Raw genomic sequence first — 162,783 nt, forward strand, 5'->3', positions numbered from 1 at the left:
CTCCATTTTACGTCTCTCTCCGGCCAGACGGCGGTCACGCGCAGCAAGTCTGCGTCGCGGTCTGCTTTCATGTCGATTCGGCCCGCAAGGCGTTCGCCCTCCAGCAGCGGGAAGACATAATAGCCGTATTGCCGTTTTGGGGCGGGGGTGAAAACCTCGATCCGGTAGTGAAAGCCGAACAGCCTGTCGGCCCGCTTACGGTCGCGCAGGGCCGGATCAAAGGGGCTGAGCACCCGCATCCGTCCCGGAGCCGGCCCCAGCTCTGCCGTCGCTTCAATGGTGCCGGGCCGGGCGAACACCCTGCGCAGATTGCCGTCCGCCTGCTCGGCTTCGATCTCCTCGAGCTCGCCCTGGCGCAGCTGTTCCGCACACCAGGCCTTGGCTTCCGCCGCGGAGGCGGTGTCCCAGAAGGCGGCGAGCTCTCCCGATGTGGCAAAGCCCAGCCGGTCCAAGGCGGCAGAGCACAGCCAGTTGACCGTCGCCGCTTCATCGCAGCGGGCGCCGGGGCGCAGATGCTCCTCGATCACCCGCTCCGTCAGGTCATAGCGTTTCTGAAAGCCCTCGCGCCCTACCACCGTCAGCGCACCAGAGCGCCAAAGGTATTCCAGCGCGGTTTTGGATGGGTGCCAGTCCCACCAGCCGCCTGAGCCCTTTTTCTCGTCCTTGCCGACGTCGGAAGAGCTGACCGGCCCGTGATCGCGGACGTGGTTCAGGACGGTTTCAAACTGCGCCTCAAACCCGTCGCGCCGCCAGTTGCGCCAGCGCTTGCGCAGCAGTTCGGTATCGCGCTGAAACCTGAGATGCCAGTGCGGATAGAACGCCATCGGGATCATCGCGGCGTCATGGGTCCAATGCTCAAACAGCCCCCGGTCCCGCTCGTAGAGCCGTTTGAGGTTCTGCGTCCGGTAGCCCGGCCGGCGTGAATAGAGGATCACGTCATGGGCGCGCGCAACAGTGTTGATGCTGTCGAGCTGTACGAACCCCAGCCGCTGGATCAGCTCCAGCAGATCCGCACCTTTGGCCGGGCCTGCGGGCTGTTCCAGCAGCGCGTGGCGGTCCAGGAACAGCCGCCGCGCGCTTTGGTTGCCGAGCCGCTGCAGCGCCATCAGCGCCGTTTCAGCGTATCGCCATAAGAGATGGTCGGGGTCAGTGTGACGTGAGTCTCGATCTCCGCGTCCGGATCCTCCAGCTGCGCGGCAATGATCTCAGCCGCCTTGCGGCCGATTTCCAGGCGGCAGGCATCCATGGTGGCAAGCTTGCGCGGCAGCCCCTGCAGCAGCTCCACGCCGTTGAAACCGGCGAGGCCGATCTGGCCCGGGACGTCGATGCCCTGATCCAACAGGTACAGCAAGCCGCCTGCACCGATCATGTCGTTGGAATAATAGAGGAAATCCAGTTCCGGCGAGCGCTCCAGCATGGCCTGGGTCATCTCGCGGCCCTTGGCCAGGGCCGAGCCGCCGGAATAAAACTCGCGGTCCTCGATTTCCACACCTTCCTTGGCCAGCGCCTCGGTAAAGCCTTCGAAGCGTTTACGGGCGCGGTGGTCGAGTGGCATCTTGGTGCCCATGAAGCCGATGTGCCGGTAGCCCGCCTTGAGGATCGCCTTGGCCATCTCGCGGCCGGCACGGCGGTGGGAAATGCCGACCATCGCGTCCACCGGCTTGCCGTCGGTGTCCATGATCTCCACCACAGGGATGCCGGCGCTGTTCAGCATGGCGCGGGCGGCTTCGGTATGCTCAAGCCCTGCAATGATCACGCCGGAGGGGCGCCACGAGAGCATCTCGTACAGCACCTTTTCCTCTTTCTCGGGCTGATAGTCGGTGACGCCGACAACCGGCTGCAGCTCGGTGTTTTCCAGCACCTTGTTGATGCCGGTAAGCACCTCGGGGAACACCATGTTGGATAGCGACGGTATGATCACCGCCACCAGATTCACCCGGTTCGAGGCCAGCGCACCGGCAATCTTGTTGGGCACATAGCCCAGTTCCTTGGCGGCGCTCAGCACTTTGGTGCGCGTCTTCTCCGACACGTCCCCGCGGTTGCGCAGCACGCGGCTCACGGTCATTTCGGAAACACCGGTCGCCTCAGATACATCGCGAAGGGTGAGCGGGCGCTTGCTGTCCGTTGTCACGTTATTGAGCCTCTTGTTACTGCTGCATTCAGGTTAGCGCAGACATCTGCTGCTGCACAATGGAAACTGCGCGCGGCAAATCGGCTGCTGGCGCTGTCCATCCCATTGTGATCGCAGGATGGATTTGCTATCGCGTAAACACGCGCGGCCCCGTGGCTCAACTGGATAGAGCAGCCCCCTCCTAAGGGGCAGGTTGCAGGTTCGAATCCTGCCGGGGTCGCCAGTAAACTTCCTGAAATCAATGGATTGAAGTGTAGCTTCCTTGGCCGTTGAAACACGCATTCTGGCCGGGGGGCTTTGGGGTTGCCTGTTCCAGCTTCAACCGCGTGCCAGTTTCCGGAGTTGGAGGGCTGTCATTGGCTCCAAAGCCCAAACCGGAAGCTGGATCCAGCCTGCCAATCAAACATGGCGTTTCAGGGAAGTAATGATCAAGCGGAATGTTCTGGAAAGCAGGACGCCGCGCGGGTGGCGCTGGGCAGTTCGCCAAAGCGGGCGCGGTAGAGCTGGGAAAAGCGGCCCAGGTGGGAAAAGCCGCTGTCATAGGCGATGCTGCTGACCGGCGTCCCGGCGGGGCGGGACAGCAGCAGGTAGCGGGCCAAATCCAGCCGCAACTCACGCAGGTACTCCACCGGAGTCAGGCCGAAATGCCGGCGGAACCCGGCTTGCAGGGTGCGGATGCTGCAGCCGGCCGCGGCGGCAATGGCAGAGACGGTCAGCGGCTCGGCGGCATTGGCATGGATATAGTCCTGCGCGCGGCGGATTTGCAGGCTGCTGCCTTGCGGCGCGCGCGGGGTCAGAAGATGGCGGATGTTGCTTTGCTGATGGGTCAGCAGGCCGAGGATCAGCTGCTCTTCGATCACCTGCTGCTGCAGTGCGCTCCAGTGGCCGAAACCGGCCCGGGCATCGGTAGCGCGGACACAGGCGATGAATTGCCGGGCCCAGCCGTGCAAAGGGCCCGCGCTAACTGGTGCCGCGGTGGTAAAAACCACCGGCTCGGACAGCGGCAGCCCGGCGGCGCGTTCGGCGATTCCGTGCAGCGCGTCCCGGTCGATCTGCAGCAGCAACATCCGGCAGTCGGCGTGCCAGGTCATCTGTGTTGCCCGCGTCGGGTTGAGCACGGTGGCCTGGCCTGTGTTCGAGTCCACTGCCGCCGCGCCATTGGCGACTTGGGCGCTGCCGCTGATGGGCATTTGCACAAGATAGAAGTCCTGCAGCTCACCGGGGTCTATCTGCACGGCAGAGCCGTAACTCAGGAAATTGAGCGACAGGTTGCGCCCGGGTACATGGTTGTGCCGGGTACCGAAACTGGGGGTCTCGGCAACAGGCCGCAGGTTGTGGTCGCAGAATTTTCGCGCCACAAGCGCGCGGGCCTCGTCGATGTCGCGGCTGTGAAATTGCCGCCACGCGCGTAAGGGCTCGCGATTATGTGCCGTCTGCTGTCTGGTCATCTGCGCAGCCTAACACGGTACCGAAATCAGGCAATCGCGCGCGTCTGCGCTATTTTGCGCATTCTGGATAATCCTTTTCCACTGCTGCCCCTAGGCTCGATGAATGAGCGATAAGGGAGGAAACCATGGCTCTGGATCAGGGAATCACCAAGGCGGCCGGCGGGCTGGAGGGCTTGTCCTGGAATGTCGTCGGGCACACCTATACGCCCAAGCTGCACAGCGAGAACGCCTTTATCTGGCACGCGGTCATTCCGGACGGAACCTTTGTGCCGCCGCATGTGCACCCCACCCAGGATGAGTGGATTACCATGCTGGATGGCACGCTGGACGTCGAGTTCGGCGGTGAGGTTTATCAGGCCGGGCCGGGCGACACGGTGCGGATGCCGATGGGGGTGGCGCATGGCATCTTCAACCGCTCCGGGGCGCAGGCCACCTGCGTGTTCGGGGTGGCGCCGTCGCGCAAGCTGTTCGAGCTGTTCTGCGCGCTGGACGGGGTGACCGACCCGGAAGAGCTGGTGCGGCTGTCGGCGCTGCATGAGGTCGATTTCCTGCCGCCCCCGTCGGAATAAGGGAGGCAGACATGGTAAAACGCAAGACGGTCGCCGTGATCGGGGGCGGGGTAAGCGGGCTGGCCGCGGCCAAGGCCTTTGCCGAAAGGGGGCATCAGGTTCTGGGATATGAGCGCAGCCATGACCTGGGCGGGGTGTGGGAGCCTTCTCGCTCTTATCCCGGGGTGCAGACGCAATCGCCCAAGGACCTGTACTGCTATACCGACCATCCGATGCCGGAAGATTATCCGGAATGGCCCAAGGGGCCGCAGGTGCATGCCTATCTGCATTCCTATGCGGATAAGCATGATCTGCACCGCCTGTTCCAGCTGAACACCAATGTGCTGGAAATGGACCGGCGCCCGGACGGGCAGCCGGGCTGGCGGCTGGTGATCGAGACAGGCGGCGAGACCCGGGTGCAGGACGTGGATTTTGCCGTGGTCTGCACCGGACAGTTTTCCGAGAAGAACATCCTGACCCATCCCGGGCAGGAGGCCTTCACCGCGCAGGGCGGGGAGGTGATGCACTCCTCTGAGTATCTGGATCCCGAACATGCGCGCGGCAAGCGGGTGGTGGTGCTGGGCGGCTCCAAGTCCGCCACCGACGTGGCGGTGAACGCCGCGCAGAACGGTGCCAGGCAAGTCCACCTTGTCTACCGGCAGAATGTCTGGCGGGTGCCGTATTTCGTCGGCGGCATCAACTTCAAGCGGCTGCTCTACATGCGGGCGCAGGAGGTTCAGTTCAACGGCTGGGGCCGCAGCTGGCTGCACAAGGCCTTCTATGGCCTGGCCAAGCCGCTGATCTGGGCAAATTTCCGCGGGTTAGAGACGCTTTTGAAGCTGCAGCTGGGGTTGAAGAAGTGGGACATGGTGCCCGATATCCCGATCGAAAAGGATGTTTCCTGCTCGGTGCCCATCGTGACGCCGGGACTGTACGAAGGCTTCAAGTACGGCTCGATCCTGCCGCACCGCACCACCTTCTCGCATTATGACGGTGACGAAATTGTGCTGGAAAACGGTGAGCGTATCGGTGCCGATCTGGTGATCTCGGCCGTCGGGTGGAAACTGGGCATTCCCTATCTGGCGCAGCAGCATCTGGACAAGCTGATCGAGGCGGATGGCCAGTACCGGACCTACCGCCTGGCGGTGAACCCGGACCTGCCTGAGATGGGCTTTGTCGGCTTCAACTCCAGCTTCTGCACGATTCTGTCGGCGGAGATGGTGGCGAACTGGCTGGTGCGTTATGCCGACGGCAAGCTGGCACGGCAGCCGTCGCGGGCGGAGATGGAGGAGAACATCCAGATGATGCTCGACTGGCGCCGTAAGGAGCGCCCGGCCGCACAGATCTATGGAGGGCTGTGCTCGGCCCCGTTCCATTTCAAGCATTTCGACGAGCTGCTGATGGATATGGGCGCGACGCAATGGAAACGGTCGAATCCGCTGGCCGAGCAATTCGCACCGCCCGACGCCAGCGCCTATGGCCGCTTTCTGGCGACGGCGCCGCAATATCAGGCGGCCTGAGGCCCGCCCCTGCGCCTGCCGGAAACGGCGGGCGCACATGCTTTAGCGGTCACGGAGCTGCTGCTGCGATGCGCTGTTTTTCGAGTGAGGGGGGATGGTGCCCAGGAGAGGACTCGAACCTCCACGTCCATACGGACACTAGCACCTGAAGCTAGCGCGTCTACCAATTCCGCCACCTGGGCAGGTGTCGTGAGGAGGGCGTATAAGGGGAGTCGCGAACAGCGTCAAACGCAAAATGCGCGTCTTTGACGAATTTCCTGAAAATCTGCCTGATGATTGTTTTCCCAAGTGAATCCAGTGCTTTGGCGGAAGCGGCCGGATTTTGGTCTTCCCGGAATTCCGGGTGCCGGTTTGATCCTGCGCAAAGTGGCGGATTTGCAAAAGGGGCATAGGAAAGTCATGAAACAGATTGACCGCCTCCAAGCCCTTGGGCTGTTCGACAGCCGGGTGCCCCGCTACACCTCTTACCCGACCGCGCCGGTGTTCTCTGCAGCCGTTGGCGCCGCGGAGCAGGCCCGCGAGCTGCAGGCGCTGGATCCGGATGTGCCGGTCTCCGTGTACCTGCATATCCCGTTCTGCGAGCGGCTGTGCTGGTTCTGCGCCTGCCGCACGCAAGGCACCCAGACGCTGAGCCCGGTGGAGAGTTACATCGGCACGCTGGAGCAGGAGCTGAAGCTGGTGGCGCCGCTTCTGCCCAAAGGCTTGCGGATGGGGCGTATGCATTGGGGCGGCGGCACGCCGACCATCCTGCCGCCCGCTTTGATTCACCGGCTGGCGCAGGCGGTGAAGGCAGTGTTCCCGCATACTGACGATTGGGAGTTCTCGGTGGAGATCGACCCGACCATGGTGGACCGGGACAAGATCGCGGCGCTGGCGGCGGAAGGCATGAACCGTGCCAGCATCGGCATCCAGGATTTCGATCCGCTGGTGCAGCAGGCGATCGGCCGGGCCCAGCCGTTTGAGGTGACCAAGGCCTGTGTCGAGGACCTGCGCGCAGCGGGCATCAACTCGCTGAATGCCGATCTGGTCTATGGCCTGCCGCATCAGACGCAGGCACGGATGGCGGACACGGTGGAGAAGGTGCTGAGCCTGAACCCCGACCGGCTGGCGCTGTTCGGCTATGCGCATGTGCCTTGGGTGGCCAAGCGGCAGAAGCTGATCAAGGAAGAGACGCTGCCGGACGATCTGGCGCGGTATCATCTGGCCGGGCTGGCGGCGGAGAAGTTCTCTGAGGAAGGTTTTGGGGCCATTGGCATCGACCATTTCGCCAAACCCAGTGACGGGCTGGCGGCGGCAGCCCGCACCGGCCACCTGCGCCGCAATTTCCAAGGCTACACGGATGACACTTGCCCGACACTGATCGGGTTCGGGGCGTCGTCCATCTCCCGCTTTGCCGGCGGCTACATCCAGAACGCGGCGGCCACGCCTGCATACGTGCAGAGGGTTGAGGCAGGCCAGCTGCCCGGTGCGCGCGGCCATGTCATGAGCCAGGAGGACTTGTTGCGCGGCCGCGCCATTGAGATGCTGATGTGCGAATTCCGGCTCGACCGGGCTGAACTGCGGCAGCGGTTTGGGGATCTGGCGGCAAGCCTGGATGCAGATCTGGCGCAGATCGCGGCCCGCTTCGGCGATCTGGTGCATTTGGACGATGAAGCGCTGGCGATCCTCCCCGAGGGCCGCCCGCTGACCCGGATCATCGCCAGCTGTTTTGATGCGCATGTGCCCGAAGGCGTGCGCTACAGCCGGGCGTCCTGAACCGGGAGCGGGGCGCTCCCGCCTGTTCCAGGGCCTCCTGCTGGAGGCCTTTCACAGTTGGGCATGGCGCTGTGCTGACGCACAGCGCTGCTTTCCTCAATGAACCCGCCGCTTGCTGGTGCCGGGTCAAATGCCGTGTTTGCCGGCAAGTCACGGCGCGGCCTGCCTTGCAACGGTATTTTTGGCTGAACAGGCAGCGCAGCTGCCGGGCCCAAGGCCGCCAAGGTGCGCCGGCGCAGCCGGGGCACCTGCGGGCGCGGGAGTACCCCGGCTGGAATCATCTCAGCTGTCTTTCACCAGCCGGAACCCCAGGTAATCCGGCGGCAGTCCGACGGCGCAGCCGCCGACGCTGGCGTCCCGGATGAAGTCGATCACAACCGCCCGGTGGCGGCCGCCGGTGATGCGGGCGCTGCAGTAAGGATCGCCAAGCTCCAGGCTGCCGTCCTTAAGCACCTCGCCGTTCTGCATGCAGCCGCCGGTCCATTCCCAGATGTTGCCGCCGAGCCCGGTGAGGCCGTTGCTATTGGCCCCGGGCTCGCTTTTCGGGTCCTGAGCGGGTCCTGGCAGGCCGCGCAGCGTGACGCCGCGGGCGTATTGGCGCAGCCAGCGCTGAGCCGGGTCGCCGCCATCCGTCTCGACCGCCTCGTCGCCAAAGATTTCGGCCGCAGCGAGCTGCCATTCGGCTTCGTCCGGCAGCCGCCAGCTCTCTCCGGTTTCCTTGGAATACCATTGAGAATAGGCGGTGGCGTCGTGCCAGCTGACATGTGTTTGCGGCTGGCTGCCTTCTGCCGGGGTGCTGTCCGCTTCCTTGCAGGCGCCCGCTGCCACGCAGGCCGCATATTCCGCGCCTGAAACCTGATGTTTCATGATTTCAAATGCCGCAACAGGCCGCCGCTGTTCCGGCGGCACCACGCTTTTGCCGTTGCGGTGAAAGTTTCCGATCGGGCGGTAGGCGATTGTGTCTGCAGCGATGGATACGGTTTCGGCCTGCGGTGCCGGTTCCTTGACAGCGGAATACCAGAGCCCCGGCAGGCCAATGGCGGCGGCAAGCCCGGCGGCAATCAGCTCAACTTTCATGTCTGCGTCCCTTCAAGGCAAAAACGGGCGGCCGCGTGATGCAGCCGCCCGATCCAGTTTCCGATCCGGCCGAAGGTCAGGAGCCGGAATACTCGGTCGGGGCGACCACCTGTTCCATCAGGTCGTTGTTCCATTCGCCTTCGACCACCACATGCGCGGTTGCGCCGAGGTTCACCGCCTCGATCAGGTTGTGGTTCACATAGGCATAGACGCCCGGCTGCAGGAACTCATAGAGCGCAGCCCCGGCTGAGCCGCCGCGGATGAACCAGGTTTCCAGATCGCGGTCCGGCACATTGTTGAACTTGCCGGCTTCCCAGACCAGGTCGCCGTGGCCGCCGATCAGGTGCGGACGGCTGTCGCGGTTGGCCTGGCTGTGCACGAACAGCACTTTCTCGCCCTGTTTCGCCTTCATGGCGTTTTCGCCGGTCAGCGCGCCAACTGCGCCGTTGAAGACCACATGGCTGGGGATCAGCCCGTTCATGACTTCCAGCGTGTCGGGATAGCTTTCACCCACGTCCTCATAACGGATGTAGTCGCCGTTTTCATCCTTGGGAATGTAGAACTCGTTTTCGCCGATGTAGTAGACGCGGTCGTATTTCACCGGATTTCCGTTGTGGTCCGACAGCCCTTCGCGCGGCAGCACCATGATAGTTCCGGCCATGCCCGAGGCGACGTGCCAGGGGATCATCGGGCCACCCGGCGCGCAGTGGTAGACAAAGGTGCCGGGGCGGGTGGCCTTGAAGCGCAGCACGGTTTTTTCGCCCGGGTTCACCAGGGTCAGCGCGCCGCCGCCCAGGGCGCCGGTGGCTGCGTGGAAGTCGATATTATGCTGCAGCATGTTTTCCGGCGGGTTGATCAGCGTGAGTTCGACATAGTCGCCCTCATGCACCACCATCATCGGGCCCGGAATGGATCCGTCAAAAGTCATGCCCTGCAGGTAGGCGCCCTGGTCGACCTCGATCTCTTTCTCGATGATCTTCATCTCGAATTCGACAATGCGCGGTTCGCCCGGAGCGACCTGCTCGTGCTCATGCACGAAAGGCGGTGCAACCAGTTCGCGCTTGATGCGCTGCAAGCTGGACAGGTCCACCGGTGCGGCGGCCTCGTGAACTGTGGTGCTTTCGGCCTTGGCGGCTTTGGCAAGTACAGGCAGCGCTGCTACGCCGGCTGCCCCCATCAGTGCGGCTCTGCGGGTCAGCATGATGATCTCCTTTCAGTGTCCCATGTGCCGTGTTGAGGGGACCCTAGCGCCGCGTCCTGAGCGGATGTTTGTCCTTGATCAACCTTCGATAAGATTGCTCGATGTCAAGATAAGCGGTTTTTAAGATGCAGCATTTTCCACCGGAGCGATTCCTGGCCAGGGGCGCGGCTGATGGCGTGAACTGCCGGCAAATTTAATTGTTAAGGCCCGTTTAACGCGCCGCCTGCTATTCCGGGGATGGGTGAAAATAGTGGTGGTGGATATGAGCGCACAGAGCAATGTGGCGCCCATTATCATCAAGAAGAAAAAAGTCAGTGGTGGCGATGGCCATCACGGCGGCGCATGGAAGGTGGCCTATGCCGACTTCGTGACCGCGATGATGGCCTTCTTTATGCTGATGTGGCTGCTGAACGCGACAACTGAAAAGCAACGCAAGGGCCTGGCGGATTATTTCTCGCCGTCGATTCCGCTGAGCCGGGTGTCCGGCGGCGGCAATGGCGCGTTCCAAGGGGACAGCATGTTCACCGAGGATATCCAGCCGCAGTCTGGCACCGGGGCAACGGATATCAATCCGATGGATGCCCAGCAGGCGCAGGGTGAAACCGGGGTCGAGTCCAACGAGAAGCGCGAAGCAGACGATTCCAAGTTCCGCGCCATCGAGGAACAGCTGTCCGGGCGCGGTGGCGAGAGCATGGTCTCTATTGCAATGGCCCGCCATATCGTGACCCGGGTCACCGACGAAGGGCTGATCATCGAGCTGTTCGCCACAGAGGACATGCCGCTGTTCGAAGAAGACCAGGCTGAGCCGAAACCTCTGTTCCGGGACCTGGTCAGGATGATCGCGCGGGTCTCGGAAGGGGTAACCAGCAATGTTGCCATCGGAGGCCACATCCGGTCTCATCCGGTTGTACTGGCGAAGAATCCTGTATGGGAATTGTCCCACGCGCGGGCGGACATAACCCGCAGGCTGCTCGAATCGGGCGGGCTGGCCGCGGGCCGGGTTCACCGGGTGACCGGCCATGCCGACCGCAAGCTGGCTGTCGGAAATCCGATGGCCGCCCGCAACGACCGGATCGAAATCATCTTTCTGCGCGAGTAAGCCACTGAAAAAATTGGAACCGGTAGCTGACAGATGAGTCATTTTTTATCTGTTAGCCGCCCGTTAATCGCTCCTGCGCTAGCTGTTGCATCCAGAATGATTAGATGCAGCAGAAAGGCGTGCTATGACCATTTCTTCGTCGCTGAACGCGGGCGTTTCAGGATTGAGCGCCAACGCCAGCCGGTTGGCTTCCATTTCCGATAACATCGCCAACTCCTCGACCCGCGGCTATAAGCGGGTGCAAACCGATTTCCATTCGATGGTCTTGTCCGGATCAGGCGGCACCTATTCGGCGGGCGGCGTGCGCGCGACCAACGTCCGGCTGATCGATGAGCGCGGCCCGCTGGTTTCGACCAGCAACGCCACTGATCTGGCGGTGCGCGGCCGGGGCATGCTGCCGGTGGCCTCGATCACAGAGGTGGAGGCGGGCGGCAGCCCGTCGATGATGCTGACCACGACCGGATCCTTCCGGACCGATTCCAATGGTTATCTGTCGACCGAATCCGGGCTGGTGCTTCTAGGCTGGCCTGCACTGGCAGACGGTACCGTTCCGGACGCAGCGCGCGATACAGACGATGCGCTGGAGCCTATCCACATCGACCTCAACCGCCTGTCCGCTGAACCGACGACCGAAATCAGCCTGGCTGCGAACCTGCCTGCCGACAGTGCTCTGGCCGCCGCGCCTGGTGCCGCCGTTGAGCAGGTCGTGCAGTATTTTGACAATATGGGCCGGTCCGAAGAGCTGACCGTGACGTATACTCCGACTGGTGCGGCGGACAATGAATGGACCGTAGAGATTGTGGACTCTGCAACTGGCGCGGCCGTCATTGGCGAGTATACGCTTACCTTTGATGACAGCAGCACCACCGGCGGATCCTTGGCAAGTGTGACAACCGTAACCGGTGGCGCCTATGATGCGACCGCTGGCTCTGTGACCATAAACGTCGCGGGCGGACCGATCGAAATTAACATTGGCACAATCGGCGGCAACACAGGCCTGAGCCAGCTTGGCGACGAGTTTGTGCCGGGCACCACTGTGAAAGACGGCAACGCAGTTGGCTCCTTTGTCTCGGTGGAGGTCAACGAGGCCGGAGAAGTGATTGCCGAATATGACTCTGGTGACAGCAGGGTGATCTACAAAGTGCCGCTGGCGGATGTTTCCAACATCAATGGCATGCGGGCCCTGGACTCGCAGACCTACATGCCCACCGACGAATCCGGCGACTTCTACCTGTGGGATGCCGGTGACGGGCCGACCGGCGAAATTATGGGATATGCCCAGGAGGAATCGGCGGTCGATGTCGCCACCGAGCTGACCGGCATGATCCAGACACAGCGGGCCTATTCGTCCAACGCCAAGGTCATCCAGACTGTTGACGAGATGCTGCAGGAAACCACCAACATCAAGCGCTAAGGCGCTTGATGATCCCTGACATTGGCTTCACGAAAGCAGGCTGAACATGTCTATATATTCCGCCCTTAACAGCGCGATGAGCGGGCTGACCGCGGCCGGCCGGTCCTCGCAAGTGGTCTCCGAAAACCTGGCCAACGCGCTGACCCCGGGCTACACGCGCCGGGTTTTGGACCTGAACGGCCCGGGCGCCGGCGTTCCCGGCGTCCAGGTTGGCAATGTCCAGCGCATCAATGACCCTGTGCTGATTTCCAACCGCCGGGTTGCCGAGGCAGAATACGGTGCCGCCAAGGTGGAGGCCAACTTCTTCAGCCGGATGTCCGATCTGGTGGGCACGGTTGATGACGAGATGTCGCTGGCGTCCCAGCTTTCGAACTTCGAGTCTTCGCTGATCGAAACGGTGTCGCGCCCGGATTCGCAGCCCCGGCTGAATGATCTGGCAGTGAAGGCGAATGCCCTGGCGGACTCGATCTCCCGCACAGCTGAAGGGCTGCGGGACCTGCGGATCAATGCGGACAGTGCGATTGGCAGCCAGGTCGACACGGTGAACCAGGCACTGAAGGAAATCGAAAAGCTCAACGCCCGGATCATGGTGGTGGAGGCCGGCGGCATGGATGCCGTGGCCATGCACGACCAGCGCGACCAGCTGATCGACCAGGTGAACGGGATCATTCCGGTCAATGTTGTCCGCCGCGACAACGGCCAAGTCACGCTTTATTCCGCCGGCGGGGTGATGCTGCTGGATCACAATGCGTCTGAGCTGAGCTTCACGCCGTCGCGGGATATCATGCCGCATATGACTCTGGGCAACGGGTTGATTTCCGGCCTCCAGGTCAACGGTAAATCAATCGACACCAGTCCGGACGGCCCGTTGCGCGGCGGCACACTGACCGCGCAGTTCGAAATCCGCGATGTGACCGCGGTAGAGGCCCAGGAGGATCTGGACGCCATGGCTGTCGATCTCATCGAGCGGTTCCAGGATCCGGCGCTGGATGCCACGATCGGGATCACGGATGCAGGTATTTTCACCGATGATGGTGCCTTCTTCGATCCGGCGAACACTGTTGGCATCTCCAACCGGATCGAACTGAATGACCTGGTGGCTTTGGATGGCACCGGAGAGACCTGGCGGTTCCGTGATGGCCTTTATGCCGCGGCACCCGGTGATCCGGGCGATTCGAGCCTGCTGCAGGCCTATTCCGATGCTCTGAACACCGCCCGGACGGTCTCCTCGGTCGGGCTTGGCACCGCAGACATGACGGCTGCGACACTGAGTGCGAACCTGTTGTCCCGGTTCGCACAGGACAATGAAACCGCAGAGCGTGTCGCGACCTTTGCCGCCACCAGTTTCAATGAGCTGAGCCAAGCGGAAATGGCGCTGGGCGTCGACACCGACGCCGAGCTGCAGAACCTGATGCTGGTTGAGAAATATTATGCCGCCAATGCCCGCGTGCTCAGCGTTGTCGACGAACTTATGGAAACACTCTTGAGGATCTGACCCATGATTCTGAATTCATATGGCGATATGGCGCAGCACCTCTTTCTCCGCAGCCGCAATACGGAGCTGAAGGAAAACGTCACCACCCTGTCCGAAGAGTTTGCCACCGGGAAAACGGCCAATCTGACCGAACGGCTGGGTGGCGATTTCACCTATCTGGCAGATCTCGAAAACTCCCTGAACCGGATCGACAGCTATATGGTCGCCAACAGCGAAGTGCAGTTGTTTGCAACCACCACGCAAGGCAGCCTTGATAAAGTGCACAGCCAGGTGCAGGCGATGCGTAATGACATCCTGAGGCTGTCGCCGGCCCTTGATGTGGAAAACGCGGAGCAGTTCGGCAGCCAGGCCAAGCAGAGGATGTCCAGCGCCATCAATCTGATGAACACCTCAGTTGGGGGGCGGACGATCTTTGCGGGCACTGCGACGGATACCAAGCCGCTGAACGATTCCGGCACGCTTATGACTGCCATCCTCGCGGAGGTGTCGGGGCTGACAACCAGCAATGACATCATTCAGGCCGTCAAGGACTGGTTCGATGATCCGGCCGGTTTCGACACGGTCATGTACCGCGGCTCAACGACTTCCCTGCAGCCGGTTACTGTCGGGGAAGGGGAGCAGGTGACCCTGGGCATCCGCGCCGACGATGACAACCTAAAGCACACCCTGCAAAGTTATGTCATCACCGCTTTGGCGGATGAGCCCAGCCTCGGCCTGACCGAAGACGTGCAGATCGATCTGGTTATCCAGGCCAGCGGCGAGCTGTCTGAAAGTGAGGGCCGGCTGATTGATCTGCAGGCCGATGTTGGTTTCATCGAAGGCCAGCTCGAGGCGGTCAATACCCGCAACGAAGCCTCGAAAACCAGCCTGAGCATCGTCAAGAACAACCTGGTCTCTGCCGATCCGTATGAAACCTACACCCGGCTGCAGGAAGCGCAGACGCAGCTCGAAGGCCTTTACACCATCACCGCCCGCAGCTCGCAGCTGTCCCTGCTGAAGTATCTCTCATGATGGGTTTTTTGCGTCTCTTCCTTGCGTGCCTGTTTCTGCTGCCCGCGGTGGCACAGGCAAGTACTATCCGGCTCAAGGACCTGGTGGAATTCGACGGCGTCCGAGGCAATGACCTGGTCGGCTACGGCCTGGTTGTCGGCCTGGACGGCACCGGTGACGGGTTGCGCAACTCGCCGTTCACCGAAGAAATCATGTCCAATATTCTGGAGCGGCTTGGTGTCAACGTGACCGGCGAGCAGTTCCGGCCAAAGAACGTGGCGGCGGTCTTTGTGACTGCTACCCTGCCGCCCTTTGCCCGCGTCGGCAGCACTATTGACGTGACCGTGTCGGCCATCGGCGATTCCAAGAGCCTGATGGGCGGCACGCTGATCATGACACCTCTGAACGCTGCGGACGGTCAGATCTACGCCGTTGCCCAGGGGACAATCCTGGCTGGCGGCACGGTGGCCGAAGGCGAAGCTGCCACGGTTACCCAGGGGGTGCCGACGGCAGGCGTTATTCCCTCGGGTGCCCGTGTCGAGCGGGAGATCGATTTTGACCTGGCCTCGCTGAGCTCCATGCGGCTGGCGCTGCGGGAGCCGGATTTCACCACTGCCGGGCGGATCGAACGTGCGATCAACAACGAGTTTGGCCGAAACGTTGCCCTGATGCGGGATTCCGGCACCGTCGAAGTCGACATCCGCCGCACTAATACCCGCTCAACGGCGCATGCGGTGGGCCGGATCGAAAACATTCTGGTCGAACCTCAGCGCAAGGCGCGGGTGGTGGTCGACCAGCGCTCCGGTACTATCGTGATGGGCAGCGACGTGCGCATTTCCCGCGTGGCCGTCGCCCAGGGCAACCTCACCCTGCGGATTGAAGAGACGCCGCTGGTTGTGCAGCCCAATCCCTTCGCGGATGGCGAAACGGTTGTCGTGCCGCGTACCGGTGCTGCCATCGAGGAAGAGGAGGGGATCCAGTTGGCGGAGGTGCCGGAGACTACTTCGCTTTCGGAAGTTGTGGCAGGCCTGAACGCGCTGGGAGTGTCGCCACGGGACATGATCGACATCCTGAAGAGCCTGAAGGCCGCAGGGGCCTTGCACGCGGAATTTGTCGTCCGCTGACAGTTTCGCTAGCCCTGACAGGAAACGCCCCGGCTTCACTTGCTGAAGCCGGGTTTTTTTGCTGGCTGCTAAGCCAATCGGTCCCGGCTCTCACCAGGCTGTGCCTGCAGATCAGGCCGTGTGCTTGAACTTTGCTTGCGATCCATCGAAGCGCATCACGGCCGGAGACGGTCTGTTTAAGAGTTTGGAGCGTTGAGGGTCTTTGGCAGGTCGGAGAGGAAGCTTTCCCGCAGACGGGCTTTACATGTGCAGCTGCTCATTAGGGGGCCGGTAACGCTCCGCCGCTGTCCAGGGCCGGAGCCAGCGGTCGGAGAAGCCGGCCGGGGCTATGCCCAGCTTGCTGCAACTCCAGCCCGCCTCCTGCGGATATCAGCGAACACTGCTTCTGCCGGCGGCGTGAGCGCCTGCATAAGAAAAGCCCGGGCCACACAATGGGCCCGGGATTTTGCTTGTTAGCGGATTGGAACGTCAGGGGTAGTAGCTGCGCACAAGGGCGGTGGCGATCAGGCTCCAGCCGTCGGCAACAACAAAGAACGCCAGTTTGAACGGCAGGGACACGATGGCCGGCGGCACCATCATCATACCCATGGACATCAGGATCGCGGCGACCACAAGATCGATCACCAGGAAGGGCAGAAAGACCAGAAAGCCGATCTGAAATGCGCGCGCAATTTCCGACAGCAGGAAGCTCGGGACCAGTGCGGACAGCGGCGCCTCCGGCACCGGGTCCATGCCCTGTGTTTCCGGCCTGAGATCCGCAATCGCGTAAAACGTGTCCGGATCCAGCCGGTTGGCCATGAAGGCCCGGAACGGCTCCAGGCTGCGGGTAATGGCCTCGCCCGGTTCAAGACGCTCTTCCAGCAGCGGGCTGATCCCGGTGCTCCAGGCCTCGGTAAAGACCGGCTCCATCACGAAATAGGTCAGGAACAGCGCCAGGCTGATGATCAGCATGTTCGGCGGCGCCTGCTGCAGCCCGATGCCCTGGCGCAGGATCGACAGGACCGTCACCAGGAACGGAAAGCAGGTGATCATGATCAGCAGGCCGGGGGCCAGGCTGAGCACGGTAATCAACAGGATCAGCTGGATCGAGCGGGCCGAAATCGACTCGCCGTCTGCCAGCGAAAGGCTCAATTCTTGAGCCAGGGCGGTTTGCGGCAAGGCCAGCAGAAGCGCTGAAACCAGGGCCGCCCGCACAAAGGTCTTGTGTGTCATCCCAAACCGCTTTGCAGATCGGCAATTTCCGTCAGCCGCACGGCCAGCTGGCCTGCCTGTTCGCCCTCCAGCTCCTCCAGCTGGCCACGCGCGACCAGCCGGTCGCCCACGTAGAGGTCGACCGGGTCCTCGACCCGCTTGTCGAGAGTCAAAACCGCGTTTTCACCCAGACTCATCAGGTCGCGGATCAGCGGCCGAGCCTTTCCGACCGAGACAACCACTTCGACAGGAACCGAAACAAAGGGATTGCTTGCATCAGCGGCTTTCATGTTCTGATCGGCGGCGTCATCCATACTGGCTGTCCTCTTTCGCGTGATAGGTGAAGGCTTCAATCGATTCCTGGATCGATTCGAGAAGGGCGTCGCAATTGATTTCGCACTCGGTGCTGCCGACGCTCAGATAGGCTTGGCCGGAGGACAGCGCGCTGTCTTCCCGCACGGTTACAGGCACGGAGAAGTTCTGCGGCAGCAGGCTGCGCACCGGCGCCCCTTCGCCCGGAGACACCACGATCTGCATCGGCTGGTCGGTCTGCCCCTTCGCCATTCCGGCAAGCTGATCGACGATGTGATGCCCGAAAGAGGCAGCCATCGCATCCGGCAGCACGGCACTGGTCAGCACCTTGAACATCGGATCCAGCGAATCGAGCAGCTGGCTCTGCGCTTCGTGATAGGTAAAGCTCAGGTCTTCCAGTGAGTTGGCCAGTTCGGTGGAGATCCGGATGGTTTCCTGATCCTTGGCCGTCACTGCATCGTCCCAACCGGCGCTGTAGCCTTTTTCAAAGGAGGCCAGCCGCTGTTCTTCCATCACTTCCTCGGACACCGCCGGCAGCACTGGCTCCGCCGGAGTTTCGAATCCGAAGTCCTCAAGCAAATGAGCAATTGTCATCAGGCTTGCTCCTTGTTCTCTTCCAGCCAGCCGCGCAGGATCTGGACGGTTTCCTCCTGACGCTCGCCAATCAGGCTGCGCAGACGGTCGACCGGGTCATCCATGCTGCCGCCCAAGGCCGGAAACCCGGCCGCGCCCATCATGTCGCCCGTGCCCATGGCCGGCAGGCCGCCCATCGGTTCGAACTGCCCGGTTTCGTTGTTTTCGATTTCACCATCGAGCGCGAGGCCCGCGCCCAGGTCCGGAGCGGTCATGAAGCCGTCGCTGCCAACCCCGGGCAACCCAGGCAATTCACCGCCGTCAGGGCCCGGCAGCGCTGCCACCGGCGCAGCCTGATTCGACAGGATCGGGCGCACCACGAAGAGGCCCAGGATCAGGCTGACGAGGGCCAGCGAACCGATCTGGATCAGCGACATCGCGTCAAAGTAGAGGTTGTCGAGGAAAGACGCGGTGGCCACAGTGCCCTTCGGCTCAACTGCCGGCAGCTCCATGGACTTAAGGGTGATAACGTCGCCGCGTTCCTCGTCAAAGCCGACTGCTGCGGAAATCAGCTCCCGCATGGCGGCGAGCTCTTCTTCCGGCCGGGGCTGGAATACGGTTTCGCCGGCATCATTGGTGACGGCGGTGCCGTTGACCAGCACCGCGACCGTCAGGCGCTTGATGGCACCGGGGCCGCGGAGGATCTCTTTTTCGGTTTCGGAGATTTCATAATTGATCCGCTCGCGGGTTGCGCTGGTGTTGGCCTTGGACCCCTGGCCGGAAGCGGCATCACCATCAGGAATATTGGAGGCAACGGTGACTTCGCCCGCTTGGTTGGTGGAAGAATCGGCGCGTTCTTCGACATCGGTGCTGACGGCGACGCGGCTTTTCGGGTCCACCCGCTTTTCCCGGATAGATTCGGTGTCGGTGACGGTCTCGACACTGACTTCGACCACGGCATTGCCCTGGCCGACGCGGGCCTCGACAAGGCGCATCACCCGCTCGCGAATCGTCTGCGAGCGGTCATCGGTGCCGGCGCCAGCCGCCGCGGTGGCATCCGAAGACCCGATCAGCGCGCCGTTGGCGTCGATCACGGCAACGTTTTCCACTGCAAGACCGGTGACAGCGGAGGACACCAGGAAGCGGATGGCATTAGCCTGCGCAGGTGTGATCGGCGAGCCCATCGGCACGATGGAGACCGATGCGGTGGGCTCAACCGTGCGCTGGAACGGATTCGATCCGGTGTTGGCGATATGCACCCGGGCCTGGCTCACATGCGGGCTGGCGACAATGGTGCGGGCCAATTCGCCTTCCTTTGCACGCCAGTAGGCGGCGTCGAACATTTGCGAGGTGGTGCCGAAGCCGCTGAGCGAATCGAGCAGCTCATACCCTTTGCCGCCATTGGCGGGCAGGCCCTCGCTGGCCAAGGTCATCCGAAGTTCGTCGCGCTGCGTCGACGGCACGTAGATCGAGCCGCCACGCACTTCATATTGAGTGCCGCGCTGTTCCAGCGCCCGCACCACATCTCCGGCCGAGCCGCTTTCCAGCCCGGCATAAAGCAGTGTCATTGATGGCTTGCTTGCCACATGGGACATCGCGATGACGCTGAGAATCATGATTACCGTGGCGCCCACGGCTATCAGACGCTTTCGCATGTCCATTTCTGCCCAGACATTCTTGATCTGCTGCACATTAACCTCCGTCGCACCGGCGTTCTGTCCGGCGTGCAACCGTTTTGACGGATCGGCCTTAACATTCGGTTAGTTCCTCACAGGTTATGAAGAAGCTGCACGACGTTTTAGGGATAGCCATGACAGACGCTGCAGTGGATACAGAAGCAGAAGCCCCGGCCAAGAAAAGCAAACTGCCCCTGATCATCGGGGTGGTGCTGGCATTGGTTGGCGGCGGCGGCGGATTCTTTGCCGTTCAGTCAGGCCTTCTTCCCTTTGGTCAGAAAGCAGCGCCAGAACCGGCGCATGCGGCCGAAGAGGCGCCAGAAGGCGTGGACACTGGTGAGACGGCGGAGGATATCGCCAATCTTGCCTTTATCGAAATGGACCCGATTGTGATTACCCTGCGCAAAGCCAGCGGTATCAAGCATTTGCGGTTCCGCGCGCAACTTGAGGTCGACCTGGCGCACCAGGCCGAGGTCGAGAAAATCCTCCCGCGGGTTATCGATGTCCTGAACAGCTACCTGAGAGCACTGGAGCTTGAGGATCTGACCGATCCGATGGCTCTGCCGAAACTGAGAGCGCAGATGCTGCGGCGGATCAATATTGCGACCGGCCAGGGCCGGGTGCGTGATCTGCTGATCATGGATTTCGTACTGAACTAGGAGGACAGGATGGACATTATTGCTGATATCCTGCTTGCGGCCGGAGCGCTGGGCGCCGGATTCTATTGTCTGGTGCTGTCGCGCAGGCTGAAGCGGTTCAATGACCTGGAAAAGGGTGTGGGCGGCGCGGTTGCCGTTCTGTCTGCCCAGGTGGATGACCTGAACAAGTCGCTGCAGGCGGCGCAACAGGTGTCTGACGGCTCCAGCAAGGCGCTGCAGCAGCTGACGGGCCGGGCCGAATCGGTGGCGCAGCGGCTGGAGCTGATGATGGCGTCCATGCATGACATCCCCGAGGCCGGAGCTGCAGCCCCGGCGGCAGAACCTGCTGCGGAAGATGAAGCGATGGCAGCCGCCTATGAGGCCGAATCGCAGCCCGCGGCGGCAGAGCAGGATGAGGCCAAGCCCTCCGGCCTGATGTTCGTCCGCCATAACCGCAGCCATAACCGGGTGGCGTAATGGCAAAGACGGCAAAGAAATCCAAGCGCTTGCGGCGTGGAAGCACACTGATGATGCTGGCGGTGCTGCTGATGGGCTCTGCCGCGGTGCGGCTGGGCCTGGAGGCCGGTCCCGCAATCGCCCGCGAAGTGGCCAGCCTGAAGGAGCCGGGCGGTGAAGAGCCCGTTCACAAGGGCGAGCCGCAGCGCGAATCGATGCCGACTTCGGCTGAGCTGCAGACGATGCTGGCTGCCTTCCAGGAGCGGGAGCAGGCATTGGCCGCTCGCGAAGCGGAGATCCAGGACCGGATGAAGGCGCTGGAAATCGCTGATCAGGCGATTGACAAGAAGCTGGCGGCGCTGGAGCAGGCTGAAGACAAGCTGCGCGCGACCCTCGCCCTGGCCGATGGCGCCACCGAGGCGGATGTGACCCGGCTGACCTCTGTCTATGAGCAGATGAAGCCGAAGGAGGCTGCAGCCCTGTTCGAGGAAATGGATCCCGCGTTTGCGGCTGGCTTCCTCGCGCGGATGCAGCCGGAGGCTGCGGCGGGAATCATGGCGGGCCTGAGCCCGGAGGCCGCCTATACAATCAGCGTTGTCCTGGCCGGACGCAACGGAGCAGTGCCCAAGGAGTGACTTGGGCGCGCAGGCTTAGTCTTTCCTTAGGAAGACTCGCCTAAACTTATAAAAACCAATGGAATTCGGAGTGGACCTATGATCGGGATTGTAGGCATTGTGGTGATCTTTGCCATGGTGTTCGGCGGATACCTTCTGGCCGGCGGCAAGATGGCGATCATTCTGAAGTCGCTGCCGTTTGAAATGATGATGATCGGCGGCGCTGCTGTCGGGGCGTTCCTGATTGCCAACGACATGGGCGGCGTCAAGCACACGCTCAAGGACGTCGGCAAGGTGTTCAAGGGCCCAAAGTGGAAGCCTGATGACTACCGCGATCTCCTCTGTCTGCTGTTCGCGCTGATCCGGATCGCCCGGGCCAATCCGGTTGAGGTGGAACAGCATATCGAAGACCCGGAAAACTCCTCGGTATTCAACAAATACCCCAAGATCCTGGGCGACAAGGAAGCGGTGAACCTGATCTGCGACACCATGCGCTCGGCGTCGATGAACTATGACGACCCGCATCAGGTCGAAGAAGTGCTGGAAAAGCGGATGGAGGCCAACCTGCATCATGCGCTGCACTCCAGCCATGCGCTGCAGACCATGGCGGACGGCCTGCCCGCCCTTGGGATCGTCGCGGCGGTTCTGGGCGTTATCAAGACCATGGGCTCAATCGATCAGCCGCCCGAGGTTCTGGGCAAGCTGATCGGCGGCGCCCTGGTGGGGACCTTCCTCGGCGTGTTTCTGTCCTATGGCCTGGTTGCGCCCTTTGCGGGCAAGGTGAAGGCTGTGGTTGAGGAAGATGCCCACTTCTACCAGCTGATCCGCGAGGTGCTGGTGGCCAACCTGCACAACCACGCCGCAGCGATCTGCATCGAAGTCGGCCGCCAGAACACCCCGTCGCATTTCCGCCCCGGCTTCTCGGAGCTGGAAGAAGCCCTCAAATCGGTGAAACAGGACGCAGCATGATCTGGCGAGCACTTGCCACGGCGGCCGTTGTCCTGACGGCCGGCACTGTCCAGGCACAGACGATTGTGACCCGCTCGGGCGAGCACAAGGGGTTCACGCGCCTGGTGATGCGCCTGCCGGATGGCGCGGACTGGTCGCTGACTCAAAGCGGCACTACGGCGACGGTCAACATTGACGCGCCTGAGGTGGTTTTTGATACCTCCAGGGTCTTCAACCTGATTCCCCGCACCCGGCTGCAATCATTGGGGCAGAACAGCCCCGGCCAGCCGCTGCGGCTGCAGCTGGGCTGCGAGTGCACGGTCACCTCCTACGTGCAGGAAGATGGCTACCTGGTGGTTGATATCCGCGATGGCGGGAAACCGGCGCCGCAGCCTCAGTATTCCTCGGCAGGCAGCATCCTTCCGGTTACCACACCCGCTGCTGGCGGCGGTTACCGGTTCAGTTTCTCCCAGTCGGCCGCGGCGGATGCGCGGATGGCGCTGGCCGCGGCCGTTGCGGGGCGGTCTGATCCAGCGCGCTCAGTCCGGCCTCAAGAGACCCTCAAGGCGCCGGATCCGGCAACTGCACCTGCCGTGGAGGAAGAAAAGGCGGCAGAGGATATCGTTTTGCCGCTGGATGGAAGCAGATCCCCCGAGGCCGCGGAAGGCGTTGCCGAAGGCGCGCTTCCGGGGCTGCCGGATGCTGGAATGCTGCTCAATATGGAGGAGACTGAACGCGCGGCCGTGGTCAGGGAATCCGAGCAGCGGTTGCTGCAGCAGATCGGCCGGGCGGCCAACCAGGGTCTGGTGAGCGTGGCAGCGGACGGGCTGCCAGACGCGAATCCGGTGGCAGGGCTGGATCCTCTAGGGCGTTCGGACAGGCCCTTGAATCCGCTCGACCATATGTCCGTCACCTCTGCAATTGACCGTGAAACCGGACTGATGGCGGCTCTCAGCGATGGCAGTAGCGAAGCATCGCATTGTTTGCCTGACAGGGATGTGGCGATCCGTTTCTGGGGTAACGAAAGCCCGTTTTCCGATCAGATCGGGCCATTGCGCAGCGCGCTGGTCCGGGAATTCGACGACATCAGCCCGGCGGGCGTTTATGCGCTGGCGCGGATATATCTTTATTTCGGCTTTGGTGCGGAAGCCCGCTCCATGCTGGCAATCCTGCCGGCCTCGGAGCAGGGCAGCCCGGATGCGGCCTTGCTGAAGGCGATGGCGCTGCTGATGGATGGTGCGGCCTTACCGCCCTCCCACCCGTTGTCCGGGCAGCAGGGGTGCGAAGGCAACAGCGCTCTCTGGGGAGTTCTGGCTGACGGCGCAGTCAAGAAAAATGCCAATAGCGACGCCATACAGCAGGCGTTTTCCAAGCTGCCGACGCATCTGCGGGTGCACCTGGGACCGCGGGTCAGCAAGATGTTTGCCGAAGCCGGGGAGCACCATGTCGCGGAAGCGGTGCTTAGGGCGGTGGACCGGACCGGAATTGCGGAAGTGCCGGAAATCAACCTGGCTGAGGCGGCGATCGCGGAACTGGAGGGCGATACCGAGAAGGTGGCCGAAGAGCTGACCAGCGAAGTTGCGGAGCGTACGGGCAATGCACCGGCCGCGCTGATCGATCTGGTTGCCCTCAGCGTCAAGGAGCGCAAGGCGCTGTCGCCGGATGTGCCGGACCTGATTGCTTCCTACGAGCTGGAAAACCGGGACACGGAGCTTGGTGCCGAACTGCGCAAAGCCCAAGTATCCTCGCTGGCGCTGATGGGGCAGTTCCAGGACGCGTTTCAGGAACTCAAGGGGCTGACGGAGCATGATGGGCCCGGCGCCAGGGCCGCAGCGCTGGAGCCGCTGATGCTGCTGCTGGCGGAACGCGCGGACGATGTGACCTTCCTGCAGTACGGGCTGGTCTTTGCCGGGCAGGCCACGGCAGCTGAGGCAGCCCCGGTCGCTGCGCCAGTGGCCCGCCGGCTGCTGGATCTCGGTTTTGCGGACCAGGCACAGGAGCTGCTCAACAAGCTATCCCTGGCGCCGGAGGATGAAACCCGCCGCCTGATGATGGCCGAAGCCGCGCTGGCGCTGGATAAACCGCACCGGGCGCTGGTTGAGCTGATGGGCCTGGATGGGTCCAGGGCCAACCGCCTGCGCGCCGAGGCTCTGTGGCGCAATGGTGAATATGCCCGCGCCGGGGAGTACCTGCTGGCCGAGGACGAAAAAGATGCAGCGGCCCGCGGGTTCTGGCACTCCGAGAACTTGGGGGCGATCGAGGAAATCGAACCTGAGGAGGGTGCGCAATTCGGCACTGTCGCCTCTGTCACCACCAAAATCGGCGAAACCGCCCAGGATCCGGACAGCCTGCCGCCGCTGGCATATGCGCGGGCCCTGGTGGAGAGCAGCGAGGGGACACGGGGCGGTATCGCCGACTTGCTGAACCAGGTTGGCACGGCTTTGACTACACCCGGCGAAGATGAGTGATCCGGGTGCCGGATCACTGCATTCAGGCCGCCCCGTCCGGGCGGCTTTTGCATTTGGCTGATAACACTTTGTCAACTGGCTGCCGCTAACGTGAGGACCGGGTGAATCCTGATCTGGAACGGGCAGAATGCCGGAAAACTATTCAAAACTTTGCCTGCAAGGGCTGAGTCCGCACGCAACACGCGCGGCGCGAGGGGCTTTGGCGCTTGCCAGTGCCTTTCCGACTTTCTTCTTCACAGACTTTTTCCGCGGTTTTGTGCCGTCAGCTGCTGCCGCGGTGCCAGCAGGCCTGCTCCGGGCAGTTGCCTGGCGGGAAACCGGGCGGCTGCGGTGCTTGCCATCCCGCCAGCAGCTGAATGGCTTGGACTGCCATGCCCCAGCTCTCGGTCAGATGCTCAACCAATTGAATATTTGCAATAATAAATGGGGCCAGAACCGTGCCTAAGCTGACGACGGAACAACTCTTCAGCCCTACTGTCCTGCTGGCGCTGGCGCTGATGGCGATCATCGTGATGATGATCCTTCCCATGCCGGCCTGGGTGCTGGACGTCGGGCTGGCAGCCTCCTTTGCGCTTGCCATCCTGATCTTCACCATCACCCTGTTCATTGAAAGACCGCTGGATTTCTCCTCCTTCCCGACGGTTCTGCTGGCGTCGCTGATGCTGCGCCTGTCGCTGAACGTCTCCTCCACCAAGCTGATCATCGGCCAGGGCCATTCCGGCACCGATGCGGCCGGCAATGTGATCGAAGGCTTCGCCCAGTTCGTCATGGGCGGCAGCGTATTCCTCGGCCTGGTGGTGTTCGGGGTGCTCTTGATCGTCAACTTCATGGTGATCACCAAGGGTGCGGCGCGGATGGCCGAAGTGGGTGCCCGCTTTGCCCTGGACGGGATGCCGGGCAAGCAGCTGGCGATTGACGCGGATATGTCCGCGGGTGCCATCGACCACCAGACCGCCAAGGAACGCCGTGAGCGCGAGCAGCAGGAAACAACTTTCTTCGGTTCGCTGGACGGTGCCTCGAAATTCGTAAAGGGCGACGCCATCGCCGGCCTGCTGATCACCCTGCTGAACCTGGTGATGGGGCTGATCATGGGCGTTCTGGTCCATGGCATGCCGGTCGGCAGCGCGTTTGAGACCTATGCCATTCTGACGGTTGGCGATGGCCTGGTGTCGCAGATCCCCTCGGTGATCATTTCCATCGCAGCGGCGCTGCTGCTGGCCCGCGGCGGCACCACCGGCGCCACCGATACCGCCCTGTTTGACCAGTTCGGCCGCCACCCCGCCGCGCTGACCACTGTCGCCGTGCTGATGGTGCTGTTTGCGCTGGTTCCGGGCCTGCCGTTTCTGCCTTTCGTTATCGGCGGCGGAGTTCTGGGCTACACCGCCTTCCGGATGGCCAAGAAGAAGAAGGACGACGAGGAAGCCGAGATAGAGGGGAAGATCGAGGAAGCGTCTGATCCGTCCGCCTCGCGGCCGCTTGGCGACATTCTGGATCTCGACGATCTGCATCTGGAGTTTGCGCCCGACCTGGTCAGCATGGTGCTGGATGCCGGCACCGGCCTGGACGCGCGGATCGCAAACATGCGGTCCCACATCGCAACGACATTTGGCCTGATCCTGCCGGAGATCCGGCTGACCGACCAGCACGATCTGGAGCGGGGCACCTATGTGATCAAGGTGCAAGGCGTCGAACAGGTCCGCGGCACTCTGCATCCCGATATGGTTCTGGCGCTGATGCCCGACAACCATGATGCGCTGCCCCCTGGCACAGATGTGACCGAGCCGGTCTATGGCGCCCCGGCGCGCTGGATTTCTGCCAAGGCACAGGAGCAGGCGGCGCTGGCCGGCGCCACTGTGGTCACGCCGCCGGAAATTCTGGCAACCCACCTTCTGGAAATCATCAAGCAGAACTTCAGCCGCCTGCTGACGCTCAAATCCCTGCGCCGCCTGCTTGATGAAATGACGCAGCTGTCCGACAGCTTCCGCGCCGAGGCAAACCGCAAGCTGCTGGATGCGCTGGTGCCGGACAAGGTGCCGATGGACACGCTGCATGCGGTCCTGCGGCTGCTGCTGGAGGAGCGGGTGTCCATCCGCAACATGCCTTTGATCCTGGAATCGATTGCCGAGGCGCGCACGCACACCTCGCAACCTGAGCTGATCTGCGAGCATGTGCGCCAGCGCCTGGGTTTCCAGCTGGTAGCCGAGATGAAACGAGAGGATGGCACCATTCCGCTGATCCAGCTGGCGCCGGAATGGGAAGACAAGTTCTCGACCTATCAAGTTGATGCGCAGGGGGCCGGGCTGGACATCGCGCTGCCGCCGGATCTGTTCAACCGTCTGGCCGACGGGCTGAGCGACAAGCTTTCGACAATCACCGATCAGGGCGTGTTCGCCGCGGTGGTGACCTCGACCCGCCGCCGCCGCTATCTGAGAACGATACTGAAATCCCGCGGCATCACCAATCCGGTGCTGTCCTTCGAGGAAATCGGTCTCGAGGCTCGGCCTGCCCTTGTTGGCATGGTGCAGGCATGAACCTGGACTTTCTGCCGCCAGAGCTTGTTTTGATGCTGGGGGCAGGGTTCTGGCACGCCGCGATCGTATTCCTGAGAGTGGCAGCGATGGTGTCGGTGCTGCCTGCAATGGGGGAGCTTTATGTTCCCGCGCGGGTTAAGCTGGCGGTCGCCGCTGCCTTTACATTCGTCGTGGCACCGGCGCTGCCTGCATTTCCCGAACCGGACAATGTGCTGGCCTACGCCCGCTTTGCGGTGACCGAAGCCATCATCGGCCTGGCCTTGGGCATTGGTGTCCGGATCTTCGTGCTGGCACTGCAGACGGCAGGCACAATGGCGGCGCAAGCCACGTCGCTGTCGCAGGTGCTGGGCGGCATCGGGGCGGAGCCGATGCCCGCCCTTGGCGCTGTTCTGATGATCTCCGGCGTGACCCTTGCCACGATGATGGGGCTGCATGTGCGGGTGGCGGAACTGCTGATCGGCTCTTACCAGATGTTTCCCGCGGGCCAGTTTCCGGCTGCTTCAGGGCTTTCGGAATGGGGTGTCTTCCGGGTGTCGCAGAGCTTTTCGCTGGCGTTCACGCTGGCAGCGCCCTTTGTGATTACCGCAGTGATCTACAACCTCACCCTTGGGGTGATCAACCGCGCGATGCCGCAGCTTATGGTGGCTATGGTCGGTGCGCCGGTGATCACCCTGATGGGGCTGTTCATCCTGATGGTCGGCAGCCCGGTGATCCTGGATGTCTGGTCCCGGGCCTTGATGACATTCTTTGCAGATCCAGGGGGCGGCATGCCATGAGCGGCCAGGACGACGACTCAGACAAGTCATTCGAGCCAACGGAACAGAAGCTCCGCAAGGCCCGGGAAAAAGGCGAAGTTGCCAAATCCACCGACCTGTCGGTGGCAGCAGCCTATCTGGGTTTGATCATTGCCTTCTACGCGGCGGGCAGCAGCAGCATCGAAGGGATCGGCACCGCACTGATGGCCTACCTTGACCAGCCGGACCGGCTGGCGCCGCTGTTTTTCGAAGGCTCCGCCGCGGCGCCTGTGGGCGGGTTCATCGGCAGCGCGTTCCGGCCGGTGCTGCCGTGGTTTCTGGTGCCCTTTGTACTTGTGCTGCTGTCGATTGTCGGCCAGCGCGCGCTGGTGTTTGCGCCCAGCAAGCTGGAGCCGAAGCTGTCGCGCATCTCGATAGTCTCCAATGCCAAGAACAAACTTGGCCGGTCCGGCCTGTTTGAGTTTCTGAAGAGCTTTCTGAAATTGGTGCTCTATTCGGTATGCCTGGGCGTTTATCTGTCCCACCGGCTGCCCGAGATGATTGCCTCTTCCGGCACTGGCCCGCAATCGGTGGTTATGATGCTGGCGCAGCTGTCGATGGAGTTCTTGTTCCTGGCGCTCATCATCGCGCTGGCAATCGGGATCGTCGACGCCGCCTTCCAGCACGCCGAGCACCGCCGCAAGAACATGATGTCGCGCAAGGAAATCCAGGACGAGATGAAGGAAGCCGAGGGCGACCCGCATATGAAGGGCCAGCGGCGCCAGCGCGGTCAGCAGATCGCGATGGGGCAGATGCTGGCCGATGTGCCCAAGGCGGATGTGGTGATCGTCAACCCGACCCACTATGCGGTTGCCCTGCAGTGGAGCCGCGAGCCGGGTGCTGCGCCGGTCTGTGTTGCCAAGGGTGTCGATGAAATTGCCGCGGCGATCCGGCGGGTTGCCAATGAAAACGCGATTCCGATCCACAGCGATCCGCCGACCGCACGGGCGCTGCACGCGGCGATCGAGATCGGGGATGAAATTCTGGAAGAGCATTATGCGCCGGTAGCTGCGGCAATCCGCTTTGCCGAGGAGATGCGCCAGCGTGCCAAGGGGAAGGTTACATGAAGCAGAAAATGCTGGATCAGATGGCAGCGGTGACCGCTGCGCAATACATGCAGGAGCATGCCAGAATTCAGCCCGTGCTGGCCCGGGAGGCTCAGCTGCGCGGACAGCTGGCCAAGCTGAACGATCAGGTGCAGGCCGCGCGCGAGCATGCTGATGGCGATCACGCGATGAAGGCTTTGGGGGCCGATCTGTTGTGGCAGGGCTGGCATACGCGCACCCGGCGGCAGCTGAACCAGGAACTGGCCAAGGCCACTGCGCAAAAACTGCGGAGCATGGATCAGCTGCGCAAGGCCTTCGGGCGCAAACATGCGGTTGAAACGATGGCCGCTGCCGAACGCAAACGGCACAAGGCCGAGAAGGCCAAGGCCCTGATGGCCCGGCTGCTGGAGGGCTGAGCTCTCCGGGCACTCCTTGGCAAAGGAAAACGGCCGGCCTCCAGGGGCCGGCCGTTTTGTGTTTGAACTGCCTTGCCGGGTCAGACGTCCTGCCGGGAAATCTCCATAATCAAAACATCATAAACGCCTTTGCCGACATATTTCCGCGCCGCCTCCCGCAGCGCCGTGCGCAGCGGATCAAGCACATCTGACCGGGTGAAAGCGCCGCGGAAGCCGCCCATGTTGGCGTGGTCGAAGAGGACCTGAAGGAACACATCGCGCAGCTTTGGCTCCAAGGCACGGATTTTCTCGCCGATACCTTGCTTGGCCTCCAGGCTCAGCGAAAGCACCACCAGCGACGTCAGTTGATCGCGCTCCACAACAGGCACCACGAACTGGTTGCTGATCTTGATGTATTCGCGCTGATTTTCTTCGCTATCTTCGGCGATTTCCTCTTCGGCTTCCTCAGCGGGCTTTGCGGCGCTGCCAGCCTCGGCAGCGTGCTTTTCTTCTGGCGCTGGCATCAGCATGATACCGGCACCGATACCGCCTCCGGTTCCGAGGATCAGAAGGATGACTGGCAGGAGTTTCGACAGCATGGCAACCCTCAGAATGGCAGGACAGCGTCAAGCAGCTGCTGGCCGTAGCGCGGCTGCTGCACATCGGTGATCTGGCCGCGGCCACCATAGGACACGCGGGCCGAGGCGATCTTGTCGTAGGTGATTTCGTTCTGGCGGCTGATGTCCTGGGGCCGGACATAGCCGGTCACCAGCAGCTCGCGCAGTTCGAAATTCACCCGCAGCTCCTGGGTCCCGCTGATCGCCAGAACCCCATTAGGCAGCACATCGACAACGGTGGCCGCCACCCGCAGCTCCAGTTTCTCGCTGCGCTTGACAGAACCTTTGCCGCCGGCCGCACTGGAGCTGCCCAGCTCCACCGCGTCTGCCGAGGTGGCGCCTTCCGGCAGTTTCCGGTCCAGCCGCTGCGGCAGGCCCAGAAGGTGCGGCATGTTCAGGCTTTCGGACCCCGACCGCGAACGCTGGGTGTCGTTGGAGATTTCCGCTTCTTCGTCGATTTCGATCACAACCGTCAGGATGTCGCCCCGCTTTATCGCGCGGCGGTCACCCAGCAGCGATTGCTGCGAGCCGCTCCACAGCGATGAGCCGTCAACGGTGCGCCGGGTCTGGGTCTGCGCGGGCAGGCCCTGATAGAGCATCGCGACATGCTCGGGCGTTTCATTGGCGGGAGTGAAGGTGGGCGGCTTGCCCAGGTGATCCATCCGGCCGCAGGCGCCCAGGAGGGCCAGCCCGAAAAGCAGCGGTTTGACGGGGGAAATTTTCATAGTCATCAGTTTACCTCGACGGAGCCGTCTTCCTTGATCCGTCCGGTGACGGTGGTGCGGGAAGAGAGATTCATGACCCGGACGGCTTCACCGGCGGCGCCGCGGCCCAGGGCACGCCCTTCTGCGGCAATGGTCAGCACGCCCTGACGGAAGATCAGGGTGACCAGGTCGTTGCGTTCAATGATGGCCGGCGGGCCGATGTCGCCGGGCCGCAGGGGCCGCCCGGCGTAAAGCGCGACGCGTGCTTCCATGCCTGCAACCTCTGCCGGGTCCGACAGCGCGCCGAGAATCTCGCCTTTCTTGAGCGCCAGATCTTCGGCGTTCACGATCTCCTTGGCGCGGATTGTGCGCAGCGGGATCAGGTAGTCCGCCCAGGCAGGCGGTGCGCACAGTGCGGCGGCAGTAAGGCAGGCAAGAGCAAGTTTCATCAGCGCACCTGTGTGGTTGCACCCATCATCTGGTCGACAGCCGAGATGACCTTGGCGTTCATTTCGTAACCGCGCTGGGCTTCGATCAGCTCCGTCACCTCGCGCACTGCATCGACCGAGCTGCCCTCCAGGTAGCCCTGGCGCAGGGTGCCGAGCCCGTCTTCGCCAGCGGTGGAGACGGTGGCGGCGCCCGAGGCTTCGGTTTCGGTGAACAGGTTGCTGCCGATCGCCTCCAGCCCCTTGGGGTTGGTGAAACCGGCCAGGGTGAACTGACCCAGAAGCTGGCCTTCGGGAGAATCCTCGAAGTACCCGTAGACTTCGCCCTCGGCATTGATCGAAATGCTGGTGGCGTCGTCAGGAATGGTGACTTCCGGCGACACCGCGAAACCGTCCGAGGTCACGATCAGCCCTTCGGCCGAGCGTTTCAGGGAGCCGTCGCGGGTATAGGCGGTCTGGCCGGAGGGCAGGGTCACCTCCAGGTAGCCCTTGCCGTCGATGGCGATATCCAAGTCGTTGTTGGTCTGCTGCAGCGCCCCTTGCGACAGATGAACGGAGACAGCGGCCGGGCGCACACCAAGGCCAACCTGCACGCCGGTTGGCAGCACGGTGCCGTCCGAAGCATTCACGGTGCCGGCCCGGGAGATCTGCTGGTAGTGCAGATCGGCGAACTCGGCGCGGCGGGCGTTGTAGGCGGTGGTGTTCATGTTGGCGAGGTTGTTGGAGATAGTCTCCACCCGCAATTGCTGGGCGCTCATGCCGGTTGCTGCGATCTTGAGGGCACGCATCTGGATTCTCCTAGGACTTGATCAGGTTTTTGATGGCATTGCGGATGCGCTCGTCTTCCGTTTGCAGAAAGCTCTGGCCCATCTCATAGGCGCGCTGCACTTCGATCATCCGGCTGACTTCGGAAATCGCGTTCACGTTGGAACCTTCCAGGAAGCCCTGCAGAACTTTCGAGTCGAAGTTCTCTTCGATGTCGCCCTCGACGCGGAACATCACTCCGTCCTCGCGTACCAGCGTGTGCTGCTCGACCGGTTTGAACAGGCCCAGCTGTCCCAGCAGGCGCCCGTTTGCGCTCAGCGAGCCATCCGAGCCCACTTCGATCTTGCCGGCATCCGGCGGCACAAAGACCGGTGCACGGCCCGCATCAAGAACCCGGTAGCCGTCCATGGTCACCAGATCGCCGGCGGCATTGGGGGAGAAGGCACCGGAGCGGGTCAGCCGTTCCCCTTGCGGGGTCTCGACCATGAAGAAGCCGTCCCCTTCGATGGCGAAATCGAATGTGCCGCCGGTATTGGTGAGCTGGCCCTGCTGCATCGAAGTGTTGAAGATATTGGCGCGCGACATCGACAGCGACGGCTCACCAGGCGAGGACTGCACGAATTCCGAGAAGATCAGCCCTTCCTGGCGGTAGCCGGTCGTGGCGGAGTTGGCGATGTTGTTGGCAATGACGCGCATTTCCCGCATCAGGCCTGACTGGCGTGAAATGGTGGCGTAACCTGCGTTTTCCATTAAGAGCCTCCGGCAATCATCGGAACAACGTGGCCGTCGAAAAAGGCCACCAGCGTTTGGGTCATGAAGCCCATGGTCATCCAGAACACGACCAGGATCGCTGTCAGCTTGGGCACGAATGTCAGCGTCATTTCCTGCACCGAGGTCAGGGCCTGGAACAGGCCGATGGCCAGACCGACCACCAGCGCGGTGATCAGGATTGGCGTCGACATGGTGACAGCGGTCCACAGCGCCTGGCGCAGCGTGTCATAGAAGAGGCTTTCGCTCATCATGGCTCAGACCGGCATCCTCAGGATTTCCTGATAGGCCTCGACGACCTTGTTGCGCACGGTAACCGCGGTTTCGACCGCCAGTTCGGTTTGCGCCAGCGCTTGCACCAGCGCATGCGGGTCCGCCTGCGAGGTCATTGCCTGTACCGATAGCTGCTCACTGTTCTGCAGTGTTGCTGCGAAGTTTTCGAAGCTCTGTTTGATATGGGCGCCGGCACCGGTGCTTTCGTGGTTGGGATCAGCTTTGGTGGCAGGGCGGGCGGCGGCATAGCCGCTGGCGGCGGAAAGGCTGCGAATATCCATTCTGGATCTCCAAAAATTTCAGTTAACGTCTCAAAAGTTCCATCAGCGATGCCGACATGGAGCGGGTCTGCTCGAACATCTTCAGGTTGGCCTCATAGCTGCGCTGCGCTTCGCGGGCGTCGGCGATCTCGATCATCAGATCTACGTTGGAGCCTTCGAAATGCCCGCTGTCATCGGCCAGCGGATGTGACGGGTCGTAGACTTTTTCCAGTTCGCTTCGATCCAGGGTGACCCGGCCGGTGCGCACATGCTCCACATCCGTCTGCAGCTCGCGCACCGATTCGAACGGCACTGCCTTGCGGCGGTATCCCGGTGTGTCGGCATTGGAGATGTTCTCCGACACATGGCGCAGGCGTGCGGCTTGTGCCTTGAGGCCGCTGGCGGTGACGGAAAGGGCTTTGGAGAATTCACTCATCTGTCATGCCTCCTCAGTTTTTGCCCAGGCTTGCGCGCAGGACGTTCATGGAGGATTTGTAGATGGCCATGGCACGCTTGTGCTGGCGTTCCGTATCAACGCCTTTCAGCAGCTCAGTCTCGACGGAAACCGAGTTGCCGTTGGGGTCGCTGCCGGTTTCGTCGGAAATGACAGCCCAGTCCATGCCGCTGCCTGCGGTGCCATTCAAATGGCTTCCGCGGGTTGCGATCATGCTGCCCGGGCGGGCGCCGGCGGCAAAAACTTCCTTGAAGGGCTTGATGTCCTTGGCGTGGTAACCGGGCGTATCGGCGTTGGCGATATTCTGGGATACCAATGCCTGGCGCTTACCGGCATGGGCCGCCATGGAATAGGCAATTTTGAATACGTTCAGTTCTGTGAACACCAGGGTTTCTCCCTTGATCGATTTCAATCAAGGCTTAACCCCGATTCCTTTAGAAATTGTTTTCAGGACAGCAACGGAGGCCGCCGCATGAAAACAGAGCTGGAAGCACTTACCCGTCAAATTGCCAGCACCCGCCTGGCGACGCAGATGGGCCGGGTGACGGGAATCTCAGGTGGCGAGATTGAAGTCAGCGGGCTGGCGTCCGCTGCACGGATCGGTGACCGGCTGGTGCTGCGCCGTGGCCCGAAAGACGAACTGCATGGTGAAGTTCTCAAGATAGGCGGTAATAATATCAGCATGTTGCCAGATCGGGCGCCGGATGGTGCCGCGATCGGCGATGCGGTGCTGCTGCATCCTTCGCCGGAATTCGCGCCCAGCGATCACTGGATCGGCCGGGTCATTGATCCTTTTGGCGAGCCGCTGGACGGCCGCCCGATGCTGCCGGGAGCAGTGGCGCGGGACCTGATGGCGGCCCCGCCCAAGGCCGCCGGGCGGCGGTCCATGGGAGAGCGGCTGGCCACTGGGCATGCATTGCTGAACACGATTCTTCCGGTTGTGCGCGGCCAGCGCGTTGGCCTTTTTGCAGGCTCCGGGGTGGGGAAATCCTCGCTCCTGGCCAAACTGGCGCGATGCATGGAAGCCGATGTCGTGGTGATGGCGCTGATCGGTGAGCGCGGCCGCGAGGTGAATCACTTTGTCGAAGAGGTCCTGGGGCCCGAGGGCATGCGCCGGGCAGTCGTGGTGGCGGCGACGTCCGATCAGTCGGCGCTGGTCCGGCGCCGCTGCGCCTGGGCGGCCATGACCGTGGCGGAGCATTTCCGGGACCAGGGCAAGAATGTCCTGTTCCTGGCCGACTCCGTGACCCGCTTTGCCGAGGCGCACCGGGAAATCTCCGCCGCCTCGGGAGAGGCGCCTGCACTGCGCGGCTATCCGCCGTCGGTGACGCCGCTGATCACCGGGTTGTGTGAACGGGCCGGCCCTGGCGGCGAGGGGCAGGGCGATATCACCGCCGTCTTCAGCGTTCTTGTGGCGGGCTCCGACATGGACGAACCGATTGCCGATATTCTGCGCGGGGTGCTGGACGGGCATATCGTGCTGAGCCGGGAGATCGCCGAGCGCGGCCGGTTCCCGGCGGTCGACGTGTCGAGATCGGTCTCGCGCAGCCTGCCTGCTGCGGCCACGGCCGAAGAAAACGAGGCCATCCAGCAGGTGCGCAAATTCCTGGGCGCCTATGAGCAATCCGAAGTGATGATCCGGGCAGGGCTATATGCTGAGGGCAATGACGCCGTGCTGGATCAGGCCGTCAAACTTTGGCCCGAACTGGACGCCTTTTTCGGCCGCGAGGACTCTGAGGGCATCACCAGCAGTTTCAACCGCCTGCTGCTGCTGCTGCGCCGCGCCAAGGCAGGGCGCTGAGGCACGGCTTGATGCCACTGAAAGTTGGAGAAACGGCGCCCGGCCAAGGCTTGCGGCGCCGTTTTCAGATGGCAGCTGTTACGATCAGGCTGATCACCAGCAGCAAAGCTGTTGAGTCTGCAGAGATGCCGGTCTCGCAACCGGCAGCTTCTGCCTGGATCAAACAGGTGGTGATCAGCTTTTCGCTTTTTCCCGATCGGAGAAAATGGCGATGTCACAACTGCCAAACGTCGTCTTGGATTTATCCCTGAAGAGGTCCGGCTGGTGGTCGAGGCCGCCTTGAGCCAGGTTCAATGGCAGACCCCTAGCAGTTCCGAACAGTTCGCGCAGCGCGGGCTGTCCCTTCAGGTTTGATTTCCTGGTATTTGCCGGGCTGCCGTCTTTTGCCAGGCTGGGCTCCTCACGTTCGCCGGAATTTGCGCCCCGCAAGGAAAGGCATTGCACGCCAATAAAGGCTTCGAAGGATTGCAGCCGGCCGGTGCAGACCAGATCGTGCATTGCCCAGGCGCCGCATTGTTGAGCGGCTGTCCTGGTCCAAACCCGAACGCGCCGCTGAATTGCACATAGCGGTTGTCGTCACTGCGGTTAGCCAGAGCGTCACTGGCTTCGGTGCCATCCTGGAAGAGGCGCTCCGGCAGAACAACTTCCTTGCAGTTATTCTCCTCCGGACCCAAGGCGCCAGGCGCGGCACGCAAAAGCCGGGGGCCGCTGATCGGGTCCCCGGCGCTTTAGACGCTGCCGGTACTTTCCGGGAAGCAAACGGACACACGCTGTTGCGGTCCATTCTGAATGATACCCTAGAACGGCATGTCGCAGGTGGCCTGCAAGGAGTTCCAGCCCGCTATTCCTGTTGCCGGCAGGAGGGGCTGGAAGATCACGAAGGCCGAACGGCAAACAGGCGGTCTTCGCGCGCCAGCAAGGTGCGCAGCGCCTTCAGGCAACGGTAGTGGTTGTTGCCGATCAGGGCGTCGGTTGCCTCGGCCAGGGAGGCGCGGCTGTCCGGGTCGGTGAAGACCTGGCTCAGCTCCTCGATCCGGCGCAGCATCGGCAGGCGCTCTTCTTCGGGGTCGGCATCGCCGGACAGGATCAGCTGCGCGGCATAGCATACCCGGCGCACCGGCGTATTTGCTTCTTCCGGATGGATGGCATCGCGCAGGCGCAGGATGTTGGCATCCGGGGTTACAATGGACAGGCGGCTGCGGCGGTCGCCGTTTTCAATCACCGCGCCATTCACAAGGACACGCTCCTTGGGGGCAAGTTTCAGGACAAGTCCGCTCATATTCAGGAAGCTCCGCTGCGGAGGCCACGCATGATGGCCGTATTGATTTCCACCAGGGGCCGGACATTGGCCTTGCGCTGAAGCACTTTACTGGTGTGCTGTCTCGTGAATTCCGCCAGTTCGAAAAGGTTCTGTTTCAGGTCGTCCGGCAGGGGATTACCTTTCGAAGCGATGTCTGCCGTGAAAATGGACCAGAGCTTGCGGTTGTCGTTCAATGCCTTTGCAAGGTCATTGAACCCGCCGCGGCCTTTCTGCGCTGACGTGATCAGCTGACGCGTTACGCGGGCGACCACTTCATACTCGAAATTCTTTGCTGTCCGGGTCGGGGCCTTTGCCGCCGAATAGGCACTCTTCGCCTTCAGAAGGGCATTCACGTGTTTTCCTAACGTATTAATCTTCAGGTTCTCTGAGAGGGGAAGACCGGGGCGCTTTCAGCGCCCCGGATCAGGCTGTTAACGGAACAGCTGCTGCAGGGTCGATGGTGCCTGGTTGGCAATGGTCAGCGACTGCACAGCCAGCTGCTGCTGGGTCTGCAATGCCTTCAATCGCGCCGAGGCCTCTTCCATGTTGGTGTCGGCCATGGTGCTGACACCCGATTTCAGCGAGTCAGTCAGTTTCGAAACGAAGCTGTTCTGGTCGGTCAGGCGGTTGCTGTCCGCACCCAGCTGGGCCGCGCTGTCGATAGCAAAGGTCAGCATGGCTTCGACTTCAGACAGAACCGTTGCTGCATTGGTCGAGTCCAGCGCGGTCATGGTGGTAGTGTCCATGTTGGCGGCAGTGTCGATCCCAGAGATAACGATAGTGTCGCTTGCCGGGTTCAGGCCGCCCAGAACGTCCAGCTGCGCAGTGACGTTGTCATCCAGCAGATTGGCGCCGTTGAACGATGCGGAGTCGATGATCGATTCGATCTGCTCCCGCTTTTTCACCAGGTCAGCTTCGATTTTAGCGTGATCGACGTTCTGCGAAACACCTGCAACCGCCAGTTCACGCATTTCCTTCAGGGTTTCAACGATCTGTTCCATGCCGGAGGAGGCAACAGCAACGGTGGCTTCACCAAAGTCCAGGGCGTCGGAGACGGCTTCATACGCCTGGATGTCCGATTCCATCGACTTGGAGATCGCCCAGACAGCGGAGTTGTCCTTGGCCATGCCGACCTCTTTACCGGTCGAGATCTGGTTCTGGGTTTCTTCCAGGTTGTTGTTCACAGACTTCAGGGTCTGCAGAGCAACCATTGCGCCGTTGTTTGTCAGAATGCTGGTCATAGCTTTATCCTTTAGCTGTGGGGCGTTTTAGCCCCGGTATTCTGTGCCCCGGCGGGGCGTTGATTGACGTCTTTCTGACTGTGCGTTCCGCCGTCCGGCTTCCGCGCCACCCCTCATGAGGTGCAAGGCGACTTTGGCGCAGGAGTTGCTAAGGGAGTGCTAATGCCGGGGTTTGGTTTTTTAGAATTTTCCCAAAATTGCATCAGGTGCGTTTTTCCAGCTTTGCACCGCCGCGGGTGCCGAAACGGTTCCTGCGTCCAGCCTGGTCATAAACGTCCAGACCCTTCCGGATGCGGCGCAGTTCGGCCATGCGGGCGGCAACCGACCGGATGCCGTCCATGGCGCTGTCCAAAAGCCGCTGATTGCGGGACACCTTGGTCTGAACCTGCGCCAGAGACTCGCGTTCCAGCTCTGAGACGGAGTTCAGCTTGCCGATCACTTTCTCTTTCTTTGCGAGAAGCTCTTCCAGCTTGCCAAGGTCGCCGGCCATCAGGGCGGCACGCTCGCGGTCGAGGATTTGGTCCAGCTCATCAATGAGCTTTTGCGGTTTCAGGTCACTCACCTTGGGTCTCCTTCAATGCGTGATAAAGTGATTCGGCCAGCCCGATGCCGCCGGAGCGGGCAATCTGTGTGGCCTGTTCTTGGATGAGAAAGCTGGAAAACTGGTCTTCGCCTGCGCCGCCGCCAAAGCCTTCGCGGGATTCGCCAAGGCCTGCGGATTTCAGCATTTGCGCAAGAAAGGAGGCTTCCAGTTCAATAGCGGCCTCGCGCAGCGGGTCGCTGCCTGCGGGCCGGACTGGAGCAGCTGCAGATGCAGTCTGCAGCGGGGTGGGCAGTAGATCTGGCATGTCCGGTTCTCCGGTTGAAAGTCGAATTTCATCGATTTTCTGAAACTGCGCAGGAACCGGTTAAAATTGCCGTAACCGCTTTTGGATTAGTCTTTCCGGGACGAGATAGAATGTCCGGAAGACGATCATGATGATGAATTCGATCCTTGGCTTTGAAGCCGGTTCTGTTGGCAAGGCGCCGGCTGCAACCGGGGAGTCATCCAAAAAATCAAACAGTTCCAATGATTTTGCTGATTTCGTTTCGGCTCAGGCCGGGCGCGGCAAAGCGGTTGATGGTGCGGTCACAGGCAAGGGCGAATCGGCTGAGGCGGAAGCCGGCGCCGAACTGGACGCAACGCAGGCAGAGGAGGCCGAAGCCGGATTGCCAGAAGCCGGCACTGAGCCGGGCGCAACCCGGGCAGAGGAGGCTGAAGCCGGATTGCCTGAGGCCGGATTGCCAGAAGCCGGCAGTGAGCCGGGCGCAAACCAGGCAGAGGAGGCTGAAGCCGGATTGCCCGAGGCCGGAGCGGATGCAGGTCCGGCGAGTAATAACTCAGACCCTGACACTTCAAGAACCGCAATTGCGAAGGAAGAAGAGCCTCCCGCATCTGAGTCTGCTATTGCGAGCGAGAAATCGCCTTCAACCACTCCGGACTTTTCTGCAAGCAGTGAACAGCTGGGCAGGGTTGACCTTTCGCGTGTTGGTGAGAATCCGCTTCACGGAACCGGCCTAGGTGAGAAGACCGCGCCACCCTCCGCTGTCGGCGAAGAGCAGGCTGGCGGGACGGCGCCGGGACGCAACCAGGCGATGCTGGGAGGTGGCCAGACTGCAGCTTTTGAAAAACCAGGCCAAGCACAGGTTCCTGGGCAATCGCAGGCGGAGATTGCCTCTGGCAGCAACGCATCGGAACGTGGCACTACAAGCGCGAAACTGCAGGCGCAAGAAGGCAAAGAGGCTGCCGGTACTGCCCATGTGCCCCCGGAAACATCAGTTAAGGCGACTGGAATTACCAGCACGCAACCACAGGCTGTTCGCCAACAATCCGGGGAAGCCATGGGGCAGGGAGCCAAGGGTGTTGCGACCGGGCAGGCGCCTGCTGCAACTATCCCCTCGGCGACTTCCAATTCTCAGTCTCTAGAAGCCTTACAGACAGACGGTCAGAAGGCAGCGACGCGGCCTGACGTTGTGGTGCGCTCAAGTATGCCTCCTGCGCAGGGCATGGTTCAGTCGCTTACATCCGGCCAGGCTGTGCCAAAGGGACCGGGCCAGAGGGCGGAAATAGCCTCAGCGCTGATCAGCAGCGATACTCCGGCAGAGGCTGAGGGGATTGAGACCGGCAGACTGATATCGGGCGTGCTCAAGGGCGGGGAGGTTCGTGCGGCCCCGGCAGCGCCCGCACCGCAACCGCTCCAGCCGGCCACTGCCATTCTTCAGCCGCTGATGGCCGGCGGGCTCACCGCGGGTTCGCCGGGTGCAGAGCTGTTGTCCGGATCCGAGGACTTGCTGCCGGGCGCATTTGGCCTGTCCGGCGAGGTGCCAGGGCTGACGCAATTGCTGGCGGAGGCCTCCATCGGCACAGGCACGGTACACAGGCCGGAGATGCCGCGCATGGTTGCGGCGCAGCTGGCCGAGGCTTTTGCCGCCAAGGGTGAGCAGAAAGTTGAAGTCTCGCTGAACCCGCAGGAACTGGGCCACGTGAGAATGCGCGTGGTGGCCAGCGAAACGGGTATCACCATGATCATTCAAACGGAGCGTCCGGAAACCGGTGATCTGATGCGCCGTCATATCCATGAATTGGCGGAGGAATTCCGCCGCATGGGGTATGAAGACATCTCCTTTGAATTCAGCGGCGGCCAGTCCGGCAACCAGTCCGCGGATGACGCGGACGGCGGCGCAGGGTCCTCTTCCGGGGGCGCAGGAACGCGCAACGCCGATGCGGCGGAGGCCGCCGAAACAGTAACGCAAAACCTCCGCCTGGGTGAAACCGGCGTGGACATGAGGGTCTGATCACATGACAACAGCAGTCACTTCCGCGGGCAGCCCCGCAGCACAATCCGCATTGCAGCCGGCGGTCTCCCAGCAGACGTCCGGCCTGACATCCGATTTCGAAACCTTCGTGAAAATGCTGACCGCGCAGGCGACGAACCAGGACCCGCTGGAGCCGCTTGATTCGACCGAATACGCCGCCCAGCTGGCGCAGTTCTCGATGGTGGAGCAGCAGACCAAGAGCAACACCTTGCTGGAAGGGCTGCAATCCCAGCTTGGCCTGGCCAACATGGCGGCACTGTCCGGCTGGGTCGGGATGGAAGCTCGGGGTGTGGCGCCGGGATACTTCGATGGCAGCAGCGAAATCACCATTGCCCCTAACCCGGCCGCTGCTGCGGATTCGGTGACATTGGTGGTGGAGAACGCAAAGGGGACCGAAGTGCAGCGTGTCACCCTGCCGGTTTCGGCCGAGCCTTACCAGTGGACGGGGCTGGATGATGACGGCAACCCGCTGGAGACAGGGGAGTACAGCTTTGTCATCGAAAGCAGGAAAGGCGACGATCTTTTGCTGCAGGAATATGCCGAGATCTATTTCAAGGTGAACGAAACCAGGATGCAGGGCGGCGATGTGGGTCTGATCACCGAAGGCGGTTCGGTGGTCCTGGCGTCTTCGGTGAGCGCGCTTCGCGACCCGCAAAGCTGATCCGGCAGTATCCGCAGGCCGAAAAATTGTCTAAGAACAGGGCGGCATAACACCGGAGACCGCCCTGCAATCGCTGCCTGACCAGTTTGAAGCCCGTTTCTTTGCGCATCTGTCCGCAACGGGCTTGCATGTTCCCGCGCCCCGGCGGCTGGCCGGGGGGCGTTCGAACCATGTCTGGCGGGCCGGCGGGCTAGTGATCAAGCTGTACGCGGCGGATGGCGGCAATCCGCTGTTCGCCAATGACCCGGCGCGCGAAATTGCGGTGCTGACGGCACTCTCCGGCACCGGAATGGTGCCGCCGCTGGTGCAGACCGGTGTTTTCGAGGGCCGCAGGTGGCTGGGCTATGCCCATGTCAACGGCAGCCCCTGGAAGCAGGATACCGGCCATGTTGCACAGCTGCTTGGGCGTCTGCACGACCTGGCGCCGCCGCCAGGATTGCCGCAGGGTGTGAACGGCAGCGCGGCGCTTGAGATCCAGACTTTTGAGATTTTGAAAAACTGCCGGAACCGGGATCAGCTTGCGGCATTGCGCCCTCTGGGGCAGGTTCCGCCGCTGCCGCAGCCGGTGCTGATCCACGGCGACCCGGTGCCCGGCAATCTGCTGGCGCATGACGGCACGCTGACGCTGATCGACTGGCAATGCCCGCAGATCGGCGATCCGGCGGAGGATCTGGCACTGTTCCTGTCGCCTGCCATGCAGCTGATGTACCGGGGGGCGGCCTTGTCGACGGCGGAGGAGGACAGCTTCCTCGCCGCCTATCCCGACTCGCGGATCGCCGGCCGGGTGCTGGCGCTGAAGCCCTGGTTCCACTGGCGCATGGCGGCCTATTGCCTATGGCGGGCCGAACGCGGCGGCGGCAAGGACCGGCAGGCGTTTGAGCTGGAGCTTGCGGCGCTTCAGTCCATCAGGCCGAGCAGCGCATAGGCAGGCGGCATCAGGATCCGGCGGGCGCGGCCCAAGGGGAAACGGGCCATTTTCTGCATCACGGGAGAATAGGGCAGGTCAGGCGTCCGCCCCTGCACCAGATCGCTCAGCAACCGCCCGGCATAGCTGCCCATGGCGACCCCGTTGCCGTGGTAGCAAAGACCCGCATACATGCCCGGCATTTCTGGAATTGCTCCGACGTAAGGAACCAGATTGCGCGACAAGCACACCATGCCGGACCAGCATTGGGTGCTTTCCACATCGCGCCAGGCCGGGAACATAACCTCGAAATCCTGCCGCAGCTTGCGCCGGATCGCGGCCTCGGCCCGGGGCGAGGCCAGCAGCCCTCCGCGCATCCCGAACAGGAAACGCCTGTCCGGCATCAGCCGGAAATAATGCAGCAGGTTGCGTGTGTCATAGGCCATCTGATGCGAAAACCAGCCCTGCGCCTGCAGCTCGGCCTCCGTCAGCGGACGGGTCACCATGACAGTTGACTGCGCAGGCATGTAACGCCCGGCCAGCCAGCCGGGCAGGTCCTCGGAGGAGTAGCCATTGGTGGCGATGATGACCTTGGAAGCCCGCAAAATCCCCTGTTTAGTGTCTATTCTATATCCGCCGCGGTCCTGCCGCACTGACTCGGCAGCACTGCGCTGATACAGGTTGGCCCCGGCGCTTTGGGCAGCCTTGGCCAGGCCGAACAGGTATTTCCGCGGGTTCAGGGCAAAGCCCACCGGCGTTGTCAGCGCCGCATGAAAAGTGCCGTTCAGGCCGTTCTCTGCCAGCTGGTTCCGGGTCAGGAAGCCCGGCTCCTCTCCTGCCGCGCGCATGGCCTCTGCCTGAGCCCGCAGACGTCGCGCAGCCTTTTCGCTGTGCGCCAGCTGGGTTTCCCCGTTTGAGTGGGTGTCGGCCTCGATGCCATGCGCCTGCAGGAGATCCCGCACCAGATGCACCGCGGCTTCCTCGCCGGCGTCATAGGTGTCTGCGGCCGGTTTTCCAAAGAGGCGGCGCATGGCGGAGCCGGAGAGTTTGGACCCGCCAAGGCAGCAGAACCCGCCGTTGCGGCCGGAGGCGCCCCAGCCCGGGGTTTCGGCCTCCAGCACCGCGACGGACAGGCCGTTCTCCGCCAGATGCAGGGCCGCTGACACACCGGTAAAGCCGCCGCCGATGATCGCCACATCGGCGGACATTTCCCCCTGCAGCACCGGCCAGTCCGGTGCCGCGATGGTCCCGTCCCACCAGCAGTTGCTGCGCGGGCCGGGACCGTAGGCGTAGTCGGAAAAGATCCGGCGCATCAGGCGCGCACCGCAGCCTGTTCCTCCCGTTTCTGGCGCGCCACCTGGTGCTTGGTCACCAGCGAGGCGGTGATGACGCCGATGGTGACGATGCTGATCATGATCGTCGACAGCGCGTTGATCTCGGGGCTGACGCCCAGGCGCACGGCGGAGAAGATCTTGATCGGCAGGGTGGTGGCCGAGGGGCCGGAGGTGAAGGATGCAATCACCAGGTCATCGAGCGACAAGGTAAAGGCCAAGAGCCAGCCGGAAATCACCGCGGGGGCAATGATCGGCAGGGTCACCAGGCGGAAGGCCTCGGCCGGGGAACAGCCCAGATCCAGCGCCGCTTCCTCCAGCGAGCGGTCAAAGCTCACCAGACGGGAAGACACCACCACCGACACATAACACATGGAGAATGTGGTGTGGGCCAGCACGATGGTGAACACGCCGCGATCCAGGCCGATGCCGATGAACAGCAAGAGCAGCGACAAGCCGGTGATCACCTCTGGCATCACCAGCGGCGCATAGATCATGCCGGAAAACAGCGTCCGCCCCATGAACCGCCCGCCGCGCACCAGAACGTAGGCTGCGATGGTGCCCAGCACGGTCGCCATGGTGGAGGAGAACACCGCCACCTTCAGCGTCACCCAGGCAGCGTTCAGAAAGGCGTCGTTCTGCAACAGCTCCCCGTACCATTTGGTCGAGAACCCGGCCCAAACAGTAACCAGCTTGCTTTCGTTGAAGCTGAAGATGACCAGGATCACCATCGGGATGTAGAGGAAGGCAAAGCCGAGAGTCAGTGATACGGCGTTAAACCAGCTCATACGGTTCATTGGTCGGCCTCCTGCTGTTTCTGCTGGTTGCGCTGGAACAGTACGATCGGAATGATGAGCAGCAGCAGCAAGACCACTGCCACGGCGGATGCCACCGGCCAGTCGCGGTTGGAGAAGAACTCCTCCCACAGCACTTTGCCGATCATCAGGGTGTCCGAACCGCCCAGCAGCGACGGGATCACGAATTCACCCAGGACCGGGATGAAAACCAGGAAACTGCCAGCAATGATGCCGTTTTTCGACAGCGGCACCGTCACCAGCCAAAAGGCGGTGAAGCGCGAGCAGCCGAGGTCCTCGGCGGCTTCGATCAGCGAACCGTCCAGCCGCTCCAGCGCCGAATAGACCGGCAGGATCATGAACGGCAGGTAGGTGTAGACAATGCCGATGTAGACCGCGGAATTGGTGTTGAGGATGGTCAGCGGCTCGGAGATCACCCCGATCCACATCAGGAGCTGGTTGAGGAACCCTTCGTTGGACAGGATGCCCATCCACGCGTAGACGCGGATCAGGAAGGACGTCCAGAACGGCAGGATCACCAGCATCATCAGCGTCGGCCGCCATTCCTCCGGTGCCCGCGCCATGCCATAGGCAATCGGGTACCCCGCCAGCAGGGTAAAGAAGGTGGAGACCGCCGCGATCTTCAGGGAGCTGAGATAGGCCTTCCAGTAGAGGTCATCCTCAGTCAGCCAGACGAAATTCTCGAAATCGAGCTCCGCGATGAAGGCGGCAATGCCTTCGGCCCAATCGAACTGCGGGAAATAGGGCGGACGGGCAATCGCCGCGTCGGACAGAGAGATTTTCAGGACGATGACAAACGGCACCAGGAACAGCGCCAGAAGCCAGACATAGGGGATGGCGATCAGAACAAAGCGGCGCATCATTCTGCCAGCAGAACGCCTGCCGTGGCGGTCCAGGACAGCCAGACAGTGTCTTCCCAGGTAAAGTCGCGGCGGGCGATGCGGCGGGTGTTGGCGGTTTGCGCCTTGATCACCGCGCCGGTCGGCAGCTCAACGTGATAGGTGGAGATGTTGCCGAGATAGGCGATGTCGAGAATGCGGCCCTGAACGGAATTGTCTGCTGCGGTCGGCTTTTCAGCGCTGATCGAGACCTTCTCCGGACGGATCGCCAGGTGGCATTTCTGGCCGTCGGAGAACCCGTTGGCGGACTGCACGTTCAGCGGCGGCTGGCCCTCGTGCCAGGACATTGCATAGGTGCCGCCGCCGTTGGGATTGGCGGTGCCTTCGATCAGGTTCACATCGCCAATGAAGTCGGCGACATAGACCGAGTTCGGCGTTTCATAGATCCGGTCCGGCGTGGCCACCTGAACGATCTTGCCGTGATCCATCACCGCCACGCGGGAGGCAACAGTCATCGCCTCCTCCTGATCGTGGGTCACGATCACAAAGGTGGTGCCGGTCTTTTCCTGAATGTCCATCAGCTCAAACTGGGTATCCTGGCGCAGCTTCTTGTCGAGCGCGCCCAGCGGTTCGTCCAGCAGCAGCAGCTTCGGTGCCTTGGCCAGCGACCGCGCCAGCGCCACCCGCTGCCGCTGGCCGCCGGAGATCTGATGCGGTTTACGGCGGGCGAATTTCTCCAGCCGGGTCAGCCGCAGCATCTCCTCGACCCGGTCGTTGATATCGTGCTTGGGCATCCCCTCGCGCTTCAGGCCAAAGGCGATGTTCTCCCAGATCGACAGATGCGGGAACAGCGCATAGGACTGGAACATCATGTTCACGGCGCGCTTGTTCGGGGGCACCGGGGCAATATCCTGCCCGGCCAGGAAGATCTTGCCCTCTGTCGGGGTTTCAAACCCTGCGAGCATCCGCATCAGCGTGGTCTTGCCGCAGCCCGAGGGGCCCAGCAGGGCGTAGAATTCCCGCTCGTAGATGTCGATGGTCAGATTGTCGATGGCTGTGAACTCACCAAAGCGTTTGGTGACGTTCTGGAAGTGGATCAGGGGCTTAGCCTCAGGATCGTTCCAGGGTTCGAATACGGAAGCAGTCAAGCCGGGCCTCTTCTGCGAAGTGTCGCGCGGATGTATTGGTTGGCCGCGCGAGGGAAAGCCCAGGCGCGTCAGGGTTTGCGGGGCGGCATATGCGCCCCGCGGGTCATGTGCGGCAGATCAGGTGCCGGATTTGACCTTGGTCCACATGCGGGTGGCCTTACGCTGTACTTTCGCCGGATAGCTTTCCTTGATGTACAGGTTTTTGACGGTCTCTTCGTTGGGATAGATCGCCGGATCGCCGATCACATCCTCTTCCAGGAACTCCTGGCTCGCCTTGTTGCCGTTGGCGTAATAGACGTAGTTGGACGCCGCCGCCATGTTCTGCGCGTCCATGATGAAGTTCAGGAACTTGTGGGCGCCTTCGGGGTTCGGGGCATCGACCGGGATCGCCATCTGGTCGAACCACATCAGCGCGCCTTCCTTGGGGGCGTTGAACTCGATTTCGACGCCGTTATCCGCCTCGACCGCGCGGTCGCGCGCCTGCAGGATGTCGCCGGACCAGCCGAAGGCCACGCAGATATCGCCGTTGGCCAGGGCGTTGATGTATTCGGAGCTGTGGAACTTGGTGACATAGGGGCGCACGGCCATCAGCACCGGCTCGGCTTTGGCCACCACATCGGCATCCATGCTGTTGGGGTCTTCGCCGATATATTTCAGGGCGGCCGGGATCATCTCGTCCGGAGCGTCCAGGAAATGCACGCCGCAGCTTGCCAGCTTTGCCATGTTCTCCGGGTTGAACACCAGCTCCAGCGAGTCGATCGGGGCGTCTTCGCCCAGCACTTCCTTGACCTTGCCGGCATTCACGCCGATGCCGGTGGTGCCCCACATGTAGTTGATGGAATACTCGTTGCCGGGATCATAGCGCTCGGTGCGCTCCTCGATCGCGTCCCACATGTTTCCCTTGTTGGGCAGCTTGGACGGGTCCAGCTTCTGGAAGGCGCCGGCCTGGATCTGGCGCGCCATGAAGGAGCCGGTCGGAACCACCACATCGTAGCCGGAGCCGCCCGCCAGCATCTTGGTCTCCAGAACCTCGTTGCTGTCAAAGACGTCATAGATCAGGTCGATGCCGGTTTCGGCTTCGAACTTTTCCAGCAGGCTTTCATCAATGTAGTCGGACCAATTGTAGACGCGAACCTCTTCCGCCGCGGCAGCGGCAGCCGTGCCGAGGGCAACGACGGCGGTCATGGTCATCGTTTTCAGTGTCATGAATTTCTCCCTGTGCGTGCCGGCTTCGGGGTCCGGCTGTAAATGGATTTGATCAAGTTTTGCCGCGTTCGGCAATACTCTTTATGTTTTCACTTGGCCCAGGATGGTGCAAGCTGGCCAAAATCGAGGAGGAAACCCCCAGGTGACAGAGACGACTTCGCCACCCGCAACGGCGCAGGAAAACCAGGCGAAACTGCCCGCACATGAGATCGTTTACCAGAAGCTCAGAGCGCAGATACTGTTCGGCGAACTGGTGCCCGGCCAGGCGGTGACAATCCAAGGTTTGGTGGAGACGCTGGAGGCCGGCATGACCCCGGTGCGCGAGGCGATCCGGCGGCTGATTTCAGACGGGGCTCTGATGTTCCAGGGCAACCGCCGCGTGTCAGTGCCGCTGCTGGGTCCCGAGGATCTGGAGGAACTGATTTTTGCCAGAAAAACAATAGAATGCGAGCTTGCGCGCCGGGCTACGCAGCAGGTTGGTCCGGCGGATATAGAGGAGCTCGTGGCCATCGATAATGCGCTCGACAAGGCCATCGCGACCGGTGATGTGGCGGGCTACCTGGTGCAGAACTACAGCTTTCACACAGCGCTCTATGCGCACGCCAAAGCGCCTATTCTCAGCGACATTGCCGACCGCCTGTGGCTGCGCTTCGGCCCCTCGCTTCGGGTGGTCAGCGGGCGTCTCGGCACCCAGAGCTTTCCGGACCGGCACAAGGACATTCTCGATGCGCTGCGGCGGCAGGACCCGGAAATGGCCGCTTTGGCGATGGAGCGGGACGTCTATGAGGGCATGGAGCATGTGGTTCAGGGGCTGCAGGGCGCTAACTGATTCGATTGACACTTGAGAATTTGATCATATTCTGGGGCCAATCAGTCTTTCTCAGGAGCGAGTCCCATGACCGTGATCACCAACCACATGCCGACGGCCGAGCTGCAGGCGCTGGACGCGGCCCATCACATGCACCCGTTCACCGCCAACGGCGAGCTGTCGCAAAAGGGCGCGCGCATCATCACCCGCGCGGAAGGCGTGCATCTGACCGACAGCGAAGGCCATCAGATCCTCGATGCGATGGCGGGCCTGTGGTGCGTCAACATCGGCTACGGCCGTGAGGAGCTGGCCGAGGTTGCCGCCCGCCAGATGCGCGAGCTGCCCTATTACAACACTTTCTTCCAGACCACCCATGTGCCCGCCATTGCGCTGGCCAAGCGGATTGCCGACCTGGCGCCGGGGGATCTGAACAATGTGTTCTTTGCCGGGTCCGGCTCCGAGGCCAACGACACCAACATCCGCATGGTGCGTCATTACTGGGCGCTGAAGGGCAAACCGTCGAAATCCGTCATCATCAGCCGCAAGAATGCCTATCACGGCTCCTCCGTCGGCAGCGGCTCCCTCGGCGGGATGAGCGGCATGCACGCCCAAGGCGGCCTGCCGATTCCGGACATCCACCACATCAACCAGCCGAACTGGTGGGCCGAAGGCGGCGACATGCCGCCGGAGGAATTCGGCCTGCAGCGCGCGCGCGAACTGGAAGAGGCGATTCTGGAGCTGGGCGAAGACCGTGTGGCCGCCTTCATCGCGGAACCGGTGCAGGGTGCGGGCGGTGTGATCGTGGCGCCGGACAGCTACTGGCCGGAAATCCAGCGCATCTGCGACAAGTATGAAATCCTGCTGATCGCGGATGAGGTCATCTGCGGCTTCGGGCGCACCGGCAACTGGTTCGGCAGCGAAACCCTGAACATCCGCCCCGACATCATGACCATCGCCAAGGGCCTCAGCTCCGGCTACGCGCCGATCGGCGGCTCTATTGTCAGCGATGAGATCGCTTCGGTGATCGCAAGCGGCGAGTTTAACCACGGATACACCTACTCCGGCCACCCGGTGGCCGCAGCGGTGGCGCTGGAAAACCTGCGGATCCTGGAAGAGGAGAACATCCTCGGCCATGTACGCGATGTGGCAGCGCCGTATCTGAAGGAGAAATGGGAAGCGCTGACCGATCACCCGCTGGTCGGCGAAGCCAAGATCGTGGGCATGATGGGCTCCATCGCCCTGACCCCCAACAAGGAAGCCCGCGCCGCCTTTGCCTCAGAGGCGGGCACCGTCGGTTACATCTGCCGCGAGCGCTGCTTTGCCAACAACTTGGTGATGCGCCATGTGGGCGACCGGATGATCATCTCGCCGCCGCTGGTAATCACCCCGGAGCAGATCGACGTGCTGATCGAGCGTGCCACCAAATCGCTGGATGAATGCTATGCCGAGCTGAAGGCCCAGGACCTGCTGCACAGCGCCTGATTCTCCTCCCTGGCGCCATAACCGCGCCGGTTCAGCTTGCGACTCATTGCGGCCCGGCAGCCTGTCTGCCGGGCCGTTTTCTTCGGTGAAGGTTCGGGAAGCGTCGTTTTCGGGCCAGTGAATTGCAGTGTATGGCGCAAAATGTCCGAAGGGCGTCGCAAAATGTCCGATCAGTATTCATCGATCAGGACTAGGGTTCCGTAAGGATATACTTTTCCGCATGTGGACGGGACCGAAGTATGAATTTCGTACCCCTGACATTGAAAGAATATTTTTTTCATACCTAGCGCTTGGTAGCTTTGGTGTGATTAACTTCGAACAAGCGCAGAGAAAATCTGCCGGATGACAAAACTACGGGGAGCCCGCTTTGGCTGATGCGTCAAACGTTGATGCGTTCGTTGAATTCGAACGTGTCCAAAAGAGCTACGATGGCGAAAATCTCGTTGTCAAAGATCTCAACCTCACCATGCCCAAGGGCGAATTTCTGACAATGCTTGGCCCGTCGGGGTCCGGGAAAACCACCTGCCTGATGATGCTGGCCGGGTTTGAGACCGCGACTCATGGCGACATCCGCCTGGACGGGACCTCGATCAACAACATCCCGCCGCACAAGCGCGGCATCGGCATGGTGTTCCAGAACTACGCCCTGTTTCCGCACATGACGATTGCGGAAAACCTCTCCTTCCCGCTCGAAGTCCGCAACATGGGCAAGTCCGAGCGCGAGGAAAAGGTCAAGCGGGCGCTGAACATGGTGGAAATGGGCGCTTTCGGCGGCCGCCGCCCGGCCCAGCTGTCCGGCGGCCAGCAGCAGCGGATCGCCCTGGCCCGGGCGCTGGTGTTCGAGCCCGAGCTGGTGCTTATGGACGAGCCGCTGGGCGCGCTCGACAAGCAGCTGCGCGAGAAGATGCAGTTTGAAATCACCCACCTTGCGCACCGCCTGGGCATCACCGTGGTCTATGTGACCCACGACCAGACCGAGGCGCTGACGATGTCGGACCGTGTCGCGGTGTTCGACGATGGCCGCATCCAGCAGATTGCGCCGCCGGATCAGCTGTACGAAAGCCCGGAAAACAGCTTCGTTGCCCAGTTCATCGGCGAAAACAACACACTGGAAGGCACCGTCAAGGAGATCAAGGGCGACCGGGCTCTGGTGGAGCTCGACGACGGCGAGCTGATCGATTGCAAGCCGGTCAACGTCTCCAAGCCCGGCGAGCGCACCCGCGTCTCGATCCGCCCGGAGCGTGTCGAATACAACAAGAACCGCCTGCAGGCAGGCGTGCATACTTTGAAGGCGGAAGTCCTGGAGTTCATTTATATGGGCGACATCTTCCGCACCCGTCTGCGGGTGGCCGGCAATGATGAATTCATCATCAAGACCCGCAACGCCCCGGACCAGGTCCGGCTGCAGCCCGGCCAGCAGATCGAAATCGGCTGGCTGCCGGAAGACTGCCGCGCGCTGGACGCCTGATCCGCGCGCGCCGAACCCCCGGCAGAAGAACGACCGGGGGCTTCACATTTGTGAAATTCAACAAGGAGAGACTCTCTATGAAACTCAGCAAAATGTCTGCACTGGCGGTGACCACCGCCCTTTGCGCCCCGTCGGCCTTTGCCGAGGAAATGGCCAATGAGCTGACTCTGGTATCCTGGGGCGGTGCCTATCAGGCCAGCCAGCACAAGGCCTATGTCGAGCCCTATCTGGCGCAGAACCCTGACGTCAAAGTGGTCTGGGACGAAAGCTCGGCCGAAGCCGTGGCCAAGATCCGCGCCATGAACGAAGCCGGCAACGTGACCTGGGACCTGGTTGACGTTGTGGCCTCCGACTCCATGCGCCTGTGCGACGAAGGCCTGGCGGAAGAGCTGGACCATGATGAGGTTCTGGCCGAAGCGCCTGACGGCACCGCGGCGTCCGAGGATTTCGGCGACCTGATCGTCAGCGACTGCTTCGTGCCGCAGATCGTCTACTCGACCACCTTCGGCTACCGCACCGACCTGATCGACCAGCCGGATTCGGTCTGCGCGATCTTCGACACCGAGAAGTACCCGGGCAAGCGCTCGCTGCAGAAACGCCCGATCGACAACATGGAGTGGGCTCTGTACTGCGACGGCGTCGCCAAGGACGAGATCTATGACGTGCTGGGCACCGACGAGGGCGTGGACCGCGCGCTGGCCAAGCTCGACAGCATCAAGGACCAGGTGGTCTGGTGGACCGCCGGCGCCGAAACCCCGCAGCTGCTCGCCGATGGCGAAGTGGTGATGGGCTCGACCTTCAACGGCCGCCTGTTCTCGGCGATTGCCGAGCAGGGCCAGCCGATCGGCATGCTCTGGGACATGCAGTCCTTCGACCTCGACGGCTGGATCATTCCGGCAGGCCTGCCCGCAGACCGCAAGGCGCGCGTGCTGGACTTCCTGAAGTTCGCCACCGACACCCAGCGTCTGGCCGACCAGGCTGCTTACATCTCCTACGGCCCGGCCCGTGCCTCCTCGGCACCGCTGGTTGGCAAGCACGCCGAACTGGGCATCGACATGGCGCCGCACATGCCGACCGATCCGGCAAACGCGGGCAACGTGCACACCTATGACTACGAATGGTGGGCCGACAACCGCGATGATCTGGACGCTAAGTTCCAGGCATGGCTGGCCAAATAATCTGACCTCCTGATGAGAGGCCCGGCGGGGGCCGCCACGCGCAGGCCCCCGCCCCAAAAAATAAAGACCCGACGGGGAACCCCATGAGTGACATCACCCATTCCGGTCCGGTATTGGCCGCCGACGGCACGCCGCTGAAGCGCAGCCTCGCCCGGGCCCTCCGGATGCAGAAGATCCGCGCGCTGCTGCTGATTGCGCCGCTTCTGCTCTTTGTCCTGCTGACCTTCATTCTGCCGATCGCGGACATGCTGTTCCGCTCGGTCGAGAACCGCATCGTGCAGGACACCCTTCCGCAGACCGTGGTGGCGGTGCAGGACTGGGACGCCGACAGCGGCGAAACGCCCCCTGAAGCGGTCTATGAGGCGCTGGCCTATGACCTCGTCGAGGCGGCCGAGCGCAAACAGCACACCCGCGTCGGCACCCGGCTGAACTACGAAACGCCGGGCATTTCCTCGCTGTTCCGCAAGGCCGGCCGCCGCGTCGACGACGTTGGCGAGGGGTATTTGAAACAATTCGCCGCGCTTGATCCCGCCTGGGAGGAGCCGCAGACCTTCATGTCGGTCTTTGCCGATCCGGAGTGGCTGGCCAGCCGCGCGGACGGCGGGTCCGAACCGCCCTTCCAGCTGTCTGAGACTGCCCGCGAGGCGCTGCCCAAGGCCAGCGCTGCCTACCTGAGGTTTGCGCGCACCATCCAGGAGGAGGACAACGACAGTCCCACCGAGGAAGAGCCCTGGGCCCCTGTCTACATGGCGCTGCATTCCGATCTCGCGGCCAACCCGCAGGCCGCTCAGGCCGCCGGCGGTGACGCGCAGCGCCTGCTGCAGGAAGCCGCGGCGCTGATCGAATCCGGGCAGATGGAAACCGAATCCGCCCGCGACGCCTTCGTCAAGATGGACAAGGACTGGGCCGACCCTGAAGTCTGGCGCACGATCAAGACTTACTCCGGCACCTACACCAACGGCTACTTCCTGAACGCTGCCGACCTTCAGAAAAGCCCGGACGGGCCGGAACTGCGGCCCGAGGACGAGCGCATCTATGGCACCCTGTTCCTGCGCACGCTGATCATGTCGCTGGCGATCACCTGCAGCTGCATCGTGCTCGGCTACCCGGTGGCCTGGATCCTCGCCAACCTGCCGTCGCGCACCGCAAACCTGCTGATGATCCTGGTGCTGCTGCCGTTCTGGACCTCGCTGCTGGTGCGGACCTCGGCCTGGAAGGTGATGCTGCAGCAGCAGGGCGTGATCAACGACACGCTGGTCTGGCTGGGCCTTGTGGGCGACACCAACCGTCTGGTGATGATCAACAATCAGTTCGGCACCATCGTGGCGATGACCCACATCCTGCTGCCGTTCATGATCCTGCCGATGTATTCGGTGATGCAGACTATCAACCCCTCCTACCTGCGGGCGGCGAAATCGCTCGGCGCCACCAACTGGACGGCCTTCTGGCGGGTCTATTTCCCGCAGTCGGTTCCGGGCATCGGCGCAGGCTCGATCCTCGTCTTCATCCTGGCGATCGGCTACTACATCACGCCGGAACTGGTCGGCGGCACCAAGGGTGTCTTCATCTCCAACCGGATTGCCTTCCACATCTCGCAGTCGCTGAACTGGGGCCTCGCCGCGGCGCTCGGCACCATCCTTCTGGTGATCGTCCTGGGGCTCTACTGGGCCTATGACAAGATCGTCGGCATCGACAACGTGAAACTGGGATAACAGAAATGGCTTTGACACCTGTTGAAAACCAAACCCCCGGCTTCACCGCGGCCACTGCCGCCGCCGCGGGGGCCTTCTTCGGCCTCTTCGTCGGCACCGCCCAGGGCTCCGGCCTGATGGGGGTGCTGGTCGGCGCGGCACTGCTGGGCGTGATCGGCTTCGTCTTTGCCGGGCTGACGGACAAGGAAACCCCGCTGCGCTGGCTGCTGATTGCGGTCTTCGCGGCGGCGGGCTTCGTGCTGGGCGGCCTCGTCGCCGCGGTGATTGGCGCCCTGTTCGGCTGGTTCGCCGGCTGGTTCGTGTTCTGGATCGCCACCTCGCGCTACCGCGCCCACCTGGCGCCGTATCTCACCCCGGGCCAGGTGCTGTGGCACTATACCTTCCGGGTGATCTGCGGGGTGATCTTCGTCTTCCTGATCACGCCGATCCTGGTGGTGATGCCGCTCAGCTTCAACGCCCAGGACTTCTTCACCTTCACGCCTGAAATGCTGCGCTTCGACCCGGAAGGCTATTCGCTCAAGCACTACCGCGACTTCTTCACCAATGACGACTGGCAGCAGGCGTTGTGGAACTCGGTGAAGATCGCGCCGATGGCGACTGTGTTGTCAGTGGGATTCGGCACCCTGGCGGCGATCGGCCTCAGCCAGCCGCATGTGCCGTTCCGCCGCGCCATCATGGCGATCCTGATCTCGCCGATGATCGTGCCGCTGATCATCTCGGCCGCGGGCATGTACTTCTTCTACAGCCGGATCGGCCTGCAGGGCACCTACTTCGGCGTGGTGCTGGCCCATGCGGCACTGGGCATCCCCTTCGTGATCATCACCGTCACCGCGACCCTGGTGGGCTTTGACCGCTCGCTGACCCGCGCGGCGGCCAACATGGGCGCAGGGCCGGTCACCACCTTCTTCCGGGTGCAGATGCCGCTGATCCTGCCGGGCGTGATTTCCGGCGGCCTGTTTGCCTTCATCACCTCCTTCGACGAGGTGGTGGTGGTGCTCTTCGTCGGCTCCGCCGGACAGAAGACGCTGCCGTGGCAAATGTTCATCGGCCTGCGCGAGCAGATTTCCCCCACCATCCTCGCTGTTGCGACGATCCTGGTGGTGATCTCCATCGCGCTCCTGACCACGGTCGAGATGCTGCGCCGCCGCTCCGAACGCCTGCGCGGCATGTCCCCAACCTGATTGTCAGCCACTGACGGCTGAACATAAAAGGCCCCGCATTGCGGGGCCTTTGCCTTTTCCTCTTGCCGGAAATACCCCGGGGGTGAATTGGCCGTCAGGCCAAGAGGGGGCTGGCCCCCTCTGCGCCCCCTTACCGCAGCCGCTGCAGCAGCCGGGGCGAGGCATACCCGTCCGGCGTCAGCCCGCTGGCCACCTGATACGCGCGCACCGCGCCGATTGTCTTGGGACCGATCCGGCCGTCGACCCCCTCGGTATCGAACCCGGCAGCGGTCAGCCGCTGCTGCAATTCCTCCCGCTCCGCCCGGGTCAGCGCCCGGTCGCTGCGGGGCCAGCTGCTCTGGATCGGCGCGCCGCCTTTGATCCGGTCAGCCAGATGCCCGACCCCGATCACATAGGCATCCGCGGTGTTGTAGCGCTCCAGCACGGCAAAGTTCTGGAAGATCATGAAGGCCGCCCCCGCGCTGCCCGCCGGCAGCAGGATCGAGGCCTTGCCGTGATCGCGCACCGCGCGCCCGTCCAGCCCCTTGATGCCAAGGGCCGCCCATTCCGAAGGCAGCCTTTCGATGTCGCGGTCGGCCAGCGTGTAGTCAAACCCCTTGGGCAGGGTCACTTCCACCCCCCAGGGCTGGCCCTTCACCCAGCCGAACTGCTTGAGGTATGCCGCGGTCGAGGCCAGCGCATCGGCCGGGTTGTCCGACCAGATGTCGCGCTTGCCGTCGCCGGTGAAATCCACTGCGTAATCCAGGTAGGAGGTCGGGATGAACTGGGTGTGCCCCATGGCCCCGGCCCAGCTGCCGGTCATCTTGCGGGCGGCAACATCGCCCGCCTGCAGGATCTTCAGCGCTGCCACCAGCTGTCCCTCAAAGAACGCGCCGCGCCTCCCGTCAAAGGCCAAGGTTGCCAGAGAGCGGATCACGTCCATCTTGCCGCGGAAGGTGCCATAGCTGCTTTCCAGCCCCCAGACCGCCACCACGATCTCTTTCTCGACGCCATATTTGGCCTCGATCTGCTCCAGCCGCGCCTGGTGCTCCCGCGCCGCAGCCTTGCCGTTCTTCACCCGCAGCTCCGAGGCCGCACTGTCCAGGTATTCCCAGATCGTCTTGGTGAACTCTGACTGGTTACGGTCGCGCCGGATCACTTCCGGGTCATAGCTGACCCCGGCAAAGGCGCTGTCCAGCACCGGCGCGCTGATGCCCTGGGCCAGGGCACGGTCCCGGAACCCCTGGATCCAGCCCTGGAAATTCAACTCTGCTGCGGCCAGTTCCGGCTCCACTTGCTTAGTGGCCGCAGGGCGCGCCGCAGGTCTCATGGCCGCGGCTGCCGACGCCAGCTGATAGCTTTCATCCTGCCCCTCCAGTTTGACCGCTTCCGGCCGCTGGGCGGGCTTCAGGGAATTGTCTGGTGCGGCCTCCGCCGCCATGGCCCCGCCTGCCACCAGGGACGCTGCAACCCATCTGCGCATGATGCACCTCATTATACACTGCTCTCTTCCAGTCTAGCGGCGGCGGGAGCCGGGTAAAGAGGTCAGTCCTTGCATGTGCGGGCTGCCGCCTGCCGCTCCTCGCGCATCTGCTCCAGCGCGTCCCGCAGCATCGGCACCCGGTGCGGGCGGAAGCTTTGCTCCGTCACTTCCAGCCCCCGCATCCGGTCCAGCCGGAACACCCGCACCGCATCGCGCAGGCCGCACCAGGCGATCAGCACCGTGGAACGGTCGAAATAGACTACGCTCAGGGGTTTCACCTGCCGCTCTGTCACCGCGCCATATCCATCGGTATAGCCAAAGCGCACCTCCACCTCGTCCCAGGCCGCCTGCCGCAGGTCCTGCGCGGAAATCGCCGGCGGCACGGGGCGCTCGAACCGGTAGGGCGCCAGCACTGCATGGCGCAGCCGGTGCGCCTGCCGCGGCGGCAGCCGCGCCTGCAGCTTGCGCAAGGCTTCCGAGGCCGCGGTGGCCAGCTCAGGATCGCCGATCAGCTCCACCTCGCGCAGGCCCAGCACCAGCGCCTCAAGCTCAGTGTCGCGAAAGCCCATTGGCGGCAGCGCATTGTCCTCGATCGGGGTAAAGCCATAGCCCGCTTCGCCATCGATCACCGCCCCCATCTCGCGCAGGGTGGCAATGTCGCGGTGGATGCTGCGGGCGGAGACGCCCAGGTCGCGCCCCAGCTCCGCCGCGGTATGCGGGCCGGGACCCAGGCGCAGGGCCTGCATCAGCTGGAAGAGGCGGTGGGTGCGGGACATAGCCTATTCTGTCTACGCCTGATGACAGTTTTTGTCACCATGCGGATCTAGGCTGCCCGCAGCCCGAAACGACAGGAGCCTCCCATGCTGACCCTACTGACCTACCCCCGCAACGGTGCCGTCTTCAGCCTCAGCCCGTTTTGCGTCAAAGCGGCTCTATTACTGGCCTTTTCCGGCCAAAGCTGGACCCGCGAAGACCTGAACGACCCCCGCAAGATGCCGCACCGCAAGCTGCCGGTGCTGCGCACCCCCGGCGGGCTGGTGCCGGACAGCAGCGCCATCCGCGCCTGGCTGGAGCGGCAGGGCACCGACTTTGACGCAGCGCTCGGTGCGCGGGACCGGGCGCAGGCCCAAACGCTGATCCGGATGGCGGAGGACACGCTCTATTTCCACGTGGTGCGCGACCGCTGGGACAATGACGCGGTCTGGCCCACGATCCGTGACAAGTACTTCCATGAAATTCCCGCCCTGATCCGCCGCCCGGTCACCGGCGCCATCCGCCGCTCGGTGCACAAAGGGCTGGTGTTCCAGGGCACCGCCCGGTTCAGCGCGGATGAACGGAACCAGCGTGTGGATCAGGACCTGCAGGCCATCGCCGCCTTGCTGAAGGGGCAGGACTTCCTGTTCGGAGCGCAGGTTTCCAGCGCCGATTTCAGCGTCGCCTCCATGCTGCAGGCGATGGCTACAACGCCGGTCCGCACGGCGCTGGTCTCCCGCATTCTCGACGACGCGGTGCTCAAGCCTTATGTTAACCGGGTGTTTGAAACGGTGCCGCTGCCATGATCCCGCCCTTTGCCAGCCCGGACATCGAGGCCGCATTTGATGTGCCGGACCGGCAGGCCCGGGCGGGCCTGCTGGCGCTGCGGCAGCTGATCTTTGACACCGCCGCGCAAACGCCGGAGGCCGGCCGGGTCGAGGAGGCCCTGCGCTGGGGCCAGCCGTCTTACCTCACACCCGAAAGCAAGACCGGATCCACGATCCGTCTGGGCGTGCCCAAAGGCGCGCGCTTTGCTCTGTTTGTGCATTGCCAAAGCAAGCTTATCCCGGAATTCGCTGCCGCCTTCCCGGCCTGGGACCGGTTCGAGGGCACCCGCGCGGTGCTGTTCAACGACCCTCAGGAAGTGGAGCCCATCCGCCACGGCTGGCTGATCAAGCGGGCGCTGACCTACCGCATCCGCCCGCCGCTGGAGATCCCCGCCTGACAAAATGGCAAGCTGTCCCCGTGGGGACAGCCGCTTATTTCCGCCGCTTGCGTTCCACCTTGCGCTTCACCTTGGCGGCCTTGAGCTTGGACTTTGCCGCCTTGCGGTTCACGGTCCGGCCTGCCGGGCTGCGGCGGCCGCGCTGGCCGCCACCGGATGGCATCGGCGCATCCTCCAGCGCCAGCAGCTCCAGTTCCAGCCCGCCGGTCACCGGCGCCGCCTGGGTCAGCCGCACCGTCACGCGCTGGCCGATGGCCAGGGTCAAACCGGTGTCAGACCCGGTCAGCGTGCCGGCCTGCGGGTCGAAGTGAAAGAACTCCCGTCCGATCGAGCGCACCGGCACCAGCCCGTCGGCGCCGGTCTCATCCAGCTTCACGAAGGCGCCGAAGCGGGCGATGCCGCTGATCCGGCCCTCGAACTCATTGCCGACCCGCTCACTGAGGTAGGAGGCCAGGTAGCGGTCGGTGGTGTCCCGCTCCGCAATCATCGAGCGCCGCTCGGTGTCGGAGATATGGTTGGCGGTTTCTTCCAGCCGCTCGATTTCCTCCGCAGCCAGCCCGTCATTGCCCCAGCCATGCGCCGAGATCAGCGAGCGGTGCACAATCAGGTCGGCATAGCGGCGGATCGGCGAGGTGAAATGCGCGTAGTTGCGCAGCGCCAGGCCAAAGTGGCCGAAGTTCTCCGGGTTGTAATAGGCCTGCTGCATCGACCGCAGGGTGGAGATGTTGATCAGCTCCGCATCATCCGTGCCCGCCGCGTGATTGAGCAGCGCATTCAGATGCCGGGTCTGCAGCACCTGCCCCTTGGCCAGGTTGAGGCCGGCCGCGCGCGCGGTTTCCCGCAGCGCTTCCAGCTTCTCGGGCGCCGGCTCCTCATGCACCCGGAACAACAGCGGCGAGCGTTTCTGGATCAGTGTCTCGGCAGCGGAGACATTGGCGAGGATCATGAACTCCTCGATCAGCTTGTGCGCATCCAGCCGGTCACGGAAGGCAACCGAGGTGACACGGCCATCGTCATCCAGCACGATCTTGCGCTCCGGCAGGTCCAGATCCAGCGGTTCGCGCGCGGCTCTTGCCCTTGTTAGAGCCTTATATGCGGCAAACAACGGCTTGATCACATCGTCCAGAAGCGGCGCGGTCTTGTCGTTCGGGCTGCCGTCCTGCGCCTCCTGCACCTCGGCGTAATTCAGCGAGGAGACGGAGCGCATCAGCCCGCGCACGAACTTGTGCGACAGCTTGTTGCCCTCGGCATCGACCTGCATCCGCACGGCGATACAGGCGCGCGGCACCCCTTCGTGCAAGGAACACAGATCGCCCGACAGCCGGTCCGGCAGCATCGGCACCACCCGGTCGGGGAAATAACTGGAGTTGCCGCGCTTGCGCGCCTCGCGGTCGAGCGCCGAGCCCGGGCGCACATAGGCCGCCACATCGGCAATCGCCACCCAGATCACATGGCCGCCGGGGTTCCCCGGATCGTCATCGGCATGGGCATAGCATGCGTCGTCATGGTCGCGCGCGTCCGCCGGGTCGATGGTGACCAGCGGCAGCTCGCGCAGGTCCTCGCGGCCTTTCAGGCCCATCGGCTTGGCCGCGTCGGCCTCTGCCATCACCTTGTCGGGGAAGTGGTCGGGAATGCCGTGCTGGTGAATGGCGATCAGCGACACTGCCTTAGGCGCGGCGGGGTCGCCCAGCCGTTCCACGATGCGCGCGCGCGGCAGGCCCATGCGGCCCTTGGGGCCGGCCTGTTCCGCCTCGACCAGTTCCCCGTCCTTGGCGCCATTGATGGCATCCGGGGCCACCATCCATTCGGATGATGCGGCCTTGTCGATCGGCACGATGCGCCCACCCTCGGACCCCGCGCGGAAGATACCCAGCACCCGCTTTGCGTTGGTGCCGATCCGGCGGATCAGCCGGGCTTCGTAGTTGTGGTCCTGATCCGGCACCATCTGCAGCTTGACCAGGATCTTGTCGCCTTCACCCAGGGCCGGGTCCGAAGCCTTGGGCAGGATCAGGATGATGGGTTCCACGCCCTCGCCGTGCCATTCCAGCGGACGCCCGTACAGGTCGCCATCCTCGTTCGGAGCTTTTACCTGCAGCACCGTCACCGGCGGCAGCTGGTCCGGGTCGCGATAGGTCTTCTTGCGTTTCTGCAAGTGGCCCTCGGCCTCCAGCTCCTTGAGGATGCGCTTGAGGTCGATGCGGTCTGCGCCCTTGATGCCAAAGGCCTTGGCGATGTCGCGCTTGGAGGTATGGGTCGGGTTGGCGGAGATCCAGTCGAGGATTTCGGCCTTGGAGGGAATACGGCTCATGTTTCCCGCGTAGCACGGCGGCGGGGCGGCGTCATGGTGAAAAGCGTGCGGGGCGGTCAGAGCGGCGGCAGATCGGCGCCGGTGTCGACGTCGCGCAGGGTATCGGTCAGGGCGATGCGCCAGCCGGGCAAGGTCCGCAGTGTGTCGGCCAGCGCGTGTCCGGTGGACCAGCGGACATTTTCGAACAGACCACGGGGCAGGCGGGAGGGGTGTTTGGCGCCCACCAGCCAGTAGCCGCCATCATCTGCGGGGCCAAAGACCGCGTCATGATCGCCAAGCGCTGCAAAGGCGCGGGCGATATGGGCTCGGGTGATGCCGGGAATATCGGCACCGATCAGGCAGACAGGGGAGTTGAAGTGCGGAGGGGCGCGCCTGACCCTGGGCGGGTGCGTAAGCGCCCTCCCAGGGGGAGGGTCGGGCGCGGCCCGGCCTGCGCCCGGGCCAGACGGTTGAATACCTGAAGCTGTTATGAGCATCCGTCTCATCCGCTGCCCAAGATCGCCGCTGCCTTGCGGCAAGCGGGGCATGTCAGCGGGCCAGACCCTCGAGCTCACTGCCCGGTCCGGGGCCACCGCCAGCACGATCTGCCAGCGCGGGTCGCGCAGGCGCCGGATCAGCCGGGCAGACTGGTGCCGGAACCACCAGGTGGCCGGGATCACGCCGATATCCCGGCCAAGGCGGGTTTTCACCCGTCCCGGGCGGGGCTCCTTGACCATGATCACCAGGGTGCGTTTCACGTGAAATCGCGCACCATGTCCCGGTGATCAATACCGGCATCGTCATAGACCGGGCCAAAGGCGGTGAAGCCGAGCTTCTCGTAAAATCCGATGGCATGCAGCTGCGCGCCCAGCTTGGCCCTGGCAATGCCGGGGCGGGCCTGCGCCGTTTCCACAGCCGCCTCAATCAGCTTGGCGCCCAGACCCGTGCCGCGGGTGGAGGGCAGCACGCAGACCCGGCCGATCTTGGCGGTATCCTCCTTGAACACAATCCGCGCCGTGCCCACCGGGATATCGTCCTGCACCGCCAGCAGATGGGTGGCAGTGGCGTCCAGCGCGTCCTGTTCCTCTTCCACCGGAACGCCCTGTTCCTTGACAAACACCTGGTGGCGCAGCGCGAAACAGGTCTCCAGATCCTCGGTGACCGAAATGCTCAGGCTCACTCGAAATAGTCCTGCAGGATGCGGGTATAGATGGCTTTCAGCTGGTGAATCTGGGCGACCTCGACCCGCTCATCCACCTGGTGCATGGTCTTGCCGACCAGCCCGAATTCCACCACCGGGCAGTGGTTTTTCACGAACCGCGCATCCGAGGTGCCGCCGGTGGTGGACAGCTCCGGCTTGCGGCCCGTCTCCGCCTCCACCGCCTGTGCGACCAGATCCGACAGCGCGCCGGGCGGGGTGATGAAGCTCTCGCCGGAGATCTTCACCTTCATCCCGATCTCCACACTAAACTCCGCAGCGACCTTGTCCGCCTCACCCTGCAGCCAATCCGTCAGGCTGGCGCCGGAATGGGCGTCGTTGAACCGGATGTTCACGGTGGCCCGGCTTTGTGCCGGGATTACGTTGGTGGCGGTGTTGCCGGTGTCAATGGTGACCACCGCCAGGGTGGAGGCGTCGAAATGCCCGGTGCCCTGGTCCAGCTCATGGCTGGCCAGCCGGTCCATCAGCCGCGCCATTGCATTCAGCGGGTTGTTGGCGCGGTGCGGATAAGCGGAATGGCCCTGCACGCCGGTCACCGTGAACCAGGCGGTGAGCGATCCGCGGCGGCCGATCTTGATCATCTCGCCCATCTCGTTGGGGCAGGTGGGCTCGCCCACCAGACAGACCGACATCTGCTCGCCTTCGCGCTCCATGTAGTCCAGCAGCGCAGTGGTGCCGTCCACCGCGTCGCCTTCCTCGTCGCCGGTGATGGTCAGGATGATGGCGCCGTCCGGAGGGGTCTCCTTGACGAAATCGATGGCAGCAGCGGCAAAGGCTGCGACCCCCGATTTCATGTCGGTGGCGCCGCGGCCGTACATGAAGCCGTCTTTCTCCCCCGCGCCAAAGGGCGGCATGGTCCAGGCGGATTCATCGCCCAAGGGCACCACATCGGTATGGCCGTTGAAGCCGAAGGTTTTGGCGTGCCCCTTGGCGCCCCAGCGGGCAAACAGGTTGGAGACCTCCCCGCGGTCGGTGCGGGTGCAGTCAAAGCCAGCCTCGCTCAGCACTTTCTCCAGCAGCACCAGCGCGCCGCCTTCTTCCGGCGTGACCGAAGGGCAGCGGATCAGATCGGCGGTCAGGCGGGCGGGGTCGGTCTGCGGCATGGAAAGGCTCCTGAATTTCCGGTGGCCACAGGCCTAGCGCGGATCGGCACGCGGCGCAATTCACCCCCGCGCCAGCGAATGTGGCGCAAAAGCAGCGGTTTCGCGGTTGTGCGGAGGTGAGCCTGCCAAGGGGCCGGGAATCATGTTAATGATTTGTTAATCATAATTAACCCGAGGCAGGGTATCCCGAGAGCAGCACCACCGTAACAGCGGGGCGCTTCTAAGACCTGCGGTTGTTCCGCCGGCTCCGCAGCAGTTTCAACTGTCTGCGCGGGACGCCTGTCCGGATGGCAGGAGCAGCCGGCGCAATGGTCAAGGCACGCGAGCTTAACTACGACACCAATGCCTCCGCAGTGGAGATGGCGGAAGCCATCTTTGGCACCGGGGCCACGGTTGTGGACGCATCCTACTCGGGGTGGAGCCAGTCCTCAGCGATCTACTCCGGCGGCGATGCTCTGGTACCCGGGGCCACGCCTAGTGACTCAGGCGTGATCCTGTCCACCGGGCGCGCCAGTCATTTCACGCGGTCTGGCGGCGATCCGAACCGGTCCACCCAGACCACGACCAACACGCCGGGCGAAAGCAACAACGCGGACTTCAACGCAGCCGCCGGCACCAGCACCTATGATGCGTCCTATCTGGATGTGAGCTTCATTCCCGATTCCGATGTGATGACGATGCAGTTCGTCTTCTCTTCCGAGGAATTCCCCGAATTCCAGAGTTCGGTCTATCAGGACGTGGTCGCGGTCTGGGTCAACGGCGAGCAGGTGCTGCTGGAGGTCGGCAACGGCCAGGCCAATCCGAGCAACATCAGCTCGTCCATCAACGAGAACCTCTACCTCGACAACGCCGGTGATGATTACAACACCGAGATGGATGGCCTTACCATCACCATGACGCTGACAATGCACGTCAACCCGGGCGAGGTGAACGACATCCGCATCGGCATCGCCGATGTCAGCGACAGCCGCTACGACAGCAACCTGCTGATTGCCGCGGACTCGGTGCAGACCGATCTGGTGGCGATGACGGACAACATCTTTGTCGAGCCGGACAGCAGCAAAACCATCGATGTGCTGGCCAATGACGTGAACAAGTCCGGCGGCACGCTGACCATCACCCATATCAACGGGACCGAAGTGACCGCCGGCTCGGTGGTGACGCTCAGCACCGGCCAGGATGTGCAGCTGAACGAAGACGGCACCCTGACCCTGGCCGGCGATGGCGATACCGAGGATTTCAACTTCACCTACCAGGTGAGCAACGGCACTATCAGCGACACCGGCTTTGTCAACGCAAGCTCCATTCCCTGTTTCGTCGCGGGCACTCTGATCCGCACCCCCCATGGCGAGGTGCCGGTGGAGGAGCTGATGCCGGGCGACCTGGTGGAGACCCGCGACGACGGGGCGCAGCCGCTGTGCTGGACCGGCGGGCGTTCGGTTGCTGCAGAGGGCGATTTTGCCCCGGTCCGCATTGCTGCCGGCACCTTTGGTGCGCACCGTGAGCTGCTGGTTTCGCCGCAGCACCGGGTGCTGGTGCGCGGCGCCCATGCGGAGCTGTTCTTTGGCGAGGAAGAAGTGCTGGTTGCGGCCAAGGATCTGGTCAACGGGCGCAGCGTCACCCGCTGTCCGGGCGGCGAGGTCACCTATGTGCATCTGATGTTCGGCCGCCACCAGGTGATCTATTCCGAAGGGCTGGCGACCGAGAGCTTCCTGCCTGGCCCGCAGATCGTCAGCCAGTTCGACCGGCCGGTGGCGGAGGAGATCTGCGCCCTGTTCCCGGAGCTCGATCCGGACACCGGCGCCGGCTACAGCGCCGCGGCCCGGCCCGCGCTCAAGGCCTACGAGGGCCGGCTGCTGGCCGCGATCGAGGCGGCCTGACGCGCATGGTGTGGTTTGCGGCTTCCGGCGGCGGGCACAGCCGGAGCGACCCGCAGGCACTGCTGGACGCGGGCGTGCCGGACGGTGATGCCCTGCTGGTGCGCGGCACCCTGATGCTGGAGTTCCACCTGCCGGAAAGCACCCGGCCGGAACCGCTGCTGCTTTATTCGCAGGACGGCGGCTGGCCGCTGCGGCTGGCGCTGCAGGCGGTGCCGGGCGGCGGTCTCAGCTTTGTGCTGGAGCAATACGGCGCAGTGCTGCACCAGACGCTGAACCCGACCAGCCTGGGGCGCACCGGCCGGCTGCGGCTGGCTTACGCCTGGGATGCGCCCGCCCGCAGCGGGCGGCTGACGCTGGAGCGGGCCGACGGCAGCCAGATGCAAATCGCTGCGCTGGCCGGCCCCAAACCCTGGCGGCTGCGCGATCTGCAGGCGCTGACCGGGCCGCTGGCCTATGTGGCGCCGGCGGTGGAGTATCTGGCGCTGTCCAGCGGCATGGAGCCCGCCGGTCCGGCGCCGGGGCTGCTGCCGTCCGCCCCCGTTGCCACGCCGGAGGGTTACCGCGCGCTGGGCAGCCTGCAGCGGGGCGATCTGGTTCTCACAGGCGGCGGCGAGGCTGTCCCCGTTCTGCAGGTGGTGGAGCGGCAGGTGCCGGCGCTGGGCTCCTTTGCGCCGGTGCGGCTGAGGGCGCCTTATTTCGGGCTGCTGCGGGATATCCAGGTGGCCCCGTTCCAGCGGCTGGTGCTGTCCGGCTCCGAGGTCGAATACCTGTTCGGCCAGCCCGCGGTGCTGGTGCCGGCCGGAAACCTGCTGGGCACCGGCACCGCTTTGCCCGGCACTGCTGGCGCGCCGCTGATCACCTACCGCCAGGCGGTGCTGCCGGATCACGAGCCATTGCTGGCCGCAGGCGCGATGACCGAAAGCCTGTTCCTGGGCCGCCTGCGCCGCGACCCCCAGCGCCTGGCCGCCAGCCTGCTGGCGCCGCTGGGCGCCAGCGCGCTGCCAGAGCACCGGCAGCCGAAATTCCCGGTGCTGCGGGCCTTTGACGCTGCGGTCCTGGCGGAACGGCGTACCGCCTGACACAGTCCGGGCGGCTTGTTCCGCCACGGCGGCCAAGGCGCTTGCGTGAAAAAGGCGAACCGCCTAAGGACTTTGAAACCGTTCCAGAGGCCCATCCGAGCGTTCCCGTGCTGTACCTCCGCCTGATCACCGCCGCCCTCTTCCTGCTGTGGGGCCAACTGCTGTCTGCGCAGGTGCTGACGGTGAATACCGTCACCCGGCCGCCATTCTCGATGGTGGAGGGCGCGCGCGACACAGGTTTCTCTCTGGAACTCCTCGAGACCCTGGCAGAGCGGCTGGACTGGGAGTACCGCATCAGCCGCAAGGACAGCTTCGCGGACATGCTGGGCGGGGTGCGCAGCGGCGAGGCCGATCTGGCCGCCGCCAATATCTCGATCACCGCCTCGCGCGAGGTGGTGATGGATTTCAGCCAGCCGATCTTCGAAAGCGGCTTGCAGATCATGGTGCAGGCCGATGAAATCCGCCAGCCGTCGCTGCTGCGGGCGCTTCTGTCCTGGGACCTGGCCGCGGCCATCGGCATCGCCTTCCTGCTGCTGTTCGGCGGCGGCATGGTGATGTGGACCTTCGAGCGCCGCGCCCAGCCCTATTTCGACCGCCCCTTGAAAGAGGCCTGGTTCCCCTCCTTCTGGTGGGCGCTGAACCTGGTGGTGAACGGCGGCTTCGAGGAACGGGTGCCGCGCACGCCCGTGGGCCGCATGTTCGGTGTGGTGCTGGTGGTGTCCTCGCTGTTCATCGTCTCGGTCTTTGTCGCCAAGATCACCGCAGTGATGACGGTGGAGGCGATCAGCGGCTCGGTGAACTCGGTGAACGATCTGTACGGCAAGTCCGTGGGCACCATCGAAGGCTCCACTGCAGCCGGGTTCCTGAACCGGCGCGAGATCGACTATTCCGCCTATGCCGGGCTGGAGGACCTGCTGGAAGGGTTCGAGCGCGGCGACGTGCAGGCGGTTGTCTTTGATGCACCGGTGCTGAATTACTATGTCCAGCAGGGCGGCCACCGCTTTGGCCACACCATCGGCCAGCCCTTCCTGCGTGAAAACTACGGCCTGGTGTTCCCAGCCGGCTCGCCGCTGGTGGAGGAGGTCAACCAGGCGCTCCTGGCGATGCAGGAGGACGGCAGCTATGACGCCCTCTACCGCAAATGGTTCGGCAGCCAGAACTGAGGCCGGACCTTAGTGGAATACCGGCTCCTCGCCGTCGAAGAACGGGGTCATCTGCGCAACGATCACCGCGTTTTCCTCCAGCGCCCGCTGCATCAGCGCACGTTCCTCGTCACCGATCTCATGGCCTTCTGCCTCGCGCTCTTCCAGCGTGCCGTATCCAGTGACATCCAGCGGCGCGGTGTCGGCCTGTTTCAGGATCGCCACGGTCTCGCGCACCGCCTCGGCCTCGTCCACGCCGGAGGCATAGATCATCAGCGCCGCACCGGTGGCGCCGTCGGGCAGGCCGTCCCCGTCCTTGCGTCCGATCTGGACAAGCAGGGTATAGACTTGCTGGCGGGAGGGTTTCTTCTTTTCCATGCCGCCGCCATAGCGCCGGGGCAGGGGGATGGTCAATCAAATAGCGCGGGCGGCGCAGGCCGGATGAGCGGGAAACGGAAGGGTTGCGGTATTTCACCTCTCCGCATTATGGCTGGGCGCATCCGATTGGCAAAAGGACAGCCCGATGCGCATCTCCGCTCTCACTGCCCAGGCCGTGACCTGGAAGAACGGCGGCGGCGTGACCCGCGAACTGGCCGTGCACGAACAAGACGGCCGCATGGTCTGGCGGTTGAGCCTCGCGGATATTGCCCAAAGCGGCCCGTTTTCCGCCTTTCCCGGCCTCGCCCGTATCCATTGCATCGTCGAAGGCGCCGGCCATACCCTGTCGAATGAAAGCACACGGCTGGAGGCCCGGCCGCTGGAGCCGCTATGTTTCGATGGCGGAGCGGATTTGGACTGCCGCTTGCGCGACGGGCCCTGCAGGGCGTTTAACGTGATTTATGACCCGGAGCAGGTGACGGCAGACCCCAGGATTCTGACAGATGGCCCGGTTCCGGATGCTGAAGGCCGGCAAGTGCTCTTCGTGGTCTCCGGTTGTCTGGACATGGCAGGCACAGACCGTCTCGGCCCTGGCGAGGGGGGCGTTACGGAAAGCGCCGCCGGTGCAGTTATCACCGGCGGCGGCACTGTGATCCAAGTGCGGTTTCTGCCTTTTTAGAGACTGTTCAGCAGCTCTTTGACTGCCGTTTTGTAGCCTGCAACCACGCTGTTTCGCGCGATGTGGCGGCCCTGCTGAACCACATGGCGGCCTGCGCTCCAGACGTCCGTGACGGTGTCATCGCCCGCGGCAAAGCAGAGGCCGTCCAGCAGCTGTCCGGGCTTCAACGCGTAAAGAGCGGGCGCGCCGCTGTCAATCGCCACCAGATCCGCCAGCGCGCCTTCCTCGATCCGCCCGGCATCGCGCCCCAGGGCCTGCGCCCCGCCTTTGGCCGCGCCCAGGTACAGCGTCTCGCCGACCGAGCCCTCGCCCGGCACCAGCACATTGCGCGCCAGGTCCCGAAGACGCTGGGAATATTCCAGCGTCCGCAGCTCCTCCGGCAGCGAAATCCGCACGTTAGAGTCTGATCCGACCCCGAAAGCCCCCTTGTGTTCCAAGTATTCCACCCCGTTGAACGGCCCGTCGCCCAGGTTGGCCTCGGTGATCGGGCAGAGACCCGCAACGGCGCCGGAGCGGGCCATGCCGATGGTCTCGGCACTGGTCATATGGGTGGCGTGGATCAGGCACCATTTGCCATCCACGGGAGCGTTCTCCAGCAGCCATTCAACGGGCCGCGCACCCAGCCAATCGCTGATATCCGCCACTTCCTTGGGCTGTTCGGCGATGTGGATATGCACCGGAAGCCCGTTTTGGATCCGCAGCACTTCCGCCAGATCCTCGGGACAGGTGGCGCGCAGCGAATGCGGCGCGATGCCGACGCTGGCATCTTCGGGCAGGTTCCGTGCGGCAATGTCCCGGGCGCGGGTGACGAGCTCGGAGAATTCCGCAACCGAATTGCCAAACCGCTGCTGCCCCCCATTCAGAGCCTGTTTCCCAGCCCCGCCATAGGTGTAAAGCACCGGCAGATGGGTGAGGCCGATGCCGGTCTGGCTGGCAGCGGCAAACACCCGCTCGCTGAGCTCAGTCATCGATGCGAAATGCGCGCCGCCCGGCTGGTGGTGGACATAATGGAACTCCCCGACTGAAGCATAGCCGGCTTCCAGCATCTCCATGAACACCAGCGCCGCGACGGCCTCATACTGCTCAGGCGTGATGCGGTCCATAAAACGGTACATCAGCTCGCGCCAGGTCCAGAAGCTGTCCTTCCCCGCTGCCCGGTATTCCGTCATGCCAGCCATAGCACGCTGAAAGCTGTGCGAATGCAGATTGCCCAGCGATGGCAGCAGCACGTCCGCCCGTGTATCGCCCGGCTGCGGCCCGGCGCCGGTTTCCGTGGAGGAGATCCGGCCGTTCTCAACTGTCAGCCGGAGGTTCTCTGCCCATCCTTGGGGCAGGCGGGCGCGCTGGGCAAATATGGTCTGCATCTGACCCTCTTATGTGTAGATGTAATACTATTAGCGGCAGGCTTATTGCGCGGCAAGGGTTTTACACAGGAGGGACGCTGCCCCTCGGCCTGGCGGCCTCACCCCGGGATATTTCCGGGCCAGAAGAACAGGGGATCCAGTCTTCTTCTGGCTGGAAATATCCTGGGGTTTGGGGCAAAGCCCCAACCGCCGGAGGCAAAGAAAAACGCGCCCGGCAAGGGGCGCGTTCCTGTCGTTCAGAATTGCAGCGCGGATCAGTCGCGCAGCAGCTCGTTGATGCCGGTCTTGGAGCGGGTCTTCTCATCGACGCGCTTCACGATCACCGCACAGTAGAGGCTGATGTTGTTCTTCGACGGCATGGAGCCCGCCACCACAACCGAGTAGGGCGGCACTTCGCCGTACATCACTTCGCCGGTCTCGCGGTCGACGATCTTGGTCGATTTGCCGATGAAGACGCCCATGCCCAGAACCGAGCCTTCGCGCACGATGCAGCCTTCGACCACCTCGGAGCGGGCGCCGATGAAGCAGTTGTCCTCGATGATGGTGGGGCCGGCCTGCATCGGTTCCAGCACGCCGCCGATGCCAACGCCGCCGGACAGATGCACGTTCTTGCCGATCTGCGCGCAGGAGCCGACGGTGGCCCAGGTGTCGACCATGGTGCCCTCATCGACATAGGCGCCGAGGTTCACGAAGGAGGGCATCAGCACCGCGCCCGGCGCGATATAGGCGGATTTGCGGACGACGCAGTTCGGCACTGCACGGAAGCCTGCGGATTTCCAGTCAGCTTCGCCCCAGCCGGCAAATTTGCTGTCGACCTTGTCCCACCAGCCGCCGGCCTGCGGGCCGCCTTCGTGGATTTCCATGTCCTTGATGCGGAAGCCCAGCAGCACCGCTTTCTTGGCCCACTGGTTCACGTGCCAGTCGCCGCTCTCCAGCTTTTCGGCCACCCGCAGCTTGCCCGAGTCGAGCGCGTTCAGGGTGTCTTCGATGGCTTCACGCTGTTCGCCGGTAGTGGCGGGGGTGATGGTGTCGCGCGCCTCCCAGGCGGCTTCGATCGCTGCTTCCAGCTGGGCGTTGGACATGGATGTTCCTCCGGCATCGGTTTGAGTCGCAGCTTCATAGCGGCAATCTGACTGCAGGTCATGTCCGTATTGCGTCCAAATTGCCGCCCCCGACGGCGTTTTGCCGGGTTCCAGCCGGGTCAGCGCACCCGGCGCAGGTGGCGGCGCAGGATTTCGCAGGCGGCGGCGGGATCGCGGCGGGTCATTGCGCTGACGATGGCGGCGTGGTCGGCATCCACCCGGCGGGTCCACTGGTGCTGCCAGTTGGCAAACAGATGCCGGGCGGCGGCGATATGCAGATCGTCGATCGAGGCCAGCAGCCGCGGCATCGCGCAGGGCGCCAGGATCACCCGGTGAAAGGCGCGGTTCAGGCGTTCCCAGCCGGCCATGTCCTCTGCCGCGTCGCAGGCCAGACGGGCGGCCTCGGCCATCTCGATGTCCTCAGGGGTGAGGCGGGCAAAGGCGTGGGTGAGGGCCAGCACCTCCAGCGCCACGCGCATCTCGATCACCTCGCGGATTTCAGACGGGTCCAGCGCGCTAACCCTTGTGCCGCGGCGGGGCTCGGATTTGGCCAGCCCATGCGCCTCCAGCCGCAAGAGCGCCTCGCGCACCGGCACGTGGCTGGCCTCGAACTCACGGGCGATATGGTCCTGGCGCAGCTTTTCCCCGGCAGCCAGGCTGCCGGTGATAATGCGCTCGCTCAACGCCTGGTAGATCGTATCGGCAATGGTTGCAGACATGTAATGGCGATACCGGGGCGGCTCTCGGCCCGCAAGGATTATCCAAGCGGATCCGGGGCGATGTTGCCGCCGCAGATCAGCACCGCCACCCGCTCGCCCGGTGCCGGCCGGTAGGCGCCGCACATCAGCGCCGCCAGCGCCGTTGCGCCGGCAGGTTCGACCAGGATCCGCCGCTCGCGCCAGAGCGCCGTCTGGGCTTCGGTAATGGCGCTGTCCGGCACAGTCAGAGAAGTGATGCCCTGCGTTGCCGCAAGCTCAAAGCAGATGCTGCCGATGCGTTTGGCGCCCAACGCGTTGGCCGCAACGCCGGAGACCTCCACGTCGACAGGCTGTTGTGCTGCCAGCGCCGCGTGCAGCGCGCAGGAGGTCTCCGGCTCCACCGCGACGATCTTCCGGGCGCCCTGGAACCAAGCCAATGCGCCGCCGATCAGCCCGCCGCCGCCGACGGCGATCAGCAGGGTATCGGCCTCCAGCCCCTGGGCCTGCCATTCGGCAAAGCAGGTGCCCTGGCCCGCAACGGTGGCGGGCGCGTCATAGGCGTGGACCTGCATGGCGCCGGTCTCCTGCTCATAGGCCTGCGCCTGGTCCAGCGCGTTGGCATAGGCACCGGGCACCACCTGCAGATCGGCACCGGTGCGCTCGATCAGGGAAATCTTGGCGGGTCCTGCCATCTCCGGCACATAGATCCGCGCCTTGTGCCCCAGCTGGTGCGCGGCATAGGCCGCGGCGGCGCCGTGATTGCCGCCCGAGGCCGCAACCAGCCCGGCCGCGGGCACCTCCTGGCTCAGCAGCGTGTTGAAGGCGCCGCGGGCCTTGAAGCTGCCGGTATGCTGCATGTGCTCCAGCTTCAGTTCCACCGGATACGGCAGCCCGAAGCCCTGCGTCTGCATCACCGGAGTGCGCTGCACATGGGGGCGGATGCGCTCTGCCGCTGCAGTGATTTCACTTTGCCAGTCCATGCGCTGCCCTCCTGCCTGCTGCGCCGGAACCTTAGCCGCACCAGGTCCGGACGCAAGCGGAACGGCGCGTTCTCCTGCATTCTTGATTGGCGCTAACGGTCAAGGAGGGTTACAAAGGAGGTCCTGTTATTTTTACCTGGATTGCCCATGACCGAAGACCGCCACAGCCGTTTCAGCGATGCCCATACCGACCGGAACCGGGCAGAGCACGTGCCCGCCACGCCGCAGACACGGTCACCTGCCTACCGTCTGGCATTCGCCGACCAGGATTTCATGTACCGCGAGGAACTGCGCCCGGTGCGTCTGCAGCTGGAGCTTCTGAAACCGGAGCTGATGCTGAACGAGCGCGGCATCGAAAGCACCATCGTGATGTTCGGCGGCGCCCGCATCCCGGATCCGAAGCACAAGGACAGGGCGCGCACCCAGACGCTGGCCGATCTGTCGCATTTCTATGATGAGGCGCGTGAATTCGCCCGGCTGATGACGGAAAAGTCAAAGCAGAGCGGCGGACGTCAGAACGTCGTGGTGACAGGCGGCGGCCCCGGCGTGATGGAAGCCGGCAACCGCGGCGCTCAGGATGCGGGCGGCCATTCCATCGGCCTGTCGATCGTCCTGCCGCATGAGCAGGCGCCCAACGGCTTCGTGACGCCGGACCTCAGCTTCAACTTCCACTATTTCGCGATCCGCAAGATGCATTTCCTGATGCGGGCGCGGGCGATCAGCGTGTTCCCGGGCGGCTTCGGCACCCTGGACGAGCTGTTCGAGAGCCTGACCCTGATCCAGACCGGGCGGATGGAGCGGGTGCCGTTCCTGCTGTTCGGCAAGGACTTCTGGGACAGGATCATCAACTGGGAGGCGCTGGCCGATGCCGGCACCATTTCGGATCAGGATCTGGACCTGTTCCGCGTCGTCGACACCGCGCAGGAAGCGGTGCAGATCATCGACAACTGGGAGCCCGCGCCGCCGCGCGAATCCCTTCCCGGCCGCGAGCGCTGAGCGCGCAGGCGGAGAACTCTGCTGCTGCCGGGCTCAGGCCAGCTCCGGCGGCAGCGTGCCGATTTCGTCGCCGGTGGTCAGCCGGGTGAGGACCGGGGTGCCTGCCACGGTTTTCACCGCATAGCCATAGCCGCGCAGGCGGAATTTCCATTCCCGCGGGCTGAGCGCTTTCTGCCGCTCGCTGCGGATCAGTTCCAGAACGCTGGGGTCAACGGGCGGGGCCTGTTTGTCTACCGGTGCCATAAGACGGTTACCTTTCAAAACATTTGTCCATGAATTGGAAACTGTTCCCGGCAAATGGCGGAATTCGAGCCGGTCTGGGGAAAAAATGGGGCAGCGGCTTACTGGTGCTTTCCGGCAACGGTCCAGCCGGAGCGGGCTGTGAAGCCCTTGGCAGAACTGATGCCGGAACGCGGTCCCCGGCCTCGCGCAACCAGCGGCCGTTCGCGTGACTGACGCTTGTTCTTGCCCGCACACGCCCGGGCTGCTGTAATCTTTGTTAAATTGAGCGTATTCAGCCCGGGAACGGGCCAAACTTGGCCACATTTGCAAACAAATAATTACCAGCATTGGGATTGCGGAGTAATTGAATGTCCGAAGTTACAGACTATACGGCGCTTCTGGCGTACACGTCGAACAGCTACTTGCGCTGGAACAGCCAGGTCAAACTCGGCACCCCGTCCGTGGTGACCTACAGCTTCTACGGGGCCGGTGAACTTGGCAGTGCCGCCAGCGATCCCTATGGCGCAACCAGTTACTGGTCCTTCAACAGCACCCAGCGTGGCTACTTCCGCCAGGCTCTTGCCGAATTCGAAGAAATCTCCGGTTTGAAATTCGTTGAAACGGATGGTCCGGCGATGATCAACGTGTTCGGCTACAACGGCGGATCCGCAGCCGGCTGGGCGAACTATTCCTGGGCCAGCGCTTATTCCACCGGCCAGGGCGACCTCGCGATCCAGGGCAGCAGTATGGCGCCGGGCACCTACGGGTATGAAACGATCCTGCATGAGATCGGCCATGCCGTGGGCCTCGAGCACCCGCATGATGGCGGCAATACGCTGGCGGACCATATGGACGACCAGGCGCACACGGTGATGACCTACAGCTATGCGGGGTACAATGTCACCGAGCTGGGCACCTTTGACGTCCAGGCGCTGCGCCATCTTTATGGCGGGGCGGCAGGGACTCATGGCTGGGACGCTTACGTCAATGGCGCAGGTAAAGTTGTTATCAAGGCCAGCGGCCGGTCCGAGGTTGTTCTGGCAACTGGTCAGGACACCAGAATCTTTGCTAATGGCGGCAACGACACGGTCAAAGGCCGTGAAGCCGATGACATGCTTGCAGGCTGCAAGGGCAGTGACCGGCTGTTTGGCGGTTACGGCCGGGACACTCTGATTGGCGGTGAAGGGGCTGATACCTTATTGGGCGGCACAGACTGGTCCGACTTTTCCGGTGCCAGCGGCGAGCGGGATATCCTGCGGGGTAATCTGGGCAACGACAAGCTGTTTGGCGGACGCGGAAATGACGTGCTTCAGGGCGGTAACGGTCACGACCGCCTCATCGGCGGCGACGGTTCCGATATCCTGTTTGGCGGCAGGCACGCGGATATCTTCATATTCAAGGCCGCCGATTACAATGACAATGACGTCATCAGAGATTTCGGCCGGGGCAACGACAGAATTAAATTTGCCGGCACCGGCGCGGACAGTTTCAGCGACCTGACAATTTCCCAGCAGGATGGGAACACGCTGATCAGCTTTTACGGCAACTACAACATCGAGCTCACCGGCTACACCGGCGGGCTGACCGCGGACGATTTCATTTTCAGTTAATCCAGCCGGAGACCCTGCGGACGGACCCTGCCGCGCCGGGGCCGGAGCCGGGGTCACTTCATCCCGGCTTCGGCCTCGATCTGCTTGCGGCTCTTGCGGGCGCGTTCGGTCGCCGACTTCAGCTGGCCGCAGGCCGCCATGATGTCATCGCCGCGGGTCTTGCGGATCGGCGAGGCGTAACCTGCCTGATAGATGATATTGGCAAAGGCGTGGATGCGGTTGTTGGAGGACCGCTTGTAGGGGCTGCCCGGCCATTCGTTGAACGGGATCAGGTTGATCTTGGCCGGGATGTTGTAGCGCTTGATGTGGTCGATCAGACGGTGCGCGTCCTCGTCCGTGTCGTTCACCCCGTCCAGCATCACGTATTCAAAGGTGATCCGCTCCGAGTTCGACGCCTTGGGGTAATCCGCCAGCGCCTGCAGCAGCTCGTCGATGTTCCAGCGCTTGTTGATCGGCACCAGCACGTCGCGGGTCTCGTTGGTGGTGGCGTGGAAGGAGATCGCCAGCAGGCAGCCGATTTCCTCGGCTGTCCGCGCAATCTCCGGCACCACGCCGGAGGTCGACAGCGTGATCCGGCGGCGGCTCAGCGAGATGCCTTCCGGGTCCATCGCAATCTTCATCGCGTCGCGGACGTTTTCGAAGTTATAAAGCGGCTCGCCCATGCCCATCAGCACAATGTTGGAGAGCAGCCGGGTTTCGTCCTTCGGCGCGCCCGGCGTGGGCCATTCCTCCAGATCGTCGCGCGCCATCATCACCTGGCCGACAATCTCAGCCGGGGTTAGGTTGCGCACCAGTTTCTGGGTGCCGGTGTGGCAGAAGGAGCAGGTCAGGGTGCAGCCGACCTGGGAAGAAATGCACAGGGTGCCGCGGTCCTCCTCGGGGATATAGACCACTTCAACCTCATGGCCGCCGGCAATCCGCACCAGGTACTTGCGGGTGCCGTCGGTCGAGACCTGCTTGCTCACCACCTCGGGGACACGGATCTCAAACGTCTCCGCCAGCTGCGCGCGGTAGGCTTTGGCCAGGTTGGTCATCTCACCAAAGTCGCGCTTGCCCCACTGGTAGATCCACTGCCAGATCTGGCCGACCCGCATCTTGGCCTGCTTCTCCGGCGTGCCGTGCTCGATCAGCACCTCGCGCATCCGCTCGCGGGTCAATCCGACAAGATTGATCTTGCCGCCCTCGGGGTCCTTGCGGGGCAGGGTCAATACGTCTTGGGTGATCGGCGCGCTGGCGGTCATGGCTTTCGGACTCGATGCTGATGGGCGGATGCGGCTCTATATAGGATTCTGGCCGAAGATCAAAAGGAATCCTCGAAACAAGTTTTTCCGGCACTGCGCGAGGGCGCGCTTATCTGGAATAGCGGACCAGCTCCGCCACCCGCGCCCGGCCCAGGGTGGTCCAGCAGGCCCGGGTTGCGATCCCGGCATCTTCGCGCACCGGATGCGCTGCCCCGGCAAAGCTGCAATGCGCCACGCGGTAGGCTTCCCAGGCGGTCTGCCCGCCCTTCAGCGCCGCAACGGCGTCGCTGTTGCCATTTCCGGCGTCGATCTCCGCAGCGGCCACCATCGCAGCCTCCAGGGCGTTGTTGAGCGCGGCTTCCACGCCTTCCTCGTCATCGGCGACGCAGGTGCCGACTTCCTCCTGGCTGCCGTCGCCGCATTCCAGTGCCGGATTGGCATGGGCGGGCAGGGCAAGCAGCGCAACTGCAAGGCAAGTGAACGGGAGAATGGCAAACTTCGGCATGGCAGGCACCTCCTGCCTTCCATGCTACGCGCCCCGCGGCTTCCAAACAAGAAAACCCCGGCGCGGGCCGGGGTTTGCAGGAATGCGATGCGGGCAAGGCTTACTTGCTGCAGCGCTTCTCGGCGTCTTCCACCGCGGCGGTGAAGCCCAGCAGCGAGAAGGTGTCCTTGGTCTGTGTGCCGCGGGCCGAACGCGCGGTCAGCACCGCATCGGCGCCGCGCTTCATCGCGGTGATGATCTTGGCGTCATCCGCAGGGGTCGCCGGCCAGGCCCATTCGCCCTCGGTGAACAGCTCGAACTCGGAGTCGCCGATCGCCATGTTGACGGTGGAGCCCGGCGCAAACGGATAGCCGCCGGTAAAGCTCACCTCACCCTTGGGGGCGGCGTCCTCGCGGTAGGTGACAAACAGCTGGATCTCGCTGCGGCGCACCGCCACCACGCGGCCGTCGCGGGTGTTCACGGTTTCCTTCGGGGCCGACACGCCCCAGCATTCGCTCGGGTTTTCGCCTTCGAAGACACTCCAGTCGACCTTTGCGGCGACCCGGTTGTTCGAAGTTTCCTGCGCAGTTGCGGTGGTTGCCAATGCTGCCAGACACAGGCCCGCAGCCACGCGGGCGAGTTTCAATGCCATTTGTCCCGACTCCAAGACTGTTCTCTTACCTCAAAACCAAGCAAAGGGCCCGCAGCGTTTCATCCGCTGTCTGGTCCCGATCCCCTCGCTTGCGCTACACAAGCACACTAACGTAACAAGCACCACGGGCGAAAGTGCGTTTTGGCAGGATTTCGCCAACAAAACATGAGGGGAGACATCATGCCGAAACCTGTGCCCATGGCCGAAGTCTGGCGCGGCCCGCTGCTGGAAAGCCTGCACCTGGGCCATGCTGTCATCTGCGATGCCTCCGGGCAGGTGGTGCGCAGCTGGGGCGACCCCGATGCGGTGATCTATCCGCGCAGTTCCGCCAAGATGATCCAGGCGCTGCCGCTGATCACCTCCGGCGCTGCCGCGCGTTACGGCCTCACGTCCGAGCAGCTGGCGCTGGCCTGCGCCTCCCACAACGGCGCCCATATCCACACGGACCGGGTCAATGCCTGGCTGGATCAGCTGGGGCTGAAGGACGACGATTTCCGCTGCGGCCCGCAGCTGCCGGATGACATCCCCGCCCGCAATGAGCTGATCAAATCCGACAGCAGCCCCTGCCAGGTGCACAACAACTGCTCCGGCAAGCACGCGGGTTTCCTGACCCTGACCCAGTACCTCGGTGCCGGGACGGAATACATCGAGATGGACCACCCGGTGCAGCAGGCCTGCCTGGCGGCGTTTGAGGAAACCACCGGCCAGGACAGCCCCGGCTACGGCATCGACGGCTGCTCGGCACCGAACTTTGCCACCACCGTCACCGGCCTGGCCCGGTCGATGGCCTGGTTTGCCAGCGCCGCGGACCGCTCCGACCGCGCCTCGGAGGCGGCGCAGCAGCTGGTCGCAGCCATGACCGCGCATCCGGAACTGGTGGCGGGCGAGACCCGCTGCTGCACCAACCTGATGCGCGCGATGGGCGGCAAGGCGGCGATCAAGACCGGCGCCGAGGCGGTGTTCATCGCCATCCTGCCGGAACAGAAGCTGGGCGTGGCGCTGAAGATCACAGATGGCACCACCCGCGCCAGCGAATGCGCGATTGCGGCGCTGATGGTCAGCCTCGGCGTGCTGGAAGCGGAGCACCCGGAGACCCGCAAATACATGAACAAGACTCTCTACAGCCGCCGCGGGCTGGAATGCGGCTCGATCCGCCCCGCAGCAGAACTGCTGTTCTGAAATCAAATGCCCCGGTTCTGAACCGGGGCATTTTCTTACATCTCCATCTCGATGATCTCGGCGACTTCGACCGAGCCGCTGCCGTCCACCACCATCGGGCAGCCCTTGGCCATCTCGCAGGCCGCGTCCTGGTCGGACGCCTGCACAACCGAATAGCCCGAGACCGGATTTGCACCGCCATTGTCCGCCACGCCGCCGGCGCTGACGGTCTTGGACATGCCCACCGGCGCGCCCGGCACTTTCAGCGCATCGCCCATCGAGCCCATCCAGCTTTTCCACGCTTCCATGACCTTGGCGCCTTCCTCCTCGCTCTCCGGGGTCTTGCCGCCGTGGTAGACAAAAATGAACTCTGGCATCGGTCTTCTCCCTTGGTTGCGGTGACTTGTGCTTCAGGCGTCTGCGGTCAGCTGAGCCTCCAGTTTGCGCAGGGTCGAGGTCCAGCCCTCTTCATGGCGTGCGGCAATCTCATCGCCGGCCAGATCGCGGTGATCGATCAGCAGCATGGCGCCATCCCCGGCGGCGGCGACGGTGAAGGTCACATGGCTCTCGGCGCCGCGGCGGCCGTCCTCATCATGCCAGGCCCAGGTGAAGCCGACGGATTTCGGCACATCCACATGGGTCACCTGGCCGGAGACATGAAACCGCTGCCCGTCGCTGTTCTGCATGATCGAATACCATGGGCCGGTGCGGCTGAGGTCCAGGTCGTGTTCCGGAATGCTGACCCCCTCCGGCCCCCACCATTTCAGCAGCTTGTCCGGGGTGGTCACCCACCCGAACAGCTTTTGCGGGCTGACCGGGAAAATCCTTTGCAGCTGCAGATCGCTCATGCGCCGTCCTCCATCAAGGCCGCCTCCAAACGGTCCAGGCTGCCGTCCCAGAACGCTTTGCGGGATTGGGTCCACTCGGCAATCATCCTGAGGCCCTCGGGCCGCGCGGAATAGAGCCGCTTTGTGCCATCGGCGCGCTGGGTCACCAGCCCGGCCTCGCGCAGCACCTTCAGGTGGCGCGAGATGGCCGGCGCCGAAATGCCCGCCCCCGGCGCCAGATCGCCCGCGGGCAGCTCGCCCTGGGTGATCAGCTGGTCGACAATCGACATGCGGGTTTCGTCCGACAGGGCGGCAAAGGATTTCAGAAGCGGAGTCATGCAGTCATTATTAACTGTATCGTTAAATAATGAAAGCGCTATTTCCACCCCGCCTGAGACCGGCGGAAACTGCGGGCCGGGCCCAAGGCCGCCAAGGCGCGGCTGCGCCGGCAGCCGCACCTGCGGGCGCGGGAGGTCCCCCGGTCCCTGACCCGGGGAGCGGTCTCAGCTTCTGAAATCGTCCTGGGAGTAGCCCTGGATATACAGCAGCGCGGTCAGGTCGCCGTGGTTGATGCGGATATCGCATTCCGCCGCAACCGAAGGCTTGGCGTGCAGCGCAACTCCTGCGCCGGCGCGCTTCAGCATGCCCAGGTCGTTGGCGCCGTCGCCCACCGCAATCACATCCGCCTCACCGATCCCCAGCCGGGCGGTGATCTGCTCCAGCGCCTCCACCTTGGCCTCGCGGCCCAGGATCGGCCGCGCCGCTTCTCCGGTCAGCCTGCCATCTGCCGCCAGCAGCGTATTGGCGCGGTTCTCGTCAAAGCCCAGCTCCGCCGCCACGCGTGCGGTGAAGGCCGTGAACCCGCCCGACACCAGCGCCGCATAAGCGCCATTTGCCTTCATCACCGCCAGCAGCTGCTTGCCGCCCGGCATCAGGGTGATGCGCTCGTCCAGAACCTTGGTGATCACCGACTCCGGCAGCCCCTGCAGCAGCCCGACCCGCTCGATCAGCGCCCCCTCGAAATCCAGCTCGCCGTTCATCGCCCGGGCGGTGATCTCCTTGACCCGCGCGCCGACGCCCGCCTCCTCGGCCAGCTCGTCGATGCACTCCTGCTGGATCATGGTCGAGTCCATGTCGGCCAGCAGCATCTTCTTCTTCCGCCCTTCCGCAGCCTGGATCACAAGGTCCACCCCCATCTGCTGCAGATCCTCCCAGACCTGCCAGCGGTTGTCCGGCATCTGCTCCAGCGCAAACTCGGCCGCCACCCCCGGCGCCAGCCAGATGGCCTCGCCGCCGCCCCAGGCATTGCGCAGCGATTCGGGCAGGGCGGGCTCCAGCACCGGGCTGGCGGGATTGCAAAGCAGGCTGGCAACAAACATCGGCGGGCTCCGTAGCTTCGGGATTCGTTCTGTCATAGCGGGCCGCCGGGGCATCGGCCAGACGGCAAAATGCCGTTCAAATCCGGGGTTATCATAAGGTGCGGTCCTTTTTGCCATTTCAGAGCAGCTGTTTCCGATGGTGGAAAATCATGTCGTAAAAAACGGATGAACAGCCGCATTTTCTCAAAAAATCTGTTGCATGCCGCGCTGCAGCAGCCTAGCTCTGTAGGCGGGACACCCCTCCCCAACGAGGGGCGCTTATCTGGAAGGGTAGCATTGATGGCTATTGCACAACCGGCATCGCGGCCGGCCAATCCGCGTTTTTCTTCGGGCCCTTGCGCCAAACCTCCCGTCTTTGAACTGTCGAAACTGTCCGGCGCGCCGCTGGGCCGCTCGCACCGTGCCGCGGTTGGCAAGGAGAAGCTGAAGGCGGCGATCGAAGGCACCAGCGAAATCCTGAACATCCCCGCCGGTTACAAGATCGGCATCGTGCCCGCCTCCGACACCGGCGCGGTGGAAATGGCGATGTGGAACCTCCTGGGCGCCCGCGGCACCGAGATGCTGGCCTGGGAAAGCTTCGGCTCCGGCTGGGTCACCGACGCGGTGAAGCAGCTCAAGCTGGACGCCACCGTGAAAACCGCCGACTACGGCCAGATCGTCGATCTTGCCACCGTCGATTTCACCAATGACGTTGTCTTCACCTGGAACGGCACCACCTCCGGCGTGCGCGTCCCCAACGGCGACTGGATCCCGGCGGACCGCGAAGGCCTCACCATCTGCGACGCGACCTCCGCGGCCTTTGCGCAGCACCTGCCCTGGGACAAGCTGGATGTGACCACCTTCTCCTGGCAGAAGGTGCTGGGCGGCGAAGCGGCGCATGGCATGATCATCCTCAGCCCCCGCGCGGTGGAACGGCTGGAAAGCTACACCCCCGCCTGGCCGCTGCCCAAGATCTTCCGCCTGACCAAGGGCGGCAAGCTGATCGACGGCATCTTCCAGGGCGCCACCATCAACACGCCCTCGATGCTGGCGGTGGAGGACTACCTGCTGGCACTCGACTGGGCCCGCTCCGTTGGCGGCATGGAAGGCCTGCGCGAACGCGCCTATGCCAACCTGGCTGCGGTGCAAAGCTTTGTGCAGGACAACCCCTGGATCGCCTTCCTGGCGGAACAGCCGGAATACCGCTCCAACACCTCGGTCTGCCTCAAGTTCACCGACGAACGCATCCAGGACGGTGCCGCCTTTGCCAAGGCCGTGGCCAAACGTCTGGAAACCGAAGGCGTCGCCTATGACATCGGCGCCTACCGCGACGCGCCTCCGGGCCTGCGCATCTGGTGCGGCGGCACGGTGGAGGCCACCGACGTGGCAGCGCTGATGCCCTGGATCAAATGGGCCTTCGAGGCCGAGATCGCGGCGCAGACCGAAGCGGCCTGATAATTGTCCTGCCCGGCGGCACCGCCGGGCAGCGCCCGACCCTCCCCACGGGAGGGCGCTTCGCACCCACCCAGGGCCGGGCGCAGCCCTTCTCAAAACAAATGGCCGCACAGGCCCCCGCAAAAAGGACCCTAAGCCATGGCTCCCAAAGTACTCATCTCCGACAAGCTGTCCGAGGCCGCCGTTCAGATCTTCCGCGACCGCGGCATTGACGTCGACTTCCTGCCCGACGTGGGCAAGGACAAGGAAAAACTGGCGGAAATCATCGGCCAGTACGATGGCCTCGCCATCCGCTCCGCAACCAAGGTGACCGAAAAGATCCTGGAAAGCGCCGATAACCTCAAGGTGATCGGCCGCGCCGGCATCGGCACCGACAACATCGACAAGGAAGCCGCCTCCAAGCGCGGCGTCATTGTGATGAACACCCCGTTCGGCAACATGATCACCACCGCCGAACATGCCATCGCTATGATGTTCGCGGTGGCCCGCCAGCTGCCCGAGGCTTCCGCCTCCACCCATGCCGGCAAGTGGGAAAAGTCCAAGTTCATGGGCACCGAACTCACCGCCAAGACCCTGGGCGTGATCGGCGCCGGCAACATCGGCGGCATCGTCTGCGACCGCGCCCGCGGGTTGAAGATGAAGGTAATCGCCTACGATCCCTTCCTCAGCACCGACAAGGCCGACAAGATGGGTGTCGAAAAGGTGGAGCTGGACGAGCTGCTGGCCCGCGCCGACTTCATCACCCTGCATGTGCCGCTGACCGACCAGACCCGCAACATCCTGTCCAAGGAAAACCTGGAAAAGACCAAGAAGGGCGTGCGCATCATCAACTGCGCCCGCGGCGGACTGGTGGATGAGGCCGCGCTGGCGGAGCTGCTGACCTCCGGCCATGTGGCGGGGGCCGCCTTCGACGTGTTCTCGGTGGAGCCGGCCAAGGAAAACGCCCTCTTCGGCCTGCCGAACGTGGTCTGCACCCCGCACCTGGGCGCCGCCACCACCGAGGCGCAGGAAAACGTCGCCCTGCAGGTGGCCGAGCAGATGTCCAACTACCTGCTGACCGGTGCGGTTGAGAACGCGCTTAACATGCCCAGCGTGACAGCTGAGGAAGCCAAGGTCATGGGCCCCTGGATCAAGCTGGCCGATCATCTGGGCAGCTTTGTCGGCCAGATGACGGATGAGCCGATCAAGGCGATCAACATCCTCTATGACGGCGTCGCCGCCGGCATGAACCTGGATGCTCTGAACTGCGCGGTGGTTGCCGGCATCATGAAACGCGCCAACCCGGAGGTGAACCTGGTCTCCGCGCCCGTCGTCGCTAAGGAGCGCGGCGTGCAAATTTCCACCACCAGCCAGGACAAATCCGGCTCCTTCGACGGCTATGTCAAGGTGACCGCGGTGACCTCCAAGCGCGAACGCTCGGTGGCCGGCACCGTGTTCTCCGACGGCAAGCCGCGGTTCATCCAGATCAAGGGCATCAACATCGACGCCGATGTGGGCGCGCATATGCTCTACACCACCAACGAGGACGTGCCCGGCATCATCGGCACCCTGGGCCACACCCTGGGCGACAATGGCGTTAATATCGCCAACTTCACCCTGGGCCGGTCCGAGGCCGGCGGCGAGGCGATTGCGCTGCTCTATGTGGATGAACCGGTTCCTGGCGAGGTCCGTGCCAAGCTGGCGGAGACCGGCCTGTTCAACCAGATCAAGCCACTGGAGTTTGACGTCGCCTAAGGGACCTGAACGTCCCCAGCGAACGCCTCTGCCGTCCTTCGCGGGGGCGTTTGCCCCGTTTCTGCGCCGCCTTGAACTCCGCTTTTCGCGGCCGGTGCCGCACCACGACCACGGTAAAGATCAGCATCGACAGCAGCGCCGCCACCGATCCCGCCTGCGCCAGCACCTCGCTGCGCTCCTGAATGGCCAGCGGAATGCCCGGCACCAGCAGCACCAGCGCCAGCAGCGCCGTGCCCAGGTGCAGCCGCGGCAGCTTGCCTTTGGCTGCGGCCGGCAGCAGGTGGTAATAAAACGCATAGATCGAACAGCTGACCCAGCCGAGCAGGTTCAGGTGCCCGTGCGCCGGCGACAAGAGGTGGTCCTGGCTCGCCGACATCTGAATTCCCCAGACCATGCCGCCAAGCGCTGACACCACCGCCGCCAGCATGAACCACCGCGCAATTCCGACCATGATCAATCCTCCCGGCTCTGACTGTCTGCAGGTGTCTTGCCCGATAAAATGCGGCGCCGGTGCCGGATTGCCAGCCGCCTGCCTGTTTTTCCCGGGGTTGAGCCTGCCGCCGCAATGCGCCATCAATCCGGCACAGCCCGCAGCAAGGAGCCGCCATGACCGCCCCCCTCTACGCCATCGGCGACGTCCACGGCCAGCTGGAGATGCTGGAGCAGGCGCTGGCCCGGATCGGGGCTGACGGCGGCGAGGGCGCCCGCATCGTCTTTCTCGGCGACTACACCGACCGCGGCCCCGACAGCCGCGGCGTGATCGAACGGCTCGCCCGGGGGCAGGCGGAAGGGCGCAACTGGATCTGCCTCAAGGGCAATCACGACCGGATGTTTTCCATGTTCATGGAGGACTACCCGCGCAACGATTCCCGGCTGCTGGTCGGCTACCACTGGCTGCACGAGCGGATCGGCGGCGTGGAGACGCTGCAGTCCTACGGGGTGGAGGTGGAAGACGGCGACCGCATCTACCAGACCCACGCCCGCGCCCGCGCCGCAATCCCGCAGGCGCATCTGGACTTCCTGGCAGGCCTCAAACCCTACCACCAGGAGGGCGAACTGCTGTTTGTCCACGCGGGCATCCGCCCCGGCCTGCCGCTGGAGAGCCAAAGCGAGGACGATCTGATCTGGATCCGCCAGGAGTTCCTCAGCGACGAGCGCGCCCACCCCTGGCTGGTGGTGCATGGCCACACCCCGGGCAGGCAGGCCGAGCACCGGGTGAACCGCATCAACCTCGACAGCGGCGCCGGCTACGGCCGCCCGCTCACCGCCGCGGTGTTCGAGGGCCGCGACTGCTGGCTGCTGACAGAGGCGGGCAGGGTGCCGCTGAGACCCTGATCCGCATTTCATCTTTCTCGAAATACTCTGGGGGTGAGCGCCAAAGGCGCGAGGGGGCAAAGCCCCCTCAACCGGACATCACGTCCAATCCAGCACCACCTTGCCGCTGGCCCCTGATTTCATCGCCGCAAACCCTTCGGCAAAATCATCCACCCCGAACCGGTGGGTGATCACCCGGCTCACATCCAGGCCGTTCTGCAGCATGGCGATCATCTTGTACCAGGTCTCGAACATCTCGCGCCCGTAGACCCCCTTGATGGTGATCGCCTTGAACACGATGCGCGACCAGTCGACCGGCGATTTGCCCGGCGGAATGCCCAGGAGGGCAATCTTGCCGCCCATCACCAGCGCCTCCACCATCTGATCCAGCGCCGCCTGGCTGCCGGACATCTCCAGCCCGACGTCAAACCCCTGCTTCATGCCCAGCTCCTGGATCACGTCCTGCAGCTCCTCCTTGGACACATCCACCGTGCGCACCGCCGGCACCACATGGGCGGCCAGCTTCAGCCGGTCCGGGTTGATGTCGGTGATCACCACATGCCGCGCACCGGCATGTTTCGCCACCGCCGCCGCCATGATGCCGATAGGCCCGGCCCCGGTGATCAGCACATCCTCGCCCAGCAGATCAAAGCTGAGGGCGGTATGCACCGCATTGCCCAGCGGATCGAGGATCGCACCGATCTCGTCCGGGATGTCATCCGGCAGCGGCACCACGTTGAAGGCGGGCAGCTTCAGATACTCGGCAAAGGCGCCCTGCTCATTCACCCCGATGCCGCGGGTGCCGGGGTCCAGATGGAACTTGCCGGCCCGGCTCTGGCGCGAGTCGGTCTTGATCAGATGCCCTTCGCCGGAACAGCGCTGGCCGACCGCCAGATCGGTGACATTGCGGCCGATCTCGACGATCTCGCCCGCAAACTCATGGCCGGTAATCATCGGCACCGGCACGGTGTGGGACGCCCATTCGTCCCAGTTCCAGATGTGAATGTCGGTGCCGCAGATGCCGGTCTTCTTCACCTTGATCAGCACCTCGTCCGGGCCGATCTCCGGCACCGGCGCCTGCACCATCCACAGGCCCTCCTGCGGATGGCTCTTCTCCAGCGCCTTCATCGTGTTCGGACGGCTCATGACAGGATCCCCAGTTCCTTGCCGACCTTGCCAAAGGCCGCCAGCGCCCGGTCCAGTTCGTCCCGCGTCAGCGCCGCGTTCATCTGCGTCCGGATCCGCGCCTGGCCGCGCGGCACCACCGGAAAGAAGAAGCCGGAGACATAGACGCCCTCGTCGAACAGCCTGGCCGCCATATCCTGCGCCAGCTGCGCCTCGCCCAGCATCACCGGGATGATCGGATGCTCACCGGGCAAGAGGTCAAAGCCCAGCTTTTCCAGCCCCGCCCGCCAGTAGCGCGCATTCTCGAACAGCTGCGCCCGCAGCCCGTCCCCTTCCTCTACCAGCCGGATCGCCTCCAGCCCGGCAGCAACAATCGATGGCGGCAGCGAATTGGAGAACAAATAGGGCCGCGCCCGCTGCCGCAGCAGGTCGATCACTGGCTGCGGCCCGGCGATATAACCGCCGATGGCCCCCCCAAGTGCTTTGCCCAAGGTTCCCGTCAGGATGTCCACGTCCACCCCGAAATGCTCCGGCGTGCCGGCCCCCGTCGCGCCCATGAAACCGGTGGCGTGGCAGTCATCCACCATCACGATGGCATCGTATTTGTCCGCCAGCGCCCGGATCTCCGGCAGCTTGGCCAGGTAGCCGTCCATCGAGAACACGCCGTCGGTCGCGATCATGATATGCCGCGCGCCGTCCTCGCGGGCCTGTTTCAGCCAGGCCTCCAGGTCGTTCATGTCGCTGTTCAGATAGCGGTAGCGCTTGGCCTTGCACAGCCGGATGCCGTCGATGATCGAGGCATGGTTGAGCGTATCCGAGATGATCGCATCCTCCGGCCCCAACAGCGGCTCGAACAGTCCGCCGTTGGCGTCGAAACAGGCGGCAAACAGGATCGCGTCATCCTTGCCCAGGAACTTCGCCAGCCGCTGCTCCAGCTCCCGGTGAATGTCCTGGGTGCCGCAGATGAACCGCACCGAGGCCATGCCGAACCCCTTCGGCTCCATCGCGTCCTTGGCCGCCTTGATCAGGGCGGGGTGGTCGGCCAGACCCAGGTAGTTGTTGGCGCACAGGTTGATCACCTGACGCCCGCCAACCGTGATCTCGCCCCCCTGCGGGGAGGTGATCATTCGCTCGCGCTTGTACAGCCCCTCGGCCTCGATCTGGGCCAGCGTATTGGAGATGTCGGTCAGAAAAGCAGTGGACATGCGCAAGCTCCTTTGGTGTCTCGAGTCGCGTGTCTAGCATAGCGGATGCGTTTCCGGAATACAGGATTTCAGGATTACGGAAAAAAATCCGTGAAACTGGACGCCGCCGGTGAACTTCCGCCAAACTGGACTATCTGCCCCCGAACTAGGGAGGATTGCAGACATGGCAAGGGTCACGGGAATTGGCGGCGTCTTCATCAAGGCACGCGGCGATGCCAAGGCGCTGGCGGCATGGTACCGCGACCACCTGGGGCTGGAGCTGACGGAGTTCGGCGGCGCCATCCTCAACTGGCAGGACGACAGGGCAGAGGACGGCGGCCTCACCGTCTGGGGCACTGCCGACCCCGATGGCACATGGTTCGCGCCCAGCACCTCCAGCTTCATGATCAACTACCGGATCGACGACATGGACGGCATGATTGCGCAGCTGACCGCCGCAGGCATCCCCATCGAGCAAGGGCCGGAGTCCCATGAAAACGGCCGCTTCGCCTGGATCCTGGACCCCGAGGGCAACAAGGTGGAGCTGTGGGAGCCCAAGCTTTGGGACGAGAAGAACAAGGACTGACAGGCCAATAGAAAACCAGGCCAAAAGAAAACGCGGCCCCTTTTCAGGGACCGCGCTTCCGGTCTGCAATACTGCGTGGCTTATGCCAGCTGCAGGTTCACCGCCGACTCGCGGCCGTCACGGCCTGCTTCGATGTCGAAGGTGACTTTCTGGTTGTCCGCCAGGCCGGTCAGGCCGGAACGCTCAACAGCAGAGATGTGCACGAACACATCTTTGGTGCCGCCGTCGGGTGCGATGAAGCCGAAGCCTTTGGTGGTGTTGAACCATTTTACGGTGCCAGTGGCCATATCCGTAGTCTCCTAGAATTTGCTGCCCGCGGAAGTGCGGCAGCCTGGCGTAGTCGGTCTGGATCGAGAGACTGATAACGCCGCAGAGCGGGAGACAGTGGATCGACAAGAATAACGTAAGCGGACCACATATGGTCTGTGTCTCCGAGTCGTTCAAGGGCTTTATGTATAAAAGACGGGAGACGGGGTTTTCTTGCCGATGCAGCCGTCCAGCTCATCTTACAGATGTCCCGTCCGGCCTCCCGCCGAAGGGCGCGTTTACGGCGTCACCTGTTTCATTCAGGTTGCGGCCCTCACGTTGCTCCCGCGCAGGAAGACGTCGCGCCTTAGGCGTTCTTCACAATCAGAAACACCCGCGCAGGCCCCTCGGGCGCGGTGATCGAATGGGCCACATCAGCGGCATAGCGGGCGGTGTCGCCGGCCTGCAGCTGGTCCTTGGCATTGCCGGAGCTCACCGCGATCTCGCCCTCCAGCACCGTCAGCTGCTCTACCGCGCCGCGGGTGTGCGGCTGGCTGATCAGCGCGCCGCCCTGATCGAACCGGATGTCATAAACCTCATGCCCGCCGGCTTCCTCCGGCGGCGACAGGATGCGGATGCGGCAGCCCTGGCCCATGTTCTCGATCTTGGGCACGTCGGCTGCGCGCAGCACCTCGATCCGGTCCTGCATGTCGCCCGCTTCCAGCAGCCCGGCAAAATCCACCTGCAGCGCGCGGGTCAGGTTCCACAGCGTCGCAATGGTGGGGGAGCTTTCGCCGCGTTCGATCTGGCTCACCATCGAGCGGCTGACGCCGGAGAGATTCGCCACCGCCTCCAGGCTCAGGCCCTGGGCGCGGCGGGCCTCCTTCAGGCGGGCGGGCAGCAGGGTCAGGATATCGTCTGTGTTTTCCGTCATGACGGATTCTCTGCGCTGATGAGGCTGATTTGTCAAATGTTCCGGCGCATCGCGATGCTGCGCTGCAGCGGTGCACAGGGGGTGTACAGGGGGTGCACAGGGGGTGACAGCCAGGTGACGCCGCGTTTTGATGACGGCACGTATCAGCAGACAGATCCATGCTGCGGGTGCATGATAGGGCAAATCTGACGAGGAGAGAGATTATGAATGACATCGTGATCCTGGACGGCGCCCGCACCGCCATCGGCACTTTTGGCGGCGCGCTGGCGGGCACAGCGCCGATCGACCTGGCCGCCACCGTCTCCAAGGCGGCGCTGGAACGCTCCGGCGTCGAGGGCGGCCAGATCGGCCATGTGGTCTTTGGCCATATCATCAACACCGAGCCGCGCGACATGTACCTGAGCCGGGTTGCCGCGATGCAGGCCGGGGTGCCGGACGTGGTTCCGGCGATGAACGTGAACCGTCTGTGCGGCTCCGGCGTGCAGGCAATTGTCTCGGCTTATCAGTCGCTTGCCATGGGCGATGCGGAATTCGCCCTTGCCGGCGGCGCCGAAAACATGTCGCGCAGCCCCTACATCCTCCAGCAAAGCCGCTGGGGCGCGAAGATGGGCGATGTGAGGTCGCTCGACATGATGCTGGGCGCCCTGAACTGCCCCTTCGGCACCGGCCACATGGGGGTGACGGCCGAGAATGTGGCGGACGAGCATGACATCACCCGCGCGCAGATGGATGAGTTTGCCCTCACCAGCCAGACCCGCGCGGCGGCGGCGATTGAGGCCGGGCATTTCAAATCGCAGATCACCCCGGTCGAAGTGAAGGTGAAACGCGACCTGGTGCCGTTTGAAGTGGATGAACACCCCAAGGCCACCACGCCGGAAGCGCTGGCCGGACTAAGGGCGGTGTTCCAGAAGGACGGCCGGGTAACTGCCGGAAATGCCAGCGGAATCAACGACGGCGCGGCGGCCATGGTGCTGGCCACCGCTGCGGCGGCAGAGAAGGCGGGGCTGAAGCCCAAGGCGCGGATTCTGGGCTATGCCCATGCCGGCGTGCGCCCCGAGGTGATGGGAATCGGCCCGGTCCCCGCGGTGCGCAACCTTTTGGAGAGAACCGGCCTGTCGGCTGGCGATTTCGACGTGATCGAATCGAACGAAGCCTTCGCCGCGCAGGCGCTGGCAGTGAACAAGGAACTGGGGCTGGACCCGGCCAAGGTGAACCCCAACGGCGGCGCCATTGCGCTGGGCCATCCGGTGGGCGCTACCGGAGCGATTATCACATTGAAAACGCTCTATGAACTGGAGCGGACCGGCGGCTCGAAAGGGCTGATCACGATGTGCATCGGCGGCGGTCAGGGCATTGCCCTGGCGATTGAACGGCTCTGACGGCAAGGCCGGCAAGGGGCGCCAATCCGGCGCTCCTTGCCCGGGCAACACGGCTTTTGCGAAGATATATTGCCATCTCCCTATGTGTGTTATGCAGTTTTAAGCATGAAAAATATCCCGTTGGAGCGCGTGGCGTTTCACGGTGATCTCCAGAATTCACTTGCCGGGGTTTTGAGAACGGCCGGGAATGCGCGCGGGCTGCAGGCTGACCAGGCTGGCCCGCGACGCCTTGCCGATCAGCTTGTGATGCGCGTCCAGAACCGGTGGCATCACCAGCGTAAAGCACCGGCTGCCGGACATGCCCGGTATGCGCCTGGTCCACCAGCGTCACCGCATAGGGTGACGAGGCCAGCATGGCTTCCAGCTTCGAGGACAGGGCCTGGCGCTCCGCCGAGCTGATCTGCAGTTCCTCATTTGGAGGTTTCCAGCTCCTCAATGACGGTCTGGAATTCCTCGATGGTCTGCTGCAGCGCCTCCTGGGCCCCGCTCCGCCAGCTGCTTTTCCACCTGCGCGTTCAGTTTGCGGAACTGCTCCGGGTCGCGCAAGAAACGGATGACGGAAATCAGCAGCCCGCGGTGCGGCGCCTCGGCCGCGTCGGCCTGCAGGCAACGTGCTAGAAACACACGAAATCAACATTGGATAGATGGTTTGGATTCTGATGCGTGCAGCCTGCACCGGGTGCGGAAACCGCACACCGGGGCTGCGCGGGCGTTTCACTGCAACCGCCAAAGTCTGCCGCGCGCCAAAGGGCGGGGCCATGGGGCAGGGGGCGCTGCCCCCTCTGGGCCTGCGGCCCATTCACCCCCGGGGTGCTTCGGACCAGAAAGAAGAGCGCTGCTGATGCGGCTGAGGGATCTCAGATCAGCAGGGCAACGGCCGCGAAGAGGGCTGCACCGCCGGCAGCGCCGAAGGCAGCCGGAGCAACCCAGCTGCCGGGGTTGCGGTTCTGGACGCCGTTCTGCGCGGCCTGGGCAATCAGCGCCTGTTCCACCAGCGCAGGCAGGCGCGGGCCGAAGCGCGCCATCACCTTGGCGGTCTCCAGCAGGTCGGAGGCCACAGCGCGCGGGCCGATGGATTTCTTGATGTAGTCCTCGACCACCGGCCGGGCCGCTTCCCAGATGTTGATATGCGGGTCCAGCGAGCGGGCGACGCCCTCGACCACCACCATGGTGCGCTGCAGAAGGATCAGCTCGGTGCGGGTTTCCATGCCGAAACGCTCGGTCACCTCGAACAGGTAGTTCAGCAGCCGGCCCATGGAGATCTGCGAGGCGTCCATGCCGAAGATCGGCTCGCCCACGGCGCGCAGGGCGCGGGCGAATTCGTCAACGTCGCGGTTGGCGGGCACGTAACCGGCCTCGAAATGCACCTCGGCCACGCGTTTGTAATCACGCTTGATGAAGCCATAGAGGATCTCGGCATAAACCCGGCGGGTGTATTCGTCGATGTGGCCCATGATGCCGAAGTCATAGGCGATGATGTCGCCGTTGGCCGCGACCTTGAGGTTGCCCTGGTGCATGTCGGCGTGGAAATAGCCGTCACGCAGCGCGTGGCGCAGGAACAGCGACAGCACCCGGTTGGCCAGCAGCTTGCGGTCATGGCCTGCGGCGTCCAGCGCGTCATTGTCGCCGAGCGGAATGCCGTCGGCCCAGCCCATCGTCATCACCCGGCGGGCGGAATAGGCCCAGCGGATTTCCGGCAGCTGGAATCCCTCGTCCTTGGCGGTGTTGGCAGCAAACTCAGACGCTGCGGCGCTTTCCAGCCGCAGGTCCAGTTCCCCCTGCACCACGCCGTCGAAATGCTCGATCACGTCCATTGGCCGCAGGCGGCGGGCGCCGGGGGCAAACAGGTCGACGATGCGGGCGGCAAAGTAGAAAGCGTCGACATCGCGGTTGAAGGCGCGCTCGATCCCCGGGCGCAGCACCTTGACGGCGACCTCCTCGCCGGTTTCTGCCAGCGTGGCCCGGTGCACCTGGGCGATGGAGGCGGCGGCGATCGGGTCGCTGAAGTCCGAGAAGATCTCGGAGACCGGACGGCCCAGCTCCTTTTCGACCTCGGCCAGCGCCTGGGCGCGGGAGAACGGCGGCAGCTTATCCTGCAGAACCCGCAGCTGGTTGGCCAGATCCTTGCCCACCACGTCCGGGCGGGTCGAAAGCACCTGGCCGAACTTGATATAGGCAGGCCCCAGCGCGTTCAGCGCGCGGGTTTCCGGCGGCATCGCGGGGTCGCCCTTGTAGCCCAGCCATTTGAACGGCCAGCCCAGGGTGCGGGCCAGCATCCGCAAGGGTTTGGGCGCCTCAAACGCCTCCAGCACCGAATGCATGGCGCCGGTGCGCTCGAAAGTGGCGCCCGTGCGGATCAGGCGCAGGATATTATGAGGGCCGCGCATGGATCAGATCTTCCAGCCCGAATGCAGGCAGGCGATGCCCATCGACAGGTTGCGGTACTTGGCGTTCTCGAACCCCGCCTGTTTCACCATGCCCAGAAAGGTCTCCTGATCCGGGAAGTTGCGGATCGATTCCACCAGGTACTGATAGCTGTCGTAATCGCCGGCAATCATCTGCCCCATCCGCGGGATCACGTTGAAGGAATAGAGGTCATACAGCTTCTGCAAACCGTCATTTGGCAGCTGCGAGAATTCCAGCACCATCAGCCGCCCGCCGGGGCGCAGCACCCGGTAGGCCTCGTTCAGGGCCTCTTGCGGGCGGGTTACGTTCCGGATGCCGAAGGAGATGGTGTAGACGTCAAAGGTGTTGTCCTTGAACGGCAGCTTCATCGCGTCGCCGGTGACCCAGTCGAGGCTGTCGGCCATCTGTTCGGCCTCGGCGCGCTTGCGGCCTTCCTCCAGCATCGGGCGAGTGAGGTCGAGCACGGTGGAGTGGCCGTGGCCTGCGCGTTTCAGGAAGCGGAAGGAAATGTCGCCGGTGCCGCCTGCCACATCCAGCAGCCGCTGGCCCGGGCGCGGTGCCAGCCAGTCCATCATCGCGTCCTTCCAGACCCGGTGGATGCCGACGCTCATCACGTCGTTCATGATGTCGTACTTCGAGGCGACCGAATTGAAGACCCCCTGCACGCGGCCTGCCTTCTCCTCCTCGCGGACGGTTTCGAAACCGAAATGGGTGGTGTTCTGCGATGTGTCTGCCATGGGGCCTTGCCTCTGCGAATGCCGCCCCCTCTTATAGGGCGCTGGACAGGGAAGACAATTGGACCTTTTGGAAGCAAGGGATTTGGATGAAGAAACTGACAATGCCTGGGTTAGCAGTGCTTTTGGTTGTTCTGGCGGTAATTGGCATCGTGAACTTCAAGAGTGAATTTCGAGAGGCGCTAGGCACTTGGTACAAGCTCTTTGATCTGTTTCTGCAAGTATTCGCCCCGTTAGTAGGTGTCTGGTTTATGATTGTGGCGGCAGGCATAGGCAGGAACGATAGCAAGGTATTGCCCAACGGTGATCGAGCCATCGGTATTAGAACCGGCGCGCTAGCGATCCTGACTTTGTGCACTGCTGTCTTTGTGCCCCTGTTCGTTTACTCCGGCTTCATTGATCCCGACGCGGCGAGGTTGAACTGGTTAACGATATTGTTCTGGGGAGCGCCTTCCTTACTATTCATAGTCGCGACCATCGCTGCCTGGGTGACAATGTTTTCGTGGAATGAAACGTGGATCAGATCCCGTTCTCTGTTAGGCAGCAAAACGCTGTACTGGGCGGATCTGCAGCGGATTGACGGGAATGGATACGCAGGGACTGCTACCTTACATTTTGCACAAAAACGGAAGTTGGAAATTTCTGGTTTCTATGAAGCCGTAGAGGAACTGATCCACTTTGCCTTTGATAAACACGAGGACAATCTGCAGTTGGCGGCATCTTCTGCTCAGAACGCAACGGCGCCAGTTAAGCAAGGAGTGGTGAATAGCCAGGTTTGGACGCGCGTGTGGCTCTCTCTGCTGTTTCTGGCTTTTGCGGCATTCATGAGCTATGGCGCTTGGTACTTATTGCTGGGATTGAAATCGAGGCCTGCGCAGGGCGATGGCTTCTGGGGTGTCGCCTTGGCAGGCGCAGCCATCTATTTTCTGTGGTGGACATGGGCACTTCAGGGCGTTCGTTACCGTTGGTCCGAGCAGGTAGTTGAATATCGCGAAGGCGTTATGCGCAAATGGCGGAAGATGCCATGGCGGGCTCTGAAATGCATTGAAATGGCGCGCGACGACTCCGCAGCCAGTGTACTGATTTTTAAAGATGATGTTAAATTGCGGGTGCATGGTCATCTTGTTGGAGCAGAAGCCTTGATTGCCTACGCAGAAAGCAGATTGAACGATGCCTGAACTCCCCGAGGTCGAGACGGTGAAACGCGGTTTGGCGCCGGCTATGGAGGGGGCGGTGATCGCGCGGGCGCAGGTGAACCGCCCGGATCTGCGCTGGCCGTTTCCGGAACGGATGGCGGAGCGGCTGACTGGCGCACGGGTCAATGCCCTCAGGCGGCGGTCGAAGTACATTCTGGCGGATCTTGATACGGATGAGACGCTGCTGATCCACCTCGGCATGTCGGGCCGTATGACGGTCTCGGGCGATCCGCTGGGGCAGTTTGTGCATGAGCACCCGCAGGCGGAGAAGCATGACCATGTGGTGCTGGACATGGACAACGGCGCCCGCATCACCTTCAACGATCCGCGCCGGTTCGGGGCGATGGACCTGCTGGAGACCGCAACCGCCGACTCCCACAAGCTGCTGGCGGTGCTGGGGCCGGAACCTCTGGGCAATGATTTCCACGAGGATCACCTGGTGGCCGCCTTCAAGGGGCGCAACACGCCGGTGAAATCCGCATTACTGGATCAGGGAATCATCGCAGGGCTCGGTAACATCTACGTCTGCGAAGCGCTCTTCCGTGCGGGAATTTCGCCACGCCGCAAGGCCGGGCAGATTGCCGCGCATCGGGTGGCGGCGCTGGTGCCGATCATCCGCGAAGTGCTGCAGGACGCCATCCGCGCGGGCGGCTCGTCGCTCAAGGATTTCCGGCAAGCCTCTGGCGAACTTGGATATTTTCAGCACTCATTCGATGTCTACGGGCGCGAGGGCGAGGCCTGCCGCCGCGACGGTTGCGCAGGGTCAATTGCCAGAATCACCCAGTCCGGGCGCTCCACCTTCTACTGTGTAAAGTGCCAAAGATAGCTTGATCAGAAGGACCCTTTTGGTAAGGACTCGGATCTGAACGGAACAACCGAAAGAGAAATCATGGCCTACGAGACGATCAACGTCGATGTGCAGGACCACGTTTGCCTCATTAAACTGAACCGCCCGGAGGCGATGAACGCGCTCAACCAGGAGCTCATCGGCGAGCTCTGCGATGCTCTGGAGGAGGCCGATGCCAGCGACAAGGTGCGCTGCATCGTGCTGACCGGCTCGGAAAAGGCCTTTGCTGCTGGTGCCGACATCAAGGAGATGTCGGAAATGAGCTTTACCGAGGTGTTCTCCACCAACCTGTTTGCAGATGCCAACGATCGTATCTCCGCGATCCGCAAGCCGATCATCGCGGCGGTGGCGGGCTATGCGCTGGGCGGCGGCTGTGAGCTGGCAATGCTGTGCGACTTCATCATCGCCGCCGAAACTGCCAAGTTCGGCCAGCCGGAGATCAACCTGGGCGTCGTGGCCGGCATCGGCGGCACCCAGCGGCTGACCCGGTTCGTGGGCAAGTCCAAGTCGATGGACATGAACCTGACCGGCCGCTTCATGAACGCCGAGGAAGCTGAACGCGCGGGCCTGGTGTCGCGCGTGGTGCCGGCCAAGAAGCTGATCGAGGAAGCGACTGCCGCAGCGCAGAAGATTGCGGAGAAATCGCTGCTGACGGCGATGGCGGTCAAGGAAGCGGTGAACCGTTCCTACGAGCTGCCGCTGAGCGAAGGCCTGCTGTTCGAGCGCCGGGTGTTCCACTCGATGTTTGCGACCGAGGATCAGAAGGAAGGCATGGCGGCCTTCCTGGAAAAGCGCGAAGCGCAGTTCCGCGACAAATAAGCGTCAGAGAACCTTTCAGAGCGGCGGGCTGGATGGCCCGCCGTTTTGCATTCCGGGCCGGCGCCCTTGCAATTCTGCACAGAGTTGGCTAAACGCCGCCCTCATACATGCGCGTGCAGCCCGCTCAGGCTAGAATCACACCGGTGAATGACCCCGGGGCTGGCTGGCATTGCGTCCGATAGAAACAGAACCCGAGATAAGGTCAGACACCATGGCAAATTCGCCCCAGGCCAAGAAGCGCGCACGTCAGAACGAGAAGCGCTTTGCCGTCAACAAAGCCCGTCGTTCGCGCATCCGCACCTTCCTGCGTAAAGTTGAAGAAGCCATCGCTTCCGGCGACAAGGAAGCTGCAACCGCCGCTCTGCGCGCGGCTCAGCCCGAGCTGATGCGCGGCGTCACCAAGGGTGTGTATCACAAAAACACCGCTTCCAGAAAAATCTCGCGCCTGTCCGCGCGGGTCAAAGCTCTGGGCTGAGATTCGCTCCGCTGAGCGGGTTCAAGACCTGTTGAAAAGTTGTCAGGGCGCTGCAGATTGCAGCGCCTTGTTTTTTTGGAAAAGCCTCGGCGGAGGCCCGCAGACGCGGGAGATTCTTTGCCGTTAAAGGCAGAGTCAACATCATAGTTTCGTTGCTGCTGACCCCCTCAAATTGCTACCACTGAGTCAGCGATTCACTCGCTGGGGGGACAGGCTGCTCGCGGCAATCTTGACGGGCATCAAGATTGTCAGGTTGCCCGGAACAGGCGGCACGCAAGTGCTTGGCTTTGTCCGGGAGCCACTGCTGTATCGTTAAGGACAGCAGCCTTGTCTCAATTGTGTGCGATACTGTTCGTGACGGCATACCGGCCGCATTTTGCGGCTGCTTTTGCTGTTGCCAGACGAACGTTCAGCCTGCGGGCGATGCGGCCAGTGATGGTCCGCACACGGTAACCCTGTGCGTGAACGGCCCCCGGGTGGTTGGGGGTGAAGATAGAATTGGCCCGGCAAATGGGCCGCTGCTTTTTGGGGACGCGTGAGGCGCAGCATGACAGAAGAAAAATGGGGACAGCTCAGAAACCGGCTGTTGAAGACGGTCGGCCAGAACAATTTCACAACCTGGATTGAGCCCCTGGAATTTGACACTGTGGACGGCGGGGTTGCCGTCTTCAAGGTGCCGACGAATTTCATGGGAAATTACGTCAGCCAGAACTTTGCGGATCTTATCCTGCATGAGCTGACCATGTCCGGCGAGCCGGTGCAGCGCCTGGCATTCCGGGTTGCGGCAAACAGCCCGGCGCGCCCGGCGGAGCCGGCCGTTGCGGCTGAGTCCTTTGGCGGCGCGCAGGATGACCTGGCGGTCATGACCGCACCGGCGGCGGCACCGGCAGCGGCAGCAGGCAAGGACACGCTGGAGGCGCTGCAGGCGGCGCCGCTGGATCCGCGGTTTACCTTTGACAGCTTCGTGGTCGGCAAGCCGAACGAGCTGGCCCATGCCGCGGCGCGCCGCGTCGGCGAGGGCGGTCCGGTCACCTTCAACCCGCTGGTTCTGTATGGCGGAGTGGGCCTGGGTAAAACCCACCTGATGCACGCCATCGCCTGGGAGCTGAAGGAAAAGAACCCGCATCTGAACGTGCTGTATCTGTCGGCGGAACAGTTCATGTACCGCTTCGTGCAGGCCCTGCGCGAGCGCAAGATGATGGACTTCAAGCACCTGTTCCGCTCGGTCGACGTGCTGATGGTGGATGACGTCCAGTTCATCGCCGGCAAGGACTCCACCCAGGAGGAATTCTTCCACACCTTCAACGCGCTGGTGGATCAGAACAAGCAGATCATCATTTCCGCCGACCGCGCCCCGGGGGAGATCAAGGACCTGGAAGACCGGGTGAAATCGCGCCTGCAGTGCGGCCTGGTGGTGGACCTGCACCCGACCGATTACGAACTGCGCCTGGGCATCCTGCAGACCAAGGTGCAGCAGCAGCGCGAGACCTACCCGGACCTGCGCATTGCAGACGGCGTGCTGGAGTTCCTGGCGCACCGGATCTCGACCAACGTCCGCGTGCTCGAAGGCGCCCTGACCCGTCTGTTCGCCTTTGCCTCGTTGGTAGGCCGCGAAATCGACATGGATCTGACCCAGGACTGCCTGGCCGACGTGCTGCGCGCCTCCGAGCGCAAGATCACTGTCGAGGAAATCCAGCGCAAGGTGTCCGAGTATTACAACATCCGCATGTCCGACATCATCGGCCCCAAGCGGCTGCGCTCCTATGCGCGCCCGCGCCAGGTGGCGATGTACCTGTGCAAGCAGCTGACCAGCCGCTCTCTGCCCGAGATCGGCCGCCGCTTTGGCGGGCGCGACCACACCACCGTGATGCACGGCGTCAAGCGCATCGAGGAGCTGAAGCTGACCGACGGCCAGATTGCCGAGGACGTCGAAATGCTGCGCCGGTCGCTGGAAGCCTGACGCGCCCCCGCACCCCAAACGATTGACTTGCGGCTCCGGTTTCCGGAGCCGTTTTTTCTTGTGGACAGGGGTGCGGACTACAGCCCATAACTCGGCTGAATACCCGGTATCACGGAAAACAAAGTTCCTTCCGGTTCAAAATCAGCCATAACAGCGCCCTGAACAGGAGCGCCGCATGATACCGCAACCCACTGAAAACCTGGATACGCCCCGCGGGCTGGCCTTTGCCGTCACCGCCTATCTGCTGTGGGGGTTCCTGCCGCTGTACATGAAGGCGCTGTCGCATATTCCCGCGGCTGAAGTTGTCGCCCACCGGGTGATCTGGTCGGTACCCGTCGCTGGCGCGCTGCTGATCATTTTGCGCCGGACCAAGGATCTGCGGGCCGCACTCAAGAACCCCCGGATGCTGGGCATGGCCTGCATCACCGCGGCGCTGATTTCGGTGAACTGGGGCATCTATGTCTGGTCGATTGCGGCCGGGCGGGCGCTGGACGCGGCGCTTGGCTATTACATCAACCCGCTGTTCAGCATTGCGCTTGGCGCCCTCCTGCTGCGCGAGCCGCTGGGCAAGGCGCAGTTGGCGGCTGTTGCGCTCGCTGCCGCTGCGGTGGTGGTGCTGACGCTGGAAGCGGGCAGGGTGCCCTGGGTCGCTGTGGGCCTGACGCTGACCTGGGGGTTCTATGCCTTCTTCAAGAAGTCGCTGCCGATTGGCCCTAACCAGGGGTTCCTGCTGGAGGTCCTGATCCTGCTGGTGCCTGCCCTTGGCTATTTCGCCTATCTGACCGCGACCGGAAGCAGCGGCTTTGGCGGCTCGCTCAGCGATACCTCGCTGCTGCTCGGCTGCGGCGTTGTCACCGCGGTGCCGCTGATCGTTTACGCCAACGGCGCCAAGCTGGTGCGGCTGTCGACCATGGGAATTCTGCAGTACATCGCGCCGACGATGATCATGCTGGCGGCGGTGCTGCTGTTCGGGGAGGAATTCGGCCGTGCCCGGATGATCGCCTTCCCGATGATCTGGGCGGCCCTGGTGATATACACGGTGCCGATGGTGCGGCAGATGCGCAAACGCCCCGGCTGAGGAGCGTCAGTCGCTTGACTGGGTGTCTTCGACCACGCCGACCACGGGACCCATCATGAAGCCCGCGTCGCTGCGGCCCAGCTGCGGTGCGTGCAGACGCGAGATATTGCCGTCGAAATAGAGCGCATTGGGCAGCTTCAGGTAGTCGCGGAACAGGCTGCCGAACTGGTGAAAGGTCACCGCGTTGCGGGAGATGGCAAAAACCACCCGTGTGCCATCCGCCGAGGTGCCCACCCCGTTGCGCACGTAATAGCTGTCGGAATCGGGCAGGAAGCGCGGGTGCAGTTCGCCTTCGATTACCAGCATCGGACCCGACTGAGTGGCGTAGGTGCAGCTGGGCGCCGCAGCCTCAAAGGCCAGCGTTTCAATCACGTCCGCCCGGCCTTTGCGGATGCAGAAGACGCCATTGGGCAGCAGGCCGAAATTGCCGGGCCCCGCATTGGTCACCAGCCGCATCTCCTGCGCGCCGTCCTCGACATAAAGGCCAACGGGCGAGCGGTCGGTGTGGTACATGCCGGCATTGGTGGCAAAGGCCAGCGTCTTGCCGGCCTCCGCCAGCGCCGCCTCCAGGGTCGAGAAATGCCCGTAGACCTGGCCGTCGCCATCCTTCAGAAACAGCCGCAGCTGTTCGCGGGCGGCGTCCACCTCGCAGACCGAATAACGGCTGCCCTCATAGGCCACATCGCTGCACTCGACCGCACCCGCCGCAGGGGCGGTCCATAGTGCAGCCAGCAGCAAGGCGGCCCTGCGGATCACTCTTCGACGTCGCGGCGCACCGCGTCCTGGGACAGCATCCGGCGGGTGTCGTCCATCTGATCGAAGGTCTCGTCCAGCCGGAAGCGCAGATCGGGGGTGAATTTCAGCCCCAGCTTCTTGCCGACCATGCGGCGCAGCTCGCTCTTGTTGCGGGCCAGCAGCTTCAGCACATCCTCCTGCCCCTTGCCGCCCAAGGGCAGTACAAAGGCTGTGGCGATTTTAAGATCGGGAGAGGTGCGCACCTCGCCCACGGTGATCGACATGCGGTTCAGGTCCGGGTCATGCACGTCGCCGCGCGCCAGCACTTCAGAGAGGGTGCGGCGGATCAGTTCGCCGACGCGAAGCTGGCGCTGGGACGGGCCGGGGCCATCGTGAAATTTGTTCTTTGCCATGATTCCGATCTATGCCGGATCGCGGGCTTTGCCAAGCGCTGCCCGGCACTGTAGGACAAATCCAGCTTGAACAAGGGAATTGGCCAATGACTCACAAACCAGGGATCGTGATTACCGGCGCATCGGGCCGCATGGGGCAGATGCTGATCAAGACGGTGCTGGAAAGCGATAAGGCTACGCTGGTTGGCGCGGTGGAGCGTGAGGGGCACGAGTGGGTTGGCCGCGACGTGGGTGAGATGATGGGTGGCCAGCCGGTTGGCGTCACTGTGACCGCCGACGCGCTGGAGGCGTTTTCCAAGGCGCAGGCGGTGATCGACTTCACCGCGCCGGAGGCAACGCTGGCTTTTTCCAAGCTGGCGGCCCAGGCCCGCGCGGTGCATGTGATCGGCACCACCGGGATGACGGATGAGCAGATCGCCCAGCTGGAACCGGCCTCCCGCCACGCAGTGATCATCCGTGCGGGCAACATGAGCCTGGGTGTGAACCTGCTGGTGCAGCTGACCAAGAAAGTTGCCGCCGCGCTGGACGAGGATTTCGATATCGAGGTGATCGAGGCGCATCACCACCACAAGGTGGACGCGCCCTCCGGCACCGCGCTGATGCTGGGCGAGGCCGCCGCAGAGGGCCGCGGCGTAAAACTGGCGGATGTGCGTGATTCTGGCCGTGATGGCATCACCGGCGCCCGCAAGCGGGGCGACATTGGCTTCACCGCCATCCGCGGCGGTGACATCGTGGGCGAGCATGACGTGCTGTTTGCCGCCGCGGGGGAGCGGATCGTGCTGCGCCACCTGGCCACCGACCGCGCCATCTTTGCCCGCGGCGCGCTGAAAGCCGCGCTTTGGGGCCAGGACAAGGGCCCGGGCCAATACGACATGGTGGATGTGCTGGGGCTTTGAAATTCAGAAAGCGGCCCTCATGGGCCGCTGCCTCCGGCGGGAGTATTTCAGCAAAAGAGAAGCTCGGTCTCTTCTTCTTTGTCTAAAATACTCTGGGGGTGAGCAGGCAGCGCCTGCGAGGGGGCGACACCCCCTGACCAGCGCTCAGAAGTCGATTGCTATGCCCTTTTTCTCCCAATCGCCATAGCGTGCCGGGTCGGGGCCGTCGCGGCCGCCCAGCTCCTTGGGACGGGCCTCCTGCGATTCTGCGGCCTTGCGGCGCTCTTCGGCTTCGGCCAGCGCGCGCAGGGCGGCGGGGGGCAGGTCTTTCTTATCGGGTGCAGTCTCTTCGCTCATCGCGGGTTCCTTTATGCTCCGCCCATGATATACGCCCCTGTCCCGCGCAAACAAGCCGCGCCCTGAGGAGTTGCCAGATGTCCGATGCCAATCACGCCCGCCGCACCGCGGTTTACCTGCTGGATCAGGTGCTGGGAGAGGGGCGGCTGCTGGCGGAATGCTATGCTGCCGGGGCGCTGGAGAAACTGGCACCGGAAGACCGCGCCCGGGCGCAGCGGCTGGCAGCGGAAACCCTGCGCGGGCTGGAGCGCGCGGACCGGATCCTGAAGAAGCACCTCAAGAAGACACCGCCGCTGACGGTGATGAACGTGCTGCGGCTGGGGACGGTGGAGCTGTGCTCGGGCGGTGCGGCGCATGGGGTGGTGAATGCGATGGTGGACATCGTCTCCAAGCACCGCCGCCACGGGCAGCTCAAGGGGCTGGTCAATGCGGTGCTGCGCAAGGTGGCCGGCGAAGGCCCGGCGGAATGGGCCAAGCTGCGCACGCCGCGGCTGCCGAACTGGCTGCGCAAACCGCTGGTGCAGGCCTGGGGCGCTGAAGTGATGCTGGGCATGGAGGCAGCGCATTTTGCCGGTGCGCCGCTGGATATCACCGGCAAACCCGGCGTGGACTTGCAGGCGCTCGGTGGAGAGCTTCTGCCCACTGGTTCAGTGCGGATCGCCAATGCCGGGCAGGTGTCGGCGCTGCCGGGCTACCAGGTTGGGGATTGGTGGGTGCAGGATGCTGCAGCTGCGCTGCCGGCCCGGATTCTGAACGTCCAGCCCGGCGAGCAGGTGTTGGAGCTCTGCGCGGCCCCGGGCGGCAAGACCATGCAGATGGCTGCTGCCGGTGCCAAAGTGACGGCTGTAGATATCTCGGAAAGCCGCGTGGCGCGGCTGAGGGAGAACCTGGAGCGCACCGGGCTTGAGGCCGTCTTGGTGGTGGGTGATGCGCTGGAGCAGACCGGCCAGTATGACGCGGTGCTGCTGGACGCGCCCTGCTCGGCCACCGGCACCATCCGCCGCCATTCCGACCTGCCGCATGCCAAGGACGGCAGCGAATTCGGCGCCCTGATTGAGCTGCAGGCGCAGATGCTGGCGCATGCGTGGTCGCTGGTCAAACCCGGCGGGCGGCTGATGTACTGCACTTGCTCGCTGCTGCCGGATGAGGGCGAATGCCAGGCCGAGGAGGCGCTGGATATGTTCCCGGACATGGCGGCCGACCGCGATGCGCTGGCGCTGCCTGGCGTTGATCCGCAGTGGATCACCGAGGAAGGCGGTTTGCGCCTGCGACCCGATTACTGGGCGGAGCGCGGCGGCATGGACGGCTTCTACATGATCCTTCTGCGCAAATCCGCGTGACCCCGGGATGTCCCCGGCATTCGCCGGTGACTCATTGCACACCCCGCGCTATGCTCGCGCCAAAACGCCCCGGAAAACTCCTCTGGCGTGAGGCAAAAAGAGCATGTCCACTTATGACAGAATGGCAGGCCGCAGCACCCGCCTGCTGAACCGGTATTACGCCTGGCGGGCCCGCAGCCAGCCTGCGGCGACCGGCTTTGTCTCGCAGCCCGAACCGCGCACCATCGGCAGCTTTGCCCGCGGGCGGCAGCTGGTGGCGGGCAATCTGCTGTTTGCCGGCTACCTGGTCGAATCGCCCGATACCGGCCTGTGGGAGGTTGTTGCGCCGGACGCGGCATTTGATGCCGAGCGGCACGGCTTTGCCTGGCTCGACGACCTGGCCGCGGTGGGGGATTTCAAGGCCCGGCTGAAGGCGCAGAAATGGGTCTGGGGGTGGATTGAACGGCACGGGCGCGGCGGCGGGCTGGCCTGGCTGCCGGATCTCACCGGGCGGCGGGTGATCCGCTGGATCAACCATGCGCTGTTCCTGCTGAGCGGCAAGGACAAGGACGAGACCGAGGCCTTCTATGGCTCCCTGGCGCGGCAGACCTGGTATCTGTCGCAGCGCTGGCAGGGGGCCGCCCCCGGCCTGCCGCGGTTCGAAGCCCTGTGCGGCCTGATCTATGCGGGCCTTTCCCTGCAGGGGCGGGAGGAGCTGGCGGACCCGGCGGTCAAAGCCTTGGCCGCGGAATGCGAGGCCCAGATCGACGATCAGGGCGGCTTGCCGACCCGCAATCCGGAAGAGCTGCTGGAAGTTTTCACATTGCTGACCTGGGCTGCGGCGGCGCTGCATGAAGCGGGCCGCATGGTGCCGCCTGCTCATGTTGCCGCCATCGAGCGGATTGCGCCGACTCTGCGCACCCTGCGCCACAGCGATGGCGGGCTGGCGCGGTTCCACGGCGGCGGCCGCGGGCTGGAAGGGCGGCTGGATCATGCGCTGGCTGCCAGCCATGTGGCTGAACGCCATGCCGACGGGCTGGCGATGGGCTTTGCCCGGCTGTCGGCGCGGCGCACCTCGGTGATTGTCGATGCTTCTGCCCCGCCCAAGGGCAAAGCGTCTTACAATGGTCACGCATCTACTCTGGCGTTTGAGCTGACCTCGGGGCGGCGGCCGCTGATCGTGAATTGCGGATCGGGCGAATCCTTTGGTGTGGAATGGCGCCGGGCCGGGCGCGCCACGCCGTCGCATACCACGCTGTGCATCGAGGGCCATTCCAGCGCCCGGCTGGCGCCGCCGCACAAGACCACGGGCCATGAGGAACTGATCGAAGCCCCGGACGACGTGCCGCTGGAGGTCGCTGACCTGGCGGACGGCTTCCGGTTCCAGGGCGGCCATAACGGCTATGCCGCGCATTTCGGGTTGACCCATGCCCGCACGCTGGACTTGTCCTTTGACGGGCGCAGCCTCAGCGGCGAGGACATGCTGGTGGCCTTGGATGAGACCGCCAAGCGCCAGTTCGCCAAGGTGCGGGATGCCAGTCCGGATGGCGGCATCGGCTTTGATATCCGCCTGCACCTGCACCCTGAGGTGGATGCAGCCCTTGACTTGGGCGGCGCGGCAGTATCCATGGCGCTCAAGAGCGGGGAAATCTGGGTGTTCCGCCATGACGGTGTCTGCCAGCTGCGACTGGAGCCAAGCGTTTTCCTGGAAAAGACCCGCTTGAAGCCGCGTGCGGCAAAGCAGATCGTTTTATCCGGGCGGGCGATGGGATATGCCACCCGCGTCCGGTGGACGCTCAGCAAGGCGCAGGAGACTGCCATTGCCGTGCGAGACCTGAACCGGGACGAACCCGAGACGTTTGACTGAGCCTTTGAAAAGGACCGCCCTGCCATGACCGACCTTCACCCCGTACGCCGTGCGCTGCTTTCCGTATCCGACAAGACCGGCCTGATTGAGCTGGGCAAGGCGCTGGAGGCGCGCGGTGTCGAATTGCTGTCCACCGGCGGCTCTGCCAAGGCGCTGCGCGATGCCGGGCTGACTGTGAAAGACGTCTCCGAAGTGACAGGTTTTCCGGAAATGATGGACGGCCGCGTCAAGACCTTGCACCCGATGGTGCATGGCGGCCTGCTGGCGCTGCGCGACAATGATACCCATGTTGCTGCAATGAACGAGCATGGCATTGGCGCCATCGACCTGCTGGTGGTGAACCTCTACCCGTTTGAGGCCACCGTGGCCAAAGGCGCGGATTACGATACCTGCATCGAGAACATCGACATCGGCGGCCCGGCGATGATCCGTGCGGCGGCCAAGAACCACGCCTTCGTCAACGTGGTTGTGGATGTCGAGGACTACGAAAAGCTGCTGGGCGACATGGATCAGCACGACGGCGCAACCTGCCCGCGCTTCCGCCGCAAGCTGGCGCAAAAGGCCTATGCCCGCACCGCGGCTTATGACGCGGCGGTCTCCAACTGGCTGGCCGGTGAGCTGGAACTGGAAGCCCCCAAGCGCCGCGCCTTTGCCGGCGAATTGAAGCAGACCCTGCGTTATGGCGAGAACAGCCACCAGAAGGCGGCCTTCTACACCGATGGCTCGAACCGTCCTGGTGTTGCCACTGCTGTGCAGCTGCAGGGCAAGGAACTGAGCTACAACAACATCAACGACACCGACGCGGCCTATGAGCTGGTGGCGGAATTCGACCCGGCCGACAGCCCCGCGGTGGCGATCATCAAGCACGCCAACCCCTGCGGCGTGGCCAAGGGGGCAACCCTGGCCGAGGCCTACCAGAAGGCGTTCGACTGCGACCGCACCTCTGCCTTTGGTGGCATCGTGGCGTTGAACCAGCCGCTGGACGCGGAAACCGCAACCAAGATCACCGAGATCTTCACCGAGGTGGTGATCGCGCCGGGTGCGTCGGAGGAGGCCAAGGAGATCTTTGCCGCCAAGAAGAACCTGCGCCTGCTGCTGACTGACGGCCTGCCGGATCCGCGCAAGCCCATCGTGGCTTACAAGCAGGTGGCCGGCGGTATGCTGGTGCAGGACAAGGACGTGGGCTACGTCGGCATGGAGAACCTGAAGGTGGTGACCGAAAAGGCGCCGTCCGACGCTCAGATGCAGGACCTGCTGTTCGCCTGGAAAGTCGCCAAGCACGTGAAATCCAACGCCATCGTCTATGTGAAGGACAACGCCACAGTCGGTGTCGGCGCCGGTCAGATGAGCCGTCTGGACAGTGCCAATGTCGCTGCCGCCAAGGCGGGCCGCATGGCGGCCGAACTGGGCCTGGCGGAAAGTCTGGCCAAGGGCTGCGCCGTGGCTTCGGATGCGTTCTTCCCCTTCCCGGACGGTCTGCTGGAGGCGGCGGCTGCGGGCGGTGCCTGCGTGATCCAGCCGGGCGGCTCGATGCGCGATGACGAGGTGATCAAGGCGGCCAATGACAAGGGGCTGGCCATGGTCTTTACCGGCATGCGCCACTTCCGCCACTAAGCAAGGCAGCAAGACATGGCAGCACGTTGGATGATCTGGGGCGCAGCCCTCTCGTTCCTGGCGGATCAGGCCAGCAAATACCTGGTGATCCACTGGATGGGGCTGGACCAGCGCCACCGGATCGACGTGCTGCCGCCATTCCTGAACTTTCGCTACGGCGAGAACACAGGCATCAATTTCGGCCTGTTCGGCGGCGGCGATGAAGCCGCGCGCTGGATTTTGATCGGGCTGTCGGCGGCGATCTGTGTCGCGCTGGCGGTGTGGATCAGCCGCGGCCAGGACAAGTCCTGGGGCATGCAGCTGTCCGCCGGGATGGTGATCGGCGGTGCGCTGGGCAATGTCGCGGACCGCCTGCTGTACGGATATGTGCTGGATTTCCTCAACACGTCCTGCTGCGGTATCCAGAATCCGTTCGTGTTCAACGTCGCCGACATCTTCATTTTTGCCGGCGCTGCAGGGCTGATCTTCTTTGACGGGCGGCGCAAAAAGCCTGCGTAGACCTTGGCAGGCAAATGCGGTAAAAGCGCCAGGAAACAGGCAGGAGTTTGGGGCAATGAAGATCCCGTTCGCAGTGATCGTTCTGACTGGCGCGGTGGCAATGTCCGGCTGTGCGCAGAAGGGGCTGCGCGTCCTTCAGAAACCGGGCACCGGCCCGGATGAATTTCTGGTCCTGCCTACCAAGCCGCTGAGCACACCGGAAAACTACAGCAGCCTGCCGGTTCCGACCCCGGGCGGCAGCAACCTGACGGATGTCAATCCGCAGGCCGAAGCCGTGGCTGCCCTGGGCGGCAAGCCGGGCGCGCTGGTGGCGGGCAGCGGTGTGCCGTCTGGCGATGCGGCGCTTGTTACCGCATCCAGCCGCTATGGCGTTGAGCCCGGTGTGCGGGAAACGCTGGCGGAGGAAGACGCAAATTTCCGTCACCGCAACCGCCATCTGGGCCGGATCAAGATCGTGCCGGTGGACCGTTACGAGCAGCTGTACCGCAAGCAGAGCATCGACCCCTTTGCGGTCAGCGACCAGTTCCGCAAGGCAGGCGCGGCCACGCCGTCCTCGCCGCCAGAAGACGAGTCCTGAGCACTCACTTTTCTGCCAGCCAGTCTTGCAAGACGCCAGCAGCCGCGTAGGTTGACAGCAGCCTTTCTGCTGGCAATGAGCCGCGAATTGTGGCTGCAATGAACAAAAGAGCAGTAACCGCATCCTGCCGGGCAAGGGCAGGGGCGCAGAAATTGGAGGATGCCAGATGATCCACAGGATCACATTGGCCGCCGCAGCGCTGTGTGCTGCCTTGTCCGGTCCCTTGCGGGCCGGGGACGAGGCGGTGACCGCGTTCACCCTGGACAATGGCATGGACGTTGTCGTGATCGAAGACCGCCGGGCGCCGGTGGTGCAGCAAATGGTCTGGTACCGGGCCGGCTCCGCCGATGAGCCGCCGGGCCAGTCCGGTGTCGCCCACTTCCTGGAGCATCTGCTGTTCAAAGGCACCGACAAGCTCGCCCCCGGCGAGCTGTCCGCCACGGTGCGCGCCAACGGCGGCCAGGACAACGCCTTTACCAGCTATGACTACACCGCCTATTTCCAGCGCGTCGCCGCCGACAGGCTGGAGCTGATGATGCAGATGGAAAGCGACCGGATGACCAACCTCCGCCTCAGCGAGGAGGATATCGTCACTGAGCGCGAGGTGATCCTGGAAGAACGCAACCAGCGCACTGACAACGATCCCGTGGCGCTGTTCCGCGAGCAGCTGCAGGCGGTTCAATACCTCAACCATCGTTACGGCCAGCCGGTGATCGGCTGGCGGCATGAGATGGAAAGCCTGGATATGGAGGACGCGCTGTCCTTCTATCAGACCTATTACGCGCCCAATAATGCCATTCTGGTGGTCTCCGGCGATGTCCAGCCGGCGGAGGTGAAGGCGCTTGCCGAGACGTATTATGGCGTGATCCCGGCCAACCCGGATTTGCCGGAACGCTTCCGCAGCCAGGAGCCGCCGCAAACTGCCGAACGGCGGCTCACCTTCAAGGATCCGCGCGTCGCGCAGCCCTATGTGCAGCGTTCCTACCTGGCACCCGAGCGCGACAGCGGCGCCCAGCAGAAGGCCGCGGCGCTGTACTTGCTGGCGGAGCTTTTGGGGGGCGGTAACACGTCCTACCTCGCCAATGCGCTGCAATTCGACCAGCAGGTCGCGGTATACACCGGTGCCTTCTATTCTGGCAGCACATTGGACGACACGTCCTTTACCTTCCTGATTGTTCCGGCCGAGGGTGTCGGCATGGAGGACGCCGAGGCGGCGCTGGATGCCACCATTACACGCTTCCTGGAAGAGGGCGTGGACGAAGCTCAGCTGGAGCGGATCAAGCTGCAGCTGCGTGCGGCGGAGATCTATGACCGCGACAACGTGAACGGCATAGCCAACCGCTATGGCCAGGCGCTGAGCATCGGGCTGACGGTGCAGGATGTGCAGGACTGGCCGAAGATCCTGCAATCGGTCACGGCGGATGAGATCATCGCCGCCGCCAATGAGGTTCTGCGTCCGGAATCCTCTGTCACAGGCTGGATGATGCGCGACGAAGAGGTAACCCAATGACTCCGCTGAAATACATCGCCGCGGCGCTGCTGGCCTGTTTCCTGGCGCTGCCTGCTTGGGCCGGGATCAAGATCGAGGAAGTCACTTCTCCTGGCGGCATCAAGGCCTGGCTGGTGGAAGATCACGCGATTCCGTTCTCTGCGCTCGAGCTGCGCTTTCGCGGCGGCACCTCATTGGATGCGCCGGGCAAGCGCGGTGCGGTCTATCTGATGACCGGGCTGCTGGAGGAAGGCTCCGGCGATCTGCGCGCCCAAGATTACGCGCGGGCGCTGGAATCACTGGCAGCAGAGTTTTCCTATGATGCGGATAAGGATTCCGTATCCATTTCCGCCCGCTTTCTGACCGAAAACCGGGAGGAGGCAATGGCGCTGCTGCGTCAGACCCTGTTCGAGCCGCGTTTCGACCAGGATGCACTGGACCGGGTGCGGGCGCAGGTGCTGGCGGGTTTGCGCTCCGACGCGAAGAACCCCAACAACATCGCCGGTGAGGCGTTCTCCAGGATGGCATTTGGCGATCACCCCTATGGCAGCGATGGCAAGGGCACGCTGGAAACCGTCGCCGCGCTCAGCCGGCAGGACATCTTTGACGCATACGAGGCGGTCTTTGCCCGTGACAGGCTCTATGTCAGTGCTGTCGGCGACATTACTGCCGAGGAGCTGGGCACGCTTCTGGATGATCTGCTGGGCGAACTGCCCGCAGAGGGCGCGCCGATCCCCGGCCCGGCCGAAGTCACAATCGAGGGCGGCGTCACCGTGGTGGATTTCGATACTCCGCAGTCGGTTGCCCTGTTTGGTCAGAAGGGCATCAAACGCGAGGACCCGGATTTCTTCACGGCCTATGTGATGAACCAGATCCTGGGCGGCGGATCGTTTGAAACCCGGCTGATGACCGAGGTGCGGGAAAAGCGCGGGCTGACCTATGGGGTTTATTCCTACCTGGTGCCGCGCGATCTGGCGGCGGTCTATATGGGCTCCGTGGCCTCTGCCAACGGAAAGATGGCCGAGGCGGTCGACGTGATCCGCAATGAGTGGCGCCGCATGGCCGAAGAGGGGGTGACGGAAAAGGAACTGAAGGACGCCCAGACTTATCTGACCGGCGCCTACCCGCTGCGGTTCGACGGCAACAGCCGCATTGCCTCGATTCTGGCAGGGATGCAGATGGACAACCTGCCGATCAGCTACGTGGAAACCCGCAACGACCGGATTAACGCCGTTACCCTGGACGACGTGAACAGCTTTGCGGCAGAGTTCATGGACCCCGACGGGCTGCATTTCGTCATTGCCGGCCGTCCCGAGGGCCTGGAAACCACCAACTGATATTTTACCGGGCGGCACGCGTTGCCGCCCGGATTCTTTGCAAGGCCGCGGCCGCGGGCGCGCTGCCGCCCATGGCGGCGGCCTCCACTGCTTTCCCTTTCAATTTGCGGCAAACTCATGTATGGGCGGGCTTATCTGAGACGATGTGCCCAGGCCCCGGCACGCGAAAGAAAGATAGGTGGGGCCGGCGGCAATGGGGCCGCCACGCAAACGGGAGACCCGGAGGGCCGGGAGTGCTCCCAATTAGGATACGCTAGATGTTTAACGTTTCGAAAAAATCGATGCAGTGGGGCGAGGAAACGCTCACACTGGAAACCGGCAAGGTTGCCCGCCAGGCGGATGGCTCCGTGATTGCCACCCTGGGCGAGACCTCGGTCATGGCCAACGTGACCTTTGCCCGTCAGCAGAAGCCCGGCCAGGACTTCTTCCCGCTGACCGTGCACTACCAGGAAAAATACTATGCTGCGGGCAAGGTGCCCGGCGGCTTCTTCAAGCGCGAAGCGCGCCCGACCGAAAAAGAAACCCTGACCGCGCGTCTGATCGACCGTCCGATCCGCCCGCTGTTCGTCCCCGGCTTCAAGAACGAAGTTCTGGTGATGTGCACCGTGCTGAGCCACGACCTGGTCAACGACCCGGACATCGTTGCAATGATCGCGGCCTCCGCTGCGCTGACCATCTCCGGCGCGCCCTTCATGGGCCCGATCGCCGGTGCCCGCGTTGGCTTCGTTGACGGCGAATACGTGCTGAACCCGACTGTCGACGACATGCAGGACCTGCGCCTCAACCCCGAGCAGCGCCTGGACCTGGTTGTGGCCGGCACCAAGAACGCCGTGATGATGGTGGAATCGGAAGCTTACGAGCTGACCGAAGCCGAGATGCTGGGCGCGGTGAATTTTGCGCATGAGCAGATCCAGCCGGTGATCGACCTGATCATCTCGCTGGCCGAAGAAGCCGCCAACGAGCCTTTCGACTTCCAGGCGCCGGATTACTCCGAGCTGTATGAAGCCGTGAAGGCTGCCGGCGAGACCGAGATGCGCGCTGCATTCGCGATCACCGACAAGCAGGAGCGCACCGCCGCTGTTGCCGCTGCCCGTGAGACCATCAAGGCAGCCCTGACCGAAGAGCAGCTGGAAGACGCCAACCTCGGCTCTGCCATGAAGAAGCTCGAAGCCGGCATCCTGCGCGGCGACGTGGTGAAGGGCGGCAAGCGCATCGACGGCCGTGACACCACTACCGTGCGCCAGATCGTGGCCGAAACCGGCCTGCTGCCGCGCACCCACGGTTCCGCCCTGTTCACCCGCGGCGAGACCCAGGGCCTGGTCGTGACCACGCTGGGCACCGGCGACGATGAGCAGTTTATCGACGCGCTGCACGGTAACTTCAAATCCAACTTCCTGCTGCACTACAACTTCCCGCCGTACTCGGTTGGTGAAGTGGGCCGTGTCGGCTCCCCGGGCCGCCGCGAAATCGGCCACGGCAAGCTGGCATGGCGTGCGCTGCAGGCGGTTCTGCCGGCACCAACCGACTTCCCCTATACCATCCGCGTGGTGTCGGAGATCACCGAATCCAACGGTTCCTCCTCGATGGCTTCCGTCTGCGGCGGCTCGCTGTCGATGATGGACGCAGGCGTGCCGCTGAAGGCACCGGTTGCCGGTGTTGCGATGGGTCTGATCCTGGAAGACGACGGCTCCTACGCGGTGCTGACCGACATCCTGGGTGACGAAGACCACCTGGGCGACATGGACTTCAAGGTGGCAGGTACCGAGAACGGCATCACCTCGCTGCAGATGGACATCAAGGTTGCCGGCATCACTCCGGAAATCATGGAGAAAGCCCTGGCCCAGGCCAAGGACGGCCGTCTGCACATCCTGAACGAGATGGGCAAGGCCCTGTCCGAGACCAACGAGTTCTCGGTCCACGCCCCGCGCATTGAGACCATGCAGATCCCGACCGACAAGATCCGTGAAGTGATCGGTTCCGGCGGCAAGGTGATCCGCGAGATCGTCGAAGTGTCCGGCGCCAAGGTCGACATCAACGACGATGGCGTGATCAAGATCGCCAGCCCGAACGGCGACGCCATTCAGAAGGCCTATGACATGACCTATTCGATCGTGGCAGAGCCGGAAGAAGGCCAGATCTACACCGGTAAGGTCGTGAAGATCGTCGACTTCGGCGCCTTCGTGAACTTCTTCGGCAAGCGTGATGGCCTGGTGCACGTCTCCCAGATCGAAAACCGCCGCCTGAATCATCCGTCGGACGTTCTGAAGGAAGGCCAGGAAGTGAAGGTCAAGCTGCTGGGCTTTGACGACCGCGGCAAGGTCCGCCTGTCGATGAAAGTCGTCGATCAGGAAACCGGCGAAGAAATCAAGAAAGAGGAAGCTGCCGAAGGCTAAGGCCCGAAACAGTTTCCGGACGGGTCCCGGCTGCAAGGCCGGGACCCGCCTCCCCTGTCCGGCCCCGCTGCCCCAGGCGGCAGGTGCCCGGGCTCAGCACTCAACGCACTGCGCCTCCCGGTTTTGCGCTGCTCCGCTTGTGCTGACGTCATACAAAAGCAATTCCCGGGCTACTCAAAAAACTCAGCTGGAGATCCCATGCGTCCGCTCTTTTACGATTTGACCGAGCTGCTGTATCTGTCCCACGGGTTTAAGACCTACTACGGCATTGCCAAGGTTGTCGCGGAAGGCGCCAAAGAGGCTTTCCGGGCCGATAACGGCACCCGGTTTGTTGCGTATTCCCAAGGGCATGACGCGTTTTTTGAGGTATTCCCGAAGTATGACGATTCTGCCGAAGGCGGGATCGACCTGAATGTGCCCAATTCCGGCAAGCCGTTCTTCATGCGCCGGATTCACAATCGCAAGAAAAAGAAGGCCCTGCACTACGTCGCCCCCTTTGTGTTCGGTGTTGTGGACCTGATCGAGCGGTCCCGCTGGGCGCTGAGCGGTGCTGACAACCCGATCGTCAACCTGGATGGCGGCGCCTGGGTGAGCTGCGGGCGGCCCAAGCTGATCATTCACCCGATCAAGCACCTGAAAAAGCTGGACGTGGAAATTCACGTGCTGATTCACGACATGATCCCGCTGCATGATTTCAAACGCGGCGGTGCCCCTGATTTTTCCAGTTCATTCCTGGGCGACAACCAGTGGCTGCTGGAGCACGCTGACCATGTGATCGGCAACTCGCAGTTCACCATCGACGACGCCAAGGATTTTGCCAGCCAAGGCATTCTGCCGGAGCTCAAGCGCACCTCGGTGGCGCCGCTGGTGCATGAACTGCGCGCCGGAGATGAGGAGCAGTCGGTGGACATCCCTGAGCGCCCCTATTTCCTGATGGTCGGCACGATGCTGGGCCGCAAGAACCTGGATGTGGTTCTGAATGCGATGAACCTGATCGCTAAGCGGGGCGAGACGCCGCCGCTGCTGGTTCTGGCCGGCAAACGCCGCCACCGCACCATGGACTACCTCGACAAGGAAGAAATGGCGCTGGTCAAGCCGCATGTGCTGCAGCTGGATACCCCGAACCAGAACGACCTGGTGCGGCTGTACGAGGCCTCTCAAGGTGTAATCCTGCCGTCCCGCATCGAAGGCTGGGGCCTGCCCGCCGGCGAGGCGCTGTGGGCGGGAGTCCCGGCGGTTTGCGCGGACATTCCGGTGATGCACGAAGTCTGCGGCGACCTGGGACTGTATTTTGGGGTTGATGACCCCGAGACCCTTGCCGGGCACATTCAGCGTCTGATGCAGGACGAAGCCTTTGCCGCCGAGTGGCGGGCAAAGATCGCGGCGAACCGCGATCAGCTGCGCACGTGGCGCGACTTTGGCCAGGACTTGCTGGCCAATGTCGCCGCCAATTCCGAGCCGGCCCGCGCTCAGTCGGTTTCGCTGCGGGCGTAAACATCCTCGTAGCGGATGATGTCATCCTCGCCGAGGTATGATCCGGTCTGAACCTCGATCAGCACCATGTCCATCTTGCCGGGGTTTTCCATCCGGTGAACGGCACCCAGCGGGATATAGACAGACTGGTTTTCCCCGACCAGCTGCTGGGTGTCGTCGATGGTCACCCGAGCGGTGCCCTGCACCACGATCCAGTGCTCTGAGCGGTGGAAATGGCTTTGCAGCGACAGCGACGCGCCGGGTTTGACAACGATCCGTTTGACCTGGAACCGCCGCCCTGTTGCCAGGCTGTCGAAATAGCCCCACGGGCGGTGGTCGCGCGGGAACTTCACCGCCTGCGGCGCCTGCTGTGATTTCAGCAGCTCGACGGCCTTTTTGACGTCCTGCGTCCGCGACTTGTCGGCGACCAGAACAGCGTCGGGCATGGCAATGGCCACAATGCCCTCCAGCCCCAGGCCGACAATCTGCTGGCCATCGGCCTCTGAGCGCAGCAGAACATCCTTGCAGTCAATTGCCGCTGCGTTGCCGTTGGTGGCGACACCGTCCGAATCCGGGCTGCTCTCCGCCCAGACGGCGTTCCAATCCCCGAGGTCCGACCATTTGCCTTCGAACGGCACGGAACAGATGTTCGCAGCCTTTTCCATGATCGCATAGTCGATCGAGATGTCCTCCGCCGCGGACCAGGCTTCCGGATCCAGGCGCAGGAAGCCCAGATCGGCCTTGGCGTTTTCGACAGATTTGCGGACCGGCGCGACCAGATGCGCTGCGTGCTGCTCAAAAGCGGCAATCACCGTGCGTGCGGAGAACAGGAAGATGCCTGCATTCCAAAGGTAGTTGCCGGCGGCCAGCATCTTGGCGGCTGCAGCGGCGTCGGGTTTCTCGACAAAGCGGCTCAGCGGTGCCGGCTTCCCGGGCTCGGCTTCTCCGTCCAGCTGGAGATAGCCGTAGCCGGTTTCCGGGTGCGTCGGAACAATGCCGAAGGTGACGATGTCGCCTGCCTGCGCCCGCTCCGTCCCCGCCAGAATTGCGGCGCGGAAGGCATCTGCGTCCGGGATCACATGATCCGAAGGGGCCACGATCAGCAGTGTATCTGGATCCTCCGCAAAAGCGTGCAAGGCCGCAGCCAGAACGGCAGGCGCGGTATTGCGCCGGGACGGTTCGATCAGAATGGCACCGGGGTCGATGCCAGCACCCAGCAGTTGTTCGGTCACGATGAACCGGAAATCCGAATTGGTCACCACGATCGGTGCCGCAAACCCTTCGCCCGACAACCGCCCGACGCTCTCCTGAAACAGGGTATTGCCGCCTTTCAGGGACGTGAACTGCTTGGGATAGGATTCCCGCGACAATGGCCACAGCCGCGTTCCCGAGCCGCCGCACATCAAGACTGGAGTGATCTGCATTCGGACCTCCTGTATTTTGCAAGCGCTATATGCGAATGGAACGCCGAAGACAAACGCTCAAAGCTGCTCGCCGGATTGGGGACGGCACAGCCAGTTTGCAATGCCGTCCCGGGACTTGCACCTGAAGTTACTCAGGCGCCTTCACCTTGCGCAGGTAGGGGAAGATGGTTTCGTACTCGCCGAATTTCGCAGTGGCCTCTTCGTCCGAGACGCTCGGCGGGATGATGACGTCCTCGCCCGGCACCCAGTTGGCGGGGGTGGCGACGCCCTTGGCGGTCATCTGCAGCCCGTCCAGCGCCCGCAGGATTTCGGCAAAGTTGCGGCCCACGGTCATCGGGTAGGTCATGTTCAGCTTCAGCTGCTTGTCCGGGCCGATGATGAAGACGGAACGCACGGTGGCGCTGTCCGCCGGAGTGCGGCCATCAGGCAGATAGGCTTCGGCCGGCAGCATGTCGAACGCCTTGGAGACCGCCAGGCCGTCGTCCGCGATAATCGGGAAGCCGGGGTTGGCCTTGCCGTATTCCTCGATGTCCTTCTTCCACTTGCGGTGATCCTCGGCGCTGTCGACGGAGACGCCGATCACCTTGGTGTTCCGCTTGGCCCATTCGTCATTCAGCTGGGCCACCACGGAGAACTCGGTGGTGCAGACCGGGGTGAAGTCCTTGGGGTGCGAAAACAGAATCGCCCAGCTGTCGCCGATCCAGTCATGGAAGTTGATCGTGCCCTGGTCGGTTTCAGCGGTAAAATCCGGAACCACGTCGTTAATGCGCAAACCCATGGCATTGTCCTCCTTGTCAGGGTGTCGTGTCTGATTGTTATGTCCGGCTGCCGTCAGGCAGCCCGAGTCGCCTCAGGTACAACCTGGGGGCTCCGCCGTTACGTTACAGCCCTTGGCCCGGGATGCCACGAGAATTCTCCAACATCCTTGTCTGGCAAGGATTTGCAGGCGCCGAGTGAGGGGCGTTGACAGCACCGCCCGTAATTTGATCAAATTATGCGGCCAAAGCCTCTTGCCCCCCTGCTGGCCTGGTGACAGAGTGGCCGCCAAACCGGCCAGACGGTTGGGAGAGAACGTCTGAATTGGGAGATCCCGCATGATCGAGAAACGCGACTTTTACATCAATGGCCAGTGGGTGTCCCCTGCTGAGCCGAACGACTTCGAGGTGATCAACCCCTCGACCGAGGAACCCTGTGCAGTGATCTCGCTGGGCTCCGAGGCTGACACCAACGCTGCGGTCGCGGCGGCCAAGGCTGCCTTCCCGGGCTGGATGGCCACCCCGGTGGAAGAGCGCATCGCGCTGGTGGAAAAGCTGATCGACATCTATGAATCCCGGGCCGAGGATCTGGCCCAGGCGATGTCGATGGAGATGGGTGCGCCGATCAACCTGTCGCGCACCTCGCAAGTCGGTGCCGGCAGCTGGCACCTGCGCAACTTCATCGCTGCGGCAAAGGAGTTCAAGTTCGACGCGCCGCTGAACGACAACGCTCCGAACGACCGGATTATCCACGAGCCAGTTGGCGTTTGCGCGCTGATCACGCCGTGGAACTGGCCGATGAACCAGATCACGCTCAAGGTGGGCGCGGCGGCGGTTGCCGGCTGCACCATGGTGCTGAAGCCGTCCGAGCAAAGCCCGCTGAACGCGATGATCTTTGCCGAGCTGATGGATGAGGCCGGCTTCCCGGCAGGTGTTTTCAACCTGGTGAACGGCGACGGCATGGGCGTTGGCGCGCAGCTGACCGGGCACCCGGATGTGGACATGGTGTCCTTCACCGGCTCCACCCGCGCAGGCATCGCGATTTCGCAGAATGCGGCTCTGACACTGAAAAAAGTGCATCTGGAGCTGGGCGGCAAAGGCGCCAATGTGATCTTTGAAGACGCCGACGAAAAGGCGGTGAAGCGCGGCGTGCTGCACATGATGCAGAACACAGGCCAGAGCTGCAACGCGCCCAGCCGGATGCTGGTGCAGAAGAGCATCTATGACCGCGTGGTGTCCGAGGCTGCGGAAGTGGCCGCCAAGGTCGAGGTTGGTCCCGCCGATCAGGAAGGCCGTCACATCGGCCCGGTGGTGAATGAGCTGCAGTGGAACAAGATCCAGGACCTGATCCAGAAGGGCATCGACGAAGGCGCCAAACTGGTGGCGGGCGGCACCGGGCGTCCGGACGGGCTGAACAAGGGTTACTACGTAAAGCCCACGGTCTTTGCCGATGTGAACAACCAGATGACCATCGCGCGCGAAGAGATCTTTGGCCCGGTGCTGGCAATTCTGCCATTTGAGACCGAAGAGGAGGCGATCAAGATCGCCAATGACACGCCTTACGGCCTCACCAATTATGTGCAGACCCAGGATGGCGCCCGTGCCAACCGCATGGCCCGCGCGCTGCGCTCCGGCATGGTGGAGATGAACGGCAAGTCGCGCTCGGCCGGCTCGCCCTTTGGCGGCATGAAACAGTCCGGCCAGGGCCGTGAGGGCGGCAAATGGGGGATCGAGGATTTCCTGGAAGTGAAAGCCGTTGGCGGCTGGGCGGCTGAGTAAGCCTTAAGCCCTGAGATTGGAAGAAGCCGCCTTTCGGGGCGGCTTTTTTCTTTGCTGGCGCCGTCCCGGGCGAGTGTCCTCCCGCGCCTGCTGCCCCCCGGCAGCGCCGGGCAGCCCGCCGGCTTGGGCGTGGCCCGTGCTGCGCACGGGCAAGGGGGCATGAGATCAGAAATAGGCTCTAAGCAGGCAGATTGCAGCGATTCCAGCGGCGATGGTCAGCGGCAGGCTGCGGGTTGCCAGTGCTACGGCCAGGGAGGTAGCGCCGGCCGCCCACTCCTGTGGACCGCCCTGCATCAACAGATACGTGACCAGTGACAGGATCAGGCAGCCCGGAAGCGCCTGCAGGCCGCGTGCCCAGGGTCCGTGCTCCGGCAGCCGCCGGCCCAGCATGTAGCCGGAGAACCGGACCGCAAAGGTTGCCGCCGCCAGGCCGAAGATCAGGGTCCAGGTTTCAGTCATCGCCCAGCACTCCGGCGATGGCCGCGCCGCCGAGGCCGCCCAGGATCAGGGTCCAGGTCGGATCCAGCGGAGTCAGCATACCCGCCAGCAGCACGATGGCGATGGATCCGGCCCAGGGCATCAGCATGGTGCTGCCGCTCCACAACGACCGCAGGATGGCGATGAAGGCGGCAGTGAAGGCAAAGTCCATACCAAGAGCTTTGGGCTCCGGCGCCACCGTGGCAAAACTTGCTCCCGCCACCGTGGCCAGCACCCAGACCGCCACCAGCCCCAGGCCGCCGCCAACCAGATACCAGTAGCCGGCGCGGTGGCCGCGGGCGCGCATCGCGTGCATCAGCGCCCAGTTCTCATCCGTCGCCAGATGAACGCCCAACAGCACCTGCCACCACGGGCGTCCTGCGAATTCATCCCGCAGCGACGCGGTGATCAGCAGCAGCCGCAGGTTCAGCGCCAGCCCGGCCAGCAGCGCCGCGCCGGCGCCAGCCCCGGCCACCAGCCGTTCTACAGCGATGATCTGAGAGGAGCCGGCAAACACAATGGTTCCCATCACCCCGGTCTGAAGTCCGTCCATCCGGGCCTGTGCCGCCAGAAGTCCGAAGGCCAGCCCATAGACACCAACGCCAACCGCCAGGGGCAGGATGTCGTGCAGACCGGCGGTCAGCTGGCCGCGGGTGCTGCTGCTGTCGGCTATGTCTTGCAGGGCCATTGGACTGCTCCTCTGGAAGCGGGTCTGCGGTTCAGCTATACCGAACGTGAGGCTTCTATATCGAACGATCTACTTGTTCGTCAAGTCGAACGAAAGGATGAAATAAAGAACATGTCAGCGCCCCACCAGATGATTGCCGCAGCGATCCAGCGCGAGCGCAACCGCGCAGGCAAGTCGCTCTCGGCGCTTGCCGCGCAGGCGGGAATTGCCAAATCGACCCTGTCGCAGCTGGAGGCAGGCAACGGAAACCCCAGTGTAGAGACGCTTTGGGCTCTGGCTGCGGCGCTGGATATCCCGCTGAGCCTGCTGTTTGAGACCGAAGCCCCCTCTACCACCCTGATCCGGGCAGGGGAGGGGGAGCCACTGGAATCGGAGCTGTCGGATTTCACCGCGGTCCTGCTGTCGCGCTGCCCGCCGAATGTGCGCCGGGATGTCTACCGGGTGGTGATGCAGCCTGGAGAGGTCCGCTGCGCCCAGCCGCACCCGCGCGGCACGGTGGAGCATATGCTGGTCTGCTCGGGTCAGATGCGGGCGGGATCGGAGGGACAGGAAGAGATCCTGCAGCCCGGCGACTACTACACCTATCCCGGCGACCGTCCGCACAGCTATGAGGCGCTGCAGGCGGATACGCTGTTCATTATGGTGATGGAAGCGCCGTGAGCTGCGGCGGGCTCAGAACTCCGGCTTCACCCGGAACTTCAGCGACTCGCCGCTGTCGGGGTGCTTGATCCGCAGCTCCTCGGAATGCAGCATCAGCCTTGGGTGATCCAAAGCCGCGCCGCTGGCATAGAGAGGGTCGCCCAGGATCGGGTGGCCCAGCGACAGCATATGCACCCGCAGCTGATGCGAGCGCCCGGTCTTCGGTGTCAGCCGCACCCGGGTGGAGCCGTCCTCGTATTTCATCACCCGCCAATCGGTGACGGCCGGCTTGCCGGTCTCATGGCAGACCATCTGTTTCGGGCGGTTCGGCCAATCGACGATCAGCGGCAGGTCCACCGTGCCGCTCCTCGGTTCCAGCTTGCCCGCCACCCGCGCCACATAGGCCTTTTTGGCGGTGCGCTTCTCGAACTGCATCGACAGGTGCCGCTGCGCATGCGGGGAGAGGCCGAATACCATCACGCCGGAGGTGTCCCGGTCCAGCCGGTGCACCAGCAGCGCCTCGGGGAACACCGCCTGAACGCGTGTGATCAGGCAGTCCGCCAGATGCTCGCCGCGGCCCGGCACCGACAACAGGCCCGCAGGCTTGTTCACCGCCAAGAGCTCGGCGTCGTGGTGCAGGATCTCCAGCGGGTCCTGCGGCGGGATGTATTCGCTTGAAATGGCCATGACCGCCTGCCTAGCGCCAGAGGCGCGCGGGGGCAAGCATGGCTAGTTCCCGCAGACCCTGACGCTTTCCCTTGAGCCCTGCCATTTGCTAAATTGACACTGTCCCGGCGATCCGGTAACCGGCGCGCCTCACAGACACATGGGGACAAGGCATGGCACGCAAACGCAAAGGGCGCGATATTTCCGGCTGGCTGGTGGTGGACAAGCCTGCGGGGCTGACCTCGACCGCGGTTGTGAACAAGGTGCGCTGGGCGCTGGATGCCAAGAAGGCCGGCCATGCAGGCACGCTTGACCCTGAGGCAACCGGGGTTCTGGCCGTGGCGCTGGGCGAGGCGACCAAGACCGTTCCCTATATCACCGACGCGCTGAAGGCCTATACCTTCACTGTGCGGCTGGGCCAGGCGACCAACACCGATGATGCCGAGGGGGAAGTGATCGCCGAAAGCAATGCGCGCCCCACTGATGAGCAGATCAAGGAGGCGCTGCTGCCCTTCCTGGGCGAGATCATGCAGGTGCCGCCCAAGTTCTCCGCTGTGAAAATCGACGGCCAGCGCGCCTACAAACTCGCCCGCGATGGCGAGGATGTGGAGATCGAGGCCCGCCCGCTGTGGGTGGAAGAGCTGATCATGCTGGACCGTCCCGACGAGGATCACGTGGTGCTGGAGATGACCTGCGGCAAGGGCGGCTACGTGCGCTCGATCGCCCGCGACCTGGGGGCGGCGCTGGGCTGCCATGGCCATGTCAAGGAACTGCGCCGGATCTGGTCCGGCCCGTTTGATGCCGAAGACGGCGTTTCGCTGGAGCTGATCGACGAACTGGCAAAATCGCCTGAGCTTGACCAGTACCTGCGGCCGCTGGAGGAGGGCCTCGCTGACCTGCCCGAGCTGAAATGCACCCCGCAGGGGGCTGTGCGGCTGCGCAACGGCAACCCGGGCATGGTGATGGCCACGGATGTGGAATACGGCGACGAGGCCTGGGCCTCGCTTGAGGGCAAGGCCGTTGCCGTTGGCATCTACAAGTCAGGCGAGTTGCATCCGAGCCGGGTTTTTGTGCAGCCGGAGTGATCCGGTTGCTTGTCAGCCCCTGTTGTTGCGGAAGACCTCCAACCGGATGTGCCGGGTGCCCGGCTCGGCCTGATCACCGGCCCGGCTGTGCCAGGTTTCAGCACAATATTCTGAAGTACTAAGGCAGCCGGAAATTAGTCCGTGCCCGCATCGCTGGTCATCGTGCCGCTATTGGACGTAATGGTCCGGCCGCTGCCTGTGAAAGCAGAACCGGAAATTCCATGAGGATCCCGTTGAAAAACCAAGTCCGCACCGGCTCCGTGCCGGGGTGCGACTCCGCCTAAAAATGCGTAACGTTTCATAGCATTCAACGCATCTGCCGTGGCTACGAACAGCTAGTGCGCATAGCCCCTGTAAAATCCCTGGTGAGCTGAAAAAAAAGGTCAAGCATTCTGACGGAATGTTTCGCGCGCGAAACATCAGGCCAGCACTGCTTACCTAATCGCCTCAAGGCTGCTTCGATCCATGCTCTGGGGCCTCGTCAGAAGTCAGGCGGGGCTGGCATCATGGTTTGTTGGCAGAACCGGCTGATCCTGCCGAGCAGCCGAAAATCACGCTCGCTGCGGTGCCCTTCCCCTGAGAGTTGCGGTGATCCTGCTTGGAATGCAGGCCGTGCCAAATTAGTAAAGCGCGCATGATCACCCGCAGCCACACCAAGGGCGATGCCCCCTCGACCGCCGTTTATTCGGATTGCGAAACCTACCGCTACAGCCTGACCCGGGTCTGGGACCCGGCGGGGCGGCGGGTGATGTTCGTGATGCTCAACCCCTCGACTGCAACTGAGGTGCAGAATGATCCCACCATCGAGCGCTGCGAGCGGCGTGCCCGTGCTTTGGGGTTTGGCGGTTTCAGGGCCACGAACATTTTTGCTTGCCGGGTGACCGACCCGCGTGAAATGCGGCGGTTGGAGGCACCGGAAGGCCCGGACAACATGGCGGCGATTCTGGAAGGGATGGATTGGGCCGATATGGTGATTTGTGCCTGGGGCACCCACGGTGCGCACCGCGGCCAGGGCGCGCGCGCCGCAGCGGCGCTGAGGTCCACCGGCAAGCCGCTTTACCATCTGGGGCTCAGTAAGGCAGGGCACCCGAAGCATCCGCTGTATATTGCCTACAGCCAGCAGCCGGAGCTGTGGCAGGCAGGATAAGGTATCTTCATCCTGCGTTAACCTGTGTTCCCGCTTTGTTTTGCTTTTGGCAGCTCAACGTGTAATTGTGCTTTCTGTATTAGTTTGTCCAAGGGTTGATCGGGCAATGTTGTGGTTGGCAAGTGTGTTGGGACTTGTTGCGGTTGGCGGTGCGGTCCTGGTTGATACCGGGCCGGAGGAGGAAGAGGATTCCGGTACCCCGCCCAATTCAGGCACAGATGGCGACGGTCTCGACGGCGGTTTTATTGAGCCGGGCGGCAGTACCGTGACCGGCACGGAGAACAACGATGTTCTGGCGGGCAGCGGGGTGGCGGAAAGCCTGTTCGGCGGTGCCGGGGATGACCAGATCGGCGGTTACGGCGGCAGCGACTGGATCGATGGCGGCGCCGGCAGCGACCTTTTGTACGGGCAGGATGGGGATGACAGCCTCTTTGGCGGAGACGGCTTCGACCTGCTGCACGGCGAGGACGGTGGCGACTGGCTGGAAGGCGGCACCGGCGGCGACAGTCTTTACGGGCATTCCGGTGACGACAGGCTGCTGGGCGGCAGTGGCGCAGATCTGCTGCACGCCGGCCAGGGCCAGGATTGGCTGGAGGGCGGTGCGGACCAGGACACGCTGCACGGCAACGATGGCGACGACAGCCTGGCGGGCGGCGCTGGCGAGGACGCGCTGTTCGGCGGATATGGCAATGATGTGGTTTCCGGTGCCGGCGACGGCATGGACCAGGATTATGTCAATGGCGGAGACGGCGATGACTCGCTGATTGCCGGTGCAGGCGATGTCCTGACCGGCGGCGGCGGTGCTGATCAGTTCATGGTGGGCAGCTGGACCGGCAGCGGTGAGGCGGTGCAGCTGATGGACTACGATGCGGCCGAGGACCAGCTGGTGGTGGTCTGGGATTTCGAAGACGGGGAGGAGCCCACTGTGGAGGTGCGGCAGAACCCGGCTGCCGCGGCAGAGAAGCTGATTCTGGTCAATGGCCGGGCAGCTATGCGGGTCTCTGGGGCCGAAGGCCTGACGGCGGCGGATCTGGTGCTGATCGACCAGGAGTCGGCGGCCGGGACAGGATTGCTGCCGCAATCATCCAGCTAGCCCGGTCCCCTTGGCCTTCGCACGCCGCACCGGCTCCTGGCATCCGGCAGTTAGCCTTTGCCTTTACAGCGGAAACATCATATACGCCCGCATCTGCCGCGATTCTGCGGCAGGTTTCTCCACGGGCCTGTGCTGGACGACATCCCGGCCTGCGCCATCCACTCTAACCTATGAAGGAGACCCCGATGTCGATCACTGCGGAAGAAAAAGCGCGCCTGATGAAAGAATTCGCAACCAAGGACGGCGACACCGGTTCCCCGGAAGTCCAGGTTGCAATCCTGACCTCGCGCATCAACACCCTGACTGAGCACTTCAAAACCCACAAGAAGGACAACCACGGCCGCCGTGGCCTTCTGAAGATGGTTGCTCAGCGCCGCAAGCTGCTGGATTACACCAAAGGCAAGGATGAGGCCCGTTACCAGGACCTGATCAAGCGCCTGGGCATCCGCCGCTAATCCGCGCATTATCCGGATTTCAGCGCCCGTTCCGAAAGGAGCGGGCGTTTTTTTGAGCCGGAATACTGCAGCAGCGGGGGGCTCCCGCGCCCGCAGGCCCGCCGGCTGCGCCGGGCCGCCTTTGGCCTTGGGCGTGGCCCGTGCTGCGCACGGGCGGTTGCTGCCTGTGGCATGGCAGGCACTCGCGGGCCTGAGGGACTGTTTGAATAAAAAACGCCGCCCCGGAAGAAGCGGCGTATTGTCTGTACCGGAAGCTGCCGGATTACTCGCCGTAGGGCACCCAGATGTTCTTGATCTCGGTGGCCTCCTGCAGGAAGCGCTTGGTCTGGTCCTGCGTCCAGTCGGTGGCGGTGCCGTTGTTGACCCAGGTGCGCTTCAGGTTGCCAGCGGAGGCCGCTTCGATTGCCGCCGACAAATCGGAGGAGGAGAAGCTCCAGACCGCATCCACATTCAGATGGGAGGCGAGCGGCTTGGCCAGCTCTGCATGGCTGCCGGTCAGGATGTTGACCACGCCTGCAGGCACGTCCGAGGTGTCCAGAACCTGGTAGAAATCGGTCGCTGCCAGCGGAAAGGCTTCGGAGGCCGCCAGCACCACCCGGTTGCCCATGGCAATGGCAGGCGCCATGGCAGAGACCAGGCCCAGAAGCGGTGCCTCATCAGCGCAGAGCGCGCCGATCACGCCAACCGGCTCCTTCATCGCCAGTGCGACGCCGCGGATCGGCACGCCGTGGACCTGGCCGTCGTATTTGTCGGCCCAGGCGGCAGCAGTGAACAGGCGCTGGATCGAGGCCTCGACCTCATCCGCGCCGGACTTCTTGCCGGTCATCGCGTCGATGCGGGCCGCAAACTCCGCAGCGCGGGCGGAGAGGTTTTCGGCGATGTAGTACAGGATCTGCGCACGCAGGTGGCCGGTGGTCTTCGACCATTTGCCAGCGCCTGCCGCGGCCTCTACCGCGTTGCGCACGTCCTTGCGGTTGGCGAGGCCCACGTGGCCCAGCAGCGCGCCGGACTTGCCGTAGATGGCCTGGCTGTAGCCGCCGTCCGGGCGGGCCTGCTTGCCGCCGACATAGAGCTTCGCGGTCCGGTCCAGCGGGTCCGCCGGGGCGCCGCTGCCCTCAAACGGCTCCACCTTGGCCAGCGGTTTGGCCTTGGCCTTGGGGCGGGTATAGGCGGCGAGGCCTTCCCAGCCGCCTTCGCGCCCGAAGCCGCTTTCGCGCACACCGCCAAAACCGGCGGCGGCGTCGAACATGTTGGTGCCGTTGATCCAGACCACGCCGGCCGCCAGTTTCGGCGCCATGTCGAGCGCCAGGTTCACGTTCTCGGTCCACAGCGTCGCGGCGAGGCCATAACGGGTGTTGTTGGCCAGCTCCACCGCCTCCTCGGGGGTGCGGAAGGTGCAAGACACCAGAACAGGGCCAAAGATTTCTTCCTGCATCAGCGGATCAGCAGGGGAAAGGCCTTCGATCAGCGTCGGCGGGTAGAAGCAGCCTCCTTGGGGCATCTCCACCTGCGCCTGGTGCATGGTGCCCGCCCGGTTGGCCGCAACCATGCTGCTGATGGTGTCAAGCTGCACCGGGTCCACCACGGCGCCGACGTCGATGCATTTGTCGAGGGGGTTGCCGACGCGCAACCCGTCCATGCGGGCCTTGAGCTTGGTATGGAACCGCCCGGCAATGCCTTCCTGAACCAGCAGGCGCGAGCCGGCGCAGCAGACCTGGCCTTGGTTGAACCAGATTGCATCCACCAGCCCTTCGATGGCGCTGTCGATATCGGCATCGTCAAAGACGATGTAGGGGGACTTGCCGCCCAGCTCCAGCGTCAGCGCCTTGCCGCTGCCTGCGGTGGCCTCGCGGATCTTGCGGCCAACGGAGGTTGAGCCGGTGAAGGCGATCTTGTCGACCTCTGCAGCGGTGATCATCTCACCCACGGCGCCATCGCCGGTGACGATGTTCACAACGCCCTTGGGCAGGCCAGCCTGACGGCAGATATCGGCAAACAGCAGCGCGGTCAGCGAGGTGTATTCCGCCGGTTTCAGCACCACGGTGTTGCCCATGGCAATGGCAGGCGCAATCTTCCAGGCCAGCATCAGCAGCGGGAAATTCCAGGGGATGATCTGGCCGCAAACTCCCAGTGCCTCGGCGTCCGGCAGCTCGCTGTCCATCAGCTGGGCCATGCCTGCGTGATAGTAGAAGTGGCGCTGGGCCAGGGGAATGTCGATGTCGCGGCTCTCGCGGATCGGCTTGCCGTTGTCCAGCGTCTCCAGCACTGCAAACAGGCGGGCGTGCTTTTGCAGCAGCCGGGCGATGGCATAGAGGTACTTGGCCCGGCCTGCCCCGCCGAGGGCTTCCCATTTGCCTTGCGCCTTGCGGGCGGCCTCGACCGCGGCGTCCACGTCGGCTTGAGTGGCCTGGGTCACCGTTGCCAGAACCTCGCCGGTGGCCGGGTTCCTGCTGTTGAAACCGTCCCCGGGGGCGGTGAATTCACCATTGATGAAATGGCCGAAGCGGCTGCCCTGATCGACCAGCCAGGCCAGTGCCTCGGCGGCGCTTTCGGGAGCGGGGCCGTATTCCATGGTTTCGAAAATCTCTTTGATGGTCATGTGTTCAGCCCTCAGCCCATCGCGTGGCGGTAGCCGGCGGAGTATGCCCCGGTGACATGATGCTCCAGCTGGCGCTCGATATCGCCCAAGAGCGACGAGGCGCCGAAGCGGAACAGGTCGGGCTGCAGCCAGCGGTGGCCGAGTTCGTCCTTCATCAGCGCAAGATACACCAGCGCGTCCTTGGCTTTGGAGATGCCGCCTGCCGGCTTATAGCCGACGCGGTAGCCGGTGCGGTCGTAGTAGTCGCGGATCGCGCGGATCATCACCAGGCTGACGGGCAGGGTGGCGTTGACGCTTTCCTTGCCGGTGGAGGTCTTGATGAAATCGGCGCCTGCCATCATGCAGACCAGCGAGGCCCGGGCCACATTGCGCAGCGAGCCCAGTTCGCCGGTGGCCAGGATCGCCTTCACATGGGCCTCGCCGCAGGCCAGGCGGAAGGCTTTCATCTCGTCATAGAGTGCCTGCCAGTTGCCCTGCAGCACGTGGCGGCGGGAGATCACGATGTCGATCTCCTCAGCGCCGGCGGTGACGCTTTCACCGATCTCCGCCAGACGCAGGTGAAACGGCGACAAACCCGCCGGAAACCCGGTGGAGACCGCGGCCACCGGGATACCGGAGCCTTCCAGCGCGGCAACTGCGGTAGGGATCATGTCGTGGTAAACACAGACCGCCCCTGTGGTGAGCCCCTCCATCCCCAGGCTGCGCAGAATGCCGGCGTTCACCGGCTGGCGTGCCTTGGCGCAGAGGCGGCGGACGCGGCCCTCGGTGTCGTCGCCGGACAGGGTGGTGAGGTCGATGAGGCTGATGGCTTTCAGAAGCCATGCGGCCTGGTGGTCTTTCTTCACACTGCGGCGGCCGGGAAGGGTGGCGCAGCGGCGTTCGATGGCCGAAGTGTTGGCCTGCACGGCAGCGACCCAGTCCAGGTCCAGCTCCATGCCGGGGTTGCGCGGCTCAGCCAGCTGCGGCAGCTGCGCGCTTCGTTCAGCGATATGGCTTTCCATTGGGGATCCTCAGAAGAGTTCCGTGCGAAAATCGCACGGGTGCGGCATATTGGCAAGCGAGCGCCCGAGGCTGCGGCCAGATTTTTTGACTAAATGGACAAATTATTGGTCCGAAGCGCCATTGCCGGGGACCGCCAACCGCTGGGTGCGGGCGGCGAAGCGCAGAAATCGTGTTTTGCGATTCTGCTGACGCAGCCGCGCGCATTCCGGTGGCAGAATCGGCCTCGCATGCTAAATTTAGCGGTATGAGCAGTGCAGAACCCCATATCAGCGAAAATCCGCGGTCTGAAACCCGTCCTGTCATCCGCCAGCTGGACGACAGCGCCATCAACCGGATTGCCGCCGGGGAGGTGGTGGAACGCCCCGCGTCAGCGGTCAAGGAACTGGTGGAAAACGCCATCGACGCCGGCGCCACACGGATCACGGTGGAGATTGCCGATGGCGGCAAGACCCTGATCCGGGTGACGGATGACGGCTGCGGCATGACGCCGGAGGATCTGCCACTGGCACTCAGCCGCCATGCGACCTCCAAGATCGACGGCTCGGACCTTTTGAATATCCACACCTTCGGCTTCCGCGGCGAGGCGTTGCCGTCGCTTGGCGCGGTGGGGCGGTTGACGATCACCAGCCGCGCAGCGGGTCACGAGGCTGCGCAGATCCGGGTATCCGGCGGCAAGCTGGAGCCGGTGAAACCGGCCGCCTTGCGGGCAGGCACCATCGTCGAGTTGCGCGACCTGTTCTTTGCCACCCCGGCGCGGCTCAAGTTCATGCGCACCGACCGGGCCGAAGCGCAGGCGATCTCCGACACGGTGAAACGGCTGGCGATGGCGGAGCCCTCGGTGGGCTTTACTCTGCGCGACGTCTCAGGTGGAAAAACTGGCGGCGGCGAAGGGCGGGTCACCTTCCGTGCCGATCCGCTGTCCGGCGACCTGTTTGATGCGCTGCACGGGCGGCTGGCCTCAGTGCTGGGCCGGGAATTCGCCGAAAACGCGCTGAAGATCGACGCGACCCGCGACGGCATCCGGCTTTACGGCTATGCGGCACTGCCGACCTATTCCCGCGGTGCCGCGGTGGCGCAGTTCCTGTTCGTGAACACGCGGCCGGTGAAGGACAAGATGCTGACCGGTGCCTTGCGGGCGGCCTATTTCGATTTCCTGAGCCGCGACCGGCACCCGGCGGCGGCGCTGTTCATCGATTGCGACCCGCAGCTGGTCGACGTGAACGTGCATCCAGCCAAATCCGAGGTGCGCTTCCGCGACCCCGGCCTGGCGCGCGGGCTGATCGTGTCCTCCCTGCGCCATGCGCTGGCCGAAGCCGGGCACCGCGCCTCCTCCACCGTGGCCGGCGCCACGCTGGGGGCGATGAAGGTGGAGCAGCCCACCGCCAGCGGCGCCCCGCGGGTCTATCAGATGGACCGCCCGTCTTATGGCGCACGGCACGCCTCCTATGCGGCGCAATCCCCCGGCCAGCCGCCGGCACCGTCTTATGATGCGCCGTCATCGCCAGGCTTTGCCGAACTGGCGGGGGCTTACAGCGGCCGGGTGACGGAAACTCCAGAGGCACCAGTGGCCCCGGGTCAGCCCTCGGATGCGCCCGAGGCCACCGCGCCCGGGGCTGAGCAGCTGCCGCTGGGTGCGGCCCGCGGCCAGGTGCATGAAAACTACATCATCGCCCAGACCGCCGACGGTATGGTGATTGTCGACCAGCACGCCGCGCATGAGCGGCTGGTCTATGAAAAGCTGAAGAAGCAGATGGCGGAAAACGGTGTTGCCGCCCAGGCGCTGCTGATCCCGGAAATCGTTGAGCTCAGCGACAACGACTGCGCCTGCCTCTTGGGCGTGGCGGAGGAACTCGCAAAATTCGGCCTCGGCATCGAGGCATTTGGCGGCAACGCCATTGCGGTACGGGAAACCCCGGCGGTCCTGGGGGAGGTCAACGCCGAGGCGATGATCAAAGACATCCTGGACGAGCTGTCGGATCAGGGCGAAAGCCAGCTGGTGCAGGCCAAGATCGAGGCGATCCTCAGCCGGGTCGCCTGCCATGGCTCGATCCGGTCCGGCCGCAGGATGCGGGGCGAGGAGATGAACGCGCTTCTCAGGGAGATGGAGGCCACCCCCCATTCCGGCCAGTGCAACCATGGCCGCCCCACCTATGTGGAACTGAAACTGGCAGATATCGAGCGCCTGTTCGGGCGCAGCTGAATAATAACCCCCGGTAAAGGGAGGACGAGCAGTGACATTGGAACAGGCCCAATGGGCAATCTACGCGCTGGCCGGGCTGGCGGCGCTTTTGGCCTTGGCGGCGTTGCGTCTGCGCGGCCATGCAAGGCGTATGGAGCAGCTCAACGCTGATCTGCGCAGCCATAACGCGGGCTTGCAGGCTGAGGTGGCGCGGCTGCCGGAACTGACGGATGAACTGGCCACCCTGCGCCGCACCAGCGAGAACGAGCGCACCGCGCGCTATCAGGCCGAGGCGCAGGTGCAGGCGCTGAAGGCGGAGCATGCGGCGCGGCTGGAAGAGCTTCACCACATGAACCAGCAGATGGAGCACAAGTTTGCCGCACTGGCCAATGGCGTACTGAAACAGAACTCCGAAAGCTTCCTGAGCCTGGTCAGCGAGCGGTTCCAGGCGCACAGCAAGACAGCGGATGCGGATCTGGCCAAGCGCCACGCGGCGATTGAGAGCCTAGTGAAGCCGCTGGATCAGAAGCTGGGACAGTTCGGCGAGCGGATCAAGGAGATCGAGCAGGCCCGCAATGAGGCCTATGGCGCGATCAAGGCGCAGGTGAAGCACCTGGCCGAGGGCCAGGCGGCGCTGGGCGGCGAGACCCGCAAGCTGGTTCAAGCCTTGCGCGCACCGAAGACCCGTGGCCGCTGGGGCGAGATGCAGCTGCGCCAGGTGTTCGAGATGGCCGGCATGGCCGAGCATGTGGATTACGAGCTGGAGAAAAGCGTCGGCACCGATGAGGGCCTGCGCCGGCCTGACGCGGTGGTGCGCATTCCCGGCGGCAAGAGCATCGTGGTGGACGCCAAGACTCCGCTGGAAGCCTATCTGGACGCGCTGGAGGCGGAGACGCCGGATCAGCAGCAGGCAGCGCTGGCCCGCCATGCGAACCATGTGAAGACCCATGTCCGGCAGCTGGCCTCGAAATCCTACCAAAGCGCCTTGGGGGAGACGCCGGATTTCGTGGTGATGTTCATCCCAGGCGAGACTTTTGTCTCCGCCGCGGCGGAAGCGGACCCGGGGCTGATCGAATACGCATTCGAAAACAAGGTTTTGATCGCAACGCCAACCACGCTGATGGCCTTGGTCAAGTCGATTGCCTACGGCTGGCAGCAGGAGAAGATGGCGGAGAACGCGGTCGAGGTGCAGAAGACCGCCAAGGAGCTTTATGACCGGCTGGCGACCTTTTCCAAGAACCTGGCCTCGGTCGGGCGGTCGCTGTCCTCCTCGGTGAACAACTACAACAAGGCGGTGGGTTCGCTGGAAGCCCGGGTGCTGCCGTCCGCCCGCCGGTTTGAAGCGATGGGCGTGGTGGCAAACGGGGCGGAGCTTGAAGATCCCGGTCAAGTGGAAGTCGAGCCGCGCCAGGTGGCGCTTCTGGCGGAGGAGTAGATGCGGCTGCCGCCGGCATTGCGTGCAGGAGCTGCAGGAGAGGCAGCGCTGCGGGCTGCGGAGGTTGAGGCAGAGCGTATCGTCGCGCTTCTGCGGATCGCGGTGGCACTGGGCCTGATGCTGGCGATGGTGCTGGCCCTTGATTCCGTGCGGGTGGTGGATGAGCCGCACTTGCGGCGCCAGATCGGGCTGGCAATAGGCACCATGCTTTCTTACCTGACCGTTGGTGTTCTGATCTATTGGGCGATTGGCAGGGGGCTGTTCCAGCCTTGGATGATCTGGCTGGCGGTTTTGGCGGACTGCTCCTTTCTTCTGTTGAACACCTTTCTGTCTCTGGTGAACACCGGTGTGCCCGGCGGTGCGGTCTTTGCGATGCCAGCTGTGTGGATGGCGCCGGTTGTGCTGGCCTTCGGAGTGCTGAGGCTCAGCCCTTTGCGGCTTGCGGTGATGCTGGTGCTGATAGCAGCCGGGTTTGGCTGGATGATCCTGTGGCAGCCGCCTGAAGCCGCGCCGGATCTGGTTGAGCGGATCAGGCTGACCCTGGATGCGCCGCCGAACTTCATGCGCCTGGTGATGCTGTGCCTGGCAGGCGCAGTTCTGGTGGTGGCTGCGGTGCGGATGCGCAGCCTGCTGCACCGTTCATTGGAAGAGGCGCGTCAAAAGGCAAACCTGACCCGCTACCTGCCGGCCCAGCTGGCGGGGCGGCTGGCAGGAGGCGGGCTGGAAGCGCTGCAGGAGGGCCGCCAGCAGCAGATGGCTATCCTGTTCATCGACATCCGCGGCTTTACCAGCTGGTGCGAGGGCCGCGAACCGCAGGAGGTCAGCAGCCTGATTACGGAATTCCGCGCCCGGGTGGAGGACGTGGCAGGCCGGACCAGCGGGCTGATCGACAAATACATCGGTGACACGGCGATGATCCTGTTTGAGGGGGAGCGGGCGGCGGTCCGGGCGCTGGACTGCGCCGAGGGCCTGCTGGAAGAAGTGTCCGCATGGTGCCGGATGCGGGAGCAGGCGGGCGACGCCGGGCTGGCTGCCGGGATCGGGGTGCACTGGGGTGAGGTCTTCTCAGGCGTGACCGGCACGCCGCAGCGGCTGGAATACTCCGTATTTGGCGACACCGTGAACACCGCGGCGCGTCTTGAGCAGCTGACCAAGGAGCATGGCATGGCGCTGATTGCCTCTGAGACGCTGCTGAAGAAAGCCGGGGCGGAGCCCGCGCGCAACGGCTGGACTGCGCTGCCGCCGGCGGTCTTGCGCGGGCGCAGCAAGGGGCTCGCGCTCTTCGGCAAGGCGCAAGGCTGACCGCCGCTCCATTTGCCCCAGATCAAAGACTTAGGCGTTTCGCCCGCGGTTTGATATGCTGAGGCAGCGAACAGAAGGAGTGGAGCAATGCTGGAGATCTCAGTCCGCAAAGTGGCGCAGGTGGCGATGATGGCCCGGGAACTGGGCCGCGCGGAGGGCGAGCTGCGCGCCTTCATTGACCGGATGAGCGAGGACCAGCAGGCGGAGCTGGTTGCCATCATGTGGGTCGGCCGCGGCAGCTTCGAAGCCGAAGAGCTGGGGGATGCGATCTATACAGCCCGCCAGGAAGCGACCACCCCGACCGCGGATTACCTGATCGGCACCCCGCATCTGGCCGATAACCTGGAAGCCGGGCTGGAGGCGCTGGGCATCGACGTGCATGACGTCGAGGACGATGTGATCGGCCGCTGAGCCCAGGTTTTCAAAGCTGTCAGGATACCTTGTGTTCGCAAAGAAGAAGGGCGCCGTGTTGCCGGCGCCCTGTTGTTTTCCTTCAGTGGATCAGCCCTTGCTGTCAACAACCTCGAGGTGCTGCGCCAGCTTGCCGATTTCACCCATCCATTTCTCCACCAGAGCCGGATCGCTGGGCGCCGCGTGAACCCCGGCGGCGATCTTGCCGTTCATGGCGGCCTCGATGGCGAAGGAGACCGGGTAGGACACCAGGCGCGCCATCGCGGTGCCGCGCTCATCGCCCCAGGCGTCCATCACATAGGTCTTGTGCCAGACCTCGGCGCCGTCTTTCTCGGCCTTCAGGCCCACGCAGAGGACAACCCGGTCCGGCTCGCCCTCGTCATAGGCGTTGTCGGCCCAGAACTGGTCCGACATCTCCTTGAGACGGGCGTCGCCTTCGGGGCCGGAGAGGGTCTCGACCTCCTTGAACACATCCGCCCAGGCGTCTGCCCAGCCATTGAGGCGCAGGGTGCCGCGGACGAATTCCTTCACTTTCCAGTCTGTGCCGAACTCATACTGCGCCATGAAGGGGATCGAGTCGCGGTTCGGGTAGACCTCGAAGCTTTCCGGTTCGGGCAGCGGCGCCTCATAGGAGGAGATCGCATCCCAGGGGCGGGCAACGTCCAGCTCCTTGAAGTCGCGGATCGACTTGGAGGGCGAGCGCAGCGCCTTCAAAACGCCCAGCGGCGACCAGCTGAACTTGTAGCGGAACGGGTTCGGGGTCTTGGGGATGCCGCCGCAGTAGGAGATGAAGCTGATCTCGTTTTCGGGGTCAAAGGCGGCGGAGGCCTTGTAGTCCGCCACCAGCGCATGGGCCATCAGGTGGTCGATACCCGGGTCCAGTCCCACCTCGTTGATCAGGCAGACGCCGGCGTCCTTGGCCTTCTGGTCCAGCGCGCGCATCTCCGGCGCGATGTAGGAGGAGGAGACGAAATGCGCGCCGCGTTCGATCGCCAGTTCGGCCAGCGGCACGTGCCAATCGCCGGGCAGCATCGAGACGATCACGTCCTTGGGGCTCAGCATCTGGCCCAGGTTGGCGATGCTGAAGGCGTGGATGTTGGTGGTCAGATCGCCAACCGCCTCGCGCGCCTTGTCGGTGGTCCGGTTCCAGACAGCCACGTCATGGCCCGCTTCCAGCAGGCGGCGCAGGCCGGGGATTGCCGACAGGCCGGTGCCGCACCAGTGAATAGTCATGAGAGTTCTCCCTTATCCGAATTTCAGTTTGGCCGCGACGATTACCAGAACGGCACTCACGGCGCAGATATTGGCCAGGATCAGAGGCCAGTCGCCGACCATCACCCCATATGCCAGCCACAGCGAAACCGTCGCCAGGAACATCAGGTTCGAGGGCAGCGACAGGCCGGAGGTGTCGCGGGAGGCCCAGGCCTTCCAGGCCTGGGGAATCCAGCAGACGGTTCCGAGAATGGCCGCCAGATAGCCGACGTAAGGCGCGATCATTTGGGCAGATGCTCCAGGAATGTGGCCTTGGCCCGGCCCCAGACACCGCTCTCCAGATCCGTCAGCGCCTGCAGCGAGGGCAGAAGCTGGGCGGCGTAGTCTTCCGAGCTTTCCACCGGCAGCATCGACGGCAGGTTGTCGATCGCCATAACGTCCAGCACCGGGTTTTCGGCGACGCGCAGCGCGGGGGCCTCCCAGGTGGTGGCGCGGTCATAGACCGGCACCGGGTTATAGTCGCTGTCGGGGTCGCAGGCGACATCACCGATGGCAGTGAGCTTGCGGTCCGCGCTCAATGCTTCACGGGGAACAAAGACCGGAGTGCCCGGGCGCGCGAAGATGCAGTTCAGGAACAGGTCATGGTCCAGGATCTCCGGGAAGGGGCCGCCGTGGGCAGTCTCGGCCATGTCCCACTTGGTGACGGCGACGCCCATCGCTTCGCAGAGGTCGGCAGCACCGGTGCCGACACGGCCAAGCGCGCCGATTACGATGGCCGTGGGACGGTCCCTGTTCAGCGCGTCCAGCTCTGCGCCCAGATCTGACAGCAGCGCGTCCTTGCCGGGATAGACACCAACCGGCCCGCACAGTTCGCCGCGCTGCTGGGCCGCCCAGGATTTCAGGGTCACTGCGGCGCCGGCATAGCCTGCCCAGTAGCCAAAGGCGGCGACCCGGCGGCCGCTCTCGTCGACCAGATACTCGAGATCATAAAGCGTGCCGCCGCCGGCCTTGAACCGTTCCAGCAGCGCTTTGCCGGAATGCTGGCCCTTGAAGGCATGACCGAACATGATGTGGCGGTGCGGCAGCGGCGTGCCGTTTTCGGGCAGTTCCTTCAGGCCGAAGATGATCGCGTCCGCAGGCGCGTCGGGCCAGGAGTTCTCCGGCGCAATCTCGCAGCCCGCGTCAATGTAGCCCTGCAGCGGGATTGCCCGCACCGAGCTTTCCTCCACCGTGACCTTGATGCCGCCTGCCAGCAGTGCCTTGGCGCCTTCGGGGGTCAGGCCGACCCGCTCTTCGTTGGGGCGCTGTTCGGCCCGTACCCACAGATGCGTCATTGTCATGTCCTTCAAAGCATTCCCTTGGCATAGACCGAGCGGATCGACTCGCGCTGTTCCATTGCCGTCATGAAGTTCTGGATTTTTGGGAAGTCCGCCACGTTCACCCCGTCGCCTTCGAGCCAGGTGCAGACCACATACAGGTAGCAGTCGGCGAGGCTGACCTCGCCGCCCAGCACAAACGGCCCGCGCAGCCCGGACTGGCTGATGTAGCCGCAGGAGGCTGCCATGGTCTGCGGCACCATTTTCTGCATGTCTTTCCAGCTGGAGCGTTCCTTGGCCCAGCGGTGGCCGCGGCGCATATGGGCGTGGTTCACATGCATGGTGGAGGCGAGATAAAACATCACCTCGCGCATCCGGGCCAGCTGCACCGGTTCTTGCGGGCGCAGACCTGCGTCTGGCGCCATATCGGCGATGTATTCCAGGAGCGCTCCGGTCTCGGTCAGGATGCCGCCCTCGACCGCCAGCGCGGGCACCCGGCCCTTGGGATTGATCTGGGCATAGGCCGCGCCGGTCTGTTCCTTGGCGGCAAAGTCGATTTTCACCGCCTCATAGTCTATCCCGGCCTCTTCCAATGCGATGGCCACGGCCACCGAAATGGTGTTGGGGGCGTAATAGAGCTGCATGGTCTTCCTCCCGATCGGACGTCAGAAATGTGTCTGGGCAAAATGCCGGTCCGGCGCTTCCAGATGCGGCACTGCGTTGAACAGAACCGGGCTCCAGTGGCCGCCAATGGGGAACAGCCGGTGCATGGAGGTGTTCATGATCGCCAGTGCAATCCGCGCCATGCCCGTGGTGTCCAGCCCCATCGCCTGCCGCAGCGCCATGGAGATCAAACCGCCAGATGTGATCACCAGCGCCGGGCCGTCGCCTGCGGCGATTTCCTCCAGCGCCTGCCGGGTCCGGGTCTCGAATTGCGACCAGCTTTCGTAAGGCTCCGCAATTTCGCCTGTTGCCCAGGCGTCAAAGACCCTGGGCAAGTGGTCGACAAAGCCCTCGCGCTCTTCCGGGATCGGCAGCCCGTGCTGATCGCGCATCGCCTCAGCCAGGGTGAAATACTCCATCTCGTTGAGGCGCGCGTCCTGCACCGCGTCTGCGTATCCCATCGAGGCGGCGGTCTCGATATGCCGGGTCAGGGTGCCGCAATAGACGCGGGGATGATGGTTGCCGCTGTTGCGCAGATGCTCCCCCAGCCAGACCGCCTGCTGGTGGCCCAGGTCGCTCAGCCGGTCATAACTTACCTCGTCACGGGCGCTGGTATTGGCCTGGCCGTGGCGGATCAGCGTGATGTGGGACATAGGCGGGCGGCTCCGTTGTTACCGGGGAAGTCTTAGGGGAGGTTCCGGGCAGAGGGAAGAGAGGGTTTGGGCGCAGGTCCCTTCAATTCCATTGAGAGCGGCAAAAACTTGGCGCACTGTGGGCCTGTCAGCCTGGAGAGATGTCATGCCCCTCAATCCTCAGCGTTTTCTAGATGATCTGCATACCTTGCGCAGCTTTGGTGCGTCGGGCGTGGGCAAGGGGGTGGTGCGGCAGGCCTATTCCGGGGCCGACATTGGCGCGCGCAAATGGCTGGCGGAACGGATGAAAGAGGCCGGTTTAGAGCCGCATTTCGACCCTCTCGGCAATCTCTTCGGCCTGGCCGGGGAGAAGAGCCTGCTGGTGGGCTCGCACAGCGACAGCCAGCCCGAGGGCGGCTGGCTGGACGGGGCGCTCGGCGTGGTTGCCGGGCTGGAGGTTGCCCGCGCGGCCAGGGAAGCAGGCGGGCCGCCCATTTCCTGCGTCAGCTTCCAGGATGAGGAGGGGCGGTTCGGTGTGCTGACCGGCTCGGATGTCTGGACCGGCAAGCTGGCGCTGGAGGAGGCGGACGGGTTCACTGACAATGGTGGCAATACCCTAGCGGACATGCGGGCGCAGATGGCGGATCTGGCCGGTGATTTCCTGCCGCACGAGCTGTTCAGCGGCTTTCTGGAAATGCATATCGAGCAAGGGCCTTATCTGGAGGAAACCGGGCTTGGGCTTGGGGTGGTGACGGATATTGTCGGCATCCGCGACATGCGGATCACCTTCGAAGGCCGCCAGAACCATGCGGGCACCACGCCGATGCACCTGCGCCGGGATGCGTTTCAGGCGCTGTCTGCCTTCAATGCGGCTCTAAACAGCCGTTTTGCCAATGTGGTGACACCCGCCACGGTCTGGACCATCGGCCATGTGGCGCTGCATCCGAATGCTTCTTCGGTGGTGCCGGGGCGGGTGGAGTTCTCCATGCAATGGCGCGATGCGGATGCAGACCGGCTGGCACGGATGGAAACGCTGATCAAGGATACCGCGCAGGAAATCTCGGATGCCCACGGCGTCACCGCGGCGCTTGGTCCGGTGATGGGGATCGAGCCGGCGGCGATGGATGCGCGGTTTCAGGCGGAACTGGCCAACGCGGCAGAGGCGCTCGCTCCCGGGAAGTGGCAGAAGATGCCCTCCGGTGCGCTGCATGATGCGGCCAATCTAGCCACGGTGATGCCTGCGGGGATGCTGTTCGTGCCCTCGATCGGCGGCATCAGCCATGCCTTTGACGAGGATACGGACGAGGCGGATCTGGTGCTGGGCTTGCAGGTGCTGGACCGTGCGGCGCGGGCACTGGCGGCAAGACCTTGACGGCACGCAACAGGGACAGGGCGCTCCCGCCTGTTCCCGGACATTCGAAGAATGCCCGTCACAGTTGGGCCGGGCGCCGCTGGCGCGGCGCAGCTCAGGCCCGTCCGTAGCCGCGTTTCAGCATCCGGTTGCGGTGCTTGTCGGCGGCCAGCGAGGCCTCGCGCAGGTTGCCGTAGATGTTGATCACGCTTTGCCCGTTGCTGCCGGCCACGCCCCATTCACGCAGCACGGAGACCTCGGAAAACAGGTTCATCGCCAGCTCGATGCGGTAGAACCGCGACGGGCGCGAGGGGGCTTGGCGGTAGAGCAGACAGGTGGCCATGCGATGAGTCTACGCGCAGCGATTTGCCCGGGCAAGAGGCCAGTGCGGGCAGCCTTATGCCGTGCCCAGAAGCGTCAGGCCCAAGAGCAGCGAAGAGAGCGCGGCCAACGCAAAAGCGGCGGTGCGCAGGACCGGAAGGCCTACGGAATAGATCACGTAATGCGCCACCATGCCGAAAAAGAAAGTGGCTCCCAAGGTGCCGGGATGGTCTTCGGCGGGCATCACCAGCGCGGCGAGGATGGCGAGCGGTGCAAAGGCGGCAAACAGCTCGACGCCGACGATATGCGCCCGGTGCGCGCGCTGGGCCCAGGGCGACTGAGGTTTGTCGTCGGGGCTGGGATTGGCGAGCGCCCCCATCAGGCCGCGGACAAAGATCCGGTCGAGAATATAGGGCACCCAGGCCACCGCCACCCATAGCCCCGACAAGGCGGTGAAATACTGCAGCTGCGTCATTGCGCGTTCCTCCATCTGACAGGAGAAAGCGTAGTGTTTTCAGGCAGCTTTTCTACTTTTGCGCGGTCAGACCCAGTCCACATCGCCCAAAAAGATGTAACCCGCGCCATAGATCGTCTTGATCAGCCGCGGGTTCTTGGGGTCCTCGCGCAGCTTGGTGCGCAGACGCGAGATGCGCACATCCATCGCCCGGTCGAAGCTTTCCCCGGCTGCACCGCCAAGCGCCTCCTGCATCTGGGCGCGGGAGATCAGCCGCTTGGGACTGTCCAGGAACAGCCGCAGAACCTCGCCCTCGGCATGGGAAAAGGGGGTCTCGGCGCCGGTATCATCCTCCAGCACGTAGCGGTCGAAATGGGCGGTCCAGCCGGAAAACCGGGCGGTCTCGCTGGCTGGGGCCGCGGTGCGCGGGCCGCTGCGCAGCCGGGCCCGGACCCGGGCCACCACCTCGGCCGGATCAAATGGTTTGGTGATGTAGTCATCCGCCCCGAGTTCCAGCCCGGTCACCCGGTCCTGCACCTGGGCGCGGCCGGAGATGATGATGACCGCAGCCCCCTGTTCCAGCGCCAGCCGGTGCACCAGCGCCAAGCCGTCGGTGTCGGGCAGCGACAGGTCGACCAGGCAGACATCGGGCGTCACCCGGTTCAGCGCCGCTTCGAATTCGCGCGCACGGGCAAAGCTCTGGGTGCGGAAGCCCGCGTCCTCCAGCGTTTCGGTCAGGATCCGGCGGATTTCCGGCTCGTCATCCAGGATGGTGACCAGGGGCGATGTCATGCGGCGGGCTCCGGTGCGATCAATTCGGACAGCTGGTTGGTGGTGAAAGGTTTGCGCAAAACCGGCCCGCATTTCAATGCCTTGCGGAACAGCGGGTCGCTGACTGGCAGCGAGGTCATCAGAATGCAGGGCAGGCCGGAGCCGTCGAGCCGGGCGGCCAGGTCGATGCCGGTGGCGGTGCCCTCCAGCTTGATGTCCGAAAGCACCAGCGCGATGTCCGGCAGATCGGCGGTCAGCGCGCTGGCCTCGTCGACGCTGGCCGCCTCGATCACCGAATAGCCGAGGTCGATCAGCATGTCGCGGAAGGTGGCGCGCAGCTCTTCGCTGTCCTCCACCAAAAGCGCCATGCCGCCCTTGGCGTCCGGGGCCTGGCGGTAGGGCAGCCGCAGGGTGACGGAGGCGCCGGTCTGGGTGTTGCCAAGGCGCATGTCGCCGCCCGCAAGCTTGGCCATGTCATAGACCATCGGCAAGCCCAGACCTGAACCCTCGCTGCCTTTGGTGGTGAAAAACGGGTTCAGGGCCTTCTCCAGCGCCTCGGCAGAGAAGCCGGGGCCGGTATCGGTGACGGATATCTCGACCCAGGTCTGCCCGACCGCATGGGCGCTGACGGTGATCTGGCCGGAGGTGCCGCAGGCATCGCGGGCATTCAGGATCAGGTTCAGCAGGGCATCCTGCAGCTTGCCGCTGTCCAGCAGCAGCACCTGGTCGGGCATATTGTCGAGGATGCTGAGCCCCACGCCTTGCGGCAGCGACGGGGAGGCGAGGATCTTCAGCTCGCCCAGCAGGTCGTGCATGTCGGTGGCCTGCGGGCGCAGGGTGCGCTGGCCGGTCATTTCGGCAATCCGGTTCAGCAGCCGCCCGCCGCGCCGCGCAGCGGACAGCGTGCCCTGGACCATTTCCGCGGCCTCGCCGCTCAGCCCCATCTTTTCCAGCTTGCCTTGCATGCCGAGGATGATGGTCAGCAGGTTGGAGAAATCATGCGCCAGGCCGCTGGTCATCTGCGCCGCCATCTCGCGGCGGCGGGCCTGCTGCAGGGCAACGCGTGCCTGGGTTTCCTCGGTCACGTCCATCGACAGGATATAGACACCGCCCTGCTGGTCGGGGGTAAAGGCCACCCGGATGCGGCGGCTGCCGTGGCTTTCGGTGAACTCGAACACCGGGCTGCCGCCCTTGTAGGCGGCCAGCAGATGCGGCTCGATCCGCTCAAAGGCGTCAGGCCCCAGCGCGTCCGAGATATGCATGCCCAGAATGTCCGACGGGCGGCTGGGAAAGACCGAGCTGAGGCGGCGGTTGGTGTAGGTGTAATAGCCGTCCGCATCCACATGAGCGATATGGGCGGGCATCATCTCGGTGGTCAGCCGGGTGCGGCCCTCGATCTCGGTCAGCTGCCGCTTGGCCTCTTCCAGCGCTGTATTGGTGGCCTCCAGCTGGCGGTTGGCCGCGGAGAGCTCCTCGGTGTAGGCGATCAGCTTTTCGGACAGTTCTTCCGAACGGGCCCGCAACAGCTGCTCCGCCCGTTTGGTGCGGGTGATGTCGGTGTAGACGGTGACCCATCCGCCCTGCGGCAGCGGCGAGCCTTCGATTGAAATCATTTGCCCGTTGGGGCGCTCACGCTCCAGGTAATGGGCGACGAAGTCCAGCGCCTGCTCGACCCGGGTCCGCACGATTTCTTCGATATCCGTTTCCGGGGCATATTCGCCGTTTTCAGCCAGAAAGCGGATCGTCTCGGCAAAGGACGCGCCGGGCTGCGTCAAGCGGTCCGGCAGATTGAACATTTCCTGAAAGCGGCGGTTGCACACGGCCAGCCGCAAATCATTGTCATAGATCGACAGCGCCTGGGCGATCAGGTTCAGCCCGGCGGTGGTCATGGCGGCGTGCTGCTTGCTTGTCCGGTTCATGGCTCTCCCCGGACCATGGCTAACACCGCAGCGGAACAGGGGCAAATTGCCATTCGGCCGCGGGCACGAACTGTGCCGCTCTGGCGGGGCGGCAGTCGCCTCCTGATTGCCGGGGGCTGACCGCTGCTGTTGCCCCTGCAGATTCGCATTTCGCAAAGAAGCGCGGAGAAGTTGATTCGTGGATCCGCCAATCCGTGCGCATCCCGCGCAGTTTCCGCCGGTGCCGCCGTACGGCAGGCAGGATTCGCCACAAAGGGCGCCGCCGCGCCTTGCGTAACAGCCTATAAAACAAGGGGAAGATGGTTGTTACAATTCGTAAGATTTGGGAAAACTTCAGGAAAAAGTTGACGGGCTAGCATGTGGCTGTCCCTAATCGGGGCCAGAACCGCGGACGGCGGTCGGTCCGGCAGCAACGCCGGAAAGGGAGGAAAGAAAGTTGGCTCAGATGCAGATGGGCGCCGAGGGGATGCAATCCCTGCCGGCGCTGCTTCAACGCAATGCGGCGCAATTCGCAGACGCGCCGGCCTACCGGGAAAAGGAATTCGGCATTTGGCAATGCTGGACCTGGGCCGAGGCGGCAAAGGAAATCGAGGCGCTAGCGCTGGGTTTGATCAACCTCGGCGTGAATGAGGGTGATTTTGTCGCCATTATCGGCCGCAACCGCCCCTATCTCTACTGGTCGATGGTCGCCGCGCAGGCGGTGGGCGCCGTGCCGGTGCCGCTCTACCAGGATGCGGTGGCCGAGGAGATGGCCTATGTGCTGGGCCATTGCGGCGCGCGCTTCGTGATCGTGGGCGATCAGGAGCAGGCCGACAAGGTGATCGAGATCCAGGATCAGCTGCATCAGTTCGAGCACATGATCTATCTCGACCCGCGCGGCATGCGGAAATACGACCACACCCAGCTGCACCAGTTCAGCCACATTCAGGATCAGGGCCGGGCGGCCCATGACGAGCTGATCGGGGAGCTGAACAAGCGGCAGGGCAAGCTGGATTATGACAGCACCTGCGTGATGCTCTACACCTCGGGCACCACCGGCAAGCCCAAGGGCGTGGTGCTGTCGAACCGCAACGTGATCGAAAGCGCCAAGAACTCCGCCCAGTTCGACAAGCTGACCCAGAACGAGAATATCCTCTCCTACCTGCCGATGGCCTGGGTTGGCGACTTCATCTTCTCGGTGGGGCAGTCCTATTGGTGCGGCTTCTGCGTGAACTGCCCGGAAAGCGCCGACACAATGATGACCGACCTGCGCGAGATCGGTCCGACCTATTTCTTTGCGCCGCCGCGGGTATTCGAGGGTCAGCTGACCAACGTGATGATCCGGATGGAGGACGCAAGCACCCTGAAGCGCAGGATGTTCCACCATTTCCTGGCCCACGCCAAGAAAGTCGGCGGCAGCATTCTGGACGGCAAGCCCGTCGGCATGATGGACCGCCTGAAATACGCGCTGGGCAATGTTCTGGTCTACGGGCCGCTGAAGGACACGCTGGGCTATGGCCGGATCCGCGTGGGCTACACCGCGGGGGAGGCGATCGGGCCGGAGATCTTCGATTTCTACCGCTCGCTGGGCATCAACCTGAAACAGCTCTACGGCCAGACCGAGGCCACCGTGTTCATCACCGTGCAGCCGGATGGCGAAGTGCGTGCCGATACCGTTGGCGTGCCGGCGCCGGAGGTCGAGATCAAGATCGACGAGAACGGCGAGATCCACTACCGCTCGCCCGGCACCTTTGTTGAGTATTTCAACAACCCGGAGTCCACTGCGTCCACCAAGGATGCTGAAGGCTGGGTGGCCACCGGCGATGCCGGCTTCTTCGAGGAAGGCTCCGGCCACCTGCGGATCATCGACCGCGCCAAGGACGTGGGCAAGATGGCCGACGGCAGCATGTTTGCGCCCAAGTATGTGGAAAACAAGCTGAAATTCTACCCGGACATCCTGGAGGCGGTGCTGTTCGGCAATGGCCGCGACCGCTGTGTTGCCTTCATCAACATCGACCTGACGGCGGTGGGCAACTGGGCCGAGCGCAACAATATCGCCTATGCCTCCTACCAGGAGCTGGCGGGCCATCCGAAGGTTCTGGAAACCATCCGCTCGCATGTGACGGCAGTCAACAAATCGGTCGCGGAAGACCCGATGCTGTCGGGCTGCCAGATCCATCGCTTTGTGGTGCTGCACAAGGAACTGGATGCGGATGACGGCGAGATGACCCGTACCCGCAAGGTGCGCCGCCGCATCGTGGAAGAGAAATTCGACGATATCATCACCGCGCTTTACGACGGTTCGGAGAAGGTCTCGACCGTCACGGAAGTGACCTATGAGGATGGCCGCAAGGGCTCGATCAAGGCGACGCTGACCATCGTCGATGCCGAAGTTCAGCCGGCAGCGGCTCACAAGGTGGCCGCGGAATGATGCACGTGTCTCCGGAAATGACCCCGCCCCGTGCCGGGCAGGCCGGAACGGTCTCAGATCAGGTCGGGATTCAGGTCAGGGTTGAAGGCCGTGTTGACCACCTGCTGGATCTTGAAGGTGGAACTGAACCCGTGTGTCTGCTCAATGATCGAGGCCAGGCTTTCGGATTGGCTGAGGCCCATCTGCTTGCATTCAAGTGCCATCTTCAAAAGGCAGGAATGCTCAAGTTCGCCGAACATAACGTCGATCTCCTTGCTGCTCGTTTCGTACAAGTATCGCACGAAAATCTTAAAATTTCTATGTGGCAAAAGAATGGAGGCGGTTGTCATGCTTGACAATTCAGAGAGTTACGTCACCGAAGACGGCCGCACCATCGGCGGCGTGGTGATGGAGATGAAGAACATCACCCTGCGGTTCGGCGGCGTGGTGGCGATCAAGGACATCTCCTTTGACATCCGCGAGGGCGAGATCCGCGCGATCATCGGCCCCAACGGCGCCGGCAAGTCCTCGATGCTGAACGTGATCTCCGGCTTCTACGTGCCGCAGGAAGGCGAAGTCTGGTTCCGCGGCTCCAAGCGGCCGCAGATGAAACCCTATGAAGTGGCGCGCCAGGGCATCGCCCGGACCTTCCAGAACATTGCCCTGTTCGATGGCATGAGCGTCCTGGACAACGTCATGACCGGGCGGCTCAACTACATGAAAACAGGCCTGTTTTCGCAAGCTCTGTGGAAGGGCAAGGCGGAGCAGGAAGAGACTGAGAACCGCGAGGTCGTGGAGCGGATCATCGACTTCCTGGAGATCCAGCACATCCGCAAGACCCCGGTGGCGCGGCTGCCCTACGGCCTGAAGAAACGGGTCGAGCTGGCGCGTGCGCTGGCGGCGGAGCCGAAGCTCTTGCTGCTGGATGAACCGATGGCCGGCATGAACGTCGAGGAGAAGGAGGACATGTCCCGCTTCATCCTGGATGTGAACGACGAATTCGGCACCACCATTGCCCTCATCGAGCACGACATGGGCGTTGTGATGGACCTCAGCGACCGGGTCGTGGTGATGGACTACGGCAAGAAGATCGGTGACGGCACGCCGGACGAGGTGCGCAACAACCAGGATGTGATCGACGCCTATCTGGGGGTCAGCCATGACTGAGTTGCACCGCAGCAACACCCGGCTCCGGCAGAGTGACACCCGTACACCCCCTGTGCACCCCCTGTGCACCGCCGCAGTGCAGAATTCCGAGGAGAGCCTCTAATGCCTGAACAACTCGTCTTTGCGATGGAAGTGACGCTGAACGGCCTGATGGCGGGCGTGCTCTATGCGCTGGTCGCGCTGGGGTTCGTTCTGATCTACAAGGCCTCCGGCATCTTCAACTATGCCCAGGGCGTGATGGCGCTGTTTGCGGCGATGACGCTGGTGGGGATCATGCAGGGGCAGGTGCCGTTTTCGCATCTGATCAACGCGGTCTTTGGCGGCCATATCACCCATTTCGGCTGGAATATCCCGGGCGTCGTGGCAATTGCCCTGACCGTGGGCGTGATGGTCCTGCTGGCCTGGCTGGTGCAGGTGCTGGTGATGAAGCATCTGGTCGGGCAGGAGCCGATCATCCTGTTCATGGCCACCATCGGGCTTGCCTATTTCCTGGAAGGCGTTGCCGACCTGATGTGGGGTTCCGAGATCAAGACGCTGGACGTGGGCCTGCCGCAGGGCATCAACCTGTGGATCGACGAGGTCACCTTCAACATCTTCGGCTACGGCTTCTTTATCGACAACCTGGATATCGTGGCGACCGTCATCGCGGCGCTGCTGGTGGCCGGCCTGGTGGCTTTCAGCCAGTACACCAAGCAGGGCCGGGCGATGCGCGCGGTGGCGGATGACCACCAGGCGGCGCTGTCGGTCGGCATCTCGCTGAACTTCATCTGGGTGCTGGTGTGGTCCGTTGCAGGCTTCGTCGCCCTGGTCGCGGGCATCATGTGGGGCACCAAGTCCGGCGTGCAGTTCTCGCTGTCGCTGATCGCACTGAAGGCCCTGCCGGTGCTGATGCTGGGCGGCTTCACCTCGATCCCCGGCGCCATTGTCGGCGGCCTGATCATCGGTGTCGGCGAGAAGCTGTTCGAGTTTGCCATCGGCCCGATGGTCGGCGGCGCCACCGAGAACTGGTTTGCCTATGTGCTGGCGCTGCTGTTCCTGGTGTTCCGTCCGCAGGGCCTGTTCGGGGAGAAGATCATTGAACGGGTCTGAGGCTCATATGATCTGCTCCCTGCGTGCTCAGCCCTCGAGCCGGCGGAAGGCGGCGATGACGACGGCGGCAAAGATGCTGGCCACCAGGGTGAAGGCGATGGTGATGTTGCCGATCAGCTGCCCGGCCGCGAAGGTCAGCAGCCCGGCCATCAGCAGCCCGATCAGCACCGTGCCCCACGGGCCGGGCCCGCTGCTGGAGGCCCGCCGCCGCTGCGGTTCGAATTCAAAGGGCGGCAGCACGGTTGCGTCTTCCACCGTTTCCAGCAGCCGGCCCTTGGCCTTGGCAAATTCGGCTTCGGATATGTCGCCTTTCTTCCGCGCGGCCTCCAGCCGCCGGATTTCCTCGAAAATCACGGTCATTGGTTCCACTCACTCTACCCAAAAACAGGGTTTCACAAAGAAGTGGGCAAAATGTGTCCAAGCCGGGAAATCTGACAAACTGGTTAACGGCGGGGGCGCCGCATGACCAAGGTGATCGCCATCATCAACGTCATTGCCTGGGCCGGGTTCTGGGCCTTCGGCTACCTGGCGCTGTCGGCGGAAAGCTACAGCGAGACCCAGGTGGTGACCGCGGCGCTGCTGGCCTCCGCCGGGCTGATCACCGGCATCATCGCCTATCTGCGGCTGGTGCGCGGCAGCGAGCGCAGCGGCTATGCCAAACCTTCTAACCGGATGACGCGCGAGCAGCGTGACGCCGCGCAGGCCCAGTGGGGGCAGATCAAATGAGTGCCGCCGCTGAAACAACCAAGACAGACACCCGGACCGGGTCCCGTTTGCAAGAGAAAGGGAGCATCTGAGACATGTTCTACCGTGAAGCCGGGGATTTCAAAGTCTCCTATGCCGATGACAGCCAGACCTTTCCGATCAAGTTCGACCGCTACCGCTACTATGCGGTGCTGGCGGTGGCGTTCGGCATCATCCCGTTCCTGATCAACGATTACTGGGCGAACGCGATCCTGCTGCCGTTCCTGATCTATTCGATCGCCGCAATCGGGCTGAACATCCTGGTCGGCTACTGCGGCCAGGTGTCCCTGGGCACCGGCGGGTTCATGGCGGTGGGCGCCTATGCCTGCTACAAGCTGATGACCGCCTTCCCGGAAATCAGCATGTTCATTCACGTGCTGCTGGCGGGCGGCATCACCGCGCTGGTCTGCGTGCTGTTCGGCCTGCCCAGCTTGCGCATCAAGGGTTTCTACCTGGCGGTGGCAACGCTGGCGGCGCAGTTCTTCCTAGTGTGGCTGTTCAACCGGGTGCCGTGGTTCTACAACTACTCGGCTTCGGGCCAGATCAACGCGCCGGAACGCGACACCTTCGGCATCATCATCACCGGCCCCAACGCGCCGGCCTGGGCCACCTACCTGTTCTGCCTGATCTTCCTGACCGTCTGCGCGCTGATTGCCCGCAACCTGACCCGCGGCACCCAGGGCCGCAGCTGGATGGCGATCCGCGACATGGACATCGCCGCCGAGATCATCGGGGTGAACCCGTTGAAGGCCAAGCTGACTGCCTTTGCCGTCTCCGGCTTCTTCATCGGCATCTCCGGCGCGCTGTTCTTTGCGGTCTACCTAGGCGCGGTCGAGGTCGGCGAGGCCTTTGGCATCAACAAGTCGTTCCTGGTGCTGTTCATGGTGATCCTCGGCGGGTTGGGCTCGATCTTCGGCTCCTTTGCCGGTGCCGCCTTCCTGGTGCTGCTGCCGGTGGTGCTGAAGGTGGTGGGCGTCGACCTGCTGAACTGGCCCACGGACATCGTGGCGCATTTCCAGCTGGTGATCGTCGGCGCGCTGATCATCGTGTTCCTGATCGCGGAACCGCACGGGATGGCGCAGCTGTGGCGGGTTGCCAAGGAAAAACTGAGACTCTGGCCCTTCCCGCACTGACGCGGGGCGGCAGACACGCTGGCGGGGAGAAAACCAAGACCACCCCCGCCGAAGGAAACCATCGGATAAGACCAAAGGGAGGATTTAAGCCGATGAAAAAGACACTGACCACACTGGCGCTCGGCGCCGCGATGGCAGCGGGTCCGGCAATGGCGGATCTGGTGTTCCCGGACCTCAGCTACCGGACCGGGCCCTATGCGGCGGGCGGCATTCCGTTCTCCGACGGCTACAACGACTACTTCACCCTGCTGAACGAGCGCGATGGCGGCATCGGCGGCGTCAAGGCCAAGGTGATCGAATGCGAGACCGGCTATAACACCGAAAAGGGCGTTGAGTGCTACGAGTCCACCAAGGGCCAGGGCGCGCTGATCTATCAGCCGCTGTCCACCGGCATCACCTATCAGCTGATCCCCAAGGTGACCGCGGACAACATCCCGCTGCACACCATGGGCTATGGCCGCACCTCGGCGGCGAACGGCGAAGTGTTCAGCCACGTGTTCAACTACCCGGCCAACTACTGGAACGGCGCCTCGGGCGTGGTGAACTACCTGCTGGAAGCCAATGGTGGCGATATCAGCGGCAAGAAGATTGCGCTGATCTATCACAACTCCGCCTATGGCAAGGAGCCGATCCGCACCCTGGAAGAGCTGTCCAAGAAGCACGGCTTTGAGCTGATTGCTCTGCCGGTCGACCATCCCGGCCAGGAGCAGAAATCGCAGTGGCTGCAGATCCGCCGCGACCGTCCCGACAACGTCGTGATGTGGGGCTGGGGCGTGATGAACCAGGTGGCGATCCAGGAAGCTGCCAACATCCGCTTCCCGATGGAGAACTTCATCGGCGTGTGGTGGTCCGGTGCCGAGCATGACGTGCTGCCCGCGGGCGACAAGGCCAACGGCTACAAGGCGGTGACCTTCCACAACGTGGGCCGCGACTTCCCGGTGTTTGACGACATCCAGAAATATGTCGTGGACGCGGGCAAGGCGGCAGGTGCCGGCGATCAGGTGGGCAACGTGCTCTATAACCGCGGTATGTACGCGGCGATGCTGGCGGCCGAAGCTGCCAAGACCGCGCAGGAAATCCACGGCACCGCGGATATCACCCCGGCGATGATGCGCGACGGCATGGAAGCGCTGGTGATCGATGAGGCGAAGATGGAAGCGCTGGGGATGCCCAACTTCGGTCCGGCCTTCAACGTGTCCTGCGAAAACCACGGCGGCCCCGGCCTGGTCGGTGTGACCCAGTGGGATGCGGAGAGCAAGACCTGGTCGCTGATCTCTGACTTCAAACCGTCCGATACCGAAGTGATCGGCAAGCTGATCGAGGAAGACTCGGCTGCTTATGCGGCAGAGAACAACATCGAACCTGGTTGCAAATAAGGGCTTCATGCCGGCCCCCGCTGTCTTGGGGGCCGGAAAGAAACCGGCGCGGCGGCAAGCTGCCGCGCCACTCAACGGGATCCCGGATCTGGTCCGGGACAGGCATGAGGACACGCTTTGATGCTGGATGCAGCGAACACCGCCGAGGTGCAGGCCGAGACCCTGCTGGAGGTCAACAATATCGAGGTGATCTACAATCACGTGATCCTCGTCCTGAAGGGCGTGAGCCTGAATGTGCCCAAGGGCGGCATCACCGCGCTGCTGGGCGGCAACGGGGCCGGCAAGACCACGACGCTGAAGGCGGTATCGAACCTGCTGCATTCGGAACGCGGCGAGGTCACCAAGGGCTCGATCAAATACCGCGGCGAGCATGTGCATGAGCAGGACCCGGCGGAGCTGGTGAAGAAGGGCGTCATCCAGGTGATGGAAGGCCGCCACTGCTTTGAGCACCTGACGGTGGAAGAGAACCTGCTGACCGGCGCCTATACCCGCACGGACGGCGGCGCGAATGTCCAGAAAGACCTGGAAATGGTCTATCACTACTTCCCGCGCCTGAAGGAGCGGCGGAAGAGCCAGGCCGGTTATACCTCGGGCGGCGAGCAGCAGATGGTGGCGATGGGCCGCGCGCTGATGTCGCGGCCGGAAACCATCCTGCTGGACGAGCCGTCGATGGGGCTGGCGCCGCAGCTGGTGGAGCAGATTTTCGAGATCGTGAAGTCGATCAACGAGCAGGAGGGCGTGACCTTCCTGCTGGCCGAGCAGAACACCAACGTCGCCCTGCGGTATGCCCATTACGGCTATATCCTGGAATCGGGCCGGGTGGTGATGGACGGGCCTGCGGCAGAGCTGCGGGAGAACCCGGATGTGAAGGAATTCTACCTCGGGATGTCGGATGAAGGGCGCAAGAGCTTCCGCGACGTGCGGTCCTACCGCCGCCGCAAGAGGTGGCTGAGCTGATGCGGGGAGATGACGTGATGAGCTTTTTTGACACGCTTGAAACCCGCAGCGCAGACGAACGCGCCGCAGACCTGGCCAAGGCGCTGCCGCAGCAGATCGCCCGCGCCAAGAGTGCAGCCGGTTATGCCGCGCTGCTGGACGGGGTGGACCCGGCCGCGGTGGCCTCGGCCGGGGCGTTGGCCAAGCTGCCGGTGCTGCGCAAATCTGAGCTGAGCCGGGCGCAGGCCGAGAACCCTCCCTTTGGCGGCTTCACCGTGAAGCCCGCGCATGGCTTTGCCCATATCTTCCAGAGCCCCGGCCCGATTTATGAGCCGGGCGGGGTGGACGGCGACTGGTGGCGGATGGGGCGGTTCCTGAACGCCGCCGGGATCGGCCAGGGCGATGTGGTGCAGAACTGCTTTGGCTACCACCTGACGCCCGCCGGCATGATCTTTGAAAACGGCGCGCGGGCGGTTGGTGCTGCGGTGCTGCCGGCCGGCACCGGCCAGACCGAGCTGCAGGTGACTGCTGCGCGCGACGTGGGCGCCACCGCCTATGCCGGCACGCCGGATTACCTGAAGGTGATCCTGGACAAGGCCGATGCGATGGGTGTGGAGCTGAAATTCTCCAAGGCGGCGGTGGGCGGCGGCGCGCTGTTCCCGAGCCTGCGCCAGGAATACGCTGACCGCGGGATCTCCTGCCTGCAGTGCTATGCCACTGCGGATCTGGGCAACATCGCCTATGAAAGCCCGGCGATGGAGGGGATGATCGTTGACGAGCATGTGATCGTCGAGATCGTCACCCCCGGCACCGGCAACCCGGTGGCGCCGGGCGAGGTGGGCGAGGTTGTGGTGACCACGCTGAACCCCGATTACCCGCTGATCCGCTTTGCCACCGGCGATCTGTCGGCGGTGATGCCGGGTGTTTCGCCCTGCGGCCGCACCAACATGCGGATCAAGGGCTGGATGGGCCGTGCCGATCAGACCACCAAGATCAAGGGCATGTTCGTGCGCCCCGAGCAGGTGGCGGCGCTGGTCGAGAAGCATGACGAGATCGTCAAGGCCCGCGTGATTGCCAGCCGCGACGGCGAGATGGACGCGATGACCGTGCAGATCGAAGCGGCAGGCGGCGACGAGGCGGCCTATGCGCGTTCGGTGATCGAGGTGCTGAAGCTCAAGGGCAAGGTCGAGGTGGTCGCGCCCGGGGCGCTGCCCAAGGACGGGCTGGTGATCGAGGATCAGCGGACCTACGACTGAGCCGCGCAGAGTTGCTGACTGAAACGGGCGCCGGATGCAGGCGCCCGTTTGCTGTTCCGGCGGCGGCATGGCCCGGGCCGCGCTTTCCGGCTGGAATTTCTGACTGGAATGGTCGAAATAGGGCGGTGTGAACCTTCATCCGGACCCTGACTGCCGCAAATGACTGCTGCCAATGATCCCATCGAATATGCCCCGCACGGGCGCCGCCGCGGCGGCAAGAGCGGCGGCGGGCTTTTTGCCGTCCTGGCGTGGGCGGTGGCGCTGTCCTGCCTGCTGCCGATGGTGGCAGTGGCGCTGGCGGCGGCGTTCGGCGGCACGGAGACGATCAGCCATCTCGCCGAAACGGTGCTGCCGGGCTATACGCTGACGACGCTGGCGCTGGTGGCGATGGTGGCGCTTGGCACCTTTGCAATCGGCACCGGAGCGGCCTGGCTGGTGACGATGACCCGGTTTCCCGGTGCCCGGTTTCTGGAGATTGCGCTGGTGCTGCCGCTGGCCTTCCCGGCCTATGTGCTGGCCTATGCCTACACCCATATCCTGGACCACCCCGGCATCGTGCAATCCACCCTGCGCGAGGTGACGGGCTGGGGGCCGCGGGATTACTGGTTCCCGGAGATCCGCTCCACCGGCGGGGCGGCGGCGATGCTGGTGCTGGTGCTGTACCCCTATGTCTACCTGCTGGCGCGGGCGGCGTTCATGCAGCAGAGCGCTGGAGCTTTCCTGGCCGCCAGGGCCCTGGGCAAGAACGCCTGGCAGGCGTTCTGGATGGTCAGCCTGCCGATGGCGCGCCCGGCCATTGCCTCGGGCGTGCTGCTGGCGGTGATGGAGACGATCGCGGATTTCGGCACGGTGTCCTATTTCGGGGTGCAGACCTTTGCCACCGGGATCTACACCAGCTGGTTCTCTCTGGGCGACCGGGGCGGCGCGGCGCAGCTGGCACTGTGCCTCTTGGGCTTTGCCCTGACGCTGGCGGTGGTCGAGCGCTCCACCCGCGGGCGGGCGAAGTACCACCATGCCGGCAAACACCACACCCAGATGCCGCCGGCGGAGCTGGGCGGCGTCAAGGCGGCAGTGGCCGTGTTCTTCTGCGCGGTGCCGGTGGTGCTGGGCTTCCTGCTGCCGGTGGCGGTGCTGTTCCTGATGAGCTTTGACTCGGAGCAGAACCTGTTCAGCCGCCGCTATATCGGCTTCACCAGCAATTCGATCATCCTGGCGTCGGCGGCGGCGGTGCTGACGGTGGCGGCCGCGGTCTGCCTCGGCTTTTACCAGCGCCTGCGGCCCGGGCGGCTGTCCTCCGCGGCGGCCTATTTCGCCCGGCTGGGCTATGCGGTGCCCGGCGGGGTGATCGCGGTGGGGCTGATCGTGCCCTTCGCGGCGTTCGATAATGCGCTGGATGCCTGGATGCGGGAGACCTTCGGCATCCGCACCGGGCTGTTGGTGACCGGCTCGATCTGGCTGCTGGTTGCTGCCTATGGCGTGCGGTTCATGGCGGCGGCGCTGGGGGCATATGAGGGCGGACAGGCGACGATGCACACCAATATGGATGCCGCGGCGCGGTCACTGGGGCAGGGGCCGATGGGGATGCTGCGCCGGGTGCATCTGCCGATCCTGACGCCCAGCCTGCTGACCGCGCTGCTGATTGTCTTTGTCGATGTGATGAAGGAGCTGCCCGCGACGCTGATCATGCGGCCCTTCAATTTCGACACGCTGGCGGTGCAGGCGCACCGGCTGGCGGCGGATGAGCGGCTGGAGGGCGCTGCGGTGCCCTCGCTGGTGATCATGGCGGTTGGCTTGCTGCCGGTCATCCTGATCTGCCGCCAGGTGGGACGGCGCCGCTAGGCGCAAGAATTTTGGAAAATTCTTGCCAGGAAAATTCGAATTTTCCTGGCGCGTTAGATGGCTAGGGGCGGCTTATGCCGCCCACCAGGCCTCGATCTCGTCACGGGAAATCCGGTCTGCCGGGCCCAGGCCCACCAGAACGGTTTCCTCCGCCTCGCAGCGTTTGGCTTCGACGTGGCGGCCCACCACATGCAGCTCATAAGCGCCGCCGGTGGTCAGCACGAAGCCCTTCATCCGGTAGAGCCCTGCGGGCCGGTCTGCCAGCTTGTCCCCCAGCGCGCGGCGGTCCAGCACGTCGCTGCTGCGGTGCTGCCAGGTGGCATAGGCGGGGTGGGCGGCAACCGCGCGGCCCTTGGGCAGCGGCACCACGTCAAACAGCAGTTCCGCCACGGGAGAGCCGTTCAGCACCGTCGGGGTGCGGGCGCCGGCCGATTTCAAGGTGGCGCCGAGCGTTTCGGAGATTTCATCGCATTTGGTCGCGATCACCAGATCCGCGGCGCGGATCTGCTGCTCTGCCTGCGGGGCAACCAGCGGGTCGCTCAGCAGCGTTTCCGCATTCCCCGCATCAACCAGGGTGACGATGCCGCCGTAGCTGAGGCCGGTTTCATTGAGAACGGAATTGGCGATGGCAACCGGATCGGAGATGCCGCTGGCTTCGATCACCAGATGGTCCGGGTGTTCGGGGCGGTTCAGTATTTCCCGCAGCGCCGCGGCCAGGTCGTCGCCCATGGTGCAGCAGACGCAGCCATTGGTGAGGGCGATCTTGCCGCCGTCTGTATTCTGGATCAGCGCGTCGTCGATATTGACCGCGCCGAAGTCATTCACGATCACGGCCAGCTTCAGCCCGTGATCCTCGGCCAGCAGCCGGTTGATCAGGGTGGTCTTGCCCGCCCCCAGATACCCGCTGATAATCGTTACCGGCAACCGGTTCATAAGCTCTGGCCCCCCAGAGCGCGGCGTGCTCCCGACTGCATGTTTCCCCCCGAATTTCAAGATGCGCGAACGTATAGGGGCCTGGCGCAATCGGGTCTAGGAAAAGCTGGGGATGCGTCGAAGTTTTGCCATCCTGACGGCGGCTGTGCCATTTGGGAAACGCACAGGTGCAAAAAAGCGCGGCCCGGGGCCGCGCTTTGCCGGTTTTCTGCGGACTGGGGTTACTTCCAGCCGACGTCGTTGAAGATCTTCTGTGCCTCGGGCAGGTTCTTGGCGACCTCCGACAGGTTCACGTCATCCGGCTTGAAATGGCCAAGCGCTGCGATCGAGGGGGCCAGGCCAACGCCCGGAACCGCCGGGTACTCGTCATTGCCGGCCGAGAAATACGCTTGGGCGGAATCGCTGGCGAGGTACTCCAGGAACTTGACGGCGTTGTCCTTGTTCGGCGCGTGCACGGCAACACCGCCGCCGGACAGGTTCATATGCGCGCCTTCGGTGTTCTGCGAGGGGAACAGCCAGCCGATCTGGTCGCGGTTCTCCGAGACGCCCTTGACCTCCTTGCGGATCGAGCGGGCGAAGTAATAGCTGTTGGCCACCGAGATATCGCACTCGCCCGAGACCAGGCCGCGAATCTGGTCGGTGTCGCCGCCCTGCGGGTCGCGCGCCATGTTGGCGACCACGCCTTCGGCCCAGCTGCGGGCTGCCTCGGCGCCGTGATGGGTCACGATCGAGGCCAGCAGGGTCTGGTTGTAGGTGTTCTTGGAGGAGCGGATGCAGACCTTGCCCTTATACGCGGGGTCGGCCAGGTCCAGGTAGGTCAGCGGCGGGTTGGCGACCTCGTCCTTGTCGTAGAAGATGATGCGCGAGCGCTGGCTGAAGCCGAACCACTGGTTGTCTTCGTCCTGCAGGTAGGCGGGAACGCGGGATTCCAGCACGTCGCTGTCGATGCTTTGCAGCACGCCTGCGTCCTTGGCCCGGGTCAGGCGCGAAGTGTCGACGGTGATCAGGATGTCGGCGGGGGAGTTCTCGCCTTCGGCCTTCATCCGGGCAATCAGCTCATCGGCGTTGCCTTCGATGCGGTTGATGGTGATGCCGGTGGCCTCTTCGAATTCCGAATAGAGCTGTTCGTCGGTGTCATAGTGGCGCGAGGAATAGATGTTCAGCTCGCCTTCGGCGGCAGCAGTGGTGGCAATGGCCGCGGTCAGCGCGCCGGCCAGTACGGTGGTGGCTTTCAGCATGTGATGTCCCGTTCGTTAGTGGCTCTTTTTCCGACTGAAATAGTCAATTAAAGAATTTTCCGGCGGATGCAATGAATTTCCGACAAAAGAAATCGGATAATTTGCCGCGGCAGTGCATGGGACAGGCGGTTCCGGAAACCATGCCGGATCCGGGCCGCTGCTGTTCGGGGCGCAATGCAGGGGCGGCCTGCCGCCGGCCGCTCCCGCCCGTCGCTGGACTTTTTGCAAAGTCCGCTCCCGTTGGGCGTGGCACCGCGCAAAGCGCGGTGCCACGCCCAAGGCCGCCAAGCATTGCCCGGCGGCAGCCGGGGGATCTGCGGGCGCGGGAGTGCTCCCTTGCCGGGTTTGGAAAACACAGCTCCAAAACGCAAAAAAACCGCATCGGATGATGCGGTTTTCTGCATGTCGCTGGATCGGATCTTAGCCCTGGCGCGCTTTGAACTTGCGCTGGGTCTTGTTGATCACGTAAACGCGGCCTTTGCGGCGCACAACCCGGCAGTCGCGGTGCCGGTTCTTCAGCGAGCGGAGCGAGTTCTTGACCTTCATGGCCTCTCTCCTTGTCTGCGGCGCGAACCAGCGCCTAGGTTAGCGGGTGCCTTGGCCGTGGCCAGGGCAGTGAATGAATGGTGGGCGATACAAGGATCGAACTTGTGACCCCTTCGATGTCAACGAAGTGCTCTACCGCTGAGCTAATCGCCCACTCTGGCCTGCCCAGCCTCCTGCCCCTTAGAAGTGAAAGGGGCGCGGGGTGCCGCGCCGGTGAGGGGGTCTATAAATAGAGTCGCGCAGAGGTGCAAGAGCTTTTGACCGCAGAAATTTCCGCGATATGCTGTTTCTTGCACAAGAAGCACCGGAGCAAGGATGCCTGATACAGCGTTTTCCGTGAATTCCCCGCAGAAACTGGCCTCCGCGGTGGTTTTTGCCTCTCCGCACAGCGGGACAGACTATAGCGATTCCTTTCTGGCACAGTCGATTCTGGGGCGGAAGATGATCCGCAGCTCAGAAGACGCCTTTGTCGACCGGCTGTTTCAGGCGGCGCCGGAGTTCGGCGCGCCGCTGCTGACCGCGGTCAAGCCGCGGGCCTATCTGGACCTGAACCGCTCGCCCGATGAGCTGGACCCGGCGGTGATCGAGGGGGTGCAGCGGCGCGGGCAGAACCCGCGGGTGGCCTCGGGCCTTGGGGTGATTCCCCGGGTGGTGGCCAATGGCCGCGCGATCTACCGCGGCAAGCTGCCGATGGTGGAGGCCGAGCAGCGTATCAGGTGCTACTGGCACCCTTATCACCAGGCGCTGAAGGGGCTGCTGGATCAGGCGCACTTGCACTTCGGGCAGGCGATTCTGGTCGATTGCCACTCGATGCCGCATGAGGCGATCGACACCATGGCGCCGCGCAGCGGCGGCAAGCCGGAAGTGGTGCTGGGCGACCGGTTCGGCGCCGCGGCGGACAGCGGCGTGGTGGACCGGATCGAGGCGGCTTTTGCCGCGGCCGGTCTGAAGGTGGCCCGCAACACACCCTTTGCCGGGGCTTATATTGCCCAGACCTATGGCCGCCCGTCGCGGCGGCAGCACGCGGTTCAGATCGAGATCGACCGGGCGCTCTATATGGATGAGATCAATATCCGGCCCAATGCAAATTTCGAACCGCTGCAGAAACTGCTGCGCCGGGTGATTGCCGAGATTGCGGCGATCGGGCAGGAGGAAATGCCGCTGGCGGCGGAATAAGCCGGTACGGAGTGCGGCTCAGCGCAGGGCGCGGCCTTTCAGGATCGCGCCGTCGCCGAAGCGCTTGCGGATCGCGTCGGTGGCGCGTTCCGCCTCGGCCCGCTTGCCGGCCTGCGGGTCCAGCAGATCGCCGGTTTCATCGGCCTGCGATTCTGGCACCAGGTCGGAGATGCCGCAGCCCAGCAGGCGGTAAGGACCCTCATCACCCACCTGGTCCAGCAGGCCGCGGGCGGTGCGGTAGATCCGGTCGGCGATTTGGGTGGGGCTGCGTAATGTGAGCCGCCGGGTCAGCGCCGAATGGTTGGCGCGCTTCAGTTTGAGGGTGACAACCCGGCCCGCCAGCTCCCGCGCCTTGGCCCGGTCCGAGACCTTTTCCGCCAGCCGCCACAGGTGGCCGTCGAGCACCTCCAGGCTGGCGGTGTCCTCAAAGAAGGTGGTTTCATTGGAGATCGACTTGATCGGCGCATGGGCCGAGACCCGGCGCCGGTCCTGACCGCGGGCAAGGTGCCAGAGCCGGTCGCCCATCGAGCCGAAGCGGCTGTGCAGCGCCTCGCGGTCCCAGCGCAACAGGTCGGAGAAGGTGCGGATGCCAGCCTTGTCGAGGCTCGCCTGGGCGGCCGGGCCGATGCCCCAGATCAGCCGCACCGGCTTGTCGCGCAGGAAATCATCGGTCTCGGCCTTGCCGATCACCGAGAACCCGCGCGGCTTGTCGAGGTCGGAGGCGACCTTGGCCAGGAACTTGTTGTGGCTGAGGCCGATGGAGCCGGTGACGCCGAGTTCATCCTTCATACGCTTGACCAGCCGCGCCAGCATCACCGCGGGCGGGGCGCCATGCAGCTTTTCGGTGCCGCTCAGATCCATGAAGGCCTCGTCCAGCGACAGTGGCTCCACATCCGGGGTCAGCTCATTCATCATCTTGCGGATTTCTCGGCTGACCTCGACGTAGACATTCATCCGCGGCTTGATCACCACCGCGTCGGGGCAGAGCTTCAGCGCCTGGAACATCGGCATGGCGGAGCGCACCCCGCGGATGCGGGCGACGTAGCAGGCGGTGGAGACCACCCCGCGCTTGCCGCCGCCGATGATCACCGGCTTGGTGGCCAGCTCCGGATTGTCGCGTTTTTCGACGCTGGCATAGAAGGCGTCGCAATCCATGTGGGCGATGGTGAGGGAGAACAGCTCCTCATGCGCCTTGATACGCGGGCTGCCGCAATGGGGGCAGCGCCGGGCGGGGGCGATCTGGCTCAGGCAGTCTCGGCAAAGGGCGTGCATGGGCGGCGGGCTGTCTATGTTGAGCGGCAAGTCTAGCGTGCGGCGGAGGGCTTGTCTTTAGCGCGGCGGGCGGGCAAGGGACAGATCATGGCATCAGCAGGCGATGAATTTTCCGGCGCGAAGGCCGCGTTGTTTCTGGGGCAGGAATTGCTGGTCATCCTGCGTGATGACACACCGGATATTCCTTATCCCGGCCACTGGGATCTGCCGGGCGGCGGCCGCGAGGGGGACGAAAGCCCCGAGGCCTGCGTGCTGCGCGAAACCCGGGAGGAAGTCGGGCTGGTGCTGAAACCGGACGCGCTGGTCTGGCCGCAGTCCTATCTGCGCCCGCATGGGCGGGTCTGGTTCTTTGCCGCGCATCTGCCCGCCTCCGCTGCCGGGCTGATCCGCTTCGGGAATGAGGGGCAGGGCTGGGCGCTGATGGCGCCGGAGACCTATTGCGCGCATCCGTTGGCGGTGCCGCATTTCGCCGGGCAGCTGCGCCAGTACCTGGAGGCACGGGCCGGATAGCAGGGGCTGAAAAGAAAGATCCCCCGCTGGAATGCGGGGGGAAGGTGACGGACCTCAGGAAGAAAAGCCCGTCTGGGGAGTGTCTCATCCACAGAATCGCGCAGCGGCTGCTGTTTCGCAAAGTTTGCGGGTCCGGGCAGCGGCTGCGGGTTTTGCGGGTGTGCCTTTTGGGTCACAGGACGATTTGGCGCAGAAAACGGTGCCGCCGCAGGTTTCGTCTGTGAAAAGAGTGCGTTGACGTAACGTAAAACGATTGCAGGCGGACAGACGGCGGGAAATAGATGTGCCCGCCTTACATTTTTATTTCTGCCTGTTTTTTAAGCAGATCTCTGCCTGCGCTGTTTGCGGCGCAGGCAATACGCGTGTGTGTGCCGCCCAGGCAGCGCTTTTGCGATCAGGCTTGCGTGCCGGCCAGCTCTGCCAGGATGGCCTCGGCCGCGGCGCGGGGGCTCTCCGCTTTCCAGATCGGGCGGCCCACGACGATGTGGTCGGCACCGTCCGCAATGGCACTGGCCGGGGTGGCAACGCGCTTCTGGTCGCCAAGGTCTGCCCCGGCGGGGCGCACGCCCGGGGTGACGATCAGCTTGCCTTCAGCCTCGGGCAGGGCGCGGATCAGAGCGGCCTCCTGCGGGCTGGCGATTACCCCGTCGGCGCCGGCGGCAAAGGCGTTGCCTGCGCGCTCCAGAACCAGGTCCTGCACCGCGCCGTCCTTGATCAGCGCCCCGTCCAGGTCCTCGCGGTCGAGCGAGGTGAGGATGGTGACGGCGAGGATCTTGAGGTCCTTGCCCGCCGCGCCTTCCTTGGCGGCGCGCACCACGTAAGGGTCGCCGTGCACGGTGAGGAAGTCGAGGTCGAACTGCGCCAGGCCCCGCACCGCGTTCTCCACGGTGGCACCGATGTCGAACAGTTTCATGTCGAGGAAGATGCGCTTGCCGTGCTCCTGCTTGAGCTCATTGGCGAGCGCCAGGCCGCCGCCAGTGAGCATGCCGAGGCCGATTTTGTAGAAGGAGACCGCATCACCCAGCTGTTCGGCAAGCTTCAGCCCCGCCAGCGCATTGGGGACATCCAAGGCAACAATCAGGCGGTCGTCGGCGCGCGGGGCTTGGGTCATGGCAGGGTCCTTTGTGGCAGCTGTGGCGTGAAACTGGCGTTTCATACGCAAGGGGCTGCGGTTGGGCAAGGCGCAGCAGGGCGCTCCCGCATCTGAAGAGGCCCCTGGCGGGGCCTGTTGCAGATTTTGGGCCCGGCGCCGCGCTGGCGCGCGGCGCGGCCGCGCGTGACGGCAGCCGTCAGCGCGATGTTGACGCAGGTCAGGGATTTCCTCACCTTTTGCGGGCATTATGGTCTTGAAGCGGCGGCAACGCTTCCCACATCTATTGCCGAGGCCCGGACCGGGGCGTGCCGCAAAGCGGGCGCTGCCAATAACGCGGGCGCTTGAAAAAGG

General features: G+C 63.7%; 162 protein-coding genes, 3 tRNA genes and 1 pseudogene (1 of these 166 only partly in view). 81 read left to right on the top strand and 85 right to left on the bottom strand.

Translation table 11 applies throughout. The annotated features are described in order from the left end of the window. Positions 1–1,106: the 5' portion of a winged helix-turn-helix domain-containing protein gene (locus ACFMBG_RS01290; RefSeq protein ID WP_421052923.1), read on the bottom strand. It extends 97 nt beyond the left edge of the window; only the first 1,106 of its 1,203 coding nucleotides appear in the window; the start codon lies at positions 1,104–1,106; its stop codon lies off the left edge, out of view. Then, on the bottom strand, positions 1,106–2,131 hold the full coding sequence (locus ACFMBG_RS01295) for a LacI family DNA-binding transcriptional regulator (protein WP_421052924.1): 1,026 nt from the start codon (positions 2,129–2,131) through the stop codon (positions 1,106–1,108). The genes ACFMBG_RS01290 and ACFMBG_RS01295 overlap by 1 nt, the downstream gene beginning before the upstream one ends. Positions 2,132–2,277: 146 nt before the next feature. Between ACFMBG_RS01295 and ACFMBG_RS01300 the strand changes: the two genes are divergently transcribed. Continuing rightward, positions 2,278–2,354: transfer RNA gene (locus ACFMBG_RS01300), tRNA-Arg, on the top strand. 205 nt (positions 2,355–2,559) lie between these two features. Here the strand turns inward: ACFMBG_RS01300 and ACFMBG_RS01305 are convergent. Then, positions 2,560–3,579: an AraC-like ligand-binding domain-containing protein gene (locus ACFMBG_RS01305; RefSeq protein WP_421052925.1), complete on the bottom strand. Its 1,020-nt coding sequence runs from the start codon at positions 3,577–3,579 to the stop codon at positions 2,560–2,562. Between the two features lie 125 nt (positions 3,580–3,704). On the opposite strand from ACFMBG_RS01305, the gene ACFMBG_RS01310 reads away from it, so the two are divergent. Beyond that, positions 3,705–4,148: a cupin domain-containing protein gene (locus tag ACFMBG_RS01310; RefSeq protein ID WP_421052926.1), complete on the top strand. Its 444-nt coding sequence runs from the start codon at positions 3,705–3,707 to the stop codon at positions 4,146–4,148. Between the two features lie 11 nt (positions 4,149–4,159). After that, positions 4,160–5,647 (top strand): flavin-containing monooxygenase, encoded by a 1,488-nt coding sequence (locus ACFMBG_RS01315; RefSeq protein ID WP_421052927.1) that lies wholly within the window; start codon positions 4,160–4,162, stop codon positions 5,645–5,647. 95 nt (positions 5,648–5,742) lie between these two features. Here the strand turns inward: ACFMBG_RS01315 and ACFMBG_RS01320 are convergent. After that, positions 5,743–5,829: transfer RNA gene (locus tag ACFMBG_RS01320), tRNA-Leu, on the bottom strand. A gap of 217 nt (positions 5,830–6,046) precedes the next feature. Here ACFMBG_RS01320 and hemN point away from each other — a divergent pair. Next, positions 6,047–7,402, top strand: a complete 1,356-nt coding sequence (hemN, locus tag ACFMBG_RS01325; RefSeq protein ID WP_421052928.1) for an oxygen-independent coproporphyrinogen III oxidase — start codon at positions 6,047–6,049, stop codon at positions 7,400–7,402. Positions 7,403–7,684: 282 nt separating this feature from the next. Here hemN and ACFMBG_RS01330 read toward each other — a convergent pair whose 3' ends face one another. Both ACFMBG_RS01330 and nirK read right to left on the bottom strand, forming a co-directional pair. Beyond that, positions 7,685–8,479, bottom strand: coding sequence for a formylglycine-generating enzyme family protein (locus tag ACFMBG_RS01330; protein WP_421052929.1), 795 nt, complete (start codon positions 8,477–8,479; stop codon positions 7,685–7,687). 76 nt (positions 8,480–8,555) lie between these two features. Continuing rightward, entirely contained in the window at positions 8,556–9,680 is a 1,125-nt protein-coding gene (gene nirK, locus ACFMBG_RS01335) for a copper-containing nitrite reductase (RefSeq protein WP_174146932.1), read from the bottom strand. A 262-nt stretch (positions 9,681–9,942) separates the two neighbouring features. Between nirK and ACFMBG_RS01340 the strand changes: the two genes are divergently transcribed. The 5 genes from ACFMBG_RS01340 to ACFMBG_RS01360 all read left to right on the top strand — a co-directional run bounded on the left by ACFMBG_RS01340 (position 9,943) and on the right by ACFMBG_RS01360 (position 15,802). Further along, the gene (locus ACFMBG_RS01340) at positions 9,943–10,779 is read left to right on the top strand and encodes a flagellar motor protein MotB (protein WP_421052930.1); all 837 of its coding nucleotides are present in this window, start codon (positions 9,943–9,945) and stop codon (positions 10,777–10,779) included. A 124-nt stretch (positions 10,780–10,903) separates the two neighbouring features. Beyond that, entirely contained in the window at positions 10,904–12,193 is a 1,290-nt protein-coding gene (locus ACFMBG_RS01345) for a flagellar hook protein FlgE (RefSeq protein ID WP_421052931.1), read from the top strand. Between the two features lie 46 nt (positions 12,194–12,239). Further along, positions 12,240–13,688: a flagellar hook-associated protein FlgK gene (gene flgK, locus ACFMBG_RS01350; protein ID WP_421052932.1), complete on the top strand. Its 1,449-nt coding sequence runs from the start codon at positions 12,240–12,242 to the stop codon at positions 13,686–13,688. A 3-nt stretch (positions 13,689–13,691) separates the two neighbouring features. Beyond that, entirely contained in the window at positions 13,692–14,699 is a 1,008-nt protein-coding gene (locus tag ACFMBG_RS01355; RefSeq protein ID WP_421052933.1) for a flagellin, read from the top strand. After that, on the top strand, positions 14,696–15,802 hold the full coding sequence (locus ACFMBG_RS01360) for a flagellar basal body P-ring protein FlgI (RefSeq protein ID WP_421052934.1): 1,107 nt from the start codon (positions 14,696–14,698) through the stop codon (positions 15,800–15,802). Before ACFMBG_RS01355 ends, ACFMBG_RS01360 begins: the two co-directional genes overlap by 4 nt. A 468-nt stretch (positions 15,803–16,270) precedes the next feature. Here ACFMBG_RS01360 and fliP read toward each other — a convergent pair whose 3' ends face one another. Genes fliP through fliF form a run of 4 tightly spaced genes read right to left on the bottom strand, consistent with a single transcriptional unit; the run spans position 16,271 to position 19,569 of the window. Continuing rightward, positions 16,271–17,014, bottom strand: coding sequence for a flagellar type III secretion system pore protein FliP (fliP, locus tag ACFMBG_RS01365; RefSeq protein WP_421052935.1), 744 nt, complete (start codon positions 17,012–17,014; stop codon positions 16,271–16,273). Further along, positions 17,011–17,307, bottom strand: coding sequence for a FliM/FliN family flagellar motor switch protein (locus ACFMBG_RS01370; RefSeq protein ID WP_421052936.1), 297 nt, complete (start codon positions 17,305–17,307; stop codon positions 17,011–17,013). The genes fliP and ACFMBG_RS01370 overlap by 4 nt, the downstream gene beginning before the upstream one ends. Then, complete coding sequence (locus ACFMBG_RS01375; RefSeq protein ID WP_421052937.1) at positions 17,300–17,899, bottom strand: FliH/SctL family protein; 600 nt, start codon at positions 17,897–17,899, stop codon at positions 17,300–17,302. The genes ACFMBG_RS01370 and ACFMBG_RS01375 overlap by 8 nt, the downstream gene beginning before the upstream one ends. After that, positions 17,899–19,569, bottom strand: a complete 1,671-nt coding sequence (gene fliF / locus ACFMBG_RS01380) for a flagellar basal-body MS-ring/collar protein FliF (RefSeq protein ID WP_421052938.1) — start codon at positions 19,567–19,569, stop codon at positions 17,899–17,901. Before fliF ends, ACFMBG_RS01375 begins: the two co-directional genes overlap by 1 nt. A 119-nt stretch (positions 19,570–19,688) precedes the next feature. Between fliF and ACFMBG_RS01385 the strand changes: the two genes are divergently transcribed. The 10 genes from ACFMBG_RS01385 to ACFMBG_RS01430 all read left to right on the top strand — a co-directional run bounded on the left by ACFMBG_RS01385 (position 19,689) and on the right by ACFMBG_RS01430 (position 29,465). Next, positions 19,689–20,213: a flagellar basal body-associated FliL family protein gene (locus ACFMBG_RS01385; protein ID WP_421053075.1), complete on the top strand. Its 525-nt coding sequence runs from the start codon at positions 19,689–19,691 to the stop codon at positions 20,211–20,213. 9 nt (positions 20,214–20,222) lie between these two features. Continuing rightward, on the top strand, positions 20,223–20,669 hold the full coding sequence (locus ACFMBG_RS01390) for a hypothetical protein (RefSeq protein ID WP_421052939.1): 447 nt from the start codon (positions 20,223–20,225) through the stop codon (positions 20,667–20,669). After that, the gene (locus ACFMBG_RS01395; protein WP_421052940.1) at positions 20,669–21,283 is read left to right on the top strand and encodes a MotE family protein; all 615 of its coding nucleotides are present in this window, start codon (positions 20,669–20,671) and stop codon (positions 21,281–21,283) included. Before ACFMBG_RS01390 ends, ACFMBG_RS01395 begins: the two co-directional genes overlap by 1 nt. 78 nt (positions 21,284–21,361) lie before the next feature. Beyond that, entirely contained in the window at positions 21,362–22,231 is an 870-nt protein-coding gene (motA, locus tag ACFMBG_RS01400; protein ID WP_421052941.1) for a flagellar motor stator protein MotA, read from the top strand. Beyond that, positions 22,228–24,678, top strand: coding sequence for a hypothetical protein (locus ACFMBG_RS01405; RefSeq protein ID WP_421052942.1), 2,451 nt, complete (start codon positions 22,228–22,230; stop codon positions 24,676–24,678). Before motA ends, ACFMBG_RS01405 begins: the two co-directional genes overlap by 4 nt. Positions 24,679–24,805: 127 nt before the next feature. Then, the gene (locus ACFMBG_RS01410) at positions 24,806–25,123 is read left to right on the top strand and encodes a hypothetical protein (RefSeq protein WP_421052943.1); all 318 of its coding nucleotides are present in this window, start codon (positions 24,806–24,808) and stop codon (positions 25,121–25,123) included. A 52-nt stretch (positions 25,124–25,175) separates the two neighbouring features. After that, positions 25,176–27,209 (top strand): flagellar biosynthesis protein FlhA, encoded by a 2,034-nt coding sequence (flhA, locus tag ACFMBG_RS01415; RefSeq protein WP_421053076.1) that lies wholly within the window; start codon positions 25,176–25,178, stop codon positions 27,207–27,209. After that, the gene (locus ACFMBG_RS01420) at positions 27,206–27,985 is read left to right on the top strand and encodes a flagellar biosynthetic protein FliR (RefSeq protein ID WP_421052944.1); all 780 of its coding nucleotides are present in this window, start codon (positions 27,206–27,208) and stop codon (positions 27,983–27,985) included. Before flhA ends, ACFMBG_RS01420 begins: the two co-directional genes overlap by 4 nt. Beyond that, the gene (gene flhB, locus ACFMBG_RS01425) at positions 27,982–29,070 is read left to right on the top strand and encodes a flagellar type III secretion system protein FlhB (RefSeq protein ID WP_421052945.1); all 1,089 of its coding nucleotides are present in this window, start codon (positions 27,982–27,984) and stop codon (positions 29,068–29,070) included. Before ACFMBG_RS01420 ends, flhB begins: the two co-directional genes overlap by 4 nt. Then, the gene (locus ACFMBG_RS01430) at positions 29,067–29,465 is read left to right on the top strand and encodes a hypothetical protein (protein WP_421052946.1); all 399 of its coding nucleotides are present in this window, start codon (positions 29,067–29,069) and stop codon (positions 29,463–29,465) included. Before flhB ends, ACFMBG_RS01430 begins: the two co-directional genes overlap by 4 nt. A gap of 80 nt (positions 29,466–29,545) precedes the next feature. On the opposite strand, the gene ACFMBG_RS01435 is transcribed toward ACFMBG_RS01430, so the two are convergent. The 9 genes from ACFMBG_RS01435 to ACFMBG_RS01475 are packed head-to-tail and all read right to left on the bottom strand — an operon-like array spanning position 29,546 to position 34,116. Next, positions 29,546–30,043 (bottom strand): flagellar basal body-associated FliL family protein, encoded by a 498-nt coding sequence (locus ACFMBG_RS01435; RefSeq protein WP_421052947.1) that lies wholly within the window; start codon positions 30,041–30,043, stop codon positions 29,546–29,548. Between the two features lie 8 nt (positions 30,044–30,051). Next, a complete protein-coding gene (gene flgH, locus ACFMBG_RS01440; RefSeq protein WP_421052948.1) occupies positions 30,052–30,792 on the bottom strand; it encodes a flagellar basal body L-ring protein FlgH in 741 nt (246 codons plus the stop codon). Further along, positions 30,792–31,214, bottom strand: a complete 423-nt coding sequence (gene flgA / locus ACFMBG_RS01445) for a flagellar basal body P-ring formation chaperone FlgA (protein WP_421052949.1) — start codon at positions 31,212–31,214, stop codon at positions 30,792–30,794. Before flgA ends, flgH begins: the two co-directional genes overlap by 1 nt. Then, positions 31,214–31,999 carry a flagellar basal-body rod protein FlgG gene (flgG, locus tag ACFMBG_RS01450; RefSeq protein ID WP_421052950.1) on the bottom strand — a complete coding sequence of 262 codons (786 nt, stop codon included), beginning with the start codon at positions 31,997–31,999 and terminating at the stop codon, positions 31,214–31,216. The genes flgA and flgG overlap by 1 nt, the downstream gene beginning before the upstream one ends. Before the next feature lie 10 nt (positions 32,000–32,009). Beyond that, entirely contained in the window at positions 32,010–32,726 is a 717-nt protein-coding gene (locus ACFMBG_RS01455; RefSeq protein WP_421052951.1) for a flagellar hook-basal body complex protein, read from the bottom strand. Then, positions 32,726–32,998 (bottom strand): flagellar biosynthetic protein FliQ, encoded by a 273-nt coding sequence (locus tag ACFMBG_RS01460; protein ID WP_421052952.1) that lies wholly within the window; start codon positions 32,996–32,998, stop codon positions 32,726–32,728. Before ACFMBG_RS01460 ends, ACFMBG_RS01455 begins: the two co-directional genes overlap by 1 nt. A 3-nt stretch (positions 32,999–33,001) precedes the next feature. Beyond that, positions 33,002–33,298, bottom strand: a complete 297-nt coding sequence (gene fliE / locus ACFMBG_RS01465; protein WP_421052953.1) for a flagellar hook-basal body complex protein FliE — start codon at positions 33,296–33,298, stop codon at positions 33,002–33,004. 22 nt (positions 33,299–33,320) lie between these two features. After that, complete coding sequence (flgC, locus tag ACFMBG_RS01470) at positions 33,321–33,713, bottom strand: flagellar basal body rod protein FlgC (RefSeq protein WP_421052954.1); 393 nt, start codon at positions 33,711–33,713, stop codon at positions 33,321–33,323. A gap of 13 nt (positions 33,714–33,726) precedes the next feature. Further along, entirely contained in the window at positions 33,727–34,116 is a 390-nt protein-coding gene (locus tag ACFMBG_RS01475) for a FlgB family protein (RefSeq protein WP_421052955.1), read from the bottom strand. A gap of 87 nt (positions 34,117–34,203) precedes the next feature. Here ACFMBG_RS01475 and ACFMBG_RS01480 point away from each other — a divergent pair, with 87 nt between their 5' ends. Further along, on the top strand, positions 34,204–35,532 hold the full coding sequence (locus ACFMBG_RS01480; RefSeq protein ID WP_421052956.1) for a FliI/YscN family ATPase: 1,329 nt from the start codon (positions 34,204–34,206) through the stop codon (positions 35,530–35,532). Between the two features lie 174 nt (positions 35,533–35,706). Here ACFMBG_RS01480 and ACFMBG_RS01485 read toward each other — a convergent pair whose 3' ends face one another. The 7 genes and pseudogenes from ACFMBG_RS01485 to ACFMBG_RS01515 form a co-directional block, all read right to left on the bottom strand. Continuing rightward, entirely contained in the window at positions 35,707–36,030 is a 324-nt protein-coding gene (locus tag ACFMBG_RS01485) for a hypothetical protein (protein WP_421053080.1), read from the bottom strand. Positions 36,031–36,056: 26 nt separating this feature from the next. Beyond that, positions 36,057–36,227: pseudogene (locus ACFMBG_RS01490) on the bottom strand (DUF1217 domain-containing protein); the annotation flags it as partial. 179 nt (positions 36,228–36,406) lie between these two features. After that, on the bottom strand, positions 36,407–36,811 hold the full coding sequence (flbT, locus tag ACFMBG_RS01495) for a flagellar biosynthesis repressor FlbT (protein ID WP_027235787.1): 405 nt from the start codon (positions 36,809–36,811) through the stop codon (positions 36,407–36,409). 2 nt (positions 36,812–36,813) lie between these two features. Beyond that, positions 36,814–37,185: a flagellar biosynthesis regulator FlaF gene (gene flaF / locus ACFMBG_RS01500; RefSeq protein ID WP_421052957.1), complete on the bottom strand. Its 372-nt coding sequence runs from the start codon at positions 37,183–37,185 to the stop codon at positions 36,814–36,816. A 78-nt stretch (positions 37,186–37,263) separates the two neighbouring features. Further along, positions 37,264–38,073 (bottom strand): flagellin N-terminal helical domain-containing protein, encoded by an 810-nt coding sequence (locus tag ACFMBG_RS01505; RefSeq protein ID WP_421052958.1) that lies wholly within the window; start codon positions 38,071–38,073, stop codon positions 37,264–37,266. 202 nt (positions 38,074–38,275) lie between these two features. After that, the gene (locus tag ACFMBG_RS01510) at positions 38,276–38,635 is read right to left on the bottom strand and encodes a flagellar biosynthesis protein FlgN (protein ID WP_421052959.1); all 360 of its coding nucleotides are present in this window, start codon (positions 38,633–38,635) and stop codon (positions 38,276–38,278) included. Further along, complete coding sequence (locus ACFMBG_RS01515; protein WP_421052960.1) at positions 38,628–38,921, bottom strand: rod-binding protein; 294 nt, start codon at positions 38,919–38,921, stop codon at positions 38,628–38,630. Before ACFMBG_RS01515 ends, ACFMBG_RS01510 begins: the two co-directional genes overlap by 8 nt. Positions 38,922–39,048: 127 nt before the next feature. Here ACFMBG_RS01515 and fliK point away from each other — a divergent pair, with 127 nt between their 5' ends. From fliK to ACFMBG_RS01530, 3 genes are all read left to right on the top strand, one after another. Further along, entirely contained in the window at positions 39,049–40,908 is a 1,860-nt protein-coding gene (fliK, locus tag ACFMBG_RS01520; protein ID WP_421052961.1) for a flagellar hook-length control protein FliK, read from the top strand. Between the two features lie 4 nt (positions 40,909–40,912). After that, positions 40,913–41,590 carry a FlgD immunoglobulin-like domain containing protein gene (locus ACFMBG_RS01525; protein ID WP_421052962.1) on the top strand — a complete coding sequence of 226 codons (678 nt, stop codon included), beginning with the start codon at positions 40,913–40,915 and terminating at the stop codon, positions 41,588–41,590. A 148-nt stretch (positions 41,591–41,738) separates the two neighbouring features. Next, a complete protein-coding gene (locus ACFMBG_RS01530; RefSeq protein WP_421053077.1) occupies positions 41,739–42,515 on the top strand; it encodes a phosphotransferase in 777 nt (258 codons plus the stop codon). Here ACFMBG_RS01530 and ACFMBG_RS01535 read toward each other — a convergent pair. The 5 genes from ACFMBG_RS01535 to ACFMBG_RS01555 all read right to left on the bottom strand — a co-directional run bounded on the left by ACFMBG_RS01535 (position 42,488) and on the right by ACFMBG_RS01555 (position 47,833). Continuing rightward, complete coding sequence (locus ACFMBG_RS01535) at positions 42,488–43,807, bottom strand: NAD(P)/FAD-dependent oxidoreductase (protein ID WP_421052963.1); 1,320 nt, start codon at positions 43,805–43,807, stop codon at positions 42,488–42,490. The genes ACFMBG_RS01530 and ACFMBG_RS01535 overlap by 28 nt on opposite strands. Further along, positions 43,807–44,622, bottom strand: a complete 816-nt coding sequence (locus ACFMBG_RS01540; RefSeq protein ID WP_421052964.1) for an ABC transporter permease — start codon at positions 44,620–44,622, stop codon at positions 43,807–43,809. The genes ACFMBG_RS01535 and ACFMBG_RS01540 overlap by 1 nt, the downstream gene beginning before the upstream one ends. Continuing rightward, complete coding sequence (locus ACFMBG_RS01545; protein ID WP_421052965.1) at positions 44,619–45,500, bottom strand: ABC transporter permease subunit; 882 nt, start codon at positions 45,498–45,500, stop codon at positions 44,619–44,621. Before ACFMBG_RS01545 ends, ACFMBG_RS01540 begins: the two co-directional genes overlap by 4 nt. Beyond that, positions 45,500–46,627, bottom strand: coding sequence for an ABC transporter ATP-binding protein (locus tag ACFMBG_RS01550; RefSeq protein ID WP_421052966.1), 1,128 nt, complete (start codon positions 46,625–46,627; stop codon positions 45,500–45,502). The genes ACFMBG_RS01545 and ACFMBG_RS01550 overlap by 1 nt, the downstream gene beginning before the upstream one ends. Before the next feature lie 117 nt (positions 46,628–46,744). Next, on the bottom strand, positions 46,745–47,833 hold the full coding sequence (locus tag ACFMBG_RS01555; protein ID WP_421052967.1) for a polyamine ABC transporter substrate-binding protein: 1,089 nt from the start codon (positions 47,831–47,833) through the stop codon (positions 46,745–46,747). A gap of 142 nt (positions 47,834–47,975) precedes the next feature. Here ACFMBG_RS01555 and ACFMBG_RS01560 point away from each other — a divergent pair, with 142 nt between their 5' ends. The 6 genes from ACFMBG_RS01560 (at position 47,976) to ACFMBG_RS01585 (ending at position 55,662) form a co-directional block, all read left to right on the top strand. Continuing rightward, positions 47,976–48,662 carry a GntR family transcriptional regulator gene (locus tag ACFMBG_RS01560; protein ID WP_421052968.1) on the top strand — a complete coding sequence of 229 codons (687 nt, stop codon included), beginning with the start codon at positions 47,976–47,978 and terminating at the stop codon, positions 48,660–48,662. 66 nt (positions 48,663–48,728) lie between these two features. Beyond that, positions 48,729–50,123, top strand: a complete 1,395-nt coding sequence (locus tag ACFMBG_RS01565; RefSeq protein WP_421052969.1) for an aspartate aminotransferase family protein — start codon at positions 48,729–48,731, stop codon at positions 50,121–50,123. 367 nt (positions 50,124–50,490) lie between these two features. Beyond that, entirely contained in the window at positions 50,491–51,591 is a 1,101-nt protein-coding gene (locus ACFMBG_RS01570; protein ID WP_421052970.1) for an ABC transporter ATP-binding protein, read from the top strand. Positions 51,592–51,668: 77 nt separating this feature from the next. After that, complete coding sequence (locus tag ACFMBG_RS01575) at positions 51,669–52,769, top strand: extracellular solute-binding protein (protein WP_421052971.1); 1,101 nt, start codon at positions 51,669–51,671, stop codon at positions 52,767–52,769. Between the two features lie 83 nt (positions 52,770–52,852). Then, positions 52,853–54,481: an ABC transporter permease gene (locus ACFMBG_RS01580; protein WP_421052972.1), complete on the top strand. Its 1,629-nt coding sequence runs from the start codon at positions 52,853–52,855 to the stop codon at positions 54,479–54,481. A 5-nt stretch (positions 54,482–54,486) separates the two neighbouring features. Next, positions 54,487–55,662, top strand: a complete 1,176-nt coding sequence (locus ACFMBG_RS01585) for an ABC transporter permease (RefSeq protein WP_421052973.1) — start codon at positions 54,487–54,489, stop codon at positions 55,660–55,662. Between the two features lie 130 nt (positions 55,663–55,792). Here the strand turns inward: ACFMBG_RS01585 and ACFMBG_RS01590 are convergent, their stop codons facing one another. Further along, entirely contained in the window at positions 55,793–57,124 is a 1,332-nt protein-coding gene (locus ACFMBG_RS01590; RefSeq protein WP_421052974.1) for a lytic murein transglycosylase, read from the bottom strand. A 62-nt stretch (positions 57,125–57,186) separates the two neighbouring features. Next, positions 57,187–57,900 (bottom strand): helix-turn-helix transcriptional regulator, encoded by a 714-nt coding sequence (locus ACFMBG_RS01595; RefSeq protein WP_421052975.1) that lies wholly within the window; start codon positions 57,898–57,900, stop codon positions 57,187–57,189. A gap of 84 nt (positions 57,901–57,984) precedes the next feature. Here ACFMBG_RS01595 and ACFMBG_RS01600 point away from each other — a divergent pair, with 84 nt between their 5' ends. Together ACFMBG_RS01600 and ACFMBG_RS01605 are read left to right on the top strand one after the other, a co-directional pair. After that, a complete protein-coding gene (locus ACFMBG_RS01600; protein ID WP_421052976.1) occupies positions 57,985–58,683 on the top strand; it encodes a glutathione S-transferase family protein in 699 nt (232 codons plus the stop codon). Continuing rightward, complete coding sequence (locus tag ACFMBG_RS01605) at positions 58,680–59,102, top strand: DUF1801 domain-containing protein (RefSeq protein WP_421052977.1); 423 nt, start codon at positions 58,680–58,682, stop codon at positions 59,100–59,102. The genes ACFMBG_RS01600 and ACFMBG_RS01605 overlap by 4 nt, the downstream gene beginning before the upstream one ends. A 34-nt stretch (positions 59,103–59,136) precedes the next feature. On the opposite strand, the gene rnr is transcribed toward ACFMBG_RS01605, so the two are convergent. The 4 genes from rnr to dapE are packed head-to-tail and all read right to left on the bottom strand — an operon-like array spanning position 59,137 to position 63,711. Continuing rightward, positions 59,137–61,410, bottom strand: a complete 2,274-nt coding sequence (gene rnr / locus ACFMBG_RS01610) for a ribonuclease R (protein ID WP_421052978.1) — start codon at positions 61,408–61,410, stop codon at positions 59,137–59,139. Between the two features lie 56 nt (positions 61,411–61,466). Then, positions 61,467–62,147, bottom strand: coding sequence for a TIGR04282 family arsenosugar biosynthesis glycosyltransferase (locus ACFMBG_RS01615; protein ID WP_421052979.1), 681 nt, complete (start codon positions 62,145–62,147; stop codon positions 61,467–61,469). Further along, on the bottom strand, positions 62,144–62,569 hold the full coding sequence (locus tag ACFMBG_RS01620; RefSeq protein ID WP_421052980.1) for a GNAT family N-acetyltransferase: 426 nt from the start codon (positions 62,567–62,569) through the stop codon (positions 62,144–62,146). Before ACFMBG_RS01620 ends, ACFMBG_RS01615 begins: the two co-directional genes overlap by 4 nt. After that, complete coding sequence (dapE, locus tag ACFMBG_RS01625) at positions 62,566–63,711, bottom strand: succinyl-diaminopimelate desuccinylase (protein WP_421052981.1); 1,146 nt, start codon at positions 63,709–63,711, stop codon at positions 62,566–62,568. The genes ACFMBG_RS01620 and dapE overlap by 4 nt, the downstream gene beginning before the upstream one ends. 308 nt (positions 63,712–64,019) lie before the next feature. Here dapE and ACFMBG_RS01630 point away from each other — a divergent pair, with 308 nt between their 5' ends. The 3 genes from ACFMBG_RS01630 to ACFMBG_RS01640 all read left to right on the top strand — a co-directional run bounded on the left by ACFMBG_RS01630 (position 64,020) and on the right by ACFMBG_RS01640 (position 67,833). After that, positions 64,020–65,591 (top strand): Hint domain-containing protein, encoded by a 1,572-nt coding sequence (locus tag ACFMBG_RS01630; RefSeq protein WP_421052982.1) that lies wholly within the window; start codon positions 64,020–64,022, stop codon positions 65,589–65,591. Positions 65,592–65,596: 5 nt separating this feature from the next. Further along, positions 65,597–66,670: a Hint domain-containing protein gene (locus tag ACFMBG_RS01635; RefSeq protein WP_421052983.1), complete on the top strand. Its 1,074-nt coding sequence runs from the start codon at positions 65,597–65,599 to the stop codon at positions 66,668–66,670. Positions 66,671–66,777: 107 nt separating this feature from the next. Then, on the top strand, positions 66,778–67,833 hold the full coding sequence (locus tag ACFMBG_RS01640; protein ID WP_421052984.1) for a transporter substrate-binding domain-containing protein: 1,056 nt from the start codon (positions 66,778–66,780) through the stop codon (positions 67,831–67,833). 9 nt (positions 67,834–67,842) lie between these two features. On the opposite strand, the gene ACFMBG_RS01645 is transcribed toward ACFMBG_RS01640, so the two are convergent. Beyond that, positions 67,843–68,190 (bottom strand): hypothetical protein, encoded by a 348-nt coding sequence (locus tag ACFMBG_RS01645; RefSeq protein WP_024092300.1) that lies wholly within the window; start codon positions 68,188–68,190, stop codon positions 67,843–67,845. A 145-nt stretch (positions 68,191–68,335) separates the two neighbouring features. On the opposite strand from ACFMBG_RS01645, the gene ACFMBG_RS01650 reads away from it, so the two are divergent. Then, on the top strand, positions 68,336–68,869 hold the full coding sequence (locus ACFMBG_RS01650; RefSeq protein ID WP_421052985.1) for a HutD/Ves family protein: 534 nt from the start codon (positions 68,336–68,338) through the stop codon (positions 68,867–68,869). Here the strand turns inward: ACFMBG_RS01650 and ACFMBG_RS01655 are convergent. The 4 genes from ACFMBG_RS01655 to ACFMBG_RS01670 all read right to left on the bottom strand — a co-directional run bounded on the left by ACFMBG_RS01655 (position 68,866) and on the right by ACFMBG_RS01670 (position 72,993). Continuing rightward, positions 68,866–70,233 (bottom strand): formimidoylglutamate deiminase, encoded by a 1,368-nt coding sequence (locus ACFMBG_RS01655; protein WP_421052986.1) that lies wholly within the window; start codon positions 70,231–70,233, stop codon positions 68,866–68,868. The two genes, ACFMBG_RS01650 and ACFMBG_RS01655, sit on opposite strands and share 4 nt — an antisense overlap. Positions 70,234–70,487: 254 nt before the next feature. Beyond that, the gene (gene dapD, locus ACFMBG_RS01660) at positions 70,488–71,315 is read right to left on the bottom strand and encodes a 2,3,4,5-tetrahydropyridine-2,6-dicarboxylate N-succinyltransferase (RefSeq protein ID WP_421052987.1); all 828 of its coding nucleotides are present in this window, start codon (positions 71,313–71,315) and stop codon (positions 70,488–70,490) included. A gap of 119 nt (positions 71,316–71,434) precedes the next feature. Next, entirely contained in the window at positions 71,435–72,034 is a 600-nt protein-coding gene (locus ACFMBG_RS01665) for a GntR family transcriptional regulator (protein WP_421052988.1), read from the bottom strand. Between the two features lie 38 nt (positions 72,035–72,072). Beyond that, positions 72,073–72,993 (bottom strand): threonine/serine dehydratase, encoded by a 921-nt coding sequence (locus ACFMBG_RS01670; protein ID WP_421052989.1) that lies wholly within the window; start codon positions 72,991–72,993, stop codon positions 72,073–72,075. 147 nt (positions 72,994–73,140) lie between these two features. Between ACFMBG_RS01670 and ACFMBG_RS01675 the strand changes: the two genes are divergently transcribed. Next, the gene (locus ACFMBG_RS01675) at positions 73,141–73,989 is read left to right on the top strand and encodes an LOG family protein (protein ID WP_421052990.1); all 849 of its coding nucleotides are present in this window, start codon (positions 73,141–73,143) and stop codon (positions 73,987–73,989) included. 33 nt (positions 73,990–74,022) lie between these two features. Here ACFMBG_RS01675 and ACFMBG_RS01680 read toward each other — a convergent pair whose 3' ends face one another. Then, entirely contained in the window at positions 74,023–74,232 is a 210-nt protein-coding gene (locus ACFMBG_RS01680; RefSeq protein ID WP_259971404.1) for a hypothetical protein, read from the bottom strand. 347 nt (positions 74,233–74,579) lie between these two features. Between ACFMBG_RS01680 and ACFMBG_RS01685 the strand changes: the two genes are divergently transcribed. Continuing rightward, on the top strand, positions 74,580–75,821 hold the full coding sequence (locus ACFMBG_RS01685) for a reprolysin-like metallopeptidase (protein ID WP_421052991.1): 1,242 nt from the start codon (positions 74,580–74,582) through the stop codon (positions 75,819–75,821). 53 nt (positions 75,822–75,874) lie between these two features. Here ACFMBG_RS01685 and rlmN read toward each other — a convergent pair whose 3' ends face one another. From rlmN to ACFMBG_RS01700, 3 genes are all read right to left on the bottom strand, one after another. Next, entirely contained in the window at positions 75,875–77,062 is a 1,188-nt protein-coding gene (rlmN, locus tag ACFMBG_RS01690) for a dual-specificity RNA methyltransferase RlmN (RefSeq protein WP_421052992.1), read from the bottom strand. A 109-nt stretch (positions 77,063–77,171) separates the two neighbouring features. Continuing rightward, entirely contained in the window at positions 77,172–77,567 is a 396-nt protein-coding gene (locus ACFMBG_RS01695) for a lysozyme inhibitor LprI family protein (protein WP_421052993.1), read from the bottom strand. A 100-nt stretch (positions 77,568–77,667) separates the two neighbouring features. Further along, positions 77,668–78,198: an invasion associated locus B family protein gene (locus tag ACFMBG_RS01700; protein WP_421052994.1), complete on the bottom strand. Its 531-nt coding sequence runs from the start codon at positions 78,196–78,198 to the stop codon at positions 77,668–77,670. 180 nt (positions 78,199–78,378) lie between these two features. Here ACFMBG_RS01700 and ACFMBG_RS01705 point away from each other — a divergent pair, with 180 nt between their 5' ends. After that, on the top strand, positions 78,379–79,377 hold the full coding sequence (locus ACFMBG_RS01705; RefSeq protein WP_421052995.1) for an asparaginase: 999 nt from the start codon (positions 78,379–78,381) through the stop codon (positions 79,375–79,377). A 35-nt stretch (positions 79,378–79,412) separates the two neighbouring features. On the opposite strand, the gene ACFMBG_RS01710 is transcribed toward ACFMBG_RS01705, so the two are convergent. The 4 genes from ACFMBG_RS01710 to serB form a co-directional block, all read right to left on the bottom strand. Next, the gene (locus ACFMBG_RS01710) at positions 79,413–79,733 is read right to left on the bottom strand and encodes a YciI family protein (RefSeq protein ID WP_421052996.1); all 321 of its coding nucleotides are present in this window, start codon (positions 79,731–79,733) and stop codon (positions 79,413–79,415) included. 33 nt (positions 79,734–79,766) lie between these two features. Further along, on the bottom strand, positions 79,767–80,204 hold the full coding sequence (locus tag ACFMBG_RS01715) for an SRPBCC family protein (RefSeq protein ID WP_421052997.1): 438 nt from the start codon (positions 80,202–80,204) through the stop codon (positions 79,767–79,769). After that, positions 80,201–80,521 carry an ArsR/SmtB family transcription factor gene (locus ACFMBG_RS01720; RefSeq protein ID WP_421052998.1) on the bottom strand — a complete coding sequence of 107 codons (321 nt, stop codon included), beginning with the start codon at positions 80,519–80,521 and terminating at the stop codon, positions 80,201–80,203. Before ACFMBG_RS01720 ends, ACFMBG_RS01715 begins: the two co-directional genes overlap by 4 nt. 165 nt (positions 80,522–80,686) lie before the next feature. Then, positions 80,687–81,562, bottom strand: coding sequence for a phosphoserine phosphatase SerB (gene serB / locus ACFMBG_RS01725; protein WP_421052999.1), 876 nt, complete (start codon positions 81,560–81,562; stop codon positions 80,687–80,689). A 279-nt stretch (positions 81,563–81,841) separates the two neighbouring features. On the opposite strand from serB, the gene ACFMBG_RS01730 reads away from it, so the two are divergent. Continuing rightward, positions 81,842–82,996 (top strand): phosphoserine transaminase, encoded by a 1,155-nt coding sequence (locus ACFMBG_RS01730; protein ID WP_421053000.1) that lies wholly within the window; start codon positions 81,842–81,844, stop codon positions 82,994–82,996. Between the two features lie 138 nt (positions 82,997–83,134). Beyond that, a complete protein-coding gene (gene serA, locus ACFMBG_RS01735; RefSeq protein ID WP_421053001.1) occupies positions 83,135–84,730 on the top strand; it encodes a phosphoglycerate dehydrogenase in 1,596 nt (531 codons plus the stop codon). Here the strand turns inward: serA and ACFMBG_RS01740 are convergent. After that, a complete protein-coding gene (locus ACFMBG_RS01740) occupies positions 84,702–85,181 on the bottom strand; it encodes a hypothetical protein (RefSeq protein WP_421053002.1) in 480 nt (159 codons plus the stop codon). The two genes, serA and ACFMBG_RS01740, sit on opposite strands and share 29 nt — an antisense overlap. Before the next feature lie 155 nt (positions 85,182–85,336). Between ACFMBG_RS01740 and ACFMBG_RS01745 the strand changes: the two genes are divergently transcribed. Further along, positions 85,337–86,065, top strand: coding sequence for a metallophosphoesterase family protein (locus ACFMBG_RS01745; protein WP_421053003.1), 729 nt, complete (start codon positions 85,337–85,339; stop codon positions 86,063–86,065). Between the two features lie 78 nt (positions 86,066–86,143). On the opposite strand, the gene tdh is transcribed toward ACFMBG_RS01745, so the two are convergent. After that, complete coding sequence (gene tdh, locus ACFMBG_RS01750; protein WP_421053078.1) at positions 86,144–87,172, bottom strand: L-threonine 3-dehydrogenase; 1,029 nt, start codon at positions 87,170–87,172, stop codon at positions 86,144–86,146. A 14-nt stretch (positions 87,173–87,186) separates the two neighbouring features. Then, positions 87,187–88,374 carry a glycine C-acetyltransferase gene (locus ACFMBG_RS01755; RefSeq protein WP_421053004.1) on the bottom strand — a complete coding sequence of 396 codons (1,188 nt, stop codon included), beginning with the start codon at positions 88,372–88,374 and terminating at the stop codon, positions 87,187–87,189. Between the two features lie 163 nt (positions 88,375–88,537). On the opposite strand from ACFMBG_RS01755, the gene ACFMBG_RS01760 reads away from it, so the two are divergent. Then, a complete protein-coding gene (locus tag ACFMBG_RS01760; protein ID WP_421053005.1) occupies positions 88,538–88,939 on the top strand; it encodes a VOC family protein in 402 nt (133 codons plus the stop codon). A gap of 80 nt (positions 88,940–89,019) precedes the next feature. On the opposite strand, the gene ACFMBG_RS01765 is transcribed toward ACFMBG_RS01760, so the two are convergent. Together ACFMBG_RS01765 and ACFMBG_RS01770 are read right to left on the bottom strand one after the other, a co-directional pair. Next, positions 89,020–89,226 carry a cold-shock protein gene (locus ACFMBG_RS01765; protein ID WP_421053006.1) on the bottom strand — a complete coding sequence of 69 codons (207 nt, stop codon included), beginning with the start codon at positions 89,224–89,226 and terminating at the stop codon, positions 89,020–89,022. A gap of 326 nt (positions 89,227–89,552) precedes the next feature. Continuing rightward, positions 89,553–90,119, bottom strand: coding sequence for a helix-turn-helix domain-containing protein (locus ACFMBG_RS01770; protein WP_421053007.1), 567 nt, complete (start codon positions 90,117–90,119; stop codon positions 89,553–89,555). Between the two features lie 203 nt (positions 90,120–90,322). On the opposite strand from ACFMBG_RS01770, the gene ACFMBG_RS01775 reads away from it, so the two are divergent. Next, positions 90,323–91,498, top strand: coding sequence for an acetyl-CoA C-acyltransferase family protein (locus ACFMBG_RS01775; protein WP_421053008.1), 1,176 nt, complete (start codon positions 90,323–90,325; stop codon positions 91,496–91,498). A 156-nt stretch (positions 91,499–91,654) separates the two neighbouring features. Here ACFMBG_RS01775 and ACFMBG_RS01780 read toward each other — a convergent pair whose 3' ends face one another. From ACFMBG_RS01780 to ubiE, 3 genes are all read right to left on the bottom strand, one after another. Then, the gene (locus tag ACFMBG_RS01780) at positions 91,655–91,798 is read right to left on the bottom strand and encodes a hypothetical protein (protein WP_421053009.1); all 144 of its coding nucleotides are present in this window, start codon (positions 91,796–91,798) and stop codon (positions 91,655–91,657) included. A 557-nt stretch (positions 91,799–92,355) separates the two neighbouring features. Further along, the gene (ubiB, locus tag ACFMBG_RS01785) at positions 92,356–93,885 is read right to left on the bottom strand and encodes a 2-polyprenylphenol 6-hydroxylase (protein ID WP_421053010.1); all 1,530 of its coding nucleotides are present in this window, start codon (positions 93,883–93,885) and stop codon (positions 92,356–92,358) included. Positions 93,886–93,888: 3 nt separating this feature from the next. Beyond that, a complete protein-coding gene (gene ubiE / locus ACFMBG_RS01790) occupies positions 93,889–94,641 on the bottom strand; it encodes a bifunctional demethylmenaquinone methyltransferase/2-methoxy-6-polyprenyl-1,4-benzoquinol methylase UbiE (RefSeq protein ID WP_421053011.1) in 753 nt (250 codons plus the stop codon). Between the two features lie 86 nt (positions 94,642–94,727). Here ubiE and ACFMBG_RS01795 point away from each other — a divergent pair, with 86 nt between their 5' ends. From ACFMBG_RS01795 to rarD, 6 genes are all read left to right on the top strand, one after another. After that, positions 94,728–95,816, top strand: a complete 1,089-nt coding sequence (locus tag ACFMBG_RS01795; protein ID WP_421053012.1) for a hypothetical protein — start codon at positions 94,728–94,730, stop codon at positions 95,814–95,816. Further along, positions 95,809–96,660 (top strand): bifunctional DNA-formamidopyrimidine glycosylase/DNA-(apurinic or apyrimidinic site) lyase, encoded by an 852-nt coding sequence (mutM, locus tag ACFMBG_RS01800; RefSeq protein ID WP_421053013.1) that lies wholly within the window; start codon positions 95,809–95,811, stop codon positions 96,658–96,660. The genes ACFMBG_RS01795 and mutM overlap by 8 nt, the downstream gene beginning before the upstream one ends. 63 nt (positions 96,661–96,723) lie before the next feature. Beyond that, positions 96,724–97,500 carry an enoyl-CoA hydratase gene (locus ACFMBG_RS01805; RefSeq protein WP_421053014.1) on the top strand — a complete coding sequence of 259 codons (777 nt, stop codon included), beginning with the start codon at positions 96,724–96,726 and terminating at the stop codon, positions 97,498–97,500. Positions 97,501–97,711: 211 nt separating this feature from the next. Then, positions 97,712–97,975: a 30S ribosomal protein S20 gene (gene rpsT / locus ACFMBG_RS01810; RefSeq protein WP_008556347.1), complete on the top strand. Its 264-nt coding sequence runs from the start codon at positions 97,712–97,714 to the stop codon at positions 97,973–97,975. 547 nt (positions 97,976–98,522) lie between these two features. Then, on the top strand, positions 98,523–99,935 hold the full coding sequence (dnaA, locus tag ACFMBG_RS01815) for a chromosomal replication initiator protein DnaA (RefSeq protein WP_421053015.1): 1,413 nt from the start codon (positions 98,523–98,525) through the stop codon (positions 99,933–99,935). A 175-nt stretch (positions 99,936–100,110) separates the two neighbouring features. Beyond that, positions 100,111–101,013 carry an EamA family transporter RarD gene (rarD, locus tag ACFMBG_RS01820; RefSeq protein WP_421053016.1) on the top strand — a complete coding sequence of 301 codons (903 nt, stop codon included), beginning with the start codon at positions 100,111–100,113 and terminating at the stop codon, positions 101,011–101,013. Positions 101,014–101,019: 6 nt separating this feature from the next. Here rarD and ACFMBG_RS01825 read toward each other — a convergent pair whose 3' ends face one another. Both ACFMBG_RS01825 and rbfA read right to left on the bottom strand, forming a co-directional pair. Further along, complete coding sequence (locus ACFMBG_RS01825; RefSeq protein ID WP_421053017.1) at positions 101,020–101,769, bottom strand: phosphodiester glycosidase family protein; 750 nt, start codon at positions 101,767–101,769, stop codon at positions 101,020–101,022. Beyond that, the gene (rbfA, locus tag ACFMBG_RS01830) at positions 101,766–102,161 is read right to left on the bottom strand and encodes a 30S ribosome-binding factor RbfA (protein ID WP_027245073.1); all 396 of its coding nucleotides are present in this window, start codon (positions 102,159–102,161) and stop codon (positions 101,766–101,768) included. The genes ACFMBG_RS01825 and rbfA overlap by 4 nt, the downstream gene beginning before the upstream one ends. An 86-nt stretch (positions 102,162–102,247) precedes the next feature. Between rbfA and dapB the strand changes: the two genes are divergently transcribed. Next, positions 102,248–103,057: a 4-hydroxy-tetrahydrodipicolinate reductase gene (gene dapB / locus ACFMBG_RS01835; RefSeq protein ID WP_421053018.1), complete on the top strand. Its 810-nt coding sequence runs from the start codon at positions 102,248–102,250 to the stop codon at positions 103,055–103,057. A 144-nt stretch (positions 103,058–103,201) separates the two neighbouring features. On the opposite strand, the gene ACFMBG_RS01840 is transcribed toward dapB, so the two are convergent. Continuing rightward, positions 103,202–103,393 carry a DUF1674 domain-containing protein gene (locus tag ACFMBG_RS01840; protein WP_421053019.1) on the bottom strand — a complete coding sequence of 64 codons (192 nt, stop codon included), beginning with the start codon at positions 103,391–103,393 and terminating at the stop codon, positions 103,202–103,204. A gap of 77 nt (positions 103,394–103,470) precedes the next feature. Between ACFMBG_RS01840 and ACFMBG_RS01845 the strand changes: the two genes are divergently transcribed. From ACFMBG_RS01845 to ACFMBG_RS01885, 9 genes are all read left to right on the top strand, one after another. Further along, positions 103,471–104,733 carry an RsmB/NOP family class I SAM-dependent RNA methyltransferase gene (locus tag ACFMBG_RS01845; RefSeq protein ID WP_421053020.1) on the top strand — a complete coding sequence of 421 codons (1,263 nt, stop codon included), beginning with the start codon at positions 103,471–103,473 and terminating at the stop codon, positions 104,731–104,733. A gap of 103 nt (positions 104,734–104,836) precedes the next feature. Next, the gene (locus ACFMBG_RS01850; protein WP_421053021.1) at positions 104,837–106,579 is read left to right on the top strand and encodes a heparinase II/III family protein; all 1,743 of its coding nucleotides are present in this window, start codon (positions 104,837–104,839) and stop codon (positions 106,577–106,579) included. A 24-nt stretch (positions 106,580–106,603) separates the two neighbouring features. Beyond that, positions 106,604–108,193, top strand: coding sequence for a bifunctional phosphoribosylaminoimidazolecarboxamide formyltransferase/IMP cyclohydrolase (purH, locus tag ACFMBG_RS01855; RefSeq protein ID WP_421053022.1), 1,590 nt, complete (start codon positions 106,604–106,606; stop codon positions 108,191–108,193). Between the two features lie 15 nt (positions 108,194–108,208). Continuing rightward, positions 108,209–108,691 (top strand): signal peptidase II, encoded by a 483-nt coding sequence (lspA, locus tag ACFMBG_RS01860; protein WP_421053023.1) that lies wholly within the window; start codon positions 108,209–108,211, stop codon positions 108,689–108,691. A 55-nt stretch (positions 108,692–108,746) separates the two neighbouring features. Continuing rightward, complete coding sequence (locus ACFMBG_RS01865) at positions 108,747–109,268, top strand: DUF3035 domain-containing protein (RefSeq protein WP_421053024.1); 522 nt, start codon at positions 108,747–108,749, stop codon at positions 109,266–109,268. A gap of 166 nt (positions 109,269–109,434) precedes the next feature. Further along, positions 109,435–110,778 (top strand): M16 family metallopeptidase, encoded by a 1,344-nt coding sequence (locus tag ACFMBG_RS01870; protein WP_421053025.1) that lies wholly within the window; start codon positions 109,435–109,437, stop codon positions 110,776–110,778. Next, positions 110,775–112,094, top strand: coding sequence for a M16 family metallopeptidase (locus ACFMBG_RS01875; RefSeq protein ID WP_421053026.1), 1,320 nt, complete (start codon positions 110,775–110,777; stop codon positions 112,092–112,094). The genes ACFMBG_RS01870 and ACFMBG_RS01875 overlap by 4 nt, the downstream gene beginning before the upstream one ends. A 257-nt stretch (positions 112,095–112,351) precedes the next feature. Next, positions 112,352–114,487, top strand: a complete 2,136-nt coding sequence (pnp, locus tag ACFMBG_RS01880; RefSeq protein WP_421053027.1) for a polyribonucleotide nucleotidyltransferase — start codon at positions 112,352–112,354, stop codon at positions 114,485–114,487. Between the two features lie 198 nt (positions 114,488–114,685). Continuing rightward, positions 114,686–115,981 carry a glycosyltransferase family 4 protein gene (locus tag ACFMBG_RS01885; RefSeq protein ID WP_421053028.1) on the top strand — a complete coding sequence of 432 codons (1,296 nt, stop codon included), beginning with the start codon at positions 114,686–114,688 and terminating at the stop codon, positions 115,979–115,981. Here ACFMBG_RS01885 and ACFMBG_RS01890 read toward each other — a convergent pair. Continuing rightward, the gene (locus tag ACFMBG_RS01890; RefSeq protein WP_421053029.1) at positions 115,957–117,384 is read right to left on the bottom strand and encodes a mannose-1-phosphate guanylyltransferase/mannose-6-phosphate isomerase; all 1,428 of its coding nucleotides are present in this window, start codon (positions 117,382–117,384) and stop codon (positions 115,957–115,959) included. The two genes, ACFMBG_RS01885 and ACFMBG_RS01890, sit on opposite strands and share 25 nt — an antisense overlap. A 127-nt stretch (positions 117,385–117,511) precedes the next feature. Beyond that, the gene (locus ACFMBG_RS01895; protein ID WP_421053030.1) at positions 117,512–118,162 is read right to left on the bottom strand and encodes a peroxiredoxin; all 651 of its coding nucleotides are present in this window, start codon (positions 118,160–118,162) and stop codon (positions 117,512–117,514) included. 316 nt (positions 118,163–118,478) lie between these two features. Here ACFMBG_RS01895 and ACFMBG_RS01900 point away from each other — a divergent pair, with 316 nt between their 5' ends. Continuing rightward, positions 118,479–119,918, top strand: a complete 1,440-nt coding sequence (locus tag ACFMBG_RS01900) for an aldehyde dehydrogenase family protein (protein WP_421053031.1) — start codon at positions 118,479–118,481, stop codon at positions 119,916–119,918. A 165-nt stretch (positions 119,919–120,083) separates the two neighbouring features. On the opposite strand, the gene ACFMBG_RS01905 is transcribed toward ACFMBG_RS01900, so the two are convergent. Both ACFMBG_RS01905 and ACFMBG_RS01910 read right to left on the bottom strand, forming a co-directional pair. Beyond that, positions 120,084–120,377, bottom strand: a complete 294-nt coding sequence (locus ACFMBG_RS01905; RefSeq protein ID WP_421053032.1) for an AzlD family protein — start codon at positions 120,375–120,377, stop codon at positions 120,084–120,086. Beyond that, complete coding sequence (locus tag ACFMBG_RS01910; RefSeq protein ID WP_421053033.1) at positions 120,370–121,083, bottom strand: AzlC family ABC transporter permease; 714 nt, start codon at positions 121,081–121,083, stop codon at positions 120,370–120,372. Before ACFMBG_RS01910 ends, ACFMBG_RS01905 begins: the two co-directional genes overlap by 8 nt. Before the next feature lie 111 nt (positions 121,084–121,194). Between ACFMBG_RS01910 and ACFMBG_RS01915 the strand changes: the two genes are divergently transcribed. After that, a complete protein-coding gene (locus tag ACFMBG_RS01915) occupies positions 121,195–121,743 on the top strand; it encodes a helix-turn-helix domain-containing protein (protein ID WP_421053034.1) in 549 nt (182 codons plus the stop codon). A 12-nt stretch (positions 121,744–121,755) separates the two neighbouring features. On the opposite strand, the gene ACFMBG_RS01920 is transcribed toward ACFMBG_RS01915, so the two are convergent. Further along, the gene (locus ACFMBG_RS01920) at positions 121,756–122,409 is read right to left on the bottom strand and encodes an RluA family pseudouridine synthase (protein ID WP_421053035.1); all 654 of its coding nucleotides are present in this window, start codon (positions 122,407–122,409) and stop codon (positions 121,756–121,758) included. 152 nt (positions 122,410–122,561) lie between these two features. Between ACFMBG_RS01920 and truB the strand changes: the two genes are divergently transcribed. The 4 genes from truB (at position 122,562) to rpsO (ending at position 126,168) form a co-directional block, all read left to right on the top strand. Continuing rightward, positions 122,562–123,473, top strand: a complete 912-nt coding sequence (gene truB, locus ACFMBG_RS01925; RefSeq protein ID WP_421053036.1) for a tRNA pseudouridine(55) synthase TruB — start codon at positions 122,562–122,564, stop codon at positions 123,471–123,473. Positions 123,474–124,107: 634 nt separating this feature from the next. Beyond that, a complete protein-coding gene (locus tag ACFMBG_RS01930) occupies positions 124,108–124,620 on the top strand; it encodes a DUF1643 domain-containing protein (RefSeq protein WP_421053037.1) in 513 nt (170 codons plus the stop codon). 124 nt (positions 124,621–124,744) lie between these two features. After that, entirely contained in the window at positions 124,745–125,713 is a 969-nt protein-coding gene (locus ACFMBG_RS01935) for a calcium-binding protein (RefSeq protein ID WP_421053038.1), read from the top strand. A gap of 185 nt (positions 125,714–125,898) precedes the next feature. Beyond that, the gene (gene rpsO / locus ACFMBG_RS01940; RefSeq protein WP_008555454.1) at positions 125,899–126,168 is read left to right on the top strand and encodes a 30S ribosomal protein S15; all 270 of its coding nucleotides are present in this window, start codon (positions 125,899–125,901) and stop codon (positions 126,166–126,168) included. 262 nt (positions 126,169–126,430) lie between these two features. On the opposite strand, the gene ACFMBG_RS01945 is transcribed toward rpsO, so the two are convergent. After that, positions 126,431–128,767 carry an aldehyde dehydrogenase family protein gene (locus ACFMBG_RS01945; RefSeq protein WP_421053039.1) on the bottom strand — a complete coding sequence of 779 codons (2,337 nt, stop codon included), beginning with the start codon at positions 128,765–128,767 and terminating at the stop codon, positions 126,431–126,433. A gap of 11 nt (positions 128,768–128,778) precedes the next feature. Further along, positions 128,779–129,768 carry a deoxyribose-phosphate aldolase gene (deoC, locus tag ACFMBG_RS01950; RefSeq protein ID WP_421053040.1) on the bottom strand — a complete coding sequence of 330 codons (990 nt, stop codon included), beginning with the start codon at positions 129,766–129,768 and terminating at the stop codon, positions 128,779–128,781. Between the two features lie 245 nt (positions 129,769–130,013). Between deoC and mutL the strand changes: the two genes are divergently transcribed. The 4 genes from mutL (at position 130,014) to ACFMBG_RS01970 (ending at position 135,096) form a co-directional block, all read left to right on the top strand. After that, positions 130,014–131,969 carry a DNA mismatch repair endonuclease MutL gene (gene mutL / locus ACFMBG_RS01955; protein WP_421053041.1) on the top strand — a complete coding sequence of 652 codons (1,956 nt, stop codon included), beginning with the start codon at positions 130,014–130,016 and terminating at the stop codon, positions 131,967–131,969. Positions 131,970–132,000: 31 nt separating this feature from the next. After that, a complete protein-coding gene (locus ACFMBG_RS01960) occupies positions 132,001–133,383 on the top strand; it encodes a DNA recombination protein RmuC (RefSeq protein ID WP_421053042.1) in 1,383 nt (460 codons plus the stop codon). Then, positions 133,384–134,685 carry an adenylate/guanylate cyclase domain-containing protein gene (locus ACFMBG_RS01965; RefSeq protein ID WP_421053043.1) on the top strand — a complete coding sequence of 434 codons (1,302 nt, stop codon included), beginning with the start codon at positions 133,384–133,386 and terminating at the stop codon, positions 134,683–134,685. A gap of 87 nt (positions 134,686–134,772) precedes the next feature. Further along, positions 134,773–135,096, top strand: a complete 324-nt coding sequence (locus tag ACFMBG_RS01970; RefSeq protein WP_421053044.1) for a DUF3775 domain-containing protein — start codon at positions 134,773–134,775, stop codon at positions 135,094–135,096. A 90-nt stretch (positions 135,097–135,186) separates the two neighbouring features. Here ACFMBG_RS01970 and ACFMBG_RS01975 read toward each other — a convergent pair whose 3' ends face one another. The 5 genes from ACFMBG_RS01975 to ACFMBG_RS01995 are packed head-to-tail and all read right to left on the bottom strand — an operon-like array spanning position 135,187 to position 138,940. Continuing rightward, a complete protein-coding gene (locus tag ACFMBG_RS01975) occupies positions 135,187–136,329 on the bottom strand; it encodes a saccharopine dehydrogenase family protein (protein ID WP_421053045.1) in 1,143 nt (380 codons plus the stop codon). A 12-nt stretch (positions 136,330–136,341) separates the two neighbouring features. After that, complete coding sequence (locus ACFMBG_RS01980) at positions 136,342–136,593, bottom strand: SemiSWEET family sugar transporter (RefSeq protein ID WP_421053046.1); 252 nt, start codon at positions 136,591–136,593, stop codon at positions 136,342–136,344. After that, positions 136,590–137,642 carry a saccharopine dehydrogenase gene (locus ACFMBG_RS01985; RefSeq protein WP_421053047.1) on the bottom strand — a complete coding sequence of 351 codons (1,053 nt, stop codon included), beginning with the start codon at positions 137,640–137,642 and terminating at the stop codon, positions 136,590–136,592. The genes ACFMBG_RS01980 and ACFMBG_RS01985 overlap by 4 nt, the downstream gene beginning before the upstream one ends. Before the next feature lie 11 nt (positions 137,643–137,653). Then, the gene (locus ACFMBG_RS01990; RefSeq protein WP_421053048.1) at positions 137,654–138,268 is read right to left on the bottom strand and encodes a glutathione S-transferase family protein; all 615 of its coding nucleotides are present in this window, start codon (positions 138,266–138,268) and stop codon (positions 137,654–137,656) included. Between the two features lie 21 nt (positions 138,269–138,289). Continuing rightward, positions 138,290–138,940: a histidine phosphatase family protein gene (locus tag ACFMBG_RS01995; protein WP_421053049.1), complete on the bottom strand. Its 651-nt coding sequence runs from the start codon at positions 138,938–138,940 to the stop codon at positions 138,290–138,292. A 145-nt stretch (positions 138,941–139,085) separates the two neighbouring features. Here ACFMBG_RS01995 and ACFMBG_RS02000 point away from each other — a divergent pair, with 145 nt between their 5' ends. Next, positions 139,086–140,291, top strand: a complete 1,206-nt coding sequence (locus ACFMBG_RS02000) for a hydantoinase/carbamoylase family amidase (RefSeq protein ID WP_421053050.1) — start codon at positions 139,086–139,088, stop codon at positions 140,289–140,291. A 94-nt stretch (positions 140,292–140,385) separates the two neighbouring features. Here the strand turns inward: ACFMBG_RS02000 and ACFMBG_RS02005 are convergent, their stop codons facing one another. From ACFMBG_RS02005 to ACFMBG_RS02020, 4 genes are read right to left on the bottom strand one after another with little or no spacing between them, the layout of a single operon-like run. Next, positions 140,386–140,613, bottom strand: a complete 228-nt coding sequence (locus tag ACFMBG_RS02005) for a WGR domain-containing protein (protein WP_421053051.1) — start codon at positions 140,611–140,613, stop codon at positions 140,386–140,388. A 54-nt stretch (positions 140,614–140,667) separates the two neighbouring features. Then, positions 140,668–141,081 (bottom strand): MAPEG family protein, encoded by a 414-nt coding sequence (locus tag ACFMBG_RS02010; RefSeq protein ID WP_421053052.1) that lies wholly within the window; start codon positions 141,079–141,081, stop codon positions 140,668–140,670. 51 nt (positions 141,082–141,132) lie between these two features. Beyond that, a complete protein-coding gene (locus tag ACFMBG_RS02015) occupies positions 141,133–141,837 on the bottom strand; it encodes a response regulator transcription factor (RefSeq protein WP_027235691.1) in 705 nt (234 codons plus the stop codon). Then, a complete protein-coding gene (locus ACFMBG_RS02020; protein ID WP_421053053.1) occupies positions 141,834–143,735 on the bottom strand; it encodes a hybrid sensor histidine kinase/response regulator in 1,902 nt (633 codons plus the stop codon). Before ACFMBG_RS02020 ends, ACFMBG_RS02015 begins: the two co-directional genes overlap by 4 nt. A 466-nt stretch (positions 143,736–144,201) precedes the next feature. Between ACFMBG_RS02020 and ACFMBG_RS02025 the strand changes: the two genes are divergently transcribed. Beyond that, positions 144,202–146,145: an AMP-binding protein gene (locus ACFMBG_RS02025; RefSeq protein WP_421053079.1), complete on the top strand. Its 1,944-nt coding sequence runs from the start codon at positions 144,202–144,204 to the stop codon at positions 146,143–146,145. 53 nt (positions 146,146–146,198) lie between these two features. On the opposite strand, the gene ACFMBG_RS02030 is transcribed toward ACFMBG_RS02025, so the two are convergent. Further along, positions 146,199–146,417 carry a hypothetical protein gene (locus ACFMBG_RS02030; RefSeq protein ID WP_421053054.1) on the bottom strand — a complete coding sequence of 73 codons (219 nt, stop codon included), beginning with the start codon at positions 146,415–146,417 and terminating at the stop codon, positions 146,199–146,201. Between the two features lie 55 nt (positions 146,418–146,472). On the opposite strand from ACFMBG_RS02030, the gene ACFMBG_RS02035 reads away from it, so the two are divergent. Next, the gene (locus ACFMBG_RS02035; protein WP_421053055.1) at positions 146,473–147,291 is read left to right on the top strand and encodes an ABC transporter ATP-binding protein; all 819 of its coding nucleotides are present in this window, start codon (positions 146,473–146,475) and stop codon (positions 147,289–147,291) included. A 102-nt stretch (positions 147,292–147,393) separates the two neighbouring features. Then, positions 147,394–148,380: a branched-chain amino acid ABC transporter permease gene (locus ACFMBG_RS02040; RefSeq protein ID WP_421053056.1), complete on the top strand. Its 987-nt coding sequence runs from the start codon at positions 147,394–147,396 to the stop codon at positions 148,378–148,380. Positions 148,381–148,407: 27 nt separating this feature from the next. Here ACFMBG_RS02040 and ACFMBG_RS02045 read toward each other — a convergent pair whose 3' ends face one another. Beyond that, positions 148,408–148,740 carry an SHOCT domain-containing protein gene (locus tag ACFMBG_RS02045; RefSeq protein WP_421053057.1) on the bottom strand — a complete coding sequence of 111 codons (333 nt, stop codon included), beginning with the start codon at positions 148,738–148,740 and terminating at the stop codon, positions 148,408–148,410. A gap of 102 nt (positions 148,741–148,842) precedes the next feature. On the opposite strand from ACFMBG_RS02045, the gene ACFMBG_RS02050 reads away from it, so the two are divergent. The 6 genes from ACFMBG_RS02050 to ACFMBG_RS02075 all read left to right on the top strand — a co-directional run bounded on the left by ACFMBG_RS02050 (position 148,843) and on the right by ACFMBG_RS02075 (position 155,664). Next, on the top strand, positions 148,843–149,106 hold the full coding sequence (locus tag ACFMBG_RS02050) for a hypothetical protein (RefSeq protein ID WP_421053058.1): 264 nt from the start codon (positions 148,843–148,845) through the stop codon (positions 149,104–149,106). A gap of 74 nt (positions 149,107–149,180) precedes the next feature. Continuing rightward, complete coding sequence (locus ACFMBG_RS02055) at positions 149,181–150,257, top strand: branched-chain amino acid ABC transporter permease (protein WP_421053059.1); 1,077 nt, start codon at positions 149,181–149,183, stop codon at positions 150,255–150,257. A 92-nt stretch (positions 150,258–150,349) separates the two neighbouring features. Continuing rightward, positions 150,350–151,633: an ABC transporter substrate-binding protein gene (locus tag ACFMBG_RS02060; RefSeq protein WP_421053060.1), complete on the top strand. Its 1,284-nt coding sequence runs from the start codon at positions 150,350–150,352 to the stop codon at positions 151,631–151,633. A gap of 120 nt (positions 151,634–151,753) precedes the next feature. Beyond that, positions 151,754–152,590 (top strand): ABC transporter ATP-binding protein, encoded by an 837-nt coding sequence (locus tag ACFMBG_RS02065; RefSeq protein WP_421053061.1) that lies wholly within the window; start codon positions 151,754–151,756, stop codon positions 152,588–152,590. A 17-nt stretch (positions 152,591–152,607) separates the two neighbouring features. After that, positions 152,608–153,825 (top strand): phenylacetate--CoA ligase family protein, encoded by a 1,218-nt coding sequence (locus ACFMBG_RS02070; protein WP_421053062.1) that lies wholly within the window; start codon positions 152,608–152,610, stop codon positions 153,823–153,825. A 159-nt stretch (positions 153,826–153,984) separates the two neighbouring features. Further along, the gene (locus ACFMBG_RS02075; protein ID WP_421053063.1) at positions 153,985–155,664 is read left to right on the top strand and encodes an ABC transporter permease; all 1,680 of its coding nucleotides are present in this window, start codon (positions 153,985–153,987) and stop codon (positions 155,662–155,664) included. 72 nt (positions 155,665–155,736) lie between these two features. Here ACFMBG_RS02075 and ACFMBG_RS02080 read toward each other — a convergent pair whose 3' ends face one another. From ACFMBG_RS02080 to ACFMBG_RS02095, 4 genes are all read right to left on the bottom strand, one after another. Next, a complete protein-coding gene (locus ACFMBG_RS02080) occupies positions 155,737–156,597 on the bottom strand; it encodes a CobW family GTP-binding protein (RefSeq protein ID WP_421053064.1) in 861 nt (286 codons plus the stop codon). A 221-nt stretch (positions 156,598–156,818) separates the two neighbouring features. Next, complete coding sequence (locus ACFMBG_RS02085; protein WP_421053065.1) at positions 156,819–157,835, bottom strand: Fe(3+) ABC transporter substrate-binding protein; 1,017 nt, start codon at positions 157,833–157,835, stop codon at positions 156,819–156,821. 420 nt (positions 157,836–158,255) lie between these two features. Further along, positions 158,256–158,381, bottom strand: coding sequence for a type B 50S ribosomal protein L36 (ykgO, locus tag ACFMBG_RS02090; RefSeq protein WP_005648635.1), 126 nt, complete (start codon positions 158,379–158,381; stop codon positions 158,256–158,258). 78 nt (positions 158,382–158,459) lie between these two features. Next, a tRNA-Val gene (locus tag ACFMBG_RS02095) sits at positions 158,460–158,534 on the bottom strand. A gap of 162 nt (positions 158,535–158,696) precedes the next feature. On the opposite strand from ACFMBG_RS02095, the gene ACFMBG_RS02100 reads away from it, so the two are divergent. Further along, positions 158,697–159,557, top strand: a complete 861-nt coding sequence (locus ACFMBG_RS02100) for an N-formylglutamate amidohydrolase (protein ID WP_421053066.1) — start codon at positions 158,697–158,699, stop codon at positions 159,555–159,557. A gap of 18 nt (positions 159,558–159,575) precedes the next feature. On the opposite strand, the gene ACFMBG_RS02105 is transcribed toward ACFMBG_RS02100, so the two are convergent. After that, positions 159,576–160,829 (bottom strand): DNA polymerase IV, encoded by a 1,254-nt coding sequence (locus ACFMBG_RS02105; protein ID WP_421053067.1) that lies wholly within the window; start codon positions 160,827–160,829, stop codon positions 159,576–159,578. Between the two features lie 87 nt (positions 160,830–160,916). Here ACFMBG_RS02105 and ACFMBG_RS02110 point away from each other — a divergent pair, with 87 nt between their 5' ends. Further along, on the top strand, positions 160,917–161,339 hold the full coding sequence (locus tag ACFMBG_RS02110) for an NUDIX hydrolase (protein WP_421053068.1): 423 nt from the start codon (positions 160,917–160,919) through the stop codon (positions 161,337–161,339). A 394-nt stretch (positions 161,340–161,733) separates the two neighbouring features. Here the strand turns inward: ACFMBG_RS02110 and pyrF are convergent, their stop codons facing one another. Then, positions 161,734–162,450, bottom strand: a complete 717-nt coding sequence (pyrF, locus tag ACFMBG_RS02115; protein WP_421053069.1) for an orotidine-5'-phosphate decarboxylase — start codon at positions 162,448–162,450, stop codon at positions 161,734–161,736. Positions 162,451–162,783: the final 333 nt, after the last annotated feature.

This window comes from Leisingera coralii (assembly GCF_049056525.1).
Classification (GTDB): Bacteria; Pseudomonadota; Alphaproteobacteria; order Rhodobacterales; family Rhodobacteraceae; genus Leisingera; species Leisingera coralii.

Coding starts and splice junctions, on each gene's coding strand:
- ACFMBG_RS01930 (WP_421053037.1), top strand. CDS start 124,108: ATGATCACCCGCAGCCACACCAAGGGCGATGCCCCCTCGACCGCCGTT.
- ykgO (WP_005648635.1), bottom strand. CDS start 158,381: ATGAAGGTCAAGAACTCGCTCCGCTCGCTGAAGAACCGGCACCGCGAC.
- ACFMBG_RS02040 (WP_421053056.1), top strand. CDS start 147,394: ATGCCTGAACAACTCGTCTTTGCGATGGAAGTGACGCTGAACGGCCTG.
- ACFMBG_RS02065 (WP_421053061.1), top strand. CDS start 151,754: ATGCTGGATGCAGCGAACACCGCCGAGGTGCAGGCCGAGACCCTGCTG.
- ACFMBG_RS01600 (WP_421052976.1), top strand. CDS start 57,985: ATGCTGACCCTACTGACCTACCCCCGCAACGGTGCCGTCTTCAGCCTC.
- ACFMBG_RS01685 (WP_421052991.1), top strand. CDS start 74,580: ATGTCCGAAGTTACAGACTATACGGCGCTTCTGGCGTACACGTCGAAC.
- rnr (WP_421052978.1), bottom strand. CDS start 61,410: ATGAGCCGTATTCCCTCCAAGGCCGAAATCCTCGACTGGATCTCCGCC.
- ACFMBG_RS01770 (WP_421053007.1), bottom strand. CDS start 90,119: ATGACGGAAAACACAGACGATATCCTGACCCTGCTGCCCGCCCGCCTG.
- ACFMBG_RS01460 (WP_421052952.1), bottom strand. CDS start 32,998: ATGATGAGCGAAAGCCTCTTCTATGACACGCTGCGCCAGGCGCTGTGG.
- ACFMBG_RS02060 (WP_421053060.1), top strand. CDS start 150,350: ATGAAAAAGACACTGACCACACTGGCGCTCGGCGCCGCGATGGCAGCG.
- ACFMBG_RS01515 (WP_421052960.1), bottom strand. CDS start 38,921: ATGCCAGATCTACTGCCCACCCCGCTGCAGACTGCATCTGCAGCTGCT.
- ACFMBG_RS01310 (WP_421052926.1), top strand. CDS start 3,705: ATGGCTCTGGATCAGGGAATCACCAAGGCGGCCGGCGGGCTGGAGGGC.
- ACFMBG_RS02055 (WP_421053059.1), top strand. CDS start 149,181: ATGTTCTACCGTGAAGCCGGGGATTTCAAAGTCTCCTATGCCGATGAC.
- ACFMBG_RS01590 (WP_421052974.1), bottom strand. CDS start 57,124: ATGCGCAGATGGGTTGCAGCGTCCCTGGTGGCAGGCGGGGCCATGGCG.
- dapD (WP_421052987.1), bottom strand. CDS start 71,315: ATGTCCAACGCCCAGCTGGAAGCAGCGATCGAAGCCGCCTGGGAGGCG.
- ACFMBG_RS01535 (WP_421052963.1), bottom strand. CDS start 43,807: ATGCGCCGGATCTTTTCCGACTACGCCTACGGTCCCGGCCCGCGCAGC.
- ACFMBG_RS01865 (WP_421053024.1), top strand. CDS start 108,747: ATGAAGATCCCGTTCGCAGTGATCGTTCTGACTGGCGCGGTGGCAATG.
- ACFMBG_RS02100 (WP_421053066.1), top strand. CDS start 158,697: ATGCCTGATACAGCGTTTTCCGTGAATTCCCCGCAGAAACTGGCCTCC.
- dnaA (WP_421053015.1), top strand. CDS start 98,523: ATGACAGAAGAAAAATGGGGACAGCTCAGAAACCGGCTGTTGAAGACG.
- ubiB (WP_421053010.1), bottom strand. CDS start 93,885: ATGCGCGGCCCTCATAATATCCTGCGCCTGATCCGCACGGGCGCCACT.
- ACFMBG_RS01435 (WP_421052947.1), bottom strand. CDS start 30,043: ATGCTGTCGAAACTCCTGCCAGTCATCCTTCTGATCCTCGGAACCGGA.
- dapB (WP_421053018.1), top strand. CDS start 102,248: ATGACTCACAAACCAGGGATCGTGATTACCGGCGCATCGGGCCGCATG.
- ACFMBG_RS02110 (WP_421053068.1), top strand. CDS start 160,917: ATGGCATCAGCAGGCGATGAATTTTCCGGCGCGAAGGCCGCGTTGTTT.
- ACFMBG_RS02000 (WP_421053050.1), top strand. CDS start 139,086: ATGCCCCTCAATCCTCAGCGTTTTCTAGATGATCTGCATACCTTGCGC.
- mutM (WP_421053013.1), top strand. CDS start 95,809: ATGCCTGAACTCCCCGAGGTCGAGACGGTGAAACGCGGTTTGGCGCCG.
- ACFMBG_RS02035 (WP_421053055.1), top strand. CDS start 146,473: ATGCTTGACAATTCAGAGAGTTACGTCACCGAAGACGGCCGCACCATC.
- flgH (WP_421052948.1), bottom strand. CDS start 30,792: ATGACTATGAAAATTTCCCCCGTCAAACCGCTGCTTTTCGGGCTGGCC.
- ACFMBG_RS01740 (WP_421053002.1), bottom strand. CDS start 85,181: ATGGTCGGAATTGCGCGGTGGTTCATGCTGGCGGCGGTGGTGTCAGCG.
- serA (WP_421053001.1), top strand. CDS start 83,135: ATGGCTCCCAAAGTACTCATCTCCGACAAGCTGTCCGAGGCCGCCGTT.
- ACFMBG_RS01795 (WP_421053012.1), top strand. CDS start 94,728: ATGAAGAAACTGACAATGCCTGGGTTAGCAGTGCTTTTGGTTGTTCTG.
- ACFMBG_RS01455 (WP_421052951.1), bottom strand. CDS start 32,726: ATGGAAAACGCAGGTTACGCCACCATTTCACGCCAGTCAGGCCTGATG.
- ACFMBG_RS01745 (WP_421053003.1), top strand. CDS start 85,337: ATGACCGCCCCCCTCTACGCCATCGGCGACGTCCACGGCCAGCTGGAG.
- flhB (WP_421052945.1), top strand. CDS start 27,982: ATGAGCGGCCAGGACGACGACTCAGACAAGTCATTCGAGCCAACGGAA.
- ACFMBG_RS01580 (WP_421052972.1), top strand. CDS start 52,853: ATGAGTGACATCACCCATTCCGGTCCGGTATTGGCCGCCGACGGCACG.
- ACFMBG_RS01730 (WP_421053000.1), top strand. CDS start 81,842: ATGGCTATTGCACAACCGGCATCGCGGCCGGCCAATCCGCGTTTTTCT.
- ACFMBG_RS01900 (WP_421053031.1), top strand. CDS start 118,479: ATGATCGAGAAACGCGACTTTTACATCAATGGCCAGTGGGTGTCCCCT.
- ACFMBG_RS01675 (WP_421052990.1), top strand. CDS start 73,141: ATGACCGAAGACCGCCACAGCCGTTTCAGCGATGCCCATACCGACCGG.
- ACFMBG_RS02075 (WP_421053063.1), top strand. CDS start 153,985: ATGACTGCTGCCAATGATCCCATCGAATATGCCCCGCACGGGCGCCGC.
- ACFMBG_RS01710 (WP_421052996.1), bottom strand. CDS start 79,733: ATGCCAGAGTTCATTTTTGTCTACCACGGCGGCAAGACCCCGGAGAGC.
- flgG (WP_421052950.1), bottom strand. CDS start 31,999: ATGCGTGCCCTCAAGATCGCAGCAACCGGCATGAGCGCCCAGCAATTG.
- ACFMBG_RS01885 (WP_421053028.1), top strand. CDS start 114,686: ATGCGTCCGCTCTTTTACGATTTGACCGAGCTGCTGTATCTGTCCCAC.
- ACFMBG_RS01390 (WP_421052939.1), top strand. CDS start 20,223: ATGGACATTATTGCTGATATCCTGCTTGCGGCCGGAGCGCTGGGCGCC.
- ACFMBG_RS01410 (WP_421052943.1), top strand. CDS start 24,806: ATGCCGGAAAACTATTCAAAACTTTGCCTGCAAGGGCTGAGTCCGCAC.
- ACFMBG_RS01385 (WP_421053075.1), top strand. CDS start 19,689: ATGACAGACGCTGCAGTGGATACAGAAGCAGAAGCCCCGGCCAAGAAA.
- ACFMBG_RS02080 (WP_421053064.1), bottom strand. CDS start 156,597: ATGAACCGGTTGCCGGTAACGATTATCAGCGGGTATCTGGGGGCGGGC.
- ACFMBG_RS01505 (WP_421052958.1), bottom strand. CDS start 38,073: ATGACCAGCATTCTGACAAACAACGGCGCAATGGTTGCTCTGCAGACC.
- ACFMBG_RS01565 (WP_421052969.1), top strand. CDS start 48,729: ATGACCGTGATCACCAACCACATGCCGACGGCCGAGCTGCAGGCGCTG.
- ACFMBG_RS01680 (WP_259971404.1), bottom strand. CDS start 74,232: ATGGCACCGGTAGACAAACAGGCCCCGCCCGTTGACCCCAGCGTTCTG.
- ACFMBG_RS01775 (WP_421053008.1), top strand. CDS start 90,323: ATGAATGACATCGTGATCCTGGACGGCGCCCGCACCGCCATCGGCACT.
- ACFMBG_RS02070 (WP_421053062.1), top strand. CDS start 152,608: ATGAGCTTTTTTGACACGCTTGAAACCCGCAGCGCAGACGAACGCGCC.
- ACFMBG_RS01665 (WP_421052988.1), bottom strand. CDS start 72,034: ATGTCTGCAACCATTGCCGATACGATCTACCAGGCGTTGAGCGAGCGC.
- ACFMBG_RS01720 (WP_421052998.1), bottom strand. CDS start 80,521: ATGACTCCGCTTCTGAAATCCTTTGCCGCCCTGTCGGACGAAACCCGC.
- mutL (WP_421053041.1), top strand. CDS start 130,014: ATGAGCAGTGCAGAACCCCATATCAGCGAAAATCCGCGGTCTGAAACC.
- ACFMBG_RS01555 (WP_421052967.1), bottom strand. CDS start 47,833: ATGACACTGAAAACGATGACCATGACCGCCGTCGTTGCCCTCGGCACG.
- ACFMBG_RS01715 (WP_421052997.1), bottom strand. CDS start 80,204: ATGAGCGATCTGCAGCTGCAAAGGATTTTCCCGGTCAGCCCGCAAAAG.
- rpsT (WP_008556347.1), top strand. CDS start 97,712: ATGGCAAATTCGCCCCAGGCCAAGAAGCGCGCACGTCAGAACGAGAAG.
- ACFMBG_RS01655 (WP_421052986.1), bottom strand. CDS start 70,233: ATGCAGACCATATTTGCCCAGCGCGCCCGCCTGCCCCAAGGATGGGCA.
- nirK (WP_174146932.1), bottom strand. CDS start 9,680: ATGCTGACCCGCAGAGCCGCACTGATGGGGGCAGCCGGCGTAGCAGCG.
- ACFMBG_RS01355 (WP_421052933.1), top strand. CDS start 13,692: ATGATTCTGAATTCATATGGCGATATGGCGCAGCACCTCTTTCTCCGC.
- flgA (WP_421052949.1), bottom strand. CDS start 31,214: ATGAAACTTGCTCTTGCCTGCCTTACTGCCGCCGCACTGTGCGCACCG.
- ACFMBG_RS01970 (WP_421053044.1), top strand. CDS start 134,773: ATGCTGGAGATCTCAGTCCGCAAAGTGGCGCAGGTGGCGATGATGGCC.
- lspA (WP_421053023.1), top strand. CDS start 108,209: ATGGCAGCACGTTGGATGATCTGGGGCGCAGCCCTCTCGTTCCTGGCG.
- ACFMBG_RS01805 (WP_421053014.1), top strand. CDS start 96,724: ATGGCCTACGAGACGATCAACGTCGATGTGCAGGACCACGTTTGCCTC.
- ACFMBG_RS01765 (WP_421053006.1), bottom strand. CDS start 89,226: ATGGCCACTGGCACCGTAAAATGGTTCAACACCACCAAAGGCTTCGGC.
- ACFMBG_RS01850 (WP_421053021.1), top strand. CDS start 104,837: ATGTCCACTTATGACAGAATGGCAGGCCGCAGCACCCGCCTGCTGAAC.
- ACFMBG_RS01910 (WP_421053033.1), bottom strand. CDS start 121,083: ATGGCCCTGCAAGACATAGCCGACAGCAGCAGCACCCGCGGCCAGCTG.
- ACFMBG_RS01375 (WP_421052937.1), bottom strand. CDS start 17,899: ATGACAATTGCTCATTTGCTTGAGGACTTCGGATTCGAAACTCCGGCG.
- ACFMBG_RS01945 (WP_421053039.1), bottom strand. CDS start 128,767: ATGACCATCAAAGAGATTTTCGAAACCATGGAATACGGCCCCGCTCCC.
- ACFMBG_RS01700 (WP_421052994.1), bottom strand. CDS start 78,198: ATGGCATTGAAACTCGCCCGCGTGGCTGCGGGCCTGTGTCTGGCAGCA.
- ACFMBG_RS02020 (WP_421053053.1), bottom strand. CDS start 143,735: ATGAACCGGACAAGCAAGCAGCACGCCGCCATGACCACCGCCGGGCTG.
- ACFMBG_RS01695 (WP_421052993.1), bottom strand. CDS start 77,567: ATGCCGAAGTTTGCCATTCTCCCGTTCACTTGCCTTGCAGTTGCGCTG.
- ACFMBG_RS01870 (WP_421053025.1), top strand. CDS start 109,435: ATGATCCACAGGATCACATTGGCCGCCGCAGCGCTGTGTGCTGCCTTG.
- ACFMBG_RS01875 (WP_421053026.1), top strand. CDS start 110,775: ATGACTCCGCTGAAATACATCGCCGCGGCGCTGCTGGCCTGTTTCCTG.
- ACFMBG_RS01780 (WP_421053009.1), bottom strand. CDS start 91,798: ATGTCCGGCAGCCGGTGCTTTACGCTGGTGATGCCACCGGTTCTGGAC.
- flhA (WP_421053076.1), top strand. CDS start 25,176: ATGGCGATCATCGTGATGATGATCCTTCCCATGCCGGCCTGGGTGCTG.
- ACFMBG_RS01340 (WP_421052930.1), top strand. CDS start 9,943: ATGAGCGCACAGAGCAATGTGGCGCCCATTATCATCAAGAAGAAAAAA.
- rlmN (WP_421052992.1), bottom strand. CDS start 77,062: ATGACCGCCAGCGCGCCGATCACCCAAGACGTATTGACCCTGCCCCGC.
- ACFMBG_RS01840 (WP_421053019.1), bottom strand. CDS start 103,393: ATGAGCGAAGAGACTGCACCCGATAAGAAAGACCTGCCCCCCGCCGCC.
- dapE (WP_421052981.1), bottom strand. CDS start 63,711: ATGCCGCAGACCGACCCCGCCCGCCTGACCGCCGATCTGATCCGCTGC.
- ACFMBG_RS01705 (WP_421052995.1), top strand. CDS start 78,379: ATGCCGAAACCTGTGCCCATGGCCGAAGTCTGGCGCGGCCCGCTGCTG.
- rpsO (WP_008555454.1), top strand. CDS start 125,899: ATGTCGATCACTGCGGAAGAAAAAGCGCGCCTGATGAAAGAATTCGCA.
- ACFMBG_RS01645 (WP_024092300.1), bottom strand. CDS start 68,190: ATGGAAAAGAAGAAACCCTCCCGCCAGCAAGTCTATACCCTGCTTGTC.
- flbT (WP_027235787.1), bottom strand. CDS start 36,811: ATGAGCGGACTTGTCCTGAAACTTGCCCCCAAGGAGCGTGTCCTTGTG.
- ACFMBG_RS01545 (WP_421052965.1), bottom strand. CDS start 45,500: ATGCGCCGCTTTGTTCTGATCGCCATCCCCTATGTCTGGCTTCTGGCG.
- ACFMBG_RS01760 (WP_421053005.1), top strand. CDS start 88,538: ATGGCAAGGGTCACGGGAATTGGCGGCGTCTTCATCAAGGCACGCGGC.
- ACFMBG_RS01330 (WP_421052929.1), bottom strand. CDS start 8,479: ATGAAAGTTGAGCTGATTGCCGCCGGGCTTGCCGCCGCCATTGGCCTG.
- serB (WP_421052999.1), bottom strand. CDS start 81,562: ATGTTTGTTGCCAGCCTGCTTTGCAATCCCGCCAGCCCGGTGCTGGAG.
- ACFMBG_RS01595 (WP_421052975.1), bottom strand. CDS start 57,900: ATGTCCCGCACCCACCGCCTCTTCCAGCTGATGCAGGCCCTGCGCCTG.
- ACFMBG_RS01525 (WP_421052962.1), top strand. CDS start 40,913: ATGACAACAGCAGTCACTTCCGCGGGCAGCCCCGCAGCACAATCCGCA.
- ACFMBG_RS01405 (WP_421052942.1), top strand. CDS start 22,228: ATGATCTGGCGAGCACTTGCCACGGCGGCCGTTGTCCTGACGGCCGGC.
- ACFMBG_RS01370 (WP_421052936.1), bottom strand. CDS start 17,307: ATGGATGACGCCGCCGATCAGAACATGAAAGCCGCTGATGCAAGCAAT.
- ACFMBG_RS02085 (WP_421053065.1), bottom strand. CDS start 157,835: ATGCTGAAAGCCACCACCGTACTGGCCGGCGCGCTGACCGCGGCCATT.
- ACFMBG_RS02025 (WP_421053079.1), top strand. CDS start 144,202: ATGCAATCCCTGCCGGCGCTGCTTCAACGCAATGCGGCGCAATTCGCA.
- ACFMBG_RS01980 (WP_421053046.1), bottom strand. CDS start 136,593: ATGATCGCGCCTTACGTCGGCTATCTGGCGGCCATTCTCGGAACCGTC.
- ACFMBG_RS01915 (WP_421053034.1), top strand. CDS start 121,195: ATGTCAGCGCCCCACCAGATGATTGCCGCAGCGATCCAGCGCGAGCGC.
- fliE (WP_421052953.1), bottom strand. CDS start 33,298: ATGGATATTCGCAGCCTTTCCGCCGCCAGCGGCTATGCCGCCGCCCGC.
- ACFMBG_RS02015 (WP_027235691.1), bottom strand. CDS start 141,837: ATGACATCGCCCCTGGTCACCATCCTGGATGACGAGCCGGAAATCCGC.
- ACFMBG_RS01485 (WP_421053080.1), bottom strand. CDS start 36,030: ATGCACGATCTGGTCTGCACCGGCCGGCTGCAATCCTTCGAAGCCTTT.
- ACFMBG_RS01845 (WP_421053020.1), top strand. CDS start 103,471: ATGTCCGATGCCAATCACGCCCGCCGCACCGCGGTTTACCTGCTGGAT.
- ACFMBG_RS01585 (WP_421052973.1), top strand. CDS start 54,487: ATGGCTTTGACACCTGTTGAAAACCAAACCCCCGGCTTCACCGCGGCC.
- flgK (WP_421052932.1), top strand. CDS start 12,240: ATGTCTATATATTCCGCCCTTAACAGCGCGATGAGCGGGCTGACCGCG.
- ACFMBG_RS01920 (WP_421053035.1), bottom strand. CDS start 122,409: ATGGCCATTTCAAGCGAATACATCCCGCCGCAGGACCCGCTGGAGATC.
- hemN (WP_421052928.1), top strand. CDS start 6,047: ATGAAACAGATTGACCGCCTCCAAGCCCTTGGGCTGTTCGACAGCCGG.
- ACFMBG_RS01670 (WP_421052989.1), bottom strand. CDS start 72,993: ATGGACTGGCAAAGTGAAATCACTGCAGCGGCAGAGCGCATCCGCCCC.
- ACFMBG_RS01975 (WP_421053045.1), bottom strand. CDS start 136,329: ATGACTATTCACTGGTGCGGCACCGGCCTGTCGGCAATCCCCGGCCTG.
- ACFMBG_RS01630 (WP_421052982.1), top strand. CDS start 64,020: ATGGTCAAGGCACGCGAGCTTAACTACGACACCAATGCCTCCGCAGTG.
- ACFMBG_RS01965 (WP_421053043.1), top strand. CDS start 133,384: ATGCGGCTGCCGCCGGCATTGCGTGCAGGAGCTGCAGGAGAGGCAGCG.
- ACFMBG_RS01575 (WP_421052971.1), top strand. CDS start 51,669: ATGAAACTCAGCAAAATGTCTGCACTGGCGGTGACCACCGCCCTTTGC.
- ACFMBG_RS01650 (WP_421052985.1), top strand. CDS start 68,336: ATGCGCATCTCCGCTCTCACTGCCCAGGCCGTGACCTGGAAGAACGGC.
- ACFMBG_RS01395 (WP_421052940.1), top strand. CDS start 20,669: ATGGCAAAGACGGCAAAGAAATCCAAGCGCTTGCGGCGTGGAAGCACA.
- motA (WP_421052941.1), top strand. CDS start 21,362: ATGATCGGGATTGTAGGCATTGTGGTGATCTTTGCCATGGTGTTCGGC.
- ACFMBG_RS01905 (WP_421053032.1), bottom strand. CDS start 120,377: ATGACTGAAACCTGGACCCTGATCTTCGGCCTGGCGGCGGCAACCTTT.
- tdh (WP_421053078.1), bottom strand. CDS start 87,172: ATGAAGGCGCTGGAGAAGAGCCATCCGCAGGAGGGCCTGTGGATGGTG.
- ACFMBG_RS01430 (WP_421052946.1), top strand. CDS start 29,067: ATGAAGCAGAAAATGCTGGATCAGATGGCAGCGGTGACCGCTGCGCAA.
- ACFMBG_RS02050 (WP_421053058.1), top strand. CDS start 148,843: ATGACCAAGGTGATCGCCATCATCAACGTCATTGCCTGGGCCGGGTTC.
- ACFMBG_RS01360 (WP_421052934.1), top strand. CDS start 14,696: ATGATGGGTTTTTTGCGTCTCTTCCTTGCGTGCCTGTTTCTGCTGCCC.
- ACFMBG_RS02005 (WP_421053051.1), bottom strand. CDS start 140,613: ATGGCCACCTGTCTGCTCTACCGCCAAGCCCCCTCGCGCCCGTCGCGG.
- ACFMBG_RS01540 (WP_421052964.1), bottom strand. CDS start 44,622: ATGAACCGTATGAGCTGGTTTAACGCCGTATCACTGACTCTCGGCTTT.
- purH (WP_421053022.1), top strand. CDS start 106,604: ATGACCGACCTTCACCCCGTACGCCGTGCGCTGCTTTCCGTATCCGAC.
- pyrF (WP_421053069.1), bottom strand. CDS start 162,450: ATGACCCAAGCCCCGCGCGCCGACGACCGCCTGATTGTTGCCTTGGAT.
- ACFMBG_RS01985 (WP_421053047.1), bottom strand. CDS start 137,642: ATGACGCATCTGTGGGTACGGGCCGAACAGCGCCCCAACGAAGAGCGG.
- rarD (WP_421053016.1), top strand. CDS start 100,111: ATGATACCGCAACCCACTGAAAACCTGGATACGCCCCGCGGGCTGGCC.
- ACFMBG_RS01305 (WP_421052925.1), bottom strand. CDS start 3,579: ATGACCAGACAGCAGACGGCACATAATCGCGAGCCCTTACGCGCGTGG.
- ACFMBG_RS01605 (WP_421052977.1), top strand. CDS start 58,680: ATGATCCCGCCCTTTGCCAGCCCGGACATCGAGGCCGCATTTGATGTG.
- ACFMBG_RS01420 (WP_421052944.1), top strand. CDS start 27,206: ATGAACCTGGACTTTCTGCCGCCAGAGCTTGTTTTGATGCTGGGGGCA.
- rbfA (WP_027245073.1), bottom strand. CDS start 102,161: ATGGCAAAGAACAAATTTCACGATGGCCCCGGCCCGTCCCAGCGCCAG.
- ubiE (WP_421053011.1), bottom strand. CDS start 94,641: ATGGCAGACACATCGCAGAACACCACCCATTTCGGTTTCGAAACCGTC.
- flgC (WP_421052954.1), bottom strand. CDS start 33,713: ATGAGTGAATTCTCCAAAGCCCTTTCCGTCACCGCCAGCGGCCTCAAG.
- ACFMBG_RS01635 (WP_421052983.1), top strand. CDS start 65,597: ATGGTGTGGTTTGCGGCTTCCGGCGGCGGGCACAGCCGGAGCGACCCG.
- ACFMBG_RS01995 (WP_421053049.1), bottom strand. CDS start 138,940: ATGTCCCACATCACGCTGATCCGCCACGGCCAGGCCAATACCAGCGCC.
- ACFMBG_RS01990 (WP_421053048.1), bottom strand. CDS start 138,268: ATGCAGCTCTATTACGCCCCCAACACCATTTCGGTGGCCGTGGCCATC.
- ACFMBG_RS01480 (WP_421052956.1), top strand. CDS start 34,204: ATGAAAACAGAGCTGGAAGCACTTACCCGTCAAATTGCCAGCACCCGC.
- ACFMBG_RS01755 (WP_421053004.1), bottom strand. CDS start 88,374: ATGTCCACTGCTTTTCTGACCGACATCTCCAATACGCTGGCCCAGATC.
- ACFMBG_RS01890 (WP_421053029.1), bottom strand. CDS start 117,384: ATGCAGATCACTCCAGTCTTGATGTGCGGCGGCTCGGGAACGCGGCTG.
- pnp (WP_421053027.1), top strand. CDS start 112,352: ATGTTTAACGTTTCGAAAAAATCGATGCAGTGGGGCGAGGAAACGCTC.
- ACFMBG_RS01895 (WP_421053030.1), bottom strand. CDS start 118,162: ATGGGTTTGCGCATTAACGACGTGGTTCCGGATTTTACCGCTGAAACC.
- fliK (WP_421052961.1), top strand. CDS start 39,049: ATGATGATGAATTCGATCCTTGGCTTTGAAGCCGGTTCTGTTGGCAAG.
- truB (WP_421053036.1), top strand. CDS start 122,562: ATGGCACGCAAACGCAAAGGGCGCGATATTTCCGGCTGGCTGGTGGTG.
- ACFMBG_RS01315 (WP_421052927.1), top strand. CDS start 4,160: ATGGTAAAACGCAAGACGGTCGCCGTGATCGGGGGCGGGGTAAGCGGG.
- ACFMBG_RS02010 (WP_421053052.1), bottom strand. CDS start 141,081: ATGGAGGAACGCGCAATGACGCAGCTGCAGTATTTCACCGCCTTGTCG.
- ACFMBG_RS02045 (WP_421053057.1), bottom strand. CDS start 148,740: ATGACCGTGATTTTCGAGGAAATCCGGCGGCTGGAGGCCGCGCGGAAG.
- ACFMBG_RS01345 (WP_421052931.1), top strand. CDS start 10,904: ATGACCATTTCTTCGTCGCTGAACGCGGGCGTTTCAGGATTGAGCGCC.
- fliP (WP_421052935.1), bottom strand. CDS start 17,014: ATGACACACAAGACCTTTGTGCGGGCGGCCCTGGTTTCAGCGCTTCTG.
- ACFMBG_RS02105 (WP_421053067.1), bottom strand. CDS start 160,829: ATGCACGCCCTTTGCCGAGACTGCCTGAGCCAGATCGCCCCCGCCCGG.
- deoC (WP_421053040.1), bottom strand. CDS start 129,768: ATGGAAAGCCATATCGCTGAACGAAGCGCGCAGCTGCCGCAGCTGGCT.